The following is a 229569-nucleotide window of genomic DNA, read 5'->3' on the forward strand; positions in this document are numbered from 1 at the left end:
CGGCGAGCCGGGCGCCAGCGCGATGGCCGCCCACCGCGCGATAGAGGCTGGCGGGCACCAGCAGGCCCTGCTCAGGCAGCGGCGCCGCGAACAGGCGCGCCCGGAGCGCGGCCGTCACCTCGCTGGCGCGCGCGCGCCAGCCGAAGCCGGCATGGGCCAGCCGGAAGGCGGCGGCCCGCGACGCGCCGCCGGCCATCGCCAGGCGATCGATGAAATCGCGCGCCTCGCGCTGCCAGCCGGGCTCGAGCATGACGTCGGGCGACAGGAACAGCAGCCAGTCGGACCGGGCGAGGCCCGCGCCCTTGGCGAGATCCGCGCCCTTCTCGCCGGCGCCAGAGACGATCCGGCAACCTGCCGCGTCGGCGACCGCGATGGTCCCGTCCGTCGAGCCGTTGTCGACCACGATCACCTCGCGGACCATGCCGTCGGCGGCAGCCGGTACGAGCGCGGCCAGCGCATGCGCCAGCGACAGCTCGTCGTCTCGGGTGGAAAGGATCACGCTGATCATCGTTTCGATCTTAGCGCGATTTTTTCCGACCGCGAGGCCCATCCCGCCGCGCCGCGCCGCGCACGCGATTTCGTTCTTGTTTTGTTCTTATGGTGGGCGTAAGAGTCGCATATGTCGCTCGCCCGCACCCTCCCCCCGCATCTCGATCCGCTGCTCATGCAGGCGGAAAAGCTACAGGCCGCGTCGATCGATCCTGACCGTCGACGCGGCCGCGGCGCCCAGAGCAACAGCTCTGGGCGCTTCGAGCGCTTCCAGTCGATCCCCTTCGACGATGGCTGGCAGACGCTCGACGAGCTGCCGCCATTCAAGACCGAGGTGCAGCCGGAAAAGGCGCGCGCGATCATCACGCGCAACGACTCGCCCGACCTCGCCTTCGACCGCTCGATCAATCCCTATCGCGGCTGCGAGCACGGCTGCTCCTACTGCTTCGCCCGGCCGACGCACGCCTATATGGGCCTGTCGCCCGGCCTCGATTTCGAATCGAAGCTCTTCTACAAGCCCGACGCCGCCAAGCTGCTGGAGAAGGAACTCTCCGACCCGGCCTACAAGCCGCGCACCATCGCGATCGGCACCAACACCGACCCCTACCAGCCGATCGAGCGCCAGCACCGCATGATGCGCGACATCCTCGAGGTGCTCGACCGCTTCAACCATCCCGTCGGCATCGTGACGAAATCGGCGCTGGTTCTGCGTGACGCCGACATTCTCGGCCGCATGGCGGAGCGCGGCCTCGCCAAGGTCGCGCTTTCGATCACGACGCTCGATCGCAAGCTGGCGCGCGACATGGAGCCGCGCGCGGCGACGCCGGGACGGCGACTCGACGCGCTGCGCGGCCTCGCCGACGCCGGCGTGCCGGTCGGCGTGCTGGTGGCGCCGATCATCCCGGCCCTCAACGACGCCGAGATCGAGCGCATCCTCGACGCCGCCGTCGCCGCCGGCGCGACCGAAGCCGGCTACGTGCTTCTCCGCCTGCCGCTCGAGGTCAGCGAGATCTTCAAGGAATGGCTGCTGCGCCACTACCCGGACCGTTTCCGGCACGTGATGTCGATCCTGCGCTCGATGCGCGGCGGCAAGGACTATGACGCGACCTTCGGCAAGCGCCAGACCGGAGACGGCCCCTATGCCTGGCAGATCGGCCGCCGCTTCGAGATCGCGGCGCAGCGGCTGGAGCTGAACCGCCGCTCGCTGAAGCTGCGCACGGACCTGTTTTCCCCACCCCGGGCCGAGCCGGCGCAGCTCAGCCTGTTCTAGGACGGCCCGCCGCCGCTTTCGTGCTAACAAGGGCGATCGGCGCGGGGCCGGCGCATGCGCCGGGCCTCGCGCCCTCCCTCCCCCAGCCTGAGCGGAGTGCACATGGCGGACCAACTTCCCGAGGCGACGGCCAAGCTGGCGCTCTTGATCGACGCCGACAATGTGCGCGCCGACTTCCTGCCGATCATCATCCGCGAGGCCTCGACCATCGGCCGGATCGTCATCCGCCGCGTCTATGGCCATTTCGCCTCCAGCTCGATGACCCAGTGGCAGCCGCTGCTGCACGCCTATGCGCTGACGCCGGTGCACGTGCCGCCGGCCGCCGTCGGCAAGAACGCCACCGACATGAAGCTCGCCATCGAGGCGATGGACATGCTGCACGAGAAGGGGCTCGACGGCTTCTGTATCGCCTCGAGCGACAGCGACTTCACGACGCTCGCGAGCCGCATCCGCGAGGACGGCCTCGCCGTCTATGGCTTCGGCGAGCAGAAATCGACCAAGCCCTATGTCGCCGCCTGCGACCGCTTCTTCTATTGCGACCTGCTGCTCGCCGAGGAGAAGCAGGCGAGCGCGCCCGAGAAGGCCAAGCGCGCCGCTCCCGCCAAATCCGCGCCGCGCCTGCCGCGCGACGAGATCTTCGCCGCGATCGAGGACCTCTCCGGCGACGATGGCTGGGCCCATCTCGGCGCCGTCGGCACCATCCTGTTCAAGCGCATGCCGGATTTCGATCCGCGCAATTTTGGCTTCCGCAAGCTGGTCGACCTGATGGAGACGGTGGCCGGCATCGAGGTGCGACGCGCCGATCCGGCGACCGGCAGCAACGCGGTCATGGTCCGCATCAAGGTCCGGGCGCGATAGCGCGCGGCCGGCGCGCCGCCCGCCCCTCCGGCCCGGCGACGCCGTGGCCGCTTGCAATTCCGGGCGCCCTCGGGGATTTTCCCGCCATGGCTCGTCGCTCTGCTTCCGAATCGCCGCTCCTGTTCGAGCTCCCGCCCGTCCCGACCGACGCCATCGAGCGTCGCCTCCGCCGACGCGGACTGAAGGCGGTCGCCGGCGTCGACGAGGCCGGCCGCGGCCCGCTCGCCGGGCCGGTGGTGGCCGCCGCCGTCATCCTCGACCCCCGGCGGATCCCGGACGGGCTCAACGATTCCAAGAAGCTGACGATGGCGGCGCGGGAGGCGCTGTACGGCCAGATCATGGCGTCGGCGCATGTCTCGGTCGTCGCCGCCTCGGTGCTCCGGATCGACACGACAGACATCCGCAAGGCGACGCTCTGGGCCATGACGCGGGCGGTCGAGGGGCTGCACGGCGCGCCGGACCACGTCATCATCGACGGCAACGACGTGCCGCCCGGCCTACCCTGCGGCGGCGAGGCCTTCGTCAAGGGCGACGGCCGCTCGGTCTCGATCGCCGCCGCCTCGATCGTCGCCAAGGTCACGCGCGACCGCATGATGGTCCGCGCCGCCGCGCATTATCCCGGCTACGGCTTCGAGCGGCACATGGGCTATGGCACCGCCGCCCATCTCGACGCGCTGGCGCGCATCGGCGCCTGCCCGCTGCACCGCGCGAGCTTCGCGCCGATCCGCGCGCTGCGGACAAACGAAAACGCCGCCGGCGGGGCCGGCGGCGTTGAAGTCCTGGACGAGGAATTGCTCCTCGGCTGAACCGCTCTCAGTTGAGGCGCTTCTTGACGTCGTCGATCGCGGAAGCGACCAGGTCGGCGCCGGCAGCGCCGGAAAGCTTGGCCGCGAGGATCTTCTCGGCCGCGGCGATCGACACGTCGGCCGACAGCGCCTTCACTTCCTGCAGAGCCTGGTGCTCGGCCTGGACGATCTTCTCCTCGGCCATCTTGGTGCGACGGGAGACATAGTCCTCCATCTCGGCCTTGGCGGCGTCGGCAAGAGCGGCCGCCTCGCGGTGGGCCTTCTCGACGATGGTCTGCGCCTCGGCCTCGGCCTCGCGCGCACGCTTCTGATAGTCGGCGAGCAGCGCCGCGGCTTCCTCGCGCAGACGCTTGGCGTCGTCGAGGTCCTTGGCGATGCTGGCGGCGCGGTTGTCGAGCGCCTTACCGATCTTGGTGTGCAGGCCGATATAGGCGAGCAGCACGAAGAAGAGGATCAGGCCGACAAGGGCGAAAAAGGAAGCATCGAACTGCATGATCTTGCCCTTACTTCGCCGCCACGGCGGAGACGGCCTTGGCCACCTCGTCCTGGCTCGGTTGCTGTCCGCTCAGCGCCGCGACGACGGCGGCTGCCGTTTCCTCGGCGATGGCGTTGACGTCGCCAAGGGCCTTGGCCTTGATCTCGCCGATGCGAGCCTCGGCGGTCTCGAGCTTCGCGGCGAGCGAGCCCTCGATGTCGGCGCGCTTCTTGGCGGCGTCGGCCTTGGCCGCGTCCGTGCTGGCCTGGGCGATGGAATGAGCGGAGGCGCGCGCGTCGGCGAGAGCCTTCTCATAGGTGCCGAGGGCCTTGTCGGACTCGACCCGGAGGCGCTGGGCCTCCTCGAGATCGCCGGCGATCCGCGATGCGCGGCCTTCGACGATCGTGCTGAGGCGCGGCACGAGAACCCGCTTCATCAGCAGATAGAGCAGGCCGAAGAAGATCACATACCAGAGGATCTGCGACGGATACTTCTGCGTGTCGAAGGGCGGGAAGACTGCCTTCCCTCCTGCCTCGTGCCCGACCTCGGTATGCGTCTCAGTCGGCGCCGCCGGAACGGCAGGGGCCGGCGTTGCGGCATCCTGGGCATTGGCAGGCGAGATGAACCAAGTCATCGAAGACCCCAGATCGTAGAATAAAACACATGCGACGGCACGAGGCCGCCGCATGGGGCTTCACCCGGCCGCCTTGCGGCGGCCTAGAAGGATCAGACCACGAAGAGCAGGAGCAGAGCGACCAGCAGCGAGAAGATGCCGAGCGCTTCCGTCACCGCGAAGCCGAGGATCAGGCGACCGAACTGGCCGTCGGCGGCCGACGGGTTGCGCAGCGCGCCCGAGAGGTAGTTCGAGAAGATGTTGCCGAGGGCGAGAGCCGTACCGGCCATGCCGAAGCAGGCAAGACCAGCACCGATGAACTTCGCAGCTTCCGCTTCCATTTTAATGCTCCTTGAGGACGTAATTTCGGGTTGGAAGGAGGTGTAACTTCGCCGACCTGATGATCAATGCCCGGGATGAAGGGCGTCGTTCAGATACATGCAGGTAAGGACCGTGAAGATGTAGGCCTGCAGGAATGCGACCAGGAATTCGAGGGCCGTGATGCCGACCGTCATGACCAGCGGCAGGATGGCGCCGCCGACGCCGATGGCGCCGAGGCCGGCCATGCTCGCCACGAAGCCGGCGAACACCTTCAGGGTGATGTGACCGGCAAGCATGTTGCCGAAGAGACGGACGGAGAGGCTGATCGGACGCGAGAGGAACGAGATGACCTCGATCGTCGTCACCAGCGGGAGCACGGCGGCGGGGACGCCATGCGGCACGAACAGGCCGAGAAAGCCGAAGCCGTGCCGGTAGAAGCCGTAGCCGACCACCGTCAGCATCACCGTCATCGACAGCAGGAAGGTGACGATGATCTGGCTCGTCGCCGTCATGAAGTAGGGGAACATTCCGAAGAAGTTCGCCACCAGGATGAAGGAGAACAGCGAGAACACCAGCGGGAAGAAGCGCATGCCTTCCTTGCCGGCGCTCGATCGCAGCGTGTTGGCGACGAACTCGTAGGACAGCTCAGCCACCGACTGCAGGCGGCCGGGAATCAGGCTGTTCTTGGAGGTCGCGACATAGAGGAAGCCGGCGATGATCGCGACGGTCGCTCCCATCGCGAAGGCGGAGTTGGTGAAATGGAATTCCGTGTTCCCGAGCGTGCCGATCGGGAAGAATTCCTGGATTTGAAACTGATGGATCGGATCGTTAGCCACCGAGCCCGCCTTCTTCGCCTGAGTTCTGACCGAGGCCTATGCCACGACCTTGAAACCTACTTCGCCTTGTTGCGCCGGGACACCTGACGGGCCTCGGGCTGCGCGACCTTGCCGATCGATCGCAGGACGTTAAGAACACCTGCGACGAAGCCGAGCAAGAGGAGAATGATCATTCCCCACGGCGACGTGCCGAGCCAGCGATCGACCAGCCAGCCGAGGCCGGCGCCGACCATCACCCCCGAAACGAACTCGCTGACGACCCGCAAGGCAACGCTCATACCCTGAGCATTGACCCGCACAGAGGGGTCATCCGCATTCGCCCGCTTCGCATCGCCATGAGCCTTGTCGAGCTTCTGGCTGAGTGCACGCAACCTTTCGGACAACGCGGCTTCGTCCTCGGCCATGCGCCTGATCTTCTCTTCGTCACTCGGCGAACCCGTGTCGCGCATCGCGTCATCCTTGCCAAGTGACGACAGAGCCTCTCAAAGCTCTTGCCGCCCCGAAACCGCGCGCACCATAGTGAGGCCTCCCCACCGTGTCAAGAAGCCGTAAAGAACGTGTAACCATCTGATTTCGTTTATGAATTCAGAAGCCAAGATGAGACATTTTGGCTCGACGAGCGAATCCGTGGCGAGCGTGGCGTTCACAGGACGCGGCCACCATGCGAGAAGAGCTGCATGAGCGACGATACCAACCGCAAGGTCAACCGCGGCCCCCAGACCATCGGCGCGCTGATCGGCAGCGTGATCGCCCCGGTCTGCGCCAAGCGCGGCTTTGCCACGGCCGACCTGATCGCGGCCTGGTCCGACATCGTCGGGCCGCGCTACGCCACCACCACCATGCCCGAAAAGCTGACCTGGCCGCGGCGCGACCAGGCCAAGGCGCCGGGCGGCGCGACGCTGGTGATCCGGGTCGATTCCGGCATGGCGATCTATCTGCAGCACGAGACCGCCGTGCTGCTCGACCGCATCAACGGCTTCCTCGGCTTCGGCGCCGTGACGCAGCTGAAGATCGTGCAGGGCGTGGTGTCGCAGCCGGCGCCCCGCCGCGTCGCCCCTCCCCCGCTGACGCAGGCCGAGGAGGCGGAGGTCGCCGCCACCGTCGCCTCGGTCGAAAGCGACGGCCTGCGCGAGGCCCTCGCGCGGCTCGGTCGCGGCGTCTATGGTTCCGTCAAGCGTTCGTGACCGTATCGGGGAATCGTCGGCTGACATTCGCCGCAATTGGCCTGATACTTCACGCCGAGCGTTTGAATCGCGTCGGCCGCCCCGTGGGGTTGTGCCCCGCCCAAGGAGAACAGAGACCGTGACGTCCAATCGCAGACAGTTTCTCGGCCAGGTCGGAACCGCTTCGCTCGCCATCGGCGCGCTCGCGCTGCTGCCGCGCACGGCCCAGGCGGCCGAGGCCGTCGATGTCGCGGAGCTGCTGAAGCCCGGCCCGCTCGGTGACAACATCCTCGGCGACGCGAACGCTCCGATCACCGTGGTCGAGTACATGTCGCTGACCTGCTCGCACTGCAAGCACTTCCACGACACCACCTGGAAGCCGCTCAAGGAGAAGTACATCGACACCGGCAAGGTGCGCTTCATCCTGCGCGATTTCCCGCTCGACCCGCTGGCGACCGCCGCGATCATGCTGGCGCACGCCGCCCCGAACGGCAAATTCTTCGAGATGGTCGACCTGCTGTTCGACCAGCAGGAGAAGTGGGCCTTTGTCGACGATCCCGTCAGCGCCCTGCTCGCCATCGCCAAGCAGGTCGGTTTTACACAGGAGACTTTCGAGCTGACCTTGAAAAACCAGGCCCTGCTCGATGGTGTCAACGCAGTGAAGGAGCGGGGCGCGTCGCAGTTCGGCGTCAACTCCACCCCGACCTTCTTTATCAACGGGGCAAGGCATCCGGGTGCGCTCTCCTTCGAGGAAATGGAAAAGCTGCTCGCATCCTGACCGCGCGCGACGCGGCGACCGCGGCCGTCGGGGGGCAGCGCGCCCTGACGGCTGGCACTGTTGCCTATCTACATTGAGTACCCCTCCCCGGTCGGGGCGGGGTTTTGACATGCGTGCAGAATCCCAGAGCGTCGGAGCCGCGTCATGAAATTCACGCGGCTTCGCGTCCACGGCTTCAAGTCCTTCGTCGAAGGCACCGACTTCCTGATCGAGCCGGGCCTGACCGGTGTCGTCGGCCCGAATGGCTGCGGCAAGTCGAACCTCGTCGAGGCGCTGCGCTGGGTGATGGGCGAAAGCTCGTACAAGAACATGCGCGCGTCCGGCATGGACGACGTCATCTTCGCCGGCAGCGGCAAGCGCCCGGCCCGCAATACCGCCGAGGTGACGCTGGTCGTCGACAATCACGACCACAAGGCGCCGGCCGCCTTCAACGACGCCGACGTGCTGGAAGTCACCCGCCGCATCGAGCGCGAATCCGGCTCCGTCTACAAGATCAATGGCAAGGACGTGCGCGCCCGCGACGTCCAGCTGCTCTTCGCCGACGCCTCGACCGGCGCCCGCTCTCCGGCCATGGTCGGCCAGGGCCGGATTGGCGAGCTGATCTCGGCCAAGCCGCAGGCGCGCCGCGCCGTACTCGAGGAAGCCGCCGGCATTTCCGGTCTCTATTCCCGCCGCAACGAGGCGGAGCTGCGCCTGCGCGCGGCCGAGCAGAACCTCGAACGGCTGGAAGACGTGCTCTCCGAGCTGGAGAATCAGCTCGAGGCCCTAAAGCGCCAGGCGCGCCAGGCGAACCGCTACCGCAACCTCTCCGCCGACATCCGCAAGACCGAGGCGACCGTCCTTTACCTGCGCATGCTGGCCGCGAGCGTGCAGACGCGCGAGGCCGAGGCCGCGCTCGCCGCCGCCGGCGAGACGGTGGTGGCGCGCAGCGAGGCGCAGGCCAAGGCGGCGCGCGACCAGGCCGTGGCGGCGAGCGTGCTGCCGGGACTGCGCGACGCCGAATCGGCCGCCGCGGCCGGGCTGCAGCGCATGGTGCTGGCGCGCGACGCGCTCGACAGCGACGAGCGGCGGATGAAGGAGCGGCTGGTCGACCTCGACCGCCGCCTCGCCCAGCTCAACGAGGACATCCAGCGCGAGCAGCGCATGGTGAGCGAAAACGCCGCCATTCTCGAGCGTCTCGACGCCGAGGAGCAGGCGCTCGGCCGCGACGAGCAGACGGCGACCGGCAAGCAGGCCGAGGCCGACGCGGCGCGCGGAAATGCCGAGGCGAAGCTCGCCGACACCGAGCGCAGGCTGGCCGAGGCGACGGCCGCGCACGCGGCCATCGCGGCGCGTCGTTCCGAACTCGAACGCGCCCATCGCGAGGCCGGCGACCGCACGCTGCGCGCGCGCGGGCAGCTGGCCGAGGTCGACCGCGAGCTGATCGCGCTGGTGCGCCAGATCGCGGAGTTGCCGGGCGTGGCGCCGGCGCAGGAGGCGGTCTCGGCTGCCGAAGCGACGATCGCCAAGGCGGACGAGCAGGTGATGGCTGCGGAGGGCCGCGCCATCGCCGCGCGCGAGAGCGAGACCGCCGCGCGGACGCCGCTCGCCGAGGCCGAACGCGCGCTTTCCGGCATCGAGACGGAAGCGCGCACGCTCGCCAAGATCCTCGGCTCCGGCGCGCCGGCCGGCCGACGGCCGCCGCTCCTCGACACGCTTTCCGTCGCCAAGGGCTACGAGGCGGCGCTCGCCGCCGCCTTCGGCGATGCGCTCGACGCCTCCGACGACCGCCAGGTGGCGGCGCACTGGCGCGGCGCCACGCCGCTCGCCGACGATCCGGCGCTGCCCGAGGGCGCCCAGCCGCTGGCGATCAAGGTCAAGGCCCCCGCCCTCCTGGCGCGCGCGCTGGCGCAGGTCGGCATCGTCGCGCGCGCCGATGGCCCCACCCTGCAAAGCCTGCTCAAGACCGGCCAGGTGCTGGTTTCGCGCGAGGGCGACCTCTGGCGCTGGGACGGCTATGTCGCAACCGCCGAGGCGCCGACCGCCGCCGCCATGCGGCTCGCCAACCGCAACCGGCTTGCCGAACTCGAAGATTCCGCGATCGGCGCCAGGGCGTCCGTCGCCGAGCGCCAGGCCGTGCTGGCGCAGGCGGCGCTGGCGGCGCGCGGCGCGCAGGAACAGGAGCGGCTCGCCCGCGAGGCGGCCCGCGCCGCGCAGCGCGCGCTCGACGAGGCCCGCAACCGCCTCGCCGCCGTCGAGCGCGAGGCCGGACGGCTGACCAGTCGCCGCGCGGCGCTGGACGAATCACGCGCCCGCATGGCGTCGACCGTGGAAGAGACGGAGGCGCAGGCCCGCGACGCGGAAGCGGCGCTCGCCGCCGCCGCCGACCCGCTCACCGCGCAGCAGGAAGTGATGATGCTGCGCGGCGCCGTCGCGGAGGATCGCGGCGCGCTGGCCGAGGCGCGCGCGGCGGCCGACGCGCTCATGCGCGAGACCGACGTCCGTCGCCGCCGCCTCGCCGCGATCGCCGGCGAACGGCGGAACTGGCAGGAGCGTGCCGTCAACGCCGACAGCCAGATCCGCATCCTGACCGGCCGCCGCACCGAGATCGAAACGGAACGGGCGGGACATGCCGACGCGCCGGCCGCCTTCGAGCAGAAGCGGCGTGCGCTGCTCTCCGAGATCGACAAGGCGGAAACGGCGCGGCGCGAAGCCGCCGATTCGCTGCGCCAGGCCGAGACGACGCTCGCCGGCTTCGACAAGGCGTCGCAGGACGCGATGACCGCGCTGTCCGAGGCGCGCGAGCAGCGCGGCCGCGGCGAGGAGCGACTGAAGGCAACGCAGGAGCGGCGACTGGAGATCGAGGCTCGCATCCTCGAGATCCTCGATTGCGAGCCGCATGAGGTGATCAAGCAGGCCGAGATCGATCCCTCGGCGCCGATGCCGGATCTCGGCCAGCTCGAAACCCGCCTCGATCGGCTGCGGCAGGAGCGCGAGAAGCTCGGTGGCGTCAATCTGCGCGCCGACGACGAGGCGGTCGAGGTCGCCGCCCGGCGCGAGGCGCTGATCAAGGACCGCGACGACCTGATCGAGGCGATCCGCCGCCTGCGCCAGGGCATCGCCAGTTTGAACCGCGAGGGTCGCGAGCGGCTGCTCGCCGCCTTCGACGTCGTGAACGGCCATTTCCAGCGCCTGTTCACCCATCTCTTCGGCGGCGGCACGGCCGAATTGCAGCTGACCGAATCGGACGATCCGCTCGAGGCCGGGCTCGAGATCATGGCGAGCCCGCCGGGCAAGAAGCCGCAGACCATGACGCTGCTCTCCGGCGGCGAGCAGGCGCTGACGGCGCTGGCGCTGATCTTCGGCGTGTTCCTGACCAACCCGGCGCCGATCTGCGTGCTCGACGAGGTCGACGCACCGCTCGACGACCACAATGTCGAGCGTTTCTGCAACCTGCTCGACGAGATGGCGCGGACGACCGACACCCGCTTCGTGACGATCACCCACAACCCGATCACCATGGCGCGGATGAACCGCCTGTTCGGCGTCACCATGGGCGAGCGCGGCGTCAGCCAGCTGGTGTCGGTGGACCTCGAAACGGCGGAGCAATATCGCGAGGCCGGCTAGAGCGCGGTCCGGCCGCGTCCTCTCCACGCGGCATCCGCTTCGCCCTCGCAGCTATTCCGGCTTCCGGGCCTGATAGACGTAGATCTTCAGGGGCATCTCGCCCGGGTCCGGCCCGAACTCGCGCCGAAGCGCCTCGGCCACCGCCTCGACCAGCGTGTCGGGATCGGTGCCGCCACGGGCACGGATCTCGGCGATGGCGGGATTGCCGTAGACGAGACCATGGGCAAAGGCGCGGGCATCGGGGATCGCTCCCCGCCGCGCCACCTCCGTGACCTCGACATCCTCGAACCCGGCCCCTTCCAGCGAATCGCGGATCGGCGCGATGGCGGCGCAGGAATACGGCACCTTGTAGAATTGCGGCGGATCGCTCGGGAAGAACCCCGCCACCACCTCATAGGCGATGCGGCCGAACGGGTTGTCGTCGAAGCTGCCCCAGACATTGAACAGATAGGTTCCGCCGGGATCGAGGACGCGGAAGACCTCGCGGTTGCAGCGATCCTTGTCGGGGAAGAACATGAAGCCGAACTGGCAGGCGACGGCATCGAAGGATGCGTCGCGGAACGGCAGGACCATGGCGTCGGCTGTCTGGAACTCGACCGCCTCGCCGGGCCCGAACTTCGCCTGCGCCCGCTCCAGCATCGGCGCGTTCAGATCCGTCGCCGTCAGGCGGACGCTGGCGGGCAGCCGGTCGCGCAGGAAGCGGGTCAGGATCCCCGTTCCGGCCGCGATCTCGAGCACGGTTGCCGGGTTGACCGCCTCGACGCGGCGGGCGAGATCGTCGGCATAGCCGGCAAAGATCACGGGGCCGAGCCCCTGATCATAGTGCTCGGGGATGTTGCCGACGAAGCGCGCGTTCTCGCTGCTGCCCATGATCAACCTGAGGTGGTTTGGCATGGAGATAGCGGCGGCGCGAGCCGCGGCAAGCCCTCGCCGCGAGCGGAGCAGAAGCGCGTGAATCAGGCCGGCTTGGCAAACCGGCCCTGGATCCCTATGTTGGCGGCGACCGAAACGAGGAGCATCCCGACAATGAAGCAACAGGCCACCGCAGCGGCGTAACGCCGTCTTTCGCCTGTTCCGCGCCGCCTGAAGGCGCCTGCTTCCTGTCCGGTGTTCTCATGTCTCCTCGATTCGCGTCGCTCGTCGCGCTGCACGACGTTTCCTTCGCCACGCCCGACGGCCGCATCCTCCTCGACCGAATCGATCTTTCCTTCGGCTCCGAACGCACCGGCCTCGTCGGCCGCAACGGCGTCGGCAAGTCGACGCTGCTTGGCCTCGTCACAGGCGCGCTGCAACCGGCCTCCGGCTCCGTCGAGCGCAGCGGCCGGATCGGCATGTTGCGCCAGGACGTGCAGGCCCCAACGAGCCAGACGGTGAGCGAGGCGCTCGGCATCGATGCCGGCCTCGCCCGGCTCGCGCGCATGGAACAGGGCCGTGGCTCGGCCGAGGACGCGGCCGAGGCGGACTGGACGCTCGAGGCGCGGCTTCAGGATTCGCTCGCGACGGTCGATCTCGCCGGTCTCGATCCGGAACGTACGATGGCGAGTCTCAGCGGCGGCCAGAGGACGCGCGTCGCGCTCGCCGCGCTGCTCCTCGCCGAGCCCGACATGCTCTTGCTCGACGAACCCACCAACAATCTCGACGCCGAGGGCCGCGCCGTGGTGGCCCGCATCCTCGCCGGCTGGAAAAAGGGCGCGATCGTCGTCAGCCATGACCGCGCGCTGCTGCGCGACATGGACCGCATCGTCGAGCTCTCGACGCTGGGCGCCCGAATCTATGGCGGCAATTTCGACCTCTATGCCGAGCGCCGCCAGGCCGAGCGCGCCAATGCCGCGCGCGATCTCGACGTCGCGAAGAGCGAAGCCAAGGCGACTGAAAGGCGGATCCAGGCGGCGACGGAACGGCAGCAGAAGCGCGACTCGCGCGGCGCCAAGCAGGGCTCGAAGAACGACCAGCCGAAGATCCTGCTCGACGCGCGGCGCGACCGAAGCGAACGCACCAGCGGGTCGATGGGACAACTGGCGGCGCGCCAGCGCCAGGCGGCCGCGACGACGCTGGCCGAGGCGGAGGCGGAGGTCGAGCGCATCGAGACGTTCGGGATCAAACTGCCGTCGACCGGGTTGCCGGCCGGCCGAACCGTGCTCGCCTTCGACAAGGTGTGGTTTGGCTATGCCGGCCAGCCACTGATTCTCGCCGATCTCAGCCTGACGATATCAGGCCCGGAGCGCATCGCGCTCACCGGGCCGAACGGCACCGGCAAGTCGACCGTGCTGCGGCTTTCGAACGGCGATCTCGCGCCGAGCTGTGGGACGGTCAGCCGGCCGGTCGCCTCGGCCATGCTGGACCAGAGCGTCGGCCTGCTCGATCCCGCCCAGTCGATCCTGGAGAATTTCCGCTGGTTGAACCCGGACGCCGGCATGAACCACGCCCATGCGATGCTGGCGCGCTTCCTGTTCCGCAACCAGGCGGCGCTGAAGCCGGTGCGGGCGCTTTCGGGCGGCGAGATGCTGCGGGCCGGCCTCGCCTGCGTGCTGGGCGGCACAAGGCCCCCGGAACTCCTCATCCTCGACGAGCCGACCAACCATCTCGACCTCGATTCGATCGCAGCGATCGAGGCGGCGCTGGTCGATTTCGACGGCGCCCTGCTGGTCGCCAGCCACGATCCGGACTTCCTCGCCGCGATCGGCGTCACGCGTCGGATCGAGCTGAAGCGGCCCAAGGAAACACCGAATGGGCGACGACCGGCAGATGCTGGCGCGGCATGCGCCTTTGAACCATGATCGCGACCATGATTCAGAGCCCCGCCATTTCACGCGACTTGCCGCCCCGCGCCCCCGACCTCCTCGCCTGGTATGACCGCCACGCCCGCCGGCTCCCCTGGCGGACATCGCCGGCCGAGCGTCGCGCCGGCGTGAAACCCGATCCCTACCGGGTCTGGCTGTCGGAGATCATGCTGCAGCAGACAAACGTGACGACGGTGAAGCCCTATTTCGAGGACTTCCTGGCGCGCTGGCCGACCGTCTCCGACCTCGCCGCGGCTTCGACAGAGGACGTCATGAAGGCCTGGGCCGGGCTCGGCTATTATTCGCGCGCCCGCAACCTGAAGGCCTGTGCCGACACGGTCGTACGCGAGCACGGCGGCCGCTTCCCGGAAAATGCGGCGGGGCTGCGCGACCTGCCCGGCATCGGCGCCTATACCTCGGCGGCGATCGCGGCGATCGCGCATGACGAGCCGGCCGCCGTCGTCGACGGCAATGTCGAGCGCGTGCTGTCCCGCATCTTCGCCGTCGAAACGCCGCTGCCGGCGGCCAAGAAGGAGATCGCCGCGCTGCAGGCGGAGCTGACGCCGGAGCGCCGCGCCGGCGACTATGCGCAGGCGATGATGGATCTCGGCGCGACGCTCTGCACGCCGAAGCGCCCGGCCTGCCCGCTCTGCCCGTGGGAGGCATCCTGCACGGCCCATGCGCGCGGCACCGAGGAGCTCTATCCGCGCAAGGCGGCGAAGGCCGACCGGCCCGAGCGCGCCGGCGCCGCCTTCGTCGCGATCCGCTCCGACGGCGCGATCCTGCTCCGAAAGCGGGCCGAGCGCGGCCTGCTCGGCGGCATGACCGAAGTGCCGGGATCGGATTGGCTCGCCGGACCAGCGCCCGCACCGGGCACCAACGCCGCCCCCTTCCCGGCCGACTGGCGGCGCGTCGCAGCGCCCGTCGTGCATATCTTCACCCATTTCCGCCTGACGCTCGACATCTGGCACGCCAGCCTGCCCGAAGCCCATCCGGCCCCGGCGGATGCCTGGTGGGCGAGCGCACGCGACCTGCCGCACGAGGCGCTGCCGAGCGTGATGAAGAAGGCGATCGAGGCGGCGGCACCCGGAGCGACGCGCAAACGCAGATGACGGCGGGAGGTCCCGCCGCCATCGCTCCCCGGCAATCGGGTCACTGCTGCTGCGGCGGCTGCGGCGGCTCCTGCGGCTGCAGCTTCTCCATCTGCTGACGCATCCGGTTCGGCAGACGCTGCGACGCGTTGTCCTCCTGCGGCGGCGGCTTCACGCACTGGCCACGACGCAGCACCGTGCCCTCCGGACAATCCGGCCCCTTGCGCTGCGGCTTCGACTGACGATCGGGCGGCGGCTGGCGCTGCGGCTGGACGTCGACGCAACGGCCGTTGCGCAGGCGCTGGTCCGGGCCGCACTCGATCGGCGCCGGCCGCGCCGGGCGATCCGGCTGCGTCGCCTGGGTCGGCACGCAGCGGCCACGCCGCAGTACTGTTCCCTCGGCGCAGTCCGGCGCCTTGCGTTGCGGCTCGGCGTCGCGCTTCGGCGGCGGCTGCCGCTGCGGCGGCACGTCGACGCAGCGGCCGTTGCGCAGGCGCTGGTCCGGACCGCACTGGACAGGCGCCGGCCGGGTCGGACGATCCGGCTGCGTCGCCTCGGTGGGCACGCAGCGGCCGCGCCGCATCGTCGTGCCATCGGGACAGTCGCGCGGCGGCGGGCGGCGGGCATCGACGCAGACGCCGTCGACCAGGCGCTGGCCGCGACGGCATTGCGTCGGGCCCGGCCCCGGTTCCACCGGAGGCGTGACGACCGGCGGCGTCACGACGGGGGGTACGACCGGAGGCACGACGGCCGGCACGCAGCGTCCGTCCTGACGGACCTCGCCCTCGGCGCAGGGCTGGGCGACGATCGGCCGGCAGCGGCCATTCTCGGCACGCTCCTGCCCGCGCGGGCACGGCCGCGGCGGCACGCAACGGCCCTTGTCGTCGCGCATCATCGGCGGACGGCATTCACCCTGCGGCGGTACGCAGCGACCGTTGTCGTCACGCACCATCGGCGGACGGCACTCACCCTGCGGCGGTACGCAGCGGCCGTTGTCGTCACGCACCATCGGCGGGCGGCATTCGCCCTGCGGCGGTACGCAGCGGCCGTTGTCGTCGCGCACCATCGGCGGACGGCAACCCTGCGGCGGCACGCAGCGGCCACGGTCGTCGCGCACCATCGGCGGGCGGCAGTCCTGCGGCGGTACGCAGCGGCCATAGCTGTCCAGCGTCATCGGCGGACGGCAGTCCAGCGGCGGCACGCAACGGCCGCGATGATCGCGCACCATCGGCGGACGGCACCATTGCGACGGCACGCAGCGGCCATCCGGCGTCATGAACAGGTCCGGCGGACAGCGCGGCGGCAGGCACTGGCCCCGCACGAAGATCTCGTCGCGCGGGCAGCCGCAATAGCCGTTCGGCAGGCGCACCATGTCGGGCGGGCAGCGCCAGGGAATGCAGCGGCCGTTGACGAAGGTCTCGTAGCGATCGCAGACGATCGGCGGCGGCAGGCAGGCGCCATTGATGCGGATCATGTCCGGCGGACAGCCGATGGCGACGCAATAGCCATCGCGGAACCGGGTTCCCGGCGGGCAGCTCGGCGGCAACAGGCAGGTGTCGCCGACCAGATAGGTGCCGATGGGGCAGCCGATCACCACCGGCGGCGGAGGCGGCAGCGGCTGCGCGACACGCGGCGGCGGGGGTGGCGGCGGCGGAGGCGGCGCGGCGGCCCGGCGCGGCGCCACGCAGGGCAACGTCGCAATCGCGCCCATGTGGCCGGCATCGGCACTCTCGCCCGGCTGATCGTCATAGTCGATGAACCAGCTCGCGGTCGGCGGCGCATTGGCCGGCTGGACGAGCTGGGTGTCATTGCCCTGCAGCCCCTCGACCGGTTCGGTCGACGGCGCATCGCCGAGTAATTGCGAACCGGTGGACCAGAGCGTCACGGCGCAGGCGTTCGGCAGCATCCGCCCATTACCGTCATAGCCGCGCCCGAGCGCGACGCCGCCATTGGCGTTCTCGTATTCGGGCAACAGGCCGATCGCGTAGTCCTCGGCGACCGGAATCCAAAGACCCGGCTCGGCATCCGGTCGCGGCTTCGGCTTGAAACGGAGGACGCGGCTGCTGCCGCCCTCCGCGACATTGCGGAGATCATAGGCGCCGGTCGGCGGCGCACGCTCGGCCGCGTAGAGCAGGCCGCGATTGTCGAACGCGATGGAGGCGATCTCGATTCCGGGCTGCAGCGTCTCCACCGCGACCTCGAACCGCGCGTCCGCCGCGAAACCGCCGCCGGGCTGGATGCCGACGGACCAGATCTCCGGCCCGGCGGCGACCGAGTAGTAGAGCCGGTTGTTGCGCACCGCGAGGGCGAACACCAGCCGCTCCGGGGCGGCGTAGCCCCACGTCGCCGGCTGCTCGGTGTCGAAGGCAGAGCTGGCGATATCGACATTGACCGCCGCCCACGGCACTTCCGGCAGGCCGCTCTGCGCCCGACCGGTGATGCCATGGTCGTAGACGCCACGCTCGGTGCCGTCGAGGGTGAAGCGATGGATCATCCCGGAGGCGCGGTCGGCCACGAAGAGCTGCTGGCTCTCCGGGTCATAGGCCAGGCCGCCGAGCGCGGCGGCGGCGTTGACGCCCTCGTCGCCGACATCGGCGAACAGCGTGACCTGCCCCGTCGTGCCGTCGACGCGCCAGACCGAGCCCGGACCGCCATCGGGGCCGAACTGGTTGGGAATGAAGGCGGCGCCGGAAAGCCCATGCAGCAGGCGCTTCATCGGTTCGCCCGAGGCGCCGGGAAGGCCGATCGACAGGCCGTAGGCCGAGGTCGCGGCGAGATAGATCGACGGCGCCGGCGCATCGTCAAGCGCGACGCCGAACACCTGGCCGACCTGGCCCGCGGTCACGGTGAAGGGATTGGGCGCGTCGGTCAGCGCCCCCTGGGCGCCGAGGCGCGAGAGATCGACGACCCTGGCGGCGGGCCCATCCGGAGGAAGGACGAGATAGTCGAGCGGATCGGCGCCGGCCGGCGTCTGGCCCTCGGCCGCGCCGGAGAAGCCGGTGACAACAGCGTCCTCGGGACCGACGATCGCCTGCTGCGCCTCGGCGCGCGGCGATCCGAAAGCCGCCGCGCCGAGCAGCGCCGCGGCGAGCAGCCGCCAGCGCCAGTCTGGCGCTCGCCTAGCCGGCAGCGTTGCCGAACCCTGCCCTGCTCCCGGGGCCTCACCCCGCCCACCCGCGCGAATCCGCATCTCGTTCCTCCTGGAACTTCTTCCCGTGCGAGAGTCGCGGCAAGGCGAAACCAGAAGAGCCGCAATCCTGAACACGAAGCGAGCTGTTCTTCCTCGCCGAAACCTAGCGCAGCGCAAATGTTCCGGCCAGCATGATCAATCCGTCGACATACGAAATTGTCAGTGATCGCCATCACAACGTCATGAAGTTGCTGAAGCTCATGACATGATCGACGAAACGCGGGAAACGGCAGTATGAACGAGATCAGGCACATCGTCTTCGACATCGGTAACGTCCTGTTGCGCTGGGAACCCGAGATCCCGTATCGCCGGCTCATCCCGGACGACGCCGCGCGCCGCCATTTCCTCCGTGAGATCTGCAGCGGCGACTGGAACAAGGAGCAGGATCGCGGGCGCAGCTGGCCCGACGCCGAGGCGGCGCTAATCGCGCGCTTCCCAGAGCACGAGCCGCTGATCCGTGCCTGGCGCGCCAACTGGCACGAGATGATCCCCGGCTCGCTCGACGAGACACCGGATATCCTCGACGCGCTGGTGGCGGAGGGACGCGACGTCACCGCGCTGACCAACTTCGCCAGCGACACCTTCGTCGAGGCGGTGGAGCGCTTTCCCTATCTCCGGCTGTTTCGCGGCATCACCGTCTCCGGCGACATCGGCCTCATCAAGCCCGAGCCGGAAATCTACCGGCTGCACGCCGAGACGTTCGGGCTGACGCCGGCGGCAACCCTGTTCTTCGACGACACCGCCGTGAATGTCGAAGCGGCGCGCCAAGCGGGCTGGCAGGCGGAGCTTTTCGTCGACGCGGCGACAATGCGCGCCGACCTCGCCCGCCACGGCCTCGGCCGCGCGGCCGCCGCCGGCCTGCCCTAGCCCAATTTGATTTCCGAGAAGCCCGGGGCTTGACGCTCGCGCCATCACGTAACATTTATTGTTACATGAGACACGACAGCAGACTATCGGGCGTGCTGCACGTCCTGCTCCACATGATCGAGGCCGGCGAGCCGATCACCTCCGAGCGCCTCGCGGCGATGATGTCGACCAACCCGGTCGTCGTCCGCCGCACCATGGCCGGCCTCCGGGAGGCCGGCTTCGTCCGCTCGGAAAAGGGCCATGGCGGCGGCTGGACGATCGCCTGCGATCCCGCCGCCGTGACGATCGACGACATCTACGCCGCGATCGGTTCGCCCGCGGTCTTCGCGCTCGGCCACCGCTCGGACAACCCGGCCTGCCTCGTCGAGCAGGCCGTCAACGCCTCGCTCGAGGCCGCCTTCGAGGAGGCCGAGCAGTTGCTGATGAAGCGGCTCGGCACCGTCACGCTGGCGACGCTCGCGGCCGATTTCCATGCCCGCTACCGGGCCCGCAAGGCAACCATGAAGGACATCAGCCATGATGTATGACGCCATCGTCGTCGGCGGCAGCTATGCCGGCCTTTCGGCCGCGATGCAGCTCGCCCGCGCCGGACGCGCCGTCTGCGTGATCGACAGCGGCAGCCCCAGGAACCGCTTCGCTAGCGCCTCGCACGGCTTTTTCGGCCAGGACGGCGCCGCGCCCCGCGCCATGATCCTGCAGGGTCGCGAGAAGCTCGCCGCCTATCCGACCGTCCATTTCGTCGACGATCGCGCCACCGAGGCCGTCGCGACGGAGGCCGGCTTCTCGCTGCGCCTCGAATCCGGCAACACCCGCGAAGGCGCCAAGCTGGTTCTCGCCTTCGGCCTGATCGACGACCTGCCCGAGATCCCGGGCCTCGCCGGCAAATGGGGCCAGTCGGTGCTGCACTGCCCGTACTGCCACGGCTACGAGTTCAAGGGGCAGCGGCTCGGCGTCCTCAACGTCATGGAGAATTCGGCGCACCAGGCGCTGATGATCCCGGACTGGGGTCCGACCACCTTCTTCCTGAACGGCGGCGCGATGCCCGATCCCGAAACGGTAGAGAAGCTGCGCCGGCGGGTGGCCACGATCGAGCCGGGCCGCGTCGTGGCGCTCGAGGGCGACACGACCCTGACGGGCGTGCGCCTGGAGGATGGGCGCGTGGTCGAGCTCGACGCGCTCTTCACGGCGTCGCGGACGCGTATGGCCTGCCCGATCGCCGAACAGCTCGGCTGCGCCTTCGACGAGGGCATGCTGGGGCCGGTGATCCGGGTCGACGGCAAGCAGATGACGACAGTGCCAGGCGTCTACGCGGCCGGCGACATCGCGCGCCAGATGCACAACGCCACCTTCGCCTCGGCCGACGGCGTCATGGCGGGAACGGCGGCGCACCAGGCGCTGGTCTTCGAGCCGCTGGCGGCCTGAGGCGCGCCAGCGGGGAAACAGGACACCGCGGGGCCGGAGCCCCGCGGCGTCGGCTCAGCCTCCGGCTGCAGCCAGTTCATCGCGGACGATCTTTCTGAGATCGTCGATCGAGGTGAGGCGTCCATTGTGGTGGACATGCCAGAAGGTCCAGCCATTGCAGGCGTCGAAGCCCTGCACCAGCGCGCCGACGCGGTGGATCGAGCCGACCAGCGCGCCCGATTCCAGCGAGGCATCGGCCCGCACGCGGGCCTGGTGACGGCCGCGCGAATCCGTCAGCACCGCGCCCGGCACGATCAGCCCGCGCTCCAGAAGCGTGCCGAACGGGATGCGCGGCTCGGCGCGCTTGCCCTTCAGCAGTTCGAGTGCCGCGGCCGGCGCCGTCTCGACGGCGTCGATACGGGCCCGCGCCGCGTCGATATATTCCTGCTCGCGCTCGACGCCGACGAAGTGGCGGCCAAGGCGCTTGGCGACGGCGCCGGTGGTGCCGGAGCCGAAGAACGGATCGAGGATGACGTCGCCCGGCTTCGAGGAGGCCAGCATGACGCGGGCCAGCAGCGCCTCGGGCTTCTGGGTCGGGTGCAGCTTCTGCCCCTCGCCGTCCTTCAGCCGCTCATGGCCGGTGCAGATCGGCAGCAGCCAGTCGGAGCGCATCTGCACGTCGTCATTGAAGGCCTTCATGGCCTCGTAGTTGAACGTGTACTTCGAACCCTGCCCGCGCGAGGCCCAGATCATCGTCTCATGCGCATTGGTGAAGCGCTTGCCGCGGAAATTCGGCATCGGGTTCGACTTGCGCCAGACGACGTCGTTCAGGATCCAGAAGCCGAGATCCTGCAGCGTCGCGCCGACGCGGAAGATGTTGTGGTAGGAGCCGATGACCCAGAGCGCGCCATCCGGCTTCAGCACGCGGCGCACGGCCAGCAGCCAGGCGCGGGTGAAGGCGTCATAGGCCTCGAAGCTGGCGAACTGGTCCCAGTGGTCGTCGACCGCGTCGACGACCGAATGGTCCGGGCGGGTCAGTCCGCCGGCCAGCTGCAGATTGTAGGGCGGATCGGCGAACACGAGATCGACCGACGCGGACGGCAGCTTCTCGAGCGCGGCGACGCAATCGCCCTTGATGATGGTGTCAAGCCAGGGCGCCTTGTGCGCGACCTCGGCTGGCTTCCGAGCGAGTGCCTTCATAACCCAACTCCCCGACGCAACAGAACATGCGCCTATGGTTAGCGAACAGGGTGAAGGAGGCGTTAGCAAGCATGGTTAACCAATTGTAACCGCGCCGGATTGCACGTTTTTTTGGTCATCCGACATCGTTTTGCCGAAACTCTTGGGTTATGGTTTCGGCCCGAAAAGGCCCGGCGCCGGGCTCCTTGATCGAGGCTGACATGATCCGCGGTTTTCTTGCCCTGCCGGCTGCGCTGGCGCTTCTCTGCGCATCGAGCGCCGCCGTGCTCGCCGACGATGTGATGCTGGTGATCGATGCTTCGGCATCCATGGCCGGCAAGCTCGGCCGCGACCGCAAGATCGACCTGGTCGCGGAAAGCATCGAGGCGGCGGTCACCGACTTCCCGACCGAGGCCCGCATCGGCCTTCTGGCCTTCGGCGCCAAGAGCAAGACGAGCTGCACCGACGCCGCCGTGGTGACGAAGCCGCAGCGGAACGGCAACGAGGCGGTCACCACCGCGGCCGCCAAGCTGACGCCGCGCGGCAAGGCGCCGCTCGCCGTCGCCGTCGAGCGCGCCGCCAATGCGATCAACTATCGCAGCGAGCGCGCCACGGTCATCGTCTTCGTCGACAAGGTCGAGGCCTGCGACGCCAATCCCTGCGTGCTGGCGGAATCGCTCGCGACCCGCGCCAAGGACCTGACGGTCGAGGTGATCGGCCTCGGTCTCGACGAAAAGGAGATCGAGCAGGTCGCCTGCCTCGCCGACAAGACCGGCGGCAAGTTCATCAACGCCAAGGACGGCACCGACGTCGCCGGCGGCCTCGCCGCGGCGCTCGCCTCCGCCAAGGCGCCGCCGCCCAACCTGCCCTCGGCCAGCCTCGACGCGCCGGAGAAGGTCATGCAGTCGGCCGTGTTCGAGATCGGCTATGACGGCCCGAAGCTGAAGGGCGACCGCCTGCAGGTCGTCTGGCCGGGATTGCCACCGGGATCGGAAATCCGCAGCGCGCTCGTCACCAAGGACGGCAAGAAGCGCAAGCTGCGGGCGCCGGCCGAGGCCGGCGTCTACGAACTGCGCTACTACCACCCCAAGCTCAACGTCGTGCTCGCCGCGCGGCCGATCGAGGTCGACGTCAAGCCGGTCACCGTCGGCGTGGCCGAGCGGATCGGCGCCGGTGCGCCGCTGACCGTGAACTGGACGGGCCCCGCCGCGGCCAAGGACGAACTGCAGATCGCGCCGCTCGACGCGGCGCCGGCCATCAAGCTCGCCTCGCTCCCCGTCAACAAGGACGGCCGCGCCCTGACCTTCATCGCGCCGACCACGCCCGGCCGCTACGAGGCCCGCTATCTCTCGGGCGAAGACGGCGCCATCGCCGCCAAGACGGCCTTCACGGTCGATCCGCCCTCCGCCTCGATCCGCGGCCCCGAGACGGCGAAGGCCGGCAGCCGCATCGCGGTCGACTGGACCGGCCCCGGCGCGCGCTTCGACGACGTCGTCATCGCCCGCGCCGGCATGGATGCCAGCGACCACCTGACCATGGCGCGCATCCGGCCCGACCGCTCGACGGTCCATATCGAGGTGCCGCGCGAGGCCGGCCAGTACGAACTGCGCTACATCGCCGGCGACGGCAAGGCGATCTTCGCCCGCGCGCCGATCCGGGTGCGCTGAGCCGCGCGCCGGACGCGCGCCCGAGACAGGCGGGCGGCAATCTGATAGAGAGCCGCCTGGCTTGCGGAAACGGCCGCCGTCGGCGCCCGGCTCCGCCTCATCCCTTCCCCGCATCGTCCCGCCTCCGGAATCGCCCGCGACGCGCCGGGGCCATGCCCAGACTGATCGGAAAGTCCTCCATGCTCGTGCTCTTCGATTGCGACGGTGTGCTCGTCGATTCCGAAATCATCTCCTCCCGCGTCGACAGCGAGCGGCTCACCGCCATCGGCTACGACATCTCGGTCGAGGAGATGTCGCACCGCTTCGCCGGCCTGACCTGGGAGCGCGCCGCCAAGCTGATCGAGGCGGATCTCGGCTATTCGCTGCCCGAGAACTTCCATGACGAGACCAATGCGGAGCTCGACCGGCGCCTCGCCAAGGACCTGCAGATCATCCCCGGCGTGCAGGAGATGCTCGACAAGCTCGACTACCAGCGCTGCATCTGCTCGAACTCCTCGCCCGAGCGGCTCAAGATCTCGCTGACCAAGACCGAGCTCTACGACCGTTTCCGGCCCTACATCTTCTCGGCTGTCGCCGTCCGCAACAAGCAGCCGAAGCCGGCGCCCGACGTCTACCTGCACGGCGCGGCCGAGTTCGGCGTCGACCCCAAGGATTGCATCGTCATCGAGGACTCGACGCACGGCATCCACGCCGGCCGCGCCGCCGGCATGCGCGTCATCGGCTTCACCGGCGGCTCGCATTCCTGGCCCGGCCATGCCGATGCGCTGACCGCCGCCGGCGCCATCACGGTGATCAACCGCATGGCGGACCTGCCGGCCACCATCGAGGCGCTGGCCGCCTGGAATCCCGAGGACGTCTGAGCGACGGGAGCCTGACTTGACCAAGCCCGCTTCGGACGCCTTCGTCCCGCTCCTGAACGCGGAGCGCTCCGCGACGCAGGTCGCCATCCTCGTCGCCTGCGGGGCGCTGTTCCTCGCGGCGTCGTCCTATATCTCCGTGCCGATGGTGCCCGTGCCGGTGACGATGCAGACCTACGCGGTCATGCTCGTCGGCGCGCTGGCCGGTTGGCGGTTCGGCGCGCTGATCGTTCTCGTCTGGCTCGCGGCCGGCCTCTCCGGCCTGCCGGTGCTCGCCGGCGGCGCGGGCGGCGTGGCTCCGTTCATGGGGCCGACAGCCGGCTATCTCGCGAGTTTCCCCTTCGCCGCCGCCTTCTGCGGCTGGATGGCGGAACGCGGCTGGACGCGCCGGATCGGACTGTCCTTCCTCGGCTTCCTGCTGGCGCAGGCGATCTGCCTCGCCCCCGGCGCAGCGTGGCTCGCCACCTTCGTCGGCCCGGAAAAGGCGCTCACCTTCGGCGTGACGCCCTTCCTGGTCGGCGCCGTCATCAAGGCCGCGCTCGCGGTCTGCACCATCGCCATCGTCAGCCGGGTCGCCGGCGCACGCACTTCCGCACCGTGACGGTCCGGCTTCGCGCCCACCACCTGCTCTGCATGCTGACCTATGTCGGCAAGGGCTACACGCCGGATTTCTGCGCCAACTACGACGGGATCGCCGCGCGGCTGACGCGCGGCGAGGAAGTCGAGATCGTCGACGGACCCGACGATGTCTGCGCGCCGCTACTTTCCACCGAGGCGCCGCATTGCCACAACGAGAGCGTGCTCGTCCGCGATGCCGAAGCGGCGGTCTCGGTCGCCGCCCTGCTCGACACGCCCGTCAAGCCGGGCTTCCGGCTTTCCCTCGACGCGATGACGCTCGCCCGCTTCCGCGCCGCCTTCGCCGCCGGCACGACGCGAACCGCCTGCGGCGGCTGCGAATGGTCAGGGCTCTGCGACAGCGTCGCGGCGGGGGGGTTCCAGGGCACGCGGCTCGCGACCGACGGCTAGCGCCGGCCGGCGCCATCGCCGCCATCGTGCCGCAGAGCAACAACAACAAGGGCTGATCCCCTTCGGCCGCGACCGAAGGGGATCTTGTCCTACTCGGCCGCGGCTGCTTCCACCCACGGCTCCGGCTTTTCCCATTTGAGCTTGGGCGCTCGGGCGGCGCGCGTCTCGTCGAGGCGGCGACGTGGCGCGAAGCGCGGTGCCTGCTGGAAGCGCTCGAGATCTCCCGCCTTCGCCTTCATCACGAGATCGCGGAGCGTCGCGATGAAGAGGTCGAGCGAGGCCTTCGATTCCGACTCGGTCGGCTCGATCAGCATCGCCCCATGCACGACGAGCGGGAAATACATCGTCATCGGGTGATAGCCCTCGTCGATCATCGCCTTGGCGAAGTCGAGCGTGGTGACGCCCGTCCCCTCCAGGAACGTGTCGTCGAACAGCACCTCGTGCATGCAGGTGCGGTCGCCGGACGGCTGGCTCATCAGGTCGCGCAGGCCGGCGCGGACATAGTTGGCGTTGAGCACAGCGTCCTCCGACGCCTGCTGCAGCCCGTCCGACCCGTGCGACAGCATGTAGGAAAGCGCCCGCACGAACATGCCCATCTGGCCGTGGAAGGCGGTCATGCGGCCGAAGGGTGTTTCACCCGGCAACAGCGCTTCCTCGCTTTCGACCAGGACCGGGCCGTCCGCCTCGACGCGGACGAAGGGCAGCGGCGCGAAGGCGGCGAGCCGCTCGGAGAGCACCACCGGTCCCGCGCCCGGCCCGCCGCCGCCATGCGGCGTCGAAAACGTCTTGTGCAGGTTGATGTGCATGGCGTCGACGCCGAGCTCGCCGACCTTGGCCTTGCCGACGATGGCGTTGAAATTGGCGCCGTCGCAGTAGAAATAGGCCCCCGCCGCGTGGATCGCCGCGGCGATCTCGACCACGTCGCGCTCGAACAGGCCGCAGGTATTCGGGTTGGTCAGCATGATCGCGGCGACGTCGGGCGACAGCAGCGCCTTGACCGCCTCGGGGGCGACGGTGCCGTCCGGACGCGCCGGCACGGTGACGACCTTGAAGCCGATCAGCGCGGCGGTCGCCGGATTGGTGCCATGCGCCGATTCCGGCACCAGCACGATGTTGCGCGTCTCGCCCTTGGCGGCGATGGCGGCCTTGATCGCCATCATGCCGCAGAGCTCGCCATGCGCGCCGGCCTTGGGCGACAGCGCCACCGCCTTCATGCCGGTCATCTCGATCAGCCAGCGGCCGAGCTCGGCCATCAGTTCGACCGCGCCCTTCACGGTCGAGAGCGGCTGCAGCGGATGCACGTCGCCGATGCCGGGAAGCCGGGCGACCTTCTCGTTGAGGCGCGGATTGTGCTTCATCGTGCAGGAGCCGAGCGGATAGAGGCCGCTGTCGATGGCGTAGTTCTTCTGGCTGAGGCGCACATAGTGGCGCATCGTTTCCGGCTCGGAGAGACCCGGCAGATCGATCGGCTGCTTGCGGGCGAGCTTGCCGAGGCGCGGCGCGAAGTCCGCCGGCTCGTCGAGATCGACGCCGGTGACGTCGTGCCGGCCGACCTCGAAGAGCAGTGCCTCTTCGATCTGCAGGGCGCGGTTGCCGGTGAAGGTATCGGGGATGGCCGAGGTCGCGGCGGTGGCGGCGACGGTGGGACGGCCCTTTGCGTTCATGCTCATGCGAGCACCTCCGAAAGCGCGGCCACGAAGGCGGCGCGGTCTTCGTCCGTGTTCACCTCGGTCGAGGCGACGATCAGGAGATCGGCGAGCTCGCTCTTGCCCGGCTCGAGACGCGAGACGGGCACACCGGCCAGAACGCCCTTGGCGACGAGCTTTTCGACGATGTCAGCGGCATCGCCAGGCAGGCGGATCGTGAACTCGTTGAAGAACGAGTCATTCAAGAGGGTTAGGCCGGGAAGCGCAGAAAGCGATTCCGCGAGCTTCACCGCGTTGGCGTGGTTGATCCGCGCCAGCCGGGCGAGGCCCTTCTCGCCGAGCAGCGTCATATGGATCGTGAACGCCAGCGCGCAAAGCCCTGAATTCGTACAGATATTCGAGGTCGCCTTGTCACGGCGGATATGCTGCTCGCGGGTCGAGAGCGTCAGCACGAAGCCGCGCCTCCCTTCCGCGTCGACCGTCTCGCCGCAGAGCCTTCCCGGCATCTGGCGAACATATTTCAGCCGCGTCGCGAACAGACCGACATAGGGGCCGCCGAAGGAGAGCGCGTTGCCGATCGACTGGCCCTCGCCGACGACGATGTCGGCGCCCTGCGCGCCCGGCGGCTCGACGAGACCGAGCGACACCACCTCGGTGAAGACGGCGATCAACAGCGCGCCGACCTCGTGCGCCTTCGCCGCGATCGGCGCGAGGTCGATCAGGTGGCCGTAGACGGAGGGCGACTGCACGACGACGCAGGAAGTGTCGGCGTCGATCGAGGCCAGGATGTCCTCGGTGCCGGTCGGATCGGCCGGCAGCGCGTCGACGGTGTCGCCGGCCATCGGCGACAGCGATTCGACCACGGCGCGATACTGCGGATGCAGGCCGCCGGAGAGCACGGCCTTGCTGCGCTTGGTGATGCGGTGCGCCATCAGCACCGCCTCGACGGTGGCGGTGGAGCCGTCATACATCGAGGCGTTCGCCACCTCCATGCCGGTCAGATGCGCGACCTGGGTCTGGAACTCGAACAGATATTGCAGCGTCCCCTGCGTGATCTCCGGCTGGTACGGCGTGTAGGAGGTCAGGAACTCGGACCTCTGGATGAGATGATCCACCGTCGCCGGCACATGGTGCTTATAGGCGCCGGCGCCGACGAAGAACGGCACCGACGAGGCGGCGATGTTCTCAGCCGAAAGCCGTCCGAGCGTGCGCTCGACCGAGATCTCGCCGGCGGCGCGCGGCAAATCGAGGCCGTGGACGCGAAGATCGCTCGGAATGTCGGCGAAGAGGTCGTCGATCGAGCCGACGCCGATCGCGGCGAGCATCGCCTGCCGGTCGGCCTCGGAATGGGGGAGATAGCGCATCGTCTGGTCTTTCCTTCACCTCTCCCTGAGGGAGAGGTCGACGGCGCAGCCGTCGGGTGAGGGTTTAGGGAACCATCCGGAAAGGCCGTAAACCCTCTCCCGGCCCTGCGGGCCGACCTCTCCCTCAGGGAGGGGTAAAGAGAACGGATCCGGCCAGCCCGCCTACAGCGTGTCGACGAAGGCCTTGTAGGCCGCCTCGTCGAGCAGGCCCTGCAGTTCGTCCGGCTCGGTCAGCGTCAGCTTCATGAACCAGCCATCCGTCTCGGCTGCCTCGTTGATGGTGGAGGGCGAATCCGGGAGCTTGGAGTTGACGGCGATGACGAGGCCGGAGACCGGCGCATAGACGTCGCTCGCGGCCTTGACGGATTCGACCACGGCCGCCTCGTCGCCCTTGGCGAAGGTCTTGCCGACTTCCGGCAGCTCGACATAGACGACGTCGCCGAGCTGGGCCTGGGCGTAGTCGGTGATGCCGACATAGGCCGCGTCGCCCTCGAGGCGAACCCATTCGTGGTCCTTGGTGAAGTAGACGGTCATGTGGTGGTCTTCCCTGGAAAGGCCGTTCAGGCCTGTTTGCGGAAATAGCGGTGTGGAACGAAAGGCAGCGCCACGACGGACGCGGCGAGATCCTTGCCGCGCACGACGAGCGTGAGCGGCGTGCCGATGGCGGCGCATTCGGCCGGGACATAGCCCATGGCGACCGGGCCGCCGGCGGTGGGGCCGAAGCCGCCCGAGGTGACGATGCCGATCTCGACGCCTGCGGCGTCGCGGATCACCGTGCCCTCGCGCGCCGGCGCCCTGCCCTGCGGCTTGATTCCGACGCGAACGCGCGCCGGTCCCGCCGCGAGCTCGGAAAGGATGCGCCCGGCGCCGGGGAAGCCGCCCTCGGCGCGGCGCCGCTTGGCGATCGCGAAGCCGAGATCGGCCTCGCCGGGCGAGGTCGCCTCGTCGATGTCGTGGCCATAGAGGCAGAGGCCGGCCTCGAGGCGGAGCGAATCGCGCGCGCCGAGCCCGATCGCCTCGACCTCCGGCTCCGCCAGCAGCGTGCGCACCAGCGCCTCGGCGCGATCGGCCGCGACGGAGATCTCGTAGCCGTCCTCGCCGGTATAGCCGGAGCGGCTGACATGGCAGTCATGGCCATCGACGACGGTGCGGATCGCGGTCATGAAGCCCATCGTGGCGGAATCGGTCGAGTGGCGCGCCAGCACCTCCGCCGCCTTCGGGCCCTGCAGCGCCACCAGCGCCAAATCGTCGGCGACCTCGAGGCGGACATCCGCCGGCAGGTTGGCGGCGATATGGGCGTAGTCGATCGCCTTGCGGCCGGCATTGACGACGAGATAGAGCCGGCCGTCCTCGGCCGGATCGACCGGGCGGGTAACCATCAGATCGTCGATGATGCCGCCCTCGGCGGTCGTCAGCAGCGTGTAGCGGATGCGGCCGAGGGCGAGCGCCTGGAACTCGCCAGGCGTCAGCGCCTCCAGCGCGCGCGCCGTCGTCGCATGGTCCGGCCCGACGAGCACGGCCTGGCCCATATGCGAGACGTCGAACAGGCCGGCGCTGGCGCGGGTCCAATTATGTTCGGAAAGCACGCCGAGCGGATATTGCACCGGCATGGAATAGCCGGCGAACGGCACCATCTTGGCGCCGAGTTCGCGATGGAGGCCGGCGAGCGGCGTCTCGAGCAGGAGGTCTGTAGCGGCCGAATCAGCCATGCACCGGGTCCCTGGACAGAGTCGTTGACACGGTCAGGCCCGTATGGCCTGTCCCGCGCCCCCTCTGTCCGAGAACCTGAGAGATTTCCCGCGCGCCGATGACGGCGACGCGGCTACTCCTTCGGTGAGCCCATCGCCGGAATCCCGGTTTCAGGGCTGCTTTCCAGAGTGTCGCCGACCGTCCGGTCCTTTGGCCTGAGAGTTTCCGGGGCGGTTGCTCCTTCGGCGCCGACGAGGCTTTCGCCCCTTCGGTCTCTCCCGGCGGTCGTTCAGCCGTGCCCGAAGGCCCGACTCGGCCGGGTCGCGACACGGACCCAGCCTGCTATCTACTGTAGGATCGCGCGATGCGCTGTCAATCGACGCCGCGCGCGATCCTGCACGATTGTGAGGCAGCCGATCAGCTGCGGCCCTTGCCGGCGCCCTTGTCGTCGAGCCCGACATAGATCAGGTAGTTGCCGGTATCCACCGACGCCGGCAGCGTGATCGACTGGTCGATCTTGCTGAAATCGGCGGCGAGCGAGGGCGCCTGCAGCGGCACGGCGATGCGGTGCAGCTCCGACTTCACCACCTTGTCACGCCCTTCCATGACCACCACGCGGATCGGCACGTTGACCGTCTGCGCCTTGCCGGCTGGGCCGGCGGCGACGCGGCCCTTGATGCCGAGCTTGACGTTGAGGCCACCGTCGGCGGTCTTGATGCATTCGCGCGCCGTGTCGGTGATCGTCATCTGGTAGACGATCGGCGGCGGCGCGCCGGTGATCGGGTCGGGACGGCCCGGGGCCTGCACCCGAACTTCCTCGGTGCCCGGACGGATCGCCACTGACGGACAGCTGGTCGTGAAGCCGAAATTCTCGGCCGACACGATCGTCGCATTCTCCAGATTCTTGTTCGGAGCGCCGAAGATCGCGTTGTTGACGACGTTGCCGGAGCTCGGCGACGCCGCGGAAGATCCGTCGGCAACGCTGTTGCACGCGGCGACGAGACCGGCCAGGGCGGCGACCGAAACGAAGGCCATGAGGCGACGCGACGCGGTCGAGCCACCGAAAGAAGAACCATGCATCCCAATAATCCTCGACGCTGATGCGCGACGTCTATAACAGTCCGATCGATCTTTGGCGACTTAGTGGCCGACGAACCGCGGCACCTTGCCCGCTGCATCACGCGACGATAGGGTTGCGGCAAAGGGCGGCTTGCCACAATTCGAGCCGCATGTGGAGGCGTTTCTTCCGTGAAATATGTAAGCACGCGCGGCATTGCCCCCGCGCTCGGCTTTTCCGACGTTCTTCTGGCTGGGCTCGCGCGTGACGGCGGCCTCTATGTTCCGGAGACATGGCCAACGTTCACCGCCGCGGACTTCACGCGGCTCGCCGGCCGCCCCTATGACGAAGTCGCCTATGCGGTGATCCATCCCTTCGTCGCCGGCGAGATCGCCGATGCCGACCTGAAGCGGATGTGCGCGGAAGCCTACGCGACCTTCCGCCATCCGGCCGTCGCGCCGCTGGTGCAGACCGGCCCGAACAGCTTCATCCTCGAGCTCTTCCACGGCCCCACGCTGGCCTTCAAGGACGTGGCGATGCAGTTGCTCGCCCGGCTGATGGACCATGTCCTCGCCGAGCGCGGCCAGCGCGCCACCATCGTCGGCGCCACCTCGGGCGATACCGGCGGCGCCGCCATCGAGGCATTCCGCGGCCGCGCCGCGACCGACATCTTCATCCTGTTCCCGCATGGCCGCGTCTCGCCGGTGCAGCAGCGCCAGATGACGACGGTGCACGACGCCAACGTCCACGCGATCGCGCTCGAAGGCACGTTCGACGACTGCCAGGCGATCGTGAAGGGCCTGTTCAACGACCACGGTTTCCGCGATCGCGTCTCGCTCTCGGGCGTCAACTCGATCAACTGGGGCCGCATCGTCGCGCAGGTCGTCTATTACGTCACCGCCGCGCTGTCGCTCGGCGCGCCGGCCCGCGCGATCTCCTTCACCGTCCCGACCGGCAATTTCGGCGACGTGTTCGCCGGCTATGTCGCGAAGAAGATCGGCCTGCCGATCGACCGGCTGGTGATCGCCACCAACACCAACGACATCCTGGCGCGCACGCTCGAGAGCGGGCGCTACGAGACCACCGGCGTCGTGCCGACGCAGTCGCCCTCGATGGACATCCAGGTCTCGTCGAACTTCGAGCGGCTGCTGTTCGAGGCGGCTGGCCGCGACGGCGACACGGTGCGCCGCCTGATGGATAGCCTCGGCCAGTCCGGCGCCTTCACGATTCCGAAAGCCGCTCTCGGCGCCATCCGCGCCGAATTCGCCGCCGGCCGCGCCAACGAGGCCGAGACCGACGCGACGATGCGCGACACGCTCGCCTCGACCGGCTACCTCGCCGACCCGCACACGGCCGTCGCGCTCGCCGTCGCGGGCCGACAGGCCGAGACCGCCTCGCCGATGGTGACGCTCTCGACCGCGCATCCGGCCAAGTTCCCCGCGGCCGTCGAGGCGGCGACCGGGATCGACCCGGCCCTGCCCGCCTGGCTCGGCGACCTCATGCAGCGGGAGGAGCGGTTCACCGTCCTTCCGAACGACATCGGTGCCATCGCCCGCTTCGTCGAAGCCCGCGCCCGCGCCATCCACGAAAAGGTGTGAAGCATGGCGTTCGACGCAACCCTGACGCCGGTGACCCACGCATGACCGTGCAGGTGACGAAACTCAAGTCGGGACTGACGGTCGCGACCCATGACATGAATCACCTGCAAAGCGCGGCGCTCGGCGTGTGGGTCGGCGCCGGCTCGCGACGCGAGGAGACCGCGGAGCACGGGATCTCCCACCTGCTCGAGCACATGGCGTTCAAGGGCACGCGCAAGCGTTCCGCCACCGACATCGCCGAGGAGATCGAGGCGGTCGGCGGCGAGCTGAACGCGGCGACGAGCGTCGAGACGACCTCCTACTACGCCCGCATCCTGAAGCCGGACACCGAGCTCGCGGTCGATATCCTGAGCGACATCCTCTGCAACTCCGCCTTCGACGCGGAGGAGCTGAAGCGCGAGCAGCACGTCATCGTGCAGGAGATCGGCGCCTCGCTCGATACGCCCGAGGACCGCGTGTTCGACTTCTTCGTCGAGGGCGCCTTTCCCGACCAGCCGATCGGCCGCACCATCCTCGGCACCGAGGAAACGGTCCGCCGTACGCGCTCGGACGATCTTTCGTCCTATCTCGACCGCCACTATCACGGCCCGAACATGGTGCTGTCGGCGGCCGGCGCCATCGACCACGACGCGCTGGTGAAGCTCGCCGAAGACCGCTTTGCCTCCCTGCCCTCGGCCGAGCTCGCCGCGGAAATTCCCGCCCATTATCGCGGCGGCGACGTGCGCGAGACGCGCGACCTGATGGAAGCCCAGATCCTGCTCGGTTTCGAGGGCATGCCCTACAAGTCGGACGATTTCCACGCGGTGCAGATCCTCGCCTCCCTGCTCGGCGGCGGCATGTCCTCGCGCCTGTTCCAGGAAGTGCGCGAGAAGCGCGGCCTCTGCTATTCCGTCTACGCCTTCCACTGGAGCTTCGCCGATACCGGCCTGTTCGGCATCCATGCCGCGACCGGCGGCGAGGACATCGAGGAGCTGATGCCGGTGATGCTGGGCGAGCTGGAGCGGGCGAGCCTCGACATCACCGAGGCCGAACTCGGCCGTGCCCGGGCCCAGATGCGCGCCAGCCTGCTGATGAGCCTGGAAAGCCCGGCGGCGCGCGCCGGCCAGCTGGCGCGCCAGATGCTGCTGTTCGGCCGGCCGATCCCGGTCGAGGAAATCGTCGCCCGCATCGACGACGTCAGCGTCACGCGGGTGCGCGACCTCGCCCAGCGCATCTTCACCGGCAGTCCGCCCACCATCGCGGCCATCGGCCCGATCGACAAGCTGATCCGCCGCGACCAGATCGCCGGCCGCCTGGGTTCGCCGATCGCGGCCTAAGCGGCCATGCCGGCCCGCCCCGCTTCAGGGGCTGGCCGGGCCAGACGTGAGACCGATCGATCCTGCGACAATCGATCCAGCGGCAAGGAACGCGCTGGTCGAAGTGAGCGAACCGGGGGCGCTGCGCGGCAAATGGAATTCCTGCGGTCCGTCGTGCCGTATCACCCGATGCCGGAGATCCGGAGCAGCACCGTGCTGCTGCGCCCGCCGGCCATGGCCGACTTCCCGGCCTGGGCCAGCCTGCGCGCGGAGAGCCGTGCCTTCCTCGCCCCCTGGGAGCCGCTCTGGCCGGTCGACGACCTGACACGTGGCGCATTCCGGCGCCGCCTCCGGCGCTACCAGCGCGAGATGCGCGATTCGACCGGCTATCCCTTCCTCGTCTTCACCGCCGACGGCCGGCAGCTCGTCGGCGGGCTGACGCTGTCGCATGTCGTCCGCGGCGTCACCCAATCCTGCTCGCTCGGCTACTGGATGGGCGCGCCGCACGCCGGCAAGGGCCTGATGACCGCCGCCGTCCGCGCGGTCATCCCCTTCGTCTTCGATACCCTCAATCTCCACAGGCTGGAGGCGGCCTGCCTGCCGCACAACGCGGCATCGATCCGTCTTCTCGAAAAAGCCGGATTCACGCGAGAAGGCTACGCCCGTCGCTATCTCTGCATCGATGGCCGGTGGCAGGACCACCTCCTCTACGCGATCATCAGCGACGACCCCCGACCATGACGTGCGGCTTCCCTCCCGGTACCCGTCCGATCAGTCTGTTACCAACATGTCACGCAGCCGAAAATTCCTTGTGCTGCTCCGGCCCGGATAGTACTTCTCGACGGCCTTCGGGCTCTGGAGGTTCGTTTGTTGCTTAACCGCATCGTCGCCGCGGTCTTGTTTGTCCTGTTCGCAACCGTGGGCGCGGCCACGCATGTGCAGGCGCTCGACGCGGTCAACATTCCGCTGGACGGCACGACGCTGGACCTGACCCGGGCGGTGGAACGCGCCTCGCGCGACCCGTCCGATCGTGTCCAGGTTTCGACCGCGCCCGGCGCGGACGGCATCGTCCGCCGCATCGAAGTGCGCTCCAACGAAGCCGGCGGCACCTCCTACTGGGTCTCCTTCGCGCTCACCAACAATGGCGACGAGCAGATCGACCGCCTGCTGGTGGCACCGCATTTCCGCCTCGCCAATTCCGGCCTGCTGATCCCCGATCTCGGCGCCTCGCGCATCGCGACCGTGACGCCGAGCCAGGGCTTCGCGCCGGAACGCCAGCCGAGCCAGGAAGCCGACGTCTTCCGCATCACGCTCGATCCCGGCGCGGTCGTGACCTTCGTGGCGGAGCTGCGCACCCCTGTGCTGCCGCAGCTCTATCTTTGGGATCCCGACAACTACAAGGACGCGATCAACAGCTACACGCTGTATCACGGCATCGTCCTGGGCATTTCCGGCCTGCTGGCGCTGTTCCTGACCATCGTCTTCGTGGTCAAGGGCACGGCGATGTTCCCGGCGACCGCGGCGCTCGCCTGGTCCGTCCTGATCTATCTCGCCATCGATTTCGGCTTCTGGAACAAGGTGATCCAGATCGCGCCCGGGGACGACAAGATGTGGCGCGCCTTCGCCGAGGTACTGCTCTCGGCGACGCTGCTGATCTTCACCTACACCTATCTCAACCTGAACCGCTGGCACGCGCGCTACAGCCACGCGACCATCGCCTGGCTGGTCGGCCTGCTGATCCTGCTCGGCGTTGCCGTGTTCGAGCCGGGCATCGCCGCCGGCGTCGCCCGCTTCTCCTTCGGCCTCACGGTCACGCTCGGCTTCGTCGTCATCCTCTACCTGGCGATGCACCACTACGACCGCGCCATCATGCTGATCCCGACCTGGGTGCTGCTGATGGTGTGGATCCTCGGCGCCTATCTGACCGTGACCGGAAATCTGACCAACGACGTCATCCAGCCGGCGTTGAATGGCGGCCTGGTGCTGATCGTGCTCCTGATCGGCTTCACGGTGATGCAGCACGCCTTCGCCGGCGGCGCGATCGCGCAGGGCGCGATCGGCGAGACCGAGCGGCGGGCGCTGGCGCTGACCGGCGCCGGCGACATCGTCTGGGACTGGGACGTCTCGCGCGACCGCATGTATACCGGTTCCGACGCCGAGGACCTGCTCGGCCTCAAGCGCGGTGCGCTCGAAGGCCCGGCGCGCGACTGGCTCGACCTGCTGCATCCCTCCGATCGCGACCGCTTCAAGGCGACGCTCGACGCGGTGATCGAGCAGCGGCGAGGCCGCATCGCCCAGGATTTCCGCCTCCGCGCCGAGGACGGCCACTATCGCTGGTTCCATCTCCGCGCCCGCCCGGTGCTCGGCTCGGATGGCGAGGTCACGCGCTGCGTCGGCACGCTCGCCGACGTCACCGAGGACCGGACGGCCGAGGAGCGGCTGCTGCACGACGCCGTGCACGACAACCTGACCGGCCTGCCGAACCGCGAGCTGTTCATGGACCGCCTCGCCTCGGCCGTGACGCGCACCCAGACAGAAGGCGCGCCGCGCCCGTCGGTGTTCGTGCTCGACATCGACCGCTTCAAGCACGTCAATGACGGCTTCGGCCTGTCGGTCGGCGACTCGATCCTGCTGACGATCGCCCGCCGCCTGACACGCCTCCTGAAGCCGCAGGACACGCTGGCCCGCATCTCGGGCGACCAGTTCGCCTTCCTCCTGATCTCGGAGAGCGAGCCCGAGCGCATCGCCGGCTTCGCCGATTCCGTGCGCCGCACGCTGCGCGCCCCGATCTCCTTCGGCGACAAGGAGATCTTCCTGACCGCCTCGATCGGCATCGCCATGCACGACGCCAAGCAGGGCGACCCGCAGGAGATCGTCAAGGACGCCGAGATCGGCATGTACTACGCCAAGCGCCTCGGCGGCGACCGCATCGAGGCCTTCCGGCCGGCGCTGCGCCAGCACGGCGCCGACACGCTGACGCTCGAAGCGGATCTCCGCCGCGCGATCGGCCGCGAGGAGATCAAGGTGCTCTACCAGCCGATCGTCCGGCTGGAGGACCGTACCATCGCCGGCTTCGAGGCATTGGCGCGCTGGGACCATCCGCAGCACGGCCGCATCCCGCCGGCGGAGTTCATCCCGCTCGCCGAGCGCAGCGGCCTGATTATCCCGCTTGGCCTCTTCATGCTGGAGCGCGCCGCCAAGCAGCTCTCCGACTGGCAGGAACAGCTCGGCCGCGACGTGCCGCTGTTCGTCTCCGTCAACGTCTCCAGCCGGCAGTTGCTGCGGCATGACCTCATCAACGACGTCAAGTCGGTGCTCTCCCGCTCGGCCGTGACGCGCGGCTCGCTCAAGCTCGAGATGACCGAGAGCCTGGTGATGGAGAACCCGGAATATGCGGCGCAGGTGCTGACCCGCGTCCGCGAGCTCGGCGCCGGCCTGTCGCTCGACGATTTCGGCACCGGCTATTCCTCGCTCTCCTATCTGCAGCGCTTCCCGTTCGAGACGCTGAAGATCGACCAGAGCTTCGTGCGCGGGCCCTCCGCCAAGCAGAAGCGCGTGATCCTGAAGGCGATCGTCGGCCTGGCGCATGAGCTTGGCATGGATGTCGTCGCCGAGGGCGCCGAGACCGAGGACGACGCGCTCGACCTCTACGATCTCGGCTGCGAGTTCGCGCAGGGCTTCCTGTTCGGCCAGGCGATGACCGCCCCCGAGGCCGGCAAGCTGATCTTCCGCGAGGAAGAGGCGCTGATCGCCTGACGTCGCGGCGGCCGCAGACGCGGCGGCCGGTCAGGCGGCCTGCAACCCATCGGTCATGCCGACCTGGGCCAGCACACGTGCGCGCAGCGCGAGAAGCTCCGGATCGCAGAGGATGCGAGCGAACAGGACCTGCTCGCCCTCGCTGAGCTGACTATGCCGCGACAAGCGTCGCTCAACGGCATCGGCACCGAGTGGAGCCATCCCCTCGAACGAGCTGCCGCCACCATGCGGAGGAACAATCTCCAAGGCGGCCTCGTCCGGCACCAGGCCGAGCCGCGCCGCGATGTCGGCGCGATAAGCAAGGTCCGTCAGCCAGCTGTCGTAGTAGATGCCAACATGTTCCGGCAGATGGCGGGTATCGCCGAGGAACTCTCGCGCATGCGACTTCCAGAGGGAGATGGAGTTTCGAAAATAGAGCGCCTCACCCTCGGCGCCGCCGACGTTGTGCAGCCCCTCGGTCATGCGGATCCGGCTGGCGAACATGTTCAGCGGATCACGGATCAGAAGAATGTGCCGGATATTCGCCGGCCAAGGATCGAAGATCGGATCCTCGATGGACCAATCCTCCAAGCTGACGCAGAGCCCGCCGCTGAAGAGCTTTCCGCCGTCCCGGAGCAGCAGCTTGCGTATGCGCTTGCGCGCACACTGTCTCAGGAGCCAACTCCAGAACCCCGGCGGAGGAACCGGATCGCCGAGCAATCTCGCCGACTGGTCGGCGCGCCGGATGTCGTTCAGGAAGAGCGGAAACGCGCTCAGGCCCGTCCAGTTCAGAACGACATGATTGCCGCTCCGGCGCATGCCGTGGAATGCCCAGACCTTCATGGATCCATCAGTACCTCGTGCAGCGCCCCCCGCAGCGCTTTTAGGATGCAGAACGAGTCCCGATCCGGCCACCAACCCAAGATCAGCGCCATAACCGCAGTACACGCGAAGAGCGGCACGGCGTTCTCCGACCGTGCCCCCGCCGGGCCAGGGTCATGTGTCGATCCTCGATTCCCCGCCGCCGTCCGTCGACCCTGGTTGGGCCATCCATGGCCCCATAGAAGGCTGTTTCCCTCCGCATGCGCTTGACAGCGACCCACCCGCTCCCTCTATTCCCCTCCATGTCGATCGAAGAGCCCCGCATGGCCGACGCCGCCATTTCCCCCGCCTCCCCCAAGCCGCCGCTTGAGATCCTGCTCTGCGCGCCGCGCGGCTTCTGCGCCGGCGTCGACCGCGCGATCCAGATCGTCGAGCTGGCGCTGCAGCGCTTCGGCGCGCCGGTCTATGTCCGGCACGAGATCGTCCACAACCGCTATGTCGTCGATGGCCTGCGCGACAAGGGCGCCGTCTTCGTCGAGGAGCTGGACGAGATCCCCGACGATGGCCAGCCGGTCGTGTTCTCGGCACACGGCGTGCCGAAATCGGTCCCGGAGGACGCCCGCGCCCGCGAGATGTTCTTCCTCGACGCCACCTGCCCGCTCGTCTCCAAGGTGCACAAGGAGGCGCAGATCCATTTCAAGCGCGACCGCGAGATCGTGCTGATCGGCCATGCCGGCCATCCCGAAGTGATCGGCACCATGGGCCAGCTGCCGGACGGCACCGTGACCCTGATCGAGACGGTCGAGGATGCCCGCGCCTTCACACCCAAGAATCCCGAGGCGCTCGCCTTCATCACCCAGACGACGCTGTCGGTCGACGACACCTCGGCGATCGTCAAGGTGCTGACCGAGCGCTTCCCGGCGATCACCGCGCCGCACAAGGAAGATATCTGCTACGCGACGACCAACCGGCAGGAAGCGGTCAAGCGCATCGCCGGCGACGTCGATGCGATGATCGTCGTCGGCGCGCCGAACTCCTCGAACTCGCAGCGCCTGCGCGAGGTGGCGGAGCGCGAGGGCTGCCCCGTCTCCGTGCTGATTCAGCGCGCCGCCGATATCGACTGGGCGCAGCTCGGCGACATCCGCAAGGTCGGCGTCACCGCCGGTGCGTCGGCGCCCGAGATCCTGGTCGAAGAGGTGATCGACGCCTTTGCCGCCCGCTACGAGGTCTCCGTCGAGATCGTGCGCAACGCCGAAGAGACGATCGCCTTCAACCTGCCCCGCGAACTCCGCCTTCCAGCCGCAGAATGAGCTTTCCCTGATGGCCGTCTATACCGAGATCGCCGACGACGAACTCGCATGCTTCGTCGCGCGCTACGACATCGGCTCCGTGCTCTCCATCAAAGGGATTGCCGAGGGTGTCGAGAACTCCAACTACCTGCTCGTCACCGACGCGGGGCCCTACATCCTCACCCTCTACGAGAAGCGGGTTGATCCGAACGACCTCCCCTTCTTCATCGGGCTGATGGATCATTTGGCCGATCGCGGCATCACCTGCCCGCAGCCCGTGCGCGATCGCACCGGTGAGGCGCTCGGCACGCTGGCTGGCCGGCCGGCGGCGATCGTCACCTTCCTGCAGGGCATGTGGGTGCGCCGGCCGCGCGCCGAGCACTGCCTGGCCGTCGGCGCCGAGCTCGCCAAGCTGCATATCGCCGGAGAAGGTTTCCAGCTCACCCGCCGCAACGCGCTCACCGTCGATGGCTGGCGCCCGCTCTTCGACCGCGCCTCGGCGCGCGCCGACGAGGTGCTGCCCGACCTCGCCGCCGATATCGCGGCCGAACTGGACCTGCTCGAGGCGACATGGCCGAGCGCCCTGCCGCATGGCGTGATCCATGCCGATCTCTTCCCCGACAACGTCTTCTTCCTGCATGACGCGCTGTCGGGCGTGATCGACTTCTATTTCGCCTGCAACGATTTCCTCGCCTATGACGTCGCGGTGTGCCTCAACGCCTGGTGCTTCGAGCCGGACGGCTCGCTGAACGTCACCAAGGCGCGCGCGCTTCTTGCCGGCTACCAGAAGGTCCGCCCCTTCACGCCGGAGGAGCTCGCCGCGCTGCCGCTGCTCGCGCGCGGCTCGGCGCTGCGCTTCCTGCTGACGCGCCTCTACGACTGGCTGAACGTGCCACCCGGCGCTCTCGTTGCGCCCAAGGACCCGCTCGAATATCTGAAGAAGCTGCGCTTTCACCGTACGGTGAAGGACGTCAGCGCATATGGACTGACCTTGTGACTGAAGAAAAACGCATCGCCATCTGGACCGACGGCGCCTGCTCCGGCAATCCCGGACCGGGCGGCTGGGGGGCCGTTCTCATCGCCGGCGAGCATGAGAAGGACCTGAAGGGCGGCGAGGCCGACACCACCAACAACCGCATGGAGCTGACCGCAGCGATCGAGGCGCTCGATGCGCTGAAGCGCCCCTCGATCGTCGATCTCCACACCGACTCGCAATATGTGAAGGGCGGCATCACCGGCTGGATCCACGGCTGGAAGCGCAACGGCTGGAAGACGGCCGATAAGAAACCGGTCAAGAACGTCGACCTCTGGCAGCGCCTCGACACGGCGTTGCAGCGCCACAAGGTGACCTGGCACTGGGTCAAGGGCCACGCCGGCAACGAAGAGAACGAGCGCGCCGACCAGCTCGCGCGCGAGGGCATGGCGCCCTACAAGGCATCCCGCCGCAAGAGCCTTTCCTCCGCCTAGGAGCCCTCCCCGTTTCCTGGAGCCGACGGATCGGCGTGCCGGCCTCCGGCCGCGCCGGGCCGGAACCGCGCCCGCCGCCTGGGCGGGCGAGGCACCTTCGTCACGCGGATCCTGGCCGCGGATCCTGGCGCGGAACCCATCCCCTCGCATCGAGCCGATGGATTCCGCGCTGGACGCAAGTGGATGCGTCAGAGCAGTTCCAGGACCGCCGCGGCGCCGGAGACGGAGACGCCACCCGCTTCCTCGACGTTGAGCGTCTTGACGACGCCGTCCTCGACGATCATGGCGTAGCGCTTGGAGCGGACGCCGAGACCGTTCGCGGTCAGGTCGAACTCGAGGCCGATCGACTTGGTGAAGTCGGCGGAACCGTCGGCAAGGAAGAGGATCTTGTCGTCGGCGTCCGTCGCCTTCGACCAGGCGCCCATGACGAACTGGTCATTCACCGCGACGACCGCGATGGTGTCGACGCCCTTCGCCTTGATCGTGTCCGCCTGCTCGAGATAGCCCGGCAGGTGATTCTTGTGGCAGGTCGGAGTGAAGGCGCCGGGAACGGCGAAGAGGACGACCTTCTTGCCGGCGAAGACATCGGAATCCGTCTTCTCGACGGCACCGTCGGGGGTCATGACGCGGAACTTGGCTGCGGGAATGCGGTCGCCGACCGAAATGGCCATCACGGGCTCCATGGGATGCGAGTTGGGGGATCAGGTGGAAGGAAGGCGCGACGCGAGGACGCGCCGCCGGCAGGGAGGTTACGGCGTCGGGCCGTCGCCGTCGAGCTTGAAACGCCTCGACGTCGCCGCCCTCCCCTCGGTCAGCGTCAGGCCGATCTCGGCACCGTCGATCCCTCCGGCGGCCGTCCTGCGATCGACGGCGAAGCGGAACGCCAGCCTGCCGCCGGTCCCGGCGGCGGGCTTTGGCGGATCGGCGAACCAGTCGGCGGGCGTCTCGACAAAGAGTTGCGCCTCCGCCGGCTCGGCCGCATGGAAGGTCGCCTCGAACTCGGGCTTGCTGTCCGGGCCGCCGACACGCTTCAGGGACAGCAGCTCGAACTCGCCGGGACGGCCAGGGCCCGGCAAGGCGGCGCGCGCGCGTTCAATCATCGGCGCGCCATCCTGGTCGGCGGCGTCGGCCGACACTTCCACCCGCGCGCGCAGGTTGACGGGAATGCAGATCGCCTCGCAGACGCCGATATCGAGAACGACGTCGAGCCGCACCGGCGCGTCCGGCTCGGGCACCTTCAGGCTGAGCGGCAGGATGACGCGGTCGCGATAGACGTTGGAGGCGGCATAGCCGTCATCGACGCGCTCCGGGGCCGGAAAGTCGACCACGGCGTCGCGCGCATTGACGGAGGCGGAGAAATCGAAGCGGGGCGGCACGCCCGCATCGCCCGGGTTCCGCCAATAGGTCTTCCAGCCCGGCGCCAGCGCGATCTCGATCGCGCCATGCAGCGCGCCGTCGGCGCGTGGCGGCGTCGCGACGATCCGCACATGGACCTTGTCGGCACCGACCCATGGCCCCACCGTGGCTGCCGCCGGCAGGGTCGTGAGGGCGAGAAATGCCGTGGCGATGAGGGGGCGCGCTGACATGGTGCGAACGCTAGTCGGGCATTTCGGCAATCTCCAGACCGCCTTATTACCTGTCCCATCATTTGTTCGTGTCCGGTGACAGTGACGCCACGGTCTTTTCTTTTGGCAGGCCCGTGCTACGATTCAACACATGATTGGGAACCAGCCTCGCTCGCTCGCCGAGCCAAGCTATCTCGATGGGCAGCTCCTCATCGCCATGCCCAGCATGGAAGATGGCCGCTTCGCCCGTTCCGTCGTCTATGTCTGCGCCCATTCCCCGGACGGAGCGATGGGCATCGTCATCAACCAGGTGGCGCCGCAGATCGATTTCGTCGACCTGCTGATGCAGCTCGACATCATTCCCGAGGGTCCCGAGATCCGCCTGCCGCCGGCCGCGAACCGGATGATCGTGCAGCGCGGCGGACCGGTCGAGACCGGTCGTGGCTTCGTCCTGCACAGCGCCGACTATTTCATCGAGAATTCGACGCTGCCGATCGACAACGGCATCTGCCTGACCGCGACGCTGGAGATCCTGAAGGCGATCGTCGCGGGATCCGGCCCGAAGAGCGCCATGCTCGCGCTCGGCTATGCCGGCTGGGCGCCGGGCCAGCTCGACGCCGAGATCCGCGCCAATGGCTGGCTGCACTGCGCCGCCCGGCCGGAGCTGGTCTTCGACCGCGACCTGAGCTCGAAATATGATCGCGCCATGGCGCTGCTGGGCGTCGACCCGGCGATGCTCTCCGGCGAATCCGGCCACGGCTGAGGACGGCGGCCGCCTTCCCCCGGCTCAGCGCTTCCGCTTCACGACCCCATAGGCATAGACGCCGAAGACGCCGAGCAGCGCGACCGCGAGACCGTACCAGGTCACCACATATTGCAGGTGGTTGTTGGAGAAGGTGACGAGCGTCTCGCCGCCCTGCGGCAGGCCGCCCGGATTGGGCGTGGCGTCCGCGTCGATCGAGTATGGCGCGACCTGATCCGCCGGCAGCCCCGCCGCGTCGGCGAAGCGGGCCGGCTCGCGGGCGAACCACTGGTTGGTCACGAGGTTGGGCGAGGCCTGGAACCGGCCGGGCTGCTCCGGACGGCGCAGCAGGCCGGTGACGGTGACGCGGCCCTGCGGCTGGCCTTCGAGGCGCTTCGACGCATCCTTCGCGGCCTCGGGCACGAAACCGCGATTGACGTAGACGATCCAGCCCTCATCGGTCCGCAGCGGCGTGAAGACGAACCAGCCGACGCCGCCAACCGGCCCGCGCGGCTGCATCAGGGCGCTGTAGAAATGCGCTTCCTTGTCGTTCAGCAGCGTCCCCGAGACGCTCACCGGGGTGTAGTCGGCCGCCGCCAGATCGAGCTTCGGCCAGTCCGCCGGCCCGGGCGCCGGGATCGGCGCGTCCTTCAGGCGACTGTCGACCTGGGCGATGAGCGCCTCCTTCCATTCCATGCGCCGCCACTGCCATGTGCCGAGCGAACAGAGGATCGCGAAGACGATGATCGTCGCGATAGTGGGCCAGATCAGCCTGCGGACGGAAGAGCGGTCGGACGTTTGGGTCATGGTGATCGGGTCAGCCCTGCTCGAGCCGCCCCTCCTCGGCCTTGTGCTTGTACTGGATCGCGATCATCAGCCCCTTCAGCGGCCTGAGCGTGCCGAGCCCGAGCACGACGATCAGCGGGATCCAGAGCAGCGCGTGCAGCCAAAAGGGCGGCTGGAAGGTGAACTCGACATAGAGCGCGAGGAACGCGACCACGAAGCCGACGATCAGCATGACGAAGACGGCGGGTCCGTCGCCGGCATCGCTGAAGGCGTAGTCGAGCCCGCAGTTCGAGCAGCCCGGCGCGAGCGCCAGGAAGCCGTTGAACAACCGTCCCTCGCCGCAGCGGGGGCAACGCCCGTGCAGGCCGGTGCTCGACGGCGAGAGCGGCGGATAGAGGGCCCTGTCGCGATGCGGATTCGGTTGGGTCGCGCTCAAGATGGCTCCTCCATGGCGGCGAAATGGCCGCCGAAAAGACAACGGGCGGCCGAAGCCGCCCGTTGATTGAATTGGCTCGGCTCAGGCGCCGTGCATCGGGGCGCCCCAGCCACCCCAGACGTAGATGGCGAAGAAGAGGAACAGCCAGACCACGTCGACGAAGTGCCAGTACCAGGCCGCCGCCTCCATGCCGAAATGCTCCTTCGGCGTGAACTGGCCGGCGATCGCCCGCAGCAGGCAGACGAGCAGGAAGATCGTCCCGACGAAGACGTGGAAGCCGTGGAAGCCGGTCGCCATGAAGAAGGTGGCGCCATAGATGTTGCCGCCGAACGAGAACGCCGCATGGGCATACTCATAGGCCTGGACGCAGGAGAAGATCACGCCCAGCACGACGGTCAGGATCAGGCCCCACTTCAGGCCGTCGCGATCGTTGTGCAGCAGCGCGTGGTGCGCCCAGGTCAGCGTCGTGCCCGAGGTGAGCAGGATCAGCGTGTTGAGCAGCGGCAGGTGCCACGGGTCGAACACCTCGATGCCCTTCGGCGGCCAATGCCCGCCGGTGAACTCGTAGCGCGCGACGTTCTGCGCCTCGCTGGCGAACAGGCTGGCGTCGAAGAAGGCCCAGAACCAGGCCACGAAGAACATGACTTCCGAGGCGATGAACAGGATCATGCCGTAGCGCAGGTGCAGCTGCACGACCCGCGTGTGGTGGCCCTGCTGGCCCTCGGCGATGACGTCGGCCCACCACGCATACATGGTGTAGAGCGTGATCAGCAGGCCCGGCAGCATCCACAGCAGGCTGCCGCCATGCATGTAGACGACGCCGCCACCCGTCAGCGCGAACGCGCCAACCGAAGCCAGGAAGGGCCAGGGGCTGGGATTGACGAGATGGTAGTCGTGGTGCTTGGCGTGGGCCTCAGCCATGGAGATGCTCCCCGGTCTTTCTTAAAGCGAACTTCCCTGAGCCTGCGTCTTGACCGCGGCGACGGGCGCCGGAGCCTCTTCGGAGCTCGGGAAGAAGGTGTAGGACAGAGTAATCGTGTCGATGAACCGCGCCTGCGCGTTCTCGTCGATCGCGGGATCGATGAAGAAGGTCACGGGCATCTCGACGCGCTCGCCCGGCTTCAGCGTCTGCGAGGTGAAGCAGAAGCAGGCGATCTTGTTGAAATACTGCCCGGTCAGTTCCGGCGTGACGTTGAAGGTGGCGGTGCCGGTCGAGCTGCGATCGGTGCGGTTCTCGGCGACGAAATTGACCTGGTTGATCTCGCCGACCTTGACCTTGATCTGACGCTGCTCGGGCCGGAACGCCCAGCCGATGCCGTTGGCGACGTTGCCGTCGAAACGCACGGTGATGGTGCGATTGAGCTTCTTGTCCGGCGCCGCATCGGCGCGCACCGGGGTGCCGCCATAGCCGGTCACGCGGCAGAACATGTCGTAGAGCGGCACGGAGGCGAAGGCCGCGCCCAGCATGGTGAGAACGAACACGCCGCACGCGATGGCCGTCACGCCGTGAGAGCGCCCCCCTGGCTGCTGCTTGCTCATCCTATCCTCACAAAGGCCGGTTGGTGATCACGCCGGGACCCATCTTGACGATGGTCACGACATAGAACAGCACGACGAGCGCGACCAGCACCGCGGCGATCGCGATCGACCGAGCCCGCTGACGCTTCTTCTGTTCCGGAGTGAGACGCACGCCCTCGTCGCCCATGCTGATGTCCTTCACGCCGCAAATCCCATCAAGCCAAGCGAGCGATCGACAAGCAGCAAGGCAAAGAGCAGGAAGAGATAGATGATCGAATAGCCGAACAGACGCCGCGCCGGCACCATGATCTTGTCGCTGTCGGGCATCCGGTAGACGCGCCAGGCCAGGATGACGAAGCCGACGCCGAGCGCCGCCGCGGCGACGCCATAGGCGAAGGAGGCGAAGCCGAGGATCGTCGGCAGCACGGCGATCGGCGCCAGCAGCACCGAATAGATGAGGATCTGCTTGCGGGTCTCGGCCTGGCCGGAGACGACCGGCATCATCGGCACGCCGGCGCGCTGGTAGTCGTCCGACTTGAACAGCGCCAGCGCCCAGAAATGCGGCGGCGTCCACATGAAGATGATCAGGAAGAGCACGAGGCTCTCGAGGCTGACCGTGCCCGTCACGGCCGCCCAGCCGACGACCGGCGGGAAGGCGCCGGCGGCGCCGCCGATGACGATGTTCTGCTGCGTCGAGCGCTTCAGCCACATCGAGTAGATGACGGCATAGAAGAAGATGGTGAAGGCGAGCAGCGCGCCGGCGGTGAAATTGACGAACAGAGCCAGCAGCACGACCGAGAAGCAGGCGAGCGTCAGCCCGAAGGCGAGCGCCTCTCCCTCGGTGATCTTGCCCATCGGGATCGGGCGGGACTGGGTCCGCTTCATCATCCGATCGATGTCGGCGTCGTACCACATGTTCAGCGCGCCGGAGGCGCCGGCGCCGATGGCGATGCAGAGCAGCGCCGTGAAACCGAGAACCGGATGGATCGATCCGGGGGCCAGCATCATGCCGACGAACGCCGTGAAGATGACGAGCGACATCACGCGCGGCTTCAGCAGCGCGAGGTAGTCGGAGGGGCTAGCGAGATTGCCGGCCACAGCGTCGATCCGGTTCAGGTGCACATCAGACATTGCGGTCACTATTACTCTAAAAATCGGGGCCGGGACGCGTCCCGGCCCCTGTTAGTTGCGCTTAGTGCTTCACGTCACCGATGCGCGGCAGAACTTCCCACTGGTGGAAGGGCGGCGGCGACGACAGCTGCCACTCGAGCGTGGTCGCACCCGAGCCCCAGGGGTTGTTCGGCGCCGGGACCTTCTTCAGCAGGGCGTCGATGACGCCATAGAGGAAGATCAGCACGCCGCAGGCGGAGATATAGGAACCGATCGACGACACGAAGTTCCAGCCCCAGAACGCGTCCGGATAGTCGACATAGCGACGCGGCATGCCGTCCAGGCCGAGGAAGTGCTGCGGGAAGAACACAAGGTTCACGCCGATGAACATCACCCAGAAGTGCAGCTTGGCGATGTTGTCGCTGTACATGTAGCCGAACATCTTCGGGAACCAGTAGTACCAGCCCGCGAAGATCGCGAAGACGGCGCCGAGCGACAGCACGTAGTGGAAGTGCGCCACCACGAAGTAGGTGTCGTGGAAGGAGCGGTCGAGGCCGGCATTGGCGAGCATGACGCCCGTGACGCCGCCGACGGTGAACAGGAAGACGAAGCCAAGGGCCCAGAGCATCGGCGCCTTGAAGTCGATCGAGCCGCCCCACATCGTCGCGATCCACGAGAAGATCTTGATGCCCGTCGGAACGGCGATGACCATCGTCGCGGCGACGAAATAGGCCTGCGTCTCGAAGGACAGACCCGTCGTGTACATGTGGTGCGCCCACACGATGAAGCCGACGACGCCGATCGCGACCATGGCGTAGGCCATGCCGATGTAGCCGAAGATCGGCTTCTTCGAGAAGGTCGAGATGATGTGGCTGATCATGCCGAAGCCGGGCAGGATCATGATGTACACTTCCGGGTGACCGAAGAACCAGAACAGGTGCTGGAACAGGATCGGGTCACCGCCGCCCTCGGGCTTGAAGAAGGTGGTGCCGAAGTTGCGGTCGGTCAGCAGCATGGTGATCGCGCCGGCGAGAACCGGGAGCGACAGCAGCAGCAGGAAGGCGGTCACGAGCACGGACCAAGCGAACAGCGGCATCTTGTGCAGCGTCATGCCCGGGGCGCGCATGTTGAAGATCGTGGTGATGAAGTTGATGGCGCCGAGGATCGACGAGATGCCCGAGATGTGCAGCGCGAAGATCGCCAGGTCCATGGCCGGGCCGGGCTGGCCCTCGGGGCCGGAACCGGAGAACGGCGGGTAGATCGTCCAGCCGCCCGACGGGCCGTTATGGCCGGCGGCGCCCGGGACGAACAGCGCGATGATGAGCAGCAGCAGCGCCGGCGGCAGGAGCCAGAACGAGATGTTGTTCATGCGCGGGAACGCCATGTCCGGCGCGCCGATCATGATCGGCACCATCCAGTTGCCGAAGCCGCCAATCATAGCCGGCATGACCATGAAGAAGATCATGATCAGGCCGTGCGCCGTCGTGAACATGTTGAACACGTTCGGATTGTTGAAGATCTGCAGTCCGGGCTGCTGAAGCTCCAGACGAATGCCGACCGAGAGAGCGCCACCGATGATACCCGCGCAGATCGCGAAGATCAGGTACATCGTGCCGATGTCTTTGTGGTTGGTCGAATAGACCCACCGACGCCAACCCGTCGGATGGTCGTGGTGGTCCGCAGCGTGTGCAGCACCCGTGGCCATGGCCTGCTCCCTTTTCATGTCCTACGGCATCACGGCGCAGAGCGCGCGCCGGAGCCGATCATCATCGATCCTGTGAAGTGGCCACCTCAGCGGGCGGCCACCTCGACGGCGGCTTCCGAAGCCTGCGCGACCTTGTCCTGCGCCAGAGCGGCGGCGAGCGTCTTGTAGGCGCCCGGCAGATCGTCCTTGGCCTGCGCGGCCCAGGCCTTGAACTGCTCCGGCTTCACGACGCGGATAGCGATCGGCATGTAGGCATGGTTGATGCCGCAGAGCTCCGAGCACTGGCCGTAGTAAACACCCTCGCGCTCGGCGAGGAACCAGGTCTCGTTGAGGCGGCCCGGGACGGCGTCCAGCTTCAGGCCGAACGACGGCATCGCGAACGAATGGATCACGTCGGCGCCGATGACCTGGAGGCGGACGACGGTGCCGACCGGAACGATCATCTCGTTGTCGACGGCGAGCAGGCGCGGCTGGTTGACCGGGTCGGTGCGATCCTTGTCCTCGAGCATGGTCGAGTCGAAGGCGATGCCGTCATTGTCCGGGTACTCGTAGTTCCAGTACCACTGCAGGCCGGTCGCCTTGATGGTCATCACCTTCTCCGGATCGTAGTCCTTGACGATACGGGCGGGGTCGGCCTGGGCGAACAGGAGCGAGAAGGACGGGACCGAGATGCCGATCAGGATGAGGATCGGCGCCAGCGTCCAGATCACCTCGATCATCGTGTTGTGCGAGGTCTTGGACGGAACCGGGTTCGCCTTCGCGTTGAAGCGGACGACGCAGTAGATGATCAGCGCCAGCACGACCACCACCACCAGCGCCATGACGATGGTGATGCCGGCGTTGAAGCGCTCGATCATCGCCTGGATCGGCGAAGCGGCGGTCTGCGACCACACCGCCCAGGGGGTCGGCTGGGCAGCTTGCGCGGCACCGGTGAGCCCGCCCAAAGTCGCAGCGGACGCCGTAGCCATCGTCAAAATTGTTCCGAGACGCGTGATCGCCTTCGTCACGTGTTCACTCCCTATCCATGCCATTGCGGCATCGAAGCCGATCAGCGCAGCGAAGCTCGAGAAACCGCCTCCGTTGCGCCATTTTCCACAACAGTATAGGCCGATGTTAGTTTCTGCCATGCGCAGAGTTTGGAATCGGCCAAATATGGACCGAGACAAACCACATGCCCCCTGTGCTCGCAACGGGGGATCGTGAGATGGGATGCGGCAAATCGCGCTCAGCGAAGCGCCCCGCAAGGGTTACTGCGCCGCACCTCGTCGTGCATGGATGTGCGACACATGTGAGAATCGAGGAGATCGCTCAGGTGAAGGTATTTCCGACCGCGCGTCGTGGCGCATTCCGGCCCCTGCGAATCGTCCAGGCGGGGCTGGCGGCCGCCGCGCTCGCCGCGCTGATGCCGGCGACGGCAGGCGCGCAGGGCGTCTCCAAGGGCATGCATGGCGACTGGGAAACCCGCTGCGACAAGCCGCCGGGGGCCCAGGGCGAAGTCTGCTCGATGATGCAGTTCGTCACCGCCGAGGACCGCGACAATGTCGGCCTGTCGGTGATCGTGCTGAAGACGGCCGACAAGAAGGCCAAGGTCATGCGCGTGCTGGCGCCGCTCGGCGTGCTGCTGCCGTCCGGCCTCGGCCTCAAGATCGACCAGAACGAGATGGGCCGCGCCGGCTTCGTGCGCTGCCTCCCGGATGGCTGCCTCGCCGAGGTCATCCTCGACGACGAGTTGATCAAGAAGCTGCGTGACGGCAAGACGGCGACCTTCGTCATCTTCCAGACACCCGAGGAAGGTATCGGCATTCCGATCTCCCTCAACGGCTTCGGACCCGGCTTCGACGCCCTCCCCTAGGACTGGAAAGCACGCATGGCCCGCATCGAGACGATGGAATCGCTGCGGGCCATCTATGGCGCGCCCAAGGGCCGTTCGGTCGCCAAGCAACTCGACCGCCTCGACCGGCACTGCCGGTCGTTCATCGCCCTCTCGCCCTTCGTGATCCTCGCGACCCAGGGCGCCGACGGCTTCGGCGACGCCACGCCGCGCGGCGATCATCCGGGCTTCGTCACTGTCGCCGACGACACCACGCTGATCCTCCCGGACCGCGTCGGCAACAACCGGATCGACACGCTTTCCAACATCGTCGAGCGTCCCGGAATCGGCCTGATCTTCCTGATCCCCGGCGTCGACGAGACCTTGCGCGTGAACGGCACGGCGGTGATCGACGACGACCTGGCGCTGCGCAGCGCCCATATGGCGGAAGGCAGGATCCCCGCCACCGTCCTCGTGGTGACGGTGCGGGAAGCCTATCTGCAATGCGCCAAGGCGCTGATGCGCTCGAAGCTATGGGCCGAGGAAAGCCGCGTCCCGCGCGATCGCCTGCCGACCATGGGCGAGATGCTCAAGGACCATACGCGCTCGCACGAGCAGGCCGAAACCCAGTCCGAGATGCTCGCCCGCTACGCCACGTCGCTGTACTGAGCATGATTTAGGCCTGCCGCCGTCCCTGATGAGGGCGTCGCACGGCCTTCCGGCCGATCGACAGACACCGCCATCATCCTGAGGCGCTTCGCGCGAGCGAAGCCTCGAAGGAGGATCCAGCGGCGCGCTCCCTGGACCCTCCTTCGAGGCCCGGCTACGCCGGGCACCTCAGGATGATGGTCGAGCTTTGGGAATGCAGCCTGGGCGGATCGTGCGCCGCCCGCCGCCGCTACTCGACGAGCTGGACGCCGAGGCTCTTCAGCGCTTCCCAATAGGTCGGGTAGGTCTTGGCGACGCAGCCGGGATCGAGAATCGTGATGCCGCCGATCTTCAGGCCGGCGAGCGCCAGGCTCATGGCGATGCGGTGATCCGAATAGGTCTCGATCCGCGTCGACAGAACCTGGCCGGCGAGCTTCGGATCCGAGGCGACGATCAGGTCATCCCCCTCCTCCGTGCCCAGACCGGGACGGATTCGCGACAGCTCCGTCGCCACGGCGGCGACACGGTCGCACTCCTTGACGCGCAGATTGGCGATGCCGACGAAGCGGACCGGCGTTTCGTTGAAGGCCGCCAGCACCGCGATGGTCGGGATCGCGTCCTGCATCTGCGAGCCGTCGATGACGGCCGGCAGGTGCGGAAACTGGGCGATCACCTCCCGCGCCTTGGCATCGGGCTGCGTGAAGGCATCCGAGGCGACACCGAGGTCGATCTTGCCGCCCGTCAGCACTTCAGCGGCCCAGAGATAGGTGGCGGCCGAGGCGTCCGGCTCGATGACGTAGTCGGTCGCGGTGTAGCCGGTCGGCTGCACGCGCCAGCTCGCGGCGTCGAGCTGCTCGACCGAGGCGCCAAAGGCACGCATCGCCGCGATGGTCAGGTCGACATAGCCGCGCGCGCCGATCTCGCTGCCGGTCAGCGCCACCTCGATCGGGCCGTTGCCGAAAGCGGCCGCCATCAGCAGCGCCGAAACGTACTGGCTCGAAAGCCCGCCGTCGATTTCCACGCGGCCGCTGCCGAAGGCGCCGTTGCCATGCACGATGACCGGCGGATAGCCGCTGGCGTCGGAGGCAGCGATGCCGATCGAGCGCAGCGCCTCGACGAGCGGGCCGATCGGACGCTTGCGCATATGCGCGTCGCCATCGACGACGACGGTGCCCTGCACCAGCGTCACCGCCGCGGTGAGGAAGCGCATCGCCGTGCCGGCATTGCCGAGCGACAGCGGCGCCGCCGGCGCCTCGAGGCGGCCCGTGCTGGTGACGATGAAGCTGGTGTCGTCCGGCTCGTCGATGGTGACGCCCATGGCGCGCAGCGCCTCGGCCATCAGCTTGGTGTCGACGCTCTTCAGCGCGCCGGTGAGATGGCTGGTGCCCTTGGCGAGCGCCGCCAGCAGCAGCGCGCGATTGGTGATCGACTTGGATCCGGGCGGCGTGACGCGTCCGCTAAGCGGGCCGTCGACCGGCATGATCGTCAGTTCACTCTTGTCCAGGCCGAATGCCGCCATCGTCTTGTCCCTCGTGCTCCAGGCGATCGGGCGCGAGCGCTACGGGGCGTCCCTGCGGCCTTCGATCACAATTCGTTGTTCCGTGCCGCAGCGTATGGGCCATTCCGGGGCCTGATGGCAATGGGCAGCGCGTCCGGGCGCTCGACAAGTCGGGCTCGAAATATCAAGGTCGCGCCGAATCTGCAGCGCGAACCAGGGACCACACCATGATCCGCCTTGCCACGCTCGCCGCGCTCGCCGCCGCCCCGATTGCCGCAACCGCTTTCGCCGATCCGGCGCTGGCCGCCAGCTTCGATTGCGCGAAGGCCGCCACGCCGGTCGAGACCGCCATCTGCCAGAACCCGCGTCTCTCGGAACAGGACACCGAAATGGCGGCGCTCTGGTTCGCCTACAACAAGGTGCCGATGCTGATGGGCGCGAACGGCGCCCGCCGCGACGCGGCAGCCGAGTTCCTGCGCCTGCGCGACGCGTGCGGCGGCGACGTCGCCTGCCTGGGCCGCGTCTATGACGCCCGCATCGCCGCGCTCAAGGCCGAGATCACCACCGCGATGGACGCGTTCGCCAACCAGCAATAGGCGGCGCTTCCCCTGCCCTGGCGACGGCAGGGGGTGCCAAACCCGGCCGGATCGCCTATCTCAGCGATTGAAACTCGATCGCGGAGCTTGCCATGGCCGATGACCAAATCTCAATTCTCGCACGCGCCGGCCTCGACCGCGAGGCGACACGCGGCGTCGTCGCGGACGCCCTTTCCGGCGCGGACGACGGCGAGCTCTATCTCGAATACGCCCAGTCCGAGGGCCTGGCCTTCGACAATGGCCGGCTGACCGGCGCCAGCTTCGACACGCGCCAGGGTTTCGGCCTGCGCGCCGTCGCGGGCGAGGCGGTCGGCTACGCCCATGCCGGCGAAGTCTCGCTCGACGCCATCCGCCGCGCCGGCGAGGCCGTCGCCTCGGTCAAGCGCGGCCATTCCGGCACGCTCGCGGCGCCGCCGCAGGGCACCAACCGCATCCTCTACACCGACGAGAACCCGCTCGGCAGCCCGAGCTTCGCCGACAAGGTGAAGCTGCTCGAGGCGATCGACGCCTATGCGCGGGCCAAGGATTCGCGCGTCCGCCAGGTCAGCGCCTCGCTGGCCGGCACGTGGCAGGTGATCGAGATCCTGCGCCCGGACGGCACCTATCGCCGCGACGTGCGGCCGCTGGTGCGCGTCAGCGTGTCGATCATCGCCGGCGAAGGCGACCGGCAGGAAACCGGCTCCTACGGCATGGGCGGACGCGAGGGCTTCGGCCAGTTCGTCGCGACCGACCGCTGGCAGCACGCGGTCGACGAGGCGCTGCGCCAGGCGCTCGTCAATCTGGAGGCGGTCCCCGCCCCCGCCGGCACGTTCGACGTCGTGCTCGGCCCCGGCTGGCCGGGCGTCATGCTGCACGAGGCGGTCGGCCACGGACTCGAGGGCGACTTCAACCGCCGTGGCGAGAGCGCCTTCGCCGGACTGATGGGCCAGCAGGTCGCCGCCAAGGGCGTCACCGTCGTCGACGACGGCTCGATCCTCGACCGGCGCGGCTCGCTTTCCTTCGACGACGAGGGCACGCCGACGCAGGCGACGACGCTGATCGAGGACGGCGTCCTCGTCGGCTACATGCAGGACCGCCAGAACGCCCGGCTGATGGGCATGAAGCCGACCGGCAATGGTCGCCGGCAGTCCTATGCGCATGTGCCGATGCCGCGCATGACCAACACGATCATGAAGAGCGGCAAGGACAATCCCGCTGAGATCCTCGCCTCGGTGAAGAAGGGCCTCTACATGGTGTCGTTCGGCGGCGGCCAGGTCGACATCACGAGCGGCAAGTTCGTCTTCGCCTGCACCGAAGGCTACATGATCGAGAACGGCAAGATCGGCGCGCCGGTCAAGGGCGCCATGCTGATCGGCAACGGTCCGGAGGCGATGAAGCGCGTCTCGATGGTCGGCGACGACATGGCGCTCGACCTCGGCATCGGCACTTGCGGCAAGAGCGGCCAGGGCGTGCCGGTCGGCGTCGGCCAGCCGACCATCCGCATCGACCAGATCACGGTCGGCGGCACCGCCGCCGCCTGACCCATGAATGCGGGCGCCTAGGGATAGAGGCGCTCGCGGCTCCATTCCCCCGCGCCCGGGACGTCGCGACGGAAGACGACGCGATCGTGCAGGCGGAAGGCGCCGTCCTTCCAAAACTCGACCTGCACCGGCGTGATGCGGAAGCCCGACCAGTGCGACGGGCGCGGAATCTCGCCGAGCGGATATTTGGCGGCGACGGTCGCGACCGCCTTTTCCAGCGCGAAACGCGATTCGAGCGGCTGCGACTGCTTCGACGCCCAGGCACCGAGCCGGCTATGACGCGGCCGCGACGCGAAATAGGCGTCGGCCTCGTCGTCCGTCACCCGCTCGACAGGCCCGCGCACGCGGACCTGGCGGCGCAGGCTCTTCCAGTGGAACAGCACCGCCGCCTTGGGATTGGCCAGCAGCTCCTGCCCCTTGGCGCTGCCGTAGTTCGTGTAGAACACGATCCCGCGCTCGTCGAAATCCTTCATCAGCACCATGCGAACGTCCGGCAGGCCGTCGGAATCGACGGTCGCCAGCGCCATGCCGTTCGGGTCGTTCGGTTCGGACGCCTCCGCCTCCAGCAGCCATTCGGCGAAAAGGGCGAAGGGATCCGTCGCGGCTGTGAAGTCACTCATCCTTAATCATCTTTTCCGATGCTGCGATCCGCAGGGCGTCCGCTGGGGGGTCATTCGTGCTGCTACGGGACAGACATATATCGACCGGACGGCATATGACCAGACAAGACGGGATCCAGCGGGCATGCGGATAGTACGCCGCTTCCGCCCCATTCTCATGATTGCCGGTTGCGGGCTCGCCGGATGCGGACTGGCACCCGGCGGCCCGGAAGCAGACCTCGACCCGATGACGACGGCCTCGATCGCGCCGGTCCGGCCGGCGACGCCGGCCGCAAAAGCGCGCAGCGTGGTCGAAGCCGTGGCGCCCTCCGACTGGGAGCATATCCGCCTGACGGCCTCGACCTTCATGCCCGGCTCGGCGAAGGGCGAAGTCATCGACTGGACCAACCCGGACACCGGCTCCAACGGCACGATCTCTCCCCTCGCTTCTGCCCGCAACGAGCCGGACGGCCGGAACTGCCGCGCCTTCTCGCTGACCGTCAGCGACGTTCGCGGCATCCGCCGCTATCGCGGCGACGCCTGCCGCGCGCCGGACGGGATGTGGCAGCTGTTCGAGGTCGTTCCCGAAGACAGCGCACTTCTCTAATCTGCAAACGATTCGAGGCGATTGGAATCAATTCCTAGCCTCCCTATGTTATGGAGAGTTCCGGTGCCGCATGGCGGGCCGGGATGAATCCTGCCCTTAGAGGGGGTTTCCCATGCGTGATCCATATCAGGTCCTCGGCGTCGACAAGAAGGCGTCCGCGGCCGAGGTGAAGAAGGCGTTTCGCCGTCTCGCCAAAAAACACCATCCCGATCAGAATCAGGATGATCCGAAGGCCCAGGAGAAGTTCGCCGAGATCAATTCGGCCTACGAGATCCTGAGCGACGAAGAGAAGCGTGGCCAGTTCGACCGCGGCGAAATCGACGCCGAGGGCAAGCCCAAGTTCCAGGGCTTCGAAGGGTTTTCCGGCTTCGATCCGCGCGCCGCGTCCGGCTCCGGCGCCCGCAGCTATCGCTGGTCTTCCAGTGGTGGTGGTGGCGGTGGTGGCGGCGCCGACGACATCCTGAACGACCTGTTCGGCTTCGGCGGCGGCCAGACCGGCGGCTTCAGCGGCTTTGGCGGCCAATCCGGCGGCTTCAGCGGTTTCAGCGGCGGCGGCGCCAGGGCCTCGGCCCAGCCGCGTGGCCGTGGCGAAGACGTGTCGGCGACCGTCGCGGTAACGCTCGAGCAGATCGTGCGCGAGGAAAAGGCGCGCGTCGAACTGCCGACCGGCCGGACGCTCGAAATCTCGATTCCCGCCGGCACCAGGCCGGGCCGGGTGATCCGGCTGCGCGGCCAGGGCTGGGCCAGCCCGACCGGCGGCCCGTCCGGCGACGCGCTGGTGACGGTCGAGTTCGTGCCGCATCCGCTGTTCAAGGTGGACGGCGATACGCTCCGCCTCGACCTGCCGGTGACGCTCGACGAAGCCGTGCTCGGCGCCAAGGTGCGCGTGCCGACCCTGACCGGTTCCGGCACGATGACGATTCCCGCCCGCTCGGACGGTGGTCGTGTCATGCGGCTGAAGGGCAAGGGCCTGCCGACCAGCGTCGGCGGTCATGGCGACCTTCTGGTCTCGCTCAAGATCGTCCTGCCGGACGAGATCGATCCCGAGTTCGAGGCGCTGATGAAGCGCTGGCGCGAGACGAACTTCTATTCGGCGCGCGGCCCGGAATTCGAAGGCTGAGGCTAACCCGACCTCAGGGGCGCGGCGCCGCCGCGCGCCGGAGGCGATCAGCGATCGCCTCTCCCAGTCCCGTCGCCGGGATCGGCGCGACGGCGATCGTCGCGGCCTTGCCGTCCAGCTCGCGGAGCGCCGAGAACAGCCGCGCCGCCGCCTCGATCAGGTCGCCGCGCGGGCTGAGATTGACCATCGCGACCGCGGCCTCGGCATTGCGCGGCAGCTCCGGCCCGAACGCGATCAGCGCCTCGCCGGGCCGCACCTCGTCGGCGCCGAGCCGGACGGCCGCGCCGGGCGCATAGTGCGAGGCGAGTTGGCCGGGCGCCGTCGGCGCCTCCGGATCCGTGAGGTCGACCGCCTCCAGCGGCGCGCCCGCCACCGCCTCGATCGCCTCGCGCGGCACGCCACCAGCCCGGAGCAGCGCCAGCCCGCGCGGGGTCGCGGCGACAATGGTGGATTCGACGCCGACCTTGCTCGCGCCGGCATCGAGGATGACGGAAACGGCATGGCCGAGATCCGCCGCAACATGCGCGGCGGTGGTGGCGCTGACATGGCCCGACCGGTTGGCGCTCGGCGCGGCGACCGGACGCCCGAACGCCTTCAGGAGCGCATGCGCGGCCGGATGCGACGGCATGCGCACGGCCAGCGTGTCGAGCCCGGCGGTCGCGAGGTCGGAGACGCCGGCATCGGCGCGCTTCGGCAGCACCAGCGTCAGCGGGCCCGGCCAGAACGCCTCGGCGAGACGACGCGACAGCGGGTCGAACACGACGAGCTTTTCCGCGGCGGCGAGATCGGCCACATGCGCGATCAGCGGGTTGAAGCTCGGCCGCCCCTTGGCGGCGTAGATTCGCGCCACCGCCTCGCCATTGGTGGCATCGGCCGCCAGGCCGTAGACGGTCTCGGTCGGCATGCCGACGAGTTCGCCAGCCCTCAGCGCCGCCACTGCGGCGTTTTGCGCATCGGCGTCGAAGGCAGGGCGAATTGAAGGCAATTTGCGCGCGTTCACGCCGGACTCCGGGAGATTGTTTCGGATCTGGACGCCAAAAGGCGCTTCGCGTGCTTCCAGTCAAGCGCTTCCTTGGCGGTCATCAACCGGATGCGACGATCCGGACTATCTAGAATTGCAAACAAAGTGTGCCGAAGACTTTACTTTGGGACATGACCGGTCCAATTCTCTCGGCGAGTGGGGAGTCCGATATCGCATGAATGACCGCATGAGTTTGCCGATCGCCGTCGACGCGAGAGGCGGTGTGACCGTCATTCGCCTCGAGCGGCCGGAAACTCAGAATGCCCTCTCGGCCGAACTGCTGTCGGCCCTGTCCGATGCGCTGGTCGTCGGCGAGCGCGACGGACGCAACAAGGCGTTCGTCATCGTCGGATCGCCCGGCGTCTTCTCGACCGGCACGGACCTGCGTGAACTTCTCGACTATGTCGACGGGCGGCGGATCGACGAAAGCATCATCCGCTTCATGAAGACCATCGCCACGATCGAGAAGCCCCTGATCGCGGCCGTCGACGGCCTGGCGCTCGGCCTCGGCTCCCATCTGCTGATGCATTGCGACTATGTCGTCGCGAGCGAATGGTCCGCCTTCGAATCGACCTGCACCGAACTCGGCCTCGTGCCCTGCGCCGCCGCTACCCTGCTCGCCCCGCGCCTGATGGGATACCAGCGCGCCTTCGAATATCTCGTGCTCGGCGAGCGCTTCGACGTCGAGCGCGCGCTCGCTGTCGGGCTGGTCAACCGGATCGTGCCGGCGGCGGAAGTCGAGCAGGAGGCCGTCAAGGTGGCGCGCCGGCTGATCAGCCTGCCCGACGAAAGCGTTGGCCAGACCCGCCGCCTGATGCGGGGCGACCGGCGCGAAGTCCTGACCCGCATCGACCAGGAACTTACCCAGATCCTTGCCCGCCTGCGCTCGCCCCTCGTCCGGGACGCGGTGGTCGCCTACATGCGAAAAGGCTTCTGAACACGCTCGACCGACAGACGCGGGCAATCGGGCCCGGATCCACCGACGACCAGGGACCCACATGGCGACGCTGCTGATCCACCACCCCGTCTTCGCCGAGCATCTCGTGCCGTTCGGCCATCCGGAGCGCCCGGAGCGCATTCAGGCCGTCGAGGCGGCGCTGGCGGACGAGCGCTTCGCGCCGCTCCTGCGCGAAAAGGCCCGCATGGCCGACGTCGCCATGATCCGCCTCTGCCACACCGAGGCCCATCTCGACGCGATGCGCCACTACAGCCCTTCCGAAAGCATGGTCCGCATCGACGCCGACACGATCATGTCGTCGAAGACGCTGGAGGCCGCGCTGGTCGCCGTCGGCGGCGCCTGCCAGGCCGTCGACGCGGTGATGGACGACGACGCGAAGAACGCCTTCTGCGCCATGCGCCCGCCCGGCCATCACGCCGAGCCGGAGCGCGCCATGGGCTTCTGCTACTTCAACCAGGCGGCCATCGCGGCGCGCCACGCCCAGCGCGCCCATGGCATCGAACGGGTCGCGATCGTCGACTGGGACGTGCATCACGGCAACGGCACGCAGGCGATCTTCTGGGACGATCCCTCGGTGCTCTATGCCTCGACGCACCAGATGCCGCTCTATCCCGGTACGGGCGCGGCGAGCGAGACGGGCGCAGGCAACATCGTCAACGCGCCGCTCGCGCCCGGCGCCGGCAGCGCCGAGTTCCGCGCCGCGCTCGAAGGCCACATCCTGCCGGCGCTCGATGCGTTCCGGCCTGAACTCGTCATCATCTCGGCAGGGTTCGACGCCCACCACCAGGACCCCCTCGGCGAGCTCAGGCTCGACGAGGCGGACTTCGCCGAGGCGACCGACCTGCTGATGGCCTGCGCGGACCGCCACGCCAGGGGTCGCCTCGTCAGCATCCTCGAAGGCGGCTACGACCTGAAAGCCCTCGCCTCTTCCACCGCCGTTCATGTCGAACGGCTGATGCGGGCCGGCTGAGCCGCTTGCATCACGGGCCGCGATGGCCGAAAAGGTTCGCCGCACAATCCGGAGTTTCGCCCATGTCCGACGTCCAGACCGCCATCGAAAGCCTCTCCTTCGAAAAGGCGCTCGCCGAGCTGGAGACGATCGTCGGCCATCTCGAGCGGGGCGACGTGCCGCTCGAGGAATCGATCAAGATCTACGAGCGCGGCGAAGCGCTGAAGAAGCATTGCGAGGCCCTGCTCAAGCAGGCCGAGGCCAAGGTCGAGAAGATCCGCACCGGCGCGAACGGCCAGCCGACCGGAACCGAGCCGCTCGACGTCGACTAGGTGGCGACGTTTCGCTGAACAATCCGTCGCCGGAACCGCGTCTATCGGCCCATGCTGACGACCTCCACTATCGGTGCCGGCACCGGACGAAGAGGAGAGTGCCATGAGCCGTCTGCCCGATATCGACCCCATCTTCGGCGATGCCGCCTCCAGCGACGCGATCAATCTCGTCGTGGTGCCGCGCTCCGTCGACATTGGCGGCTTCGCCGTGAAGCGCGCGCTGCCGACCGTCAAGCGGCGCATGGTCGGGCCCTTCATCTTCCTCGACCAGATGGGCCCCGGCGAGTTTCCCGCCGGCGAAGGCCTCGACGTGCGGCCGCATCCGCATATCGGGCTCGCCACGGTGACCTATCTGTTCGATGGCGAGATCATCCACCGCGATTCGACCGGCGTCGAACAGGCGATCCGGCCGGGCGACGTCAACTGGATGACCGCCGGTCGCGGCATCGCCCATTCCGAGCGTTCGAGCCAGGAATTCCGCCAGAAGGCGAACGACCGCCGCATCGGCGGCCTGCAGACCTGGGTGGCGCTGCCGCAGGACAAGGAAGAGGCTGCGCCCGTCTTCCACCACCACGCCCGCGCCGACCTGCCGGTGATCACCGGCGACGGCGTCGATCTGCGCCTGATCGTCGGCTCCGCCTATGGCGAAACCTCCCCGGTCGAGACCTTCTCCGACACGATCTATGCCGACATCGTGCTGCGGCCGGGCGGCCGGCTGCCGGTCGACACGCAGCATGAAGAGCGGGCGATCTATATCTTCGAGGGCGAGATCGAGATTGCGGGCGACGTGTTCGAGGCCGGACGGCTGCTGGTGCTGCGCCCCGGCGACCCGATCCTGGTCACGGCGCGGGCGCCCTCGCGGCTGATGCTGGTCGGCGGCGCGCCGATGGACGGCCCACGCCACATCTGGTGGAATTTCGTCTCTTCGTCGAAGGACCGCATCGAGCAGGCCAAGGCCGACTGGAGAGCCGGCCGCTTCGACAAGGTGTTCGGCGACGAGAAGGAATTCATTCCGTTGCCGGAAGGGCCGTAGGGCTCTCCCGCCGCACTTCGGCGTCAACCCCGACGGGCCGAGTCCGAAACGCGACCATCGTCCTGAGGTGCCCGGCAAAGCCGGGCCTCGAAGGAGGGTCCAGGAAACACCGGAAACGCCGGCAGAGTTCAAACGTCATCCGCCAAACTGGCGCCCGCCTGGATCCCCCTTCGAGGCTTCGCTTACGCGAAGCACCTCAGGATGCTGGCGGAGCGGGCCAATCGGCATGGAAGGTTCTCGCTAAGCACAAGTCCCCTCAGAGGAAAACCGGCTCCTCGACGAGCTGGACGCCGAACTTCTCCATGACGCCGGCCTTGATGCGGCCGGCGAGCGTGGTGATCTCGGCCGCCGAACCTCCGCCATGATTGACCAGGATCAGGGCGTGGCGGTCGTAGACGCCGACATGGCCGAGCCGCATGCCCTTGAAGCCGCTCTGCTCGACCAGCCAGGCGGCCGAGAGCTTGATCCGGCCATCGGCCTGCGGATAGCCGCCCATGGCCGGGTGCGACACCTTGAGGCGGGCATGCTGGTCGGCCGCGACAACCGGGTTCTGGAAGAAGCTGCCGGCGTTGCCGATCACCGCCGGGTCGGGCAGCTTGCGGCCGCGCACGGCGACGACCTCGTCGAACACGGCCCGGGGCGAAACCGGATCCGCGTCGCGGAACGCCGCCGCGATATCGGGATAGCTCAGCACTGGCTGCCATGGCCGTGGCAGGCGGAAGCGCACGCTGGTGACGACATATCGGCCCGGGCGATGCTTGAAGACGCTGTCGCGGTAGGCGAAGGCGCACGCCTCCCTGTCGAAGGTGACGAAGGTCCCCGCCTCGGTATCAAACGCCCGGAGCGTCTCGAACCGATCGGCCAGCTCGATGCCATAGGCACCGATGTTCTGCACCGGCGCGGCGCCGACCGTGCCGGGAATGAGCGCGAGATTCTCGAGGCCTGGATAGCCCTCGTCGAGCGTCCAGCGCACGAAATCATGCCAGGTCTCGCCACCGGCGGCCTCGACGATGAAATGGTCCGCCTCGGCCTGTACCAGCTGGCGCCCGGCGATCCGCATCAACAGGGTCACGCCGTCGAATTCGGAGGCGAGCACGATGTTGCTGCCGCCGCCGAGCAGCCGGCGCGGCAGATCCTTCAGGCGCGGATCGGCGAGCGCGGACTGGAGGTCCGCCTCCGAGCGGATCTCGACCGCATAGCGGCTACGCGCGCGAAAGCCGAAGCTGTTGCAGGCGTCGAGCGGATGGTCCGTCAGTATCTCGTGCATTCTGATCCCGGCAGAAGGGCCCCGTCAGTCCGGCATTCCTATGACGGATCGTGGCGCCGGTGTCGACCGCCGCCCGTCATTCCTTCTTCAGCAGCGGCTCGGCCAGGCCGTGATACAGCGATTGCGGCACCAGGAGGCTGGAGACGCTGTAGCCGATCACCGAGGCGCACATGATCGGAATGAGATCGGCGCTGTCGGCCGTCATTTCCAGAATGATGACGAAGGCAGTGATCGGTGCCTGCACGACGCCGGCGAAGTAGCCGGCCATGCCGAGCAGCGCCGCGACGCCGGCGCTCGCTCCGAAGACGAGCGCGAGCAGGCTGCCAATGCCCGTCCCGACGGCGAGCGACGGCGCGAAGATGCCGCCCGGTATGCCGGAAAGGGAGGACAGCAGCGTCACCACCAGCTTGGCCGGCGCGAAATACCACGGCAGCAGCTCGCCCTCGATCGCCGATCGCGCATGCTCGTAGCCCGTACCGAAGGTGCTGCCGCCGGTCGCAAGGCCGATGACCGCGACGGCGAGGCCGCAGAGACCGGCGACCAGCAGCGTCCGCCGTCCCGGCATCGCGCTGGTCCAGATGCGGATCTGCCGGGTGCCCCAGAGCATGGCCTTGCCGAACAGCGCACCGGCGAGGCCGCCGAACAGGCCGCAGAACAGCACCATCAGCCATCCCTCGACGCCTTTGACCGAGCCCGAGACCTGGCCGAAATAGTCATAGTTGCCGACCAGCCCGAGCGAGACGAGACCGGCGATGATCACCGCCGACAGCACCAGCCCCGCCGTCTTCTGCTCGAAGGAACGGCTCATCTCCTCGATGGCGAAGACGATGCCGGCGAGCGGCGCGTTGAAGGCGGCCGAAATGCCGGCGGCCGAGCCGGCGAGGATCAGGCCCCGGGCGCGGTCGGCGCCGGCGATGGTGCCGACCTTGAGCATGATCGCCGCGCCGATCTGCACGGTCGGCCCCTCGCGGCCGATCGATCCGCCCGAGGCGATGCCGATCAGGGTCAGGAAGATCTTGCCGACGGCGACGCGCAGCGACAGCAGCCGGGAGCGCGACGCGGCGTCGTTCAACTCGCACGCCGCGATCGCCTGCTGGATGCCGCTGCCGGCGGCGCCGGGAAACACCGTCCGCGCCAGATGCGCGCAGAGCATGAAGCCGAGCGGCGCCAGGATCAGCGGCAGCCAGATCGCCTTGCCCGTCATCCACTGGAACAGCAGCTGCGCCTGATCGGCGGCGAAGGCGAAGGCGACGCTCACCAGGCCGATCATGGCGGCGCCGACCCAGAAGGCGATGCGCCGGCGCCAGAGGTCGCGGGAGAGCCAGGCGGGCGCCGGCTGGTCAACCAGCCTGCGGATGCGCGGCCGCTTCAGTTTCAGTCGCAACAGCAAGAATTCACTCCAAGACGGATCACGGGTCGCACCCGCGCTGTGCCGATCGGCATCTGGCCGGAACGAGCGCTCCAGGGGCCGGCGGCCCGGAAACCACCGCGCTCATCCGCCACCGACGCCGCTCCGAGCGCAGCAGCCGGCGAGATGGACAAGGCTCCGGCCAAACAAGGCCTGGTGGACGAAATCGATCGGGGAACCCATATCAAGACCGTTTTCGATGTCAGCCTAGCGCCTCGGGTCGAAAATCTCGACGCCGGGGATTTAGCGCCTGCGCACTGGCCAGAAATGACCTCTCCGCGGCGGAACCCCTCTCCTGCTCCAGCCGGAAGACAACGGTATGACGGATTGTCATTGCCCCTCGCATGAATCAGGCAGACACAGTAGCGGTCGCGTCGCGGTTCGCAACCACGCGGGATTTGGCCGCGCCCCTGCGCGGCTCCGCGCGTTGCCTCCCGTCGCCCGGTCGTGTAACCGTGCCCGTTCATGTAACAGACATGCTCGATAGATGACCGGCAAGACCGATACGCCCCTTCTCGATACCGTCGACACGCCCGCCGATCTCCGCAACCTGCCGGAGAGCGCGCTCGCGCAGCTGGCCGCGGAGCTCCGCGCCGAAACCATCGACGCGGTGTCGATCACCGGCGGCCATCTCGGTGCCGGCCTCGGCGTCGTCGAGCTGACGGTGGCGCTGCACTATGTCTTCAACACCCCTGATGACCGGATCATCTGGGACGTCGGCCACCAGGCCTATCCGCACAAGATCCTGACCGGCCGCCGCGACCGCATCCGCACGCTGCGCCAGCCGGGCGGCCTCTCGGGCTTCACCAAGCGCTCCGAAAGCGCCTACGACCCCTTCGGCGCGGCGCATTCCTCGACCTCGATCTCCGCCGGCCTCGGCATGGCGGTCGCCCGCGACCTGTCGCAGGGCGACAACGCCGTCGTCTGCGTGATCGGCGACGGTGCGATGTCGGCCGGCATGGCCTATGAGGCGATGAACAACGCCGGCGCAGAGCGCTCGCGCCTGATCGTCATCCTGAACGACAACGACATGTCGATCGCGCCGCCGGTCGGCGCCATGTCGGCCTATCTGGCCCGCCTCGTCTCCGGCCGGACCTATCGCTCGTTCCGCGAAGCGGCGAAGCAGCTGGCCAGCAAGCTGCCGCGCTTCCTGCACGAGAAGGCCAAGCAGACCGAGGAATATGCGCGCGGCTTCTTCACCGGCGGCACGCTGTTCGAGGAGCTCGGCTTCTACTATGTCGGCCCGATCGACGGCCACAATCTCGACCATCTGCTGCCGGTCCTGCGCAATCTGCGCGACGCGCCGGAGGGGCCGATCCTGCTGCATGTCGTGACGCAGAAGGGCAAGGGCTACGCGCCCGCTGAAGCCGCCGCCGACAAGTATCACGGCGTCAACCGCTTCGACGTCATCACCGGCAAGCAGGCCAAGGCGACGCCGAACGCGCCGAGCTACACCCGCGTCTTCGCGGAAACGCTGATCAAGGAAGCCGAGACCGATGACAAGATCGTCGCCGTCACGGCCGCGATGCCGTCCGGTACGGGTCTCGACCTGTTCGGCCAGGCCTTCCCGAAGCGCACCTTCGACGTCGGCATCGCCGAGCAGCACGCCGTCACCTTCGCGGCCGGCCTCGCGTCGGAAGGCTACAAGCCGTTCTGCGCGATCTACTCGACCTTCCTGCAGCGCGGCTACGACCAGATCGTGCACGACGTGGCGATCCAGAAGCTGCCCGTGCGCTTCGCGATCGACCGCGCCGGCTTCGTCGGCGCCGACGGCGCCACCCATGCCGGCTCGTTCGACACCGGCTTCCTGACGGCGCTGCCCGGCATGATCGTCATGGCCCCGTCCGACGAGGCCGAGCTGGTGCACATGATCGCCACCTCGGTCGCGATCGACGACGCCCCCTCCTCCTTCCGCTATCCGCGCGGCGAAGGCGTCGGCATCGACATGCCGGCGCGCGGCGAAATCCTGCCGATCGGCAAGGGCCGCATCCTGCGCCAGGGCAGCAAGGTGGCGATCCTCTCCTTCGGCACCCGTCTCAAGGATGCGCTGAAGGCGGCAGAGGAACTCGACACCTACGGACTTTCGACCACCGTCGCCGACGCGCGCTTCGCCAAGCCGCTCGACACGGACCTGGTCCTGGACCTCGCCCGCAATCACGAAGTCGTGATCACGGTCGAGGAAGGCGCCGTCGGCGGCTTCGGCGGCCAGGTGCTGGCCTTCCTCGCCGGCGCCGGCGCCTTCGATCGCGGCCTGAAGATCCGCACGCTCGTCATGCGCGACGATTTCGTCGACCACGACAAGCCGGAGGCGATGATCGCCGACAGCGGCCTCGACTCCCGCGGCATCGTTGCGACCGTGTTCGAGGCACTCGGCCGCGGCGACGAGGCGGCCGGCTTCCGCCGCGCCTAGAGCGTTTTCGAGCGAAGCGGATACCGCTTCGCGAGAAGAAGACGCGATCCAACAAAGGCTCTAGGCTTCGGCCTCCCTTGCATCATGCGCCTGGCGGCTGTCGCCGGGCGCCTGCGCCCGATCATCGAGACCGTAGTCCCGCAGCACGCTCGCGACGCGCAGCCGATAGCCGCTGAAGACCCCGGCGCGGCCCTTCGCCTGCGTTGCGCGATGGGCCGGCCGGTTGCGCCACGCCCTGACCGCCTCTTCGTCGCGCCAGAACGACAGCGACAGCAGCTTGCCCGGCTCGGCGAGGCTCTCGAAGCGCTCGATCGACAGGAACCCGTCCATCTCCTGCAGATCCGCTTTCAGCGCGGCGGCGAGATCCAGATAGACCTGCCGCTCGCCTTCCGCCGGCCAGACCTCGAAGATCACGGCGATCACGGCTTCACCAGCGCTCCGTGCGGCGCCGAGGCGAGCCGCAGGAACAGCCGATCCTCGCGCCGGATGAACTGCTCCTTGCGAGCAAACTCGTAGTTCTCGCGGCCGAGCGGATCGTCGCGCAGGCGGGCGCGATAGGCCTCGTAGGCCGCGAGGCTCTCGATGTTGTAGACGCCATAGGCCGTGGTGCTCGATCCCTCTTGTGGCGAAAAATAGCCGATCAGATCGGCGCCGCAGCGCGGGATCGCCTGTCCCCAGTTGCGGGCATAGGCGTCGAACGCGTCGACCCGGAACGGATCGATCTCGTAGCGGATGAAACAGGTGATCATCGGTAGGCTCCTTGCAGATTGCGGGCAAAGCCTAGCGCATTGATCACCACGGACACTTCGACTAGCATCGAACTATGAAGGAAGGACCCGTCATCGCTTCCGTCGCCGCGCTGATCGGCGATCCCGCCCGCGCCAACATGCTGACGGCGCTGATGGACGGCCGCGCGCTGACGGTGAGCGAACTTGCCGAGGCCGCCGGTGTTACCCTGCCGACAGCCAGCAGCCATCTGGCGCGGCTGGACGCGGCGAACCTGCTTGCCGCCGAGCGCCAGGGCCGGCACCGCTATTTCCGCCTCGCCGATCCCGAAGTCGCCCGCGTGCTGGAAGCCCTGATGGGGCTGGCCGAACGCACCGGCGCCAAACGGGTGCGCACCGGCCCACGCGACGCCGAGCTCCGCACCGCCCGCATCTGCTACGACCATCTCGCCGGCGAGCGCGGCGTCGCCCTGCTCGCGACGCTGAAGCGGGCTGGCCGGATCGCCGGCGAGGACGAACTGACAGTCCCTCCCGAGGGGCGCGCGTTCTTCGTCGATTTCGGCATCGACATGGACGGACTGGAAAAGGCGCGGCGCCCCGTCTGCAAGACCTGCCTCGACTGGAGCGAGCGGCGCAGCCATCTCGGCGGCGCGCTGGGCGCGGCGCTGCTCGACCGCTTTCTGGCGGAAGGCTGGGCGCGGCGTGACCCGGGCCGCGTCATCGCCTTCTCCGGAGCCGGCCTCGGCGCCCTGCGAAACGCCTTCGGCGAGGCGATCGCGCCAGCGGGTTGAGCCGCCCCGCTCCCCTCGCGGCAGTCCGCCGCGCTTCTCAGCGGGATCGGGGGACGTTATCTCTGCGACATGATCAAGAATCTAGCCCTTTCGCTGCTTCTCGCCGCGTCGCTGGCCACGCCCGCGCTCGCCGATGTCACCGCAGGCTCGATCGTCGTGAGCGAACCCTGGTCCCGGGCGACGCCGCCCGGTGCACGGGTCGGCGGCGGCTACCTGACGATCAGGAACACCGGCACCGAGGCCGACACGCTGGTGTCCGTCGCCTCGACCGTGTCCGAGAAGACCGAGCTCCACCTGATGAAGACCGAGGACGGCGTGATGACCATGCGCCCGGCCGAGGGCGGCGTGGAAATTCCGGCCGGCGGCACGCTGACGCTCGAGCCCGGCGGCTACCACGTCATGTTCATCCGGCCCAAGGCGCCCTTCAAACAGGGCGAGAGCGTGCCTCTGACGCTGACCTTCGCCAAGGCCGGCGCCGTCGAGGTCGAGCTGGTCGTGTCGCCGATCGGCGCGCCCGGCCCCGACAGGACGGACGGCGAGAAGCCGGGCATGAACCATTCCGGCCAGGGCGCCGGGCACGAGGACGCCGCGCCGCAGGGCCACGGCAAGCACGGATCGAACGAATGAGCGAAGCCAAGACCGGGGGCAATCCCCACAAGACGCTGCGAACCGTCCGCTACGTGCTCTGGGCGCTGGTGGCGGTCGTCGTCGTCGCGATCGGCGCCTTCGCGCTGCTGCCGAAGAACAGCAACCCGGTCACCCAGCTGAGCGCGATCGGCGGTCCGTTCTCGGTCGTCGACCAGAAGGGTCAGCCGGTCACCGAGGCGGCGCTGCAGGGCCACCCCTCGGCGCTGTTCTTCGGCTTCACCTTCTGCCCCGACGTCTGCCCGACCACGCTCTACCAGGCGACGCAGTGGCTGAAGCAGCTCGGCCCCGACGGCGACAAGCTCAAGGTCTACTTCGTCACCGTCGACCCCGAGCGCGACACGCCCGAGCAGATGGCGAACTACCTCAACGCGTTCGACCCGCGCATCACCGGCCTGACCGGCAGCCGCGAGCAGATCGACGGCATGCTGAAGGCGTTCAAGGTCTACTCGAAGAAGGTCGGCGAGGGCGAGGACTACACGATGGACCACAGCGCCGCCGTGTACCTGCTCGATTCCAACGCCAACTTCGTCGGCACGGCCGACTATCACGAGAAGGACGCGACGATCATGGAGAAGCTGAAGCGCCTCGTCGCCAGCTGATCCTACTCATCTGACCGGGCGGCGGCGCGAGACCCGCGCTTGCCGCCGACGCTTCGTTTCCGAGCCCCTCCGAAGGCGGGGCTCGCGTGTCCGCTTCTGCGGTCGAGGCGCACCGCTACCGAGGCTCTCATCCCGGGCACAGACCCGGGACCCGTTCGGCCGGGTTGGCATTCGTGTGAGCCCCATCAGCATTGAGCTGGCTGCCAATCGTGCGAGCACCGTCCGCGTAAGCATCTCCGATCATAGCTGCATGGATCCCTGCTTTCGCAGGGATGACGGCCGGGGGGCGGGGCGGCCTCGGAGCGCACTTGGCCGAAGCGACAACAGGGCCCCATCCGATTCCCTTGCTGCGGCCGGGTGGAATCTCACCAGCCCGTGCAACACGCTCGCCGTCATCTCGGCGAGCGCCGTCCGCGCAAGCGTCCGCGATGCGCGGCTGCATGGATCCCCGCCTTCGCGGGGATGACGACGCTGACGGGGCGGCCTTGGAGCCCGTCGCCGAACTCCCCCCCCAAAGCCACTTCCCCACCTCCGCCACCCACTGCCGATCCTCCCCCGTTCCCCCGCCCGGAAATCTCGCTTCCCATATCCCCTCCCGGTGGATAGGATATACCTATGAGCCACGCCCAGAACCCCGAGATCATGCAGCGGCTGCGCCGCGCCTCCGGCCATCTCGCCAGCGTCATGGCCATGGTCGAGGACGGGCGCGACTGCCTGCTGATCGCCCAGCAGATGCAGGCGGTGATCAAGGCGCTGGAAAGCACCAAGCGGACGCTCATCCACCATCACATCGACGAGCATCTCGGCGCGGTGGCGGGTCCGCTGCCGGCGGACGCGCAGGCGCTGATCGCCGAGATCAAGGAAGTCAGCAAATATCTCTGAGGTCTTGTCGCCGGGTTCCCGGCCGACCTCCGGCAGGAGCAACGCCATGAACGCCAGCAGCCACCTCGGCCCGCACGACCACGTGTTCCTCGGCGCCGCGCATGACCGCAACCAGCGGCGGACGATGATCGTCGTCGCCATCACGGCCGCGACCATGGTCGCCGAGATCGTCGCCGGCTACGCCTATGGCTCGATGGCACTGCTCGCCGACGGCTTTCACATGTCGACCCATGCCGGCGCGCTGCTGATCGCGGCGCTTGCCTATCGCTACGCCCGCCGCCACGCCCATGACCCGGCCTTCACCTTCGGCACCGGCAAGATCGGCGATCTCGCCGGCTTCGCCAGCGCCGTCATTCTCGGCGTGATCGCGCTTCTGATCGCGGCGGATTCGCTCTGGCGCCTCGCGCATCCGGTGGCGATCGATTTCAAGCCGGCCATCGTCGTGGCGATCCTCGGCCTCGCCGTCAATCTGATCAGCGCCGCGCTGCTGCATGACGGACCTCACCATGGCCACGACCATGGCCATCACGACCATGACCATGACCAGCATGATCATGACCACCACGCGCCTCACGAGCACGACCATCACGCGCACCACGACCACCGGCACGGGCGCGATCACAATCTCCGCGCGGCCTATCTGCATGTCCTCGCCGATGCCCTCACCTCGGTACTCGCGATCGCGGCGCTCGTCGCCGGCCTCTGGCTGGGCCTGGTCTGGCTCGATCCGGCGATCGGCCTTCTCGGCGCCATGATGATCGCGAGCTGGTCGATCCAGCTGATGCGCGACAGCGGCCGCATCCTCGTCGACGCCGTCCCCGACCGGGCCCTCCAGAACGCGTTGCGGGCGCGCATCGAGGCGACCGGCGCACGGATCACCGACCTGCATCTCTGGCGCGTCGGCCCCGGCCACAACGCCGCCGTGATCAGCCTCGCCGCCGCGGCGCCGCAGACGCCTGACCAGTATCGCTCGGCACTCGCCGGGCTCCGCGGCCTGTCGCACGTCACCGTCGAGGTCCACCGAGCCGAGGCGACCTGACGACGCCCCGCCGTCCGGACATGCCGACCCGATCCGTGCTAGAAGCTCGCGCGGCGAGGCACGAACGGACGGGCACCCGATGACGCAGAACATCTACGACAACCCGGCCTTCTTCGAGGGCTACGCCCAGCTCGACCGCTCCGTTCGCGGCCTCGACGGCGCGGCCGAATGGCCGTCGCTGCGGGCCATGCTGCCGGAGCTGAAGGGCCTTCGCGTCGTCGACCTCGGCTGCGGCTATGGCTGGTTCTGCCGCCACGCCCAGGCCGAGGGCGCGGCCGACATTCTCGGCCTCGACGTCTCGGAGCAGATGCTGACCCGCGCCCGCTCCATGACTGCCGGTTCGACGGTCCGCTACGCGCGCGCCGACCTGGAGCACCTCGACCTGCCGGCCGGCTCGTTCGACTTCGCCTACAGCTCGCTGACGCTGCACTACATCGTCGATCTCGCCGGCCTGCTGGCGACGCTCCATCGCTCGCTCGTGCCGGGAAGCCGCTTCGTGCTCTCGATCGAGCATCCGATCTACATGGCCCCCACCCGGCCCGATTTCACGCGCGATGCCGAGGGCCGCCGGATCTGGCCGCTCGACCGCTACAGCGAGGAAGGCGAGCGCACCACCGACTGGCTGGCGAAGGGCGTCGTCAAGCAGCACCGCACCATGGGCACGCTGCTCAATCTCCTGATCCGCTCCGGCTTCACGCTCGACCACGTCGAGGAATGGTCACCGAGCGACGCCGACCTCGCGACCCATCCCGAATGGGCGCAGGAGCGCGACCGGCCGATGTTCCTGCTGATCGGCGCGCATCGCTAGCCGGAGACGCCTCTTTCCGGCAGCTTCCTGTCCCTGCGGCCCCATGGCCCCGCCATGGCCCTTGCGCTTATGCGTGCCGCGCGCCATCACTCGCGCCATGAACGACACCACACATCGCCTGGACATGGTCCTGCTCGCGCGCGGGCTGGTCGCCTCGCGGGCCAAGGCGCGCGACGCGGTCCTGCGCGGCCATGTCCGCGTCGACGGCGTCCTGGCCACCAAGCCGGCCGCGACGATCCGGCCGAATGCCACGCTTGAAATCGACGACCCGGCGCAGCGCTACGTCTCGCGCGCCGCGTTGAAGCTCGTCGCCGGGCTGGACCATTTCGGCTACGATCCGACCGGCCGCACGGCGATCGATCTCGGCGCCTCGACCGGCGGCTTCACGGAGGTTCTGCTGGAGCGGGGCGCGCGCCACGTGCATGCGCTCGATGTCGGCCATGGCCAGCTGCATCCGCGCGTCGCCAGCCGCTCACGCGTGACCATGCGCGAAGGCCTCAATGTCCGCGACCTGACAGCCGACGACATCGGTGAACCGTTCGACGCCATCGTCTGCGACGTCTCCTTCATTTCGCTCCGCCTCGCCCTGCCGCCGGCGCTTGAACTGGCGGAGCCGGGCAGCTGGGCCGTGCTTCTGGTCAAGCCGCAGTTCGAGGTCGGCAAGGACGGCATCGGCAAGGGCGGCCTTGTTCGCGACGCCAGCGAAGGCGAAGCCTCCGTCGGGCGCATCGTCGACTGGATCGCCGCGGAGCCGGGCTGGGTCGTCGACGGCCTCGTCCCCTCCCCGATCGCCGGCGGCGACGGCAACCACGAATTCCTGCTCGGCATTAGGAAAGACAAGCCCCATGGCTGAGACCCTCACCATCACCTCCCTCGGCCACGAGGGCGACGGCATCGCCGAGACCGCTTCGGGCCAGAAGGTCTTCGTGCCCTTCACGCTGCCGGGAGAGGTCGTCACGGCCGAGGTCGAGGGCGAGCGCGGCCATCTCGTCTCGATCGTCACCCCCAGCCCGGACCGGATCGAGCCGGCCTGCCGGCATTTCGGCACCTGCGGCGGCTGCGCGCTGCAGCACTGGGCGCCGGAAAAGTACCAGGCCTGGAAGCGCGATCTCGTCGTCCATGCCTTCGCCCAGCGCGGCATCGAGACGGACGTCGATCCGGTCGTGCCGGTCGGACCGCATTCGCGCCGCCGCGCCGTGTTCACGCTGGCGCGCGACGACAAGGGGATCGTGCTCGGCTTCAACAAGCGCGAGAGCCACGACGTGCTCGCGATCGAGGAGTGCCCGCTGCTGGTGCCCGAGATCGAGACTCGGCGCGACAAGCTCGCGGCGCTGGCCAATCGCCTGGTCGACCAGGGCAAGCGCGCCCGCATGACGGTGGTTTCGACCGATACCGGTCTCGACGTTTCGCTCGAGGGCGCCCGCAAGCCGGGGCGCGCCGACTATGAAGCGCTCGGACGGGCCGCCGTCGACGGCGCGATCTGCCGGCTGACGGTGGATGGCGCCGAGATCGTCATGAGCCGTGTTCCGGAACTCCGCAACGACCCGATCGTGCTCTATCCGAGCGCCGGCGGCTTCCTGCAGGCGACCGCCTCCTCGGAACTCGCAATGGCGGATCTGGTCGACGCGGCGATCGGCAAGTCCAGCGGACCGGTGCTGGATCTCTTCTCCGGCATTGGAACCTTCACGCTCAAGCTGGCGCGCCGGTTCCCGGTTCTCGCCGTCGAGGGCGAGGACACGCTCCTGAAGGCGCTCGACCGCTCGATGCGCTTCTCGAAGGGGATCCGGGCGATCACCATGCGGCGGCGCGACCTCTTCCTCAATCCGATGGCGCCGGTCGAGCTCAAGCCGTTCAAGGCGGTCGTGTTCGATCCGCCACGCGCCGGCGCCAAGGCGCAGGCCGAAACGCTGGCCAAATCCGACGTGCCGAAGATCGTCGGCGTCTCGTGCAACCCGGCGACGCTGGCGCGCGACGCCCGCATCCTGATCGACGGCGGCTACAAGCTGACCCGCGTGACGCCGGTCGACCAGTTCCTGTGGTCGGGCCACATCGAGGTGGTGGCGACCTTCGAGCTCGCCCGCAAGGGCACGGGCCCGACACGGCGCGTCCGCCTGAGCTGACGGCAGGGCCGAAGGCGTGAATACAGAAATGGCGGCCATCGGCCGCCATTTTTCGTGATCGGGTCGGGATCGGCGCGGCTCAGGCCGCGACCAGTTCCTTGCGGCCGGCCTTCAGCGTCGCGCCGACCTTGGCGATGCGGTTCAGCATCAGGTTGGCGGAATCGGTAAAGCTCTCCGGCGGCGTGAAAGCGGCGTCCTGGCGATACTGCGCGAAGAACGGGATGTTGACCTCGCCCGCCACCACGAGGCCGAGCGCGGCGGCGACCGGCTTCAGGAGCTGCACCGCGCGGGTGCTGCCCGAGACGCCGCCATAGCTGACGAAGCCGAGCGGCTTGTCGGCCCATTCGTGCGACAGGTAGTCCATGGCGTTCTTGATCGAGGCCGGGAAGCCGTGATTGTACTCCGGCAGCACGAAGACGAAGGCGTCGGCGTCGTCGAAATAACCGCCCTTCGGCGCCTCGGCGAACAGAGCCATAGCCGTCTTGAGCATCTCGGGCGGAATATTGCGGACCGAGGCCTGATGCGCCTCGATCGACTGCCAGCGCTCGATCACCAGGAAGCGGTCCCGCTCGGCCCGGTCGCGCAACACCTCGCAGGATATCGCCCCTTCGGAGCCGAGGATAGCCGAACGGACCGCGACAAGAAAATCCGCCAGCGTGCTGCCCTCGCCTTCGGCGGCGCGGAACTCGCCGATGCGCGTGACGCTCATGCGAATCTCCTGCGGCAGCCTTCCCGACGTCGCCGCGGCCGCGCCCGGCCGATATCAGCCGTTCTGGGCGCGGTGGCGCAGATAGTGGTCGGCGACGGCGCAAGCGACCATCGCCTCGCCGATCGGCACGGCGCGAATGCCGACGCAGGGATCGTGACGGCCCTTGGTCATGACATCGACCTCCTCGCCCTTGGCGGTGATCGAGCGGCGCGTCGTCAGGATCGACGAGGTCGGCTTGACGGCGAAGCGCGCGACGATCGGCTGGCCGGTCGAGATGCCGCCAAGAATGCCGCCGGCATGGTTGGAGAGGAACAGCGGCTTGCCGTCATTGCCGATGCGCATCTCGTCGGCGTTCTCCTCGCCGGTCAGCGCGGCGGCATCGAAGCCCTCGCCGATCTCGACGCCCTTGACGGCGTTGATCGACATCAGAAGGCTGGCGATATCCTGGTCGAGCTTGGCGTAGATCGGCGCGCCGAGGCCGACCGGCACGCCCTCGGCGACGATCTCGATCACCGCGCCGGTCGACGAGCCCGCCTTGCGGATGCCGTCGAGATATTCCTCCCACACCTTGGCCGTCTCGGCGTCGGGGCAGAAGAACGGATTCTGGTCGACCTCGTTCCAGTTCCAGCGCGCGCGATCGATCTTGTGCGGACCGATCTGCACCAGCGCGCCGCGCACGCTCATGCCCGGCACGATCTTGCGGGCGATGGCGCCGGCGGCGACGCGGGCCGCCGTCTCGCGCGCCGAGGAACGGCCGCCGCCGCGATAGTCGCGGATGCCGTATTTGGCGTCATAGGTGAAATCGGCATGGCCGGGACGATAGCGATCCTTGATGTCGCCATAGTCCTTGGAGCGCTGGTCGACATTCTGGATCTCGAGCGCGATCGGCGTGCCGGTGGTGAGCAGCGTGCCGTCTTCCTGCGGCATGACGCCGGACAGGATGCGGACCTCGTCCGGCTCGCGGCGCTGCGTGGTGAAGCGCGAGGTGCCCGGCTTGCGCTTGTCCAGCCAGGCCTGGATCTCCGGCTCGGAGATCGGAATGCGCGGCGGGCAGCCATCGACGACCGCGCCGAGGGCGGGGCCGTGGCTCTCGCCCCAGGTGGTGACGCGGAACAGATGACCAAAGGTATTGTGCGACATGGGCGAAGGCGCTCCCGAAGTTTGGCCCCGGTTCTAGAAAGACCGCGCCCCGGCGTCAAACACCGGCTGCCGGCGGGGGGACAAATCTCTCAGGCGCGGCAGGCTACAGCCCCCTTCGGAACAATAACTTGAACTGATCGTAAGCTTTGCTATTATCAGCAACAGCGATCTTCATTTCGATCGATCCGAGGGCCGAGCGGGCGTACCCTACCGACCTCCGCGCCAACAAGGCCCTTCGAGAACGGCGTCCGGCACCCCTCCGGACGCCGTTATCGTTTCAACGATCGGCCGACCGCCCGGTCGCCCGCCCCCTACCCCTATGGCCGCCGCACAATCACGGATCAGCCCTCGCCAACGAGTCGGCCGAGGCGCGGTCACGTCGATTCAGGCGCGCTCCGGCCGCCACCTGCGACAGCGGATCCGCCGCCCCGGCAGGGCGCCACCCGATTTGATGAGCCTTGTAAATAATAAGCGCAGCATTTTATTGAACAGTCACATGAAAAAGAGTGAACAATGATATTGTTCATGAGTAAGAAATTCCAATCAATCACCGATATTTGGGCATAAAATAGAACGAATTGGCCAAAAATCGAATTGCTGTGCATCGATTGGGTTTGTCGAGCCCCCGTTCGCAAAAAAGCAGCATCTTGAAGGCCGAGGGCGGGGTGACCAAATTCAGCTCATCGGAAGCGGGCAATGAAGCGAACCAACCCCGTGGTTCGGACCGCCCCGAAGAATGTGTCGAACCCCATTCGACCAGGAGAAGAACAAGATGCGCAACCTTATCCTTGCCGCTACCTCTGTCGCCTTTCTCGCCTCCGGCGCCGCCGCCATCGCGGCCGAGCAGACCGAAGGCACGGTGATCAGCGTCAACGCCTCGAACGGCACGTTGACCCTGCAGGACGGCCAGACCTTCAATTTCGCCAACGGCGCCCAGCTGCTCGGCATCCTGCCGGGCCAGACGGTCGGCGTCTCGCATCAGGGCTCGGAAGGCCTCGGCGCGTTCAACCCGAACCCCGCCAACGACTGATCCGCCCGGGAGCCCGCTCCCGCCCGGACCGACAGTGCTTCGAGACAGCGTCCGGCAGGCCGGCCCCTCTCTCAGCACCCCAAGCCCAGTCCCGCCTGAATCCCCCCGGCAGGCGGCGGGAATCGCCCTCCCGAGAACGGGCGCCGCATGTTGAACATGCGCCGAACAGGAGAATACGAAATGCGTAACCTCATCCTCGCCGCCGCTTCGGCCGCCTTCCTCGCCTCCGGCGCCGCCGCCATCGCGGCCGAGCAGACCGAAGGCACCGTGATCAGCGTCAACGCCACGAGCGGCACGCTGACCCTGCAGGACGGACAGACCTTCAACTTCGCCAACGGCAAGCAGCTGCTCGGCATCCTGCCTGGCCAGACGGTCGGCGTCTCGCATCAGGGTTCGGAAGGCCTCGGCGCCTTCAATCCGAACCCCGCCAACGACTGATCGGCCCCAACCGATCTTCTTCCCTGACTGACCTCCGAAACGACGTCCGGCCCCCCTCCGGGCGTCGTTTTCATTTGGCGCATCACGCCCGGACAGGAAGGTGACAGACGGCCGAAGGCCCGCCGCGGCGCGCGCAGCGATCCCGTTCGGAACTGCGATGGATGGAAAAGTGCCGGCTCAGAGCCAGCGGGCGGTGCCGTTCCAGACGAAGATCCGGTCCTGCGGCACATCGAGATTGGGCGTCGTATCGCTGTCGAGACCGAGCAGCAGACCGCGCAGCACGCGGCAGACGCCGCCATGCGAGACGACGACCGTGTCGCGCTCGAGGCGGGACAGCCAGCCCTCGATCCGGATGGAGAGCATCTGGTAGCTCTCGCCGAGCGGCGGCACGAAGCCCCATTTGTCGCCTTCGCGCGCGGTGACCTGGTCGGGCCAGCGCGCCTCGAGCTCCGGCGCGGTATAGCCCTCCCAATTGCCGAAGGTGATCTCCTTCAGGATCGGGTCGAGGCGATAGGCGGAGGGGTCGAGCCCCATGGCCCCGCGCGCGATTTCCATCGTCTGGCGGGTGCGCTCGAGCGGGCTGGCGACGAAGTCGAAGGCCGCGGCCTCCGGCATGCGCCCGATCAGCACGCGTCCGTTGCGCTGCGCCTGCAGGCGGCCGCGCGCGTTCAGCGGAATGTCGCGCTGCCCCTGGAACCGCCCCTCGGCGTTCCAGTCGGTCTCGCCATGCCGGATGAAGACGATGATCGGCATTGCGAACTCCGCAGGCCCGGGTCAGGAGATCAGTGGCGGGGGTCGTGCGGAAGCGCCGGTGATCGGCGCTCCGGAAGCCGGAAAGGCGCCCCGGAACGGGGCGCCTGCCGACTAGTCCTTGATGACGGAGATGTCGGGCGCGTCGACGGCCTTCATGCCGACGACGTGATAGCCCGAATCGACGTGATGCACCTCGCCGGTGACGGCGCGCGACAGGTCCGACAGGAAATAGACGCCGGAATCCCCGACCTCTTCCGTCGTCACCGTCCGCCGCAGCGGCGCGTTGTACTCGTTCCACTTCAGGATGTAGCGGAAATCGCCGATGCCCGAAGCGGCCAGCGTCTTGATCGGACCGGCGGAGATCGCGTTGACACGGATGTTCTTCGGCCCGAGGTCGACGGCGAGATACTGCACGCTCGCCTCGAGCGCGGCCTTGGCGACGCCCATGACGTTGTAGTTCGGCATCACCTTCTCGGCGCCGTAATAGGTCAGCGTCAGCACCGAGCCGCCATCCGTCATCAGCTTCTCGGCGCGCTGGGTCACGGCCGTCAGCGAATAGACGGAGATCAGCATCGTCTTGCTGAAGTTGCCCTCGGTCGTGTCGACATAGCGGCCGGTCAGTTCGTCCTTGTCGGAGAAGCCGATGGCATGCACGAGGAAATCGAGCTTGCCCCACTGCTTCTCGACCTCGGCAAAGACCGCGTCAATCGAGGCCGCGTCGGTGACGTCGCAATGGCCGACGACCAGCGCGTTCAGTTCGGCCGCGAGCGGCTCAACGCGCTTCTTCAGCGCATCGCCCTGATAGGTAAAGGCCAGTTCGGCGCCGTGGTCGTGGGCAGCCTTGGCAATTCCCCAGGCGATGGACCGGTTGTTCGCGACACCCAGCACGAGCCCGCGCTTACCCTTCAACAAACCGCCTGCTTCGATCATGCCTATTTTTCCCTCTTCGTAGCGTCCGGAGGCGCGTTTCCTATCGCACAGCCCCCCTTGCGCTTCAAGCTGAAGCCACCCGTCGTACATCACACTCGGTGTAAGGCTGTTGCGAAGGGCCGCCCGCCCCCTCGTCGCCGCCACCGCCCGCGCCCCGAGGAAAGTATAGGCACGGTATTTCCGCAAGCAGCATTCCGTCCCAAACTTAACCATCCGGCCGTCTGCCGAAGGGGAAAGCTTCCGAAAGCCGACCCGATATGCGATCAGTCAAGGTGAATATCCGGAATGGAGGGCTCCAGCGTGGCGCCAAGCATGAAAGAAAAGACCTGGTTCGGGACCGGCAACTATGCGCGCCTCGCGGCGGCGGCCCTGCTCACCTGGTCGACGACGATCCAGCCGGTTCTGGCCGAGACGCTGATGGCGTCGACCCGCCTCGCCCAGGCGGACGCCCCCGCGGCGCCTGCGACACCGGCCCCGGATGCGCCGAAGCCGGCGTTGCCGGACAAGGTTCCCGGCGCCGCCGAGGCGACCTCGGCCGCGGCCGACAACGCCGCCGACGCGGACCTCTACACGGTCTCCGACCTCGAGTTCCTGCTCGGCCCGATCGCGCTCTATCCCGATCCGCTGCTGTCGCTGGTGCTGACCGCCAGCACCATGCCGGACCAGCTGGAGAAGGCAGACCGCTGGCTGCTCGACAATCCGAAGGCCGTCGAGGCGAATGACTTCGCCGACGCGGAGAAGATCGGCCTCGACGCCACCATCGTGGCGCTGATGCGCTTCCCCGATGTCATCGAGCTGCTCGTCGACCACCCGGAATGGACCGAATCGCTCGGCTTCGCCTTCGACCAGCAGCCGGAAGACATCGCGACCGTCATCCAGCTGCTCCGCGCCCAGGCCGAGAAGCTCGGCAACTTGAAGACGACACCACAGCAGGTGGTCACGGTCGTGCAGGAGACGCCGAGCGCGCCGCGCGTCATCTCGATCGCGCCGGCCCAGCCGGAGCGGATCTACGTCCCGGTCTACAATTCGTCCGATGTCTTCACCACGGCCGCCACCGGTGCGCTGATCTTCGGCACGGCCGTGCTGGTCGGCTCGGCCTGGAACAACCGCTGGGGCTGGAACAACCGCGGCTGGAACAATGTCTGGGTGCATCACCACTGGCATGGCAGCCCCGGCTGGCGTCCGCGCCCGCCGCATCGTCCGCGTCCGCCGGGCGCCTGGAATCCGGATCGCCCCGGCCGCCCGGATGGCAATCGCCCCGGCAGGCCCGATGGCAACCGCCCCGGTCGGCCCGACGGCAACCGTCCCGGCGACGGCAATCGTCCCGGCCGGCCTGGCGACAGCAACCGGCCGAGCCGCCCCGGTGACGGCAACCGGCCGAACCGGCCCGGCGACAACCGCCCGACGCGTCCCGGCGAAGGCGACCGTCCGAACCGGCCGAACCGCCCCGGCGAGAATCGTCCGGGCCGGCCGGACGACGGCAATCGTCCCGGCGTGACCCGACCCGGCGACTCGAACCGCCCCGGCAGGCCCGAACGCCCGAATGCGCGGCCTGAACGGCCCGGCTCGGAATCGTCGCGGCCGAATCGTCCGCAGCGTCCCGACAATGCCCGTCCGGGCCGTCCGGAAACCCGTCCGGGCGCCGAGGGCCGTCCCAATCGTCCGAGCCGTCCCGAGGGCTCACGCCCGAGCCGTCCGGAGACGCGTCCCGGCGCCGAAGGTCGACCCAATCGTCCGAACCGGCCGGAGACGACGCGGCCGAGCCGTCCCGACAATGCGCGCCCGCAGCAGCGGCCCTCGCAGAACGCCCGCCCGCAGCAGCGCCCGTCGCAGAACGCCCGGCCCCAGCAGCGGCCCTCGCAGAATGCCCGTCCGCAGCAGCGGCCGTCGCAGAACGCACGGCCCCAGCAGCGGCCGTCGCAGAACGCGCGTCCGCAGCAGCAGCGGCGCCAGAATGCGCGGCCGCAGCAGAATGCCCGGCCGCAGCAGCAGCGCGCCCGGCAGAACAACCAGAACCGCAACCGGCAGCAGCAGAACCGCAACCGCAACTGCCGGCCGGGTCAGAACAACTGCCGCTGACGACCCCGGCGATGGCGCAGTCGCGCCATCGCCATCTCGCCCGAAATCGCCTACAAGCGGCGACATTCAATCAGGGAAGGGTCGAGCGCAACGACGCTCTCAGGGGGACCGTCCCGTGCACGCCGGCCTGCCAAAAGCAGGCCGGCGTCATTTTCGGCGCCGCGATTGAGGCTTCCGGCGGCGCGTCGAAGGCGCGTATCCTGACCGGGTCAGCAAGGACCGAATCCCGCCATCATGCCCCATAGCCGCCCCACGCCAGACCTCCTCGCCCGCTTCGCCGCGCTCGTCGGTCCCGGCCATGCGCTGACCGATCCGGAAGCGACCCAGCCCTACCGGATGGAGTGGCGCGACAAATATCTCGGCGAGACGCCGCTGGTGCTGCGGCCGGGCTCCACCGCCGAGGTGTCGGCCATCCTCGCGCTCGCCAACGAGACCGGCACCGCGATCGTGCCGCAAAGCGGCAATACCGGGCTCGTCGGCGGACAAGTGCCGGATTCGAGTGGCACGGAGATCGTGCTGTCGCTCGACCGCATGACTCGGATCCGCTCCGTCGACGCGGACGGCTATTCGATGACGGTCGAGGCCGGCGTCATCCTGGCGGACGCGCAGGTCGCGGCCGAGGCTGTCGACCGGCTGTTCCCGCTCTCGCTGGGTTCGGAAGGCTCCTGCCGCATCGGCGGCAACATCTCGACCAATGCCGGCGGCACCGCCGTGCTCGCCTATGGCAACATGCGTGACCTCGTGCTCGGGCTCGAGGTGGTGCTCGCGGACGGGCGGATCTGGGAAGGCCTCGGGGCGCTGCGCAAGGACAATACCGGCTACGACCTGAAGCAGCTCTTCATCGGCGGCGAAGGCACGCTCGGGATTATCACCGCCGCCGTACTGAAGCTCTATCCGCGTCCGAAGGGCCAGGCGGTCGCGTTTGCCGCGCTCGCCGATCCGGAATCAGCGCTTGCCCTCTTCAACCTGGCGCGCGACCGCGCCGGCCACGACCTGACCGGCTTCGAGCTGATGCCGCGCATCGGCGTCGACTTCGTGCTCCGCCACATCCCCGGCGCCCGCGAGCCGGTGGCGAACCCGGCGCCCTGGTACGCGCTGATGGAAATCTCGTCCGGCCATTCCGACGAGGCGGCGACGAGCGCGATCGAGGACATCCTCGGCACGGCATTCGAGCGCGGCACGATACTCGACGCCTCGATCGCCCAGTCGCTCGCCGAGCGCAACGCCTTCTGGCGCATGCGGCACGGCATGTCGGAGGCGCAGAAGCCGGAAGGCGGCTCGATCAAGCACGACGTCTCGGTGCCGGTCGCGAGCGTGCCCGCCTTCCTCAAGGAGGCGATCGCCGCCGTCGAGGCGCTGGTGCCCGGCTGCCGGCCGGTGCCGTTCGGCCATCTCGGCGACGGCAACATCCATTTCAACGTCTCGCAGCCGGTCGGCGCCGACAAGGAAGCCTATCTCGCCGGCTGGGACGCGATGAACGCGCTCGTGCACGGCATCGTCGCCCGCTATCACGGCTCGATCTCGGCCGAGCACGGCATCGGCCGGCTGAAGCGCGACCTTCTCCCCGACGCCAAGGGGCCGGTGGCGATCGACATGATGCGCTCGATCAAGCTGGCGCTCGACCCGAACGGCATTTTGAACCCCGGCAAGATGCTGCGGCTCTGAGGCGGACCTCGTCCGCTCCACCCTCGCCGTCATCCCGGGCCTGACCGGGGATCCATTCAGCCGGGTTCGTAATCGCATCATACCCCCTCGGCGCAGCTGAAGGGATCCCCGCCTTCGCGGGGATAACGACCATGCGTTGTTGCGCGCCTCGTGCACGTTCCGAGTCTCCCGCGCTCGTGCCTCACCACAAACCGCGGGACGCCGCCATCGCGTCGCCGGCTGCCTTATTTGAGCAAGTTTTCGTCAACCGTCTTCGATGACCAGCCGCTAACCCTGTCCGCGATCGGACGGGCGTTAACCATGTCTCTTAAGCTCTGGACGGCCATCCGCGTGGCATTGTCGCTTCAACAGAGAGCGGGCCCGGTCAAGCGGGCCAGCCCCTTAAGGTCCTGTTAACCGGACCGAAACGTGGCAGCGATGGAGTAGACGACGATGGCAAACGGCATGGCTCAGGCACACGGCAACGATCTGCGCGTCGATCCCTTCACCCTCCCCGTCCGCTACCAGGCCACCCTCGCCGGTCCGGCCTCGGCGACCACGCCTGCCGTCTATCTCGACCGCGAGCAGGCAATCATCAAGCGCCGCCTCGGCGGCATCCCGACCACGCTCTCCACCCCGGTCAGCGCATTCCGCGGCGTCGCCGTCCGCATGACCGGCGATCCCGTCACCGGCGCGGTCCGCACCGTCGTCGAGCTGATGCACCGCGATCCCGCCATGTCGCTGCCGCTGGTCGTGGTCGAGGATCTCGGCGACGGCGAGGATGTCGCCGCCGACTGGCAGGCCTGGGGCCGCGCGCTCGGCCTGCCGCTGCTGATCGTCGACGCCGACGGCACCGTGCGCGCGCCGCTCGAGCAACTCGGCTCGCTCGCCGTCGGCGAGGCCAAGGCCCGCCGCGCGCCGTCGTCGCTGACCGGCCGCCGGCCGCGCTTCCTGAAGCGCCGCAAGACCGGCTTCAACACCGAGGGCGGCACGGTCTCCGGCCGCGAGATCATCGCCCGCGACTGAGCAGCAGGTTCTAGTCCTCGAACAAGACCAGGCTCGCCGGCGACGGCGGCATCGGCCGCACGCTGACGCCGGAGAAGCCGGCGTCCCGCGCCATCATCCCGAGTTCCTTCGCCGTATAGGCGTCGCCGCGCTGCGTCGTCGCCAGCATCATCATGGCGAAGGCCGCCGGCCAGGGCGGCGAGACGCGATTCTCCTCCGGCACGAACTCGACCGCGATCACCCGACCGCCCGGCGCCAGGCTCGCCCGCGCCTTGCGCAGCAGCAGCACGCAGGTCTCGTGGTCGAAATGGTGCAGGAAGTTCGGAAACAGCACCAGATCGTAGTCTCGCCCCCAATCGAGATCGAAGGCGCTTCCGGCCAGCGTCGCGTAGCGATCCGCGATCCCGGCCGCCGCCGCGTTGCGCGAGGCCAGTTCCAGCACCGCCGCCCAGTCGAGCGCCACGATCGAGGCTCCGGGGACGGCGCGCGCCACCGAAATTCCGAAGAAGCCGTGACCGGCGGCGATGTCGAGCACCTTGCGCGGCGGGTTCGGCCAGGTCGCGACCTCGGCCGCCAGCCCGTCGGCGCTGCCGATCACCAGCGGCACCATCGCCTCGGCGAACTTGATCCAGATCGGATTCTCCGGCGCCATGTTAGCAAGGCCGAGCGAGCCGCCCTGACGGACATAGGCGACGGGATTGTCGAGCCAGAGCGCCATCATCTCGGGCGAGGCGAGAAAGTCGACGATGCTGCCCATGTAGCCGGGCGAGCGCTTGTCGAGAAAGACGGCGCTGGACGGGCTCAGCGCGTAGCCGTCGCCCTGCTTCTCCAGGAAGCCCTTCACCACGAGATAGTCGCAGAGGATGCGCAGGCCCCGCTCGGAGGCGCCGGTCCGCACTACGAGGGCGGCGGGCGTCGCGGCGCCCTCGCCGAGGAGCGTGAAGAGATCAAGCGTCAGCGCCGCCTTCATCGCGGCGGTATCGCGAAAGCCGAGGACGGCGTCGATGAACGGCGCGGGATTGATTTCGGAAACGGCGGCAAGTGCTTCGGTCGACATCTGCGGGCGCTCCCCAAAACGGTGTTGCGGTTCCAATCTCCATGCGAAGGCGGGATGGCGCGGCAAGGCTCGGCCGCGCCGAATTAGCGCGCCCGGTCGAGGCTTTCGGCAAGTGACGTGTTCGTGAGGCCGGGTCAGGCCAGCGCGTCGAGCACCAGCCCCGCGAAGAGGACCAGTCCGGCACCGCGGTTCGACTTGAACAGGCGGAGCGCCAAAGCCTCGTCGTCGAGTCGCACATTGGCGACCTGCCAGGCGAGATGCGCGGCCATCAGCGCCAGTCCGAGCCAGGCGATCCAGCCGATGCCGGCAACCGCGAAGGCGGCGATCCAGAACAGCGCCGCGCCGGCATAGAGCAGGCCCACCATCTCGCGGGCGCGGGCGCCGAACAGCCGCGCCGTCGAGCGCACGCCCATGATCTTGTCGTCCTCGATGTCCTGCAGCGCATAGATCGTGTCGTAGCCGATCGTCCACAGCACGCAGCCGGCATAGAGCAGCACCGGCGCGAGCGCCAGGCTGCCGAACACCGCCGACCAGCCCATCAGCGCGCCCCAGGAGAAGGCCAGCCCGAGCACGAATTGCGGCCAGTCGGTGACCCGCTTCATGAACGGATAGGCCGCCACGACGACGAGCGAGCTGACGCCGAGCACGATCGAGAAAAGGTTGAACGACAGGAGCACGACGAGGCCGACCAGCGCCTGCAGCAGCAGGAAGATCTTGGCGTTGCGGACGTTGACCTGGCCGCTCGGGATCGGCCGCGAGCGCGTGCGCGCGACGCCGGCGTCGAGGTTGCGATCGACGATGTCGTTATAGGTGCAGCCGGCGCCGCGCATGGCGACCGCGCCGACGAAGAACAGCACGAGATGGCCGATGTTCGGCAGCGTGGCGCCCGCGACGTTGCTGGCGAGCGCGGCGGCCCACCAGCACGGCAAGAGCAGCAGCCACCAGCCGATCGGACGATCCCAGCGGGCGAGCCGCGCATAGGGACGCAGCCAGGGCGGCGCGAAATGATCGACCCAATTGCCCCGGTCGGCGTCGGCGACGGTTCCATGGTTCAGGCTCATCGGGGATCTTCCGCTTCGGTCGTGGGACGCCCCTACATACACCCGATCGACGCGCGCGCCACGCGACGACTTGATGCAACTGGGATAGGCTCGCGACATGAACCCGCGCGCCTTCACCATCGATGCCGTCGAAACCGGACGCGACCTCGACGACGCGGTCGCGCTGATCCGCGCCTATGCCGCGGCGCTGCCGATCGACCTCGCCTACCAGGATTTCGAGGCCGAGATCGCCACCATGCCCGGCAAATACGCGCCGCCGACAGGAGCGCTGCTGCTGGCGCGCGCCCGCGACGGCGCCGCGCTCGGCTGCGTCGGCCTGCGCCCGCTTGCGGATCCCGGCGACTGCGAGATGAAACGGCTCTATGTCGCGCCGGCGGGACGCGGGCTCGGCGTCGGTCGCGCGCTGGTGACCGCCGTCGTCGCGGCGGCGCGGCAGGCCGGCTACCAGCGCCTGCTGCTCGACACGCCGCCGAGCATGGCCGCGGCAATGGCGCTCTACGAGGAAGCCGGATTCGCCACCATCCCGGCCTATTACGACACGCCGGTCGCCGGCACGCGCTTCATGGCGCTGGCGCTCGGCTGAACTCAGAAGGCGTGCTTGTAGCCGAAGGCGGCGTTGACCTTGTCGCCCTCGAGCCCCTCGCCGGTATCCTTCCAGCTATAGCCGAGATTGACGGAGACGGAGTTCGCCGCGTCGATCGCATAGGTCAGGCCGGTGCCGGCCTTGGGCGTGATCCAGGTGGCGTCGATGGCGTCGCGATAGCGCAGGTTGAAGACGTTCCACGTCCACTTGTCCGAAAGCTTCCAGTCCCCGGCGAGATAGATAGCGTAGTAGAAGGCGTCGGAATCCGGCACGTCGTCGATCGTGATGCCGGTCGCGTCCCAGGTATAGCCGAGCGCCACCGAAGGGGTCAGCGAGAAGCGCTCGAAGCGGAAGCGATAGCCGAGCGAACCCTCGCCGTAATACTGGTACTTGTCGGACGGCTTGAAGGCGCTCTGGATGTAGCCGCCGAGGATCCAGTTGTTGTCGAAGCTGTGCGACAGGCTGAGCTTCAGCGTGTTGTCGGCCCAGTCGCCCGCCTCATGGCTCGACGTGTCGCGGGCATAGTATTCCGGGCTGAATTCGAGCCCGATCGAGGTGGCGCGCCGCGCGGAGGCCGGTTCGGCCGACGGGACGGCCATGTCCAGATCCCCGGCGGTTGCCACATCGGGACCGATCATGCAGAGCCCTGCCAGGAGCAGGGCGAGGCCGTGCTTCATGTCGCTACTCCCGTTTGGATCCCCGCGCCGATCGCCAGCGCCCCCGGGGCCGCCGCCCTCGCGAAATCGACTCGCTGCCGTAGCGTCTTCCTCGGCATGATGCCGGATCGGCGGGCGGCGCGCATCAGGGCAAATCTCCTCGCCGGCGCGCGCCACGCGACGATCCGGATTCGACAAGTCCGCCCCTGCTTGCTAAGCGCCGCGCACGGGATTCAACGACGGGCAGCTGGCATGACCGAGACGCGCATCAACATTCTCCTGATCGGATCGGGCGGTCGCGAGCATTCGCTGGCCTGGGCACTGCGGAAATCGCCCCGGCTCGGCCAGCTCTACGCGGCGCCCGGCAATCCCGGCATCGCCACGCTCGCCGACATCGTCCGGCTCGATCCGTTCGATCATCACGCCGTCATCGATTTCTGCCGCCACAACATGATCGACCTCGTCGTCGTCGGGCCCGAGGCGCCGCTCGTCGCCGGCCTCGCCGACGCGCTCGAGGCCGCCGGCATCAAGATCTTCGGCCCGAGCCGCGAAGCCTCGCGCCTCGAAGGCTCGAAGGGCTACACCAAGGATCTCTGCGCCGAGGCGGACATCCCGACCGCCGCCTACCAGCGCTTCACCGAAGCCGCGCCGGCAAAGGCCTACGCCACCGCCATGGGCGCGCCGATCGTCGTCAAGGCGGACGGCATCGCCGCCGGCAAGGGCGTCGTCGTGGCGGAGACGTTGGACGAGGCGCATGCCGCGATCGACGCCTGCTTCGACGGCGCCTTCGGCTCGGCCGGCGCCGAGGTCGTGGTGGAAGAGTGCCTGATCGGCGAGGAAGCAAGCTTCTTCGCCGTCTGCGACGGCGTCGACGCCGTGCCGCTCGCCACCGCCCAGGACCACAAGCGCGTCGGCGACGGCGACACCGGCCCGAACACCGGCGGCATGGGCGCCTACTCGCCCGCCCCGGTCATGACCGACGCGATGATCGAGCGGACGATGGCCGAGATCATCCGCCCGACCATGAAGGCGATGGCGGCGCGCGGCGCCCCGTTCAAGGGCGTGCTGTTCGCCGGCCTGATGATCACCGCCAAGGGCCCCGAGCTGATCGAATACAATGTTCGCTTCGGCGATCCGGAATGCCAGGTGCTGATGATGCGGCTGGAAAGCGACCTGCTCGAGCTGCTGTTCGCAGCCGCCGAGGGCAAGCTCGCCGGAATCGAGACACGCTGGCGGCCGGAAGCGGCGCTGACCGTCGTCATGGCCGCCAAGGGCTATCCCGGCGACTATGCCAAGGGTACGCCGATCTCCGGCGTCGAGGCCGCCAACGCGCTGCCCGACACACAGGTGTTCCAGGCCGGCACGGCGATGGTCGACGGCCGGCTGGTCGCCAATGGCGGCCGCGTGCTCAACGTCACCGCGCTCGGCGGCACGGTCGCCGAGGCGCAGCAGCGCGCCTATCAGGCGGTCGACACCATCGACTGGCCGGACGGCTTCGCCCGGCGCGACATCGGCTGGCGCGCCGTCTGAGCCGGCCGCCCCCTCCATTTCGAGTTCAAGGGACAAAAAATGACCGACGACATCATCGTGCGCGACAGCAATGGCAGCCCGCTCGCCGATGGCGATTCCGTGACGCTGATCAAGGACCTCAAGGTCAAGGGCACGTCCGAGACGCTGAAGCGCGGCACGCTGGTGAAGAACATCCGCCTGACCGGCGACCCCGACACCTTCGAGTGCAACACCAAGCAGGTGAAGGGCCTCGTGCTGCGGGCCGAGTTCGTCAAGAAGGCCTGAGGCCGCTCAGAAGACGATCCGGATCGTGTTGATCACTCCGGCAGCGTGTCCTTGTAGATCAGGCCATCCTTCATGATGACGACGAGATTGGTCTCGGGATCCTCGATCAGGGCGAGGTTCTCGAGCGGGTCGCCATCGACCAGCAGCAGGTCGGCCAGCGCCCCTTCCTCGACCCGACCCAGCTTGCCGGGATAGGGGTTGATGAAGCCGGACAGGGCCAGCAGCTCGGCGTTGTCCGAAGTCGCCATCTTCAGCGCCTCGGCCGGCGTGTACCATTTCTGCAGCTTCACCAGCTGCCGGCCCTGCTGGCTCGCGATGCGCGCGTCGAACAGCGCGTCGGAGCCGAACGCCGTCTTGATGCCGTACTTCTTGGCGAGCCGATAGGCATTGTCGGTGCCGGCGAAGACCTGGTGCGCCCGCTCCATCGAATCCGGGCTCAGCGCCGGGATGTCGTCGTCGTCGAGCAGCGGCTGGATCGAGAGCCAGACGCCCTTCTCGGCCAGGAGCTTCGCCGTCTCCTCGTCCATCAGCTGGCCATGGTCGATGCACTGCACGCCGGCATGGACGGCGCGCTGCATCGCCCTCGGCGTATAGGCGTGCACGGTGACATAGGTGCCCCAGTCGGCCGCTGCCTCGACGGCGGCGCGAAGCTCGGCGTCGGTGAACTGGATCGACTGGATCGGATTATGCGGCGGCGAGCTGACGCCGCCGCTCGCCATCAGCTTGATCTGGCTGGCGCTCTGCCGCAATTGCTCGCGCACCCTGAGCCGCACCTCGTCCGGGCTGTCGGCGATCGCCGCGATCCCCTCGCGTTCCGAGACGCTGAGCGGGCCACCCGGCTGGCGCGGCAGCTCGGAGCGCGAACGGAAATCGCCATGGCCGGAGGTCTGCGAGATGAAGGCGCCGGAGGGGTAGATGCGCGGGCCGGTCATCACGCCCTCGTCGATGGCGCGCTTCAGCCCGGTGACCGGGCCGCCGAGGTCGCGGATCGTGGTGAAGCCGCGCATCAGCGTCGCCTCGGCCTGCCGCGCCGCCAGCATGCTCAGATATTGCGGCTCCGCCGTCAGCAGCAGCCCCTGCGGCGTCGCCGCCATGAAGGCGTGCCAATGGGCGTCGATCAGGCCCGGCATCAGAACGCGCCCGCCGCCGGGAATCACCACCGTGTCGTCGCCGGGCGCGACCTCGATCGGATCCGTCGCGATGCGCTCGATCCGGTTGCCGCGCACCAGCACGTTCGACGGCGGCGACAGCGCCGCGCCGCGGCCGTCGAAGATGCGGACATTCTCGAACAGGGTGACGGTGTCGCCGGCCGGGGCGCTCGCGGCGGCCGGTTCGGCGCTCGCCGCGGCGGCCAGGTCGAAATCATGCGCCCGCGCCACATGCGGCGCCATCGCCGCCAGGACGCCTCCCGCGACGAAGCCCGCGAGGCGCCGCAGCCATCGGGTTGCCGGGCGCGGCGAGCGTCGATGTCCGATGTCGTCCATCGCCTGTGCGTGCAGGGTCTGTACGTGCATGGCCTGTGCCTCCCGTGTCCTTGCGCCGTCGATCGACTATGCACCCATGCCGGCGGGGCGGAAACCGCCCGTGCGCGGATCGTCGCGGCCGGCCGCCGATCCCGCCGCTCCGCTTCCCTCGCAGGGCCGAATCCGGCAGGATCGCCGGCCAACAGCCAGATTGATCGCCATGCCCGTCGTCCGCCGCCTCTCCGAAGACATGATCAACCGCATCGCCGCCGGCGAGGTGGTCGAGCGGCCGGCGAGCGTCGTCAAGGAACTGGTCGAAAACGCCATCGACGCCGGCGCGAAGCGGGTCGAGATCGTCACGGCCGGCGGCGGCGCGTCGCTGATCCGCGTCAGCGACGACGGTGGCGGCATGACGCGCGACGACCTCGCCCTCGCCATCGACCGGCACTGCACCTCGAAGCTGGCCGACGACCTGCTCGACATCCGAACGCTCGGCTTCCGCGGCGAGGCGCTGGCCTCGATCGGCGCCGTGGCGCGGCTTTCGATCGCCTCGCGCCATGCCAGCGAGCCGCATGCCTGGGAGATCGTCGTCGAGGGCGGGCTGGTGCATCCGCCGCGCCCCGCCGGCCTCTCGTCGGGAACGCGGGTCGAGGTGACCGACCTGTTCTTCTCCACGCCGGCCCGGCTCAAGTTCCTGAAGGGCGAGCGGGCCGAGGCCACTGCCGTCACCGACATCGTCAAGCGCCTCGCCATGGCGCATCCCGAGGTCCGCTTCGCATTGACCGGCAGCGATCGCAGCGCGCTCGACTACCCCGTCGCGCATGGCGACGATCCCTTCGTCGAGCGGCTCGGCCAGATCCTCGGCCAGGGTTTCGTCGACAACGCGATCGCGATCGAGGCCGAGCGCGAGGGCATCCGCCTCTCGGGCTATGCCGGTCTGCCGACCTTCAACCGCGGCAACGGCCTGCACCAGTTCCTGTTCGTCAACGGCCGGCCGGTGCGCGACAAGCTTCTGCTCGGCGCGCTGCGCGCCGGCTATGCCGACGTGATGTCGCGGGATCGCCACCCGGTCGCGGCTCTGCGCATCGAGCTCGAGCCGCATGGCGTCGACGTCAACGTGCATCCGGCGAAGTCCGATGTCCGCTTCCGCGATCCCGGCCTGGTGCGCGGGCTGATCGTCGGCGCGCTGCGCAACGCCATCCACCAGGCCGGCCACCGCTCGGCGACGACCGGCGGCAGCGCCACGCTGGCCGCGTTCCGCACCGGCGCACCGCCAACGGCGCCCGCCTGGCGCCCGGCCGCTCCGTCCATGTTCTCCGGCAGCGGTGCCGGCGCGACGCCCGTTTCCTTCGCGGCATGGCAAAACAACCCGGCGCCGGCCCAGCCGGCCTATGCCCGGACGGCCGCCTTCGCCGAGCCGGCGCAGCCGGCCTTCGCGGCGGTCAACATCCCGTCCGCCGATGCCCGCGCCAACATTCCGGCCGAGATCGACCTGTCCGACCGGCCGCTCGGCGCGGCGCGGGCGCAGCTGCACGAAAACTACATCATCGCGCAGACCACCAACGGCCTCGTCATCGTCGACCAGCACGCCGCGCATGAGCGCCTCGTCTATGAGCGGATGAAGACGGCGCTGGCGCGATCCGGCGTCGCCCGGCAGATCCTGCTGATCCCGGACGTCATCGACCTGCCGGAGGACGATGTCGGCCGCCTGCTGAAGCGGGCCGACGAATTCGCCGAGCTCGGCCTCGTCATCGAGGGTTTCGGCCCCGGCGCCGTCGCCGTGCGCGAGACGCCGGCGCTGCTCGGCGAGCTCGACACGCGGGCGCTGCTCGTCAACCTCGCCGACGACCTCGCCGAGTGGGACGACACGACGAGGCTGCGCGAGAAGCTCGACCACGTCGCCGCGACGATGGCCTGCCACGGCTCGGTGCGCTCCGGCCGGCGGCTGCGGCCGGAAGAGATGGATGCGCTGCTGCGCGAGATGGAAGCCACCCCCGGCTCTGGCCAGTGCAACCACGGCCGCCCGACCTATGTCGAGCTGAAGCTTTCCGACATCGAGCGCCTGTTCGGGCGAAGGTAAGGGGCTTACCTTCATCCCTTCCTGTGAGGACCCGTGCACAACACCGTCGTCAACATGCCGAGGAGCCCCGCAGGGGCGTCTCGAAGCACGCAGGGCGTCATGCAATCGATGAACGGCCCCTAAACCGTGCGTCCTTCGAGACGGCTTGCATCGCAAGCCTCCGCAGTGTCCGGCCTGGAATGCAGGGGACGCTCTTCTTTCACCTCTCCCTCAGGGAGAGGTGAAGAGCAACGCGATCGAGGAGACATCGCACTCGCTTTCTGCATTGCGGGCCAGACACTCAGGATGTTGGAAACAGAGCGCTGCATGGACTGCTGTTTGAAGCTGCGCAAAGTCGGCTCGGGCGATCCCGACCAAGCCCAACCGTCAACTCCGAAAAGCGTCCTGGATGTCCGCAGCGGCATTCGCGCCAGTTGCGCCGCGACGCGTTCCGCACGATATTCCCGCTCATGAACCGTATAGAACCAGCCGGGCGCGGCGGCGAAGCGCGCATTCGTTATCTCGATGGCGACTACCAGATCCTGTCGCCGGGCGCTTTCGTGCGCTGCGCCGTCACCGGCGTCGTGATCCCGCTCGACGAGCTCAAATACTGGAACGTCGCGCATCAGGAAGCCTATGCCGACCCGGCGACCTGCCTCGCCCGTCACAAGCAGCTCGGCCTGACCTGGAGCTGAGCCGCCTGGCATGGCCCCCACCCGGAAGCCGTCCGGCCTCCGGGGCACGGAAATTCTCCATCCCCCGTCTGATGAACCAGGGTCGCGCGCGAAATCGCACGCCTCCGGATGCCGTCAGGCGTCGGCGCCCGACGCCGCCGAGGCGGCCTCCTTGTTGAGGGGGCGCGCCTCGCGCTTCGGCACGGTGAGCGGCTCCGGCTGCACGGTCGGCGTCTTGGCGATGTCGCGACCAGCCGTCAGCAGGCCGCCCAGCTGCTGGTCAGCGAGCCTTTCCGCGTCGCGCGCGCGGAGGCTCGCCTCGATCTCGACGATGCGCTCGTCGGCGATGCCAAGCCCGGAAAGCGCGGCCGAGCCGAAGCTGAAGGCCGATTCCAGCGTTTCGCGGATCTGGTAGTTCACGCCCTTGTTGAGCAGGCGCAGCGTATGGCGCCGGTCATAGGAGCGGACATAGATCTGCACGAACGGGAATTCCGACTGGATCAGCTCGACGATGTGGTCGGTGACCTCCGGCTTGTCGGTGCAGACGGCGACGATCTGCGCGCGCTCGATGCCGGCGGCGCGCAGCACGTCGAGCCGGGTGCCGTCGCCGAAATAGACCTTGAAGCCGAAGCGCGAGGCGGCGCGGATCATCTCCGCGTCGGAATCGATCGCCGTCACGTCGACGCCCTCGGCGAGCAGGAACTGAGCCGAGATCTGGCCGAAGCGGCCGAAACCGATCATCAGCACGCGCCCGCCGGCGCCGTCGAAATCCTCGTCCAGCTCCTCCGGCTTCGGCGGCGGCAGCACCCATTTCAGCGCGAGTACCAGAAGCGGCGTCAGCGCCATCGAGATGATCACGGTCGCCGTCAGCATCGCGTTGATCTCGGCCGAGAAGATGCCGATGCTGCTGGCCGCGGCGTAGAGCACGAAGGCGAACTCGCCGCCCTGCGCGAGCAGCGCGGCGCGCGTCAGCGCCTCGGCGTGGTCGGCCTTCAGAAGCCGCGCCACGACATAGATGCCGAACGACTTCAGCGCCATGTAGGCGACGACGCCGAAGGCGATCATCTGCCATTGCCGCGCGATGACGCCGAGATCGAGCGACATGCCGACGCTCAGGAAGAACAGGCCGAGCAGGATGCCGCGGAACGGCTCGATATCGGCCTCGAGCTGGTGGCGGAAGCTCGATTCCGACAGCAGCACGCCGGCGAGGAAGGCGCCCATCGCCATCGACATGCCGCCGATCTGCATGGCGAGCGCGGCGCCGAGCACGACGAGAAGCGCCGCCGCCGTCATCACCTCGCGCGCCTGCACATTGGCGAGGATGCGGAACATCGGATTGAGCAGCCAGCGCCCGGCGGCGATCAGCGCCGCCAGCGAGCCGAGCGCAATGGCGACCGACAGCCAGGCCGACTGGCCGGATTCGGCCGCGCCATGCGTGCCGAGCAGCGCGACGATCGCCAGCATCGGCACGATGGCGAGGTCCTCGAGCAGCAGGATCGAGATCACGCGCTGGCCGGCCGGCGTCGCCGTGTCGCCGCGCTCCTCCAGGATCTGCATGACGATCGCCGTGGAGGAGAGCACGAAGCCCATGCCGGCGATGAAGGCGACGGCCGGCGGGAAGCCGGCGATGATGCCGAGCCCGGTCAGGAGCGCGCTGCAGACGACGACCTGCGCCAGGCCGAGGCCGAAGATCTCGCCGCGCAGGCTCCACAGCCGCGATGGGCGCATCTCCAGGCCGATGATGAACAGGAACAGCACGACGCCGAGCTCGGCGACATGCAGGATCGCCTGCGGATCGGTGAACAGCCGGAGGCCCCACGGGCCGATGACGAGGCCGGCGGCGAGGTAGCCGAGCACGGTGCCGAGCCCCAGCCGCTTCGAGATTGGCACGGCGATGACGGCGGCGCCGAGCAGCGCGACCAGCTGGACGAGGTCGGTTCCCTGGGTTTCGACCGCCATGCGGCCTCTCTGTCTGACGTTGGAGGGTGCGCCACGATGGGGCCAAAAGCCGGCCCATAGCAAGCGCGCATCCGCCACCTTCGAGGTGCCCTGCCCGACCCGCTTTCGCCCGGGAGCAGCGGTGGAGGATGGCCGCGCCGGATTGTCGCCGGGGTTGTCGCCCGCCGCGGCGATCCCTACACAAGGTGGGAACGGAGAAGTGTCATGACCGCCCTGCCAGATCAGTCCCGCCTTGTCGAAACCGCGGCGCAGCTCGTCGAGGCCGCGAAGCGGGCCGGGGCGGACGCCGCCGACGCCGTGGCGTTCCGCCGGGTCGGCCTGTCGATCGATATCCGCAACGGCGCGGTCGAGGAGACCGGACGCTCGGAAGGCGACGAGCTGGCGCTGCGCGTCTTCGTCGGCGAGCGTCATGCCAGCGTCTCGACCAACGGCCTGTCGCCGGCGGCCGAGCTTGCCGAGCGCGCCGTCGCCATGGCGAGGGTGGCGCCGGAGGACCGGTTCGCCGGCCTAGCGCCGGCCGATCGCCTGGCCAGGCATTTTCCCGAACTCGACCTGCTCGATTCGTCGGTGCCGTCGGTCGAGACGCTGATCGAGCGGGCGACGCGGGCCGAGACGGCCCTGCTCGCCGTGCCCGGCGTTTCGAAATCGGGCGGCACCTCGGCCGGCTGGGCGTTGTCCGGCGCCGTCCTCGTCACCTCGCACGGCTTCACCGGCTCCTATCTCGGCTCGCGCCACAGCGTCTCGGCGACGGCGATCGCCGGCGAAGGCACCGGCATGGAACGCGACTATGACGGCCTGTCGAAGATCCATGCCGAGGACCTGCCCGACCCGGCCGAGATCGGCCGGCGCGCCGCCGAGCGGGCCGTCAGGCGCCTGAATCCGGTGCAGATGCCGACCGGAACGGCCACCGTCGTCTACGATCCGCGCGTCGCGGTGAGCCTGATCGGCCACCTCGCCGGCGCGGTGAACGGCAGCGCCATCGCCCGCAAGGCGAGCTTCCTGCAGAAGGCGCTGGGCGAGGCTATCTTCGCGCCCGGCATCCGCATCACCGACGACCCGCACCGCGTCCGCGGCCTCGCCTCGCGCCCGTTCGATGGCGAAGGCGTGGCGTCGGAGCCTTTCGACCTGATCCGCGACGGCGTGCTGGAGCGCTGGTTCCTCGACAGCGCCACGGCGCGCGAGCTCGGGCTGGAGACCAATGGCCGCGCGGTCGGCGGCGGCAGCAACCCGCATCCGAGCGCCACCAACCTGACGCTGCTGCCGGGCGAGAAGTCGCCCGAGGCGCTGATCGCCGATGTCGGCGACGGCTTCTACCTGACCGAGCTGATCGGCCATGGCGCCAACGGCGTCACCGGCGATTACAGCCGCGGCGCCTCCGGCTACCGCATCCGCAACGGCCAGCTCGCCGAGGCGGTCAGCGAGATCACCATCGCCGGCAACATGCGCGACATGTTCCGCCGCCTCGTCGCCGCGAACGACCTCGAATACCGCTATGCCTTCAACGCGCCGACCGTGGCGATCGAGGGCATGATGATTGCCGGGCGCTGATCCCGTGGCCGAGGATCTGGCCCTTCTGGTCGACGCGGCGCGCGCGGCCGGCGAGATCGCGCTCGGCTATTTCCGGCGCGACCCGAAGGTCTGGATCAAGGGCGTGAGTTCGCCGGTCAGCGAGGCCGACATCGCCGCCGACGAGGCGCTGCACCGGATCCTGACGGCGGCGCGGCCCGACTATGGCTGGCTGTCGGAGGAAAGCGTCGACACGCCCGACCGGCTGGCCCGACGGCGCGTCTTCGTCGTCGACCCGATCGACGGCACGCGCGGCTTCATCGAGGGCCACCCCGACTGGTGCGTCTCGGTCGCCATCGTCGAGGGAGACGCGCCCGTGGCGGCCGCCCTCTATGCGCCGGCGCGCGATGAGATGTTCACCGCGGCGGCAATGGCGGGGGCGCGACTGAACGGCGCGCCCATCGCCGTCAGCGGCCGCGCGACACTGGCCGGCGCCCGCGTCGCCGGACCGGCGCGACATCTGAAAGCCATGGCGGAACACGGCATGGACGCGACGGAACGCCGCTTCACCCCGTCGCTCGCCTATCGTTTCGCGCTGGTCGCGGCCGGCCGCGTCGATGTCGCGACGGCGCGCTCCGGCGCCTATGATTGGGATCTTGCGGCAGTGGACCTTTTGGTGCACGAAGCAGGCGGAACGCTGCGCGATCTGGGCGGCGGCCGGCTCCGCTTCAATGGCGTCGAGCCGCGCCATCCGTCCCTGATCGCTTCGACTCCCGCGCTCGCGTCGGCGGCCGAGGCGATCATCGCCGAGGTCGAGGCGGGGCATGCGGCCCCGGGTTCTACCGCGCGCTAGGCTCGCGCGGCGTCGGTTTGGACAAGGAGACGTCAACACATGACTGGTACGGACAAGCAGCTTCTGCATCTGGTGTTCGGAGGCGAGCTGAGCGCGGTCGGATCGATGGAGTTCGCCGATCTCTCGAAGCTCGACATCGTCGGCATCTACCCCAACTACAAGACCGCCTATGACGCCTGGAAGCAGGCGGCGCAGGGCTCGGTCGACAATGCGCAGACGCGCTATTTCATCGTGCATCTGCACAGGCTGCTCGATCCGGAAGCGACGACCGGCTGAGGACGCCGCCCTTGCGCCGCGGCGCCATGGCGGAAATCAACGCCGCCGCGGCTGCGGCGGCCGGAAGGGACAGGACGGATTTGGCTGACGCTCAGGCAAAGAGGCGCGCGAAGCGCCCGGGTCTCCTCAAGAGGATCGCGACCTCGGACCAGGCGACCCGGCTCGCCGGCCGCACGGCTGCCGCTTACCTGCGCTTCGTCCGGCGCACCAGCACGCTCGAATTCGAACCGAGCGAGCCCTACGAATATTTCGGCCATCTGCTGCCCGGCATCGTCGCCATGTGGCACGGCCAGCACCTGATGGTGCCGTTCATCCGCCGCGAGGGCCACGACGTCCGCGTCATGATCTCGCGCCATCGCGACGGCGAGATCAACGCCATCGCCGCCGAGAGCCTCGGCCTCGGCACGGTGCGCGCCTCGGCGGCGCGCTCGGCCTCGCGCGTCATCGAGAAGGGCGGCCTGCGCGGCTTCCTCGAGATGAAGGCGGCGCTCGCCCAGGGCGCCACCGTCGCGATGACCGCCGACCTCTCGAATCAGAAGTCGCGCCGCGCCGGCCCCGGCATCGTCATGCTGGCGCGCGCCTCGGGCCGGCCGATCGTGCCGGTCGCCGTCGCCACCAGCCGCCATTTCGTCATCCGCAACTGGGACCGCACCACGGTCAACCTGCCTTTCAGCAAGGGCATCTGCATCTTCGGCACGCCGATCTACGTGCCGGAGGACGCCGACGACGCGCTGATCGAGCAGAAGCGGCAGGAGCTCGAGGCCGAGCTCAACCGCATCACCGAGCGCGCCTATCAGCGGGTCGGCAAGCCGAATGTCTGAGCGCCCCGGGCCGGTCCTGACCACCTATCGTCTTGCCGGCCATCTGGCGCGCCCGCTCGTCCCCCTGCTCCTCGCCTACCGCACCAGCCGGGGCAAGGAGGATCCCGCCCGCCGCGGCGAGCGCTATGGCCGCACGCCCCTGGCGCGGCCGGCCGGCGCGCTGGTCTGGGTCCATGCCGCGAGCGTCGGCGAGACGAACGCGGTCATCCCGCTCGTCCGCCGCATCGTCGAGGAAGGCGTCAACGTCCTCTTCACCACCGTCACCGTGACGAGCGCGGCCGAGGCGGCGAAGCGCCTGCCGAAGGGCGCCGTGCATCAGTATGCGCCGCTCGACATCGCGCCCTATGTCGACCGCTTCCTCGACCATTGGCGGCCCGACCTCGCCCTCACCGTCGAATCGGAGATCTGGCCGGCCAAGATGGGCCGGCTGGCGGCGCGCCGCATTCCGCAGATCTTCGTCAATGCGCGCATGTCGGAGCGTTCCTTCGCCCGCTGGCAGAAGCTCGCCACCGGACGCGACAACCTCTTCTCGCTGGTGACGATGGCGCTGGCGCAGAGCGAGGGCGACGGCGAACGCCTCGCCGCGCTCGGCATGCGCGACGTTCGCGTCACCGGCAATCTGAAATTCGACGTGCCGCCGCCGCATGCGGAGCCGGAGGCCGTCGCGCGCTTCCAGCAGCTCGTCGAAGGCCGCTCTGTGTTCGTCGCCGCCTCGACGCATGAGGGCGAGGAAGAGGTCGTCGCCGCGGCGCACAAGGTGCTGCGCCATCGCCGGCCCGATCTCCTGACCATCGTCGTGCCGCGCCATCCCGTGCGCGGCGCCGCCATCCGCGAGCAGCTCGCCGCCAAGGGGCTGGTCGTGGCGCAGCGCAGCCTCGACGAACCGATCACGCCCGAGACCGACATCTATCTCGCCGACACGCTGGGCGAGCTCGGCATCTTCTACCGCGTCGCGCCGATCGCCTTCATCGGCGGGACGCTGGTACCGGTCGGCGGTCACAATCCGATCGAGCCGGCGCAGCTGAACGCCGCCATCCTGCACGGCCCGCATGTGCACAACGCAGCCGAGATCTACGCCGCGCTCGACCGCACCGGCCGCGCCGAGGTGGTGCGCAGCTCCGAGCAGCTCGCCAAGGTGCTCGACGAGCTCTTCGCCGATCCGAACGCCATGCGCCGCCGCGCCACCAAGGCGGCCGAGGCGATCGCCACCTTCACCGGCGCGCTCGACGCGACCATGCGGGCGCTGGTGCCCTATCTCGAGCCGCTCGCGATCGCCGCGCGGCTGGAGGGCGGGAACCGCGCCGGCGACGCGCCATCGGGCCGGGGACCGACGCGATGATCGAGGCGCCGCGCTTCTGGTGGCTGCAACGGCTCTCCGTGCCGGCCCTGCTGCTTTCGCCGATCGCCGGCCTCTACGGCTATGTCGCCGGCCGTCGCATGCGCGGCGCGCCGAAGGCGACGGCGGCCGTCCCCGTCATCTGCATCGGCAACTACGTGGTCGGCGGCGCCGGCAAGACGCCGACGGCGCTCGCCGTGGCGAGGATCGCGCGCGGCATGGGGCTGAAGCCCGGCTTCCTGACGCGCGGCTATGGCGGCAAGGCGCCGCCTCCCCTGCTCGTCGATCCGGCGCTGCATGGCGCGACCGAGGTCGGCGACGAGGCGCTGCTTCTCGCCGCGGCCGGCCCGGTCGTCGTCTCGCCGGACCGCCCGGCCGGCCTGCCGCTGCTCGCCGAGCAGGGCGTCGACCTGATCCTCATGGATGATGGCTTCCAGAACCCGTCGCTGCGCAAGGACCTGACGCTGATCGTCGTCGACGGCGCGGCCGGCATCGGCAATGGCCGCGTCATCCCGTCCGGGCCGCTGCGCGCGCCGCTCCGGACCCAGATCGTCCGATCCGACGCGGTCGTCGTGGTCGGCCCCGGCAAGGCCGGCGACCGCATGGTCCGCCGCATCGCGCGGGCCGGTCGCATCGTGCTGCGCGGCGCCATCGCGCCAGCCGTTCAGCGTGACTGGGGCGAGCGTCCGTTTCTCGCCTTCGCCGGCATCGGCCGGCCGGAGAAGTTCTTCAACACGCTCGACCGGGCCGGCGTGCCGCTCGCCGACGTGAAGGGATTTCCCGACCACCACCTCTATTCGGAGGAGGACGCCCGCAAGCTGCTGGCGCGCGCCGAACAGGACGGGCTCGGCCTGATCACGACGAGCAAGGACCACGCTCGCCTCGCCCGCCTGGACGGCGAGCGCGCGAAGTTGCGCGAGAAAGTCGTGGTGTTCGACGTGGCGATGACGTTCGAGAACGAGGACCGCATCGCCGGCCTCATCGCCGAGACCGTCCGCAAGGTTCGGACGCGCTAGCCGGCAGGCACCCCAGAAAAACGAAAGCGGCCCGTAGGGCCGCTTTCCACTTGGCCGGTCGCCCTTGGCGACCGGAGACGGATCACGCCCGCCCTCAGCTTTCGTGCGGACCGACGCGGACGACGAGGTCGGTTCCGGTCGAGAACATCTTCTGCGAGGCGTCCTTCACGTCCTTGAGCGTCACGGCGTCGATCATGTCGTTGCGCTTCTCGACATAGTCGATGCCGAGATCCTCGAGCAGGATGCCGAGCAGCTGGCGCGCGATCTTGGACGAGGAATCGAAGCGCAGCGCATAGGATCCGGTCAGGAAGCTCTTGGCCTTGGCCAGCTCATCCTCGGTCGGGCCATCCTTGGCGAGACGGGTCATCTCGCCCTTGATCAGCTCCACCGTCTCGCCGGCACGGTCGGCGCGGGTCGCCGTGCTGCCGGCGATGACGGCCGAATGGCGCGACGGCAGCAGCATGGTGCCGACCGAATAGGCGAGACCGCGACGCTCGCGCACTTCCTCATAGAGGCGCGACGAGAAGGTGCCGCCGCCGAGGATGTGGTTGGCGACGAAGGAGGCCATGAAGTCCGGCGCGTCACGGCGCGGGCCGGGGCCGCCGAAGCGGATCACCGTCTGCGGGTTCGGCATGTCGATCTCGACATTGCCGCCCTTGGGCGCCACGTCGGCGATGGCGACCAGCTCGGCCTTCTCGGGCAGCGGCCCGAACACCTGATCGAGCATGGCGGCGACGGCCTTGGCGTCGATCGCGCCGACGACGACGACCTTCAGATTGTCGCGGGCGAAGGTCTTGTCGCGGAAGGCGCGCAGGTCCTCGACCGTGATCGCCTTGACGCTCTCGACGGTGCCCTCGCTCGGCTGGCCATAGGGGTGGCCGGGATAGGCGGTGGCGCGCATGGCGTCGCCCGCGACCGATTCCGGCTGCTTCTTCGCCTCGTTGATGCCGACGGTGATCTGGGCGCGGATGCGCTCCACCGGCTCGGTATCGAAGCGCGGCTTCTGCACGGCGATCGCCAGCAGGTCGAAGGCCTCCTGCTTGTTCTCGGCCAGCGTCTTCAGCGTGCCGAAGAACTCGTCCCGGCCGGCGTCGAAGGAGAGGCCGATCGAGAGGTCGTCGAGCTTGGCCTGGAAGGCCTTGCTGTCCATGTCGCCGGCGCCCTCGTCGAGCAGGCCGGAGAGCATGTTGGCGATGCCGGGCTTTTCCATCGGGTCCTGCGCCGAACCGCCGGAGAAGGCGAAGTTCACCGCCACGATCGGCACGGCATAGTCCTCGACCAGCCAGGCCTCGATGCCGGCAGGGCTGACGACCTGCTGGATCTCCATCGCCTGGCTCAGCGGAGCGAACAGGAAGAAGCCGACCAGGGCGAGGCCCGCGCGCGCGAACAGATTGGCCATCATGTCATTTCCCCGTCGGTTAGCTGCGGCCATCGGCGGCCACGGGCAACAGCGAGCCCGAGACCGAACGGCGCTTGTCGAGATACTTCGTGGCGACCTTGGAGACGTCGGCGAGCGTGACGGCATCGATCCGCCGCGCCCAGTCCTGCACGTCCTCGAGCGACTGGCCGTTGATCATGGCGGAACCGAAGATCCGCGCCAGCATCGCCTGGTTGTCCTGGCTGTAGATAGTCGCGGCGCGGGTCCGCTTCTTGGCGAGCGCCAGCTCCTCCTCGGTGATGCCGTGCTCGCGGACATCGGCCAGGACCGTCTCGACCGCGGCGCTCACCTTGTCGAGCGGAACGTCGCCGCGCGGCGTGGCGTAGAAGCCGAGCCGGCCATAGTCGAGGCCGTCGCCGGAGTAGTAGGCGCCGGCGGCGCTGGCGAGGCCCTGCTCGACGACGAGGCTGCGATAGAGGCGGCTGGTGGCGCCGCTGCCGATGACATCGGCCAGGATGTCGAGCGCCTCGGCCTCGCCCTGCTGGCCGGAAATGTAGGACGGCGCCAGATAGACCTGCGTCCAGGACGGCTGGCTGACCCGCTGGTCGCGCAGCACGATGCTGCGCTCGGTCAGCGGATCCGGCTCCTTCGGCCGGTTGCGCGAACCGGGCTCGGCTCGGCGAGGCAGCTTGCCATAAGTATCCTCGGCGAGCTTCCTGACCTCGTCGGCGGTGACGTCGCCGGCGATCACCAGGATGCCGTTGTTGGGCGTGTAGTAGCGCTCGTACTGGGCGACCGCGTCCTCACGCGTCAGCTGCCCGATCTCATGCGCCCAGCCGATGATCGGCACGCCATAGGGGTGGTTCTGGAACAGCGCGGCATCCATCGCCTCGCCGAGCAGGCTGCCCGGATTGTTGTCCGTGCGCATGCGCCGCTCCTCGAGGATGACGTCGCGCTCGGGCAGCACCACCGCGTCGGTCAGCTGCAGCCCCTGCATGCGATCGGCCTCGTAGCCCATCACCATGCCGAGCTGGTCCTTGGCGACGGTCTGGTAATAGGCGGTCGCGTCGGCCGAGGTAAAGGCGTTCTCGACGCCGCCGACCTCGGAGACCTTGGCCGAGAACTCGCCCGCCGGGTGGTTCTTCGTGCCCTTGAACATCAGATGTTCGAGATAGTGCGCGATGCCGGACTTGCCGTGCGGATCATCGGCGGCGCCGACCTTGTACCACATCATGTGGGTGACGATCGGCGCGCGGTGATCCGGGATCACCACGACCTGCAGCCCGTTGTCGAGCGTGAAGGTGCTGGCGTCCGGCGCGATCTTCGGCAGCTCGTCCTTCTGGACGCGCTCGGCCTTGGCCGGCGTGGGGGACTTCTGCTCACCATAGGCCGGAGCCGTCACGCTGACGACGGCGGCGATGAACAGGGCGGCTGGTCCGCACATACGCGCGGCCAGGACGTTCTGGAAGAAATAGGCCATTCACCCTCGATCTGGTCGGTGTGCCACTCGAGGGTGAAGCTATGCAGCGCCTGTGTTCAGATTGCGACAATAATGTCGCTATCAAACATTAAATTTTAGAAACACGAGTTGACTCTCACCAGCCTGCCGCGTTTCGAGGCGTTCCAGGCCGGCGATCTCGCCGATCTGGGCCTTCGCTTCCTCCTCCAGCACGACCAGCGCGCCCGGCGCCAGCCAGCCGCCCTCGATGGCGGAGGCGAGCGCCTGCTCGCCCAGGCCGCGGCCATAGGGCGGATCGGCGAAGACGAGCTGGAACGGCTCGACCGTGCCGGCAGGTCCGAGCTTGGTGGCGTCGCGGCGGAACAGCTTCGTCCGCCCCGTCAGGCCGAGCGCCTCGATGTTGTCGCGGATCAGCCCGCGCGCCTCGACGCCCTCCTCGACGAAGAGCGCATAGCGCGCTCCGCGCGAGACGGCTTCGAGCCCGAGCGCGCCGGTGCCGGCGAAGAGGTCGAGCACGCGCGCATCGGCCACGACGTCTTCATAGCCATGCGCGAGCACGTTGAAGAGGCTTTCGCGCAGGCGGTCGGCGGTTGGCCGGATCGTCTGCGTGCGCGGTGCCGCGAGCGCGCGGCCCCGAAACTCACCGGCGACGATCCGCACGACCCGATCCACCCGTCCTGTTGCCCGATCCACCCGGACCGCGTCCGCCACCCGACGGCCGGCCACCCGGCCGCCCGCCGCCACCGCCCCGCGGCTTGTCGCCGTCCGGGTTGCGGCCCGTCACCGGGCGCTTGTCGAAGGAACGACCCGCCTTGGGGCCGCCCTTGCCGCCGCCGGAACCGGGACGCCCGCCACTCTTGACGAGACCGCCACGCGGACCGCGCGCCGGCTTGTCGTCGTCGCGATTGCGGCCCGTGACCGGACGGGCATTGCGAAGGCTGCCCTCGAAACGACGCCCGTCCTGGAACTCGCGGCGATCGCCCTCGCCGCCTTCGTTGCGGCCCCTGCCGCGCGAAGCGCCGCGCTGCGACGCCCTGGCGGGAGCCTCGCCGTCCGCCGGACGTTCGCCGCGACGCGAGCGCGCCTCACCTCGGGGCGCGCGCCCCTCGGCCGGACGCTCATCACGACCACGACGTCCCTCGCCACGCGATGCGCGACCTTCGGTCGGGCGTTCGTCACGCCCCCTGCCCTCGCCCCTCGGCGCAGCACCCGAACGGCCGCCGCGGCGTCCGCCAGCCTCTTCGTCGACACGCTCCGCGACGATGCGCGACGGGCGCTCGCCCGTCGGCTTCACCTGCGCGAGCGGCTTGATCGGACCGCGGCGGATCGTCCGTCCGCCCGCCTTACGCGCGCTGCGACGGGCAGCCTCCTCTTCCTCGCGCAAGGGAGCATCGAAATCGGCGCCGGATTCGCGCGTGAGCTTCTCGCCGAGCTGCTCGCGCAGCACGCGGCCCTTGATCTCGACCGCCTCGCCCTCGGCGAGATCGCCGAGCTGGAACGGGCCGTAGGAAATGCGGATCAGGCGGTTCACGTCGAGGCCGATGCTCGACAGAACCTTCTTCACCTCGCGGTTCTTGCCTTCGCGGAGCCCGATCGTCGCCCAGATGTTGGAGCCCTGAACCCGGTCCAGCGTGCCTTCGACGGCGCCATACATGACGCCGTCGATGGTGACGCCGTCGCGGAGCTTGTCGAGGTCCGGCTGGAGGATGTCGCCCCAGGCACGGACTCGGTAGCGCCGCATCCAGCCGGTCGCGGGCAGTTCGAGAACGCGCGCCAGGCCGCCATCATTCGTCAGCAGCAACAGGCCTTCGGTGTTGATGTCGAGGCGGCCGACCGCGATGACGCGCGGCAGATGCTCCGGCAGCGAATCAAAAACGGTGGGACGGCCCTCGGGATCGTGGGCGGTGGTCACCAGGCCCTTTGGCTTGTGGTAGAGCCAGAGGCGCGTGCGCTCCTTGGTCGGGAGCGGCTCGCCGTCCACCGTCACGCGGTCGTGCGGACCGACATTGACGGCGGGGCTGGTCAGGACGCGGCCATTGATGGCGACGCGGCCCTCTTCGATCAGGCGTTCGGCGTCGCGGCGCGAGCACAGGCCGGCCCGCGCCAGAACCTTGGCGATGCGGGCATCCTGTGCGTCGTCTTGCGCGACGCCATCCTTCGTGCGTTTCTGCGGCGGCTTCATTCGATCCATCCTTGAAACGGTTCCTTAGAGCCTTTGCGGCCGGGTGGATACCGCTTGATGCAAACAAAATGCGGCGCGTCAATCTTGACGGGGCGAAACGGATGAAACGAGCGGGATGAGAGACGGAATCAACCCCTATATGCAGGCTGCGCTGGACGAGGCGCGGCGGGCCGCCGAGCGCGGCGAGGTGCCGATCGGCGCCGTCATCGTGCGCGACGGCGTCATCCTCGCCGCCGACGGCAACCGCACGCTGGAGCTCAACGATCCGACCGCCCATGCCGAGACGCTTGCGATCCGCGCCGCCTGCGCGACGCTCGGTTCGCAACGCCTGCCCGACTGCGATCTCTACGTAACGCTGGAGCCCTGCCCGATGTGCGCGGCGGCGATCTCCTTCGCCCGCATCCGCCGGCTCTATTACGGCGCCGCCGATCCGAAGGGCGGCGCGGTGGAGAGCGGCGTGCGCCTCTACAGCCAGCCGACCTGCCACCACGCGCCGGAGGTCTATGACGGCATCGCCGAGAGCCTGTCGGCCGAGATGCTGCGGACGTTCTTCCGGGAGCGGCGATAGGCGCGGCTCAGGCGGCCGTGCTGTCCGGCACCCGCCGGTCGACGGTCGCGGCGCGCGTCTCGGCGTGGCGGCAGCAGATCACCCGGAGCAGGGATGCGAAATTGCCGATCTCGCCGCGCAGCTCGACGACCTCGTCGTAGAGCACGGACAGGAAGCGCGCCGTCGGCATCTGCTGGCTGGCCGCGATCTCGTCCAGCCGCGACCAGAACATGGATTCGAGCCGGACGCTGGTGACGACGCCGGCGATGCGGACGGACCGCGTCACCGGCGCGAACAGATCGGGATCCGTCGACGCGAAGATTTGGCACACGGGCGCACCCTCCCCCTTGGAACGCGCGCCCGCACCGATCAGGCGTGGCTGATCTTGGTGCCGAGCAGCGCCAGGAACTGCCCCATCCAGGCCGGATGAGCGGGCCAGGCCGGGGCCGTGACGAAGATATCGTCGGTGATCGCGCCGCTGATGGCAATATCGGCGTAGGTGCCGCCGGCAAGCCGCACCTCCGGCGCGCAGGCCGGATAGGCGGAGATCGTCTTGCCGCGGATGACGTCGGCGGCGGCGAGCACCTGCGCGCCATGGCAGACGGCGGCGATCGGTTTCCTCGCCGCCACGAAGGCCTTGACCAGGGCGATCACGCCATCGTCGAGGCGGAGATATTCCGGCGCCCGGCCGCCCGGGATGACGAGCGCGTCATAGTCGCTCTCCTTGACGGCGGCGAAGTCGGTGGTCAGCGCGAAATTGTGGCCGCGCTTCTCGGAATAGGTCTGGTCGCCCTCGAAATCATGGATCGCGGTCGCGACCTTGCCGTTGGCCGGCTTGCCGGGACAGGCGGCCGACACCTCATGGCCGACGGCGGCCAGAAGCTGGAACGGCACCATCACTTCATAGTCCTCGACATAATCGCCGACGAGAAACAGGATCTTCTTGGCCATGGCGGTCTCCTCCAAACGAACCTGGGCGCCGAAAGCGTAGCGACCCGAAACGACGAAGAGGTAACACCCGCATACTACCGCGCCGGCGGTCAGAGGATCAGCCGAAGTGCCGACGGACGGTCAGCCGATTTTTTCCGCCAGCCACGTCGTGATCAAGGACTGATACGGGACGTCGCGCTTGTTGGCTTCCACCTTGATCCGGTCCAGCAGGCTCACCGGCAGGCGCAGCGAGATCGACGTCGTGCTCGGCTTCAGATTGGGCAGCACAGCCCGCTCGGCCTTGCCCCAGTCGACATAGTCGGCCGAGTCGTGGCTCTCCCAGAAGGCGCGCTCCTCCGCCTCGTCCTTGAAAGACGGAATGGGCTCAGGCTTCCTGCTCATAGCGCCTCCTTTCCCGTTCGCTCATGTCGCGGGCCGAGATAATGCGGATCAAGGTACCGTCCGCCCGCAAGGTGAAGCTGACATGCAGTTGCCGACCGGCATGGGTGACACCCAGGGCATGAAGCCTGACTTCCTGCCGACTATGGGCAGCATCGTCCACCACCAGAAGCGGCTGATTGAAGAAGACCTCTTCCGACTCGGCCACCGACACGCCGTGCTTATCGGCGCTCTTCGTCAAATTCCCCGGATCCCAGTCGAAGCCGACAATGCGGGCGAAGTCGATCATCCGCGTATATTACCATCATATACGAAAATCGGCATCCCCGCGAAATGGCCTCCAACCGCAGCATGGGCCGGCCCGCAAACAAAAAGGGCGCGGCTTGCGCCGCGCCCTTCCGTAGGTCTGAGGACAGGACTTCTTAGAAGTCCATGCCGCCCATGCCGCCGCCCGGAGGCATAGCGGGCATGCCGCCGTCCTTCTTCGGCTTGTCGGCGATGAGCGCCTCGGTCGTGACGATCAGCGAGGACACGGAAGCCGCATCCTGCAGAGCCGTGCGGACGACCTTGGTCGGGTCGATGATGCCGGTCGCGACGAGGTCGACGAAGGTCTCGGTCTGGGCGTCGAAGCCGAAGGTGTCACCCTTGCCCTCGAGAACCTTGGAGACGACGATCGAACCCTCGACGCCGGCGTTCTCGGCGATCTGGCGGATCGGAGCTTCCAGCGAGCGCAGGACGATCTTGATGCCGGCGGCGACATCAGCGTTGTCGCTCTTCAGCTTCTCGACGGCCTTCTTGGCGCGCAGCAGAGCCGTACCACCGCCCGGGACGATGCCCTCTTCGACAGCGGCGCGGGTCGCGTTCAGCGCGTCGTCGACGCGGTCCTTGCGCTCCTTGACCTCGACTTCCGTCGCACCGCCGACGCGGATGACCGCGACGCCGCCTGCGAGCTTGGCGAGACGCTCCTGGAGCTTCTCCTTGTCGTAGTCCGACGTCGTCTCTTCGATCTGAGCCTTGATCTGATTGACCCGGGCCTCGATCTCCTTCTTCTTGCCGTTGCCGTCAACGATGGTCGTGTTCTCCTTGGAGATCGTGACCTTCTTGGCGCGGCCGAGCTGAGCGAGCGTGACGTTCTCGAGCTTGATGCCGAGATCTTCCGAGATTACCTGGCCAGCCGTCAGGACAGCGATGTCCTCGAGCATGGCCTTGCGGCGATCACCGAAGCCCGGAGCCTTGACGGCCGCGACCTTCAGGCCGCCACGGAGCTTGTTGACGACGAGCGTGGCCAGGGCCTCGCCCTCGACGTCTTCCGAGATGATCAGCAGCGGCTTGCCCGACTGGACGACGGCTTCCAGGACCGGAAGGATCGCCTGCAGGTTGCCGAGCTTCTTCTCGTGCAGGAGGATGTAGGGGTCGTCCAGCTCGGTGACCATCTTCTCGGCGTTGGTCACGAAGTACGGCGACAGGTAGCCGCGGTCGAACTGCATGCCCTCGACGACCTCGAGCTCGGTCTCGGCGGTCTTGGCTTCCTCGACGGTGATGACACCCTCGTTGCCGACCTTCTGCATCGCCGAGGCGATCATCTGGCCGATTTCCTTCTCGCCATTGGCGGAGATGGTGCCGACCTGAGCGACTTCCTCGGAGGTCTTGATCTTCTTCGAACGCTGCGTCAGGTCCTTGACGGCCTCGGCGACGGCGATGTCGATGCCGCGCTTCAGGTCCATCGGGTTCATGCCGGCCGCAACGGCCTTGGCGCCTTCCTTGACGATCGACTGGGCCAGCACCGTGGCGGTGGTGGTGCCGTCACCGGCCTTGTCGTTGGTCTTGGAAGCGACTTCACGAACCAGCTGGGCGCCGAGGTTCTCGAACTTGTCCTCGAGCTCGATCTCCTTGGCGACGGAAACGCCGTCCTTGGTGATGCGCGGCGCGCCGAACGACTTCTCGATGACGACGTTGCGACCCTTCGGGCCGAGCGTCACCTTGACGGCGTTGGCGAGAATGTCGACGCCGCGCAGCATCTTTTCGCGGGCGTCAGCGGAGAACTTTACGTCTTTAGCAGCCATTGAAATAGCTCCCTAGAGGGTTGTGGCAGACAAAAAAGCGCGTCGAGGAATGACCCTCTCGCGATTACTTGCCCTTGCCCTTGCCTTCGATGATGCCGAGGATGTCCGACTCCTTCATGATCAGGAGCTCTTCACCGTCGATCTTGACTTCCGTGCCCGACCACTTGCCGAACAGGATGCGGTCGCCGGCCTTGACGTCGAGAGCGACGAGCTTGCCAGCGTCGTCACGTGTGCCGGTGCCGACAGCGACGACTTCGCCTTCCTGCGGCTTCTCCTTGGCGGTGTCCGGGATGATGATGCCGCCGGCGGTCTTCTCTTCCGACGCAACGCGACGGACGACGACGCGGTCATGCAGAGGACGGAATGCCATGTTTGTTCTCTCCTCGCGTGCAGGGCGGCCCGGCTCGGACCGCCCGCCAAAGTGGGGTGCGTTAGCACTCACTGGAGGCGAGTGCTAGCAGGCCAGCCCGATCTAGGAGCCGGGATCCGCATTGTCAAGGAGACCGCAAGGAGACGATCGGAGGATTTTTTCGTCCTGCTGGACGAGATCTTAACGATGGCCTCGACCGCCTGAAGGAGCCGCTCAGACCCATTCGGGACTGGGCGTCTCCCCTGCGAGGGAGTCGACCGCCTGCTCGAGGCGCTGCATGAAGCCCTCGCCGGCACCGGTCATCGCCTCGCCGATCACCACGTCGCAGAAGAATGGGACGGGAAGATGGTCGCCCTTCGGCAGCACCTTGCCGAAGCCGCGCAGGAAGACCGGCAGGACGGGAATCTCCGGTCGCCGGCGGGCGATATAGCCGACGCCGCGCTTGAACGCCTGCCGCATCTCCGGCTCGCCGCGCGAGCCCTCGGGGAACAGGATCAGGATGTCGCCGGCATCGAGGGCGGCGACCGCCTGGGCGAGCGGGTCGACGCCGCCCCTGCCCGTGCCCCGCTCGATCGGCAGGATGCCGATCAGGTCGACGGCGAGCCATTTGAGCCAGCGGTTCCTCAGGAAATAGTCGGCGGCGGCGACGGCGCGCACCTTCCGGAGCTTGGCGAGCGGAAACAGCGCCATCAACGCCAAGGTGTCGAGATGGCTGTTGTGATTGGCGGCGATGATCACCGGCCCGTCCTTGGGCAGGCGCTCGCGGTGGCGCACCGAGAGCCCGATCGCCACCAGCAGGAACGGCCGGACCAGGAGCGCGAAGAAGAGCAGGCGAAGCACGTCGCGGGAGGTCATGCCCGTCTCTCAGAAATAGAAATAGCGGACGGCGTGGAAGAAGAACGGCGCGGTGAAGACGAGGCTGTCGATGCGGTCGAGGATGCCGCCATGCCCGGGCAGGATCGTGCCGGTGTCCTTGATGCCGAGATCGCGCTTCACGGCCGACATGACGATGTCGCCGAAGAAGCCGGCGGTCGCCAGGAGGATGCCGATCGCGGCGGCCTGCGGCACGCCGATCGGGGTCAGCAGCGGCGCCAGCGCCATCGAGAGCAGCGTCGTCGCGACGAGGCCGCCGACGAAGCCTTCGACGGTCTTGTTGGGCGACACCTTGGGCGTGATCTTGCGCTTGCCGAAGCGGCGGCCGGCGAGGAACTGGCTGACGTCGTTGAACTCGGTGGCGATCAAAAGGAAGATCAGCAGTCCAGGCCCCATGCCGGACGGCGCGCCCGGCGGCGGCAGCACCAGCAGATAGGCGGCGTGGCTGACCGAGAAGATCGTGATCATCAGCCCCCAGTGCAGCGTTCCGACGGCCCGCAGGAAACCCTGCGTCTCGCCGCGCAGCACCATGGCGGCCGGCAGGATCAGGAACAGGTAGACGGGCACGAAGATCACGAACATGCCGTACCAGCCGATGCCGACCCAGTAATACTGGACCGGCACGGCGAGATAGGCGATGAGCAGCAGCACCCGGTCGGCCTTCCGGGTCGGGATGATCGTCAGATATTCCTTGAGCGCCAGGTAGCTGACGAAGCCGAGCAGCACGATCATCGGGATCGGGCCGAACGCCAGCGCCCCCACCAGCAGCGCCACCATCACCCACCAGCTGCCGATGCGGGCGCGCAGTTCGCGATATTTGGCAAGCGCCTTCGGGTCGTCGCCGGCGGGCTCGGGCCGCGACCAGACCAGCGCCGTGGCGACGACGAGGCCGAGCCCCACCAGCGCCAGGATGACGACATTGGCGCCCGACCAGCCGAACAGGGTGAAGGAGAGAAGCTCGGTCATGCTCCGCCCTCCGCGAGCGCGCGCCGGGCGCGGTTGATCGTGGTCCAGAGCGCCAGCAGCGCCAGCAGGCCAATCGCCCAGTCGAGCCACGCGCCGCCCGGCACGCCGATGGCGATCCCGAAGGCGAGCAGCCCGATCGCGGCAGCGCGGTCGGACTTGCCCATCGGGCCGTCATAGCGCCTGCCGCCGCCGATCGTCTGGCCGAGCACGCCGACGAACTCGGTCAGGATCGCCGCGACGACGAAGAGAGCGATCGGCCAGCCATGCGCGCCGAACGGCGCCAGCGCCGGCACCAGCGCCAGATAGAGCGCGGCGTCGGAGACCACGTCGCCGACCTCGTTCAGGACCGCGCCGAGCCGGCTCTTCTGGTCATGCTCGCGGGCGATCATGCCGTCGATGGCGTTGAGCGCCATCCGCACGAACAGGACCAGCGGCAGCAGCAGCAGGCTGAGCCGGCAACCGGCCAGCCCCCACAGCGCCAGCCCGGTCGCGAGGCTCGCGACCATCGCGGCCGTCGTCACCTGGTTGGCGGTGACACCCTTGGTTACCAGGACGCTAACAAGCGGGCGCAGCAGGGCCTGGAAGCGGGGCTTCAGATCATAGACGGAAGGCATGCAGCGGCCCGCGGCGGATCGAGGGAGGACGTCTGTCCGACACCCGGCCTAATGCGCCGGGCCGGCTGCCGACGCTATGACCCCGGACACAGGACCGCTCAGCCGGAGACGCTGAACGGCAGCTCGACCGGCGCCGAGCGCCCCGTCGCCTGGTCGGTGACCGTCAGATGCAACACATAATCGCCCGGCTTCAGCGCCGGCAGCTGGAAGCCGACCGTGATTTGGAACTCGCGATTCTTGTTGCGGCTGGTCTTCTCGAGCCGAGCCGGCGCCGCCGACTTGGTCAGGATCTGGCCACCGGCATTGCGGATCTCGACATCCGACGCGAAGGCGATCTTGTAGCCGCCATCGACTTCGGCCCAGCCGAAGCCCTGCGGCTCGACATAGACCTGCAGCATGCTGGAGGGCGCGAAGCGGGTGCCGGCATGGGCGACATAGTCGCCATAACCCTTGGCCTCGTCGACGAAACGCGCGTTCTTGAGGGTCAGCGGCGCGGTCTTCCAGAACGCTTCCAGCGCCCCATCGATGGCGACCTGGGCCTCGGCGGCCTTGCCGGCCTGCAGCAGCGCCTCGGCCTCGGCGGCCTTGTCGGCGGCCTCACCGGCCCAAGCTGCGCTGGAAACGGCGAACAGCAACGCACCCGCCATCGCAATCCCGGAAATCCGGGACGCACCGTCCTTCATGACTATCCCCTCGTCTCGGACGCAGAACGCCCGCGCCACCCCGTTTGGCGGGAACATGCCGTTCCGCCGCGCCATGCGCAAGCATTTCGACGAATAAGGATTAATTCGCCCCGCCAACGGCTTATGCGGTCCGCCGCTCAAGCCAGGCCTGACGCTTCCGATAGATCGTCGACGGACTGATCTCGAGCGCCGCGGCGGCCCGAGCAATGTTGCCGGCATGGGCCTCGATGGCGCTTTCGATGATCGCCCGCTCCTGCTCCCAGAACGGCGCGACGGCACCCGACGCGAGGCGAGGCGTCGACGGCAGGCCCAGACCGGCCGGCCCGGCGCCGGCGCGAATACCCGGCGGCAGCATCGCGACCGTGACGTCGTGGCCCTGATGCAGGACGACCATCCGCCGCACCGCGTTCTGCAGCTCGCGCACATTGCCGGGCCAGGGATAATGCATCATCAAGCCCGCGGCCGCCGGCTCGAAACCGACGAAGCCGCGTGCTTCCTCCGCCGCATAACGCGCCAGGAAGGCATTGGCCAGGGGCAGGATGTCCTCGCGCCGCTCGCGCAGCGGCGGCAACTGGATCGGCAGTACGTGCAGCCGGTAATAGAGGTCCTCGCGGAAGCGGCCAGCGGCGATCTCGGCGACGGGATCGCGATGCGTCGCGCAGACGATCCGGACGTCGACCCGCCGCGTCGTGACATCGCCAACGCGCTGGACGACGCCGCTCTGGATGAAGCGCAACAGCTTCGCCTGCAGGGCGAGGTCCATCTCGCCGATCTCGTCCAGGAACAGCGTACCGCCATCGGCGAGCTCGGCCGCGCCCTGCCGCGTCTCGGTCGCGCCGGTGAAGGCGCCGCGGACATGGCCGAAGATCTCGCTTTCCATGAGATCCTTCGGGATGGCGCCGCAGTTGATGGCGATGAACGGCCTGCCGCCACGGCCGGACCGATTGTGGATCGCCTCGGCGCAGAGCTCCTTGCCGGTGCCGCTCTCGCCGGTAACGAAGACCGGGGCGCGCGACGGCGCGATGCAGCGGATCTGATCGTAGACGATGGCCATCGCGGCCGAGCGGCCGATGAACGACTCGAAGTCCGACCCCTTCGCCGCGGGAGCGGGTTCGGCGATGGCGGCGCCGCGCTCGACGACCGGGTCCGAACGCTTGGCGACGGGCCATTGCGCGATGGCGGCCTCGAGCCGATCGACCAGGGCCGCCGGGCCGAACGGCTTCGGCAGGAAATCAACCGCGCCGGCGCGCATGGCGGCGACCGCCGCATGCACGGATCCGCGCGCGCTCATGGCGATGACGGAGCTGACATTGCCGGACAGGCTGCCGAGCTCGTCGACACCGCCCAGGGTCTCGAGGTCGGCGACGACGATCGATTGCGCGCCGCCGGCGAGGCATTCGATCGCCTCGGCCTTGGTCGCAAAGGCGAGCGGCGCGAAGCGCAGGCCCGCCCTTTCCGTCAGATGCGCGGATACCGTGCGCCGCTGAACCGGATCGGCATCAACGATCAAGACCTGAACGGGCTCCTGCGAGCCGCCACCGAAACCCATGTCCGGAAGACCCCTCTTCCGTCACGGCCACCCGCCGCGACATCCGGACAATCTCAGAACAGGGTAAACAAAGCGTTCAGAAACGCACCGCATCCACCCAAGATCATTGCGCTATTCAGTCCTGGAGGCCGGCCGCGCGGCCCGCCGCCACCAGCTGCTCGATCAACGCAGGGTTGGGAAGGAACCGACGCAGCACCTTGGCCGGATCGGCGACCAGCTCGGGAACATGGGCCTGGATGTCGGCAAGCGCCGCCTGGCGCGCCTGCGGCGAGCCGTCCGCCCCTCCGGCAATCAGCCCGAGCAACGCGGCCAGTGGATGATCCGGGAGGTTGACCCGCTTGATCAGGGTGCGCATGACGGCGTCGTTGCGGACCTGGAAGGCGGCCAGCGCCAAGTAGAGATCATACCAGGGCGGATAGGCGGCGTTGTGGGCGGCCGCGTCCTCGATCAGCCGGGCCCCCTGCTGATACTGCCCGGTCACGATCAGGATCATGCCCTGCAAGGCGCGCACGTCGGTATCGAGCGGGTTCAGCGTCATCGCCCGCTTTCCGGTCTCGATGGCGCGCTCCACCTGTCCGGTGGCGAAGTAGCTCATCTGCAGGGCCTGCTGCGCCCGGGCGCTGGTCGGCGCGAGCTGCACCGCCATGGCGGACGCCCTGGCCGCCTTCGCGACGGCGGGGCTGTCCGGGCTCACGCCGAAGGCGAGACCATCCTCGTCGAGATAGGTGAATGTCAGCATCGCGTAGCCGAGCGCGTAGGAAGGATAGCGCCGCGTCAAGGCTTCCAGGCAGTCTCGGATCTCCGTCTGCGACGCCGCCTCGAAATCCCGCCAATAATCGAAAGAGCGAATAAGGCACGAATAGCCGTCGTCGGGACTGTCGCTACTGGCGAGACGATCCGACAGGACCACGCCATAGGGCTGGGCGATCGCCACGGCGACATCCCCGACCAGTTCGTCGATGGCGAGCGAAGGCTGGATCGGATTGCGCGGCACGGCCTGCTTGGACGACCATACCACCCGGCCGGTCTGGCGATCCGTCAGCAAGATAGCGGCGCTGATCTCCGCGGGCGTCGCGGACAGCGTGCCGCTCACCACGTAATCGGCATCGCCGTCCAGTCGGGTCACGACCGTCAGCTCGTCGAAGCGGGCGAGCGCGGTCGCCATCTTCGCGGCGAGTTGGCTTCCCGAGACGCCGATCGCGAGTTCATTGGCAACCGCGAAGGGCGCGACGTAGATCCGCGGCGCCAGCGGCTTCACCGCCGGCAGGTCGGTCGACGTGACGCTGGCAGCGCTGTGCGGACGGACAACCGCCGTCCCGCGCCCATCCGACTGCCGCAGAGCGAACAGGCCAGCCGCAGCCAGAAGAACCAGCGCGGCCAGCCCCGCCACGGCCCATGTCCGCCAATGGCTGGCTCCGCCGGCTCGTCCAGGCGCCGGAGCTTCTGGGGAGGCCGATCCGCCGCCGTCCTCGACCGCCTGGTCCTCCGGCGACGGCGCCTCCGTGGCCAGCTCGCTGTACTCGAAGCGCGGGACATAGGACCCACGCGGGATCGTCAACCTCCAGCGCGCGTCGCCCCCTTCCCCCTGATAATAGGTTTCGAGCGCCCGGCGCAGCCTTCCCGCCTCCACCCGCACGATCGGGTCGACCGACGGGTCGAAGGATTCCGGCCTTCCCAACGCCTCGGTGGCGATGCTGTAGGCCTTGATGCGGTCGCCCTCTCCGGCGAGCGTCTTCTCGACGATGTAGGCGAGGAACAGGCTGAGCTGGCGCGACGACGAGAAGGCCTGGGACGCCTGGATCGACGCCAGCGCCGTCCGGATCTCTTCCTCCGTCGGCTGCAAAGGCAGCGCCACGGCCGGGGTCACGATCTCGCGGCTCATCGCTTCACCGTCTGGCCGCCGACGCCCGCAGCCCGCAGCGCCGTCTCCATTCGCTGGGAGAAGGGCGAAGCCGGGAATTGCTGCCGCAGGGCCGCCGCCAAGTCCTCGGCGAAGAGCGGCATCGCCTGGTAGAGCCGGCGCCAGGCCTCATCCCGCGCCTCGGTCTGGCCGAGCAGATCCTCGGCGAGGATCCGGGCGATCAGGCCGAACGGCTGGAGCGGCACATTGGCCGCCACCGCGCCGCGCATCGGATTGGGCTCGGTTCCAAGGCCGAAATGCGCGAGATATTCCAGCGCGTCATAGATCGAGGCGTGGGCTGGATCGATCCGCCGCGCGATCGCCGACTGGGCCAGAGCCTGGTCGAAATAGCCGGAGACCAGCAGGGCCAGCACATATTGCGAGCGTGCCAGGGGATCGAGCGGATTGGCGCTGATGGCGCGCAGGCCCATGTTGCGCGCGACTTCCAGGTCGCCCTTGCCGAGCGCCACCGCCGCGGTCGCTGTCATGGCGCGGACATTGGCCGGCTCCAGCTGCAAGGCCCGGCGGGCCAATCCATCCGCCTCCGCCAACGCGGCGAGCGCAGCCTTGTGGTCCGGATCAAGCCGGAATGCCTCGATGAAGAGAAGCGCGCGCGATGCCACCGCGTTCGCGAAGGTCGGATAGCGCTCGATCATCGCCCGCAGGCAGGCATCGAGACGCCGCCATTGGCCGTCATTGAAGCGATAATGCTGCAGTTGCGCGCCGATCATGCAGTCATAATCGGCAAGCAGCCCGTGCGCGGCCTCGTCGCGCGCCAGATGCTGCGCGATGGCGCCGAACTGGGGAGCGACCGCCGTCGTCGCAATGGCCACCAGGCGATCAACGCCGCCCCCCGCCGCGTGGTCCTCGGGCGTCAGGACGACGTCGGCGCTCCAGATCACCTCCGCGGTGTCCGTCGCGGAGAGACGCATCGCGACATTGATCCTCGCGCCGGCCTGGGTGATCTCGCCGTCGAGCCGGAAATCGGCCGGCTCGGCTCCCCGCGAGAGGACGCGCAACTCCGGAAAGCGGGCCAGCGCCACGGTCAGCGTCGCAACGAGCTCGCGGCCTCGCTCCGCCACGTCGCCCGGCGCATGGATGGCAAAGGGCATGACCTCGATGCTCGGCAGATTGGGCGCGTCCGCCATCCTGGAAGCGACCGGCGCGTCTCCGGCCGCCGCGACGGGCGGCGACGGCTCGTCCGGGCCGCCCAAGCGGGTCGACGTGCCGATCCAGGCGATCGCGATCGATACGAGCGCCAACGCCAGGATGACGAGCGCGAACCGGCCGCGCCAAGGCGCGCCGCGGCCCGCCGACGGCGCGCGGCCAGCAGGCGTGGCCGCATCCGCCGGCGCGCCGGCCCCGGCGTCGGAAGCGGGAGCGGCGGCGCGCTCGAAACGGGGCACATAGGACCCGCGTCCCATCACCAGACGGATCGCGTCCTCGGCGCCATTGCCGGCATAGTAGGCGCCCAGCGTCCGACGCAGGCGATTGGCTTCGACCCGCACGATCGGGTCCCGCTGGGAGTCGAACCCGACCGGGCGCCCCAGGACGGCCGATCCGATATTCTGCCCCTTGAGAAGATGGTCGTCGCCGGCGAGATGGGTCTGGACCACATAGGTCAGGAACGCGCTCAATTGCGGCGATGCCACGAACTCCGGGCTCGCGAGAACCTTGCTCAGCGCGGCGCGAACGTCGGCGGGCGGGATCTCCGAATCAGCAAGGGAACGCGGCACGACGGTCGCAGACGGGTCGCTCAACGCAAATCCCCGTCGAGCGCGGCCAGCGGCCAGGCGATGGCATGAGGCAGGTTCTCTCGCCTCCACGCTTTCCGGCCGGCCGCATCCTCGTCCATGACTGCCTTCTCCGTCCGGAGGACGTTTCCCGCTTCCTGTCGGCAAATCCCGTTCGATGCCGTGGAAGCTGCAAGGCGCCCAAGCACCTCAACCGAGCATTGCAAGAACGAAGGAATCAACCGAGACATCAACAAAATCATAAGCTTGGGTATCACGGCCCACGGCGGCCCCGCACCGGCAAATCGGAGCGGCACTGCGTTTTCAACCGCTCCTTCCGTTACGCCAACCGGAAGTGCCCTCATGTCGATACCCGGACCGCCGAAAGCCATGGCGCAGTTTGACGCAGCGGCACCACGGCACGCGCGGCGGGCCGAGCTTGACCCTCGCGGGCGGAAGCAATACGCCCGGTCGCATGACCAACACGACCTCGCCTCTCCCAGTCGCCGGACTGTCGGACCTCGCCGCCCAGTATCCCGTCGTTCTCAGCGACGTCTGGGGTGTCATCCACAATGGCGTCCGCGCCTTCGCGCCCGCCTGTGAGGCGTTGCGGCGCTACCGCGCCCAGGGCGGCATCGTGGTGCTGATCACCAACGCGCCGCGCACCCACCAGCATATCATCGATCAGATGACGGGTCTCGGCGTCGGGCGCGACTGCTATGACGGCATCGTCACCTCCGGCGACGTCACGCGCGGCCTGCTCGAGGCGCGCGGCGCGGCCAAGACCTTCCATGTCGGCAACGAGCGCGAGAAGTCGCTCTATGACGGGTTGCCGCTGCAGCTCGTGGGCGAGGACGAGGCCGAGCTGATTTCCTGCACGGGTCTGTTCGACGACAGCGTCGAGACGCCGGACGACTACGCCGGCCGGTTCGAGGCCTGGCGCAAGCGCGACCTGCCGATGATCTGCGCCAACCCCGACATCGTCGTGGAGCGCGGCGACCGCTTCGTCTGGTGCGCGGGGTCGCTGGCGCAGCGCTACACCGCGCTCGGCGGCACGAGCGCCGTCGCCGGCAAGCCCAACCCGCCGATCTACGAAGCGGCGCTGCGGAAGGTGGCCGAACTCAACGGCGGCGCCGTATCGCGCGAAAAGGTGCTCGCAATCGGCGACGGGGCGCCGACGGACCTGCGCGGCGCCTGCCAGGAGGCGATCGACGTCCTGTTCGTCACCGGCGGCATCCATTCGGCCAGCTTCGGCCCGGAGGAAAGCCCCGAAAAGGACGCGGTGCATCGCTTCCTCGTCGAGAACGAGCTCGGGGTCCGGGCCTATATCCCGCACCTCGCCTGGTAGACCGGCCGGGGTGCGGCGCCGCCGCCCAGCTCCCGAAACACGTCTTGACCATGTCGAGGCGAACCGTCAGTTTCCGGCCGCAGCCGCCGCGACCACACGGGCCGGCTGAACGGGAGCCATCATGACCAGCGCCACCGCGCATCTGCCCCCCGCGCGCATCCTGCCACTCGACGCCATCCCGGCGGAGTTCCGCGGCGGCGCGGTGGCGATCGGCAATTTCGACGGCGTGCATCGCGGCCATCAGGCGCTGCTGGAGGCCGCGCGCAGCGAGGCTAGCGCGCGCCAGGCTCCGGCACTGCTTCTGACGTTCGAACCCCACCCGCGCAGCTTCTTCCGGCCGGACGAACCGACGTTCCGGTTGACGAGCGTCGAGGCCAAGGCGCGCCTTGCGGCCGCGTTCGGGCTCGACGGTATCGTCGTCGCGCCCTTCGACCATGACTTTTCGCAGACGTCGGCGGCCGAATTCGTCGAGCGCATTCTGATCGGCCAGCTCGGCATCGCCGCGGCGATCATCGGCCATGACTTCCAGTTCGGCCACGACCGGCTCGGCTCCCCCGCCTTCCTGGCTCATGAAGGAACCCTGCGGGGCTTCGCGCTGTCGGTGCTCGGCGCCGTGATCGACGATCAGGGCAGCGCCTTTTCGTCGAGCCGCGTACGGCGACACCTGCATGAAGGCGAGATCGAGGCCGCGAATGCCGAGCTCGGCTATCGCTGGTTCGTCATGGGCGTCGTCCAGCATGGCGACAAGCGCGGGCGCGAACTCGGCTACCCGACCGCGAATGTCCGCCTGCCCGCCGATTGCGGCCTGGCGCTCGGCATCTATGCGGTGACGCTGACGCGCGCCGACGGCACCACGCGGGACGGCGTCGCTTCCTACGGCCGCCGCCCCACCTTCGACAATGGCGCGGTGCTGCTGGAAGTGCATGTGTTCGATTTCGACGAGACGCTCTATGACGAGACCGTCGCCATCACCTTCCATCGCTTCCTGCGCGGCGAGGAGCGCTTCGACACGATCGACGCGCTGATCGCGCAGATGGATCGCGATTCCGAAGTCGCGCGCCGGATCCTGGCCGAGGCCGGGCCCGGCACGTCGCTCGACCAGCGCCTCGCGCTGATCGCGCCCACCGCTCCGGTTGCTCCCCCGCCGGGCATCCGCTAGAAGGACGCGAAAGACCGTGCCGGAATTTTGCCTGCTTTTCTGCCTTTACCAAGACAGACTAAGGTGTGCCGATTCGAGCGCGCCCCAGGAGTGACCGATCGACATGCCTGCATCGACTGTTCAGCGTTTCATGCTTCTGCCTGTTGGCGCCCTGCTGGCGACGGCCCTCGCAGGCTGTTCGGAGACCACCTACGGCACCGGCGTGTCGCCGGAAAAGCAGACGCTGACGGACGTGATGAGCATCGCCAGCCTCGGCTCCGACGATCGTCCGCCGATCGACTACAAGCCGCGCGGCGGCATTGTCGTCCCGCCGAACAAGAGCCTGCCGCCCCCGGTCGAGACCGCCTCGGCCGCCGGCGGCACGATGAACTGGCCCAACGATCCCGACGTCGCCAAGCGCAAGAAGCGCGAGAACGACGCCGTCGCGCCGAACAGCGAAGGCGCCCCCAACCTCAAGCTGGCGCCGGGCCAGACCTCGTTCAGCCGTCGCCAGGAAGAATATGACGAGGCGCGTCGCGCCGAGGGCAAGAAGGCCTGGCAGAACATGCGCAGCAGCCGCGGCGGCTCCTTCGACGCCAACGGCAACCCGACCCGCAAATACCTGACCGAGCCGCCGGTCACCTATCGCGAGGGCGATCCGAACGCGCCGGTAGTCGAGCCGCCGAAAACGAAGAAGAAGTTCGACGTCAGCAAGCTCTGGCCGTTCTAGAAGCGGACCATCCCATCAACGGGCGCCTCGGGCGCCCGTTTTGTATTTGGCCCTAGCGCACGACGACGCGGGCGCCGACGTCGACCCGCTCGTAGAGATCGACGACATCCTCGTTGCGCATCCGGAAGCAGCCCGACGAGACGGCCTTGCCGATCGTCCAGGGCTCGTTCGAGCCATGGATGCGATAGAGCGTCGAGCCGAGATAAAGAGCCCGCGCGCCGAGCGGATTGTCGGGGCCGCCCTCCATGCGCACCGGCAGGCCGGGCCGGCGCTTGCGCATCTCCGCCGGCGGCACCCAGCTCGGCCACTCCGCCTTGCGCGTCACCTTGTGCGTGCCGACCCAGTCGAACCCCGCCTTGCCGACGCCGACGCCGTAGCGGCGGGCGCTGCCATCCGGCTCGACCAGATAGAGATAGCGCGACGCCGTATCGATCACGATCGTGCCCGGAGCCTCGGAGCTGTCATAGGAAACGACGGTCGGCAGGAAGGCCGGATCGAACTCGCGACGGGCCGGCTTGCGCGACTTGGGCGTCGCTGGTCGCGCCGTCAGGTGCGCCGACTCCACGGCCGGACGCATGCGCTGCACCCGCTTTTCGCCGCCGCGTTGCCGATAGCGCGGCATCTCCCGATAGTCGGGCTCCTCGACCAGGACGGGCGCGCGCGGCGCGTAGCGGTCATCCGCCCGGGCGGCCACCGTCCCGCCGGATATCGCAATGCCGGTCAGGGCGAGGACGGACAGAACGATCGATCGCAACAGGCTTGGCATGGAACTTCCCGCATTGGCGGCCCGAAAGGCGCATGCCAGCCTGCGCCGCATCGGCCAAGCAAACGTAAACCGCCGGGCAATGTCGACGGCCATGGTGAACAAAAGCTTAGGGACATGCGGGTACGCGCTTGCCGCGCGATGGCGAAGAACGCTAGAACGATGAAGAACAAAAAGTGAACCGATAGAGGTGCCGATCATGCCCCTTCCCGACGGCCTCTTTGCGGCCGAGGACGGCCTGCCCCGCTGCTGGTGGTCGAGCGGCACGGTGCAATATCAAGCCTATCACGACCAGGAGTGGGGCCGCCCCGTCACGGACGACAAGCGCCTATTCGAGAAGCTCTGCCTGGAGGGATTCCAGTCGGGCCTGTCCTGGCTGACCATCCTGAACAAGCGGGAAAACTTCCGCCGCGCCTTCGCCGGCTTCGATCCCGCCGCGATCGCGCGCTTCGACGACACGGATGTGGAGCGGCTGCTCGGCGACAGCGGCATCGTCCGCCATCGCGGCAAGATCGCGTCGACGATCAACAACGCCAAGCGCGCGCTCGAGCTGATCGAGACGGAGGGATCGCTGGCCGCCTATATCTGGAGCTTCGAGCCACCGGAGAGCGAGCGCCCTGCCCGCTTCGTCAAGGGCGACATGCCGGCCACCTCGCCGACGTCGGTGCGGCTATCGAAGGACCTGAAGCGTCGGGGCTGGAGCTTCGTCGGGCCGACGACGGTCTACGCCTTCATGCAGGCGATGGGGCTGGTCAACGATCACCTCGACGGGTGTCATTGCCGAACGGAGGCCCTGCGGCTGCGCCAAGAGCTGACGCCACCGGGCCGAACAGCGGTCCTACTGTCTCAGTAGCCGCCGTAGGAGCGACGACCGCGGCGATCGAGGTCGCGCTGGATCATCTCGAGATCGATGAGATCGCCGGCCTGGGCCAGGCGCTCGGCTTCGGGATCGAAGTTCACGAAATCAGACCAGCTGCGACGCAGCTTCTTCAGGGACTTGAACATCGACGTCACTCCCGCTGTTGGGACATGACGTCAAGGTAAGCCGATTTCGCTGCATTGCAAAATCATATATCGCAATGCAGCAATGCGAAGCGCGCATGGCGGGCGCTGGCTGGCGCCGCCACGCTCAGGCCTGAAGCGGCGCGAGGGGCTCAGGACCGGCCGTCGATGCGACCCAGCAGATGCTCGGCCAGCGGGCTGGTCGCCGCGAACACGGTATCGAGACGGCTGACCGCGACCGTGCGCGCGCCGGCTCCGGTGCGAAGCCATTCGGCACAGGCATAGACCTTGCCGGCCGGGCAATGCAGCAGCAGATGGCCGGCCGACAGACCGAACGGCGTCGTCGCGCCGAAGCGGTCGGCGGCGACCTTGGCCGCGCCGTCGACATCGGCGACATCGGCGCGGATCTCGCGCAGCGAGCGCCCGGCCGCCTCGGCCTCGATCCGGTCGAGGATCGTGCGCAACGCGCCGCGCGCGGCGCCGCTCCAGTTCGCCGAAAGGCTGGCGACCAGATGCGCCTCGGACTGCAGGATGACGCCGTCGCCGACGATCTTCAGCGCATTGGCGGCCAACGTCGAACCGGTCGAGGTTATATCGACGATCAGGTCGGCAGCGCCGGAGGCCGGCGCGCCCTCGGTCGCGCCGAGGCTCTCGACGATGCGATAATCGGCAATGCCGTGCTGGGTGAAGAAGCGGCGGGTCAGGTTGACATATTTCGTCGCGACGGTGAGCCAACGACCATGCCGGGCGCGGAAGTCCGCCGCCACGTCATCGAGATCGGCCATGCAGCGAACATCGATCCAAGCCTCGGGGACCGCGACCACGACATCGGCGTGACCGAAGCCGAGCGGCAGGACGAGGTCGAGCCGTTCCGCGAAATCGGAAACCTCTTCCTCGACCAGATCGCGGCCGGTGATGCCGAGATGGACGGAGCCGGCGGCCAGCTCGCGGGTGATCTCGGACGCCGACAGGAAGGCGACCTCAACGTCGGGCAAGCCGCCGATGCGGCCGCGATAGCTGCGGGCACTGCCCTCCTGCACGACGGGCAGGCCGGCGCGGGCGAAGAAGGCGTTGGCGTTTTCCTGCAGCCGCCCCTTGGAGGGAACGGCGAGAACGAGCGGGGCGTCGGTCATGCCGTCACTTCCTTCACGCGATCGAGCCAGAGGGCGAAGCCGACGGCGGGCACCGTCGACTTGGCGCCGAGCAGCGGCATCAGCCGGTCGTAGCGGCCACCACCGACCACCTGCTGGCCGGCCGGCAGCGCCTTGTCGTAGATCTCGAAGACAAAGCCCGAATAATAGTCGAGGCGACGGCCGAAATCGGCGGCGAAGTCGAGCCGCTCCAGATCGATGCCGCGCCGCGCGAGCCCTTCGGCGCGCTTCTCGAAGCCCTCGATGCTGTCGTCGATGGCGAGCTTTTCCTCGACCGCGAGCGCCTTCAGATCGTCGAGCACCGCCATCGGCTTGCCGACGATCGACAGGAAGCGACCGAGCACGGCCTGGGCCCGCGCGTCGAGACCGCCGCCGGCGGCCAGCGCCGACTGCTCGAGGAAGCGATCGGCGATCTCGCCGGCAGACCGGCCGCCGACCGCGCGGATGCCGGCAATCGACAAGAGATCCTCGACGACGCGATGCGCGGCGGCATGGTCGGTACCGTCCAGCGCGGCGAGGAAGCCGGCATGGGCGGGCGCCTCCGCGGCATCCCCGCCGGAAAGGCGCTGGATGGTGGCGTCGAGCCGGGCGCGGTCGCCGAAGGCGCGCGCCAGGCGACGCTTCCAGACGGCTGCGATGCCGAGTTGCTCGATCACGGCGGCGAACAGCATGGAATCGCCGATCCGGACGATCGGCTCGTCGAGGCCGTAGAGGCGGACCGCGTCGAGCGCCAGCGCCAGCACGTCGGCGTCGGCCGTGATGCGATCGGTACGGCCGAGGGATTCGATGCCGGCCTGCAGGAACTCGCCATTCGCGCCGCCTGGGCGCTGGCGGAAGACGGGACCGAGATAGGCATAGTCGGCGGCGCGGTGCGCGTCGCCCATGGCGAGATGCTGCAGACAGACCGGAATGGTGAATTCCGGTCGCAGGCACTGCTCGCGCCCGTCGGCGCTGGTCGTCAGATAGAGGCGGCGGCGCAGGTCCTCGCCCGCCACGTCGAGGAAGACGTCGGCGTCCGAGACGATCGGCGGCTCGACGAAGCGGTAGCCCGCCTCGGAGAGAAGAACGCGCAGTTGCGTCGTGTCGACCATGTCGCTTACCCCGCTTGCCGCGCGAGGATCTCGCGCACCGTTGCGACCAGATCCGCCTCCGGCACCTCGACCTGAGCCGGCCGCGCCTCGCGCCAGGTGGCGTTGTCGGAGATCTCGGCCGACATCTGCTTGCCGAGCGCCAGATCCTTGACCTGAACGACACCCTTCGCCTTTTCGTCACCGCCCTGGATGACGACGCAGGGCGCGTTGCGCTTGTCGGCGTATTTCAGCTGCGCCTTCGGGCCGGAGCCGCCGAGATAGAGCTCGGCGCGGATGCCGGCGTCGCGCAGGTCCTTGACCATCTTCTGGTACTCGCCGACCCGGTCGCGATCGAAGATCGTGACGACGACAGGACCGATCTCGTCTTCGTCCGAGATCTTGCCGAGCGCCGTCAGCGCCGCCATCAGGCGCGAAACGCCGATGGAGAAGCCGGTGGCGGGAACCGGCTCGCTGCGGAAGCGGCCGACCAGGCCGTCATAGCGACCGCCGCCGCCGACGGAGCCGAAGCGGGCCGGCTCGCCCTTTTCGTTGACGGTCTCGAACAGCAGCTCGGCCTCGAAGACGGGACCGGTGTAGTATTCGAGGCCGCGCACGACGGAGGGATCGATCTTGATGCGATCGGCATAGCCGGCCGCCGTGGTGATCCCGGCGATCTGGTCGAGTTCGTTCAGGCCGTCGATGCCGGACGGGCCGAGTTCGATGTGCTCGCGAATGCTGGCGACCGTTGCCTCGTTGCCGACACTCGACTGCGCGGCGACATACTGCAGCACGGTCTCGACGCCGGCCGCGTCCAGGCCCGCGCCCTTGGTGAAGTCGCCGCTCTCGTCCTTGCGGCCCTCGCCGAGCAGCAGCTTGACGCCTTCGGGGCCGAACTTGTCGAGCTTGTCGATGGCGCGCAGCACGGTGAGCCGCTTGCCGGCGTTCTCGTCGCCGGCGAGGCCGATCGCCTCCATGACGCCGTCGAGCACCTTGCGGTTATTGACGCGGATGACATAGTCGCCGCGCGCAATGCCCAGGGCCTCGATCGTGTCGGCCATCATCATGCACATCTCGGCATCGGCTGCCGGCGACGCCGCGCCCACCGTATCCGCGTCAAACTGCATGAACTGGCGGAAGCGGCCCGGGCCCGGCTTCTCGTTGCGGAACACCCAGCCATTGCGGTAGCTGCGATAGGGCTTCGGCAGCTTGTCGAAATTCTCGGCGACGTAACGAGCGAGCGGCGCCGTCAGGTCATAGCGCAGGCTCAGCCACTGCTCGTCATCGTCCTGGAACGAGAACACGCCCTCGTTCGGGCGGTCCTGGTCGGGCAGGAACTTGCCAAGCGTGTCCGTATACTCGATGAGCGGCGTCTCGACCGGCTCGAAGCCGTAGAGTTCGTAGACGCCACGAATCGTGGCGAGCATGCGGTCTGTCGTCTTGATCGCGCCGGCATGGCGATCGACGAGCCCACGCGGCAGGCGCGCCTTCAAGGCGTTCGTCTTGTCTTTCTCGGCCATGTCGTCGATCCCGTCTCTCACGCGATACCAGTCGTACCGCTTCAACCGGCACAAAACGTACCGTGTCCAGCGGCGGTTTCGTACCGCATCGACCTTGAACGGGCAACCTCGCGCGCCAATGACGCTCCATAGCAAAAGGCCGCCCGGAGGCGGCCTTTTCCACATCATGATGAGCGGTCGGCTCAGAAGGCGCGGCCGAGCTTGGCGTCGACCGAATACTCGTTGCCGCCCTTGAAGACGAAGTAGAGGGCCGCGAAGAACCAGAGCGAGGCGAACTCGAAACCGCCATTCGACATGAAGAAGCCGTTGCCGAGATGCACGGTCAGCGTCGCAACCGCCAGGATGACGGCCGATACCAGCGCCGCCGGACGGGTCAGGAAGCCGATCGCGAGCAGCAGGCCGCCAAAGAACTCGCCGGCACCGGCAAGCGTCGCCATCAGCACGGCCGGCTCGAGGCCGATCTGGCTGAAGAAACCGGCGGTGCCGGAAATGCCGCCGCCGCCGAACAGGCCGAACAGCTTCTGCGCGCCATGCGGAACCAGCCAGAAGCCGACGACGAAGCGCAGCAGCGCCTCGAAAACCGGGGTGGCCGCGTAAACCCCGCCAAAGGCGGGCACAATCAACTTCTCGGAAGTCGTATCGGTCATGCCATTCTCCAATCGCCCGACGGGCTTTGAGACTATCTGACGAGGAACCTACAGCAGCCGATCATGTCTCGAAATATTGCCAGTGAACGACACACCGTTCAGCGAGGAGAGACAATTCCAACGATCGTCCGGATCGCAGAACGATTTTTCAGACCGGCGCCAAGGCCGGTTCCGCCCGCTCGACCAGGACATGACTGCCACCCCGATTCTCGACCAGTTCGAGGAAGCGGTCGTGCAGCGCCGTCAGGCTCGTGCGGTGGCCGATCGAGATGATCGTGGTGCCGGGCAGCCGATTCCGGATCAGGTCATAGGCCGCCGCCTCGGCCTTCTCGTCGAGCGCGCTCGTCGCCTCGTCCAGCAGCAGCCAGTCGGGTTGCGCCAGGATGGCGCGGGCGATCGCCACGCGCTGCCGCTCGCCGCCGGACAGGCGGTTGCCCCAATGGGCGTCCTCATCCAGATGCTGAATGAGGCGGGACAGCCCGACCGCGGCGAGTACGTCGGCCGCCCGCTCGGTCGGGAGCGTCTCGGCAGGCTCGGGGTAGGCGAGCGCGGCGCGGATGCCGCCGAGCGGCATATAGGCATCCTGCGGCAGGATCAGCAGATTGGCGCCCTGCGGGATGTGGATCGCGCCATCTCCGAACGGCCAGACCCCGCCAAGCGCCCGGAACAGGCTCGTCTTGCCGGAGCCGGACGGCCCGGCGACCAGCACACGCTGCCGCGGCTCGACCCGAAGCTCCGGCACCTGGACGATCTCCCGCCCGTCCGGGAGCCGAACCGCCAGATCCCGGATCACGAGCGCCGTCTCCCTTCCATCCTCCTCGAGCGCCGGTCCCGTCCGCTCCAGATCCTCGGCATGCGCGATCGCGTTCTCGAAGCCGTCGAGACGATCGACCACCGCCTTCCAGGCGGCCAGGGTCGAATAGGCGGTGACGAAGAAGGACAAGGCCGCCTGCACCGTGCCGAAGGCCGAGGCGACCTGCGTCAGTCCGCCCAGCTCGATCGTGCCGGCGAAATAGAGCGGGCTGATCAGGATGAAGGGAAAGATCACCGCGAGCTGGTTGTAGCCGGCGGTCAGGAAGGTCAGCCGCTTCGTCCGGCTCATGATCTGGTAGAAGTTCCGCAACACCGCGCCGAAGCGATGGTCGAGCTCGGCGCGCTCGGCCGGTTCGCCCTTCAGCAGCGCCACCTCCTCGGCATTCTCGCGCAGGCGGACCAGCGCGAAGCGGAAATCGGCCTCGTATCGCTGCTGCTGGAAGTTGAGCGCCACCAGCGGCTTGCCGATCCAGTGGGTCAGCGCCGTGCCGAGGATGGCGTAGCCGAGCGCCAGCCAGACCAGATAGCCGGGGATGGCATAGGGCTGGCCGAAAATGATCAGCGGCGCCTGAGCGGACAGGCTCCAGAGGATGAAGACGAAGGTGACCAGCGTGACGATCTGGCCGAGCAGCGCCACGCCGATCGACAGGAAGCCGTCGGTGAAGCGGTCGGTATCCTCCGCGATGCGCTGGTCGGGGTTGTCGGCCGGGTTTCCGGCGAGCCGCATGCGATAATGCGTGCCATGCGACATCCAGCCGTCCAGATAGCGATGGGTCAGCCAGTTGCGCCAGCGGATCTGCAGCCATTGCGCGAAGTAGATCTGGTAGACGGTCGTGATGATCGTCAGCCCGGCGATCCAGGAGAATACGACAAACATCTGGTAGAAGAAGGTCGTCCAGTCCTTCTTCTGCAACGCCGTATAGAAATCATTGTTCCAGTAGTTGAACTTGACGTCCAGCCAGACATTGAACAGGCGCAGGCCGACGACGACGCCGAGCAGGCCGAGGGCGATCCACATTTCGGAGGAGCGAAAATAGGGAAGCGCGATCCTGAGGACCGTCGCCAGCGCCGATGAAAGCTTGCGCATGTAGTTCTCCAGACAGCGCAGGTCGCCTGTTTATCCGGGTCACTATCGCGACGGCCGTCTGACGACGTGATTGCCGCCGCGTTACCGAACCTTAATGAGCGCCATCGACAATGCAGGCTCTGTGATCGCGTTCACAATCACGGCCCCGTGATTCCCACTGAGGTTGCCGGAGGAAGACTGCGATTCTATCGTGCATTTATTCTGGGTCCGCGCCGCACCGCGCGATCGACTTATGGGGGAATCCATGAATCTCAAACGCGCCTTGGCAGCCACGCTCCTCGCCGGAACGGTCTCGCTCACCGGCGGCGGCACCGCCCACGCCGAGAACTTCTTCAAGATGCTGTTCCAGGGCAGCGACAACTTCCGCCCGCAGGCCTCCGGCCCCGGCTCCTCCCTCCCCCAGAAATACCAGCGCCAGCGCGTGCGCTACAACACCAACGAGAAGCCCGGCACCATCATCATCCATTCGGACGAGAAGTTCCTGTATCTGGTCGAAGGCAACGGCAAGGCGATGCGCTATGGCGTCGGCGTCGGTCGCGAGGGCTTCGGCTGGAAGGGCAATGTCACGATCGGCCGTAAGGCCGAGTGGCCCGGCTGGACGCCGCCGGCCTCGATGCGGGCCCGCGAGCGCGCCAAGGGCCGGATCCTGCCGGCCTATATGGAAGGCGGCCCGAAGAACCCGCTCGGCGCCCGCGCCATGTATCTCTATCGCGGCGGCAAGGACACGATCTTCCGCATCCACGGCACCAGCGAGCCCTGGACGATCGGCCACAACGTATCGTCGGGGTGCATCCGTCTGGTCAACGCCGACGTCAGCGACCTCTATTCGCGCGTACCGATCGGCACCAAGGTCGTCGTGCGATAGGCCGCATTCCGGGGCGGCCGCGCGCCGCCCCGATCCCGCCCGTCAGCCGACGGGCGCCGGCACCGGGGCCGCGTAGGCCTTCAGGAAGATGCGCACCGCGCTGTCGACGCGACGGCCGATCTCCTGCTCGTCCGGGCTTTCGCTGACCCCGAACAGAACGCGGCGCATCGTGCCGCTCTGCGACAGCTCCACGAATTGCTGTGCCGCCAGCGGGCAGTCGTCAATATCGAGGACGCCGGCCTTCGTCTGCGCGTCGAGATATTCCCGCAGCAGCTCCGTGCAGAGCGCAGGCCCGTTCGAATAGAACTCGACACCGATCTCCGGCATGCGATTGATGATCGAGAAGACCGACCGCATCGCCTTCACGTAGTAGGGCCGGGTCAGGAGTTCGCACACTTCGCGGCCGAACTTCTTCAGAACCGCCTCGACGTCGTGATCCTCGAAATCGAGCTTCACGACGCGGAACAGTTCCTGGCGCTTCTCCGAGGAGATCAGCTCGACGAAAAGGCGCTCCTTATTGGCGAAATAGACATAGAGGGTGCCCTTCGAGACGCCGGCCGCGCGCGCGATATCGTTCATGCTGGCAGCGTCGAAGCCTTTCTCCAGAAAGACCTGACTGGCGCCACGCATGATCTGCTCGCGTTTGCGTGGATCCTGCCCCGCCCCGCTTTCGTCGACAGCGCGCGGTGCATCTGCGAGTGACACGGTTCTACTCCCCTGAAGCTGCGATCTGCCGGCCGTTCTACAGGCCCTGAATCAGATCGGAACTATTACCGTTCAGAACTACCAAGAAAGCGGCGCCCGATCCAATCGCGCGGTGGGGCTCAGCTGACGGCACACATTTTCTTGACCGAACCGTTCAGTTCGATCTTGATTTAGACGCTCGACGGGTCTAGTTCAAGCGCCTCTGACCGAACCGTTCGGTCAAAAGATTTTTCCGGCGCCGCGGACTGGAGACAAGTCATGGCGAAGGTCGCATTGATCGATAATTCCGACGATACCGGCGTTTCGGAGCTGGAGCCCTTCCAGCGCCAGGGCGCCGAAGCCACACCGCCGCCGCCCGCGGTCGCGCCAGTCGCCGAGCGCCCCCCGTCGCCCGGCGCCGTGAGCGAGGCCAAGGCCGCGCCTGCCCCACCCCCGGCCAAACGCGGTGGGCGGCGGCGGTTTCTCCTCCTGACCATCGCCGTCGCGGCCATTGCGGCCGGCGGCTATTTCGGTCACGAATGGTGGACCGTCGGCCGCTTCATGGTCTCGACCGACGACGCCTATGTCGGCGCCGACACCTCGACCGTCGCCCCGCGTCTCGCCGGCTACGTGACGGAAGTCGCCGTCGCCAACAACACCGCCGTCAAGACGGGCGATCCGCTCGTCTATCTCGACGATTCCGACCAGAAGCTGGCCGTCGTCGCCGCGGAGAACCTGGTCGCCGCCCAGCAGGCGGCGATTGCGCGGATCGACCGGCAGATCGAGGCCGGCCGCGCCAGCGTCGCCCAGGCGCAGACGGCGATCACCGTCGCCAACGCGGATGCGGAACTGGCCGCCGCCGACCTGGAACGCGCCACGGCGCTCGCCAAGAACCAGTTCGCGACCCAGCAGGCGCTGCAGCAGGCCAAGGCGACGCGCGACAAGACCGCCGCCAATGTCCAGGCCGCCATGGCCGGGCTGCAGACGGCGGAGGCCAATGTCGCGGTGCTGGAGGCGCAGCGCACCGAGGCCGAGCGCGCGCTCGACCAGGACCGGACGACGCTTGACCAGAAGAAGCTCGATCTCGAGCACATGGTCGTGCGCGCGCCGTTCGACGGCATCGTCGGCAACCGCGCCGTCCAGCCGGGCCAGTATGTCGCGACCGGCCAGCGCCTGCTCGCCGTCGTGCCGCTGCAGGACGTCTATGTCGACGCCAACTTCAAGGAAACGCAGCTCGGCCGAATCCAGCCGGGCGCGACAGCCAGCGTCAGCGTCGATGCCTTCGACGAAAAGCCGATCCTCGGCACGGTCGAGAGCGTGGCGCCGGCCTCCGGCGCCGTGTTCAGCCTGCTGCCGCCGGACAACGCCACGGGCAACTTCACCAAGATCACCCAGCGCGTGCCGGTCCGGATCCGCATCCCGGCCGAGGAGGCCGCCAAGGGCCATCTGCGTCCGGGTCTCTCGGTCGTCGTCGACATCGACAGCCGCACCGGCGAGCACCCAGTGGTCGCCGCCGCCCCCTGATTCCGCCAGACGTCTCCCCTTCGCGGGGAGGCCTCGAGAGGGGACGAGCCAACCGTCCCTACCGGTTCGCCCGCCCCTCTCGATCCACCCGACCGTCGTCGCACGGCCGTGACGCCGCCAGGCCATCCGGGCCTGTGATTTCGGGGCCCATGCCCCAGGAGACGATGATGGCCGCTCCCCAGCCGCCGCCCGCCCTGCCCGAAATGACGCCGCGCCGCATGCTCGGCTTCGTCGCCATGGCCGTCGGCATGTTCATGGCGATCCTCGACATCCAGATCGTCTCCTCGTCGCTGACGGAGATCCAGGCCGGCCTGTCCGCCAGCGCGCAGGAAATCTCCTGGGTCCAGACGGCCTACCTGATCGCCGAGATCATCATGATCCCGCTGTCGGGCTTCCTCGGCCGCGCCCTCTCCACCCGCTATCTCTTCGCCATCGCCGCCGGTGGCTTCACCATCACCTCGATCGGCTGCGCGACGTCGAGCTCGATCGGCGAGATGATCGCCTGGCGCGCCGCGCAGGGCTTCATCGGCGGCGGCATGATCCCGGCCGTCTTCGCGGCTGCCTTCACGATCTTCCCGCCCAATCGCCGCGCCATGGTCTCGGCCATCGTCGGCCTGATCGCGACGCTGGCACCGACCGTCGGCCCGACGATCGGCGGTTACCTGACCAACCTGTTCTCCTGGCACTGGCTGTTCCTGATCAACGTCATCCCCGGCATCTTCGTGACGCTCGGCGTGCTGGCCTTCGTCGACTGGGACAAGCCGAACTTCAAGCTCCTGCAGCATTTCGACTATTTCGGTCTGATCACGCTCGCGGCGTTCCTCGGCAGCCTCGAATATGTCCTCGAGGAAGGCTCGGCCAACGACTGGTTCCAGGACGAGGCGATCGCCATCCTGGCCGTCGTCACGGTCGTGGCCGGCATCCTGTTCTTCTGGCGCGCCCTGACGGCGCGCGAGCCGATCGTCGACGTCCGCGCCTTCCAGAACCGCAACTTCGCGACCGGCGCGCTGTTCTCGTTCATGCTCGGCGTCGGGCTCTATGGCCTCGTCTATCTCTACCCGGTCTATCTGGCGCGGGTGCGCGGCTACGACTCGCTGCAGATCGGCGAGACGATGTTCGTCACCGGCCTGTTCATGATGATGACCGCGCCGATCGTCGGCCGGCTCGGCCAGAAGATGGACCCGCGCATCATGATGGGGTTCGGCCTGACGCTGTTCGCGATTTCCTGTCTCGAGCTGGTGCCGATCACCAAGGACTGGGCCTTCAACGAGCTGTTCATCCCGCAGGCCATGCGCGGCGTCGCGCTGATGACGTCGATGATGCCGGTGTCGATGCTGGCGCTCGGCACGCTGCCGCCCGAGCGGATGAAGAACGCCTCGGGCCTGTTCAACCTGACCCGCAATCTCGGCGGCGCGGTCGGGCTCGCCGTCATCACGACGATCCTGAACAAGCGCTGGGACCTGCACATCACCCGCCTGCATGAGCAGGTGCAGTGGGGGCGCGAGGCGGCGACGGAACGGCTCGACATGATGACCAAGGGCTTCGCCACGCTCGGCTCCGACGCCAACCTGGCGGCGCTCAAGACGCTGACCCAGATGGTGAAGCGCGAGGCGCTCGTGATGGCCTTCTCGGATGTCTTCCTGGTGCTGGCGGTGCTGTTCGGCCTGATCGTCCTGCTCGTGCCGCTCGCCCAGAAGCCCCAGGCAGCCCCCGCCGGTGGAGGCGGCGGCCACTGAACCGCCGGCCCGACGCGCCCGACGCAGATTGAGATCGCCGGGCGAGAGGACTAGGCTTCCTTCCATCGATTCATCCGGCCGACGCCGGGGCCCGCCCTCCCCCGGCGGACGATACGAACATTGGCGACAGATCTCATGGATGCTTCCGCTTCGGCGCGCCCCGGCCCGCCTCCGCTCGACCACGCGACCGTCCGCTCGATCATCATCGGCGTCATGCTGGCCATGTTCCTGGCCGCGCTCGACCAGACGATCATCGCGACGGCGCTGCCGACCATCGGCCGCGAGCTCGGCGACCTGCAGAATATCGCCTGGGTTGTCACCGCCTATCTGCTGTCGTCGACCGCGGTGACGCCGCTCTACGGCAAGCTCTCCGACATCCATGGCCGCCGCACCGTGATGCTGATCGCTATCGTGATCTTCATCATCGGCTCGATCGCCTGCGCGATCGCGCCGACCATGACGGCGCTGATCCTCGCGCGCTTCCTGCAGGGCCTCGGCGGCGGCGGCCTGATCTCGCTCGCCAACACCATCGTCGGCGACGCCATCTCGCCGAAGGAACGCGCCAAGTACATGGGCTATTTCGGCGCCGTGTTCGCGCTCTCGAGCGTCGCCGGCCCGGTGCTGGGCGGCGTGCTCTCCGAGGCGTTCCACTGGTCGCTGATCTTCTGGATCAACATTCCGCTCGGCCTCATCGCCTTCCTGATGACGTTCAACGCGCTGAAGAAGCTGCCGCAGAACAACCGTCCGCACCGGCTCGACGTCGTCGGAGCGCTGCTCTTGGTGATCGCCTCGGTGCTGCTGCTGCTCGCCATCAGCTGGGGTGGCGTGTCCTATCCCTGGCTGTCGTTGCAGATCCTCGGCCTTGTCGCCGGCTCGGTGGTGGCCTGGGCGCTGTTCACGCTGCGCGTTCTGACCGCGCCGGAGCCGTTCCTGCCGGTCGGCGTGCTGCGCGACCAAGTCGTCGCGACGGCGACGCTCGCCGGCTTCTTCGGCATCGGCACCATGGTCGGCCTTTCGATCTACATGCCGCTCTTCTTCCAGTCGGTGAAGCATCTGTCGGCGGCCGAGTCCGGCTTCGCGCTCATTCCGCTGTCGATCGGCACGGTCTTCGGCGCCCAGTTCTCCGGCCGGGTGATGGCGCGCGTCACCCACTACAAGCGGTCGCCGGTCGTCGGCCTGATCGTCGCGATCCTCCTCACCTTCATGCTGGCCGCCTTCGCCGCCGATCTCGACACCATCACCATCCAGGTGCTGCTCGGAATCATCGGCGCGGGTCTCGGCACGCTCTTCCCGGTCACGCTCGTCGTCGCCCAGAACGCCGTCGCGCTGCACCATCTCGGCACCGCGACCGCGGCCGTGAACTTCATGCGCTCGCTCGGCAGCGCGATCCTCGTGGCGGCCTTCGGCGCCATCCTGCTCGCGGGTCTCGGCACCATCTCGGACGACGCGGGAACCTCGGTCGAGGCGAAGATCGCCTCGGCGGCAGAGTCGGGCGTTTCGCTCGCCGGCGCCTTCACGGGCATTTTCATCGCGGCCGGTATCTGCGCGGCGATCGCGCTCGTCCTGCTCCTCGTCATGGAAGAGCGGCCACTCCGTGGTGGGCGCGTCTCCGCGCCCACCAGCATGGAGCACTGACCGCTTCGCGACCCCGCTCCACCATGCCGGCGCGCGACGCCGGCATGGAATGCCGCATCGCCGGATGGCAGCGGTGCCCCCGACCCGGCCAGCCTGCCTCGAAGTGTGCCGGCGGCAAGCTGCATCAGCCTGCCGCCGCCTGCATCGGACGCGCCGTGCGCGTCGGTCGGGATCAGTCGATCAGCTTGTAGGCCGGGACCGTCAGGAAGGCCTCGAAGGTCTTGGCGGTCGAGAGCTTGGCGAAGAGGTCGATCGCCTCCGGGAAACGGCCGGCGGCGTAGTTGTCCGGGCCGACTTCGCCCTTCACGACTTCCATCTCCTCGGCCAGCGCGCGACGGAAGAGCTCTTCCGTCACCTTCTGGCCGTCTTCCAGCGTCGCCTCGAAGTTCAGCTGCTGCCAGATCTGCGCGCGGCTGATCTCGGCCGTCGCCGCGTCTTCCATCAGATTGTAGATCGGCACCGCGCCGCGGCCGCGCAGCCACGCCTCGATGTACTGGACGCCGACGCGGATGTTGTGGCGGAGACCCTCTTCCGTGCGCGTACCCTCGTGGATCGCGAGCATGTCCTTCTGGCCGAAGGAGACTTCCTCGCGCAGCTTGCCGAGCTGGTTCGGCGTCGGCATCAGGCGGTCGAAGACCTCCATGGCGACCGGCACGAGATCCGGATGCGCGACCCAGGTGCCGTCATGACCGGCATTGGCCTCGCGCTCCTTGTCGGCCTTGACGCGGGCGAAGGCGGCGGCGTTCGCTTCCGGATTGTTCTTGACCGGGATCTGCGCCGCCATGCCGCCCATGGCGAAGGCGCCGCGGCGGTGGCAGGTCTTGATCAAGAGCTCCGAATAGGCGAGCAGGAACGCCTTGCCCATGACGACCTGGCCGCGATCCGGCAGCAGGTAGTCGCTGTTGTTGCGCAGCGTCTTGATGAACGAGAAGATGTAGTCCCAGCGGCCGCAATTGAGGCCGGCCATGTGGTCCTTCAGCTCGTAGAGGATCTCGTCCATCTCGAAGGCAGCCGGCAGCGTCTCGATCAGCACCGTCGCCTTGATCGTGCCGTGCTTGAGGCCGAGCGCCGCCTCGGCATAGGTGAAGACCTCGTCCCAGAGACGCGCCTCCAGATGGCTCTCGGTCTTGGGCAGGTAGAAATACGGGCCCGAACCCTGCGCCAGCGCAGCCTTGGCGTTGTGGAAGACATAGAGGCCGAAATCGACCAGCGAGCCAGACGCGTCCTTGCCGTCAAAGGTGATGTGGCGCTCGGGCAGGTGCCAGCCGCGCGGACGGATGATCAGCACGGCCGGATTGGCGCCGAGCTTGTATTCCTTGCCGCGCGGATCGGTGAAGTCGATCTTGTTGGCCCAGCGATCTTTCAGGTTGATCTGGCCCTCGACCATGTTGGCCCAGACCGGCGAGGAGGCGTCCTCGAAGTCCGCCATGAAGACCTTCGCGCCGGAGTTGAGCGCGTTGACGATCATCTTGCGGTCGACCGGGCCGGTGATCTCGACGCGGCGATCCTGCAGGTCGGCCGGGATCGGCGCCACCTTCCAGTCGCCCTCACGGATCGCCTTGGTCTCGGGCAGGAAGTCCGGCAGGCCGCCCTTGTCAAAGTAGACCTGGCGCTCGTTGCGGAACTCGAGCAGCGCGCGGCGCTTCGCATCGAAGCGGCCATGCAACTCGGCGACGAAGGCGAGCGCTTCAGGCGTCAGGATCTCGTCGAAGCGCGGCCCGATGGCGCCCTTGACGACAAGGCGTTCAGCGTTGGTGGCGGACATGATCTCTCCTCGGGTGACAGGTCGGCGCGGACTATGCCACGCCGCCGTCTTCAACTGAACATGCGGGAACAGGGCAGAACTTTTTCCAAACAGGAACAAGTCAGCCTATTGCGCGCGGTAGCGCTCGATCCTTTCGGCGAAGTCGCGCGCCGCTTGGGCCGGGTCTTCCGCCGCCATGATCGCCGAGACGACGGAGACGCCATCCGCGCCGGCGGCCAGCGCCCGCTCGACATGATCGGGCTTGATGCCGCCGATCGCCACCACCGGCAGCGGCGCCCGCGCGACGAGCTCGGCCAGCCCGTCGAAGCCGATCGGCGTCGAGGCGTTGGTCTTGGTGGGCGTCGCGAAAAGCGGGCCGATGCCGAGATAGTCGGCCGGGCCGAGATCGCCGCCGGCAACCTGCGCGAAGGTCGAGGTCGAGAGCCCGAGGATGCGATCCGGCCCGATCAGCGCGCGCACCTTGTCGGTCGGCATGTCGCTCTGGCCGACATGCACGCCCTCCGCGCCAACGGCGAGCGCGACGTCGACGCGGTCATTGATGATGAGCGGAATGCCATGCGGCCGCAGCACGCCCAGCAGCGCCTCGGCGGTCTCGATCAGCGAGCGCGTCGAGGCGTCGGGATCGCGCAGCTGCACCAGGGTGACGCCGCCTGAAATCGCCTGCCGCACCGTCTCGACGACCCCGCGCGGGCCCGCGAGCCGCGCATCGGTGATCAGATAGAGCGAAAGGTCGAACGGAATGGCCATTACGATTCCTCGATGAGAGTGATCGACGCATTGGCGGCGATCATAGCCGCATCGGCATTGTGAAGCGCGTCGCAAAGCTCCGCCGGCAGATGCCCGGGCCCGTTGACGCGCGACGCGGCGACCGCGCCGGCCGCGCCATAGACGGCGAGCGCCGCGACGGCCGCGTCGAAGGGCGGGCGGACGGCCGCGAAGGCCGCCACGGTGGCGGAGAGCGCGCAGCCGAGCGCTGTCGACAACGGCATCAGCGCGCTGCCGCCGGTGATCGCCGCGACCCGGCCGCCATCGGTGACATAGTCCGTCTCGCCGGTGATCGCGACGACAGCGCCCGTCGCGCGCGCCAGCGCCTTGCCGGCGGCGAGCGCGGCGTCGGACGAGGCGGTCGAGTCGACGCCCTTGCCCCCTGCCCCGGCCGCGCCGGCGAGGCTCATGATCTCGCTGGCATTGCCGCGGATGATGGCCGGATGGGCGCGGCTCATCTCGACGGCGAAATCGGTGCGGAACTTTGTCGCGCCGCAGCCGACCGGATCCAGCACCCACGGTTTGCCGAGCGCCACGGCGCGCGCGGCCGCCTTGCGCATGCCGGGCAGCCAGTCGGGCGAGAGCGTACCGATGTTGATGACGAGGGCGTTCGAGATCGCGACGAACTCGTCGACCTCGGCTTCGGAATGCACCATGGCGGGCGATGCGCCGACGGCGAGCAGCACATTGGCCGAGATCGTCATGGCGACGTAGTTGGTGATGTTCTGCACCAGCGGCCGGGCGGCGCGCATGGCGTCGAGCGCGGCGGCGGCCTCGGCGATCGAAACGGGCGATTGGTTGGTGGCAGGCATGAGAAGACGTCCTTTGCTTTGACGCAGGACGGAAGACGGCAAGAGCATCTGCGCGCTTGGCTCAATCCCTCCGCCGGCATGATCCGGATCAGGTTCGCGGGTTAGTCCGAAGACCTCTCAGCCAGGATTCAGATGAATCAGGGCACCCCGATGAGACGAGCGGGACCCTATCACGGGTCGCCCCGCGCGCAAGGGGCGTCGCCGCCGGCCCGCCCGGATCCCGGCGGACTGGTGAGTCGGTCGCGACGCGCGTAGCCTGTCGCTGCACAGCGGGCGGAGCGACGGGCATGGGCAAGGGCCGGATCGAGGCGTTCAGCGACGGCGTGATCGCCATCATCATCACGATCATGGTGCTGGAACTCGAGGTGCCGCACTCGGTCGACATCCACGCGCTGCTGCCGCTGCTGCCGGTCTTTCTCAGCTATGTGCTGAGCTTCGTCATGATCGGCATCTACTGGAACAACCACCACCACATGTTCCATGCCGTCCATCACGTCCGCGGCGGCGTGCTCTGGGCCAATCTGCACCTTCTGTTCTGGATGTCGCTGACCCCGTTTACGACCGCCTGGATGGGCGAGAACCACATCGAGTCCGTGCCCGTCGCGCTCTACGGTTTCGTGCTGATGATGAGCGGCATCGCCTACTACATCCTGGCCCGCGCGCTGATCGCGCTGGAGGGCCGGGATTCTCCGCTGGCGATCGCCTTCGGCCACGATCGCAAGGGCCGGATCTCGGTCGTCATCTACGCAGCAGCGATCGGGCTCGCCTTCGTCAGCCCCTGGATCGCGATCGCCTGCTACGTCGCCGTGGCGCTGATCTGGCTCGTCCCCGACAAGCGGGTGGAGCGGGTGCTTCTATCCGCTCACGCGCAGGGCGACACGGCAGGCCCGCACGGGCCATCGGGATGATCGGCGCGGATAGCGGAACCTCCCGCCCGCATGCTCCGGGTCAGCCGGCGATGCCCGCCGGCTTCGGTCTGCCATAGGCCCAGTCCAGCGGCTTGGTCGGAGCAACTCCGCAGGATTTATCATGTCACGCCATGCAGGATGAGGACGACGGACAATCTCAGAGGCGAACATGACAATGAACTCCTCCACACAGCTCTACGAGGCGCGGCTGAACCGGGTCGTCGATCACATCTACGCCAATCTGGACGACACGATCACCATCGAGAACCTGGCCGAGGTCGCCTGCCTGTCGCCCTATCATTGGCATCGCATCTACACGGCCATGCGCGGCGAGACCATCGCGACGACGATCCGCAGGCTACGCCTGCTGCGCGCGGCGGAGCGGCTGGCCAATTCAGCCATGGCGATCAGGGAAATTGCCGGCCTTGCCGGCTACTCGGCCGTGGAAGCGTTCGGCCGCGCTTTCAAGGACGCCTATGGCAGCGCGCCCGCCGAGTATCGCGCCCGGGGCAGTCACGCGGCCTTTGCACGCGCGGAAGCGCGCGGCGATGAGACCGCCTTTCCCGTCTTGATCGAGCCGGCGTCGGCGTTGCAACTGGTCGGCGTCGCGCATCGCGGCAGCTACATGCAGATCGACCAGGCATTCGGAACACTCTTCGGCGCCCTCGCCGCCCAGTCGCTGCTCGGTACCGGGCCACGCATGATCGGGCTCTTCATGGATGATCCCGATCTCGTGCCACAAGAAGCGCTCCGCTCCATCGCCTGCGCAACGGCGGCACCCGGTGCGAGCCCGGCGCCGCCGCTCGTCACGACCACGATCGCAGGCGGGGCCCATGCACGGCTACGCTACAAGGGCCCCTATGCCGACATGCGCGGCGCCTATCGCTGGCTGATGGGAGTTTGGCTGCCGGCGTCCGGGCGCGAGGCCGCGAATGCCCCGATCTTCGAGGAGTATCTGAACAACCCGCGTGACGTCGCGCCGACAGAATTGCTGACGGACATCTACCTGCCGCTGCAGCCGGCCGACAACGAGGGTCAGCCGGCGATGCCCGCCGGCTTCGGTCCGCCATAGGCCCAGTCCAGCAGCTCGATCGTGTGCACGACCGGGACGCCGGCGCCGTCGGAGAGCTGGGTGATGCAGCCGATATTGCCGGTCGCGACCACGTCGGGGCCGACTTTGGCGATGTTGCCGAGCTTGCGGGCCTTCAACTGCTGCGACAGCTCCGGCTGCAGCATGTTGTATGTACCGGCCGAGCCGCAGCAGAGATGCCCTTCCGGTACGTCGCGCACGGTGAACCCGGCCTTCGACAGCAGCGTTTTCGGCGTCGTCTTGATCTGCTGGCCGTGCTGCATCGAGCAGGCGGAATGATAGGCCACGGTCAGCGGCGCCGGCGGCGCGACCGGCTCGAGCTTCAGGCTCTCGAGATATTCGGTGATGTCCTTGGCGATCGCCGAGACCCGCTTCGCCTTCTCGGCATAGGCGGGATCCTCTCGGAACATGAAGCCATAGTCCTTGATCGTGGTGCCGCAGCCGGACGCTGTGATGATGATGGCGTCGAGCCCGGCGCCGTCCATTTCGGCGATCCAGGCGTCGATGGTGAGCTTCGCCGTCTCGTGCGCCTGGTCGGACTTGCCCATGTGATGCGCGAGCGAGCCGCAGCAGGTCTCGCCCTTGGCGATCACCACCTCGACGCCGACGCGGTTCAGTAGGCGGATCGTCGCCTCGTTGATCGCGGGGTCGAGAACCGGCTGGACGCAGCCGGACAGCAGCGCGACGCGGCCGCGCCGCTCCGCCTGCGCCGGGAACGTGCCGGGACCTTCCGAGGCCGAGCGGCCATGCGGGAAGCGCGGCGCCAGCTTGAGCATGGCACCGATGCGCTTGAAGCCCGGCACCTTGCCGATCGGGCCGGCGAAGGGACGCGCCGCCGCCGCGCCGACAAGGGCGAAGCGGAAGCGGTTGCGATGCGGCAGAACGGTCGAAAGCGCCGCGCGGACGACGCGGTCGGCGAGCGGCCGGCGATAGGTCTTTTCGATATGCGCGCGGGCATGATCGACGAGATGCATGTAATGCACGCCAGACGGGCAGGTCGACATGCAGGAGAGGCAGGACAGGCAGCGATCGACATGCTTGACGACCTGCTCGGTAGCGGGCTTGCCGCCCTCCAGCATGTCCTTGATCAGGTAGATGCGGCCGCGCGGGCTGTCGAGCTCGTCACCGAGCAGCACATAGGTCGGACAGGTCGCCGTGCAGAAGCCGCAATGCACGCAAGTGCGCAGAATCTTTTCGGATTCCCGAACATCCGGGTCGGCGAGCTGGGCAAGGGTAAAGCTGGTCTGCATGGATCACTCGGCCACGGCGGGCGGGGTTATGGACGACGCACAATCCGGCTTGCGCGCCCCGGGAGCATCTGGCATTGGCGACGGGCGCGACATCTCGTCGGCGCAATCAGGGGATGTGTAATGCAGTTTCGTCTTTGGACGGCCGTCGGTGCGGTTGTCGTCTCTTCGCTCGTTCTCGCCGGCGCGGCCAATGCGGAAAACCGCAAGGTCAAGATCATCAACGAGACCAGCAGCGACCTGAACGAATTCTACGCCTCGAATGTCGGTACCAGCGAATGGGAAGAGGACATTCTCGGCGACGACCTCGTACCCGCGGGCGGCTCGGTCACCATCAACATGGATGACGGCAGCGGCTACTGCAAATTCGACTTCAAGGGCGTCTTCGTCGACGACGGCGAAGCCACGCTCGAGGGCATCGACGTCTGCGAAGTCGGCGTGGTCCGCTTCACCGAGTAAGGCCGACAGGCCGGCCCCGGCGCCGATGCGCGCCGGTGGCCATCCCGCGTCTGATGCGGCCGGGAGCATGGCTCACATCCGTCCGGGGTTCAGGATGCCGGCCGGGTCGAAGGTCTCGCGGATCCGGCGCGCCATGGCGGCGACGGGCGCCGCCTCGGGCTGGAAGACGGGAACCGCCGCCCGAAGCGCCGACGAACCACGCACCAGAAGCGCATGGCCGCCCGCGGCAGCAACTGCGCCGCGCACGATCGCCGCACCGCCGTCGCCATCGGCCGGAACGCTCGCCCAGATCAGGCCGCCGGCCCAGTCGTAGAGAAGCCGGGCGCCCAGGGAAGCTTCCAGCTTCGCACCGATCGCGGGACCGTCGCTCGGCCGCACCGAAATGCGCCAGATGACGGCGTCGCGCGGGGCCTCCAGCGCCTCGACGTCGCGGATCGCCTTCCAGAGCACGCGGGAGGCCTCGAGGCCGATTTCCTCGAATGCGCCAAACGGCCGAAGCACCGCCTCGAGCCGGCCGATGCGGTACGCGACCGATGCCGCGAATCCCTCCAGCCGCAGCAGCGTACGCGACGGTGCGCCGTCGACGGCCGGCAGATGCGCCGCGCCGGTGATCTCGAAAGGCGTCGCCAGCGCCTCGGTCATCGCCGCGACCGCGCGTTCGGCCGAGAGCCCGGAAAAGAGCAGCGTCGTCTCGGTCTCGACCTCGGGCAGAAGCTTGTAGGTGACCTCGGTCAGGATGCCGAGCGTGCCCCAGGAGCCCGCCATCAGCTTGACGAAATCGTAGCCGGTGACGTTCTTCATCACCCGGCCGCCGGACTTGATCGTCTCGCCGCGGCCGGTGGTGGCGCGGATACCGATCAGCGAGTCGCGCGCTGCGCCGGCCTGGATCCGGCGCGGGCCGGAGCTGTTCGAAGCCGTGACGCCGCCGATCGTCGGGGTGCCGTGGCCGCCGAGCAGGCGGCGATAGTCGATCGGCTCGAACGGCAGGCGCTGCCGGTTGACGGCAAGCGTCGCCTCGATCTCCGCCATCGGGGTGCCGGCGCGAGCCGAGATGACCAGCTCGGACGGCTCGTAGAGCGTGATGCCACTCATCTGCTGCAGCGACAGCGTGCGGTCGACATGGACATGGCCGCCGATGGCACGCGTGCCGCCGCCGTGGATCGCAAGCCCGCTGCGCGACTGAGCCGCCTCATGCACGATCGCCTCGATCTCGGCCTCGGTGTCGGGGAGAAGGATCGACGTCATCGGCATGCTTTCTGAAAGGACGGGACTGCGGGCATCATCAGACCGGACGCCCCGCAAGCGGAAACACCTTGTGCGGATTGAGCAGCCATTGCGGATCGAGCGCGCTCTTGACCCGCATCTGCTGGTCGAGATCGATCGTGTTGAACTGGTAGGTCATCAGGTCGCGCTTCTCGATGCCGACGCCGTGCTCGCCGGTCAGGCAGCCGCCGAGATCGACGCAGAGCTTGAGGATGTCCTCGCCGCATCGCTCCGCCTTCTCCTGTTCCGCCGGGTCGTTGGCGTTGAAGAGGACGAGCGGGTGCAAATTGCCGTCGCCGGCGTGGAAGATGTTGGAGACGCGCAGGCCGTAGCCGTCGCAGATCCTGGCGATGCCGGTCAGCACGGCGGAGAGCTGGCCGGTCGGGATGGTGCCGTCCATGCAGATATAATCGGCAAGCCGGCCCATGGCGCCGAAGGCGGATTTGCGGCCCTTCCAGATCGCGGCGCTCTCGGCCTCGGACTGCGAGATGCGCAGGCCGGACGGGTTGTAGTCTGCGGCGATCTTGGTGATGCGGCCGATCAGGTCCTCGATCTCGGCCTCGGAACCCTCGACCTCGATGATCAGGAGCGCCTCGACGTCGAGCGGATAGCCGGCATGGGCGAAGGCCTCGCAGACCTTGATCGCCGGCTTGTCCATATATTCGATCGCCACCGGAATGATGCCGGAAGCGATGATCGCCGCGACGCAGGCGCCGGCGTCCTCCGCCGACTGGAAGCCCATCAGCATCGGGCGAGCGCCTTCGGCCATGGGCAGGATGCGCAGCGTCGCCTCGGTGACGACACCGAACTGGCCCTCGGAACCGACGACGAGGCCGAGCAGGTCCAGCCCGCCGGAATCGAGATGGGCGCCGCCGATCTCGACGATCGTGCCGTCGATCAGGACGATCTTCACGCCGAGAACGTTGTTGGTGGTGACACCGTATTTCAGGCAGTGCGCGCCGCCGGAGTTCATCGCGATGTTGCCGGCGATGGTGCAGGCGAGCTGGCTCGACGGATCGGGCGCGTAGAAGAAGCCGAGATGCGAGACGGCGGCGGTGACGCCGAGATTGGTGACGCCGGCCTCGACCCGGATGGTGCGGTTGACGGTGTCGACGTCGAGGATGCGGTTCATCTTCGAGACACCGAGCACGACGGCGTCCTCGCTCGGGATCGCGCCGCCGGCGAGCGACGTGCCGGCGCCGCGGGCGACGACTTTGACGCCTTCCTGGTTCAGGAATGTTAACACCTTGGAAACCTGCTCGGTGGTTTCCGGCAGCACGACGGCGAGCGGCACCCGGCGATAGGCCGTGAGCGCGTCGGTCTCATAGGCGCGGCGCTCGTCCTCCTCGGTGATCAGCGAGGTGGGCGGCAACAGGGCGGCGAGACCGGCGATGATCGCATCGCGACGCGCCAGGATGCGCGGGTCCGGTTTCGGGATTTCAATCACGGACATGGCATCCTCCCTTCCACTTCAGAACCAATCTAAGCGTGGAAAGGTTTGTACCCAAGCCGGGATTGAAAACAATCATCCTTTCCGCAGGATTGAAAGTTACCCGGCTTTTTTGCCAGTATGACCGCCAATGAGCGCCCTGTCGGACATGGAAATCTTCGCCCGCGTCGTCACCGCCGGCAGCCTTTCGGCGGCGGGGCGCGAACTCGGCCTTTCGCCGGCCGTCGTCTCCAAAAGATTGAAGCGGCTGGAGGACCGGCTCGGCACGCGGCTCTTGCAGCGGACCACCCGCCAGATCGCGCTGACCGAGGCGGGCCGCGGCTTCCACGACCGCGTCGTGCAGATCCTCGCCTCGATCGACGAGGCCGAATCCTTCGTCAGCCGGCGCTCTGACGTCGCGCGCGGCACGCTCAAGGTGTCGGCGCCGACCACCTTCGGCCGGCTGCATGTCGCGCCCTATCTCGGCCCCTTCCTGGCGCCCAATCCCGGCCTCACCGTCAATCTCGTACTGTCGGACGAGTTCGTCGACCTGGTAAAGGACAGCGTCGACGTCTCGATCCGGATCGCCGAACTGACCGATTCGAGCCTGGTGGCGCGGCGACTGGCGCCGAATCACCGCCTGCTCTGCGCGACGCCGGCCTATCTCGCCGAACACGGCACCCCGAAGACGATCGCCGACCTCTCGCGGCATTCGCTGCTGGCGACCGCCAGCCAGGATCCCTGGCGGCTGGAAGGCCCGGACGGCCCGGTGACCGTGCATGTCGAGGGCCGGCTCCGGACCAATTCGAACGAGGTGGTGCGCGAGGCCGTGCTCGCCGGACTCGGCATCGCCTTCCGCTCCACCTGGGACGTCGGGCCGGAACTGCGCGAGGGCCGGCTCGCCATCGTGCTGCCGGCCTATCGCGCCTCGCGCCATGTCGCGGTGCATGCCGTCTATCCGAGCCGGCGCTTCCTCGCCGCCAAGGTCAGGCTCTTCATCGACCACCTCGCCGGCCTCTATGGCGAGCGACCGAAATGGGACGAGGGCCTCGACCAGATCCTGGTGCCGGCGCGCGCCTGATCCCTCAGTCGGCGCCGTCGCCATCCGCGTGGTGCGACCGGATCCGCCGCACCAACATCCACACGAAGAGCGCCACCGGGACCACCGCCGCCGCCATCACATAGGCGGCCGCGGCAGCCGTTGCCAACTGCCCAAGCAGCAGGACCGGGATGCGACGGGCTCAACCCCGGTCAATGACGGTGTCGTCGATCTCGGCGAGCGTGCGGCGGCCAGTCAGGGCCATCGAGACGTCGAGCTCCTTGCCGATGATCTGGATCACCTTGGAGACGCCCGCCTCGCCGCCGGCGCCGAGGCCGAACAGGAAGGCCTTGCCCATCATGCAGCCCTTGGCGCCGAGCGCGAGCGCCCGCAGCACGTCCTGGCCCGAGCGGATGCCGCTGTCGAACAGGATCTCGGTCTTGGTGCCGACCGCGTCGACGATGCGCGGCAGGCGCGAGATCGCCGACGGAGCGCCGTCGAGCTGGCGGCCGCCATGGTTGGAGACGACGATGGCGTCGGCGCCGGTGTTGACCGCCTTCTGCGCGTCACCCACGTCGAGCACGCCCTTCAGGATCAGCTTGCCCGGCCAGATCGAGCGGATCCAGGCGACGTCGTCCCAGTTCAGCGCCGGGTCGAACTGGCCCGAGATCCACTGGCCGAGCGACTTGACGCCGCTCATGCCCTCGACGCCGGTCAGGTTGCCGAAGGTCTTGTGCTTGCTGCCCAGCACCTCGAAGGCCCACGGCAGCTTGGTCGCCATGTCGAGGACGTTGTGCAGCTTGATCTGCGGCGGCACGGTCATGCCGTTCTTGATGTCGCGGTGACGCTGGCCCTGCACCTGCAGGTCGAGCGTCAGGATCAGCGCCGAGCACTTGGCGGCGATGGCGCGCTCGACCAGCTGCTTGGCGAAGTTGCGGTTCTTCATCACGTAGAGCTGGAACCAGAACGGACGCGAGGTGGCGGCGGCGACGTCCTCGATCGAGCAGATCGACATGGTCGACAGCGCGAACGGGATGTTGGCCTTCTCGCAGGCCTTTGCCGCGAGGATCTCGCCATCGGCATGCTGCATGCCGGTCAGGCCCGTCGGCGCGAAGGCGAAGGGATAGGCGAACTTCTCGCCGAGCAGTGTCACTTCGGTCGAGCGGTTCGAAACGTCGACCATCACCCGCTGGCGCAGCTTCAGCGCCTTGAAGTCGGCCGAGTTGGCGTCGATCGTCTCCTCATTGTAGGAGCCACGATCGGCATAGTCGAAGAAGGCGCGCGGCACGCGGCGCTTCGCCAGCAATCTCAGGTCTGCAATGCTCGTCGCGTCCTTCAAGCCGCCCATGGCGCCGCTCCAACTTGGTCTGTTTTCTTGAGATGCGGGTCGCGCCCGCTAACTGGATCAATTTCTTGACCACTTCCTGATTTCTGCTGATAGGCTCTTCCGCATGGTGTTTCAACAGATTCCTTCCCGCGCCACCGCCGACGAGGTCGCCCGCCAGATCGAGATGCTCGTGCTCGAGGGTGTGCTGCATCCCGGCGACAAGCTGCCGGGCGAGCGCGACCTGTCGGCGACGCTCGGCGTGTCGCGGCCGATCCTGCGCGATGCGCTGAAGGCACTGGAGGGGCGCGGCCTGGTCGAGAGCCGGCCCGGTGGCGGCACCTATGTGGCCGCCATCGAAGGTTCGGTCTTCGCCGCGCCGATCGTGGACCTGATCGCGCAATCGCCCAAGGCCGGCGGCGACTACCTCGAATTCCGCCGCGAGATCGAGGCGAGCGCCGCGGCGATGGCGGCGGAGCGCGCCACCGAGGCCGACCGCACCATCCTCGGCCGCATCATCGAGGCGATGGAAGCGGAACACGACAAGGCCGACTTCCGCCGCGAGGCGGCACTCGACGTAGAATTCCACCAGGCGATCGGCGAGGCGACACACAACATCGTCATCATCCACGTGCTGCGCGCCTGCTACCGGCTGCTCGCCGATGGTGTGTTCTACAACCGCAGCCGGCTCTACGGCCAGGCTGGCTCGCGCGACCAGTTGCTCGCCCAGCACAAGGCGCTGCGCGACGCCATCTGCGCCGGCGATCCCGAAGCCGCGCGCCAGGCTGCGATCACCCATATCGACTATGTCGCCGCGTCGATGCGGGACGCGGCCGAGGCCGGCGCCCGCGCCGAGATCGGCACGCTGCGGCTGATGCAGTTCGAGGAACGCGCGACGGCGAAGCGGCCGGTTCGGCGCGAGTAGGATCGGCCGGGCGTCGGACAGGTGGATCCCTGCTTTCGCAGGGATGACGGCGGAGGCCGGGAAAGGGAAGCCCCTGCCGTCGAAGCACGTCGCCGGCCACGCGCTCGCCGTCATCCCGGCCTCCGAGCCGGGATCCATTTCCGCCACGTTGGTGGACGCAAGACGCTAGAGACCCCGGATGCATGGATCCCCGCTTTCGCGGAGATGACGACGGAGGCTGGGGAAAGGGAAGCCCCTGTCGTCGAAGCACGTCACCAACCACACGCTCGCCGTCATCCCGGCCTCCGAGCCGGGATCCATTTCCGCCGGGTTGGTCGGAGCGAAACACCCGAGGCCCCGGATGCATGGATCCCCGCCTTCGCGGGGATGACGACGGAGGGTGGCGAAGGGGCGAGGCCTCCCGACTGATCGCTACCGCGCGTCGCTTTTCGCCATGTGGCGTTCGAGGCCCCGCACCAGCAGCGACAGGCCGATCGTCATGACGAGGTAGAGGAACGCGACGACGTTGTAGGTCTCGAAGAACAGGAAGGTCGAGGACGAGTAGACCTTGCCGAGCTGGGTCAGGTCCTGCACGCCGAGCACCGAGACCAGGGCCGAATCCTTGATCATCGAGACGAGGTCATTGCCGAGCGGCGGCAGCACGGTGCGCGTCGCTTGCGGCAGGATGATCAGCCGGAAGACCTGCATGCGGGTGAGGCCGAGGGCGGCCGCGGCTTCCGTCTGGCCCTTCGGGACCGCCTCGATGCCGGCGCGAAAAATCTCGGCGATGAAGGCGGAATAGCCGATGGTCAGCGCTGCGATCGCCCGCGCCGTCATGCTGAAATCGCGGACGGAGAGCGCCGGCAACAGGCCGTGCTCGATCGGCGTCGCCAGCGCCCAGTTCCAGAACGCGACCAGCTGCGGCGCGCCGACGAAGGCCATGTAGAACAGCAGCACCAGCATCGGGATGCCGCGCACGATCTCGACATAGAAGGTCGCGACCTCGCGCAGCACCCGGTGGCGCGAGGTGCGGGCAAGCGCGATCAGCAGGCCGAGCGCGGTCGCCAGCGCGAAGGCGACGAAGGTCACCCAGAGCGTGACGAACACGCCCTGCCGGACCGCGGCGAAGATGGTGGCGTAGTTGCCGTCCGTCGTGATCAGCCACAGGAACAGTACGCCCAAGAGGCCGATGGCGAGCAGCCAGAAGGGGATCTCGCGGCGGGTCTTTCGGGGTGGTGACGACATGGGGAACTCAGGCGAGCGCCCCCTCCCCGGATCGGAGAGAGGGCCGATGGTTGCGTCCGAGGGTGCCGGCTACTGCGCGGCGCGATACTCGTAGAACCACTTCTGGTTCAGCTTGTCGAAGGTGCCGTCGGCCTTCATCGACGCGATGGCCGCGTTGATCGGCGCCGTCAGGTCCGAGCCGGGCTTCAGAATGAAGCCGAATTCCTCGGTGCCGAGCGGCTCGCCGACGACCTTGAACGAACCCGGCGAGGCGCCGATGTAGCCATCGGCCGAGGTCTTGTCCATCAGCACGGTATCGACGTCGCCGGTCTTCAGCGCCTGCACCGACGCGCCGAACGTCTCGAACAGCTTGATGCGCGGGTTCTTTTCGTCACCGTCGAGCACGTTGTAGACGGCGACGTAGAAATTGGTGGTGCCGGCCTGCGCGCCGACCAGCAGCTTGTCGTTCGGCTTGAAGCTGGCGGCGTCGGTGAAGCGGTTCTCGTCTGCCCGCACCAGCATCAATTGCTGCGAGACCATGTAGGGATCGGAGAAATCGACCTGCTTCTTGCGCTCGTCATTGATGGTGATGCCGTCCATGCCGACGTCGAACTGGCCGTCACGCACCGCCTGGATCATCGTGTCCCAGCTCGCCAGCTTCCAGTCGACCTTGGCGTTGAGGCGCTTTGCGATCTCGTTGAAAGCGTCATATTCCCAGCCGATCCCCTCGCCCGTCTTCGGGTCGACGAAATTGAGCGGCGTATAGGCATTCTCGGTGACGGCGACGATGGTGCGGCCGCCAAGGTCCGGCAGTTCGGCGGCGCTCGCGAACGAGGCGCCGAGCGCCGCGACGGCGGCGAGTGCGATGGTCTTCCACAAGCGCATGGTGAGGTTCCAGCGTTCGAAGGGGATGCGGGATGCCCGCGTGCCCCCCAGGCCGCGCGGTTGCCGCGAAGTCTAGCCGCTCAGCCGGCGAATGACGAATCCGTTCAGCGGATGGTGGCGATCCAGGCCCGCGCCAGCGCATGGCCGGCCGCGTCGGCTCGGCTGCCGATCGGGCCCGCCTCGCGGGCATGGCGCGCCGGCCAGTCCGGATCGATCTCGGCGGCGACGTCACCGAAGGCCACGTTCCACTCGCGCACCAGATTGGTGTTCGCCTCGAAATGGAACTGGATGCCATAGACGGCGCGGCCGATGCGGAAGGCCTGGTTCGGCGTCATCGCGCTCGTCGCGAGATGCACGGCGCCCTCCGGCAGGGTGAAGGTGTCGGAATGCCAGTGGAACAGCGGCGACGGCCCGTCGAGCACGCCGACGACGAGATCGGCGCTTCCCGCCGTGGTCGGCGTCACATCGTGCCAGCCGAACTCGGTCGGCCGGCCGAGGATGTTCTCGGCGCCGTAGCCGCGCGCCAGAAGCTGCGCGCCGAGGCAGATGCCGAGCACGGACTTGCCGGCCTCGCCGAAGGCCCGCATCAGCGCCGCGAGCTCCGGCAGGTAGGGATAGTCCGCGTCGTCGAGCGCGTTCTGCTCGCCGCCAAGCACGATGATCGCGTCATGGCCCTCATGGCCGTCGGGCAGCGCCTCGCCGGCATAGGCGCGGCGCATGTCGACGACGGCGCCGGCCGCGGCCAGCTCGCCACGGATCAGGCCAAGCGAGGTGGCGCGGTAGTTTTCGACGACGAGGATGTGCATGCGGATGACAGGCTCGGAGCGTGGGACGATTTCGCACTATAGAGGCGCATTCGAACGATTCCGCCAGCCCGAAACCGCGCGGTACACCCGACTGCGGCCATCCGCCGTCGACGCCCTATTCGCCGGCCGCGCGCGGCGTGGGCTTCTGCGCCGGCGCGCCCTTGCGCAGGCCGGCCAGGAAGCGTCGGAAGCGCTCCATCTCGACATAGATCACCGGCGTGATGAACAGGGTCAGAAGCTGCGAGACGAGCAGGCCGCCGACGACCGCGATGCCGAGCGGCTGGCGCAGCTCGGCGCTGGCGCCGGTGCCGAGCGCGATCGGCACGGCGCCGAGAAGCGCCGCGAAGGTCGTCATCATGATCGGCCGGAACCGGCGCACGGCGGCGCGGTGGATCGCCGGCTCCGGCGCGAGGCCCGCCTCGCGCTGGCCATCAATGGCGACGTCGACCATCATGATCGCGTTCTTCTTGACAATGCCGATCAGCATCAGGATGCCGATCAGCGCGATCACCGAGAGATCGAGCCCCGTCCATTTCAGCGCCAGCAGCGCGCCGAAGGCCGCCGCCGGCAGCCCGGACAGGATGGTCAGCGGGTGGATGAAGCTCTCATAGAGCATGCCGAGCACGACATAGATGGTGAGGATCGCCGCGACGATCAGGATGCCCTGCGTCGCCAGCGATTGCTGGAACACCTGCGCGGTGCCGGCATAGGCGGTGTAGACATTGGCCGGCAGGCCGATCTGCTGCTTGAGGACCTCGACCTGGTCGGTCGCCTGGCTCAGCGCCACGCCGTCCGGCAGGTTGAACGAGAGGGTCGCCGCCGGCAGCTGGCCGAACTGGTTGACGGTGACGGGGCCAAAGGTGCGCTCGACGCGGGCGAAGCTCGACAGCGGCACCAGATTGCCGGCGGTGGAGCGGACGCGGATCGCGGCAAGCAGGCTGTCCGACCAGGCGAGGTCCGGGTCGTATTCGAGGATGACGTCGTAGCTCGATCCGGTCGACTGGATCGTCGCCGCCGTCGCCGTGCCGAAGCCGTCCTCGAGCGTCTGGCGCAGCGTCGCCGCCGGTATGCCCATCGAATCCGCCTTGTCGCGATCGACGACGATGCGCGCCTGCAGCGCGTTGTTCTGCAGGTTGTTCGCGACATCGACGAAATGCGGATCCGCCCGCATCGCCCGGGTCAGCCGGATCGCCCAGTCGTTCAGCGTCGCCTCGTCGATCGACCGCAGCACGAGTTGGTAGGCGCTCTGCGAGCTGACGCCGCCGATGCGGAGGTTCTGCACCGGCTGGATGTAGGACTGGATGCCCGGGATGCGGCCGAGCTCGGCGCGCAGCTCGTTCATGATGACGTTGACCGGCGGCCGCTGGTCCTTCGGCTTCAGCTGAACCGAGAGCGAGGCGGAGTTCAGCGTCACCGAGCCCGGCCCGCCGCCGACGAAGGAAGCGACGTGATCGACATAGGGCGAGGCGCGGAGCGTCGCCTCGACCTGGCGCTGCAGGTCGACCATCGCGTCGAAGGAGATGTCCTGCCGCGCCTGGGTCGAGACCGAGAGCAGGCCGATATCCTCCTGCGGGAAGAAACCCTTGGGCAGCGTCAGGAACAGCCATGCCGACGCCGCCACCGTGGCGAGGAAGAGGCCCAGGATCGAGACGCGATGGGCGAGGCACCAGCCGACGCCGCGATCATAGCGCCGCTCGACCGCCAGGAAGGCGCGCTCGAACCAGGCGGCGGGGCCGCTGCGAGCCGGATTGGTGGCGGATCTCGGCAACCGCGCCGCCAGCATCGGCGTCAAGGTCAGCGACACCACCATCGAGGCGCCGATCGCCAACGTGACGACGATGCCGAACTCGTTGAACAGCCGGCCGATGACGCCGCCCATCAAGAGCACCGGCAGGAAGACGGCGACCAGCGACAGCGTCATCGAGACGATGGTGGCGCCGACCTCGCGGCTGCCGACCAGCGCGGCCTCGAAGGGCGGCCGGCCTTCCTCGACATGCCGCATGATGTTCTCGAGCATGACGATGGCGTCGTCGACGACGAGGCCGACGGCGAGCGTCAGGCCGAGCAGCGAGATGTTGTCGACGCTGAAGCCCAGGAAATACATGCCGCCGAAGGCAGCCACCAGCGACAGCGGCACCGAGATCGCCGGAATGAACGTCGCCGAGACCTTGCCGAGGAAGAGATAGATGACGAGCACGACGAGGCCGATGGTGATCGCCAGCGTCGCCTGCACGTCGGAGATCGCGGCGCGGATGGAAGTCGAGCGGTCGTTCAGCACGTGGATCGCCATCGAGGCCGGCATGGACGCCATCAGCTTCGGCAGCTGCGCGTTGACGGCGTCGACGACCGCGACGGTGTTGGCGCTCGGCTGGCGCTGGATCGCGAGCACGATCGAGCGGGAGCCGTCATACCAGCCGGCCGTCTGCGTGTTCTGGACACTGTCGACGACGCGGGCGACATCCGAGAGCCGCACCGGGCCGCCGTTCGGATTGGCGATGATCAGCTGCCGGAACGCGTCGGCGTTCACCATCTGGGTCGGCGCGTCGATGACGAGGGACTGGCTCCGGTTCTGCATCGTGCCGACGGGCGTCTGGTCGTTCGCGGCGGCGAGCGCCGTCGCGATCTGGTCGAGCCCGATGTTGCGGGTGGCGAGCTTGTCCGGATCGGCCTGGACACGGACGGCATAGGTCTGGCCGCCATAGACGCCGACCTGGGCGATGCCGGGCAGGGTCGACAGGCTCGGCGAGATGACGTTCTCGGCGAAGTCGTCGATGGTCGACATCGGCAGCGTCGGGCTCTGCACGGCGAGCAGCAGCACCGGTGCATCGGCCGGATTGACCTTCCGGTAGCTGGGCGGGTTCTGCATGTTCGGCGGCAATTGCCGCTCGGCCCGGTCGATCGCCGCCTGCACGTCGCCGGCGGCCGTGTCGATGTTCTGGCTCAGCGCGAACTGCAGCACGATCTGCGAGTTGCCGAGCGAACTGGTGGCGGTGATCGTGTCGATGCCGGAAATGGTCTCGAACTGCTTGATCAGCGGCGTCGCCACCGCCGTCGCCATGGTCTGCGGCGAGGCGCCGGGCAGTTGCGCGCTGACGCTGATGGTCGGGAAGCTGACCTCCGGCAGGGCCGCGACGGGCAGCTGCCGATAGGCGAAGATGCCGCCCATGGCGATGCCGAGGAAGAACAGCGTCGTGGCGACGGGACGGCGGATGCAGAGCTCGGAGATCCTCACAGCTTGACCTCCGATCCGGAAAGCGCGAGCGGGGCCGCGGAGTTCTTCCGCGCGCCCAGGCCCCCTTCCGCGCCGGCCGGGGCCGCAGGCGCTGGCCGCGGCGCCGCCGGCGCGGCCGCGGGCTGGCGGATCGCGACCTTCATGCCGGCGGCCAGCGAGAGCTGGCCTTCCGTCACCACCTTCTCGCCGGCCCGCAGGCCGGTGGCGATGCCCGCCCGATCACCAACGATCCCGACGACGTCGACCGCGCGAACGTCGATTGTGTCGTCCGGCTTGACCACGAACACGTTGGAGCCCGACTGGCCCGGCTGCACCGCGACCGTCGGCACGATGACGACATTGTCGTTCACGCCCAGGTCGATATCGACCTTGACGGCCTGCCCCGGCCAGAACGCGCGGCCCTGGTTCGCAACGGCGGCGCGGACCGCCATGGTGCCGGAGCCGGAGCTGATGTTGCTGTCGATGAAGTCGACGGTGGCGTCAGCCGGCGCCCCCCGCGCCGCGACGGTGGCGCTCCCGCCCGCCGGCGCGCTGGCCTTCGACGCGTTCGCCGGAGAGACGCGGACCGGCACGGCGCCGGCGGCGAGGGACTGCCGCAGCAGGCCGACATCGGCGTCGGAAACGGTGAAGTTCGCCTCGACATGGTCCATGTCGGTCAGCACCACCACCGTCGTCCCCGGCTGGACGAGGCTGCCGACCGTGATCGGGAAGGCGCCGAGACGGCCATCATGCGGCGCGGTGATCCGCATGTCGTCGACGACGACCTGGTCGGCATCGATATTGGCCTGGTCGAGCGTGACCACGGCGGCGGCGCTCGAGGCGGCGGCGACGGCCTGATCGAGCTGCTGGCTCGAATCCACCTGGCGGGCGACCAGATCGCGCGCGCGCTGCAGGTCGGCGGCCGTCGAGACGACCGTCGCCTGATCGCGCAGGAGTGCCGCCTTGTCGCGCGCCAGCGTCGCCTGGGCCGCCCGGTCGTCGAGCTGCACCAGGAGATCGCCCGCCTTCACGTCGGCGCCGTTCGGCTGCGCGATGCGGGTGACGACGCCCTGCTGCTGCGTCGTCACGGCGGTGGAGGCGGTCGAGTTGATCCAGCCGATCGTCGAGCGGCGAATGGGCAGGCTGCCGCCCTCGGCCGTGACCACGACGACGGAGGGCGGCGTGGCCGCCCTGCCCTTTCCGGACGTGGGCGCGACCGCGGCCGGACGCGGACCGAGCGGCGACGGCAACAGCCCCTGCCAGCCGGCGAGCGCGGCCGCAACCATCGCGGCGAGGATCAGCGGGACGACCGGATACCGCATGGCGGGTTCTCCTTGCTCGTCTGATTGGAATGGTGCGGCCGCCCCGCCATTTCCCGTTAATTCGCGGTAAGGAACCGCGCCGGGCCGGCTGCGCTGCCCCGCCGGCCGCCGCCGGACGGGCCGAGGGATGGCCGGACGCCCCCGGTTTCCGCCGTTTCCGACAGCGCGGCCAGAGCATCCATCAAGGATCGTGGTGCAACCGCTCACAAAGATTTGCTGGACGCAGGCGGACATTCCTGTTCACGGTGCCCGTTCCCTGCGTTCCGGACCGCCTGATGACCTCCCCCACGACAACCCCCGCCGCCACCTCGCGGATTTCGCCTGCCGGCAATCCGATGACCCGGCTCGACTATTCGCTCTATGCCGTGACCGTCTTCGCCTGGAGCACGAGCTGGATCGCGCTCAAGCTGCAGCTCGGCGTCGTGGCGCCGCAGGTCGCGATCACCTGGCGCTTCCTGATCGCCTCGCTGGTGATGTTCGGCTGGGCCATCCTGCGCGGCGACCGGCTGCGCTTCCCGCTGGCCGACCATCTGCGCTTCGTCGGCCTCGGCTTCTTCATCTTCTCGCTGAACTTCCTGCAGTTCTATCTCGGCGGCGCCAAGCTCGCCTCCGGCCTGCTCGCGGTGATCTTCTCGCTCGCCTCGGTCTTCAACATGCTGCTCGGCGCGATCTTCCTGCGCCAGCCTGTCGACCGTCGCGTGCTGGTCGGCGCAGCCTTCGGCTTCGGCGGCGTGGCGCTGATGTTCTGGCCGGAAATCGCCGGCACCGCCTTCGACCATGACGCGGCGGTCGGCCTCGCGCTCTGCGTCGGCGGCACGCTGTTCTTCTGTATCGGCAACCTGATCTCGGCTAGGACGCAGCGGCTCGGCATCCCGGTCGTCTCGGCCAGCGCCTGGGGCATGGCCTATGGCACGGCGATCCTCGCCCTGATCGCGGCCGCGCTCGACAAGCCGTTCATCATCGACTGGTCGTTCCAGTACATCGCGTCGCTGCTCTGGCTGGCGCTGCTCTCGTCTGTGATCGCCTTCGCCGCCTACCTGACCCTGCTCGGCCGGATCGGCACCGGCCGCGCCGGCTATTCGACGGTGCTGTTCCCCGTCTTCGCGCTGCTGATCTCGACCTTCGCCGAGGGCTATCAGTGGACCGCCTTCGCGATCGCCGGCCTCGTGCTGGTGATGGTCGGCAACGTCATTGTGCTCGGCAAGCGCTGAGCCGAGCGTGGTCCCGCCGAGCCTCGGCCCAGCGGGACACCTGCTTGGAAGGTCTCAGACCATCCGCATGCTCATGCCGCCGTCGATGACAAGCGTCTCGCCGGTGATGAACTCGTTGGTCAAGAGCTCGACGGCGGCTGTCGCCACCTGCTCGGGCGAGCCAAGCCGCTGCAGCGGAATGCGGTTGGCGAGGTTGTTGGCGCGGGCCTCCGGCGTCATCGCCGCATGGAAGCGCGTCTCGATGATGCCGGGGCAGATCGTGTTGATGCGGATGCCCTCATGGCCATGGTCGCGCGCCAGCGCACGGCCCATCTGCGGCAGGGCCCCCTTGACCGTCTGGTAGGCGACGGTCGCCGGACAGCCGCGCAGCCCCGCCACGGACGAGATCAGCAGCATCGCTCCGCCACGCTCGGCCAGCGCAGCATGCGCGGCGCGGAAGAGATGGAACGGCGCGTGGACATGCACGCGGAAGGCGTTCTCCCAGGCTTCCGGCGTCACGGTCAGCGCCGTGCCGGGAACCGCGCCGCCGGCGGAGGGCACGAGATAGTCGATGCGGCCGAAGCGGGCGAGCGCCGCATCGACGATCGCCGGCGCGGAAGCCGGATCCGCCGCATCGGCGGCGTGGAACAGGACGCCGGTGATCGCGCCCAGTTCGCGCATCAGCTTCTCCACCGGCTCGTCGCGATGACGACCGGAGAGGACGAGGTCGACGCCACGCGACGCCAGAGTCCGCGCGATCGCCGCGCCGATGCCGCGCGTGCCACCCGTTATGATTGCAACACGCCGTGCCGAATCGTTCATGTGAATCCTCCTGAAAACGATCTCTCCCAGCTTGTATCGGTGCATGGAACGACGGCCCGGTCCACCGCAACGGCCGGTTTCCCCGACAAAACACGGCTCCATTGCCGTTCCTATGGCACGCCGCTAAGGTGCCGCTCCACATCGCTTCGGAGTATCCATGGCCCGCGACGCTACCGATTCCACGCTCGTCGAATCGCGCGACGAACTTGTCGACGTGATCGCCAGCGGCTCCAAGCCCAAGGCGCAATGGCGGATCGGCACCGAACACGAGAAGTTCGGCTTCAACACCCAGGACCTGACGCCGGTGCCGTATGACGGCGCGCACGGCATCGAGCGCATCCTGAGGTTGATGGAGGGCCTGCTCGGCTGGCAGCCGATCGAGGATCGCGGCCTGATCATCGGCCTCGTCGACCCGGTCGGCGGCGGCGCCATCTCGCTGGAGCCAGGCGGCCAGTTCGAACTCTCGGGCGCGCCGCTGGAGACGATCCACCAGACCTGCCGCGAGTTGCACGCCCATCTGGCGCAGGTGCGCGAATGCGCCGAGCCGCTCGGCGTCGGCTTCATCGGCCTCGGCACCTCGCCGATCTGGTCGCTCGCCGAAACGCCGGTGATGCCGAAGTCGCGCTACGAGATCATGTCGCGCTACATGCCCAAGGTCGGCACGCGCGGCCTCGACATGATGTTCCGCACCTCGACCGTGCAGGTGAACCTCGACTTCGCCGACGAAGCCGACATGGTCAAGAAGATGCGCGTCTCGCTGGCGCTGCAGCCGGTCGCGACGGCGCTGTTCGCCAACTCGCCCTTCATCGACAACCAGGCCAATGGCCTGCTGTCGAACCGCGCCGAGATCTGGCGCGACACCGACAATGAGCGCTCCGGCCTGATCCCGTTCGTGTTCGAGGACGGCTTTGGCTTCGAGCGCTATGTCGACTGGGCGCTCGACGTGCCGATGTATTTCGTCAAGCGCGGCGACACCTATCATGACGTCGCCGGCCAGTCGTTCCGCGACCTGCTCAGGGGCGAGTTGCCGGGCCTGCCCGGCGAGCGGGCGACGCTGTCGGACTGGAACAACCACCTGACGACGCTGTTCCCCGACGTCCGCCTCAAGAAATACATCGAGATGCGGGGCGCCGATGCAGGCCCGTGGCGCACGCTGACCGCGCTGCCGGCTCTCTGGGTCGGCCTGCTCTACGACCAGGCCTCGCTCGACGCCGCCTGGGAGCTGGTCAAGGACTGGACGGCGGAAGAGCGCCAGGCGCTGCGCGACGGCGTGCCGAAGACGGCACTCGCGACGCCATTCCGCAACCGCACCGTGCGCGACGTCGCCCGCGAGATGGTCGAGATCGCGCGCCGCGGCCTGGTCGCGCGCCGGCAGCTGAACAGCGACGGTCATGACGAGAGCGTCTACCTGCAGCCGGTCGAGGAGACGGTGGCGAGCGGCCTGACGCCGGCCGAGCGCCTGCTCGGCGAATACCGGACCAGCTGGAACGGCGACATCGGCGAGGTCTTCCGGCGGCACGCCTATTAACCGCACGCAGAAATTGATCCTTCTCAATCTCCTCGGGCAGAGTAGACTCTACACTCGTCCGGAAATTGATCTTGGGAATGGAGCGCATCATGGACATCAAGGACATCAGCGTCGTCGTCGACCTCGCCGGTGATCGACCGGCGGCTCGGGCGGCCGCGGACCTGGCGAAACGTCTGGGCGCCCATCTGACGGGCCTGTCGCTCGCCTATGATCCCATCGTTCCCGGCTATGCCGTGGCGCCGGTGCCGGCCGACTTCATGATCAGCGCCCGCAACCAGGCGCTGAAGGAAGCGGAAACGGCGATCAGCGCCTTCCACGGCATCGCCGCCGAGGCCGGCATCGAGGCGGAAGCGCATCTCGTCGACGTGATGGCCGGCGGTGGCCTGGACGGTATCGTGCATGAAGTGCGCCTGGCCGACCTCGTGGTGATCGGCGAGGACGATCCCGAGCGGCCGGAGCCGGTGCGCGAGGCGCTGACCGAGGCGATCCTGTTCAACGCCGGCGCGCCGGTCCTGATCGTGCCGCGCGGCGGCCCCACCAGCATCAATGCCGACCGCATCATGATCGCCTGGGACGGCACCATCACGGCGTCGCGCGCCGTGCGCGCCGCCATGCCGTTCCTGAAGATGGCCAGCCATGTCGAGATCGTCCTGGTCGACGACGGCAAGAAGCTGCCGACCGGCGAGCGTCTCTGCGGCCACCTGCTGCGGCACGGCGTCGAGAGCAGCATCCGCAAGGTGCCGAACCCGGGCAAGGACGTCGCCAAGGCGATCCGTCAGGCCGCGGTCGAGGCCGAGGCCGACATCATCGTGATGGGCGCCTATGGCCACAGCCGGCTGCTGGAATGGATCCTCGGCGGCGCCACACGCGGCATGCTGACCGGGCTCAGCCTGCCGGTGCTGATGACGCACTGACGGCGGACCGGGCTATCCCCTGACACGGATCGACCGCCGCGCCGCCCGAACGGCGCGGTGGCAGGAGCAGCCCATGAAGACGATCTACGACGTGATGCTCGAAGCCCAGAAAGGCGCCTTCGCCCAGGCGATGACGAAGGAGTTCGGCCTTTCCTTCGACCAGCAGGCGAAGGCCTTCGAGGCGATGATGCCGGCCTTCTGGCAGGGCATGCGCCGCAGCGCCGCCGACCCGTTCGGCGTCGCCGCCTTTTGGCAGCAGGTCGGCGCCGGCCAGTATGGCGCCTATTTCGACAACCCGCTCGCCGCGCTGACGCCGTCCGCCCGCTCCGAGGCGGAGGAGATGCTGGAGAAGCTGTTCGGCTCGCCCGAGATCGCCAGGGCGGTCGCCCTCCAGGTCGAGGCGGCGACGGGGATCGCGCAGGACGTGGTCCGCCGCATGATGCCGGTCATGGCCAATCTGATGATGGGCGGCGTCGAGCGCCAGACCGAGCGCTACGACAACCCGTTCCTCGCCATGATGCGCGAGATGACGGCGCAGCCGAAGCCCAGGCAGGAGAAGCGGCCCGACCTCCCCTTCGTCACGCTGATGGAAAGCTTCCTCGGCAAGGAGAGGGAGCCGGAGCCCGAGCCCGGCCCGATGACGAACGAGGAGGTGATCGACCGCCTGTTCGACGCCGGCCGCGGCATGCAGGAAAGCTATCGCAAGTCGATGGAACAGATCTTCGACCGCTTCACCAACCCGCCGAAGAAGCCCTGAACGAAAAAGGCCCGCCACGAATGCGGCGGGCCAAGTACGGAACCACCAGGGGATCACGGGGTTCCGGCTGCGAAGTGGCGGGCGAAGGCGGCATGGCCGCCCTGCCCGCGATCAGGGCTTGCGACGGTACTGACCGGAACCGACGCGCAGCAAGGCGGCATGCGCCATGCGATCGCGCGCCTGCGCCTGGCCGGCATAGCGGCGCTCGAGCGACCGCATCTGCAGCTGCGTCGACGCATCCTCGTCGGCGCGGGTCGCGAGCGCGGAATAGACATCCCCCTGCGTCAGACCGATGTCGGCGAGCATATGGGCATCCCATTCGAGCAGGCGGGCGACCGAGCGACGGTTTTTCCAGACCTGGTAGCGGGTCACCACGACGGCGAGGGCGGCGGCGCCGAACGCGGCAACGGAACGCGTGCGGGTGGGCCGGGCTGACGCGGAATAGGTCTCACATGTGCTCATTTCAGCCTCCATCGACCGGCGCGCCAGGGTTCCCTCGATCGCTTCGAAGGCGCGGCCCGACACGCTGCTTGGGAACGAAAGGAGAATGGCACCGCGCGATTGATCATTCCAACGAATGTTTTTAATATCAGTCATCGGTTTTGATGATGCGTGACGCAACGGCGCACGCCCCCTTGGCTTTCGGGGTCATCGCCCGGCCGAACCGGACGACACCACGGCCGAGCGCATTCGAGGAGTGAACCTATGGCCAACATGCTCGATCTGGACCAGCTCCGGACCTTCGTGGCGATCGCCGACGCCGGGAGCTTCACCCGCGCCGCCGAGGCCGTGCACAAGACGCAATCGGCCGTGTCGATGCAGATGCGACGGCTGGAGGAACGGCTCGGCAAGCCGATCTTCGGCCGCGACGGCCGCAGCGCCAAGCTGACGGAGGACGGCGAGCGGCTGCTCGGCTATGCGCGCCGCATGGTGCGCCTGTCGGACGAGACGATGGCGGCCTTCGACGACGACGAGCTTTCGGGCCGCGTCAGGCTCGGCACGCCGGACGACTATGCCGACCGCTTCTTGCCGGAGATCCTGGCGCGCTTCTCGCGCTCCAATCCGCGCGTCGAGGTGACGGTCGTCTGCGAGCCGACCATGCAACTGCTCGAATGCCTGCGGGCCGGCGAACTCGATCTCGGCATCATCACCAACACCAAGGCGGCGCCGACATCCGAGGTCGTGCGGCAGGAACCGCTGCTCTGGGTCGTCTCCAACCACCACCAGCTCGAGGAAGAGGATGTGCTGCCGCTGGCCCTCGGCCGCGACACCTGCTGCTGGCGCAAGACGGCGATCGAGGCGCTCGGGCCGATCGGCCGGCGCTTCCGCGTCCTCTATGCGAGCAACAACTCCACCGCCATTTCCGCCGCCGTGCTGGCCGGCCTCGCCATCTCGGTGCTGCCGGAATCGGCGCTGCGGCCCGGCATGCGCGTGCTCGGCGAGGCGGACGGCTTCCCCCGCCTGCCGCCCTGCGAGATCGGCATGGTGCGCGCCTGGAACAAGCCGACGACACCGATCGTCGACGCGCTCGCGGAGCACATCGTCTCGTCGCTCGACAATCTTTCGATGCAGATCGCGGCCGAATAGGCCGCGCCGCCGCTATCCGGCCAATACCCGCGTCGACGGGAAGGTGACGCGGATCAGCGTCCCCTGCCCGACCGCGCTGTCGATCAGGAACGAGGCGCGGTTGGCCTCGACCAGCGCCTTCGTCAACGGCAGGCCCAAGCCGGTGCCGTCGCTCCGGTGCTTGGACGAGGTCGCGACCTGGCGGAATGGCATCAGCGCCGTCTCGACATCCTTCTCCGACATGCCGATGCCGGTGTCGCGGATGCGCAGCGTGACCTCGCCGCGCTCCTCCAGCGCCGTCGACACGATCACCTGGCCGCCGGCCAGCGTGAACTTGATGGCGTTCGAGACGAGGTTGAGCACGATCTGGCGGATCGAGCGCGGGTCGGCGACGATGCCCGGCACCTGGCTGGACAGGCTGGTGCGGATGATGATGCGCTCGCGATTGGCCTGCGGCTGCATCAGCGCCACGCATTCCATCACGATGTCGTTCAGCGCCACCGCCTCGAAGTTCAGCTCCATCTTGCCGGCCTCGATCTTCGACAGATCGAGCAGGTCGTTCAGGAGGCTCATCAGATGCGCGCCCGAGACATGGATGTCGCGCAGATACTGCTTGTAGCGCTCGGTGCCGATCGGGCCGAAGCGCTCCTCCATCATCACCTCGGAAAAGCCGATGATGGCGTTCAGCGGCGTGCGGATCTCGTGGCTCACCTTGGCAAGGAAGTCCGATTTCTGCATCGACGCCGTCTCGGCGGCGCGGCGGGCGTTGATCAGCTCTTCCTCGGCATTCTTCCACTGCGTGATGTCGCGCAGCACGGCGCAGAACTTGCCGGTTTCGCCGAGGCGTCCCATCGTCATGAAGAGCGGGATCAGCCCGCCCTGCGGCACGCGGCCGATGACCTCGCGGCCATCGTTCAAGAGGCTGGCGACGCCGTTCTGCGCGAGACCCTCGAGATAGTCGAGCGCCGACTTGCGGCTTTCCTCGGCGAGGAGATGGGTGAAGGGCAGCCCCGCGACGTCGCGGGTCTCGACGCCGAACAGCGCCTCGGCGCTCCGGTTGATGCGCACGATCCGGCCCTCGCCGTCGACGACGGCGACACCGTCGGTCGCCGTGTCGAGAATGGCTTCGAGCTCGGCGATCTTGTGTCCGGCCGCCGTGAGTTCGGCCACAAGCGCCGGGTCGGGCCTCGGCGCGACGGCCGCGCTTTCCGGCTGCGGAGGCACGACAGGCGCTTCAGGCCCGGAGAGGACAGGCGCCTCGGCGGGTGCGACCGGCTCCGGTTGCGGGGCCACCGGCGGCTCGTCGACAGGGGAAGCCTCGACGACCGGCTCCTGCGCGACGGGCGGCATGGCGTCCACGGCCTCGGCAGCCGCCTCTTCCACGGGTTCCCGCGGGGCGGGCGACGGCGCATCCGTCGCCTTCGTCTCGGTAGCCGGCGGCTCGATGTCCACCGCAGGCGCCTCGGTCGGCTGCGGCGCCCCGGCGGCTTCCGCCGCCTGCGGACGAACCGGCTCGGCCGCCTCGACCGGCGGCTTGGCGGCCTGCGCCGGGTCGTTCGGCCCGACCTTGGCCCCGAGCGCTACCGCGATGCGGCGGAAGGCGTCCTGCTCGGGCATGCTCAGCCGCTCGGCGGCCTCCCCGGCAGGAGCTGGTCCGCGCGGCAGGCGCACGACATTGGTCGGCTCGGCCACGGGCGGCGCCTTCGGCATCGGCACGACGACGGGCTTCGTCGGCTCCTGGTTCGCGGGCGGCTCGCGCCGGAGCTCGGACGGACGGATGACGCCGAAGCCGCGATAGCCCTCGAAGGCGCGGTCGCGCGAGAAGGTCGGCAGCGCCGCCAGATCGACGGCGACGCGCTGGTCGGTACCGTCGACGGGCCAGCTCAACGTCGCGCCGCTCCAGGTGTCGCGACGGGCGATCAGGGCGGCGATCATGCCCTTGGCATCGAGGCCGCGTGCAGCGGCGACGTCGCCCCAGCTCTCGCCGACGATCGCCGACGCATGGGGGCCGACCACCTCGGCGAACTCCGGCGAGACGAAGCTGAAACGGCCCGCCGCATCCATCTGGAAGACGAAGCGCACCGGCCCGCGCGGCGCCGCGAAGCGGAACGGCTCGGCCTCGGTCGCCACCGGCGGCTCGGCTTCCGGCTCGACAGCGGCTTCTTCGATCGGCTCCGGAACCGGTGCCGCTTCGGCTTCGGCTTCGGCTTCGACTTCGGCCTCCGGCTCCACGACGAATTCCAGTTCCTCGGCCGGAGGCACGGTCTCGGGCGTCGGCTCGCTCACCGCCTCGACGATATCGGCCATGGAGCGCGCGCGGGGGGCTTCCCATTCATTCCCGCCGCCGGGCGACGGCTCGTTAGCTTCGCGCGGGACGGCATCGGCGACCGGCGCGACGGGCTCGGGGGTGGCGAGGACAATTTCGGGCTCGGCATCCGGCGCCGCGACGAATTCCGGTGTCGCCTCGGCGACGATCATCGGCGCGGCTTCGACGACCTCGGGCAGGATGGCGGGCGCCGGCGCGGGCGGCGCAACGCGCTCCGCCGGCGCGCCCTCCAGCGGCCCGACCAGCAGCAGGTAATGGGGCCGGCCGTCGAGCTCGAAACGGGCGATGCCGGCCTGCCGCCGGCCGGCTCCGGACGGGACCCGGCGCTTGAACAGCGACGCGGCGTTCCGGTCGATTCCGGCGATCAGCGTCTCCAGAACCTCTTCGGCCGCGGCCAGCGCCTCGTCGTCGCCGGAAGCGGCGACCACGTCGCCCGCGCCATCCAGGATGGCGACCAGCGTATCCGGCGAGGCGACGAGGTCCACGAGCCGCTCCGCCCGCTCGGTCAGCGACATCCGCTCGCCGCGCGGCGCTTCCAGCGACAGCAGGAGGATGTTCGCCCCGTCGGCGTCGCGCAGCCGGGTGCAGGCGGCGGCGAGGTTCTGCAGGCGGCCGTCGGCGACAAAGCCGATGCGCTGCAGCCGCGTCGCCCCTTCCGGCAGGGTCCGCGCCAGCCGCGCGATCTCGGCGGTGGCGGGCAGGGTCTGGGAGAAGCGGCGCTCCAGCAGCCGCGCCAGATCCGGCGCGCCGAAGAAGGCGATGCCGGCGGCATTGGCCCAGAGCAGGCTTCGACCGTCCGCAGCGAAGACGAAGCCCGGCCGCGCCGACAGCAATGCCGCACCGACGGCCGGCAGCGCCGACAGATCGAGATAGGCAAGGTCGTGTCCGTTCATGCCGCCGCCGCTCTTCCCGTCATCCGGGGATCCGCGCCCCCCTGTCCTTCGCGCCGCCATTCCGGCCCCGGCGCGGCGCTCCGCGCGCCTCCGTCTCCGTCCGGAGGCCGGTCTTCCGAGACAAACTCATACCGCCCGCGCGGGCCCGGGTCCACGAAACCGCCCGCCGCCCCCTTATCTCTTGCATCAGGTGGTTAATGTCTGGCTTGTTTGAAAGCTCGGATGCCACGGATGCTGCCTTCCCGGCCCGAATGCATCCGGACGGAACGGCAGGGGTCGTCTTGCGCGGTGCCGCGCAGGCTCTATTCTCGCTTTTACATTCCAGCGGAGCAAAACGATGGCAGACAAGACCACGTTCGAAATTCCGGAGCAGATGCGCGTCTTCGCCGACAAGAGCGTCGACCAGGCCAAGAAGGCGTTCGACGACTTCATGAGCGCGACCGCGAAGGCGGTCGAGAAGTCGGAAGCCTCGGCCAAGTCGATCCAGACCGGCGCCCGCGACGTCAACCGCCAGGCGCTCGCCTTCCTCGAGGCCAATGTCGCGGCGTCCTTCGATTTCGCCCAGCAGCTGGTCCGCGCCCGCACCGTCGAGGAGATCGGCCAGATCCAGCAGGCCTTCCTGCAGAAGCAGACCGAGGCGGCGCAGAGCCAGGGCCGCGACATGGCGGACACGATCGGCAAGGCGGCCGCCGACATGCAGCAGCAGGCCAAGAAATAGCCAGTCGGCGCCCGACCGCGCCCTGACCCGGCGGCGCCGGCGACATCCAGCCTGCCGGCGCGCCAGCCTGCCCATCGGCGCGCCTGCGGGAAATGCGCGGCTGGCCCGCGTTTTGTGCATCGCAGCAGAATATTGCATTGCACAATGGAATAGCCTATATCGAAGGCAAGTCGATCGGAGTGGAATGGATCGCAGATCCAGGATGAAGCTCCGCGATGGCCAACGAGCCCGAAGGAGACTTGCATGTCCGATACCACTGCCGCCCCCAAGGGGGCCAAGGCCGGCGCCAAGGCCGCCCGCGGCTTCGACGCCCCGTTCGAAGCCTTCAACATCAACATGCCGAACGTCGAGGTTCCGGCCGCCTTCCGCGAGATCGCGGACAAGGCCGTGACCAGCTCCAAGGACGCCTACGCCAAGCTGAAGACGGCGGCCGAGGATGCGACCGAAGCGTTCGAGGACAGCTACGAGACGACCCGCACGGGCCTCGTGGCGCTGACCCGCACCTCGCTTGACAACGCCAAGAGCCATACCGACGCGGCCTATGCGTTCGCCCGCGACTTCATGGGCATCAAGTCGTTCGCCGAGGCCGTCGAACTGCAGGCCGCCTTCGCGCGCAAGCAGTTCGAGACGATCTCCGAGCAGACGCGCGAGCTGCAGACGCTGGCGCAGAAGGTGTCGACCGACGCCGCGCGCCCGGTCCGCCAGAGCTTCGAGAAGGCCTTCAAGGGCTTCCAGCCCAACTGATCCCGCGGCTTTCGGCGCCTTTCGCGGCGCCGGGACGTCCGAAACATCCAGCGGCCCGGCCTCCCGTCCGGGCCGTTTCCACAGATGCGGAACCCATCTGCGGATAAGTCGATTTCGACACTTGAAACCGCCGAAAATTGGTTCTAGGTTCCGCTCGCTTTTGGCAGGCAGTTGTAGCTCAGTTGGTTAGAGCGTCGGATTGTGGCTCCGAAGGTCGGTGGTTCGAGCCCACCCAACTGTACCAAAGCACCCTCTCCCAAGCTCGACATTCCCGGACACGAAACGGCGGCGACCAGCCGGCGGGCGCGTCGCGGATGTCCGTGGCCTCTGCGCGCCTTCAGGACCAAATCGACCGGCTTCACCGTCGCGGTCTGGACCGGCACCAAGCCATTTCCCTGGACTGAGCACAAAGCAAAACCCTGGCGGGTTCGAACATTGAGCCAAGCCACGCGCGCAGCCAAACGGGCAGATCTGTCTCCGTGGTCGGAACGACGGTTTGAACCAGAGAATCTACCGACGGACAACGCGTGCAACCTCAAGCCGTTCCTGCGTTCATAGAAGGTGTTCTGGCGCCTCCCGTAGGGTCAGGCTTTTGCTTTTGGTGTACCTCGTTCATTTCACCCGCTCGTCGCCGAGAATCTTCTCGATCCGTCGTACATTCTCCAGCATCTCGGGGTTCTGGATCGCGAGGCAGTGAAACAACGCTTCATTGAACATCAGCTCAAGGACGCGGGTCATCACGGCGTCCGCGCCGAACAGGCTGACGCCAGGTGGCGTGACGATCCGAACATCCGCCAGTTCCGCCAGCGGCGAACGACTGCCGCCGAGCACGGCTGCGATCCGCGCCCCGCGCGAGCGCGCGACTTCTGCCGCCTGCAGGGTCGTCTTGGTGCGGCCTGAATAGGAGATGGCGATCGCCAGGTCTCCCGGCTTCATCAACCCAGCGCAGGCGATCTGGTTGTGCTGGTCTTCCGAGAAATTGATCGGGATGCCGAGGCGAAGCAGCCGCTGGTGCATGTCCAGCGCCACCACCGCCGAGGCGCCCGCGCCGAACACCTGCACGCTGCGCGTCGTGCGGATCGCCTCGACCAGCTGCCCGAGCTCGGGGGAGCTGGACAGGATTTCGGCGAACTTCAGCGCCCGGATCGATGCACTCTGGAACACCTTGAAAGCGATCTCGCCGAGCCCGTCCGAGGCGATGATCGCCGGCTCCAGCGTCGAGGCGGCGCTGATCGGCATCTGCATCGCCCGGCTTTCTTGCAGCAGCGCCCTGCGCATCTCCTTGATGCCGGCGAAGCCCAGGCGCTTCGACAAGCGGTCGATGGTCGAGCGGCTGGTGCTGGTGCGCTCCGCCAGCTCCGAGGAGGTCAGCCCGGCGATGTCATATTCCGCGATGCTCAGCAGATATTCGACGACCCGCTTCTCCGCCGCCGACAAGGGCATGCTGGAGACGCGGGAGAGAAGGGAAGCGACTTCGCCCGGAGCGGCCTCGCTCATCGTGACACCTCATGCTGCAGTGCGAATTCCAGAATAGAGACGTTATGCATCACAATTTTGTAATAATAGCACGTTGCGACACATATTGTGTCGTGTTAGCGTTCTCTCAGGATCGGAACTGGAGGCGCGCCGAGGAGAGGCGTAGCCCGGTCTGGCACCCACCTGTTCCATCCCATGACTGAGATCAACGAGACGGTTCGATCGCGGCGCGGCCGTGCGCAGGATCGAGGGAGGACGACGCATGCGCAAGTTCCATTCTGCTCTGCTGAGCTGGGCTCTGGTGGGGGCTTCCACACTGGCTCTCGCCAGTTCGGTAACCGCGGCGGAATTGACGTTCTGGCACCATACCTATCCGCCGGCGACCGACTTCATCGCCAAGAAGGCGGCGGAGTATACCGCCCAGCATCCCGACGTCACCATCAAGATCCATGAGGATCCGCATGGCGACTACGAGGTCAAGCTGACTGCTGCCATCGCCGCTGGAAACCCGCCGGATATCATCAACGTTCTCGATTACCTGTTCCCGCAATATGCCTCGAAGGGCATTCTTGCTCAGGTAGATCCGGCTGCCTTCGGCCAGGCATCGCAGGCCGATCTCGAGGCCCTCTATATGCCGTCAGCGCTTTCGGGCCTGACGATCGACGGCAAGACCTACGGCGTGCCGGAAGAATTCAACACGCTCGCACTCTTCCTCAACAAGAAGCACTTCGCCGATATCGGCGTCGACGTCTCCAATCCGGACAACTGGCCGAAAACCTGGAACGACGTGTTCGAGCTTTCGAAGAAGCTGCAGAAGAAGGACGATGCCGGCAAGACGACGCGGCTCGGCTTCAACTGGGTCTGGAACCTCGACCCGTACTGGTACGCCCAGCAGTACTGGCCGATCCTGGTCCAGTATGGCTGCGACGTGGTCGATGCCTCCGGCAAGGCCGCCATCAACTCGCCGGCCTGCGTCCAGGCGTTCACCGAGACCTGGCAGCGCCTGATCACCGACGGTACCGGCGGTCCGGAGCTCGCAACCGTCAATCCGGTGAATGCGCTGCAGGACTTCAGCGAAGGCCGCCAGTCGATGGCGATCGCCGGCATCTGGGCGCCGCCACTCTATTCGGATGAGGTCAAAGCCGATTATATCGTCGCCGCGCTGCCGCAACGTGATGCGGTAAACCCCGCGACGCTGCTGAATTCCTACGCACTCGCTGTCACGGCTGGCTCAAAGAACCAGAAGGAGGCGTTCGAGTTCCTGCGCTTCCTAACGGCAGACAGCGATGGCTACCTCGCCGCCACCGGCTACGTCACCGGCCTGAAGGGCTGGGCCGATACGAAAGTCGCCAAGGAGACGCGCGGCAGCGCCGTGTTCGCCGAGGGCCAGAAGCATGGCAGCTTCGTCTGGCGCTCGCCGACTTGGTCCCAGGAAGGCACCGCGATCAAGAACGCCATCGAGCAGTTCGCTCAGGGCGTTCCGGTCCAGGCAGCGCTCGACCAGGCCGCCGCCGAGATCGACCAGATCCGCGCCAACTAGGGTCCTCCTCCGGACCACCCGACCGGCGCAGCGCTCCCAGCCGCGCCGGTCACGACAGGATTGTTCTTCATGATGCGAACGGGATCGGGACGGAGCCGCTACGGCCGATGGGGTTTCCTCTTCTGCCTGCCTGCACTTCTCTTCATCGCCATCTTCCAGCTCTATCCGGTTCTGTTCTCGTATTTCATCAGCCTGCACGAGTACGACCTGCTGTCGCCACCGCGCTACGTCGGATTCAAATATTTTCGCGGGCTGGTCACCGACCGGGCGTTCCTGCGCTCGCTCAGCATCACCATCACCTATGTTGTCTATACGGTCGTTCCGGTGCTCGGCATCGCTTTCTGGCTTGGCTGGGCGCTAACCAAGCTCGGCCGCAGCCGCGGTGCCTGGCGCACGCTGATCTTCCTGCCCTCGGTCATGCCGCTTGTTTCGGTCGCATTGACCTGGAAGCTGCTGCTGAATGTTCAGGGCCCGGTCAATGACGGCCTTTCCGCGCTTGGCATGGCGCCGGCGTCGTGGCTGACCACCAGCGCGATGGCGCCCTGGGCACTGATTTTCGTTAGCTGGTGGCACGCGACCAGCTACTACACGATCATCTTCCTCGCCGGATTCCTGGCGATCCCGCGCGATCACTACGAGGCGGCGGCGCTGGATGGCGCGCGTGGCTGGTCGGTTCTGCGCCATATCACATTGCCGTCGATGAAGCCGACCATCGCGCTCGTCGTGGTGCTGTCGACCGTCAACGGTCTGAAGACCTTTGCCTTTCAGCAGATCATGACCGATGGCGGTCCGGCGGGCTCAACGCAGATCCTGACGCTGCTGATCTACAAGACCTCGTTCAGCTTCCTGCAGATGGGAAAGGCCAGCGCCTATTCAGTCATCCTCTTCACCGGCATCCTGGTCATCAGCCTGATACAGATCTGGCTCCTGAGAGACCGTCATGCATAGGTCCCCCGCCGAACGATTTCTCGCCATCGCCATCGTTGTCCTTGCAACGATTCTGACGCTCTACCCGATCGTCTGGATGCTGGCAGCCTCCCTAAAGACCAACTCGGAACTCTTCTCCGGAAGCATCCTCGAGCCGGGCAGCGCAGGCTTCAGCAACTTCACCTCGTCGCTGAGCCAGAGGCCATTCTGCCTCTATCTGTTCAACTCCGTGCTGGCGGCGCTCGTCTCGGTCGTTGTGACTGTCGTGCTCGGCGCGCTCGCCGGCTACAGCCTTGCCAAGTTCCAATATCGCTTCTCTGGTGCCGTCTCGCTGATTGTGCTCGCCTCGATCATGATCCCACTCGAAGCGATCGTCATCCCACTGTTCCTTGAGGTGCACGCCTTCGGCTGGAACAACTCCTATGCAGCACTGCTACTGCCGACCGCCTTCAACGTCGTCGGCATCTTCATCTTCCGCCAGGCGATGGTGGCCATTCCCAACGCCTATATCGAGGCGGCGCGGATCGATGGCGCCAGCGAGCCGCGCATCCTCTTCTCGGTCATCATGCCGATGGTGGCGCCCAGTGCCGTCGTCGTCGCCATCCTGACCTTCAATCTGAGCTGGAACAGCTACCTCTGGCCGCTGATCGTCGCCAACGACGACTCCCTGCGCACCTTGCCGCTCGGCATGGCCGCGTTCCAGAGCGCCTTCAACACCCAGTACGGACAGGTCATGGCCGTCTCGATCTTCGGCGCCATTCCGACGACGCTCTTCTTCATCGCATTCCAGCACCACTTCATCGAAGGCGTCTCCGCCGCGGGGGTCAAGTGAAGCTCGCAATCGATCTCGGCGGAACGCATCTACGCCTGGCGTTCGGCGACGGCAGCGGTCCCTGGCAGCATACCCATCGCTCCCGCCGACCCGACGGCATGACGCCGGACACCTTCGTCTCGACGATCGGCGACGTGCTGGCGGAATGGGGCATCGAGCGCAGGGATGTCGACGGCATCGGCGTCTCGGTCGCGGCCGTGGTCAGCGCGGGCGGCCATATCGTGCGGGCGGAAAACCTGCACTGGTGGGAAGCGCCGCTCGGCCGGCTGCTCTGCGAGGCGTTCGGCCGGCCCGTCGTCGTCGAGACCGACGTCTATTGCGGCGCGCTTTTCGAGGCGACCAGCGGCCATGCCCGCTCAGCCGGATCCGGGCTCTATGTCTCGGTCGGCACCGGCATCGGCCATGCCTTTATCCTCAACCACCAGGTCTGGCGCGGCGCCTTCGGCGGCGCCAATGCTCTCGGCCACATGGTGCTGCGACCGGAAGGGGCTGCCTGCTATTGTGGCCATCACGGCTGCCTCTGCACCACGGCCTCCGGCCTGGCGCAAGCCGTCGACCAACCGCCGCGGGGCGCGCTGGTGGATCTCGCCCAGGCGATCGCCGCAGCCCTCACCCTGATCGAACCCGAGATCATCATCCTGACCGGCGGCGCGCTCAGCCAGCCCTGGTTCGATCTCGAACACCTCACCCGTCTCCTACCGGAACTTACCTATCCCGGTATAGCCCAACCCGCACTCGTCGTCAGCGACGTCCCGGATCCCAATCTCCGAGGCGCCGCAATGCTTTTGAAGGAAATCGCATGATCAGGGAAAGCGCACCGCATTGGATCGGCCGGGCCTATCGCGAACGCTGGGCCGTTGGCATGTTCAACGCGCATCATCTCGAAGCGACGCAGGCGATCGCCACGGCGGCGGACCGCAACAGGGCCCCCGTGATGCTTTCCACGACGATGGGCGGCATCAAGCATGTCGGCCTCGATTACTTCGTCGCGATGGCCGCCGTCGCCCGCAAGCGCTCGGCAGTGCCGCTGCTCCTGCATCTCGACCACGGCGCCGACTACGAGATCGTGCGGGAGTGCATCGAATCCGGCTTCGATTCCGTCATGATCGATGCGTCGAGCACGTCCTATGACGAGAATGTCGATCTCGTCCGACGCGTCGTCGCCCTCGCCCGCCGCTATGGAGTCGGCGTCGAGGCACAGATCGGCGAGACGCTGGCCGAGGAAGGCGGCGAGGTCATTGAGCGCAAGACGACGGTCGAAGAGGCCGTGCAGTTCGTCAAGGATACCGGCATCGACTACCTCGCCATCTCGATCGGCAACACGCCGGGCCAGCTCGCCGACAACGCCCCGATCGACGTGCCGCTGGTCAAGGCGATCTCTGCGGCGGTCAACATGCCGCTGGTCCTGCATGGCGGCACCAGCGTGCCGCAGGCGACTGTCGCCCAGCTGATCGCCGCCGGCATCGCCAAGATAAACATCGACGCCGCCGTAAAGGGCGCGTTCCGCTCGACCTTCCAGCGCCACTACAGCGCCGAGGATCCAATCGTTGATACCCGTGTGCCGTTCGGCGAGGCCCGCGAGCTTGCGGTCGATGCGGTCGGCGAGCGGATCCGGTGGTTCGGCGCGGTAGACCGGGCGGCTTGACGTGAAACCTGGCTCGCGACCCTTGGTCCTGCTACTGGTCGGACTGCCCGGTGCCGGCAAGACAACGCTCGCTCGCCGGCTGGCGCCGGCGATCGGCGCCGTCACGCTCAGCCGTGACGACATCCGCGATGCAATCTTTCCGGAAGCGCTACTCGACTACAGCAGCGAGCAGAACCAGGTCGGAACCGACGCGCTTCTCGGCGTGCTCGGCTATCTGCTGGCGCGACCGAAACCCGCCTTCATCATCGTCGATGGCAAGCCGTTTTCTCGACGAGCCGAGATCACGACGGTGAAGCAACTTGTAGAGACAAGCGGAGCAGGCTTGCTGATCCTCCATTGCGTCGCGCCGGAAGCAGTCATCAAGGAGAGGCTCCAGCGCGGCCTCCGGGATCAGCGCAACGTCCGTGCAGAGCGCCATCCCGAGAAGGCGGCGCGCATCAGGGCAGAGTTCGAACCGATCGAGGAACCACACGTGGTGATCGACACCAGCCAGGGCGCCGACACGGCCGTTGCCCTTTGCCTGAGTGCGATCGGAAGCGCCAGCCTTTCCGCCTGAGGCGAGGTAGATCCATGGTCGGCAGGTTTACCTCGGCCTGCGAGGCTCATCGAAGCCTGACGCCAATCTGAACTGCCGGAGCGACCGGACCAAATACATCCTACCAAGAGCAGTTCGACGAGCATTGAGACCGAAATTGTCCGAGATCCGGGCCCAAGCGATGCGCGATTGAGCAACTGCTCCCCACATTTCCCCGACTTCAAGGGGCTTTTCGTTGCAGTCTGGTCGCTCCGGGTCTCCGGACAGCGGTCGGGGAGGCTCGCCTGGTCCGAACCACCCTGAGAGATTGGCGCACTGACCTCGCCAGTCGACCAACATCGGAGCGCTCCTCTGCCCCGGGGACTCACGTGCCGAAGACAAGGCTGGCACCGCGCTTGCTCAGAAGCATCACGACGACCGGCGGTCGGTCAGCCACCGACATCCTTCTTGCCCATCGAGTACTTCAATCGTCCCGTCTTTTCCCTCAGAAACTGGAAGATCACATACAGCCCCGGTATGAGCAGAATGCCGACCGCAGACGAAGCCAGCATGCCACCAAACACCGAAGTGCCGACGGCTCGCTGCGTGGCCGCGCCTGCCCCCACTGCCGTGACTAGCGGTAGAAGCCCGAGGATAAAGGCAAAGGACGTCATCATCACAGCGCGAAACCGCAGGCTGGCGCCTTCAAGAGCCGCATCGACGATGCCCTTGCCTTGAGCCCGCTCCTCCATCGCGAACTCGACGATGAGGATGGCGTTCTTGGCCGCCAAGGCTATCAGGATGACGATGCCGACCTGCGCATAGACATTGTTGTCCAGCCCCGTCAACTTCAGCGCCAGCATGGCTCCGAAAAGGCCGGTTCCCACCGACAAGAGCACGGCAATCGGGATCGCCCAGCTTTCATACAATGCAACGAGAAACAGATAGGCGAAAATCAGCGCAAGAACGAGGATCGGGCCGGTCTGGCCACTCGCCTCGATCTCCTGCAGGGCCGTCCCCGTCCATTCCAGTTGATAGCCCGAAGGCAGGGTGTTGTCGGCAATCTCCTGCATGGCCGAGATGGACTCTCCCGACGAATGCCCCGGCGCCGGACCACCATTGATCATCACCGCACGTTCATTGTTGTAGCGGGTGACGAAGGCCGGGGCCGTGACCAGCTTGACATCGGCCACGGCGGTCAAGGGCACGAGCGACCCGTTGGAGCTGCGTACGCGGATCTGGCTGATGTCCTCGACATCCATCCGCGCATTGGCATCGGCCTGGACCTTCAACTGCCACGTGCGCCCGAATAGATTAACATCATTGACGTAGTTGCCACCCAGCAATGCACCGGTGGTCGCGAAAAGGTTGGAAACATCGACGCCCAATGTCTGCACGCGTTCGCGGTCAACCTCGAGTTTCAACTGCGGTGTATCGGCATTGAAGGTAGTATAGACGCCCTGCAACCGACCGTCCTGCGCGGCATTGACGACCGCGCCGCGCGCGACCTGGGCAATCTGCCCGGGGGGAGCTCCGGTCTTGCTGGCGATCAACGCCTGGAAGCCTGCTCCCGTGCCAAGCCCCTGGATTGGCGGCAGGTTGAAGGCAAAGGCCACGCTGCCAGGCAGGGATCCAAGCTTGACGTTGAGGTCGTCGATGACGCTGAAGGCCGATTGCGATGCCTCGGTGCGCTCCTCGAAAGGCTTCATCGTCACGACGAAGAAGCCCTTGTTGGGCAACACCACGCTATCGATCAACGAGAACCCGGCAACGACGAACACGTCCTGAACGTTCTCGTTGGCCTGCAGGATCCTGAGGACCTCTTCGCCGACCTTGGCGCTGCGTTCGACCGAGGCATCCGCCGGCAACTGGTACTCGCCCATGAAGGCGCCCTGGTCCTCGAGCGGCAGAAAGCCGGTGGGCACGATCTTGGCAAGATAGCCGGTGCCGAGAAGGAAGCCGCCCAGCAGCACGCCAGCGAGGATCGCACGCCGGGTCAGCGGTCCGACCAGCGCCATATAGCCGGTGCGCATGCCCTCGACCGACGAATTGAACAGCTTGAACAAGCCCCTCGGCCCTCCCTTCCGCCGCTTGAGCAGGATCGAGCAGAGGGCCGGCGACAGGCTCAGCGCGTTGACCGCCGAAATCACCATCGAGACGGACACCGCGACGGCAAACTGTTTGTATAGCTGACCGGTGATGCCGGGAATAAAGGCGGTAGGCACAAAGACGGACAAGAGCACGAGCGTGATAGCGATGATCGGGGCGGTGATTTCCTTCATCGCCGCCTCGGTCGCCTCGGCCGGCGTCATTTCGGGATGCGCCTCGAGCTTGTGCTCGACCGCCTCGACGACGACGATAGCGTCGTCGACCACGATGCCAATGGCAAGCACAAGCGCCAGAAGCGAGATGGTATTGAGAGAGAACCCCATCACCAGCATGACGGCGAAGGTACCGATCAACGCCACCGGAACGGCGATGATCGGGATGAGCGTCGCCCGGAAGCTGCCGAGGAAGACCAGCACGACGATCGCGACGAGCACAAAGGCCTCGATCAGCGTGTGCAGCACGCTTTCCATCATCTGTTCGACGAAGTAGGTGGAATCATAGGCGATCGCGATAGAGACGCCGTCGGGCAGCCGCGTCTCGATCTCCGCCAAAACCTTCTTGACGGCTTCGGCCGTGGCGATGGCGTTGGCGCCTGGCGACTGATAGATGCCGATGCCGGCCGAGGGCAGACCATTGAATGTCGGCTCGGCATCCTCGGTTTGCGCGCCCAGTTCGACTCGAGCCACATCCTTGATCAGGACGCGCGCGCCACCCGGATCGTTGCGCACGACGACGTTCTCGATTTGATCGATGCTGTTCAGTCGACCGTCGGCGGTGATGTTGATCTGAAAGTTCGTGCCGGGAACCGTCGGACTGGCGCCGATGCGGCCGACGGCGGCCTGCACGTTCTGAGCCCACAGCGCGGCGATCACCTCGGTCGCGGTCAGGTTGACGCTGGAGAGGCGCGCCACGTCAAGCCAGACGCGCATCGAATAGTCGCGCGGGCCGAAGGCGTAGGCCTCGCCCACGCCGGGCACCCGCGACAGCGGGTCGATCAGGTTCAGCTTGGTGTAGTTCGACAGGAAAAGCGCATCGCGCGAGCGATCGGGCGAATAGATCGTGATGACCTGCAGCATGCTGGTTGAACGCTTTTTGACCGTCACGCCCAGCGCCTGCACCTCGGCCGGCAGGGCAGCGACGACCTGGTTCACGCGGTTCGACACGTTAACCGTGTTCATGTCGGGATCCGATCCGACCTCGAAGCTGACGGCCAGGTTGTAGGTCCCGTCCGAGCCCGAGGTGGACTGCATGTAGATCATGTTGTCGACGCCGTTGATCGCCGGCTCGATGACCTGCGCGACCGATTCCTCCAGCGCATTGGCGTCGGCGCCGGGATAGAAGGCCGTGACCTGTACCTGCGGCGGCACGATGTCCGGGAATTGCGCCACCGGCAGAGCCTTGTAGGCCATGTAGCCGGCAATGGTGATGACCAACGAGATGACCATCGCCAGCCGCGGGCGACGAATGAAAACGGAGGAGATCATGGCCTACGTCCCAGATGTGGCTAGCTGTGGCTTGACCACCATGCCGTTTCGCACCCGCTGAGCGCCCTGCACGATGACCCGGTCGCCTTCGTTCAGGCCCTCCCGGACAACCGCGATGCCGTCGCGCTGCTGGCCGATGGTGACGTATTTGGTCGCCACCTTGTTCTCGCCATCAACAATCAGAACGAACGTGCCGCTCTGATCGGCGGCCAGGGCCACTTCCGGCACGACGAGAACCGGCGCGTCGGCAGGCTGTTCCATCACCACCCGGATCGTCTGGCTGTTGACGAGCTGTCCGTTGGGATTGTCGAAGGTGGCGCGGACGATCTGGCTGTCGGTGTTGGGATCGACCGTGTTGTCGAAATAGTCGACTTTTCCGGTCTCGGCATAGTAGCTGCCGTCCGCCATCTTCAGGCGGATCACCGGCGGATTGACGGGCGCCATCTTCTTGTAGCCGAGAATCTCACGCTGGCTGGGGGCAAACTCGGCCCACACCCTGTCGTCTTTGACGATGGTTGTCAGCGCGCCGGAGGCTGGCGAGACAATGTTGCCTTCGGTGATCGCGGTCCGGCCGATGCGTCCGCGGATCGGAGCGTCGATCCGGGTGTAGCCCAGCGTTATGTTGGCGAGTTCGAGCGCCGCCTCGGCGATCTGGACGGCCGCGTTGGCCTGAGCCAGTTCGGCTTCCCGCGTGTCGGCGGTCGCCTGCGAGCCCGTGCGCTGCTTCAGCAGTTCCTGAGCACGTTCGTTGTTCACCTGCGCGTTCTGGGCGACCGCCTTGGCGCTCGCAAGCTGGGCCTTCTTGGCGTTCACGTCGGCCTGGAAGGGAGCAGGATCAATCTGGTAGAGCAGCTGGCCCGGCTCGACGATGTCTCCTTCGGTGAACAGCGGCTTCAGCAAGGTTCCCGTCACCCGAACCTGGATGTCGACGCGCTCGGAAGCGCGGATGCGGCCGATAAACTCGCTGATACTCGGAAGCTCACGCTTCTCGACGGGACTAACCGTCACACTTGGTTCACTGCCGCTTTCGAGCGGCAGCGCCGGCGTTGCGAGGACAAGCGCAAACCCTATGGCCAGCATCCTCAAGGTCAGTCGTTCGGCAGTGTCGCTACGAAGCTTGCAGAGCATTGGCATCCGGTTCCCCTTCCGGGCTGTCGAGACACGGGACTTCCGCCTCCGCGAGGCTGCGGACGATGCTGCATTGCAAGATGTACCCCCTTCCCGTCGGCAGGCCCTCAGAATGACCGGCCACAAGTGGTCCGAACTTGCGCGTCTCGATCTCTGGCTATTTCGGCAAGGCGAACGCGACGATGAAGTCACCGCGATCGCTCGGGTTGTAGCGGGCCCCACCCGCCGTCAGGGCGATGTACTGTCGACCGTCCTTGCCGATATAGCTCATGGGCGTCGACTGGCTGCCGGACGGCAATCGGCCCTTCCAGAGTTCCTCTCCGGTCTCCGTGTCGTAGGCGCGCAGGTAGTAGTCCTGTGTGCCAGAGTGGAAGGCAATGCCGCCCTTGGTCATCACCGGCCCGCCCAGTGTCGGCATGCCGACGAAGAAGGGCAGGTTCGGCTGGAAGCCGAGCACGGTGACATCCTTGGCCGTGCCCGCGGGGCGCTGCCAGATGATCTGGCGCGTGGCCAGGTCGATGCCGGTCACCGTGCCCCATGGCGGCTCCAGGCACGGAATGCCGATCGGGGAGAAGAAGTTGACGAGCTTGTGAGCGTAGGGCAGCCCGAACTGCGGCGAAATCGACGCATGGGCGGTTACCGGCGTGCCGGCCGGGAATTCCGAGCGCGGGATGAGATGCGCATAGACCGGCACCCGCATGTCGCTCACCACGAAGATATTGCGACCCTCGTCGAACCCGCCACTGCCCCAGTTCGGTCCGCCATTGTTGCCGGGGTAGACGATCGTGGGCCGGGTCGATTGCGGCGTGAAGTCGCCCAGATAATGCGCGTCCTTGAACATGATCCGACACAGCAGCTGATCGAACGGCGTTGCCCCCCACATGCGCGCTTCCGTCAGGGGGGCCGTTCCCAGCCCCGGCATGCCGGTCGAATACGGCTGGGTCTTGGCGTAGCGCTCGCCTTCCGCCGTGCCGTCGCCGCCGGGAACCGGCTTCTCGACGGTTTCGACAAGGGGCTCGCCGGTACGGCGGTCGAGCACGAATATCTGCCCCCGCTTGGTCAACTGGAGAACGGCGGGCGTCGAGCCGCCCTTGCCGTCGGGAAAATCGATCAGCGCTGGCTGGGACGGAACGTCATAGTCCCAGATGTCGTGATTGACAGTACGGAAGTGCCAGCGTTCCTTCCCGGTCGCCAGTTCGACCGCAACGACCGCGGAATTGTACTCGTCATCGAACGGCCGCCGCAATCCGCCGTAATAGTCCGGCGTGGCATTGCCCGTCGGAAGATACGCGAGCCCCAGCTTCACATCCGCGGCGATCGGCGCCCAGACATTGGGGGTGCCGCGCGTGAACTCCTTGCCCTCCGGCGGAAGCCCCTGATCGCCCGGATTGCCGACGTCGAACGCCCACGCGAATGCCCCGGTCTTGGCGTCAAAGGCGCGCACGACGCCGGAAGGCTCGTCGACCTTGACGTTATCCGCCACCCAACCGCCGATCAGGATCTCGTCGCCGGCGACAATGGCGCCGGTCGTCTGCGTCAGAAACCCTGCGTCGACCTGGCCCATGCCGATGTGCAGGTCGACCGTCCCCTTGTCGCCGAAGGTTTCGCAAATTTGCCCGTCTTTCGCGCGAAGCGCGATCATGCGGACATCGATCGTCGCCAGCAGGATGCGCGGACCGCAAGCATCGCCGGGACCGGGATCGAAATAGCCGAGCGTACGGCAGCGTTTCCAGAACGGATTCTTTGCGTGCGGATCAAACTGCCAGACGATTTTGCCCGTGTCGCCGTCCAGCGCGGTGACGGCGGTGTCCGCCGAGCACTGGAAGAGCATGCCGTCAACGTAGAGCGGCGTATTCTGGTCCTCGAGGAACTCCTCCCCGTCGGCGATATGTCCCGTGCGGGCCGTCCAGGCTACTTCCAGCTTCGAAACATTCGTCTTGTCGATCTGATCGAACGGCGCGTAGCGCGTCGCCTCACCGGTGCGGCCATAGGCCTTCCAGTCGTTGCCCATCGCTGAGGTTTCCGCGGTGGGTTGGCCGGGGGTGACAGCAACCGGATTGCTGACGACGCCATGCGGGCTGAACATCATCGCGAAGTAGACGCCGAAGGCAGCGATCAGCGCGACGCCGCCGGCCACGAATGGCTTGGTGTTTGCCGGACGGCCACCCTCCCAGGGCAGCCACGGCGTCATCAGCAGCACGACAGCGCCGACAAGCATGGGAGCGACCAGGCGTGGCACCAGGCCCCAGAACGAGAGGCCAACCTCCCAGAGCGACCACAGGACCGTTCCGACCAGAACGGCGAGGTAGATCCAGACGCCGGTCATGCCTCCCCTGAAAAGGAAAACGCCGCTCGCGAGCAAGGCCAAGCCGGCGATCGAGTAGTAAAATGACCCGCCTAAATAAACGAGATACCCACCCCCGGTTGCCAAATACACCCCAGCAACCACAACGATAACCGCAAGGACACGAACAAATATATTCGTCTCCGCCTGACGATTTTCCGACGTCGCCATCAGATCCACCACAAGCATATATTTATACAGGCTGAATAAAAGCCCCCACTGATATGGCGAGTACATTCAATCACCATCCCGAACGCTTGAAAAGCAGGGCCGACGAAATTTCGCCTTTTTTCGCTTGGCGCGGACGAGTTGGATTGCCTGTACGGATCCGCCTTGTTCGCATGCAGCAGGCGGCGCCTCCTTGTTGCGGCATATCTGGACAAGCCCTGCCAAGCCCCGCGCGGAAAGCGGTTTGCCGATGCCGCGCGCAAGATCCCAGCTCCGTACATGGGCCAGGTCCTCGTCCGGATGGAGCGGCGCCCTCGCCAATCCCGACACCACCACCACCACCGCCGGGGGGAGGGGGGCATAAGCCAGCCCCAACCGGCCAGCGTTCACTGCCGGCACACTCCCCTCAACCCGGAGGAGATTGAGATCTCCGCGCAACGACAGGATGCCGGAGTTGATCACGCCGCCGATAGCGAGGCCGACGTCGCGCCTCTTCGCGAGCGACAGGAAGGTCTCGGCCGCGTCGCGATCGAACAGTCTTACGACCAACCGACAGCAGACGCCGAGATCGACCTCCTGCGAGGCGTCGCGGACCATACGTCGATCGTTCACGCAGCGGTAGAAGCCAGCAACCGGCCTCGCCGCCCTCGGCCCACGCGCTCCGACGTGGCGGCAACTTGTTTCGCGAGCCTGCCGATCTCTATTCGACGAAGAGCCGAACCGACATGCGATGGTCGTACACTTCCCCCGGCGAGACGATCGTGCTCGGGAAGTGGGCGAAGTTCGGCGTATCCGGGAACTTCTGCGTCTCGAAGGTGTAGCCGGCGAAGCGGCAATAGGGCGTGTTCGACTTGCCGATCACCGTCTCGCTCAAATAGCCGCCGGTGTAGAACTGCACGCCAGGCTCGGTGGTGTGCAACTCGAGGCCGCGGCCCGAGGCCGGATCGACGACGCGGGCGCAGAGGCGAAGCGCTTCCCCGTCCCCCTTCAGGCACCAATTGTGGTCATAGCCGCCGCCGACGAGATGGCCGGTGCCGACATCGGCGAGCGCGTCGATATCCGTGCCGATCGGCTTCGGGGTGCTGAAGTCGAACGGCGTACCGACAACGGCGCGGACCTCGCCGGTGGTCAGCAGTTCCGCGTCGATCGGCGTGTAGAAATCGGAGTTGAGGGCAAGCACCTGGTCGCGGACATCGCCGCTGCCGTGGCCGGCAAGGTTCCAGTAGGTGTGGTGCACGGCGTTCAGGATCGTCGGCCGGTCGGTCATGCCACGAATGGCGATCTCCAGCCGGTCGTCATCGGTCAGCCGGTAGCTGGCCGAGAGATTGACAGTGCCGGGATAGCCCTCCTCGCCATGCGGCGACACCGCCGTGAAGGTAACCGTGTTGGTCGCCTCGTCGACGGTCGCGTCCCAGTTCTTGCGATCGAAGCCGGCGATGCCGCCATGCAGATGGTTGGCGCCTTCGTTCAGCGACAGCTGGAACGCTTCGCCGTCGAGCGAGAAGCGGCCATCGCGGATGCGGTTGCCGTAGCGGCCGCAGGTGGCGCCGAAATAGGTGTCGGTGGCGACATAGGAGGCGACGTCGTCGAAGCCGAGAACGATGTCGACCATCTCGCCGTTGCGCCCCGGGGCATGCAGTTCGGTCAACCGCGCGCCATAGGTGATCAGCTTGGCCGACAGGCCGTTGCGATTGCGCAAAACGAAACCACGGACGACTTCCCCGTCCAGATGCCCGAACACGAAGCTCTCGATCAATTTTGCTCTCCCCCGAGCCTAGTTTGAAAGGAAGGTCCGCGCGCGACAGACCCTCTGAAGGGCGGACGCGCGGCGCGAACAGGATGAAAATGACCTTCCGGGCGCCCCTCGAGCGAACGCCGGCGGCCTGCTTGGCCGCCGAGCCGGCGGTGTCGATGTTGCGAGCCGCGCTTGCCCGCTCCCGACTTCATCTGCATGAGATCAACGAGTTCTGCGGCAACAGCGCGACCGCCCAGGCCAAGCATCGGCAGCCCTCCGTGAAGCCGCCAGCAGGGTACGCCTCATAGCCACTCCTCCCAGTGAGTTCCCTGAAGCTGGCGTCTGCTTGTGCAGTTTCTGGCCGGCGCCGAATTTGTTTCGCAATACCGTACAGTATTCCGCATAGAAGTTAGACTTCCATTGGGGCAGCAGATTGTCAATCCGCACCCCGCTTCGCTGCGGTCAGGATCGATATCGCCAGACGCGCAGCCGCGAACCGCGAGCCAGCCCGGAAGATGCCGGACAAATCGGCGCGCGACGCTCTCCATGGCGAAGCCCTCGCCCGCCGGAATGCCTGCAAATGACAGGTTCGCATGGGTCGCGAGGAACGATTTGGCGCGAAGAAGTCGAGACGACAGCGACAGGATCAAACCAACAGCGCCAACGTGGCGGCCGGCCTGATCTGGCGCACATCAACGGCGACGCCGACGATCCGGCTTTCGGTGTTCTCATCTGGTTCCCGACGGCGGCCGGAGCAACCAGGCCTCGGCCGCTGTCGGACCGCCCAGCGCCCGCGAGATCAGGTCGGCGTGCTGGACCAGCGGCCCGGCGATCGAGCCGACCGCCTCCTGCGGCAGAAGCTGCTTGAGCGTGGTGACGCTGATCGCGCCGACCGTCTGGCCGTCCCGCCCGAACACGGCCGCGGCGACGCAGATGATGCCCTCGTGATCCTCTTCATCGTCGATCGCGTATTGGCGGACGGCGATCTGGTCGAGATCGGCATTCAGCGCCTCGATCGTGCTCAGCGTCTTCGGCGTCCGCGGCGAATGGCCGACCCGCTCGACGAGTTCCAGCGCGTTCGCGCGCGGCATCGCCGCCAGCAGGACCTTGCCGACACCGGAGCAATGCGGCCGCTCGCGGCGGCCCAGCGCCGCGTTGAAGCGAATGGCGCCCGGCGCATCGACGCGGCCGATCACCACCGCGAAGCCGTCATCCATCATGGCGACGCGGGAGGTCATGCCGATCGCCTGGGTCAGGTCGCGCAGGATGGGCAGCGCGATGTCGGCAAGCCCCGTGTTCGATACGGCGAGATCGCCGAGGCGCAGCAGCGACAGGCCCAGGCGATAGCGCCGCGTCATGCCCTCGCCGACATCGGTGACGATGCCGCGCGCCCGGAGCGTGACGAGAATCGCGTAGGCTGCCGGCTTCGACAGGCCGATGTCGCGGGCGAGATCGGTCAGCCGCGCGCCGTCCTGGCCGCTTTCGGCAATCCTGTCGAGCAGATCGAGGGCGCGGCCGAGGCTCTGCACCCTATAGCGCTCATCCGTCATTGGCGGTCAGTCCTCCGGGAGATCTCCGCCATCGATGCGCGGCCATCTCTTTGGCATCAAGAAACGTCATTCTTCAATGCAAAACTTCTAGCAGCCGAACCAGGTCCGGCCAAGCGCAATCCCGCATGTTCCATCCGTGCAGACGGTCTGTTGACTTGTACGGGGAAAGAGCACAGCATCATGTAATACAGAATAGTATTTTTCAATAAGAAACAGATCCAGAGGCACCCATGGCGGATGAGCCACGCAAATATCGGTCCACCTCCTGGTTCGGGGGAGCGGGCAAGAATGCCTTCATGCATCGAAGCTGGATGAAGAACGAAGGGCATCCGGCTGACGTCTTCGACGGCCGCCCGGTGATCGGCATCTGCAACACCTGGTCGGAACTGACCCCCTGCAACGCGCATCTCCGCACCATCGCCGAACAGGTGAAGCGCGGCGTCTACGAAGCCGGCGGCTTCCCGCTCGAATTCCCCGTCATGTCGCTCGGCGAGAGCAACATGCGCCCGACGGCCATGCTCTTCCGCAACCTGGCCTCGATGGATGTCGAGGAATCGATCCGCTCCAACCCGATCGACGGCGTCATTCTGCTCGTCGGATGCGACAAGACCACGCCGGCCCTGCTGATGGGCGCGGCGAGCTGCGACCTGCCGACCATCGCCGTCTCCGGCGGCCCGATGCTGAACGGCAATTTCCGCGGCAAGGCGATCGGCTCCGGCACGCATGTCTGGAAATTCTACGAGGACGTGAAGGCCGGCCGCATGTCGGTCGACGACTTCCTCGCCGCCGAACAGGGCCAGAGCCGCTCCGCCGGAAGCTGCATGACCATGGGCACCGCCTCGACGATGGCCTCGATGGTTGAGGCGCTCGGCATCGGCATGCCCGACAACGCCGCCATACCCGCCGTCGATTCCCGCCGCGCCATCCTGGCGCAGGAAGCCGGCCGCCGCATCGTGCAGCTGGTGCGCGACGACGTGAAGATGTCGAAGATCCTCGTCCGCGAGGCGTTCGAGAACGCCATCCGCGTCAACGGCGCCATCGGTGGCTCGACCAACGCCGTCATCCACTTGATCGCCGTCGCTCGCCGCCTCGGCGTCGACCTGTCGCTCGACGACTGGGACAAGTTCGGCCGCGACGTGCCGACCATCGTCGACCTGATGCCTTCCGGCAGCTACCTGATGGAGGACTTCTACTATGCCGGCGGCCTGCGCGCCGTCATGCGCGTCCTCGATGAGCACGGCCTGCTGCATGGCAACGCGCCGAGCGTCGCCGGCCCGACCATCGGCGAGATCATCGCCGATGCGCCCAACTACAATGGCGAAGTCATCCGCTCCTTCGACGAGCCGCTGACGCCGCAGGGCGGCATCGCCGTGCTGCGCGGCAATCTCGCCCCCGGCGGCGCCGTCATCAAGCCGTCGGCGGCGACCGACGCGCTGATGCAGCACCGCGGCCGTGCCGTCGTCTTCGAGACCATCGAGCACTACTACCAGCGCATCGACGATCCCGATCTCGATATCGACGCCAGCTCCATCATGGTGCTGAAGAACTGCGGCCCGAAGGGCTATCCGGGCATGGCCGAGGTTGGCAACATCCCGCTTCCGGCCAAGCTGCTGCAGCAGGGCGTCACCGACATGGTGCGGATTTCCGACGCCCGCATGAGCGGCACCGCCTACGGCACCGTCGTCCTGCATACCGCGCCCGAGGCCGCCGCCGGCGGTCCGCTCGCCCTGGTGCGCGACGGCGACATGATCGAGCTCGATGTCGCCGGCCGCCGCCTGCATCTCGACGTCTCCGACGCCGAGCTGGACGCGCGCCGCGCCGAATGGAGCCCACCTGCGCATGAAGGCGTCAACGGCTACCAGAAACTCTTCGTCGAACACGTCCTGCAGGCCGACGAGGGCTGCGACTTCGACTTCCTGCTTGGCAAACGCGAAGCGGGCATCCCCCGCCATTCTCATTGAGGCGCCGATGGAACACGATTTCCCCTTCGCGGTGTATCCGAGCCTGGACGGCCGCGTCGTCTTTATCACCGGCGGCGGCAGCGGCATCGGCGAAAGCCTGGTCCGTCACTTCTGCGCGCAAGGTTCGATCGTCACCTTCGTCGACATGGCCGAGGAAGCCTCGCGCGCCGTGGTCGAGAGCGTCCGCGCCGAAGGCCATCGAGCCCCCGACTTCATCCCCTGCGACCTGCGCGACATCGAGGCGCTGCAGGCCGCCATCCGTGCGACGCAGGAAAAGCACGGCGCCATCCGCGTCCTGCTCAACAATGCCGGCAACGACGATCGCCACCGCACCGAGGATGTCACCGTCGCCTATTGGGACGATCGCGTCGCGGTCAACCAGCGCCATCAGTTCTTCGCGGCACAGGCCGTACGGCCGATGATGAAGGAGGCCGGCGGCGGTTCGATCGTCAATTTCGGCTCGATCACCTGGATGGTCGGCGATGGCGATTGCCCTGCCTATGTCACCTCCAAAGCCGCCATCACCGGCCTGACCCGCGCGCTGGCGCGCGAATTCGGCCCGGAACGGATCCGCGTCAACTGCATGATCCCCGGCTGGGTCATGACCGAGCGCCAGATCCGCCTCTGGCTGACGCCGGAGGGCGAGCGCCAGATCGCCGACCGCCAGTGCCTGCAGGACCGCGTCCAGCCGTCCGACATCGCACGCATGGCGCTGTTCCTGGCAGCCGACGACAGTCGGATGTGCACGTCGCAGAATTTTATCGTTGACGGGGGGTGGGTCTGATGCGCGGCGTCGATCAAGGCCGGACGCGGCTGGTTCAGTTCAAGACGGAGGCGGGCGAGCGCAAGGTCGCGGTCGTCGGCGCCGATGGCGAGACGCTCTCGCCGCTTTCAGGCTTCGCCACCACCTACGAGCTGGCGCAGCACAGCCTGGAGACGGCAACCGGGCTGGAGGCGCTCGTCGCCGCCACGCCGCGCGAGGCGGCGCTCGATTATGACGCGGTGCTGAAGGCCGGTCGCGTGCTGCCGCCGCTCGACCATCCGGAGCCGGCGCGCTTCCTGATCACCGGCACGGGGCTGACCCATACCGGCAGCGCCACCGCGCGCAACCGCATGCACATGCTGACGCACGGACCCGACGCCGACGAATCCGACTCGATGAAGATCTTCCGCATGGGCCTCGAGGGCGGCAAGCCGGCCGAGGGCGAGATCGGCATCCAGCCGGAATGGTTCTTCAAGGGCGTCGGCACTTGCGTCGTGCCGACCGGCGCGCCGCTGGAGCTGCCGGGCTTCGCGCTCGCCGGCGCCGAGGAGGCCGAGATCGTCGGCCTCTACATCGTCGGCCTCGACGGCCAGCCGCGCCGCATCGGCTACACGCTCGGCAACGACTTTTCCGACCACGTCACCGAGGGCAAGAACTACCTCTATCTCGCCCACTCCAAGCTGCGCGAATGCTCGCTCGGTCCGGAACTGCTGCTCGGCGAGCTGCCGCAGGAAGTTAGCGGCCATGTCCGGATCATCCGCGACGGCGCGGTGGTCTGGGACGAGACGTTCCTGTCCGGCGAAAGCCACATGTCGCACTCGATCGCCAATCTCGAGCACTACCACTTCCGCTATCCGATGTTCTGCCGGCCGGGCGACCTGCACGCCTATTTCTTCGGCGCAGACGCGATGAGCTACGCCTCCAACGTGAAGACGGAGGTGAATGACGAGTTCGAGATCGTCTCGCCGACCTTCGGCAAGCCGCTGCGCAACCGCATGACCGCGGGCCCGGCGGAAAAGCGGATCTCCGTGACGCCGCTTTGACGTTGGCGCCGTCGCCGGACCTGGACTGAACCAAGCAAGAGAGCCCCAACCGCCACCGCGGCCAAGGGGCTCCGAACACCCCAGACCAGCCAGAGGAGAAACATCGTGATCGGATTCAAACATGTCCTGGGCGCCGCGGCGCTGGCGGCCGGGTTGTGGGCCTCCAGCGCATCGGCCGAGACGCTGCGTGTCCTCGCCTGGGAAGGCTATGCCGACCCGGACTGGGTGAAGGACTTCACCAAGGAGACGGGCATCGACGTCGACGTCGTCTTCATCGGCAGCGACGACGAGATCTGGGCCAAGATCAAGGGCAGCGAGGGCAAGGATTTCGACGTCATGGCCGTCAATACGGCCCAGCTGCAGCGCTATATCGACGCCAGCCTGGTCAAGCCGTGGGACCTCTCCAAGATCCCGAACCAGAAGGACGTGCTGCCGCGCTTCCGGGACCTTTCCGCGATCAAGGGCATGACCCGCGACGGCAAGGTCTACGGCATCCCGTTCTGCTTCGATTCGATCGGCCTGATCTACGACACCGACAAGGTGAAGCCGGCACCGACCTCGATGACCGTGCTGTGGGATCCCCAGTACCAGGGCAAGGTGCTGGCCTATGACAATGGCGAGCACAATTTCTCCTTCACCGCGCTCACCGAGGGGATCGAGAACCCGTTCCACCTGACCGACGAGCAGTTCGCCAAGATCAAGGACAAGCTGGTCGACCTGAAGCGCAATACGCTGAGCTTCTACACCACCGCCGACGAGGCGATGCAGATCTACCACAACAACGACGTCGCGCTGATCTGGGCCAATTACGGCCAGCAGCAGCTGAAGGCGCTGCAGAAGGTCGGCGCGCATGTCGCCTATGTCGCGCCGGAGGAAGGCTCGCTGTCCTGGCTCGACAACTGGGCGATGACCAGCGGCGTCAAGGACCAGGCGGCGGCCGAGAAGTGGGTCAACTTCCTGCTCGACAAGAAGATCGGCGCCCAGCTCTCGGAGCGGACCGGTTTCGGCAACACCGTCACCGCCAGCAGCAACGCCAGCGACGGCGACAAGCTGGTCTGGCTCGAAAGCGTCGAAGACCCGTTGAAGCGGTCGGACCTCTGGAACGAGATCAAGGCGGCGCCGTAGCGTTTCCGAACGACAATCCAGCCGTCCGCGGTCGTCGCGGACGGTCTCCTCCTGCCGATGGTCCGGAATGACGATGAACGAAGCCGGTGTGCTCCTGAAACTGCGGTCGGTTTCGAAATCCTATGGCGCGACCGCCATCCTGCACGACATCGATCTCGATGTCCGCGATGGCGAGTTCATCACCATTCTCGGGCCGTCCGGCTCGGGCAAGACCACCATCCTCCGCCTGATCGGCGGCTTCACCAAGCCGTCCGGCGGCGAGATCCTGCTCGACGGCCGCGACATCGCCGCGATGCCGATCAACCAGCGCCCGTTCAACACGGTGTTCCAGGACTATGCACTGTTCCCGCACCTCACCGTCGAGGGCAATGTCGGCTACGGCCTCGCCGTGCGCGGCACACCGCGCGCCGAGATCGCCAAACGCGTCGCCGACGCGCTCGAACTCGTGCAGCTCGGCCCTCTCGGCAAGCGTTTTCCGGCCCAGCTTTCCGGCGGCCAGCGCCAGCGCGTGGCGCTCGCCCGCGCCATCATCTGCCGGCCCCGCCTGATCCTGCTCGACGAGCCGCTCGCCGCCCTCGACGTCGAGCTGCGCCGCCACATGCAGAGCTTCCTGAAGTCGATCCAGACGGAAATCCGCACCACCTTCCTGTTCGTCACGCACGACCAGGAAGAGGCGATCGCCATGGCCGACCGGATCTGCGTCATGAATGGCGGCCGCATCCAGCAGATCGGCTCGCCGCATGAGGTCTACTACCGGCCGAGCTGCGAATTCGTCGCCAAGTTCTTCGGGGAGAACAACCTCATTCCCGGCACCCTCGGACCGACCGACGGCAAGACGCGATCGATCGACACGGCAGCGGGACGGGTGATCTGCGCCGTCGACGGCCAGCCCGACATGGCGGCGGCGCCCGAGGGCAGTCCCGCCTTCGCGGTCTGCCGTCCCGAGGCGGTTACGATCGGCGACGACGCCGCTGGCGAAAACCGCTTCCCCGTCTCGATCGGCCAGGTCGCCTTCGCCGGCGCCTCGACCATGGCGACCGCGACGGCGCTCGACGATCCCGGCCTGTCGCTGAAGGCGCGCATGCCGAGCCGCCCCGGCGGGGCGTCGCTCAGACCGGGCGATACCGTCACCTTCGTCGTGCCGGCGAGCACCTGCCGTCTGGTGCCGGCATGAGCAGCCGGGTCGCCGATGCCGGCGTCGAGGCGCCCGCCGCCCATCCGAGTCCGAGCCGGCTGGTGCCGTGGTTCGCGGCGCTCGCTGCCTATGCCGTGCCGATCTGGTTCGTGCTGGCGCCGATGGCGCTCTTTCTCGGCTATTCGTTCTTCAGCGTCGACAAGGGCAACATCGTCTTCACGCCGACGGTCGCCAACTATGTCCGCTTCTTCACCGACCCGGTGTTCCTGCCGATCTTCTGGCGCACCTGCCTGCTCTGCCTCGCCGTCGCCGTGCTCTGCGTCCTGTTCGCCTTCCCCGTCGCCTATTTTCTGACGACGCTGCGCGGTCGCCGCCGCTACGTGCTGCTCGTGCTGCTGCTGGTGCCGCTCCTGATGAGCTACGTCATCAAGATCTACGCCGTCCGCAGCATCCTCGGCGGCAACGGCATGCTCAACAGGGCGCTGCTGGCGACCGGGCTGATCGACAAGCCCTCCATGCTGTTCGTCTTCAACCTGAACGCCGTACTGCTGACACTGACGGTGCTGCTGATCCCGTTCGCGGTGCTGCCCATCTTCCTGTCGCTCGAGCGGATCCCGAAGGCGCTCCGCCATGCCTCGGCCGATCTCGGCGCCAGCAACGCGCAGACCTTCTGGCGGGTGACCGTTCCCCTGAGCCTGCCCGGCACACTGTCGGCGATGAGCTTCGTCTTCGTGCTGGCGATCGGCGACTTCCTGACGCCGCAGATGGTCGGCGGCCAGTCGGGCTTCACCTTCGGGCGGATCATCTACAGCCAGTTCGGAACCGCCTTCAACTGGCCCTTTGGCGCGGCGCTTTCCGTCATCCTCGCCGCCGTCGTCATCATTGCGATCCGGCTCGGCGGCCGGGTCGAGAGCAGTCGCGGGAGGATCCAGTGATGCGCCTCGCCGACAGGATCGCCCCGGCCCTCCTGGTGCTGATGACGCTGTTCGTCTTCATCCTGCTCTACGGCCCGCTGATGGTGCCGATCGTGTCGTCCTTCTTCACGGTCAGCCATGGCGCCGTCGACTGGTCGCAGCCGACGACCTCGGCCTATGTCGCGCTCGCCGCCAACGAAGGCGTGCTGAACGCGCTGTGGACGACGCTCGTCGTCGGCTCCGGCGCGGTCGTCTGCTCGGTCGTGCTCGGCACCGGCATCGCGCTCTACTACACCTCGCCCAACGCCAAGGGGCGCGGCTTCCTACAGTTCATCATCTTCCTGCCCTTCCTGATGCCACCGATCATCACCGGCCTGGCGCTGCTGATCTTCTTCCGACAGGTCGAGTTCGAACGCTCGCTGGTGACGATCATCATTGGTCACACGGTCTTCGTGCTGGCGCTCGTCTACCGCACCATCCTGACGCGACTGCAATCGCTGAGCGGCAGCCTCGTCGAGGCCTCCTACGATCTCGGCGCCAGTCGCTGGCAGACCTTCCGCCTGGTGCTGCTGCCGAACCTCTCCAGCGCCATGGTCGGCGCGGCGGTGCTCGCCTTCGCGCTCTCCTTCGACGAGACGATGATCACCCTGCTCGTCACCGGCACGCAGAGCACCCTGCCCGTCCGCCTGTGGGCAATGATGCGGCTCGGCTTCACGCCCGACATCAACGCGCTCGTCGCGCTGGTGCTGCTGTTCACGACGGCGCTGTGCCTGATCGCTGTCCGCTTCCTCATGCCAAAGTCGGCGGTCGCCGGCTCCGACGAGGACTAGTTCGATCGGCTCATCGTGGCAACGGTGGCAACAGCAACGCTTTCGCCTTCACGACGACCGAAAAAGGCGTCGGGCTGGCTCGCAGGCGAGACGAGTGATTGAGACGGCCAGCTCGCGGCTGGCGCATGCGAATGGGGGTGGATTCGATCCAGCAGCTCGGATGCCGGCGGCGCCGCTCGGGGATGCTAAACACTGGCGCCGCTCAACGACCTAACGCATGATTGTCGACGACATCGGCAACCCGTATTCCCACCAGATCTGCCGGCGCATCACCGACAATCTCGCTTCGAGATCGACCCGCCGATCGCCACCCGCTGCACGGCTGATGCGCACGGCCGATTTCCACGATTTCAACGCGGAGCCCATGCAGGATGCGGTCCGCACGTCCCGAACGGCATCCGCGCTTGCAGAAAATGGTCGGCCCAAATGCTGCTCAATGGAATCCGCATCGTCAGCTTCTGTCATTTTTTGCAAGGCCCGGCGGGCGCGCAATATCTGGCCGATATGGGCGCCGATGTGATCAAGGTCGAGCCGATCGACGGCGCGCATGAGCGGCGCTGATCCGGTGCCGACGTCTTCGTCGAGGGCATCAGCGGCTTCTATCTCTGCGCCAACCGCAACAAGCGTTCGATCGGCATCGACCTGAAGAGCAAGGAAGACCGCGAAGTCGCGTGTCGACTGATCGGCGGCGCCGACGTGGTCATGGAGAACTTCCGCCCCCGCGTCTTCGACAAGCTCGGCTTCAGCGAGGCGGAGCTGCGCGCCATCAACCGGAACGCCATCTTCGCCTCCGCTTCCGGCTTCGGTTCGACGGGTCCGATGGCGCAGATGCCCGGCCAAGACCTCCTGATGCAGGCGCGCTCGGGACTGATCGGCGTCACCGGCGCGCCCTCCGGCGGCCCCACTCCCGTCGGCGCGGCCATCGTCGACCATCACGGCGGCGCGCTGCTCGCGCTCGGCATCCTCGGCGCCCTGGTGCGCCGCCTCGGCGAGGGTGTCGGCACGCGCGTCGAGGCCAGCCTGCTCAATGCCGGGCTCGATCTGCAGGGCCATGCCGAGGTCTTCCGCGAGATCACCGTGCGCGGCCGGACCTTGCACTTCGTCAACCACCCCAACCGGTATGACGGGACCGTATCCGAACTGCACGTTCTGGCCCTCGAGATCGGCGAGCACACGCACGAGATCATGGGCGAACTCGGCTACCGCCCCGAGGACGTCGCGCGGCTCCTCGCAAGCCGGGCGGTCGCGGCATCCCGGCCAATGGAAGCGCTCACCGCCGAGACGGTTTGATGCCGACGCCCGCCCTTCCTAGACCGGATCCACCACCCGCGCACCGCCCCAAGAAAGCGCTTTCAAGCTCACGCCAAGCCGGAGGCCCGCCGCATTGAAGAGCGGCGTTTCCGGATGACCGGCGCAGCTGCGGGGCCGGTCGACCCACGCACCACCAGCTTCGCCTCGAACGGCGAAATCGGCCCGGCCGGAGCCCCCTCGATGATGGCGATCAGCTGGTCGGCGGCAACCGTCCCAATCTCGCTCGCCGGCACGTTGACGGTCGTCAGCGGCGGATCCGTCTCCGCGGCGATCTCGACGTCGTCGAAGCCGGTGATCGAGATGTCCTCGGGCACGCGGATACCTTCGCGCCGCGCCTCCGCGACCGCGCCGACGGCCATGGCGTCGGTAGTGCAGAGAAAGGCGGTGACGGACGGATGGGCGGCGCGAAGGCGGCGGAACGCCTCGCGACCGGCGACGATGCTGGGCAGCGGCGCCTCGAAAATGCGGTCCGGCGGCAGGCGGATTCCCTCCTCCGCGATCGCGTCCAGAACGCCGTCTAGCCGCGCCCGCGAACGATCATTCGGCAAGCCGGTATTGGCGATGACGGCGAACTCCCGATGCCCAAGCTCGATCAGGTAGCGCGCCATGCGGTAGGTCGCCTGGCGATTGTCGATGCCAATCGCCGGAATGCCTTGGCGCGACGCGCAGACATAGGTCGTGACCAACGGGGTGCGATGATGCCGGATGAGCGGCAGAGCGTCCGGGGCGAAGGAGTCTCCGACCAGCACCAGGCCGTCGACGCCGTATTCGAGCATGGCGCGGATCTGGCGGAACTCGCGCAGCGGGTCGTATTGCGAATGCGACAGGATCAGCGTGTAGCCGCGCGCGCCGAGCCGAGCCTCCAGTGCCTCGACGCCATCGGCGAAGATGGCATTGCCGAGCGTCGGCACCACGGCGCCAACGGTATGGGTGCGGCCGGAGCTCAGCGCCTTCGCCATGCGATCGGGCGTGTAATCGAGCATCTCGACGGCATGCAGCACGCGTTCCCGGATCTCCGGCCGCACGATGTCGGGCTGGTTGATCGCCCGCGACGCCGTCGCGAGCGATACCTTGGCGAGACGCGCCACATGTTCGAGCTTCGCGCGCGCCGGCGGGGGCGAGGTATCCGCCTGTCCCTTGCGCTGCGATGGCGTTTTCTTGTCCGTCTTGTCCATGTCCGGACTCTGGATCAGAAGCCTGGTCGCCGCAAGTCGACCGGCCTGACTTGTCGCGGGATACGGAGGCTGGCGCTACCGGATGCGAAAGGCCGGAGCGCAGCCGTTCCGGCCAGCGGCACCAAGGCGACGGCCGCCGTCAGGCGGCCGCGGCCGAGCGCGTCAGACGGCTCTGCAGGATGACGACCACCAACAGGAAGGCACCACGCAGCACGGACTGCCAGTAGGCGCTGAGGCTGATCCAACCCATGCCGTTCTCGAAATTGAGGACGGTGAACAGGATGCCCAGCAGGAGCGTGCCGACTAGGGTCGCTCCGACGGACCCCTTGCCGCCTGTGAGCAGCGTGCCGCCGACCACGACCGAGGCGATGGCGAAGAGTTCCCAGCCGACGCCCTCAATGGGCTGGCCGGCGCCGAACTGGGCCGCAAGGATCACGCCGGCCATACCGGCCAGGAAACCCGACATGACATAGACGAAGAAGATCGTCCGGTCCGTCGGCAGGCCCATCAGACGCGAGGCCTCCTCGCCGCCACCGACCGCGAGCACGTGCCGCCCGAAGGGTGTGCGGTTGAGGATAAGCGAGCCGACGAGATAGGCAATGAGCGCGATCCAGGCGGGGATCGGGAAGCCGAAAAGGATGCGGATCAGGCCGCCGAGAAGGCCTGCGTCATCACCCGTGACCCACTCGGGCGCATGGGCAAGGAAGTCGCCCTGACCGAGCGCCATGAAATTGGTTTCGTACGAAGCCGGCACGGACTGCTGGTTCGAGAGCAGCAGGGCCACGCCGGATGCCGCCAGCATCGTCGCCAGCGTGGCGATGAACGGCAGGATCTTCATCTTCGAGATGATGAAGCCGTTGATGATGCCGGCAGCGAGGCCGGCGACCAGGCCACCCGCGAGGCCGGCGACGAGCCCGTACGGGCTGAGATAGGCCGCCACGACGCTGGACATCGCCGCGACCGATCCGACCGAGAGGTCGATGCCGCCCGTCATGATCACGAAACACATGCCAAGGCCGACCAGCGCGAACATGGAATTGTAGCGCAGGACGCTGAGCACGTTGTACTCGCTGATGAAGCCATCATAGCGCCAGGCGCCGAAGGTGATGATTAGCACGAGGGCGAGAAGGGCACCGAAACCGGCGGAAGCGTGAAGACGGGGCATTAGGCGCGATCCTGCCTTTGCAGCCAGACGGCGAGAACGATCAGGCCGGCCTTGACGATCAGAGCCGCCGCATCGGGCACGCCATTGGCGAGAAGTGTGTAGCGCACGAGCTGGATGATCAGCGCGCCGAGCAGCGTGCCGATGATGGTCGCGCGTCCGCCGGTCAATAGCGTGCCGCCGACGGCCACGGCCGCGATGACGTCGAGCTCTATGCCCATCCCGATCAGGTTGGCGTCGGCGGCCGAGTTCATCGCGATGACGATGAGGCCGGCGATACCGCTGCAGACACCCGAGATCACATAGACGAGCATCTTCACGCGTCGGACGGGAATGCCGGCCAGCCAGGCCGCCTGCTCATTGCCGCCGACCGCGAGCACCTGCCGGCCATATACGGTCCGCCGGAGCGCCCAGGCAGAAATCAGCACCAAGGCCAGCATGATCCAGACCTGGAACGGTACGCCGAACACGCGGCCAATGGCGATCTGCTGGAACTCCGGCACCTTGAAGACCTGCAGGTCGCCATTGGTCCAGACCTGCGCGATGCCGCGCCCCGCAATGAACAGGATCAGGGTCGCGATGATCGGCTGCACGCGGAAATTGGCCACCAGCCAGCCATTGAACAAGCCGAAACAGCCCGCGAGGATGACCGGCAAGATGATCCCGAGCGCGATGCCGACATAGAGGTTCGGTACGGGAAACAGCAGACCCTGGAAGATCTGCGGGGCAAATGCCCCAGCGATCGCCATCAGCGCGCCGACCGACAGATCGATGCCGCCTGTCGCGATCACCATCGTCATGCCAACGCCGACGATGACGATGACGCAGACCTGCGTCAGGTTCACTGACAGCGTCTGCATTGTGGCGAAGTGAGGCGTGAAGAGGAAGTTGAAGATGAGCAGCGCGATCAGCGCGGCGAGCGTGCCGACATGGCCGCGCGACAACATCGAAGCGACGCCCGTCCGCGGTGGAGTGCCGACGCTTCCCGGCACCGGCGCGGGTGCGTTTTCGAGGGCGGAGCTCATTCGACATCTCCATGTCCGTGGGCCATGGCACCCATCACTGCCGGCTCGGTGATTGCCGCGCCGTCGAGTTCGACGGTGGTGCGGCCGTCCCGCAGCACGAAGACGCGATCGGCGCCCTCTACGATTTCCTCGATCTCAGACGAAATCATCAGCACCCCGAGCCCATCATCGGCAAGCTTGCGGATGAGGCGCTGAATCTCAGCCTTGGCGCCGACGTCGATGCCGCGCGTCGGCTCGTCCAGGATCAGCAGCTTCGGGTTCATGCAAAGCCAGCGCGCCAGAAGCACCTTCTGCTGGTTGCCGCCGGAGAGCTCGCGGATCCTCTGCTCCGGGCTCGAGCACTTGATCCCAATCTCCTTGATGAAGCGCAGCACGATCTCACGCTGGCGCGCCTCGTCGACGATGCCGGCGCGTGACAGAGCCGGCAGCAATGCGAGCGTCAGGTTCTCACGGACGGACATGCCGGGGATGATGCCCTCATGCTTGCGGTCCTCGGAGCAGAATCCGATGCCCGCGCGAATGGCGTCCACCGGCTCGGTGAAATCGGTCTTCTTACCGAGCAGGCGGATCTCGCCCTTCTCGTGCGGGCCGGCGCCATAGATGGCGCGTGCCGTCTCGGTGCGGCCGGCGCCGAGCAGGCCGGCGAGGCCGACGATCTCGCCGCGGCGGACGGAGAGGCTCGCATCATGCACGCGACGCCCGACAGCCACGTCCCGGACCGAAAGCAACTCCTCGCCGATCGCGCGCGTACCCTCGGTGAAGGCCGTCGCGCCGGCGCGGCGCACTTCGGCGAGATCACGGCCGAGCATCGTGGCAACGAGCTGCAGCTTGGACATTTCCGACATCGGCGAGACGGCGACCGTGCGCCCGTCCCGCATGACCGTGACACGGTCGCAGACGGCGTAAAGCTCGTCCAGCTTGTGGCTGACGAAGACGACGGCCACCCGTTTGGCCTTCAGTCGGCGAATGGTCTCGAACAAGACAGCCACTTCGTGCTCGTCGAGCGAGGAGGTAGGCTCGTCCATGATGACGAGGCGGGATTCGAACGAGACAGCCCGCGCGATCGCCACCATCTGCTGGATGGCGGTCGAGAACTCGCCGAGCGGCCGGCGGACGTCGACATCGACGTCGAACTCGGCCAAAAGCGCCCGCGCGCCGTCATGCATCCGCCGCAGGTCGAGCAGGCCGAAACGGTTCTTGAGCTCACGGCCGAGATAGATGTTCTCAGTCACCGTGCGGAACGGGATGAGGTTGATTTCCTGGAAGATCGTGGAGACGCCACCGCGCTGCGCCATCTCGGGCGATGACGCCGACCAAGTCTCGCCGTTGAAGGTAATGCCCCCTGCATCCTTGCGGCAGAACCCGTTGAGAACCTTGATCATGGTGGACTTGCCAGCGCCGTTCTGGCCAATCAGGGCCATCACCTCGCCTTCGTTGACTTCCAGCGAGGCACCGGTCAGGGCCGGGATATTGCCGAATGACTTGTCGATGCCTCGCATCGACAGAAATGGTTCTGCGGTGGCCATGGACGATTGTCTCGTAGCTGACGACAGCCGCCGCCCGAAAGGCGGCGACTGTCGCAAGGAATGGTCGAGGCTGAGACGGCGGGCGGCGCCAGCGACGCCCGCCTGCAGGGCTCAATAGGCCTCCGGCAGGTACTCCGCGACGTTCTCCTTGGTGAAGACGCGATCCTTGTTGACGAGACGCGGCGCGATCGTCTCGCCCTTGCCGTACTTGACGACGGCGTCGAATGCGGCCGGACCGAAGTTCGGATTGCACTCGACCACGACGACCATCTTGCCGTCCATCAGCGCCTGGGCCGCGTCCTTGGTTCCGTCGATCGAAGCGATGATCAGGTCCTTGCCCGGAACCTTGCCGGCAGCTTCCATGGCAGCGATGGCGCCCATGGACATCTCGTCATTGTGCGAATAGAGCGCCGTCGCCTCGGGATGCGCCTGATAGAGCGTCTCGAAGACCTGGCGGCCCTTGTCGCGGGCGAAATCGCCGGACTGCGAAGCGATCACCTGCATACCAGGATGATCCTTGATGTAGTCCGCGAAGCCCTTGGCGCGATCGTTGGCCGGCGACGAGCCGACGGTTCCGACGAGTTCGATGATCTTGGCTTCGCCATTGACGGCCTTGGTCAGCGCCTCGGCGGCCAGGCGACCTTCCTCGACGAAGTCCGACCCGATGAAGGCAACGTAGTCCTCGCCGCCCTTGGCCAGGCTCGGATCGACGCCGCGGTCAATCAGGAAAAGCGGGATGCCCGCCTTCTTGGCTTCCATGACGGCCGGGATCAGCGGACGCTCTTCACGCGGCGCGAGCAGGATGACGTCGACGCGCTGCGCGATCATCGAGCGCACATCGGCGACCTGCTTGGCGGCCGAACCGGCGGCGTCGGTATAGACCAGCTGCCAGCCGCGCTTCTTGGCCTCGTCCTGCATGCTCTTCGTCTGCTGCAGGCGCCACGGATTGTTACTCTCGGTCTGGGCGAAACCGATCTTGTACGTGTCCTTCTCCTTCAGCTTCGGCATGTCCGCATAGGCCGGACGCAGACCGAAGGCTCCGATCGCGGCGCCACCGGCGGCGATCTGCAGCAACGAACGACGATTGATCATTTCACTTCCTCCCTCGGACCGGTTTGAGCGGGGTCCGATCTCCGCGTCCTCTGCTCGAGGCCCTTCTCCCAAAGGCCCCTTCCCTGCTTCAGGCCACGCTCTCGGCGTAGCCGGCATTCGGCCTCAGGATCATGTCAGCCCCTTTTTCAGCGATCATGATCGTGGCGGCATTGGTATTCGCACTCACCATCTTCGGCATCACCGAAGCATCGATCACCCTCAGCCCCTCCAGACCATGGACTTTCAATTTGGCATCAACTACGGCCATCGCATCAATACCCATCTTGCAGGTACCAACCGGATGGTACTGGGTGTGCGCCGACCGACGCACATAATCATCGATCTGAGCATCTGTCCTAACGTCACGTCCAGGGGAAACTTCAGTGCCGCGGTAGGGATCAAATGCCTTTTGCGTCAGGACGTCCCGACAAATCTTGATACCGTCGCGCAGAACCCGCACGTCTTCTTCGGCAGCCAGGTAGTTGGGATCGATCTCCGGGTGCTTCGTCGGATCGCTAGAACGAATCAGGACGGTCCCGACACTCTCGGGCCGCTGCACGTTGATGAGCGGCTGGTAGCCATGCAGTTCGTGCAGCGTCTTCCCGTGCTCGCCATACATGATCATGATGAAGTGATACTGGATGTCCGGGGCGACCAGATCCGGGCGGGTCTTCACGAAGCCGACGGCCTGGATGCCCGGATGAGCGATTGGACCGCTACGTGTCAGCGCGTAGCGCACCAGCGCCTTGGCAACATTGAGGGGCTTCAGTTCACGCAGCAGCGAAATCGGCTGCGTGCATTGCTGCTGGATCTCGGTCGCGACATGGTCAGATAGGTTCTGGCCGACGCCCGGGAGCTCCTGCACAGTACGAATGCCGACGGAGCGCAGATGGTCACCATCACCGACACCGGAAAGCTGGAGGAGTTGCGGCGAGTTGATAGCGCCACCGGCGAGGATCACTTCGGCGTCGGCGCGCACCACCTCGGTGCGGCCGTTGCGGACATATTCAACACCGACGGCGCGGCCGCCCACGATGAGGACGCGCGAGGCGAGCGCGCGGGTGATTACCTTGAGATTGGGGCGCGACAGCGCGGGCTTCAGATAGCAATAGGCGGTGCTGGCGCGGCGCCCATTCTTGATCGTACTGTCGAGCGGGCCAAACCCCTCCTGGCTCGACGCGTTGACGTCGGGGTTGCGCGGATAGCCCGCCTGAACACCTGCTTCCAGCCAAGCCCGCGCGAGCGGATGGAAGTCGTGCACGCGCGACGTATGCAGCGGTCCACTGCCGCCATGGAACTCGTCCTCGCCGAGCTCCCAATTCTCCGCGCGCTTGAAATAGGGCAGCACGTCCGAATAGGACCAGCCGCGATTGCCCATCTGCGCCCAACCATCATAGTCGGAGGCATGCCCGCGAATATAGACCATGCCGTTGACTGAGCTGGATCCGCCGAGGACCTTGCCGCGCGGCCACTGGAACGAACGGCCGCAGCAGTGCTTCTGCGGCACCGTATGGTAGCCCCAATCGACCGCGCCCGAGATCATCAGCTGCCGATAGCCGGCCGGCATGTGGATGAACGGATTGCTGTCGCGTCCGCCCGCCTCGATCAATATGACACTGGTGGAGGGATCCGCGCTCAGCCGGTTGGCGAGGACGCAGCCCGCGGAGCCCGCGCCCACAATCACGTAGTCAGTCATGGTCCCTTCCTCCCGGTCGTGCGCTGCCCCTCCCAGTCGGGGACCGCCGCGGCACAGACGCCGAAGCGCCTACGCGGCTTCGCGCTCCGCACCCTCGTTCTTCACCCATTTCAGAAGATGTTCGCCCACCGCGACGAGGGTACCGTCCTGCTTATGAACGTCGACCTGTGCCCGCGTCCGGCGACGCTCCACATCGACTTCCTTGATCGTGTAGGTGACATTCACGGTGTCGCCGAAGAACACCGGACTCAAGAAACGAACGCGGTCATAGCCGAGCGATACCGGCGTCGAATCGATGCCCTGTGACAGGCTGCGATCGATCATCAGCGTCGACGCGGTGGACATGAACCCGATGGTCAGCGCGCCATGCGCGATGCGATGGCCATAGACCGACTTCTTCATGAACTCCTCGTTGACGTGATTGCCCGAGAAGTCGCCGGTGATGCCGGCATATAGATAGACATCGGCCTCGCTCACCGTCTTGGAGAAACGCACCGCGTCGCCAATCTCTGCATGCATCGATTTCGTCATCATGGCCTCGTCCTTGCCCGTTCCTGGGCCCTGCAAATCGAAGAATTGATGGACCGGGATCGAAACCGGGTCTCTGATCGCTACTCGGACCGAACGGGCCGCGCGCCGCGCGGCGCCTCGCCATCGACGACGAATTCCCCGCCCACGATCCCGTCACGCAGCAGAGCGGCAATACCCGGTTCGTCGTAGCCAATCTCCGCCAGAACCTCGGCCGTCTGAGCACCGAGTTTCTGCGGCGGAAGCCGCACCTCCGGCGCCTGGCCATCATAGCGGACCGGGTGGGTGACCAGTGTCACGGGCGAGCCGGTCGAGCCCGGCACGGTGACGAAATTGCCATTGTGGAGGACCTGAGGATCCTCGGCGAGCCGGCTATAGTCATTGACCGATGAATGCCAGATTCCGCGCTCGGCGAAGATCTTGCTCCACGCCTCGGTCGTCGCCTTCTTCAGTGCCCGCGCGATGCTCGCCGCAGCCTCCTCACGCCGGGCATAGGCCTCGGAACTGGGAACCCGCTCGATCTCGGGAATGTCGATGGCATCGGCGATCGCCTCCATCGTGCCGAGCGAGATGGCGATGAAGCTGTCGCGGGTCGCGTAGATTCCATAGGGCGCACCGTAGTACCAGCCCGAGATCCGACCGGTCTGACGAATGTCGTCATCGCGCGGACCGTTCATGTAGCAGACCAGCGATTCCATCTGCAGATCCAGCGCCGCGTTGAGCAGGCTGACGTCGACGCGACCGCCCTCACCGGAACGCTCACGCCGGAAGAGCGCGGCAAGAATGCCGGCGGCGAACAAAGCTGCCCCATGATGGTCGACCACGGAGACACCGACGCCGCGCGGCCCATCCTCCTGCGTGCCGGTGATCGCGGCGAGGCCGGACATCGCCTGGACGATCAGATCCTGTCCAGGCCGCTTCGCATAGGGGCCGTCGGGACCGAAGCCGGACGCGGCGGCGTAGATGATGCGCGGATTGACCTTGCGGATGTCCTCATAGCCGAGGCCGAGCTTGTCCATGACGCCGGGCCGATAGTTCTCGGCCACGACATCGGCGCTCTCCACCAGCTTGCGCGCGATCGCCAGGCCCTCGGGATTCTTGAGATCCAGGGCGAGGCTGCGCTTGTTCCGGTTGCCCGTGAGTTGCAGCATGGTCTGCCCGTCGAGGAAGCGGTTCGCCCCGCCCCATTTGCGCTGGAATGCCCCTTCGACCGGCTCTACCGCGATAACGTCCGCACCAAGATCCGCGAGGAACTGGATGCCGACCGGACCCATCAGGAAGTGATTGAAGCTGACGATCCGAATGCCCTCGAGATGACGCACTGCCCCTCCGAACAAATTCGTTTTCTGAAAGCGATTTCATAGACGCATACCGCAACTACTCCCGCGTGGCAATGGCCGCAACCAGGACCCTTCCGCCGCAACGCGATACTGACAACGGCTGCGTTGCGGCTCAACCCGAAACGCAGCGTCTCCCTTCCCTATCTCCGGAAGCCAAGGACAGCCAAATCCTGCGATCGAACATTGCAACGCCGACGCAAAGTCGGTAGCATCTCGAAATGAAATCGGTTTCATTACTCGCTTCGCTGACACAGCAATTCTGCGCGCAGCGCGACAGGATGAAACCTGCGAAAGCTGCCTGCACGACGCAGGCGACACGCCATGCGAGCAGGAACGACAAGCGCGAAAGTAGCCAACAGGTCAGGAAGGAGCGCGTTCTATCCGAAGGATGACGACGGCGTGACGCTCGAGCGCGAGGTCGGCGCGGCGACACGGCCTATGCCGGCGAACACATCCTGAGATGGGCGATCCGACGGCGAAGAACACAGCCAAGGCCGGGCCGGGAGGGGAATGGGCGCGTTTGCAGTTCGCCAACGATAGAGCGGGTCGTCCAGCGATCCGCCCCTCGCGCCTCAAGTACTCAGCAAGGAACGCACCGATGAACCAAGTTTCGACCACCCGCGACTACGGCCACCATCTGGCCGGCGCCGACCAGACCCCAGCGAAGACGATCGAGCGCGCCTCCCCCGCGACGGGCCGCCTCGTGGCGCGCTTCGCCGAGGGAACCGCGGCGGATGCAGCCGCCGCCATCGCCGATGCGCGTGAAGCCTTCGACAATGGCCCCTGGCCGCAGATGACCGGCATGGAGCGCGCCGCCGTCGTGCGGCGCTGGGCCGATCTGATCGAGGAGAATCTGGAGCGCCTCGCCCGCATCGAGGTCGACGAGGTCGGCAAGCCGATCCGCCAGGCGCGCAGCGACCTGCACAACGTCGTCTCGCTCACACACTTCGCCGCCGGCCTCGCGATGCAGGTGCATGGCGAGGCCTACACCAATCTTGGCTCGCAGAAAGCAGGCTGGATCCACCGCGAGCCGGTCGGTGTCGTCGGCATGATCATCCCGTGGAACTTCCCGGCGCTGATCTTCGCCCAGAAGGCACCCTTCGCCCTCGCGGCCGGCTGCACCATTGTGGTGAAACCGTCCGAGTTCACCTCTGGCACGGCGCTCGAACTCGCCCGCCTCGGCGCGATCGCCGGCCTGCCGGACGGCGCCCTCTCCGTCGTGACCGGCTATGGCGACCCGGTCGGCGAGACGATTGTCAAGAGCCCCGACGTCGACTTCGTCTCCTTTACCGGCTCGACCGCTGTTGGCCGCCGCATCCTCGCCAACTCGGCCGAAACGCTGAAGCGCGTCTCGCTCGAGCTGGGCGGCAAGTCGGCCAACATCGTCTTCGCCGACGCCGATCTGGAGGACGCCATAGACGGCTCTCTCTACGGCATATTTTATAACCAAGGCGAATGCTGCTGCTCGGCGACGCGACTGCTCGTCGACGAGGCCATCGCCGACGATTTCGTCGAGCGCCTCGTGGCGCGCGCCCGGGCGCTGAAGCTCGGCGACGTGCATGCCGACAACGCCGATGTCGGCGCAATGATCAGCGACAGGCATTTCGACAAAGTCTGCTCCTACCTCGACAAGGGCAAGGCCGAGGGCGCGACACTGCGGCTCGGCGGCGGGGCCAGCGAGAAAACGGACGGCCTGTTCGTGCAGCCGACCATCTTCGACAACGTCACGAGCGACATGACGATCTTCCGCGAGGAGATCTTCGGACCGGTGCTGTCGATCGTCCGCTTCAAGGACAAGGACGAGGCCGTCCGCATTGCCAACGACACCGCCTATGGTCTCGCCAGCTCGCTGTGGACCAAGAACTTCGACACGGCGCACCAGATCACGCCGAAGCTGCGCAGCGGCTCGGTCTGGATCAACACGACGATCGACGGCGCGCCGCAGATGCCATTCGGCGGCTACAAGGCCTCCGGCTTCGGCCGCGAAATGGGTCAAGCGGGCTTCGACGAGTTCACCAACATCAAGACGGTGTTTGCCCATCTCGGCAAGCGCGAGCCCTACTATCCCCAGAAGGGATGATCTCCCCGGGGCCGGAGACCTCCCGCTCCCGCTAGAACCCCGGCCCCGAACTCAAGGGCGCTACGATGCCTCGTAGCGCCCCTTTTTGCCCCCAACGGGCGGCAGCGCCTCCGACAACGGAAGCGCCCCCCGGCGAGCCGCCCTCTAGAGATCGCCCAGGCGGGCGCGGAAGAAGCCGTGCTCGGCATGGCGATCGAGCAGGATGTTCTGCGCAAAAGCCGGGTCACGCGCCGGACAGTCCTCGCGATAGTGGCTACCCCGGCTCTCGGGACGCGCCAGCGCCGCGAGCGCCATCAGCTCCCCCACCGCGATGAGGTTGCCGAGCTCCAGCGCCTGGACGACATCCGCCGGGGTCTCGATGCGCGCCGTTTCGTCAAGCTCTTGGCGTAGCGCCGCGCATTCCTCGCGAAAGGCCAGCAACCCTTGCTCGTCGCGCAGGATCAGCAGATGGCGGTTGGCGGCAATCTGCAGCCGCTGCCGCAACACGGCGAGATCCTGCGTCGCGCCCGCCGCGGGGCCGCTCGGCAGAGCGTCATGCCCCTCGAGCGGATCGGCGATCATCCGGTGATCGATCGCGCGGGCGCGCGCAGCGGCCGCGCGGCCGGCACGACCGCCGAACACCTGGCATGTCACCGACATGTTGCCGCCGAGACGGTCCGCGCCATGCGGCCCCGCCGCCACCTCGCCGGCCGCGAACAGGCCCCTGATGTTGGACTGGGCATCCTGGTCGATCCGCAGGCCGCCATTGATCGCATGCGCCGAGCAGGTGATCTCGACCTTGTCCTTGCTCAGATCGGTGCCACGCTCCTTGTACCAGTCATAGGTCAGCGGCCACATGCGGGCGACGCTGCGACTCTGGTCCTGGAGAATGGAATCGAGGTCGTCATGAATGAAGTCGAGCCATAGCCCGCCCTTGTCCGTGCCCCTGCCCTCGTTGATCGCCTTCTGGATCGAGATCTCGATGAAGCGTGAGATGTCGCTCGAGCTGAACGGAAAGTGGCGCTGCTTCTCGGCGATCACCGCCGCGATACTCAGCCCCTCCGGCAGATAGTCGGACAGGAACGGCCGCCCGTCGCGATCCGAAAGGTTGGGGCGCGCATCCCAGAGATAGTTACCGAACAGGTTGACGAATGGATCGATGATCGAGACGCCGGCCTGCATGAACTCCATGTTGACGAGATGCGCGCCAGCGCGGTGCGCCATGGCGTATCCGTCGCCGGTGATGTCCGAGGGGTAGAGATTGGTACGGAAGAGCTGGCTCGCCCCACCGGTGGTCAGGATCGTCGCCTTGGCCCGGATCACCACCAGCTCGCCTCTGGCATCGACCGCGACCGCCCCGAGACACTCGCCGTCGCGCACGATCAGGTCCTTGATCATCAGCCGATCGAGCGCAGACAGGCCGCGCCGCGTCGCCTCCGAGCCGAGCGCCTTCACGATCGGCTTGAAATGGTCCTTGATGACGTGCGAGCGCGGCCTCGACGAGAAGCAGGCCTGGAACGTCAGATAGGGTGCCCCCTCCCGCTCGCATGTACGCTCGAAATGGACGCCATAGCCCTCCAGATAGCGCAGGGCCGCCTCGGCCTCGTCCGCCAGGATCGCGGAGAGCCGGGGATCCGACATGCCCTGCCCGGCCGCAAGAATGTCCTTCAGGAAGGCATCGGGACCGTCGTCAGGGTCGCCGGCGCCGTCGGGAACGTTGAAGGCACCGACTTCGGCGACGCTGTGGAAGGTCGCGCCGCTCCGCCGAAACTCGCCCTTGATGACGACCGTGACCTCGGCGCCACCTTCCTGCGCCTCCAGCGCCGCGCGCAAAGCCGCCCCGCCGCTCCCGATCACGAGAACGTCGGTCCTGATCTCCCTCACATGCTGGGGCATCCATGTCCTTTCCCGCCGACACCGGCGGACGGCCGGTCGGCGGCCAAGAGAACGATCACGACGATAGTTGAGAACGAAAGCGATTTCATAAATGATATAGCCAATCGCGACGGCAAGGGCAATCGGCGCATCCGGCGGGACCACGTGCGGTTTGTCCTGCCGCGACCGCTCCGGCCACACCCGACGATCATCACGTCTGAGAGCGGCGACTTTGGCGCGATCATGCTTTGCAGTGCGACGGCCGCCTGTGCTTCACTCGATCCGGGAACCGATCCCGCCGCAGGAGGAAACCAAGAAGTGAACAGCGTCAGCAGCAGCCCCTATCAAGGCGCCCTGAAGGAGCTTGAAAGCGTCTTCAGTCGCCTCGACGACGCCAAGGTCGACGAAGTCGTGGACGTCATCGCGAAGGCCAGGAGCACGGTGGTGTTCGGCGGCGGGCGCGAGCGCCTGCAGATCATGGGCTTCGCCATGCGCCTCTATCACATGGGCGTGCCGGTCGCCGTCGAAGGCGACATGACGACCCCACCGGTCGGCCCTGGCGATGTTTTCCTCGTCACGGTCGGCCCCGGCGAGATCTCCACGGCGCTGGCGCTGATCGGCGTGGCCAAGGCAGCCGGCGCGACGGTCGTCGTGATCACCGCACAGCCGAATGGCCGGGCCCCACGCATGGCCGACCTGGTGCTCCACCTGCCGGCCCAAACCATGGCCGACGACCAGGGCGCGGCGAAGACCTCCATCCTCCCGATGGGCTCGCTCTATGAGGGCGCGCTCTTCGTTCTCTTCGAGATCATGGTGCTGAAGCTGCGTGAGCGCGTCGCAATCACACCGGAGGCGATGCGCGCCCGGCACACGAACCTGGAATAGGTCCGAGGCGGCCACACAGGCCCTGTCTCAAGCACTACGCCGGCGCGAGCCGGCGAAGCGCCTCGCGATCCAGAGGTGGCGAAGCGAAGGTGTCCCCGCTTCGCCACCCGGCCCCCCGCCCCCCCTGGATCGAACTTCGAAGAATTGCGGGCCGCGCTAGCCGACGGACCAAGCCTCGAGCATGGCCCAGTTGAACTGAACGCCAGTCCCCGGATCATCCGGAGCGATCGCACGACCATTCTCGACTACCAACGGCCGGAATGTGCAGCGATCGATCTGGAAGGCGTGCACCTCCAGCCAGCCGGCATTCGGCACGGCCGGAACGAGGCTGACGTGAAGCTCCTGCATGCCGTGACTGCAGACGGGCATGCCAAGCTCCTCGGCAAGCTTCGCCACCCGCAGGAACCCGGTCACTCCACCGCAGTTCGAAGCGTCGGGCTGAATGAAGCCAAGCGACGAATGCTGGAACGCGTGCTTGAACTCCTGCAGCGTGTGCAGGTTCTCGCCCTGGGCCAACGGGATGAAGGTGGCACTCGCCAAGCGCCCATAGCCCTCGAAATCGTCGGGCTCCATCGGCTCTTCAAACCAGGTCAGGTCGAACGGCTCGAAGGCGCGCGCCGCGGCCGTGGCACGCTCGAGGTCGTAGCCGAAATTGCCGTCGACCATCAGCTTCGCCGCAGGCCCGATCAACTCGCGGACGGCGCGCAGACGGGCGATGTCCTCGCCGAGATCGGGCTTGCCGACCTTGATCTTGATGGCCTGGTAGCCTTGAGCGAGGTAGCCGGAGACGCTCTCGACCAGCTTCTCGATGGGATAGTTGAGATCGACGCCGCCGCGATAGGTGAGCGGGGATTTGCTAGCGCCGCCGGCCATCTTCCAAAGCGGCAGATTGCGCACCTTGCCGCGCAGGTCCCAGAGCGCAATGTCGATGGCCGAGATGGCGAAGGAGGCGACGCCGCCCCGCCCGACATAGTGCAGGCGCGAATGCATCTCGTCATAGAGCGTGTCGATGTCGTCGGCATCATGCCCGATCAACATCGGCGCCAGATCGTGATCGATCATCGCCTTGGTCGCGCGCCCCCCGGTGCCGATCGTGTAGGTGTAACCGACGCCCGACTCGCCGCCCGTCGTGCCGATCTCGACGGTTGCGAGCTCGTAGAAGGTCTGCAGGCCATGCCGCGCATCCTGCATCGGCTCCTCGAGCGGCACGTGGAAAACGCGCGTCCTGATGTCACGAATGGTCTGTCGGCTGGACATGCTTCTCTTCCTCTGGAGAAATGATTGCCAAGCGATCCGGGCCAAGGCCCGATCAGGCCCAGTTCACGTACATGGTCTTCTTCTGGAAATAGCCATCCAGGCCGTACTTCCCGTCCTCGCCGCCGAGGCCGGACTGGCCCCAGCCGGTATGGAAGCCCTGGATCAGCTCGCCATTGGTGCGGTTGAAGTAGATCTCGCCGAAGTCGAGCTCCGCCGCGATCCGCATCAGCCGCATCAGGCTGCCGGTATAGGCATAGGCCGAGAGACCGTAGTCGGAATCATTGGCGAGCCGCAGCGCCTGCTCGAAATCGTCGACGATGACGATCGGCACGACCGGGCCGAAGATCTCCTCGCGCATCGCCGGCACGTCATTGCCCTGGGCGAGCAGGACGGTGGGCGCATACCAATGGCCGCGCGACCGGGCGCCCTCCGTCAGCCGCCCACCCTCCAGCAGGACCTCGGCACCGGCCTCGGTGCTGCGGCGGACGATGTCGACAATCTTGTCGACTTCGGGTCCGCTGATCTTGGGGCCGATATCGGGATTGTCGAGCGGGTCGCCGATCACCAGCGCGCGGCTGCGCGCGACGAATTTCTCGATGAATTCCTGGGCGATGGCGCGATGCAGATACATGCGCTCGTTGCAGGTGCAGATCTGGCCGCAGTTGGTATAGCGGGCCGTCACCGCGCTCTCCACGGCGCGGTCGATGTCCGCATCCTCCATGACGATGAAGGGCGCCTTGCCGCCGAGTTCGAGCCGAATCGGCTTGATGCGTCGAGCGCCTGCGGCGTAGATCTCGCGCCCGGCGCGGGTGCTGCCGGTCATGGTGACGAGGTCCGATTCCGGACTCTCGACCAACGCCTGGCCGAGGCCGTGACCGGTGCCGGTGACGACGTTGACCACGCCCGCGGGGATGCCGACCCGCTCCGCCAGCGCCGCGATCGCAAGGCCCGAAAGCGGCGTGAACTCGTGCGCCTTGAGGACAAAGCTGTTGCCGCCACTAGCGCCGGCCCGAGCTTGCGGCCGGTCAAGGCGGCGGGATAATTCCAGGCCGTCAGGCCGACCACGACGCCATAGGGAACGCGCCGGATCCAGATCTCCTCGTTCGCCATGTCGGAGGGCATGATGTCGCCCTCGATGCGGCGCCCGCTCTCGGCGGCATAGCGCAGGAAGGTCTCGGTCGCGCCAATTTCGCCATGGGCCTGGTTGAGAGGCTTGCCCTGCTCAGCGACGACGACATGGGCCAGCAGGTCGCGATGATCGCGCACGGCATCGGCGAGCAGGCCCACCAGCCGACCGCGCTCGGGCGCCGGCGTGGCGGCCCAGACCGGCTGAGCCTTCCGAGCCGCTTCCAACGCCGCATGCGCATGATCAGCGGATCCCGCCGGTACCGTCGCGACAACCGCGCCATTGGCCGGATTCTCGACCTCGACCCGAGCCGCTGCAGGCCCTTCCAGCCATGTGCCGCCGACAAGCATACCCAGATGCGACGGCTCCCCCGCCAACGCGGCCTTCAATCTGTCGAGCATGCGTCCATCCACGTTTGGTCAGACCAAATCTTTATGTTCGTTGGACCACACATCGAAAAACCTGTCAACGGATCGCAAAAATCGAAAGATTACGACCTAGTCGGCACCACTCGCGACCGATCGATTGGCTTTTTTGGTCCGTCCATATGGGTCCGCTATTGATATTCGCCGAGCTTTGGTGGATTGCTGCGGGACTGATTTCGTGCCGAGCGGAAACCGATGCCGAGCGACCACCCCCTCGATGACACGCCAGCCCGCGCGGGAAACCAGCGCGCGGCCGACGCGATCGTGACGGCTATCGAGCAGGACATCGTCTCGGGCCTCCTCGAGAACGGCAGCCCGCTGCCGCCCGAGCGCGATCTGATGGGCCGCTTCGGCATCAGCCGCACGGTGGTGCGCGAAGCGATCGCGACACTGACGACGCGCGGCCTGCTAGAGAGCAAGCCGCGCCACCGTCCGATCGTGCGCCGGCCCGGCTATGACGCCGCCTTCTCGGCGGTCGGCGGCGTGGTCAGCCACCTGCTGCGGCAGGATGGAGGCGTGAAGACGCTCTACGACGTGCGCATCTTCCTCGAGGCCTCGCTTGTCCGTCACGCCGCCCTGCACGCCCGCAAGGAGGACATCGCGGCGCTCCGCACGGCGCTGGAACAGAACCGCGCCGCGATCGACGACCCCGTTCTCTTCGACAACACGGACGTCGCCTTCCACGCGATCTTCTATCGCATCCTCGGCAATCCGGTACTGCCGGCCGTGCACAGAGCCTTCGTCACCTGGCTGTTCGAGCACTGGCAGAGCATGAACCGCTCAGCCGAGCAGAACCTCATCTACTACGCGGGGCACAAGGCGATCTTCGACGCCATCATCGATCGCGACCCCGATGCCGCGGAACAAGCACTCCTCGTCCATCTCGGCGAGGCATGGGAGACGGTCCGCGGCACGTTCTAGCGCACACGATATCAGGGAGGATAGCGGGAGTGGCTCGGGAGGAGTTCGACTACATCGTCGCCGGCGGCGGGTCGTCCGGCTGCGTCGCCGCCGCACAGCTGGTAACCAAGGGAAACCATCGCGTACTTCTGCTCGAGGCGGGGCACTCGCACCACCATCCGCTCCTCGACATGCCGCCGGGCATCTTCAAGATGATCAACGGCAGCAAGTACATGAAGTACCACACGACAATCCCGCAGCCGCATCTCGACGGCCGCGCGCACGACATACCGCAGGGCAACGTGCTCGGCGGCGGCTCATCGGTGAACGCGCAGGTCTATATCCGTGGCCGCGCCGCCGACTATGACGACTGGGATGCGATCCTGCGCGGCAACAATGACGGCGCCGACTGGAGCTGGAACGCCGTTCTCCGCCACTTCCGCGGCATGGAAGGCAACAACCGCCTCTACAATGACGCCCATGGCGCCGACGGCCCCCTCCTCGTCTCGGATCCCGGCCACATCAACGAATTGTCGCGCTGGTTCGTGCAGGCGGTGCAGGCCCTCAAGGAGCCATTCAATCCGGACTTCAACGGCCCCGCGCAGCGTGGCGTCGGCTTTTACCAGTTCATGAACCGGGCCGGACGCCGCAGCAGCGCCGCCTACGCCTACGTCGAGCCGCTGAAGGACGACCCGCGTCTCACCGTCCGCCTGCATGCCGAGGTTTCGCGCGTGCTGATCGAGAACGGCAGGGCCGTCGGTGTCGCCTACCGCATCAACGGGACGGAACACACAGCCTATGCGAAGGGCGAGATCATCGTCAGCTCCGGAGCGCTGGTCAGCCCCAAGCTGCTGATGCTGTCGGGCATCGGCCCCGCCGACCATCTCGCCGGGCACGGCATCGCCTGCAAGATCGACCTCCCCGGCGTCGGCGCCAATTTGATCGACCATCCGGAAGTGCCAATCACGGCCACCACCAATGGCCGCTTCGGCTATTTCAACCAGGGCAATGGCTGGCGCATGCTGAAGAACGGCCTGCAGTTCAAGCTGTTCGGCAGCGGCCCGATCACCACGGCGGGCGTCGAGGCCGGCGCCTTCGTTAACCCGCTCGATCCCGAGGCAACACCGACGATACAGGCCTTCTGCGTGCCGATCGTCTATCTCGATCGCAACACGCGGAACTCGATGAAGGACACCTACGGCCTCACCATCACCACCGTCGTCGTCAAACCCAAGTCGCGCGGCTTCGTCAAACTGCGCTCCGCCGATCCCGCAGCGATGCCGCTCGTTTCGCCCCACCTGCTGCAGAACGAGGACGACATGCGACAGATGGTGGCCGGTCAGCGATTCTTCCTGCGCGCCTTCCACACCGAGCCGCTCGCCCGCCGGATCGAGCGCGTCGCGCTGCCGCCGACGCCGGATCCAGACGACGAGGCGCTGCGCACGCACTGCCGGCGCTTCGTGAAGACCAACTACCATCCGGCCGGCACCTGCAAGATGGGCGCGGATGGCGACCCAATGGCCGTGCTCGATGCCCGCATGCGGGTGCGCGGCGTCGAGGGTCTCAGGGTGTGCGACATGTCGGCGGTACCCAACATCAACGCCGGCAACACCAACGCGCCGGCGATGATGCTCGGCGACCGCTGCGCCGACTTCATCCTCAGCGCGACGTAAATCGCCGGGCCGCGTCGCTTCTCCGCCGCTAGAGCTCCACGCGGAATCGATAGCGGTCGGCCCGGTAGGTCACGACTACGAACTCGACCGGCATACCGGCTGCCGACTTTGCGACACGGGTGACCACCAGAACCGCCGAAGCAGGCTCAACGTCGAGCAGGCGCGCAGTCTCGCCACTCGCCAGATTCGCTTCGATGAACTCGACGCCGCCCGAGATCTCGACATCCAGGTTCTCGCGTAGCCACGCATAAAGCGATCCGCCGGCAAGCTGCGCCTCGGTCGGCGGCGGGACATTGCCAAAGAGGTCCGGCCGGATCCACGACACCGAGTAGCCCATCAGCCGGCCGTTCGCGCTGAGCAGCCTGTCCGAGCGGAACGGCTTGTCGGAAGAGGCAAGGCCCAGCGCATGCGCGACCTCGCCGCTCGCCTGCTCCCACCCCGCCGAAAGCACGGCGAAGGATGGCTTCAGCCCACGCAGCAGCATGTCCTCGGTGAAGCCGCGGATCTGGTTGACCGGCTGATCGACACGACCGCCAAGCACGATCGACCCGACGCCAGAACGGCGCGTGATCAGCCCTTCCTGGACCAGCTTGTTCAAAGCCGAGCGCGCGGTGGTGCGACTGACGTCGAACACCCGGTTCAGATGCGCCTCGGTGGGCATGACGTCGCCAGCCTGGAACTCACCTTCGACGATCGACTGCCTGAGGATGTTGGCGATCTGAAACCATTTCGGCGCCCCCTCGTCCGAAAGCCGTGCCGCATCCCAACCCATCATATCCCGCCAAATGTCATGACAAATGCATGATCTATCATTCCGGACGGCTCGCGAGCAAGGGCATCCGTATCTTCCGCATGGCGCGACGCCAAACTAGAGAGCCATGACCGACCCAGAGACGCCCTTGACTTAGTCCAAATGATCAAATTTTAGCCAGATCGATCCTCAGTGCTTTTTTTGCTCAATCCCGGCTTGATCAAATGTAATGACAAAGTTACAAATTGAGCCATCGCAGGGAGGCGACCTTGGCGCACTATCTTTTTGTCGGCGACGTCAGTCTGGATCTGAGCCTGCAAGCGCCCCACATGCCGGCGCCAGACGAGAAGGTGCACTGCACCGCCTCGACCGAAGGCCTCGGCGGAGTCATCACCAACACTGCGGTAGCCTTCTCGCGAGCTGGCGGCGACGCCGCGCTCGGCATCCAGCTCGGCGACGACCTCGCCTCGATCCAAGTCCGCAACGAACTCGAGGCAACGCGCCTGGACCTGCGGCCGGCGATGGTCCCCGGCGGCCTCTGCCGCGTCGTAACGATGATCGAGCCGCACGGCGAAAAGCGGCTGCTGCTCTATCCGGGCGTCTCGCTCTATCCCGACGATGCGGCAGTCCGAGCGCTTCGGCTCGACGACATCGCCCATCTCCATACCGCCTGCTTCGGCCCCGCCGCCCCGGCGCTGGTCGAGCGGGCGCGGCAGGCCGGCATCGGCTGGTCGATTGACCTCGAGCCCGCCAGTTTCCCACATGGCATCGCCAGCCTCGCTCCGGTCCTCGACGGCGCCCGTGTCGTCTTCGTGAACGACCGCGCCGCCGATGCGATCGGCCGCGATCCGATCGGCCGGCTACGCGACCTCGGTGTGAGCGACGTGGTGCGTACGCGCGGCCCCCTCGGCGCGGAACTCTACCGCGAGGGCGGCGAGATGCTGTACGCGCCGCCGCCCGCGGGCCTCGACATCGTCGACACGACCGGCGCGGGCGACTGCCTCGCCGGCTGGTTCCTCGCCGGCCTCGCCGCCGGATGGCGGGTCGACATCATTCTGGCACGCGCCGTGCGCGCCGCATCGATCGCCTGCACAAGGATGGGCGCGCAGACCGCCTACCCGACGCTCTCCGAAATCGAAACTCAAGAACAAGGCTGAAGAGGTAGAATGTCTCCCCCCATCGTAATGCCGGCCAAGCCGAGCGCCCTTGCCACCCATTTCGACAAGAAGAAGCCGATCATCGGCGTCGTGCATTTGCGCCCGCTTCCCGGCGCACCCCGCTACGAGGGCGAAGCGATGCGCGACATCATCGCCGCGGCGCTGCGCGACGCGCGCACGCTCGCCGATGGCGGCATCGACGGCATCATGGTCGAGAACGCCAGCGACATGCCCTTCTCCCGTCCCGAGCACATCGGCTTCGAAACGGTCGCGGCCCTCTCCGTCATCTGCCAGGAAATCCGCAACACCGTCAGCGCACCGATCGGCATTACCTGCGTGGCGAACGGCGCCATCCCCGGCCTCGCCGTCGCCAAGGCGGTCGGCGCGCGTTGGGTGCGCGTCAACCAGTGGGTCAACGCCTATGTCGCCAATGAAGGCTTCCTGAACGGACCGGCCGCCGAGGCGCTGCGCTACCGCGCGCAGATCGGCGCCAAGGATGTTTCCATCTTTGCCGACGTGCATGTGAAGTTCGGCGCGCACGCCATCACCGGCGACCGCTCGATCACCGAGCAGGCGACCGACGCCGAATGGTTCGACGCCGACGTACTGATCGCCACCGGCACCCGCACGGGATCGCCGACCCAGCCGGAGGAAGTGGCCGAGGTCCGCGCAGGCACCAACCTGCCAGTCATCGTCGGCTCGGGCCTGTCGCCCGAACAGGTGCCCACCCTGATGCCCGTCGCCGACGGCGCCATTGTCGGTCAATGGCTGAAGGTGGACTCACGCTGGTGGAACCCCGTCGATCCGGCCCGCGTCGAGCGCCTGATGAACGCCGTCGAGAAGTCGCGGAAATGACGAGCCTCACCGGAGACACCGACGTCTTTTCATCGGCGCCACCATCGGGCACCACGCCCAAGGCCTCGGTGATGTTCGTCGCCACGCGCCAGGACGAGCTGCCCGGCGTCTATGGCGCGGCGCACCACCGCGCCATCCTGGCTGTCCTCGACGAGCTCGCCGCCGAGGGCTGGACGCTGTCGCTGCGTCGCGTCTTCGATCCCGCGGCGCCGAACACGCCGCGGGCGCTCGACACCGGTTTCACCCACATGCACGATATCGCCGGCGTGTTCGAGGCACCCGACCTCGAAAGCGCGCTTGCCGGAACCATCCGGCTCGAGAAGGCCGGCTGGGCGCGCGCCTTCCGCACGGAATGGCTGATGGGCGTCAAGGAGTTCGCCCCGGTCATGGGCAAGGGCGCGCTCACCGATCATGGCTGGTCCTTCCTCGCGCTTTGGGAATGGAACGACCAGTGGTGCGAGGCGACGCCGGAGGAACGCACCGAATACGACTTCGAGTGCGACATCGCCTTCAAGGGTGACCTGGCGCTCGGCGTCAACATCGCCGGCCGCCACCGTATGGACTGGTCGCATTCCTGGCACCATCTCGGCGCTTGGGAAATCGACGGTCCGGACACCGCCGACGCCGCCATCCGCGGCCACGAGCGCGTGGCCGATTTCAAGTTCACCACATCGCGACACATCGTGGGCCGCCTCGCGCCGCTCGCCGACCTGATCGCTCCGAGGTACGCCTGACATGACCCAATCCGTCTGGATCCACTATTCTCGCCCCCGTCCGCACTGGTACCTGCTGGGCGACAAGGAAAAGCAGGCACTCGCCGACGCCTGGCAAGCTGTCCGCGACGGCGCCAAGGCCGCCGGCGCCGAGTTCCACGGCCGCTTCCACATCCGCGGCCAGCACGACTTCCAGGAAGTCGAGATCTGGAAGTTCGCCGGCACCACCGAGGCGTTCAACCATTGGCAGGCGCTCTGCGCGGCGCGCTACAACGAGTTCCACGCCTTCTCGAACAATGTCGGCCTGGAAACGGGCACATGAGCACGCCGCTGCTGGAAGCGACCGGCATCCGGCGCACATTTGGCCATGTACAGGCCCTCAAGGGCGCCAATTTCCGCGTCATGCCGGGCGAGATCGTTGCCCTGATCGGCGATAATGGCGCCGGCAAGTCAACCCTCGTCAAGATCCTCTCCGGCGCCGACAAGCCGGATGAGGGCACGCTGCGCGTCGAGGGCAAGGCGGTGAGCTTCACCTCCCCGCTCGACGCGCAGGAATGCGGCATCGCCACCGTCTATCAGGACCTGGCGCTCGCCCCCGACCTGACGCCGGCCGACAATCTCTTCCTCGGCCGAGAACTCACCCGCAGCGGCCTTCTCGGCAAGCTCGGCTTCCTCGACCGCCGCACCATGCAACGCCAGGCGGTCGAGCAGTTCGCCAAGCTCGGCGTCCAGCTGAAGTCTCAGCGCGTGTCTATCGCCTCGCTCTCCGGTGGCCAGCAGCAATCCGTCGCCATCGCCCGCGCGGCGATGTGGGCGAGCAAGCTCGTCATACTCGATGAGCCGACAGCCGCGCTGGGCGTGGTCCAGACGCAGCGCGTGCTCGACCTCTGCCGGCGCGTCCGCGACGCCGGAACCTCCGTCGTCCTGATCAGCCACAACATGCCACAGGTCCTGGAAGTCGCCGACCGCGTGCATGTGTTGCGCCTCGGCCAGACGGTCGCCGACCTCCGTGCCGCCGACGCGAGCGTCGCGGACCTGGTGCGCGAGATGACCAGCGGACAAGCCAAGGAACTGGCAGCATGAGCAACGAACTCGCCATCGCCCCCGTCGAGAGCACGGAAGACCGGCTCCTGAGGCTCGTCGCCGGCGGTTGGATCTTCCTCCTCCTGCTCGCGCTCGTCGCGATCTTCCTGGTGCTGAGGCCAGCCCAGTTTGGCTCCGCCTACAACGTCCAGCAGCTCTTCATCAACGCGGCCATCCTGCTCGTGCTGGCTGTCGGTCAGACCTATGTGGTGATCACCTCGGGCATCGACCTCTCGGTCGGCTCGGTCCTGGTCTTCGCCTCGGTCGTCTCGGCCAAGCTAATGCTTTTCCTCTCCGGTGCCGGCGGCACCACCTATGGCACCACGGCCGCAGGCTGGGACATCATCGCGATCGGCACGGTCGCGGCCCTACTCGTCGGCGTGGCCTGGGGCACGTTCAACGGCATCCTGATCGCCGTCACGAAGATCCCGCCGCTCATCGTCACGCTCGGCACCATGGGCATGGCGCTCGGCGGCGCGCAGATCCTCTCCGGTGGTGTCGACGTCCGCGCCATGCCGGAACTGCTGGTGACCCATGTCGGCTCCGGCCGCATCCTCGGCATCCCTACGCTGGTCGTGATCGCGACCGTGACCGCCGTCATCGCCGGCATCGTGCTGCACATGACCCGCTTCGGCATGCACATCTTCGCCGTCGGCTCCAACGCCGAAGCCAGCCGCCGCAGCGGCATCCCGACGACGGCGCGACTGATCCAAGTCTACGCCATCTCGGGCCTGATGGCCGGCATCGCCGCGGTCATGTCCAACGCCCGCTTCTCGACGACCACCATCAATGGCCACGCCATGGACAACCTCGCCACCATCTCGGCAGTGGTGCTTGGCGGGACCAGCCTGTTCGGCGGTGTCGGCAGCGTGTTCGGCACCGTGGTGGGCGTCTTCATTCCCATCATCCTGCTCAATGGCTTCGTCATCCTTGGCATTCCGCCGTTCTGGCAAACGGTCGCCATGGGTGCCGTGCTGATCCTCGCCGTCTGGATCGACCAACTGAAGCGACGGCTTCGCAAACGGGGCTAGCGCCACGCACGCTCCGCAATACCAAAGGGGAATAGAGAATGACCAAGACGATCGTATCGGTGACTGTGGGTCTCGTGCTGACCTCGCTCTCCGCTTCGGGTGCCTTCGCGCAGGAGGCCAACTCGGTAGCCCTCGTGCTCGGCTCGAGCGGCAGCCCGTTCTACCAGGCCATGCAGTGCGGCGCGCAGGCCCGCGCCAAGGAGCTCGGCCTTTCGCTTACCGTCTCAGCCGCGGACCAGTTTGCCGCCGACGCGCAGATCCCGGTGGTCAACGCAGTGACAGCGAGCGCCCCCAAGGTAGCTGCCATCGTCCCGACTGACATGCAGGCGCTGATCCCGCCGATGCGCGAACTCGCCGGACGCGGCACGCAGGTAATCACGGTCGACCAGACCATCTCCGATCCGTCGATCCTAAAGACCCAGATTCTGACCGACAACAAGGCCGGCGGCGGCATGGCGGCCGACGCGCTGGCGGCGCTGATCGGCAAGAAGGGCAAGGTTCTGGTCATCACCCAGCCCCCCGGCTCGCTGGCCCAGGACGCGCGCGAGGCCGGTTTCGCGGCGACGCTGGCCGAGAAATATCCGGACATCCAGTATCTCGGACCGCAATACCAGTCGAACGATCCGCAGCGCGCCGCCGAGATCATCACCTCGACGCTGTCCGCCCATCCTGACCTCGCCGGCGTGTTCTCCACCAATGACCAGGGCGCGATCGGCGCGATCACCGGCCTCCGCCAGGCTGGCGCAGTCGGCAAGGTGAAGATGGTGGCCTATGATGCCGCCAGCGCCGAGGTTGCCGCGCTAAAGAACGGCGAGCTCCAGGGCCTGATCGCCCAGAGCCCGAGCCAGCAGGGCGCGGTCGCGATGGACATCGCCGCGAAGCTCATTGCCGGCGAGGCCGTCAAACCCGTCACCATGGCCGAGATCGTCGCCATCGGCGCCGATCAGCCGGAACTCGCCGACAAGTACGAGTACGTCGCCGGCTGCATGTAAGCCTCGCCGTGGCCGCCGGCACGCCGGCGGCCACGGACGACTTCAGCGGACACGGCGGCGGACGGCCGGTTGAACGCTGGGAAGGAGCCTCGGCCCATGCTCAACGCGGCGGTCGCCGCCGCCCGGGCTGCTCGGTCCGACGCCCGATCTGAGGATGATCGCGCCGATCGGCCAGGCGCTCCGTTCTCGATGCCACCATTCTGGCGCTGCCGCCCCAGCCAACTACCGAACCAGGACAGAATCGCATGCGCGCCGACTATGGCGGCGGAAGGTGCCGTCTTGCCAACGGACCCGCGATAGAGCGCGCTTGAGCAGATGGCAGACGGCGGCCGCATCCTCCGCAGCGCGCGGTCGAAATGATGCGCGTCAGCATTTTGGGAGCGTTCTGCTTCTTCCGCCATGGGATCAGTCCGGCTTTTGTCGGCCGCAGCTTCCGCAATGATTCTGCCGCAGCCTCGCCTCGAACTCGACGTCCAGAAGCTACCCCTCTCCCTCCCTGCCGGCCTGGGCGGCGCCGGGTCTGCCGTGTCCGCCACCTGGGCAGTCCCCAAGCAAAACGGCTTCATTGCCCTGCGCTGGAACGCGCTTTTCAACGCTGAGAATTTCTTTCCGCTTGCGGAAGCAGGCTACCACTTGCCGAATGGCGGGCGTACACGGATAAGTCAGGCTTGACCGCGCTTCGGGGCGGGCTCCAGATAGCGATGTCCAGCGCGGTCCGGCGAGCGCGCCGTGCCCATGAACAGGGAAGAGACCTTCTGTGTTTCCGAGGCGCCAGCCCTGATGCTCAAGATAGTCATCGTCGACGACAGCTCGACCAATCAGCGCATCTATTCAAAGCTGGCTAGGCAGCTCGAGTCCGAGCTCGACATCCGCGCCTTCGGAAATCCGCGCAAGGCCCTGGAATGGATGGCGGAGAACACCGCCGACCTGATCATCACCGACTACAAGATGCCGGCCATGACGGGCGCCGAGCTGACCGCCGCCGTCCGCGCGGACAGCCGCAACTGGGACGTCCCGATCATCGTCGTCACGGCCTATAGCGACCAGGAGTTCCGCGTCACGGCGCTCGAGGCGGGCGCGACGGACTTCCTGCTGAGCCCGGTCGACCATGTCGAGTTCCTGGCCCGGGCAAAGAACCTGCTAAAGCTGCGGGCGCAGCAGCTGCTGATTTCCGAGCGCGCCGACCAGCTCGAGATCAGCCTGCACGTCAAGGAGAAGCTGCTGCGCGAGAGCCGTGAGGCGCTGGCGCAGGTGATCGACACCGTGCCCGCCATGATCAACGCGACCGACCGCGACGGGCGCTGCGTCTTCGTCAATGCCCACCAGGCCGCCTTCTTCGGCAAGGTGCCGGCCGATCTGGTCGGTCAGCCGATCGAGGCGCTTCTCGGCGAGGACCGCGCCCATATCAGCCGCCGGCTCGACCAGCTGATCCTCAAGACCGGCCGCGCCATGCCGCCGCGCCAGGAAGACGTCTGGGCGCCGGATGGCGAGCACCGCATCTATCTGACCAGCAAGGCGCCGCTCTACGACGGCATGGGCGAGATCGTCAGCGTGCTGTCGACCTCGATCGACATCACCGAGCAGCGCCATGCCGAACGGCGCCTGCTGCACATCGTCAACCACGACCCGCTCACCGGCCTGCCCAACCGCGCGATGCTGCGCGATCGCCTGCGTCGCGAACTGGCCCGCGGCCGTCGCGGCGACCAGAATTTCGCCCTGCACTTCATCGACCTCGACCGCTTCAAGGCGGTGAACGACGCCCATGGCCATCATCGCGGCGATGCGCTGCTGCAGCGCGTCGCCGAGGCGCTGCAGACGCTGGTCGGCAGCACCCATACGGTGGCGCGTCTCGGCGGCGACGAGTTCGCCATCCTGCAGCCGGACATCGACGGACCCGAGGATGCCGGCCGGCTGGCGCAGTCGATCCTCGACCTGCTCAACAGCACCGAGGACAGCCCGCTCGCCCTCAATATCGGCGCGAGCATCGGCGTTACGCTGGCGCCCCTCGACGGCACGGATCCGGACGAACTGCTGAAGAATTCGGACCAGGCCATGTATCTGGCCAAGTCGCTCGGCGGCGGCACCTGGCGCTTCTTCGCCGCCGACATGCGGCCACGCGCCAGCCAGACCGCCCATCTCGAGACCGAGTTGCGCGGGGCGCTGTCGCGGCAGGAATTCGTGCTGTTCTACCAGCCGCAGATCGACCTTCGCAGCCGGAAGATCGTCGGCGCCGAGGCGCTGCTGCGCTGGCAGCATCCGCAGCGCGGCCTGCTCTCCCCCGGCGCCTTCCTGAGCCTGGCGGAAGAGACCGGCCTGATCCTGCCGATCAACGAATGGGTCCTGAACGAGGCCTGCCGCCAGGGCGCGGCGTGGGAGGCGATCGGCCATGGCGATCTGCGCATCGCCGTCAACATGTCGCCGATCCAGTTCCGTCGCCAGGGCGTGGAAGGCCTAGTCAAGGACGCCCTGCGGGCGAGCGGCATGCGGCCGACCTCGCTGGAACTCGAACTCACCGAAGGCATCCTGCTCGGCCATGACGAGCAGATCGTCAAGCAGATGCATGTCCTGCGATCGCTCGGCGTCACCCTGTCGGTCGATGATTTCGGCACCGGCTATTCCTCGCTGAGCTACCTGCGCAGCTTCCCGCTGCACCGGCTGAAGATCGATCGTTCCTTCGTGCAGGATCTCGGCAGCGATCCCAGCGCGCTCGCGATCGTGCGCACGATCATCGACCTTGGCCACATCCTGAACCTCCAGGTCCTCGCCGAAGGCGTCGAGACGGAGCCGCAACTCTCGCTCCTGCGACTGGAAGGATGCGACGAGGTGCAGGGCTACCATTTCAGCGCGCCGCTCCCGCCCGATGCCTTCGTCGCCTGGGTGGCGCAGCACGGCCGGGCGAGCTCCGGCCCCGCCTCCGGGGCGACGGAGACCGAGCATGCGCGCGCCGAATAGGTTTCTTCAGGCGCTGGCCGCCCCCCTCCGCCGAGTGATGACGCGCCTGCGGGAGCGGCCCGACAGCGAACACGAGATGAGCTTCAACCGGCTCGTCTTCGCCATCATCATCGTCATCGTCCTGCTGGTGAACCGCAGCGGCGGAGACATGGGCTATGCCCTCGACGTCATGGCGCTCTACATTCCGCTCGCCCTGGCCGTGCTCGCCCATATCCTCATCTATCCGGGCATCTCGCGCGGGCGCCGCTTCTTCGCCCTGGTGATGGATTGCGGCTTCCTCTCGTGGCAGCTGCATCTCGGCGGCGAGGTCGCGGCGCTGTTCTTTCCGATCTATCTCTGGGTGATCTTCGGCAATGGCTTCCGCTTCGGCCTGACCTCGCTCGCCATCGCCATTCCCGTCGCCACGCTCTGTTTCGCCATCGTGGTGCTGACGACGCCATTCTGGTTCCAGCTCTGGCACCTCTCCATCGGCCTGTTGAGCGGGCTCGTCATCCTGCCCGCCTATGCCGGCACGCTGATCCGCAAGCTGTCGCAGGCGACGCAGACCGCCGAGGAGGCGAGCCAGGCGAAGAGCCTCTTCCTCGCCAGCGTCAGCCACGAATTGCGGACACCGCTCACCGCCATCGTCGGCATGACGGGCTTGCTGCGCGCCAGTCCGCTGGTCGCCGAACAGCGCGACATGGTCGAGACCGTCGAGGTCGCCTCCCGTTCGCTGCAATCGCTGATCAACAGCCTGCTCGACCTCTCCCGCATCGAGGCGGGGCGGATGCCGGTGTCGAACAGCGAGATCGACCTGATCGCGCTGCTCGTCGATGCACGCCGTCTCGTCGAGAGCCAGGTGCGCGAATGCGGCCTGACCTTCGACATCCATGTGACGCCGCGCACGCCGCTGCGGCTCTATGGCAGCCGCCAGCACCTGCACGAGATCCTGGTCAACCTGGTCGGCAACGCCGTGAAGTTCACCCGCGAAGGCGGCATCACCATCGCGGTGGACGGCCAGCAGGCGGAAGACGGCAAGCTTCGGCTGACGATGGAGATCACCGATACCGGCATCGGCATCGCCCCGCAGGACCAGCAACGGATCTTCGAGGACTTCACCCAGGCCAATGCCAGCATCATGAACCGCTTCGGCGGCACCGGCCTCGGCCTCGCCATCGCCCGGCGACTGGTCGAGCTGCTCGGCGGCTCGATCTCGGTCGAAAGCGCCCTCGGAGAAGGCAGCACGTTCCGCTTCGACATCCTGGCCTCGACCTTGCCGGACGAGGGCCTATACGCCGAGGAGCCCTGGCGCGAGCGCGGCGTCGTCCTCGTCTGCCGGGATGCCACACCGCTGGAGGCGTTGATCGGCAGCCTCGCCTCGCTCGGGGTGAAACCGATCCTGGCCGATCCGCTTCTCGGGCCGGCACGCATGTTCCCGCCCGAGGCGGCCAATGCCGTGCGCCTGCTGTTCGAGCCGAATGGCCGCAATCTGCCGCTGCCGTTCGCGGTGGCAAATGGCATGCCGACCAAGGGCGTCCTGATCCAGCCGGACGCGTTGCCGACGCTTCCCAGCCTCGCCACGCGGCAGCGCTGCACCAGCCTGATCTCGGAACGCCCGACGGCGGCGGAGCTGCGGCGCGTTCTGACGATCGCCTGCCGGCTGAACACGCCGACGCCGACGCTCGCGCAACGGCGCGCCGCGGCGCCACGCCCGATCCGGCCGAGCCGGCCCCGTCGCGTGATGCTGGCCGACGACAACCGCATCAACCAGCGCGTCTTCTCGCGCATCCTCGAGGCAGCGGGGCACTCCGTCCTGCTGGCGGAGACGGGCGACCAGGCGCTCGACCTGCTGGAAGAGAAGGCCGATCAGATCGACATCGTGCTGATGGACTTCAACATGCCCGATACGGACGGGCTGGAGGCCACCAAGCTCTATCGCGTGATGGCCACGGGCAGCCGCAGGCTGCCGATCGTCGGCCTCACGGCCGATGCGACCGCGCTCCACGACAGCCGGTGGCGCGATGCCGGCATGGACGACTGCCTGATCAAGCCGGTCGAGCCGGCCGAACTGCTCGCCGCCATCGATCGGATCACCGGCGATGCAGCCGATCCATCGGCCCGGCCCGAAACGCACCTGACCCTCGTGCGCTCCAACCTTCTGCCCACCCTGGACGAAAAGGCGGTCGAGCGGCTGCGGCGGCTCGGCAATGCGGAGTTCGTGAACGACCTGATCGAAGACTATCTGGCGGACGCCGAGGTCATGCTGGACCGTCTGTCCAAGAGCGCGGCGCGGGGCGATATCGAGGCGTTCCGCAGCGACGACCACGCGCTGCAGAGCAGTTCGGCGAACATGGGCGCTCTCGCCCTCGGCGGCATCTGCAGGTCCTGGCGGGACCTGCGCGGCGACGAACTCAAGGCGAGCGCCGCGGAATTCACCAGGCAGGCCAGGGCCGAACTGCGGCGGACCCAGAAAGCCATGCGCCTCTGTTCGGGGCGCGAGGCCGGGCTGGGCTGAATCTCCGGCGGCTGGCGATGCGCCCCCCCGGGACGCATCGCCAATCGACCTCACTCGGCGGCCACGAGAACGGAAACATCCGATTGCAGGCTGGCGAGACGCCGGTTCTGGGCCGAGCAGAGACGATCCATCTTGCGAAGGTCGGCTTCCGTCAGGTTCAGCGCCGCCTCGGCCCAGATGTCGACGACATCGATCAGTTCCTCGAGCGTCACCGGGTTGACCCGCCGCCGGGCCCGATAGAGCGCATGATGCGCGTTATGCTTGCGATTGTGGCGCGCGATATAGTCAAGCACGGCCGCGTGTCCCTGCCCATCCTCGGCCAGAACATCCACCACCCCCATCTCGTAAAGTTCCTCGGCCGTATGGATGCGGCCCGAGAGGATGAGCGCCTCGGCCTTGTCGCGGGACATGCGCCGGGACAGGAAGCTGTAGGCGCCCATGCCGGGGAACATGTTGAACAGGATTTCCGGCAGGCCCATCTTGGCGCTGCGCTCGGCCACGATCAGGTCGAAGGAGAGCGCGTGCTCGAAGCCGCCGCCGAGCGCATCGCCCTGCACCAGCGCCATGGTCACGACCGGCGCGTCGAAGGCCACGGCATTGCGGTGGATGGCCTCGACGGCGACATGGCCGTAGTGGCGCATCGCATCGAGGTCCCGGCTACGGATCCGCTGCGCGAAATGGCCGAGATCGCCGCCCAGATTGTAGATGCCCGGCACGGCCGAGGCCATGACGAACCAGGAGAACGGCGCGTCGGCGGGGCTCGCCAGGTTCGAGAAGGACTGGGTGATGGCCGCCTGCATCCGGCTGATGTCGTGCATCAGCTCATGCGTGTAGGACGGCTTGTCGACCGGATCCATGTAGCACCAGCAGGTCGAATTGGCCGTGTCGATATCGAGATGCAGGTTGTCATAGCCGATGTCGCGGATCGCCCTGGCGGCATCGGACATGGCGGCATTGCCCGCGCCGGCCGTCATCGCATGAAGAGCAATCGGTGCATTGATCATTGGGAGGGAAGTCATTCCTTGTCTCCATTTTTAGGTTAACCAGCAAGAACGCCACGCGCGGGAGTGCCGCGAGGACACTGTCCAATACATTAGGTCCATGACACGGGACGAAAATGAGAAAGTAGCGCCCCGTCGGCCCGATCAAGGCCGCATATGCGTTCAAGGTGAATCGCGCGGTACGCAGAACAAAGTTCATCAAGGGCTACGAGCAACCGCGGCCGCGAGGACGCGGCCGAATACTCGATTGCCTGCCGGCGTGCTTGGCCGGCTCGCCGGAGGCGCTCTGCCGCAAGGATCGGACGGTCAGACACCTGTGGCAGCGGTTCGATCAACGGCCGATTCCGCTGCAGATCCACGCCAAACGCCCGATCGCCGGGCGGCTCGAGAACGCCGCGGCACCACCATGGCCCGTGGCTTGAAACCCTGGCGAGACTGGCCTGTCCCACCATCAACTGCCGGCGCAGGCGGCCTGCGCCGGCGGCTAGGCCCGCCCTATGCCGAGAGGACCACGACCTTCGTGTCCACCGGCGTCCGCGCGTAGAGGTGGATCATGTCCTGGCTGAGCAGGCCGACGCAGCCGCTGGTGACGCCCTTGCCGATCGAGTTGGGATGGCTGGAGGCGTAGATCGTGTAGAGCGTGTATTTGCCATCCTGGTAGAGATAGAGCGTGCGGGCGCCGAGCGGATTGTCGAGGCCGCCCGGCATGCCGCCGGCATATTTGGCCGCCTCGGGCTGGCGCGCGATCATCTCCCTGGGCGGCGTCCAGGTCGCCCATTCGGCCTTGCGGCCGACATAGGCGTCGCCACTCCAGCGGAACCCGTCACGGCCGACATTGGCGCCATAGCGCGTCGCCATGCCGTCGCCCTCGACGCGATACACGTAGTATTTTCCAGGATCGACGATGATCGTGCCGGGCGCTTCCTTGGTCGCGTAGCGAACCGTCCGGCGGTAATACTTCGGATCGACCTTGCTGACATCGGCGGCGGGAATCGGAAATTTTTCGTCGGGCACCGGTCCGTAGACCTTCTTCGCCTCGGCGAGGCTCATGCCGCCGGATGTCGCGCAACCGGCGAGCCCCAGCGCGGCGACGCCGGCGCCGGCACCCAACAGGAACGACCGGCGGCTGGGCCGCTCCGGTCCACACCCGAGCAGGGCGAGCTCTTGCATCCGGCGATTGTCGGCATTCCGATCGTCCATGGTCATGATGTCGGACTTCCCATCTCTTCGTACCCCGGCAGGGATGATACCCGGGAATGCTCCGCCGCGCGCGCCTTGCCGAACTAAATTTCTCGGCTGCGGTTCAACCGACAAGCCTGGCTTGGGCACCCGGACGGCAGCCCGATCCGCCCTTCCCAGCTTCCGGCTTGGACCGGCGGCAGGCTCGCCCCGATCGCGTCTCTCCCCCGAGCCGCCCGTGATCGCAGGCGGGCCTTCGCCGCGACAGCATCGGTCGCTGCGGCGACGGAGACCGGATGCGGCACTCGCAGCCCCTTCGGCAAGGCGACGAGGCTGGCGCACGCCGTTCGCCGCCCGGAGCAAAGGCAGCCTCCCCGCGAGGAAACCATCGCCTTGCCTGTTCGCCGCCCAGCCGCTACAGCACGCGGAAAGACGGAGTGGTGCCAATGAAGCCCTCGACGCTGATGGAAGTTGCCCAGCGCGCCGGCG

At 67.5% G+C, this 229569-nt stretch carries 207 protein-coding genes, 1 tRNA gene, 3 pseudogenes and 2 riboswitches (2 of these 213 cut by a window edge); of the genes and pseudogenes, 108 read left to right on the forward strand and 103 right to left on the reverse strand.

Annotation, left to right across the window (positions count from 1 at the left end):
• A protein-coding gene (locus G539_RS0113790; protein ID WP_029075716.1) for a glycosyltransferase crosses the window boundary here: on the reverse strand, positions 1-508 show its 5' portion. The gene continues 83 nt to the left of window position 1, outside the view; only the first 508 of its 591 coding nucleotides appear in the window; it begins with the start codon at positions 506-508; its stop codon lies off the left edge, out of view.
• Between the two features lie 156 nt (positions 509-664).
• Here G539_RS0113790 and G539_RS0113795 point away from each other — a divergent pair, with 156 nt between their 5' ends.
• The 3 genes from G539_RS0113795 (at position 665) to G539_RS24810 (ending at position 3423) form a co-directional block, all read left to right on the forward strand.
• Positions 665-1759, forward strand: coding sequence for a PA0069 family radical SAM protein (locus G539_RS0113795; protein WP_084640105.1), 1095 nt, complete (start codon positions 665-667; stop codon positions 1757-1759).
• A gap of 102 nt (positions 1760-1861) precedes the next feature.
• Positions 1862-2617 (forward strand): NYN domain-containing protein, encoded by a 756-nt coding sequence (locus G539_RS0113800; protein WP_029075718.1) that lies wholly within the window; start codon positions 1862-1864, stop codon positions 2615-2617.
• A gap of 86 nt (positions 2618-2703) precedes the next feature.
• Positions 2704-3423: a ribonuclease HII gene (locus G539_RS24810; protein WP_035831370.1), complete on the forward strand. Its 720-nt coding sequence runs from the start codon at positions 2704-2706 to the stop codon at positions 3421-3423.
• A gap of 7 nt (positions 3424-3430) precedes the next feature.
• Here the strand turns inward: G539_RS24810 and G539_RS0113810 are convergent, their stop codons facing one another.
• From G539_RS0113810 to G539_RS0113830, 5 genes are all read right to left on the reverse strand, one after another.
• Positions 3431-3916, reverse strand: a complete 486-nt coding sequence (locus G539_RS0113810) for a F0F1 ATP synthase subunit B family protein (RefSeq protein ID WP_029075719.1) — start codon at positions 3914-3916, stop codon at positions 3431-3433.
• Between the two features lie 10 nt (positions 3917-3926).
• The gene (locus G539_RS0113815; protein ID WP_029075720.1) at positions 3927-4532 is read right to left on the reverse strand and encodes a F0F1 ATP synthase subunit B; all 606 of its coding nucleotides are present in this window, start codon (positions 4530-4532) and stop codon (positions 3927-3929) included.
• A gap of 92 nt (positions 4533-4624) precedes the next feature.
• Positions 4625-4852: a F0F1 ATP synthase subunit C gene (locus tag G539_RS0113820; RefSeq protein WP_018182554.1), complete on the reverse strand. Its 228-nt coding sequence runs from the start codon at positions 4850-4852 to the stop codon at positions 4625-4627.
• Between the two features lie 63 nt (positions 4853-4915).
• A complete protein-coding gene (locus G539_RS0113825; RefSeq protein ID WP_029075721.1) occupies positions 4916-5668 on the reverse strand; it encodes a F0F1 ATP synthase subunit A in 753 nt (250 codons plus the stop codon).
• A 56-nt stretch (positions 5669-5724) separates the two neighbouring features.
• Entirely contained in the window at positions 5725-6117 is a 393-nt protein-coding gene (locus tag G539_RS0113830) for an AtpZ/AtpI family protein (protein ID WP_029075722.1), read from the reverse strand.
• Between the two features lie 228 nt (positions 6118-6345).
• Between G539_RS0113830 and G539_RS0113835 the strand changes: the two genes are divergently transcribed.
• The 3 genes from G539_RS0113835 to smc all read left to right on the forward strand — a co-directional run bounded on the left by G539_RS0113835 (position 6346) and on the right by smc (position 11215).
• Complete coding sequence (locus tag G539_RS0113835) at positions 6346-6852, forward strand: DUF721 domain-containing protein (RefSeq protein ID WP_029075723.1); 507 nt, start codon at positions 6346-6348, stop codon at positions 6850-6852.
• A 118-nt stretch (positions 6853-6970) separates the two neighbouring features.
• Positions 6971-7609 carry a DsbA family protein gene (locus G539_RS0113840; RefSeq protein WP_029075724.1) on the forward strand — a complete coding sequence of 213 codons (639 nt, stop codon included), beginning with the start codon at positions 6971-6973 and terminating at the stop codon, positions 7607-7609.
• Positions 7610-7753: 144 nt separating this feature from the next.
• A complete protein-coding gene (gene smc, locus G539_RS0113845; RefSeq protein WP_029075725.1) occupies positions 7754-11215 on the forward strand; it encodes a chromosome segregation protein SMC in 3462 nt (1153 codons plus the stop codon).
• Positions 11216-11266: 51 nt separating this feature from the next.
• On the opposite strand, the gene G539_RS0113850 is transcribed toward smc, so the two are convergent.
• On the reverse strand, positions 11267-12085 hold the full coding sequence (locus G539_RS0113850) for a class I SAM-dependent methyltransferase (protein ID WP_035831374.1): 819 nt from the start codon (positions 12083-12085) through the stop codon (positions 11267-11269).
• 245 nt (positions 12086-12330) lie between these two features.
• Here G539_RS0113850 and G539_RS24815 point away from each other — a divergent pair, with 245 nt between their 5' ends.
• Together G539_RS24815 and mutY are read left to right on the forward strand one after the other, a co-directional pair.
• Positions 12331-13992 carry an ABC-F family ATP-binding cassette domain-containing protein gene (locus G539_RS24815; protein ID WP_051231384.1) on the forward strand — a complete coding sequence of 554 codons (1662 nt, stop codon included), beginning with the start codon at positions 12331-12333 and terminating at the stop codon, positions 13990-13992.
• 8 nt (positions 13993-14000) lie between these two features.
• Positions 14001-15107 carry an A/G-specific adenine glycosylase gene (gene mutY / locus G539_RS0113860; RefSeq protein ID WP_029075727.1) on the forward strand — a complete coding sequence of 369 codons (1107 nt, stop codon included), beginning with the start codon at positions 14001-14003 and terminating at the stop codon, positions 15105-15107.
• A gap of 40 nt (positions 15108-15147) precedes the next feature.
• Here mutY and G539_RS26270 read toward each other — a convergent pair whose 3' ends face one another.
• Positions 15148-18276, reverse strand: coding sequence for a YncE family protein (locus G539_RS26270; RefSeq protein ID WP_051231385.1), 3129 nt, complete (start codon positions 18274-18276; stop codon positions 15148-15150).
• A gap of 234 nt (positions 18277-18510) precedes the next feature.
• Here G539_RS26270 and G539_RS0113870 point away from each other — a divergent pair, with 234 nt between their 5' ends.
• The 3 genes from G539_RS0113870 to G539_RS0113880 all read left to right on the forward strand — a co-directional run bounded on the left by G539_RS0113870 (position 18511) and on the right by G539_RS0113880 (position 20565).
• Complete coding sequence (locus G539_RS0113870; RefSeq protein WP_029075728.1) at positions 18511-19143, forward strand: HAD family hydrolase; 633 nt, start codon at positions 18511-18513, stop codon at positions 19141-19143.
• A gap of 65 nt (positions 19144-19208) precedes the next feature.
• Entirely contained in the window at positions 19209-19670 is a 462-nt protein-coding gene (locus G539_RS0113875; RefSeq protein WP_029075729.1) for an Rrf2 family transcriptional regulator, read from the forward strand.
• Positions 19660-20565 (forward strand): NAD(P)/FAD-dependent oxidoreductase, encoded by a 906-nt coding sequence (locus G539_RS0113880; protein ID WP_029075730.1) that lies wholly within the window; start codon positions 19660-19662, stop codon positions 20563-20565. Before G539_RS0113875 ends, G539_RS0113880 begins: the two co-directional genes overlap by 11 nt.
• Positions 20566-20619: 54 nt before the next feature.
• On the opposite strand, the gene G539_RS0113885 is transcribed toward G539_RS0113880, so the two are convergent.
• A complete protein-coding gene (locus G539_RS0113885; protein ID WP_029075731.1) occupies positions 20620-21744 on the reverse strand; it encodes a site-specific DNA-methyltransferase in 1125 nt (374 codons plus the stop codon).
• A gap of 200 nt (positions 21745-21944) precedes the next feature.
• Between G539_RS0113885 and G539_RS0113890 the strand changes: the two genes are divergently transcribed.
• The 4 genes from G539_RS0113890 to G539_RS0113905 all read left to right on the forward strand — a co-directional run bounded on the left by G539_RS0113890 (position 21945) and on the right by G539_RS0113905 (position 25273).
• The gene (locus G539_RS0113890) at positions 21945-23390 is read left to right on the forward strand and encodes a vWA domain-containing protein (protein WP_169516650.1); all 1446 of its coding nucleotides are present in this window, start codon (positions 21945-21947) and stop codon (positions 23388-23390) included.
• Between the two features lie 179 nt (positions 23391-23569).
• Positions 23570-24250 carry an HAD family hydrolase gene (locus G539_RS0113895; RefSeq protein ID WP_035831719.1) on the forward strand — a complete coding sequence of 227 codons (681 nt, stop codon included), beginning with the start codon at positions 23570-23572 and terminating at the stop codon, positions 24248-24250.
• A 16-nt stretch (positions 24251-24266) separates the two neighbouring features.
• Positions 24267-24848, forward strand: coding sequence for a biotin transporter BioY (locus tag G539_RS24825; protein ID WP_035831376.1), 582 nt, complete (start codon positions 24267-24269; stop codon positions 24846-24848).
• Positions 24845-25273 carry a DUF1284 domain-containing protein gene (locus G539_RS0113905; protein ID WP_029075734.1) on the forward strand — a complete coding sequence of 143 codons (429 nt, stop codon included), beginning with the start codon at positions 24845-24847 and terminating at the stop codon, positions 25271-25273. Before G539_RS24825 ends, G539_RS0113905 begins: the two co-directional genes overlap by 4 nt.
• An 89-nt stretch (positions 25274-25362) precedes the next feature.
• Here the strand turns inward: G539_RS0113905 and gcvPB are convergent, their stop codons facing one another.
• The 5 genes from gcvPB to G539_RS26275 form a co-directional block, all read right to left on the reverse strand.
• Positions 25363-26943: an aminomethyl-transferring glycine dehydrogenase subunit GcvPB gene (gcvPB, locus tag G539_RS0113910; protein ID WP_029075735.1), complete on the reverse strand. Its 1581-nt coding sequence runs from the start codon at positions 26941-26943 to the stop codon at positions 25363-25365.
• The gene (gene gcvPA, locus G539_RS0113915; protein WP_029075736.1) at positions 26940-28283 is read right to left on the reverse strand and encodes an aminomethyl-transferring glycine dehydrogenase subunit GcvPA; all 1344 of its coding nucleotides are present in this window, start codon (positions 28281-28283) and stop codon (positions 26940-26942) included. Before gcvPA ends, gcvPB begins: the two co-directional genes overlap by 4 nt.
• A gap of 162 nt (positions 28284-28445) precedes the next feature.
• On the reverse strand, positions 28446-28817 hold the full coding sequence (gene gcvH, locus G539_RS0113920; RefSeq protein ID WP_029075737.1) for a glycine cleavage system protein GcvH: 372 nt from the start codon (positions 28815-28817) through the stop codon (positions 28446-28448).
• 26 nt (positions 28818-28843) lie between these two features.
• Positions 28844-29992, reverse strand: a complete 1149-nt coding sequence (gcvT, locus tag G539_RS0113925) for a glycine cleavage system aminomethyltransferase GcvT (protein ID WP_029075738.1) — start codon at positions 29990-29992, stop codon at positions 28844-28846.
• A 175-nt stretch (positions 29993-30167) separates the two neighbouring features.
• Positions 30168-30264: riboswitch (glycine riboswitch) on the reverse strand.
• A gap of 125 nt (positions 30265-30389) precedes the next feature.
• Positions 30390-31052, reverse strand: coding sequence for a hypothetical protein (locus tag G539_RS26275; protein ID WP_051231386.1), 663 nt, complete (start codon positions 31050-31052; stop codon positions 30390-30392).
• 168 nt (positions 31053-31220) lie between these two features.
• Between G539_RS26275 and thrC the strand changes: the two genes are divergently transcribed.
• From thrC to G539_RS0113950, 4 genes are all read left to right on the forward strand, one after another.
• Positions 31221-32627 carry a threonine synthase gene (thrC, locus tag G539_RS0113935; protein ID WP_029075739.1) on the forward strand — a complete coding sequence of 469 codons (1407 nt, stop codon included), beginning with the start codon at positions 31221-31223 and terminating at the stop codon, positions 32625-32627.
• Positions 32628-32668: 41 nt separating this feature from the next.
• On the forward strand, positions 32669-33943 hold the full coding sequence (locus G539_RS0113940) for a M16 family metallopeptidase (RefSeq protein WP_029075740.1): 1275 nt from the start codon (positions 32669-32671) through the stop codon (positions 33941-33943).
• 132 nt (positions 33944-34075) lie between these two features.
• The gene (locus G539_RS0113945) at positions 34076-34663 is read left to right on the forward strand and encodes a GNAT family N-acetyltransferase (RefSeq protein WP_029075741.1); all 588 of its coding nucleotides are present in this window, start codon (positions 34076-34078) and stop codon (positions 34661-34663) included.
• Between the two features lie 126 nt (positions 34664-34789).
• Positions 34790-37678: an EAL domain-containing protein gene (locus tag G539_RS0113950; RefSeq protein WP_029075742.1), complete on the forward strand. Its 2889-nt coding sequence runs from the start codon at positions 34790-34792 to the stop codon at positions 37676-37678.
• A 30-nt stretch (positions 37679-37708) separates the two neighbouring features.
• On the opposite strand, the gene G539_RS26280 is transcribed toward G539_RS0113950, so the two are convergent.
• Positions 37709-38500: a hypothetical protein gene (locus G539_RS26280; RefSeq protein WP_029075743.1), complete on the reverse strand. Its 792-nt coding sequence runs from the start codon at positions 38498-38500 to the stop codon at positions 37709-37711.
• A 302-nt stretch (positions 38501-38802) separates the two neighbouring features.
• Here G539_RS26280 and ispH point away from each other — a divergent pair, with 302 nt between their 5' ends.
• Genes ispH through rnhA form a run of 3 tightly spaced genes read left to right on the forward strand, consistent with a single transcriptional unit; the run spans position 38803 to position 41235 of the window.
• Positions 38803-39789: a 4-hydroxy-3-methylbut-2-enyl diphosphate reductase gene (ispH, locus tag G539_RS0113960; protein ID WP_035831725.1), complete on the forward strand. Its 987-nt coding sequence runs from the start codon at positions 38803-38805 to the stop codon at positions 39787-39789.
• Positions 39790-39799: 10 nt separating this feature from the next.
• On the forward strand, positions 39800-40765 hold the full coding sequence (locus tag G539_RS0113965) for a homoserine kinase (RefSeq protein WP_029075745.1): 966 nt from the start codon (positions 39800-39802) through the stop codon (positions 40763-40765).
• Positions 40762-41235 carry a ribonuclease HI gene (rnhA, locus tag G539_RS0113970; protein ID WP_029075746.1) on the forward strand — a complete coding sequence of 158 codons (474 nt, stop codon included), beginning with the start codon at positions 40762-40764 and terminating at the stop codon, positions 41233-41235. Before G539_RS0113965 ends, rnhA begins: the two co-directional genes overlap by 4 nt.
• Positions 41236-41423: 188 nt before the next feature.
• On the opposite strand, the gene G539_RS0113975 is transcribed toward rnhA, so the two are convergent.
• A complete protein-coding gene (locus G539_RS0113975) occupies positions 41424-41906 on the reverse strand; it encodes a peroxiredoxin (protein ID WP_029075747.1) in 483 nt (160 codons plus the stop codon).
• Positions 41907-41984: 78 nt separating this feature from the next.
• The gene (locus G539_RS26285) at positions 41985-42821 is read right to left on the reverse strand and encodes a protein-disulfide reductase DsbD domain-containing protein (RefSeq protein WP_051231388.1); all 837 of its coding nucleotides are present in this window, start codon (positions 42819-42821) and stop codon (positions 41985-41987) included.
• 130 nt (positions 42822-42951) lie between these two features.
• On the opposite strand from G539_RS26285, the gene G539_RS0113985 reads away from it, so the two are divergent.
• Positions 42952-43563 carry a YqgE/AlgH family protein gene (locus G539_RS0113985; protein WP_029075748.1) on the forward strand — a complete coding sequence of 204 codons (612 nt, stop codon included), beginning with the start codon at positions 42952-42954 and terminating at the stop codon, positions 43561-43563.
• A gap of 24 nt (positions 43564-43587) precedes the next feature.
• Here the strand turns inward: G539_RS0113985 and G539_RS0113990 are convergent, their stop codons facing one another.
• The 8 genes from G539_RS0113990 to coxB all read right to left on the reverse strand — a co-directional run bounded on the left by G539_RS0113990 (position 43588) and on the right by coxB (position 50065).
• Positions 43588-44349, reverse strand: coding sequence for an SURF1 family protein (locus G539_RS0113990; RefSeq protein WP_029075749.1), 762 nt, complete (start codon positions 44347-44349; stop codon positions 43588-43590).
• A 10-nt stretch (positions 44350-44359) separates the two neighbouring features.
• On the reverse strand, positions 44360-44767 hold the full coding sequence (locus tag G539_RS0113995; protein WP_029075750.1) for a DUF983 domain-containing protein: 408 nt from the start codon (positions 44765-44767) through the stop codon (positions 44360-44362).
• Between the two features lie 78 nt (positions 44768-44845).
• A complete protein-coding gene (locus G539_RS0114000; protein WP_029075751.1) occupies positions 44846-45685 on the reverse strand; it encodes a cytochrome c oxidase subunit 3 in 840 nt (279 codons plus the stop codon).
• A gap of 21 nt (positions 45686-45706) precedes the next feature.
• Positions 45707-46303 (reverse strand): cytochrome c oxidase assembly protein, encoded by a 597-nt coding sequence (locus G539_RS0114005; RefSeq protein ID WP_029075752.1) that lies wholly within the window; start codon positions 46301-46303, stop codon positions 45707-45709.
• A 7-nt stretch (positions 46304-46310) separates the two neighbouring features.
• Positions 46311-46484, reverse strand: a complete 174-nt coding sequence (locus G539_RS27095; RefSeq protein ID WP_156911976.1) for a hypothetical protein — start codon at positions 46482-46484, stop codon at positions 46311-46313.
• Positions 46481-47413 (reverse strand): heme o synthase, encoded by a 933-nt coding sequence (cyoE, locus tag G539_RS0114015; protein ID WP_029075753.1) that lies wholly within the window; start codon positions 47411-47413, stop codon positions 46481-46483. The genes G539_RS27095 and cyoE overlap by 4 nt, the downstream gene beginning before the upstream one ends.
• A 61-nt stretch (positions 47414-47474) precedes the next feature.
• On the reverse strand, positions 47475-49097 hold the full coding sequence (gene ctaD / locus G539_RS0114020; protein ID WP_029075754.1) for a cytochrome c oxidase subunit I: 1623 nt from the start codon (positions 49095-49097) through the stop codon (positions 47475-47477).
• 86 nt (positions 49098-49183) lie between these two features.
• Positions 49184-50065, reverse strand: a complete 882-nt coding sequence (coxB, locus tag G539_RS0114025; RefSeq protein WP_035831384.1) for a cytochrome c oxidase subunit II — start codon at positions 50063-50065, stop codon at positions 49184-49186.
• A gap of 434 nt (positions 50066-50499) precedes the next feature.
• Here coxB and G539_RS0114030 point away from each other — a divergent pair, with 434 nt between their 5' ends.
• Both G539_RS0114030 and G539_RS0114035 read left to right on the forward strand, forming a co-directional pair.
• Positions 50500-50949, forward strand: coding sequence for an invasion associated locus B family protein (locus G539_RS0114030; protein WP_245576914.1), 450 nt, complete (start codon positions 50500-50502; stop codon positions 50947-50949).
• A gap of 15 nt (positions 50950-50964) precedes the next feature.
• Complete coding sequence (locus tag G539_RS0114035) at positions 50965-51576, forward strand: pyridoxamine 5'-phosphate oxidase family protein (protein WP_029075757.1); 612 nt, start codon at positions 50965-50967, stop codon at positions 51574-51576.
• A 229-nt stretch (positions 51577-51805) separates the two neighbouring features.
• On the opposite strand, the gene aroA is transcribed toward G539_RS0114035, so the two are convergent.
• Positions 51806-53074 carry a 3-phosphoshikimate 1-carboxyvinyltransferase gene (gene aroA / locus G539_RS0114040; protein WP_245576883.1) on the reverse strand — a complete coding sequence of 423 codons (1269 nt, stop codon included), beginning with the start codon at positions 53072-53074 and terminating at the stop codon, positions 51806-51808.
• Between the two features lie 206 nt (positions 53075-53280).
• Here aroA and G539_RS0114045 point away from each other — a divergent pair, with 206 nt between their 5' ends.
• Entirely contained in the window at positions 53281-53649 is a 369-nt protein-coding gene (locus G539_RS0114045; RefSeq protein ID WP_029075759.1) for a lysozyme inhibitor LprI family protein, read from the forward strand.
• Positions 53650-53741: 92 nt separating this feature from the next.
• Positions 53742-55169, forward strand: a complete 1428-nt coding sequence (tldD, locus tag G539_RS0114050) for a metalloprotease TldD (RefSeq protein WP_029075760.1) — start codon at positions 53742-53744, stop codon at positions 55167-55169.
• 17 nt (positions 55170-55186) lie between these two features.
• On the opposite strand, the gene pdxH is transcribed toward tldD, so the two are convergent.
• Positions 55187-55789 carry a pyridoxamine 5'-phosphate oxidase gene (pdxH, locus tag G539_RS0114055; protein WP_029075761.1) on the reverse strand — a complete coding sequence of 201 codons (603 nt, stop codon included), beginning with the start codon at positions 55787-55789 and terminating at the stop codon, positions 55187-55189.
• Positions 55790-55913: 124 nt separating this feature from the next.
• On the opposite strand from pdxH, the gene G539_RS26750 reads away from it, so the two are divergent.
• Complete coding sequence (locus G539_RS26750) at positions 55914-56375, forward strand: RT0821/Lpp0805 family surface protein (protein ID WP_169516651.1); 462 nt, start codon at positions 55914-55916, stop codon at positions 56373-56375.
• Positions 56376-56487: 112 nt separating this feature from the next.
• Positions 56488-57495, forward strand: coding sequence for a DnaJ C-terminal domain-containing protein (locus tag G539_RS0114065; RefSeq protein WP_029075763.1), 1008 nt, complete (start codon positions 56488-56490; stop codon positions 57493-57495).
• A 13-nt stretch (positions 57496-57508) separates the two neighbouring features.
• On the opposite strand, the gene G539_RS0114070 is transcribed toward G539_RS0114065, so the two are convergent.
• A complete protein-coding gene (locus G539_RS0114070) occupies positions 57509-58495 on the reverse strand; it encodes an L-threonylcarbamoyladenylate synthase (protein WP_029075764.1) in 987 nt (328 codons plus the stop codon).
• A gap of 208 nt (positions 58496-58703) precedes the next feature.
• Here G539_RS0114070 and G539_RS0114075 point away from each other — a divergent pair, with 208 nt between their 5' ends.
• From G539_RS0114075 to G539_RS0114090, 4 genes are all read left to right on the forward strand, one after another.
• Entirely contained in the window at positions 58704-59453 is a 750-nt protein-coding gene (locus G539_RS0114075) for an enoyl-CoA hydratase-related protein (RefSeq protein ID WP_035831730.1), read from the forward strand.
• A gap of 61 nt (positions 59454-59514) precedes the next feature.
• Complete coding sequence (locus G539_RS0114080) at positions 59515-60444, forward strand: histone deacetylase family protein (RefSeq protein WP_029075766.1); 930 nt, start codon at positions 59515-59517, stop codon at positions 60442-60444.
• Between the two features lie 62 nt (positions 60445-60506).
• Positions 60507-60755: an exodeoxyribonuclease VII small subunit gene (locus G539_RS0114085; RefSeq protein ID WP_029075767.1), complete on the forward strand. Its 249-nt coding sequence runs from the start codon at positions 60507-60509 to the stop codon at positions 60753-60755.
• A 103-nt stretch (positions 60756-60858) separates the two neighbouring features.
• Positions 60859-61788 carry a pirin family protein gene (locus G539_RS0114090; protein WP_029075768.1) on the forward strand — a complete coding sequence of 310 codons (930 nt, stop codon included), beginning with the start codon at positions 60859-60861 and terminating at the stop codon, positions 61786-61788.
• Positions 61789-62044: 256 nt separating this feature from the next.
• Here G539_RS0114090 and murB read toward each other — a convergent pair whose 3' ends face one another.
• Together murB and G539_RS0114100 are read right to left on the reverse strand one after the other, a co-directional pair.
• Positions 62045-63055 (reverse strand): UDP-N-acetylmuramate dehydrogenase, encoded by a 1011-nt coding sequence (gene murB / locus G539_RS0114095; RefSeq protein ID WP_029075769.1) that lies wholly within the window; start codon positions 63053-63055, stop codon positions 62045-62047.
• A 76-nt stretch (positions 63056-63131) separates the two neighbouring features.
• Positions 63132-64445: a chloride channel protein gene (locus G539_RS0114100; RefSeq protein WP_425402355.1), complete on the reverse strand. Its 1314-nt coding sequence runs from the start codon at positions 64443-64445 to the stop codon at positions 63132-63134.
• Positions 64446-64950: 505 nt separating this feature from the next.
• On the opposite strand from G539_RS0114100, the gene dxs reads away from it, so the two are divergent.
• The gene (dxs, locus tag G539_RS0114105) at positions 64951-66873 is read left to right on the forward strand and encodes a 1-deoxy-D-xylulose-5-phosphate synthase (protein WP_029075771.1); all 1923 of its coding nucleotides are present in this window, start codon (positions 64951-64953) and stop codon (positions 66871-66873) included.
• A gap of 60 nt (positions 66874-66933) precedes the next feature.
• Here the strand turns inward: dxs and G539_RS0114110 are convergent, their stop codons facing one another.
• Both G539_RS0114110 and G539_RS0114115 read right to left on the reverse strand, forming a co-directional pair.
• Positions 66934-67296, reverse strand: coding sequence for an antibiotic biosynthesis monooxygenase family protein (locus G539_RS0114110; RefSeq protein ID WP_029075772.1), 363 nt, complete (start codon positions 67294-67296; stop codon positions 66934-66936).
• A complete protein-coding gene (locus tag G539_RS0114115; protein WP_029075773.1) occupies positions 67293-67622 on the reverse strand; it encodes an NIPSNAP family protein in 330 nt (109 codons plus the stop codon). The genes G539_RS0114110 and G539_RS0114115 overlap by 4 nt, the downstream gene beginning before the upstream one ends.
• Before the next feature lie 74 nt (positions 67623-67696).
• Between G539_RS0114115 and G539_RS0114120 the strand changes: the two genes are divergently transcribed.
• The 8 genes from G539_RS0114120 to G539_RS24850 all read left to right on the forward strand — a co-directional run bounded on the left by G539_RS0114120 (position 67697) and on the right by G539_RS24850 (position 74485).
• Entirely contained in the window at positions 67697-68389 is a 693-nt protein-coding gene (locus G539_RS0114120; RefSeq protein WP_029075774.1) for an ArsR/SmtB family transcription factor, read from the forward strand.
• Positions 68390-68458: 69 nt separating this feature from the next.
• Complete coding sequence (locus tag G539_RS24845) at positions 68459-69016, forward strand: copper chaperone PCu(A)C (RefSeq protein ID WP_035831388.1); 558 nt, start codon at positions 68459-68461, stop codon at positions 69014-69016.
• Positions 69013-69636 carry an SCO family protein gene (locus tag G539_RS0114130; RefSeq protein ID WP_156911978.1) on the forward strand — a complete coding sequence of 208 codons (624 nt, stop codon included), beginning with the start codon at positions 69013-69015 and terminating at the stop codon, positions 69634-69636. Before G539_RS24845 ends, G539_RS0114130 begins: the two co-directional genes overlap by 4 nt.
• Before the next feature lie 615 nt (positions 69637-70251).
• On the forward strand, positions 70252-70518 hold the full coding sequence (locus G539_RS0114135; protein WP_029075776.1) for a metal-sensing transcriptional repressor: 267 nt from the start codon (positions 70252-70254) through the stop codon (positions 70516-70518).
• A 46-nt stretch (positions 70519-70564) separates the two neighbouring features.
• Positions 70565-71557 (forward strand): CDF family Co(II)/Ni(II) efflux transporter DmeF, encoded by a 993-nt coding sequence (dmeF, locus tag G539_RS0114140; RefSeq protein ID WP_029075777.1) that lies wholly within the window; start codon positions 70565-70567, stop codon positions 71555-71557.
• 79 nt (positions 71558-71636) lie between these two features.
• Positions 71637-72365 (forward strand): class I SAM-dependent methyltransferase, encoded by a 729-nt coding sequence (locus G539_RS0114145; protein ID WP_029075778.1) that lies wholly within the window; start codon positions 71637-71639, stop codon positions 72363-72365.
• Positions 72366-72462: 97 nt separating this feature from the next.
• Positions 72463-73218 (forward strand): TlyA family RNA methyltransferase, encoded by a 756-nt coding sequence (locus tag G539_RS0114150; protein ID WP_029075779.1) that lies wholly within the window; start codon positions 72463-72465, stop codon positions 73216-73218.
• Complete coding sequence (locus tag G539_RS24850) at positions 73211-74485, forward strand: class I SAM-dependent RNA methyltransferase (protein ID WP_051231390.1); 1275 nt, start codon at positions 73211-73213, stop codon at positions 74483-74485. The genes G539_RS0114150 and G539_RS24850 overlap by 8 nt, the downstream gene beginning before the upstream one ends.
• 79 nt (positions 74486-74564) lie before the next feature.
• On the opposite strand, the gene G539_RS24855 is transcribed toward G539_RS24850, so the two are convergent.
• Positions 74565-75194, reverse strand: a complete 630-nt coding sequence (locus G539_RS24855; protein ID WP_210162822.1) for an NAD(P)H-dependent oxidoreductase — start codon at positions 75192-75194, stop codon at positions 74565-74567.
• Positions 75195-75248: 54 nt separating this feature from the next.
• Positions 75249-76334, reverse strand: coding sequence for a chorismate synthase (gene aroC / locus G539_RS0114165; protein ID WP_029075780.1), 1086 nt, complete (start codon positions 76332-76334; stop codon positions 75249-75251).
• Between the two features lie 772 nt (positions 76335-77106).
• On the opposite strand from aroC, the gene G539_RS0114170 reads away from it, so the two are divergent.
• Together G539_RS0114170 and G539_RS0114175 are read left to right on the forward strand one after the other, a co-directional pair.
• Positions 77107-77364 carry a DUF1344 domain-containing protein gene (locus tag G539_RS0114170; protein WP_029075781.1) on the forward strand — a complete coding sequence of 86 codons (258 nt, stop codon included), beginning with the start codon at positions 77107-77109 and terminating at the stop codon, positions 77362-77364.
• Between the two features lie 180 nt (positions 77365-77544).
• Positions 77545-77802: a DUF1344 domain-containing protein gene (locus tag G539_RS0114175; RefSeq protein WP_029075782.1), complete on the forward strand. Its 258-nt coding sequence runs from the start codon at positions 77545-77547 to the stop codon at positions 77800-77802.
• A gap of 177 nt (positions 77803-77979) precedes the next feature.
• On the opposite strand, the gene G539_RS0114180 is transcribed toward G539_RS0114175, so the two are convergent.
• Positions 77980-78555, reverse strand: a complete 576-nt coding sequence (locus G539_RS0114180; RefSeq protein WP_029075783.1) for a histidine phosphatase family protein — start codon at positions 78553-78555, stop codon at positions 77980-77982.
• Positions 78556-78666: 111 nt separating this feature from the next.
• The gene (gene fabI / locus G539_RS0114185) at positions 78667-79485 is read right to left on the reverse strand and encodes an enoyl-ACP reductase FabI (RefSeq protein ID WP_029075784.1); all 819 of its coding nucleotides are present in this window, start codon (positions 79483-79485) and stop codon (positions 78667-78669) included.
• Between the two features lie 312 nt (positions 79486-79797).
• Between fabI and G539_RS27680 the strand changes: the two genes are divergently transcribed.
• From G539_RS27680 to G539_RS0114200, 3 genes are all read left to right on the forward strand, one after another.
• Positions 79798-81564 (forward strand): DUF3300 domain-containing protein, encoded by a 1767-nt coding sequence (locus G539_RS27680; RefSeq protein ID WP_156911979.1) that lies wholly within the window; start codon positions 79798-79800, stop codon positions 81562-81564.
• 234 nt (positions 81565-81798) lie between these two features.
• A complete protein-coding gene (locus G539_RS0114195) occupies positions 81799-83229 on the forward strand; it encodes an FAD-binding oxidoreductase (protein ID WP_029075786.1) in 1431 nt (476 codons plus the stop codon).
• A 444-nt stretch (positions 83230-83673) separates the two neighbouring features.
• Positions 83674-84234 carry a DUF6101 family protein gene (locus tag G539_RS0114200; RefSeq protein ID WP_051231391.1) on the forward strand — a complete coding sequence of 187 codons (561 nt, stop codon included), beginning with the start codon at positions 83674-83676 and terminating at the stop codon, positions 84232-84234.
• 10 nt (positions 84235-84244) lie between these two features.
• Here G539_RS0114200 and G539_RS0114205 read toward each other — a convergent pair whose 3' ends face one another.
• Both G539_RS0114205 and ubiA read right to left on the reverse strand, forming a co-directional pair.
• A complete protein-coding gene (locus G539_RS0114205; RefSeq protein ID WP_029075788.1) occupies positions 84245-85270 on the reverse strand; it encodes a class I SAM-dependent methyltransferase in 1026 nt (341 codons plus the stop codon).
• Between the two features lie 134 nt (positions 85271-85404).
• Positions 85405-86331, reverse strand: a complete 927-nt coding sequence (ubiA, locus tag G539_RS0114210; protein ID WP_029075789.1) for a 4-hydroxybenzoate octaprenyltransferase — start codon at positions 86329-86331, stop codon at positions 85405-85407.
• 97 nt (positions 86332-86428) lie between these two features.
• On the opposite strand from ubiA, the gene G539_RS0114215 reads away from it, so the two are divergent.
• Positions 86429-86914 carry a GNAT family N-acetyltransferase gene (locus G539_RS0114215; RefSeq protein WP_051231392.1) on the forward strand — a complete coding sequence of 162 codons (486 nt, stop codon included), beginning with the start codon at positions 86429-86431 and terminating at the stop codon, positions 86912-86914.
• A 2-nt stretch (positions 86915-86916) separates the two neighbouring features.
• Here G539_RS0114215 and G539_RS0114220 read toward each other — a convergent pair whose 3' ends face one another.
• Positions 86917-87591, reverse strand: a complete 675-nt coding sequence (locus G539_RS0114220; protein WP_029075791.1) for a TonB-dependent receptor — start codon at positions 87589-87591, stop codon at positions 86917-86919.
• 246 nt (positions 87592-87837) lie between these two features.
• Here G539_RS0114220 and purD point away from each other — a divergent pair, with 246 nt between their 5' ends.
• Both purD and G539_RS0114230 read left to right on the forward strand, forming a co-directional pair.
• On the forward strand, positions 87838-89100 hold the full coding sequence (purD, locus tag G539_RS0114225) for a phosphoribosylamine--glycine ligase (protein WP_029075792.1): 1263 nt from the start codon (positions 87838-87840) through the stop codon (positions 89098-89100).
• Positions 89101-89139: 39 nt separating this feature from the next.
• Positions 89140-89364: an alkylphosphonate utilization protein gene (locus G539_RS0114230; protein WP_029075793.1), complete on the forward strand. Its 225-nt coding sequence runs from the start codon at positions 89140-89142 to the stop codon at positions 89362-89364.
• Between the two features lie 32 nt (positions 89365-89396).
• Here G539_RS0114230 and G539_RS0114235 read toward each other — a convergent pair whose 3' ends face one another.
• Positions 89397-90755, reverse strand: coding sequence for a metal-dependent hydrolase family protein (locus G539_RS0114235; RefSeq protein WP_051231758.1), 1359 nt, complete (start codon positions 90753-90755; stop codon positions 89397-89399).
• Positions 90756-91047: 292 nt separating this feature from the next.
• Between G539_RS0114235 and mutL the strand changes: the two genes are divergently transcribed.
• Together mutL and G539_RS0114245 are read left to right on the forward strand one after the other, a co-directional pair.
• Positions 91048-92907 carry a DNA mismatch repair endonuclease MutL gene (gene mutL, locus G539_RS0114240; protein ID WP_029075795.1) on the forward strand — a complete coding sequence of 620 codons (1860 nt, stop codon included), beginning with the start codon at positions 91048-91050 and terminating at the stop codon, positions 92905-92907.
• A 449-nt stretch (positions 92908-93356) separates the two neighbouring features.
• Entirely contained in the window at positions 93357-93581 is a 225-nt protein-coding gene (locus G539_RS0114245; protein ID WP_035831739.1) for a DUF2093 domain-containing protein, read from the forward strand.
• Between the two features lie 114 nt (positions 93582-93695).
• On the opposite strand, the gene G539_RS0114250 is transcribed toward G539_RS0114245, so the two are convergent.
• The gene (locus G539_RS0114250; protein ID WP_029075797.1) at positions 93696-95519 is read right to left on the reverse strand and encodes a monovalent cation:proton antiporter-2 (CPA2) family protein; all 1824 of its coding nucleotides are present in this window, start codon (positions 95517-95519) and stop codon (positions 93696-93698) included.
• A gap of 204 nt (positions 95520-95723) precedes the next feature.
• Between G539_RS0114250 and G539_RS0114255 the strand changes: the two genes are divergently transcribed.
• From G539_RS0114255 to lpxK, 6 genes are all read left to right on the forward strand, one after another.
• On the forward strand, positions 95724-97067 hold the full coding sequence (locus G539_RS0114255; RefSeq protein WP_029075798.1) for a TldD/PmbA family protein: 1344 nt from the start codon (positions 95724-95726) through the stop codon (positions 97065-97067).
• Between the two features lie 4 nt (positions 97068-97071).
• Complete coding sequence (locus G539_RS0114260) at positions 97072-97878, forward strand: 3'(2'),5'-bisphosphate nucleotidase CysQ (protein WP_156911980.1); 807 nt, start codon at positions 97072-97074, stop codon at positions 97876-97878.
• A gap of 39 nt (positions 97879-97917) precedes the next feature.
• Positions 97918-98154: a DUF4170 domain-containing protein gene (locus tag G539_RS0114265; protein WP_029075800.1), complete on the forward strand. Its 237-nt coding sequence runs from the start codon at positions 97918-97920 to the stop codon at positions 98152-98154.
• Positions 98155-98234: 80 nt separating this feature from the next.
• A complete protein-coding gene (locus G539_RS0114270) occupies positions 98235-98975 on the forward strand; it encodes a lysophospholipid acyltransferase family protein (protein WP_084640109.1) in 741 nt (246 codons plus the stop codon).
• Positions 98968-100314 (forward strand): 3-deoxy-D-manno-octulosonic acid transferase, encoded by a 1347-nt coding sequence (locus G539_RS24865; protein WP_035831393.1) that lies wholly within the window; start codon positions 98968-98970, stop codon positions 100312-100314. Before G539_RS0114270 ends, G539_RS24865 begins: the two co-directional genes overlap by 8 nt.
• Complete coding sequence (lpxK, locus tag G539_RS0114280) at positions 100311-101327, forward strand: tetraacyldisaccharide 4'-kinase (RefSeq protein WP_029075802.1); 1017 nt, start codon at positions 100311-100313, stop codon at positions 101325-101327. Before G539_RS24865 ends, lpxK begins: the two co-directional genes overlap by 4 nt.
• Positions 101328-101421: 94 nt before the next feature.
• Here lpxK and G539_RS0114285 read toward each other — a convergent pair whose 3' ends face one another.
• The 4 genes from G539_RS0114285 to G539_RS24870 form a co-directional block, all read right to left on the reverse strand.
• Positions 101422-102729 carry a M16 family metallopeptidase gene (locus tag G539_RS0114285; RefSeq protein WP_245576885.1) on the reverse strand — a complete coding sequence of 436 codons (1308 nt, stop codon included), beginning with the start codon at positions 102727-102729 and terminating at the stop codon, positions 101422-101424.
• A gap of 16 nt (positions 102730-102745) precedes the next feature.
• Positions 102746-104185 carry a M16 family metallopeptidase gene (locus tag G539_RS0114290; RefSeq protein ID WP_051231394.1) on the reverse strand — a complete coding sequence of 480 codons (1440 nt, stop codon included), beginning with the start codon at positions 104183-104185 and terminating at the stop codon, positions 102746-102748.
• 81 nt (positions 104186-104266) lie between these two features.
• Complete coding sequence (gene rsmD / locus G539_RS0114295; RefSeq protein ID WP_029075805.1) at positions 104267-104824, reverse strand: 16S rRNA (guanine(966)-N(2))-methyltransferase RsmD; 558 nt, start codon at positions 104822-104824, stop codon at positions 104267-104269.
• Complete coding sequence (locus G539_RS24870) at positions 104805-106346, reverse strand: pseudouridine synthase (protein WP_051231397.1); 1542 nt, start codon at positions 106344-106346, stop codon at positions 104805-104807. The genes rsmD and G539_RS24870 overlap by 20 nt, the downstream gene beginning before the upstream one ends.
• Positions 106347-106461: 115 nt before the next feature.
• Here G539_RS24870 and G539_RS0114305 point away from each other — a divergent pair, with 115 nt between their 5' ends.
• Positions 106462-106914 carry a nucleoside deaminase gene (locus tag G539_RS0114305; protein WP_029075806.1) on the forward strand — a complete coding sequence of 151 codons (453 nt, stop codon included), beginning with the start codon at positions 106462-106464 and terminating at the stop codon, positions 106912-106914.
• A gap of 7 nt (positions 106915-106921) precedes the next feature.
• Here the strand turns inward: G539_RS0114305 and G539_RS0114310 are convergent, their stop codons facing one another.
• The 13 genes from G539_RS0114310 to G539_RS0114375 form a co-directional block, all read right to left on the reverse strand.
• On the reverse strand, positions 106922-107224 hold the full coding sequence (locus tag G539_RS0114310) for a ribbon-helix-helix domain-containing protein (protein WP_029075807.1): 303 nt from the start codon (positions 107222-107224) through the stop codon (positions 106922-106924).
• Between the two features lie 38 nt (positions 107225-107262).
• Positions 107263-107844 carry a DJ-1/PfpI family protein gene (locus G539_RS0114315; protein ID WP_029075808.1) on the reverse strand — a complete coding sequence of 194 codons (582 nt, stop codon included), beginning with the start codon at positions 107842-107844 and terminating at the stop codon, positions 107263-107265.
• Between the two features lie 120 nt (positions 107845-107964).
• Complete coding sequence (locus G539_RS0114320) at positions 107965-108225, reverse strand: BrnA antitoxin family protein (RefSeq protein ID WP_029075809.1); 261 nt, start codon at positions 108223-108225, stop codon at positions 107965-107967.
• Entirely contained in the window at positions 108209-108511 is a 303-nt protein-coding gene (locus G539_RS0114325) for a BrnT family toxin (protein ID WP_029075810.1), read from the reverse strand. The genes G539_RS0114320 and G539_RS0114325 overlap by 17 nt, the downstream gene beginning before the upstream one ends.
• A gap of 133 nt (positions 108512-108644) precedes the next feature.
• Complete coding sequence (gene groL / locus G539_RS0114330; protein WP_029075811.1) at positions 108645-110285, reverse strand: chaperonin GroEL; 1641 nt, start codon at positions 110283-110285, stop codon at positions 108645-108647.
• Positions 110286-110349: 64 nt separating this feature from the next.
• Positions 110350-110655: a co-chaperone GroES gene (groES, locus tag G539_RS0114335; RefSeq protein ID WP_029075812.1), complete on the reverse strand. Its 306-nt coding sequence runs from the start codon at positions 110653-110655 to the stop codon at positions 110350-110352.
• Positions 110656-110868: 213 nt separating this feature from the next.
• Complete coding sequence (locus G539_RS0114340; RefSeq protein WP_029075813.1) at positions 110869-111510, reverse strand: lysophospholipid acyltransferase family protein; 642 nt, start codon at positions 111508-111510, stop codon at positions 110869-110871.
• A 9-nt stretch (positions 111511-111519) separates the two neighbouring features.
• Positions 111520-112494, reverse strand: coding sequence for a phosphatidate cytidylyltransferase (locus G539_RS0114345; protein ID WP_084639999.1), 975 nt, complete (start codon positions 112492-112494; stop codon positions 111520-111522).
• Positions 112491-113108, reverse strand: coding sequence for a CDP-alcohol phosphatidyltransferase family protein (locus G539_RS0114350; protein WP_029075815.1), 618 nt, complete (start codon positions 113106-113108; stop codon positions 112491-112493). Before G539_RS0114350 ends, G539_RS0114345 begins: the two co-directional genes overlap by 4 nt.
• 98 nt (positions 113109-113206) lie before the next feature.
• The gene (locus tag G539_RS24875) at positions 113207-113755 is read right to left on the reverse strand and encodes a hypothetical protein (RefSeq protein WP_051231400.1); all 549 of its coding nucleotides are present in this window, start codon (positions 113753-113755) and stop codon (positions 113207-113209) included.
• 157 nt (positions 113756-113912) lie between these two features.
• The gene (locus G539_RS0114365; RefSeq protein WP_029075816.1) at positions 113913-115340 is read right to left on the reverse strand and encodes a sigma 54-interacting transcriptional regulator; all 1428 of its coding nucleotides are present in this window, start codon (positions 115338-115340) and stop codon (positions 113913-113915) included.
• A 115-nt stretch (positions 115341-115455) separates the two neighbouring features.
• Positions 115456-117222, reverse strand: a complete 1767-nt coding sequence (locus tag G539_RS0114370; RefSeq protein WP_029075817.1) for a hypothetical protein — start codon at positions 117220-117222, stop codon at positions 115456-115458.
• Positions 117219-119000, reverse strand: coding sequence for a hypothetical protein (locus tag G539_RS0114375; RefSeq protein ID WP_029075818.1), 1782 nt, complete (start codon positions 118998-119000; stop codon positions 117219-117221). The genes G539_RS0114370 and G539_RS0114375 overlap by 4 nt, the downstream gene beginning before the upstream one ends.
• A gap of 448 nt (positions 119001-119448) precedes the next feature.
• On the opposite strand from G539_RS0114375, the gene G539_RS0114385 reads away from it, so the two are divergent.
• The 3 genes from G539_RS0114385 (at position 119449) to G539_RS0114395 (ending at position 122189) form a co-directional block, all read left to right on the forward strand.
• Positions 119449-120321, forward strand: a complete 873-nt coding sequence (locus G539_RS0114385; RefSeq protein ID WP_029075820.1) for a TIGR01459 family HAD-type hydrolase — start codon at positions 119449-119451, stop codon at positions 120319-120321.
• A 121-nt stretch (positions 120322-120442) separates the two neighbouring features.
• Positions 120443-121480, forward strand: coding sequence for a bifunctional riboflavin kinase/FAD synthetase (locus G539_RS0114390; RefSeq protein WP_029075821.1), 1038 nt, complete (start codon positions 120443-120445; stop codon positions 121478-121480).
• A 130-nt stretch (positions 121481-121610) separates the two neighbouring features.
• Entirely contained in the window at positions 121611-122189 is a 579-nt protein-coding gene (locus G539_RS0114395; RefSeq protein ID WP_029075822.1) for a hypothetical protein, read from the forward strand.
• 52 nt (positions 122190-122241) lie between these two features.
• On the opposite strand, the gene G539_RS0114400 is transcribed toward G539_RS0114395, so the two are convergent.
• Positions 122242-122955, reverse strand: coding sequence for a L,D-transpeptidase (locus G539_RS0114400; RefSeq protein ID WP_035831402.1), 714 nt, complete (start codon positions 122953-122955; stop codon positions 122242-122244).
• A gap of 196 nt (positions 122956-123151) precedes the next feature.
• On the opposite strand from G539_RS0114400, the gene G539_RS0114405 reads away from it, so the two are divergent.
• Positions 123152-123805, forward strand: a complete 654-nt coding sequence (locus G539_RS0114405) for a DNA-3-methyladenine glycosylase I (RefSeq protein ID WP_029075824.1) — start codon at positions 123152-123154, stop codon at positions 123803-123805.
• On the opposite strand, the gene G539_RS27100 is transcribed toward G539_RS0114405, so the two are convergent.
• From G539_RS27100 to G539_RS0114435, 6 genes are all read right to left on the reverse strand, one after another.
• Positions 123799-123957, reverse strand: coding sequence for a hypothetical protein (locus G539_RS27100; RefSeq protein ID WP_156911982.1), 159 nt, complete (start codon positions 123955-123957; stop codon positions 123799-123801). The two genes, G539_RS0114405 and G539_RS27100, sit on opposite strands and share 7 nt — an antisense overlap.
• A gap of 149 nt (positions 123958-124106) precedes the next feature.
• Positions 124107-125087 carry an ATP phosphoribosyltransferase gene (hisG, locus tag G539_RS0114415; protein WP_029075825.1) on the reverse strand — a complete coding sequence of 327 codons (981 nt, stop codon included), beginning with the start codon at positions 125085-125087 and terminating at the stop codon, positions 124107-124109.
• Positions 125084-126196, reverse strand: a complete 1113-nt coding sequence (locus G539_RS0114420; protein ID WP_029075826.1) for an ATP phosphoribosyltransferase regulatory subunit — start codon at positions 126194-126196, stop codon at positions 125084-125086. The genes hisG and G539_RS0114420 overlap by 4 nt, the downstream gene beginning before the upstream one ends.
• Before the next feature lie 5 nt (positions 126197-126201).
• A complete protein-coding gene (hisS, locus tag G539_RS0114425; RefSeq protein ID WP_029075827.1) occupies positions 126202-127692 on the reverse strand; it encodes a histidine--tRNA ligase in 1491 nt (496 codons plus the stop codon).
• 182 nt (positions 127693-127874) lie between these two features.
• Positions 127875-128339, reverse strand: a complete 465-nt coding sequence (locus G539_RS0114430; RefSeq protein WP_029075828.1) for a DoxX family protein — start codon at positions 128337-128339, stop codon at positions 127875-127877.
• 148 nt (positions 128340-128487) lie between these two features.
• Positions 128488-130239: an ABC transporter ATP-binding protein/permease gene (locus tag G539_RS0114435; protein ID WP_029075829.1), complete on the reverse strand. Its 1752-nt coding sequence runs from the start codon at positions 130237-130239 to the stop codon at positions 128488-128490.
• 337 nt (positions 130240-130576) lie between these two features.
• On the opposite strand from G539_RS0114435, the gene G539_RS0114440 reads away from it, so the two are divergent.
• Positions 130577-131104, forward strand: a complete 528-nt coding sequence (locus G539_RS0114440; RefSeq protein WP_051231760.1) for a L,D-transpeptidase — start codon at positions 130577-130579, stop codon at positions 131102-131104.
• A 42-nt stretch (positions 131105-131146) separates the two neighbouring features.
• Here the strand turns inward: G539_RS0114440 and G539_RS24880 are convergent, their stop codons facing one another.
• Positions 131147-131560: a TetR/AcrR family transcriptional regulator C-terminal domain-containing protein gene (locus tag G539_RS24880; RefSeq protein ID WP_425402369.1), complete on the reverse strand. Its 414-nt coding sequence runs from the start codon at positions 131558-131560 to the stop codon at positions 131147-131149.
• Between the two features lie 21 nt (positions 131561-131581).
• Positions 131582-131767, reverse strand: a pseudogene (locus G539_RS27755) (TetR/AcrR family transcriptional regulator); the annotation flags it as partial.
• 300 nt (positions 131768-132067) lie between these two features.
• On the opposite strand from G539_RS27755, the gene G539_RS0114450 reads away from it, so the two are divergent.
• The 3 genes from G539_RS0114450 to G539_RS0114460 all read left to right on the forward strand — a co-directional run bounded on the left by G539_RS0114450 (position 132068) and on the right by G539_RS0114460 (position 136683).
• Positions 132068-133312 carry an HlyD family secretion protein gene (locus tag G539_RS0114450; RefSeq protein WP_029075831.1) on the forward strand — a complete coding sequence of 415 codons (1245 nt, stop codon included), beginning with the start codon at positions 132068-132070 and terminating at the stop codon, positions 133310-133312.
• Positions 133313-133479: 167 nt separating this feature from the next.
• Positions 133480-135048 carry a DHA2 family efflux MFS transporter permease subunit gene (locus tag G539_RS0114455; protein WP_156911983.1) on the forward strand — a complete coding sequence of 523 codons (1569 nt, stop codon included), beginning with the start codon at positions 133480-133482 and terminating at the stop codon, positions 135046-135048.
• A 135-nt stretch (positions 135049-135183) separates the two neighbouring features.
• Positions 135184-136683, forward strand: coding sequence for an MDR family MFS transporter (locus G539_RS0114460; RefSeq protein WP_029075833.1), 1500 nt, complete (start codon positions 135184-135186; stop codon positions 136681-136683).
• Positions 136684-136855: 172 nt separating this feature from the next.
• Here G539_RS0114460 and aceB read toward each other — a convergent pair whose 3' ends face one another.
• The 3 genes from aceB to thiM form a co-directional block, all read right to left on the reverse strand.
• A complete protein-coding gene (aceB, locus tag G539_RS0114465; RefSeq protein WP_029075834.1) occupies positions 136856-138448 on the reverse strand; it encodes a malate synthase A in 1593 nt (530 codons plus the stop codon).
• A 105-nt stretch (positions 138449-138553) separates the two neighbouring features.
• Positions 138554-139195, reverse strand: a complete 642-nt coding sequence (gene thiE / locus G539_RS0114470) for a thiamine phosphate synthase (protein WP_029075835.1) — start codon at positions 139193-139195, stop codon at positions 138554-138556.
• Positions 139195-140025 (reverse strand): hydroxyethylthiazole kinase, encoded by an 831-nt coding sequence (thiM, locus tag G539_RS0114475; protein WP_051231408.1) that lies wholly within the window; start codon positions 140023-140025, stop codon positions 139195-139197. The genes thiE and thiM overlap by 1 nt, the downstream gene beginning before the upstream one ends.
• 48 nt (positions 140026-140073) lie before the next feature.
• Positions 140074-140185, reverse strand: a riboswitch (TPP riboswitch).
• 127 nt (positions 140186-140312) lie between these two features.
• On the opposite strand from thiM, the gene G539_RS24885 reads away from it, so the two are divergent.
• Positions 140313-140933: a TMEM175 family protein gene (locus G539_RS24885; protein ID WP_051231409.1), complete on the forward strand. Its 621-nt coding sequence runs from the start codon at positions 140313-140315 to the stop codon at positions 140931-140933.
• Positions 140934-141108: 175 nt separating this feature from the next.
• Positions 141109-142005, forward strand: coding sequence for an AraC family transcriptional regulator (locus G539_RS24890; RefSeq protein WP_051231411.1), 897 nt, complete (start codon positions 141109-141111; stop codon positions 142003-142005).
• Here the strand turns inward: G539_RS24890 and glcF are convergent.
• On the reverse strand, positions 141969-143273 hold the full coding sequence (gene glcF / locus G539_RS0114490) for a glycolate oxidase subunit GlcF (protein ID WP_029075837.1): 1305 nt from the start codon (positions 143271-143273) through the stop codon (positions 141969-141971). The two genes, G539_RS24890 and glcF, sit on opposite strands and share 37 nt — an antisense overlap.
• A 120-nt stretch (positions 143274-143393) precedes the next feature.
• Between glcF and G539_RS0114495 the strand changes: the two genes are divergently transcribed.
• Positions 143394-143729: a hypothetical protein gene (locus tag G539_RS0114495; RefSeq protein WP_029075838.1), complete on the forward strand. Its 336-nt coding sequence runs from the start codon at positions 143394-143396 to the stop codon at positions 143727-143729.
• A gap of 72 nt (positions 143730-143801) precedes the next feature.
• Here the strand turns inward: G539_RS0114495 and G539_RS0114500 are convergent, their stop codons facing one another.
• On the reverse strand, positions 143802-144980 hold the full coding sequence (locus G539_RS0114500; protein ID WP_425402356.1) for an FAD-binding protein: 1179 nt from the start codon (positions 144978-144980) through the stop codon (positions 143802-143804).
• A gap of 31 nt (positions 144981-145011) precedes the next feature.
• Positions 145012-146445 carry an FAD-linked oxidase C-terminal domain-containing protein gene (locus tag G539_RS0114505; RefSeq protein WP_029075840.1) on the reverse strand — a complete coding sequence of 478 codons (1434 nt, stop codon included), beginning with the start codon at positions 146443-146445 and terminating at the stop codon, positions 145012-145014.
• A 127-nt stretch (positions 146446-146572) separates the two neighbouring features.
• On the opposite strand from G539_RS0114505, the gene G539_RS0114510 reads away from it, so the two are divergent.
• The gene (locus G539_RS0114510; RefSeq protein ID WP_029075841.1) at positions 146573-147502 is read left to right on the forward strand and encodes a LysR family transcriptional regulator; all 930 of its coding nucleotides are present in this window, start codon (positions 146573-146575) and stop codon (positions 147500-147502) included.
• A gap of 160 nt (positions 147503-147662) precedes the next feature.
• Here the strand turns inward: G539_RS0114510 and G539_RS0114520 are convergent, their stop codons facing one another.
• Complete coding sequence (locus G539_RS0114520) at positions 147663-148799, reverse strand: alpha-hydroxy acid oxidase (RefSeq protein WP_029075842.1); 1137 nt, start codon at positions 148797-148799, stop codon at positions 147663-147665.
• A 112-nt stretch (positions 148800-148911) separates the two neighbouring features.
• On the opposite strand from G539_RS0114520, the gene G539_RS0114525 reads away from it, so the two are divergent.
• Positions 148912-149709: a FadR/GntR family transcriptional regulator gene (locus G539_RS0114525; protein ID WP_051231413.1), complete on the forward strand. Its 798-nt coding sequence runs from the start codon at positions 148912-148914 to the stop codon at positions 149707-149709.
• Positions 149710-150120: 411 nt separating this feature from the next.
• Here G539_RS0114525 and G539_RS0114535 read toward each other — a convergent pair whose 3' ends face one another.
• The 5 genes from G539_RS0114535 to G539_RS24895 all read right to left on the reverse strand — a co-directional run bounded on the left by G539_RS0114535 (position 150121) and on the right by G539_RS24895 (position 157136).
• Complete coding sequence (locus G539_RS0114535) at positions 150121-150933, reverse strand: amino acid ABC transporter permease (protein WP_029075844.1); 813 nt, start codon at positions 150931-150933, stop codon at positions 150121-150123.
• A gap of 69 nt (positions 150934-151002) precedes the next feature.
• Positions 151003-151797, reverse strand: coding sequence for a transporter substrate-binding domain-containing protein (locus tag G539_RS0114540; protein ID WP_029075845.1), 795 nt, complete (start codon positions 151795-151797; stop codon positions 151003-151005).
• Positions 151798-151901: 104 nt separating this feature from the next.
• Positions 151902-152603 (reverse strand): type 1 glutamine amidotransferase, encoded by a 702-nt coding sequence (locus tag G539_RS0114545; protein ID WP_029075846.1) that lies wholly within the window; start codon positions 152601-152603, stop codon positions 151902-151904.
• A gap of 115 nt (positions 152604-152718) precedes the next feature.
• Complete coding sequence (locus G539_RS0114550; RefSeq protein ID WP_156911984.1) at positions 152719-155835, reverse strand: efflux RND transporter permease subunit; 3117 nt, start codon at positions 155833-155835, stop codon at positions 152719-152721.
• A complete protein-coding gene (locus G539_RS24895) occupies positions 155832-157136 on the reverse strand; it encodes an efflux RND transporter periplasmic adaptor subunit (RefSeq protein ID WP_051231415.1) in 1305 nt (434 codons plus the stop codon). The genes G539_RS0114550 and G539_RS24895 overlap by 4 nt, the downstream gene beginning before the upstream one ends.
• A 275-nt stretch (positions 157137-157411) precedes the next feature.
• Between G539_RS24895 and G539_RS0114560 the strand changes: the two genes are divergently transcribed.
• Positions 157412-158347, forward strand: coding sequence for a DMT family transporter (locus G539_RS0114560; RefSeq protein WP_029075848.1), 936 nt, complete (start codon positions 157412-157414; stop codon positions 158345-158347).
• Positions 158348-158401: 54 nt separating this feature from the next.
• Here the strand turns inward: G539_RS0114560 and G539_RS0114565 are convergent, their stop codons facing one another.
• Positions 158402-159148 (reverse strand): SDR family NAD(P)-dependent oxidoreductase, encoded by a 747-nt coding sequence (locus G539_RS0114565; RefSeq protein ID WP_035831417.1) that lies wholly within the window; start codon positions 159146-159148, stop codon positions 158402-158404.
• 157 nt (positions 159149-159305) lie between these two features.
• Here G539_RS0114565 and G539_RS0114570 point away from each other — a divergent pair, with 157 nt between their 5' ends.
• The 3 genes from G539_RS0114570 (at position 159306) to G539_RS0114580 (ending at position 162347) form a co-directional block, all read left to right on the forward strand.
• Positions 159306-160676: a glutamate--cysteine ligase gene (locus tag G539_RS0114570; protein WP_029075850.1), complete on the forward strand. Its 1371-nt coding sequence runs from the start codon at positions 159306-159308 to the stop codon at positions 160674-160676.
• A gap of 89 nt (positions 160677-160765) precedes the next feature.
• Positions 160766-161590: a universal stress protein gene (locus G539_RS0114575; protein WP_029075851.1), complete on the forward strand. Its 825-nt coding sequence runs from the start codon at positions 160766-160768 to the stop codon at positions 161588-161590.
• A gap of 73 nt (positions 161591-161663) precedes the next feature.
• Positions 161664-162347: a DUF937 domain-containing protein gene (locus G539_RS0114580; protein ID WP_029075852.1), complete on the forward strand. Its 684-nt coding sequence runs from the start codon at positions 161664-161666 to the stop codon at positions 162345-162347.
• A 111-nt stretch (positions 162348-162458) separates the two neighbouring features.
• Here the strand turns inward: G539_RS0114580 and G539_RS24900 are convergent, their stop codons facing one another.
• Positions 162459-162809, reverse strand: coding sequence for a YjiS-like domain-containing protein (locus G539_RS24900; RefSeq protein WP_169516652.1), 351 nt, complete (start codon positions 162807-162809; stop codon positions 162459-162461).
• A 243-nt stretch (positions 162810-163052) separates the two neighbouring features.
• On the opposite strand from G539_RS24900, the gene G539_RS0114590 reads away from it, so the two are divergent.
• A complete protein-coding gene (locus tag G539_RS0114590; RefSeq protein WP_029075853.1) occupies positions 163053-163934 on the forward strand; it encodes a LysR substrate-binding domain-containing protein in 882 nt (293 codons plus the stop codon).
• A 12-nt stretch (positions 163935-163946) separates the two neighbouring features.
• Here G539_RS0114590 and G539_RS27685 read toward each other — a convergent pair whose 3' ends face one another.
• A complete protein-coding gene (locus G539_RS27685) occupies positions 163947-167132 on the reverse strand; it encodes an ATP-binding protein (protein ID WP_051231420.1) in 3186 nt (1061 codons plus the stop codon).
• Positions 167133-167469: 337 nt separating this feature from the next.
• Here G539_RS27685 and G539_RS0114600 point away from each other — a divergent pair, with 337 nt between their 5' ends.
• The 3 genes from G539_RS0114600 to G539_RS0114610 all read left to right on the forward strand — a co-directional run bounded on the left by G539_RS0114600 (position 167470) and on the right by G539_RS0114610 (position 168838).
• A complete protein-coding gene (locus tag G539_RS0114600) occupies positions 167470-167850 on the forward strand; it encodes a phasin family protein (RefSeq protein ID WP_029075854.1) in 381 nt (126 codons plus the stop codon).
• Between the two features lie 243 nt (positions 167851-168093).
• On the forward strand, positions 168094-168594 hold the full coding sequence (locus tag G539_RS0114605) for a phasin family protein (RefSeq protein WP_029075855.1): 501 nt from the start codon (positions 168094-168096) through the stop codon (positions 168592-168594).
• 167 nt (positions 168595-168761) lie between these two features.
• Positions 168762-168838, forward strand: a tRNA-His gene (locus G539_RS0114610).
• A 368-nt stretch (positions 168839-169206) separates the two neighbouring features.
• Here the strand turns inward: G539_RS0114610 and G539_RS0114615 are convergent.
• Positions 169207-170091 (reverse strand): MurR/RpiR family transcriptional regulator, encoded by an 885-nt coding sequence (locus G539_RS0114615; RefSeq protein ID WP_029075856.1) that lies wholly within the window; start codon positions 170089-170091, stop codon positions 169207-169209.
• Positions 170092-170332: 241 nt separating this feature from the next.
• Between G539_RS0114615 and G539_RS0114620 the strand changes: the two genes are divergently transcribed.
• The 6 genes from G539_RS0114620 to G539_RS0114645 all read left to right on the forward strand — a co-directional run bounded on the left by G539_RS0114620 (position 170333) and on the right by G539_RS0114645 (position 175570).
• Positions 170333-171610, forward strand: a complete 1278-nt coding sequence (locus G539_RS0114620) for an ABC transporter substrate-binding protein (RefSeq protein ID WP_084640005.1) — start codon at positions 170333-170335, stop codon at positions 171608-171610.
• 69 nt (positions 171611-171679) lie between these two features.
• The gene (locus G539_RS0114625; RefSeq protein WP_029075858.1) at positions 171680-172558 is read left to right on the forward strand and encodes a carbohydrate ABC transporter permease; all 879 of its coding nucleotides are present in this window, start codon (positions 171680-171682) and stop codon (positions 172556-172558) included.
• Positions 172551-173369 (forward strand): carbohydrate ABC transporter permease, encoded by an 819-nt coding sequence (locus G539_RS24910; protein WP_051231423.1) that lies wholly within the window; start codon positions 172551-172553, stop codon positions 173367-173369. The genes G539_RS0114625 and G539_RS24910 overlap by 8 nt, the downstream gene beginning before the upstream one ends.
• Positions 173366-174172: an ROK family protein gene (locus G539_RS26300; RefSeq protein ID WP_051231424.1), complete on the forward strand. Its 807-nt coding sequence runs from the start codon at positions 173366-173368 to the stop codon at positions 174170-174172. The genes G539_RS24910 and G539_RS26300 overlap by 4 nt, the downstream gene beginning before the upstream one ends.
• Positions 174169-175014: a class II fructose-bisphosphate aldolase gene (locus G539_RS0114640; protein ID WP_051231426.1), complete on the forward strand. Its 846-nt coding sequence runs from the start codon at positions 174169-174171 to the stop codon at positions 175012-175014. The genes G539_RS26300 and G539_RS0114640 overlap by 4 nt, the downstream gene beginning before the upstream one ends.
• Position 175015: 1 nt before the next feature.
• Entirely contained in the window at positions 175016-175570 is a 555-nt protein-coding gene (locus tag G539_RS0114645; RefSeq protein WP_084640007.1) for a P-loop nucleotide/nucleoside kinase family protein, read from the forward strand.
• Between the two features lie 407 nt (positions 175571-175977).
• Here G539_RS0114645 and G539_RS0114650 read toward each other — a convergent pair whose 3' ends face one another.
• The 6 genes from G539_RS0114650 to G539_RS24925 all read right to left on the reverse strand — a co-directional run bounded on the left by G539_RS0114650 (position 175978) and on the right by G539_RS24925 (position 186046).
• On the reverse strand, positions 175978-179121 hold the full coding sequence (locus G539_RS0114650; protein ID WP_029075861.1) for an efflux RND transporter permease subunit: 3144 nt from the start codon (positions 179119-179121) through the stop codon (positions 175978-175980).
• A 3-nt stretch (positions 179122-179124) separates the two neighbouring features.
• A complete protein-coding gene (locus tag G539_RS24920) occupies positions 179125-180249 on the reverse strand; it encodes an efflux RND transporter periplasmic adaptor subunit (protein WP_169516653.1) in 1125 nt (374 codons plus the stop codon).
• Between the two features lie 157 nt (positions 180250-180406).
• Entirely contained in the window at positions 180407-182830 is a 2424-nt protein-coding gene (locus tag G539_RS0114660; RefSeq protein WP_245576887.1) for a membrane-bound PQQ-dependent dehydrogenase, glucose/quinate/shikimate family, read from the reverse strand.
• Positions 182831-183358 carry a hypothetical protein gene (locus G539_RS0114665; RefSeq protein WP_029075863.1) on the reverse strand — a complete coding sequence of 176 codons (528 nt, stop codon included), beginning with the start codon at positions 183356-183358 and terminating at the stop codon, positions 182831-182833.
• Between the two features lie 103 nt (positions 183359-183461).
• On the reverse strand, positions 183462-184517 hold the full coding sequence (locus G539_RS0114670; protein WP_029075864.1) for an aldose epimerase family protein: 1056 nt from the start codon (positions 184515-184517) through the stop codon (positions 183462-183464).
• A gap of 707 nt (positions 184518-185224) precedes the next feature.
• Complete coding sequence (locus tag G539_RS24925) at positions 185225-186046, reverse strand: IclR family transcriptional regulator (RefSeq protein ID WP_051231429.1); 822 nt, start codon at positions 186044-186046, stop codon at positions 185225-185227.
• 230 nt (positions 186047-186276) lie between these two features.
• Here G539_RS24925 and G539_RS0114680 point away from each other — a divergent pair, with 230 nt between their 5' ends.
• From G539_RS0114680 to G539_RS24930, 8 genes and pseudogenes are all read left to right on the forward strand, one after another.
• Positions 186277-188007, forward strand: coding sequence for an IlvD/Edd family dehydratase (locus G539_RS0114680; protein WP_029075865.1), 1731 nt, complete (start codon positions 186277-186279; stop codon positions 188005-188007).
• Positions 188008-188014: 7 nt separating this feature from the next.
• Positions 188015-188791 (forward strand): SDR family NAD(P)-dependent oxidoreductase, encoded by a 777-nt coding sequence (locus G539_RS0114685; RefSeq protein WP_029075866.1) that lies wholly within the window; start codon positions 188015-188017, stop codon positions 188789-188791.
• Complete coding sequence (gene araD1 / locus G539_RS0114690; protein WP_029075867.1) at positions 188791-189813, forward strand: AraD1 family protein; 1023 nt, start codon at positions 188791-188793, stop codon at positions 189811-189813. The genes G539_RS0114685 and araD1 overlap by 1 nt, the downstream gene beginning before the upstream one ends.
• A gap of 105 nt (positions 189814-189918) precedes the next feature.
• Positions 189919-190938: an ABC transporter substrate-binding protein gene (locus G539_RS0114695; protein ID WP_051231430.1), complete on the forward strand. Its 1020-nt coding sequence runs from the start codon at positions 189919-189921 to the stop codon at positions 190936-190938.
• Between the two features lie 73 nt (positions 190939-191011).
• Positions 191012-192112: an ABC transporter ATP-binding protein gene (locus G539_RS0114700; protein ID WP_051231764.1), complete on the forward strand. Its 1101-nt coding sequence runs from the start codon at positions 191012-191014 to the stop codon at positions 192110-192112.
• Entirely contained in the window at positions 192109-193008 is a 900-nt protein-coding gene (locus G539_RS0114705; RefSeq protein WP_029075870.1) for an ABC transporter permease, read from the forward strand. The genes G539_RS0114700 and G539_RS0114705 overlap by 4 nt, the downstream gene beginning before the upstream one ends.
• On the forward strand, positions 193008-193817 hold the full coding sequence (locus tag G539_RS0114710; RefSeq protein WP_029075871.1) for an ABC transporter permease: 810 nt from the start codon (positions 193008-193010) through the stop codon (positions 193815-193817). Before G539_RS0114705 ends, G539_RS0114710 begins: the two co-directional genes overlap by 1 nt.
• Positions 193818-194243: 426 nt before the next feature.
• Positions 194244-195107 (forward strand): annotated as a pseudogene (locus G539_RS24930) (CoA transferase).
• 68 nt (positions 195108-195175) lie between these two features.
• Here G539_RS24930 and G539_RS24935 read toward each other — a convergent pair.
• The 8 genes from G539_RS24935 to G539_RS24940 form a co-directional block, all read right to left on the reverse strand.
• Complete coding sequence (locus tag G539_RS24935; RefSeq protein WP_084640009.1) at positions 195176-196303, reverse strand: LacI family DNA-binding transcriptional regulator; 1128 nt, start codon at positions 196301-196303, stop codon at positions 195176-195178.
• Between the two features lie 139 nt (positions 196304-196442).
• Positions 196443-197468: an ABC transporter permease gene (locus G539_RS0114725; RefSeq protein ID WP_029075872.1), complete on the reverse strand. Its 1026-nt coding sequence runs from the start codon at positions 197466-197468 to the stop codon at positions 196443-196445.
• Positions 197468-198412 carry an ABC transporter permease gene (locus tag G539_RS0114730; RefSeq protein ID WP_029075873.1) on the reverse strand — a complete coding sequence of 315 codons (945 nt, stop codon included), beginning with the start codon at positions 198410-198412 and terminating at the stop codon, positions 197468-197470. The genes G539_RS0114725 and G539_RS0114730 overlap by 1 nt, the downstream gene beginning before the upstream one ends.
• Positions 198413-198486: 74 nt before the next feature.
• Positions 198487-200016: a sugar ABC transporter ATP-binding protein gene (locus G539_RS0114735; RefSeq protein ID WP_029075874.1), complete on the reverse strand. Its 1530-nt coding sequence runs from the start codon at positions 200014-200016 to the stop codon at positions 198487-198489.
• Positions 200017-200127: 111 nt separating this feature from the next.
• Entirely contained in the window at positions 200128-201108 is a 981-nt protein-coding gene (locus G539_RS0114740; RefSeq protein ID WP_035831423.1) for an ABC transporter substrate-binding protein, read from the reverse strand.
• An 88-nt stretch (positions 201109-201196) separates the two neighbouring features.
• A complete protein-coding gene (locus G539_RS0114745; RefSeq protein ID WP_029075876.1) occupies positions 201197-202804 on the reverse strand; it encodes a choline dehydrogenase in 1608 nt (535 codons plus the stop codon).
• A gap of 69 nt (positions 202805-202873) precedes the next feature.
• Positions 202874-203338: a MaoC/PaaZ C-terminal domain-containing protein gene (locus G539_RS0114750; RefSeq protein WP_084640011.1), complete on the reverse strand. Its 465-nt coding sequence runs from the start codon at positions 203336-203338 to the stop codon at positions 202874-202876.
• 77 nt (positions 203339-203415) lie between these two features.
• Positions 203416-204654, reverse strand: coding sequence for a CaiB/BaiF CoA transferase family protein (locus G539_RS24940; RefSeq protein ID WP_084640012.1), 1239 nt, complete (start codon positions 204652-204654; stop codon positions 203416-203418).
• Positions 204655-205270: 616 nt separating this feature from the next.
• Here G539_RS24940 and G539_RS0114760 point away from each other — a divergent pair.
• Positions 205271-206752, forward strand: coding sequence for an aldehyde dehydrogenase family protein (locus G539_RS0114760; protein WP_029075878.1), 1482 nt, complete (start codon positions 205271-205273; stop codon positions 206750-206752).
• A 144-nt stretch (positions 206753-206896) separates the two neighbouring features.
• On the opposite strand, the gene G539_RS0114765 is transcribed toward G539_RS0114760, so the two are convergent.
• The gene (locus G539_RS0114765; protein WP_245576888.1) at positions 206897-208615 is read right to left on the reverse strand and encodes an FAD-binding protein; all 1719 of its coding nucleotides are present in this window, start codon (positions 208613-208615) and stop codon (positions 206897-206899) included.
• Here G539_RS0114765 and G539_RS27715 point away from each other — a divergent pair, their 5' ends adjacent.
• Complete coding sequence (locus tag G539_RS27715) at positions 208616-209491, forward strand: SIS domain-containing protein (protein WP_342665068.1); 876 nt, start codon at positions 208616-208618, stop codon at positions 209489-209491.
• Positions 209492-209647: 156 nt separating this feature from the next.
• Here G539_RS27715 and G539_RS0114775 read toward each other — a convergent pair whose 3' ends face one another.
• Together G539_RS0114775 and G539_RS27610 are read right to left on the reverse strand one after the other, a co-directional pair.
• Positions 209648-210748 carry a mandelate racemase/muconate lactonizing enzyme family protein gene (locus tag G539_RS0114775; RefSeq protein WP_029075881.1) on the reverse strand — a complete coding sequence of 367 codons (1101 nt, stop codon included), beginning with the start codon at positions 210746-210748 and terminating at the stop codon, positions 209648-209650.
• Between the two features lie 52 nt (positions 210749-210800).
• Positions 210801-212275, reverse strand: a pseudogene (locus G539_RS27610) (aldehyde dehydrogenase family protein).
• 219 nt (positions 212276-212494) lie between these two features.
• Here G539_RS27610 and G539_RS0114785 point away from each other — a divergent pair.
• Complete coding sequence (locus tag G539_RS0114785) at positions 212495-213220, forward strand: FCD domain-containing protein (protein WP_029075882.1); 726 nt, start codon at positions 212495-212497, stop codon at positions 213218-213220.
• A 29-nt stretch (positions 213221-213249) separates the two neighbouring features.
• Entirely contained in the window at positions 213250-214872 is a 1623-nt protein-coding gene (locus G539_RS0114790; protein ID WP_245576889.1) for a GMC family oxidoreductase, read from the forward strand.
• Between the two features lie 28 nt (positions 214873-214900).
• Here G539_RS0114790 and G539_RS0114795 read toward each other — a convergent pair whose 3' ends face one another.
• Positions 214901-215647, reverse strand: coding sequence for a GntR family transcriptional regulator (locus G539_RS0114795; RefSeq protein WP_029075884.1), 747 nt, complete (start codon positions 215645-215647; stop codon positions 214901-214903).
• Between the two features lie 245 nt (positions 215648-215892).
• Between G539_RS0114795 and G539_RS0114800 the strand changes: the two genes are divergently transcribed.
• The 9 genes from G539_RS0114800 (at position 215893) to G539_RS26305 (ending at position 226900) form a co-directional block, all read left to right on the forward strand.
• On the forward strand, positions 215893-216780 hold the full coding sequence (locus G539_RS0114800) for a carbohydrate kinase family protein (RefSeq protein WP_029075885.1): 888 nt from the start codon (positions 215893-215895) through the stop codon (positions 216778-216780).
• Positions 216781-216789: 9 nt separating this feature from the next.
• Positions 216790-217635: a BtpA/SgcQ family protein gene (locus G539_RS0114805; protein ID WP_029075886.1), complete on the forward strand. Its 846-nt coding sequence runs from the start codon at positions 216790-216792 to the stop codon at positions 217633-217635.
• Positions 217632-218369, forward strand: coding sequence for a hypothetical protein (locus G539_RS0114810; protein ID WP_156911987.1), 738 nt, complete (start codon positions 217632-217634; stop codon positions 218367-218369). The genes G539_RS0114805 and G539_RS0114810 overlap by 4 nt, the downstream gene beginning before the upstream one ends.
• A gap of 1 nt (position 218370) precedes the next feature.
• Entirely contained in the window at positions 218371-218670 is a 300-nt protein-coding gene (locus tag G539_RS0114815) for a hypothetical protein (RefSeq protein WP_029075888.1), read from the forward strand.
• Positions 218667-219431 carry an ATP-binding cassette domain-containing protein gene (locus tag G539_RS0114820; protein WP_029075889.1) on the forward strand — a complete coding sequence of 255 codons (765 nt, stop codon included), beginning with the start codon at positions 218667-218669 and terminating at the stop codon, positions 219429-219431. Before G539_RS0114815 ends, G539_RS0114820 begins: the two co-directional genes overlap by 4 nt.
• Entirely contained in the window at positions 219428-220462 is a 1035-nt protein-coding gene (locus G539_RS0114825) for an ABC transporter permease (protein ID WP_029075890.1), read from the forward strand. Before G539_RS0114820 ends, G539_RS0114825 begins: the two co-directional genes overlap by 4 nt.
• 38 nt (positions 220463-220500) lie before the next feature.
• Entirely contained in the window at positions 220501-221454 is a 954-nt protein-coding gene (locus G539_RS0114830) for an ABC transporter substrate-binding protein (RefSeq protein WP_029075891.1), read from the forward strand.
• Positions 221455-222234: 780 nt separating this feature from the next.
• Entirely contained in the window at positions 222235-224406 is a 2172-nt protein-coding gene (locus tag G539_RS0114840) for an EAL domain-containing protein (protein ID WP_029075893.1), read from the forward strand.
• The gene (locus G539_RS26305; RefSeq protein WP_169516654.1) at positions 224390-226900 is read left to right on the forward strand and encodes a sensor histidine kinase; all 2511 of its coding nucleotides are present in this window, start codon (positions 224390-224392) and stop codon (positions 226898-226900) included. The genes G539_RS0114840 and G539_RS26305 overlap by 17 nt, the downstream gene beginning before the upstream one ends.
• Positions 226901-226950: 50 nt before the next feature.
• On the opposite strand, the gene G539_RS0114850 is transcribed toward G539_RS26305, so the two are convergent.
• The gene (locus G539_RS0114850) at positions 226951-227919 is read right to left on the reverse strand and encodes a crotonase/enoyl-CoA hydratase family protein (protein ID WP_245576890.1); all 969 of its coding nucleotides are present in this window, start codon (positions 227917-227919) and stop codon (positions 226951-226953) included.
• Between the two features lie 477 nt (positions 227920-228396).
• Entirely contained in the window at positions 228397-229107 is a 711-nt protein-coding gene (locus G539_RS0114855; protein WP_029075895.1) for a L,D-transpeptidase, read from the reverse strand.
• A gap of 419 nt (positions 229108-229526) precedes the next feature.
• On the opposite strand from G539_RS0114855, the gene G539_RS0114860 reads away from it, so the two are divergent.
• A protein-coding gene (locus tag G539_RS0114860; RefSeq protein ID WP_051231435.1) for a LacI family DNA-binding transcriptional regulator crosses the window boundary here: on the forward strand, positions 229527-229569 show its beginning. It continues 1022 nt past the right edge of the window; only the first 43 of its 1065 coding nucleotides appear in the window; the start codon lies at positions 229527-229529; its stop codon lies beyond the right edge, outside the window.

It is taken from the genome of Kaistia adipata DSM 17808 (genome assembly GCF_000423225.1).
GTDB classification, from domain to species: Bacteria; Pseudomonadota; Alphaproteobacteria; order Rhizobiales; family Kaistiaceae; genus Kaistia; species Kaistia adipata.

Coding starts and splice junctions, on each gene's coding strand:
- G539_RS24920 (WP_169516653.1), bottom strand. CDS start 180,249: ATGCTCTGCAAGCTTCGTAGCGACACTGCCGAACGACTGACCTTGAGG.
- G539_RS0114460 (WP_029075833.1), top strand. CDS start 135,184: ATGGATGCTTCCGCTTCGGCGCGCCCCGGCCCGCCTCCGCTCGACCAC.
- G539_RS0114830 (WP_029075891.1), top strand. CDS start 220,501: ATGACCAAGACGATCGTATCGGTGACTGTGGGTCTCGTGCTGACCTCG.
- G539_RS0113830 (WP_029075722.1), bottom strand. CDS start 6,117: ATGCGCGACACGGGTTCGCCGAGTGACGAAGAGAAGATCAGGCGCATG.
- G539_RS0114605 (WP_029075855.1), top strand. CDS start 168,094: ATGTCCGATACCACTGCCGCCCCCAAGGGGGCCAAGGCCGGCGCCAAG.
- G539_RS0113815 (WP_029075720.1), bottom strand. CDS start 4,532: ATGACTTGGTTCATCTCGCCTGCCAATGCCCAGGATGCCGCAACGCCG.
- G539_RS24925 (WP_051231429.1), bottom strand. CDS start 186,046: ATGACGGATGAGCGCTATAGGGTGCAGAGCCTCGGCCGCGCCCTCGAT.
- G539_RS0114115 (WP_029075773.1), bottom strand. CDS start 67,622: ATGATCACCTGTTTCATCCGCTACGAGATCGATCCGTTCCGGGTCGAC.
- G539_RS0114450 (WP_029075831.1), top strand. CDS start 132,068: ATGGCGAAGGTCGCATTGATCGATAATTCCGACGATACCGGCGTTTCG.
- G539_RS0114750 (WP_084640011.1), bottom strand. CDS start 203,338: ATGATGACGAAATCGATGCATGCAGAGATTGGCGACGCGGTGCGTTTC.
- G539_RS24850 (WP_051231390.1), top strand. CDS start 73,211: ATGGCTGAGACCCTCACCATCACCTCCCTCGGCCACGAGGGCGACGGC.
- G539_RS0114285 (WP_245576885.1), bottom strand. CDS start 102,729: ATGATGGCCAATCTGTTCGCGCGCGCGGGCCTCGCCCTGGTCGGCTTC.
- G539_RS0114150 (WP_029075779.1), top strand. CDS start 72,463: ATGAACGACACCACACATCGCCTGGACATGGTCCTGCTCGCGCGCGGG.
- G539_RS24910 (WP_051231423.1), top strand. CDS start 172,551: ATGCATAGGTCCCCCGCCGAACGATTTCTCGCCATCGCCATCGTTGTC.
- smc (WP_029075725.1), top strand. CDS start 7,754: ATGAAATTCACGCGGCTTCGCGTCCACGGCTTCAAGTCCTTCGTCGAA.
- gcvPB (WP_029075735.1), bottom strand. CDS start 26,943: ATGAGCATGAACGCAAAGGGCCGTCCCACCGTCGCCGCCACCGCCGCG.
- G539_RS0114395 (WP_029075822.1), top strand. CDS start 121,611: ATGCTTCTGCCTGTTGGCGCCCTGCTGGCGACGGCCCTCGCAGGCTGT.
- G539_RS24885 (WP_051231409.1), top strand. CDS start 140,313: ATGGGCAAGGGCCGGATCGAGGCGTTCAGCGACGGCGTGATCGCCATC.
- G539_RS0114145 (WP_029075778.1), top strand. CDS start 71,637: ATGACGCAGAACATCTACGACAACCCGGCCTTCTTCGAGGGCTACGCC.
- G539_RS0114400 (WP_035831402.1), bottom strand. CDS start 122,955: ATGCCAAGCCTGTTGCGATCGATCGTTCTGTCCGTCCTCGCCCTGACC.
- G539_RS0113940 (WP_029075740.1), top strand. CDS start 32,669: ATGACCGTGCAGGTGACGAAACTCAAGTCGGGACTGACGGTCGCGACC.
- G539_RS0114350 (WP_029075815.1), bottom strand. CDS start 113,108: ATGCCTTCCGTCTATGATCTGAAGCCCCGCTTCCAGGCCCTGCTGCGC.
- groES (WP_029075812.1), bottom strand. CDS start 110,655: ATGGCATTCCGTCCTCTGCATGACCGCGTCGTCGTCCGTCGCGTTGCG.
- G539_RS0114000 (WP_029075751.1), bottom strand. CDS start 45,685: ATGGCTGAGGCCCACGCCAAGCACCACGACTACCATCTCGTCAATCCC.
- G539_RS0114510 (WP_029075841.1), top strand. CDS start 146,573: ATGAGCGCCCTGTCGGACATGGAAATCTTCGCCCGCGTCGTCACCGCC.
- gcvPA (WP_029075736.1), bottom strand. CDS start 28,283: ATGCGCTATCTCCCCCATTCCGAGGCCGACCGGCAGGCGATGCTCGCC.
- aceB (WP_029075834.1), bottom strand. CDS start 138,448: ATGTCCGCCACCAACGCTGAACGCCTTGTCGTCAAGGGCGCCATCGGG.
- G539_RS0113795 (WP_084640105.1), top strand. CDS start 665: ATGCAGGCGGAAAAGCTACAGGCCGCGTCGATCGATCCTGACCGTCGA.
- G539_RS0114200 (WP_051231391.1), top strand. CDS start 83,674: ATGGCTCAGGCACACGGCAACGATCTGCGCGTCGATCCCTTCACCCTC.
- G539_RS0113895 (WP_035831719.1), top strand. CDS start 23,570: ATGCTCGTGCTCTTCGATTGCGACGGTGTGCTCGTCGATTCCGAAATC.
- G539_RS24875 (WP_051231400.1), bottom strand. CDS start 113,755: ATGGCGGGTGCGTTGCTGTTCGCCGTTTCCAGCGCAGCTTGGGCCGGT.
- G539_RS0113975 (WP_029075747.1), bottom strand. CDS start 41,906: ATGGCCATTTCGGTCGGCGACCGCATTCCCGCAGCCAAGTTCCGCGTC.
- G539_RS0114245 (WP_035831739.1), top strand. CDS start 93,357: ATGAACCGTATAGAACCAGCCGGGCGCGGCGGCGAAGCGCGCATTCGT.
- araD1 (WP_029075867.1), top strand. CDS start 188,791: ATGCGCGGCGTCGATCAAGGCCGGACGCGGCTGGTTCAGTTCAAGACG.
- G539_RS0114370 (WP_029075817.1), bottom strand. CDS start 117,222: ATGAGCCGCGAGATCGTGACCCCGGCCGTGGCGCTGCCTTTGCAGCCG.
- G539_RS0114045 (WP_029075759.1), top strand. CDS start 53,281: ATGATCCGCCTTGCCACGCTCGCCGCGCTCGCCGCCGCCCCGATTGCC.
- G539_RS0114235 (WP_051231758.1), bottom strand. CDS start 90,755: ATGGCGCCGCATGTGGCGCGGGCGCATGATTTCGACCTGGCCGCCGCG.
- G539_RS0114385 (WP_029075820.1), top strand. CDS start 119,449: ATGACCAACACGACCTCGCCTCTCCCAGTCGCCGGACTGTCGGACCTC.
- G539_RS0114580 (WP_029075852.1), top strand. CDS start 161,664: ATGAAGACGATCTACGACGTGATGCTCGAAGCCCAGAAAGGCGCCTTC.
- G539_RS0114785 (WP_029075882.1), top strand. CDS start 212,495: ATGCCGAGCGACCACCCCCTCGATGACACGCCAGCCCGCGCGGGAAAC.
- G539_RS0114575 (WP_029075851.1), top strand. CDS start 160,766: ATGGACATCAAGGACATCAGCGTCGTCGTCGACCTCGCCGGTGATCGA.
- G539_RS0113870 (WP_029075728.1), top strand. CDS start 18,511: ATGAACGAGATCAGGCACATCGTCTTCGACATCGGTAACGTCCTGTTG.
- G539_RS0114570 (WP_029075850.1), top strand. CDS start 159,306: ATGGCCCGCGACGCTACCGATTCCACGCTCGTCGAATCGCGCGACGAA.
- G539_RS0113890 (WP_169516650.1), top strand. CDS start 21,945: ATGATCCGCGGTTTTCTTGCCCTGCCGGCTGCGCTGGCGCTTCTCTGC.
- G539_RS0114725 (WP_029075872.1), bottom strand. CDS start 197,468: ATGCCCCGTCTTCACGCTTCCGCCGGTTTCGGTGCCCTTCTCGCCCTC.
- G539_RS0114440 (WP_051231760.1), top strand. CDS start 130,577: ATGCTGTTCCAGGGCAGCGACAACTTCCGCCCGCAGGCCTCCGGCCCC.
- G539_RS0114170 (WP_029075781.1), top strand. CDS start 77,107: ATGCGCAACCTTATCCTTGCCGCTACCTCTGTCGCCTTTCTCGCCTCC.
- G539_RS0114590 (WP_029075853.1), top strand. CDS start 163,053: ATGGCCAACATGCTCGATCTGGACCAGCTCCGGACCTTCGTGGCGATC.
- G539_RS0114365 (WP_029075816.1), bottom strand. CDS start 115,340: ATGGGTTTCGGTGGCGGCTCGCAGGAGCCCGTTCAGGTCTTGATCGTT.
- G539_RS0114500 (WP_425402356.1), bottom strand. CDS start 144,980: ATGCCGATGACGTCGATCCTTCTCCCCGACACCGAGGCCGAGATCGAG.
- G539_RS0114565 (WP_035831417.1), bottom strand. CDS start 159,148: ATGAACGATTCGGCACGGCGTGTTGCAATCATAACGGGTGGCACGCGC.
- lpxK (WP_029075802.1), top strand. CDS start 100,311: ATGATCGAGGCGCCGCGCTTCTGGTGGCTGCAACGGCTCTCCGTGCCG.
- G539_RS0114135 (WP_029075776.1), top strand. CDS start 70,252: ATGAGCCACGCCCAGAACCCCGAGATCATGCAGCGGCTGCGCCGCGCC.
- hisG (WP_029075825.1), bottom strand. CDS start 125,087: ATGACCGACGCCCCGCTCGTTCTCGCCGTTCCCTCCAAGGGGCGGCTG.
- groL (WP_029075811.1), bottom strand. CDS start 110,285: ATGGCTGCTAAAGACGTAAAGTTCTCCGCTGACGCCCGCGAAAAGATG.
- G539_RS0114435 (WP_029075829.1), bottom strand. CDS start 130,239: ATGCGCAAGCTTTCATCGGCGCTGGCGACGGTCCTCAGGATCGCGCTT.
- G539_RS24855 (WP_210162822.1), bottom strand. CDS start 75,194: ATGAGCGTCACGCGCATCGGCGAGTTCCGCGCCGCCGAAGGCGAGGGC.
- ctaD (WP_029075754.1), bottom strand. CDS start 49,097: ATGGCCACGGGTGCTGCACACGCTGCGGACCACCACGACCATCCGACG.
- G539_RS27680 (WP_156911979.1), top strand. CDS start 79,798: ATGAAAGAAAAGACCTGGTTCGGGACCGGCAACTATGCGCGCCTCGCG.
- G539_RS0114345 (WP_084639999.1), bottom strand. CDS start 112,494: ATGACCGAGCTTCTCTCCTTCACCCTGTTCGGCTGGTCGGGCGCCAAT.
- G539_RS0114620 (WP_084640005.1), top strand. CDS start 170,333: ATGCGCAAGTTCCATTCTGCTCTGCTGAGCTGGGCTCTGGTGGGGGCT.
- G539_RS0114255 (WP_029075798.1), top strand. CDS start 95,724: ATGACCGCCCTGCCAGATCAGTCCCGCCTTGTCGAAACCGCGGCGCAG.
- G539_RS0113850 (WP_035831374.1), bottom strand. CDS start 12,085: ATGGGCAGCAGCGAGAACGCGCGCTTCGTCGGCAACATCCCCGAGCAC.
- G539_RS0113965 (WP_029075745.1), top strand. CDS start 39,800: ATGGCCGTCTATACCGAGATCGCCGACGACGAACTCGCATGCTTCGTC.
- G539_RS0114340 (WP_029075813.1), bottom strand. CDS start 111,510: ATGACCTCCCGCGACGTGCTTCGCCTGCTCTTCTTCGCGCTCCTGGTC.
- cyoE (WP_029075753.1), bottom strand. CDS start 47,413: ATGTCTGATGTGCACCTGAACCGGATCGACGCTGTGGCCGGCAATCTC.
- G539_RS24900 (WP_169516652.1), bottom strand. CDS start 162,809: ATGAGCACATGTGAGACCTATTCCGCGTCAGCCCGGCCCACCCGCACG.
- G539_RS0114505 (WP_029075840.1), bottom strand. CDS start 146,445: ATGTCCGTGATTGAAATCCCGAAACCGGACCCGCGCATCCTGGCGCGT.
- G539_RS0114705 (WP_029075870.1), top strand. CDS start 192,109: ATGAGCAGCCGGGTCGCCGATGCCGGCGTCGAGGCGCCCGCCGCCCAT.
- G539_RS0113885 (WP_029075731.1), bottom strand. CDS start 21,744: ATGAAGGCACTCGCTCGGAAGCCAGCCGAGGTCGCGCACAAGGCGCCC.
- G539_RS0114810 (WP_156911987.1), top strand. CDS start 217,632: ATGACGAGCCTCACCGGAGACACCGACGTCTTTTCATCGGCGCCACCA.
- G539_RS0114825 (WP_029075890.1), top strand. CDS start 219,428: ATGAGCAACGAACTCGCCATCGCCCCCGTCGAGAGCACGGAAGACCGG.
- G539_RS26750 (WP_169516651.1), top strand. CDS start 55,914: ATGCGGATAGTACGCCGCTTCCGCCCCATTCTCATGATTGCCGGTTGC.
- G539_RS24935 (WP_084640009.1), bottom strand. CDS start 196,303: ATGGACAAGACGGACAAGAAAACGCCATCGCAGCGCAAGGGACAGGCG.
- glcF (WP_029075837.1), bottom strand. CDS start 143,273: ATGCAGACCAGCTTTACCCTTGCCCAGCTCGCCGACCCGGATGTTCGG.
- G539_RS0114120 (WP_029075774.1), top strand. CDS start 67,697: ATGAAGGAAGGACCCGTCATCGCTTCCGTCGCCGCGCTGATCGGCGAT.
- dmeF (WP_029075777.1), top strand. CDS start 70,565: ATGAACGCCAGCAGCCACCTCGGCCCGCACGACCACGTGTTCCTCGGC.
- G539_RS0113985 (WP_029075748.1), top strand. CDS start 42,952: ATGATTGGGAACCAGCCTCGCTCGCTCGCCGAGCCAAGCTATCTCGAT.
- mutL (WP_029075795.1), top strand. CDS start 91,048: ATGCCCGTCGTCCGCCGCCTCTCCGAAGACATGATCAACCGCATCGCC.
- G539_RS24890 (WP_051231411.1), top strand. CDS start 141,109: ATGAACTCCTCCACACAGCTCTACGAGGCGCGGCTGAACCGGGTCGTC.
- G539_RS0114535 (WP_029075844.1), bottom strand. CDS start 150,933: ATGTCGTCACCACCCCGAAAGACCCGCCGCGAGATCCCCTTCTGGCTG.
- tldD (WP_029075760.1), top strand. CDS start 53,742: ATGGCCGATGACCAAATCTCAATTCTCGCACGCGCCGGCCTCGACCGC.
- G539_RS24815 (WP_051231384.1), top strand. CDS start 12,331: ATGTCTCCTCGATTCGCGTCGCTCGTCGCGCTGCACGACGTTTCCTTC.
- G539_RS0114390 (WP_029075821.1), top strand. CDS start 120,443: ATGACCAGCGCCACCGCGCATCTGCCCCCCGCGCGCATCCTGCCACTC.
- G539_RS0114420 (WP_029075826.1), bottom strand. CDS start 126,196: ATGGTCGACACGACGCAACTGCGCGTTCTTCTCTCCGAGGCGGGCTAC.
- G539_RS0114035 (WP_029075757.1), top strand. CDS start 50,965: ATGGCCCGCATCGAGACGATGGAATCGCTGCGGGCCATCTATGGCGCG.
- G539_RS0114195 (WP_029075786.1), top strand. CDS start 81,799: ATGCCCCATAGCCGCCCCACGCCAGACCTCCTCGCCCGCTTCGCCGCG.
- thiE (WP_029075835.1), bottom strand. CDS start 139,195: ATGGCCATTCCGTTCGACCTTTCGCTCTATCTGATCACCGATGCGCGG.
- G539_RS0114660 (WP_245576887.1), bottom strand. CDS start 182,830: ATGTACTCGCCATATCAGTGGGGGCTTTTATTCAGCCTGTATAAATAT.
- G539_RS0114030 (WP_245576914.1), top strand. CDS start 50,500: ATGCCGGCGACGGCAGGCGCGCAGGGCGTCTCCAAGGGCATGCATGGC.
- coxB (WP_035831384.1), bottom strand. CDS start 50,065: ATGGCTACGGCGTCCGCTGCGACTTTGGGCGGGCTCACCGGTGCCGCG.
- gcvH (WP_029075737.1), bottom strand. CDS start 28,817: ATGACCGTCTACTTCACCAAGGACCACGAATGGGTTCGCCTCGAGGGC.
- G539_RS26305 (WP_169516654.1), top strand. CDS start 224,390: ATGCGCGCGCCGAATAGGTTTCTTCAGGCGCTGGCCGCCCCCCTCCGC.
- G539_RS0114650 (WP_029075861.1), bottom strand. CDS start 179,121: ATGATCTCCTCCGTTTTCATTCGTCGCCCGCGGCTGGCGATGGTCATC.
- G539_RS0113880 (WP_029075730.1), top strand. CDS start 19,660: ATGATGTATGACGCCATCGTCGTCGGCGGCAGCTATGCCGGCCTTTCG.
- G539_RS0114680 (WP_029075865.1), top strand. CDS start 186,277: ATGGCGGATGAGCCACGCAAATATCGGTCCACCTCCTGGTTCGGGGGA.
- G539_RS0114430 (WP_029075828.1), bottom strand. CDS start 128,339: ATGACCGATACGACTTCCGAGAAGTTGATTGTGCCCGCCTTTGGCGGG.
- G539_RS0114090 (WP_029075768.1), top strand. CDS start 60,859: ATGAGCCGTCTGCCCGATATCGACCCCATCTTCGGCGATGCCGCCTCC.
- G539_RS0114250 (WP_029075797.1), bottom strand. CDS start 95,519: ATGGCGGTCGAAACCCAGGGAACCGACCTCGTCCAGCTGGTCGCGCTG.
- G539_RS0114855 (WP_029075895.1), bottom strand. CDS start 229,107: ATGACCATGGACGATCGGAATGCCGACAATCGCCGGATGCAAGAGCTC.
- G539_RS0114735 (WP_029075874.1), bottom strand. CDS start 200,016: ATGGCCACCGCAGAACCATTTCTGTCGATGCGAGGCATCGACAAGTCA.
- G539_RS0114290 (WP_051231394.1), bottom strand. CDS start 104,185: ATGGCCTATTTCTTCCAGAACGTCCTGGCCGCGCGTATGTGCGGACCA.
- G539_RS24810 (WP_035831370.1), top strand. CDS start 2,704: ATGGCTCGTCGCTCTGCTTCCGAATCGCCGCTCCTGTTCGAGCTCCCG.
- G539_RS0114700 (WP_051231764.1), top strand. CDS start 191,012: ATGAACGAAGCCGGTGTGCTCCTGAAACTGCGGTCGGTTTCGAAATCC.
- G539_RS0114560 (WP_029075848.1), top strand. CDS start 157,412: ATGACCTCCCCCACGACAACCCCCGCCGCCACCTCGCGGATTTCGCCT.
- G539_RS0114305 (WP_029075806.1), top strand. CDS start 106,462: ATGAGAGACGGAATCAACCCCTATATGCAGGCTGCGCTGGACGAGGCG.
- ispH (WP_035831725.1), top strand. CDS start 38,803: ATGGCCGACGCCGCCATTTCCCCCGCCTCCCCCAAGCCGCCGCTTGAG.
- G539_RS0114745 (WP_029075876.1), bottom strand. CDS start 202,804: ATGACTGACTACGTGATTGTGGGCGCGGGCTCCGCGGGCTGCGTCCTC.
- G539_RS0114820 (WP_029075889.1), top strand. CDS start 218,667: ATGAGCACGCCGCTGCTGGAAGCGACCGGCATCCGGCGCACATTTGGC.
- hisS (WP_029075827.1), bottom strand. CDS start 127,692: ATGGCCGAGAAAGACAAGACGAACGCCTTGAAGGCGCGCCTGCCGCGT.
- G539_RS0114775 (WP_029075881.1), bottom strand. CDS start 210,748: ATGTCCAGCCGACAGACCATTCGTGACATCAGGACGCGCGTTTTCCAC.
- G539_RS0113820 (WP_018182554.1), bottom strand. CDS start 4,852: ATGGAAGCGGAAGCTGCGAAGTTCATCGGTGCTGGTCTTGCCTGCTTC.
- aroA (WP_245576883.1), bottom strand. CDS start 53,074: ATGGCGGCATTCGGCCTGGACAAGAGTGAACTGACGATCATGCCGGTC.
- G539_RS0114130 (WP_156911978.1), top strand. CDS start 69,013: ATGAGCGAAGCCAAGACCGGGGGCAATCCCCACAAGACGCTGCGAACC.
- G539_RS0114205 (WP_029075788.1), bottom strand. CDS start 85,270: ATGTCGACCGAAGCACTTGCCGCCGTTTCCGAAATCAATCCCGCGCCG.
- ubiA (WP_029075789.1), bottom strand. CDS start 86,331: ATGAGCCTGAACCATGGAACCGTCGCCGACGCCGACCGGGGCAATTGG.
- G539_RS0113945 (WP_029075741.1), top strand. CDS start 34,076: ATGGAATTCCTGCGGTCCGTCGTGCCGTATCACCCGATGCCGGAGATC.
- fabI (WP_029075784.1), bottom strand. CDS start 79,485: ATGATCGAAGCAGGCGGTTTGTTGAAGGGTAAGCGCGGGCTCGTGCTG.
- G539_RS24865 (WP_035831393.1), top strand. CDS start 98,968: ATGTCTGAGCGCCCCGGGCCGGTCCTGACCACCTATCGTCTTGCCGGC.
- G539_RS0114685 (WP_029075866.1), top strand. CDS start 188,015: ATGGAACACGATTTCCCCTTCGCGGTGTATCCGAGCCTGGACGGCCGC.
- G539_RS0114805 (WP_029075886.1), top strand. CDS start 216,790: ATGTCTCCCCCCATCGTAATGCCGGCCAAGCCGAGCGCCCTTGCCACC.
- G539_RS0114850 (WP_245576890.1), bottom strand. CDS start 227,919: ATGACTTCCCTCCCAATGATCAATGCACCGATTGCTCTTCATGCGATG.
- G539_RS0114320 (WP_029075809.1), bottom strand. CDS start 108,225: ATGAGCAGGAAGCCTGAGCCCATTCCGTCTTTCAAGGACGAGGCGGAG.
- G539_RS0113810 (WP_029075719.1), bottom strand. CDS start 3,916: ATGCAGTTCGATGCTTCCTTTTTCGCCCTTGTCGGCCTGATCCTCTTC.
- G539_RS0114405 (WP_029075824.1), top strand. CDS start 123,152: ATGCCCCTTCCCGACGGCCTCTTTGCGGCCGAGGACGGCCTGCCCCGC.
- G539_RS0114215 (WP_051231392.1), top strand. CDS start 86,429: ATGAACCCGCGCGCCTTCACCATCGATGCCGTCGAAACCGGACGCGAC.
- G539_RS26280 (WP_029075743.1), bottom strand. CDS start 38,500: ATGAAGGTCTGGGCATTCCACGGCATGCGCCGGAGCGGCAATCATGTC.
- G539_RS0114710 (WP_029075871.1), top strand. CDS start 193,008: ATGCGCCTCGCCGACAGGATCGCCCCGGCCCTCCTGGTGCTGATGACG.
- G539_RS0114230 (WP_029075793.1), top strand. CDS start 89,140: ATGACCGACGACATCATCGTGCGCGACAGCAATGGCAGCCCGCTCGCC.
- G539_RS0114840 (WP_029075893.1), top strand. CDS start 222,235: ATGCTCAAGATAGTCATCGTCGACGACAGCTCGACCAATCAGCGCATC.
- thiM (WP_051231408.1), bottom strand. CDS start 140,025: ATGCCTGCCACCAACCAATCGCCCGTTTCGATCGCCGAGGCCGCCGCC.
- aroC (WP_029075780.1), bottom strand. CDS start 76,334: ATGTCGCACAATACCTTTGGTCATCTGTTCCGCGTCACCACCTGGGGC.
- G539_RS0114525 (WP_051231413.1), top strand. CDS start 148,912: ATGGTGTTTCAACAGATTCCTTCCCGCGCCACCGCCGACGAGGTCGCC.
- G539_RS0114065 (WP_029075763.1), top strand. CDS start 56,488: ATGCGTGATCCATATCAGGTCCTCGGCGTCGACAAGAAGGCGTCCGCG.
- G539_RS0114625 (WP_029075858.1), top strand. CDS start 171,680: ATGATGCGAACGGGATCGGGACGGAGCCGCTACGGCCGATGGGGTTTC.
- G539_RS26270 (WP_051231385.1), bottom strand. CDS start 18,276: ATGCGGATTCGCGCGGGTGGGCGGGGTGAGGCCCCGGGAGCAGGGCAG.
- G539_RS0114220 (WP_029075791.1), bottom strand. CDS start 87,591: ATGAAGCACGGCCTCGCCCTGCTCCTGGCAGGGCTCTGCATGATCGGT.
- G539_RS0114815 (WP_029075888.1), top strand. CDS start 218,371: ATGACCCAATCCGTCTGGATCCACTATTCTCGCCCCCGTCCGCACTGG.
- pdxH (WP_029075761.1), bottom strand. CDS start 55,789: ATGAGTGACTTCACAGCCGCGACGGATCCCTTCGCCCTTTTCGCCGAA.
- G539_RS24845 (WP_035831388.1), top strand. CDS start 68,459: ATGATCAAGAATCTAGCCCTTTCGCTGCTTCTCGCCGCGTCGCTGGCC.
- G539_RS0114795 (WP_029075884.1), bottom strand. CDS start 215,647: ATGATGGGTTGGGATGCGGCACGGCTTTCGGACGAGGGGGCGCCGAAA.
- G539_RS24895 (WP_051231415.1), bottom strand. CDS start 157,136: ATGCGGTATCCGGTCGTCCCGCTGATCCTCGCCGCGATGGTTGCGGCC.
- G539_RS0114545 (WP_029075846.1), bottom strand. CDS start 152,603: ATGCACATCCTCGTCGTCGAAAACTACCGCGCCACCTCGCTTGGCCTG.
- G539_RS0113800 (WP_029075718.1), top strand. CDS start 1,862: ATGGCGGACCAACTTCCCGAGGCGACGGCCAAGCTGGCGCTCTTGATC.
- G539_RS0114085 (WP_029075767.1), top strand. CDS start 60,507: ATGTCCGACGTCCAGACCGCCATCGAAAGCCTCTCCTTCGAAAAGGCG.
- murB (WP_029075769.1), bottom strand. CDS start 63,055: ATGCACGAGATACTGACGGACCATCCGCTCGACGCCTGCAACAGCTTC.
- G539_RS0114175 (WP_029075782.1), top strand. CDS start 77,545: ATGCGTAACCTCATCCTCGCCGCCGCTTCGGCCGCCTTCCTCGCCTCC.
- G539_RS0114740 (WP_035831423.1), bottom strand. CDS start 201,108: ATGATCAATCGTCGTTCGTTGCTGCAGATCGCCGCCGGTGGCGCCGCG.
- G539_RS0114315 (WP_029075808.1), bottom strand. CDS start 107,844: ATGGCCAAGAAGATCCTGTTTCTCGTCGGCGATTATGTCGAGGACTAT.
- G539_RS0114325 (WP_029075810.1), bottom strand. CDS start 108,511: ATGATCGACTTCGCCCGCATTGTCGGCTTCGACTGGGATCCGGGGAAT.
- G539_RS0114730 (WP_029075873.1), bottom strand. CDS start 198,412: ATGTTGTCGCGCGGCCATGTCGGCACGCTCGCCGCGCTGATCGCGCTG.
- G539_RS27100 (WP_156911982.1), bottom strand. CDS start 123,957: ATGTTCAAGTCCCTGAAGAAGCTGCGTCGCAGCTGGTCTGATTTCGTG.
- G539_RS26275 (WP_051231386.1), bottom strand. CDS start 31,052: ATGCATGGTTCTTCTTTCGGTGGCTCGACCGCGTCGCGTCGCCTCATG.
- G539_RS0114455 (WP_156911983.1), top strand. CDS start 133,480: ATGGCCGCTCCCCAGCCGCCGCCCGCCCTGCCCGAAATGACGCCGCGC.
- dxs (WP_029075771.1), top strand. CDS start 64,951: ATGACCGGCAAGACCGATACGCCCCTTCTCGATACCGTCGACACGCCC.
- G539_RS0114265 (WP_029075800.1), top strand. CDS start 97,918: ATGACTGGTACGGACAAGCAGCTTCTGCATCTGGTGTTCGGAGGCGAG.
- mutY (WP_029075727.1), top strand. CDS start 14,001: ATGATTCAGAGCCCCGCCATTTCACGCGACTTGCCGCCCCGCGCCCCC.
- G539_RS0114180 (WP_029075783.1), bottom strand. CDS start 78,555: ATGCCGATCATCGTCTTCATCCGGCATGGCGAGACCGACTGGAACGCC.
- G539_RS26285 (WP_051231388.1), bottom strand. CDS start 42,821: ATGTCAGCGCGCCCCCTCATCGCCACGGCATTTCTCGCCCTCACGACC.
- G539_RS0114495 (WP_029075838.1), top strand. CDS start 143,394: ATGCAGTTTCGTCTTTGGACGGCCGTCGGTGCGGTTGTCGTCTCTTCG.
- G539_RS0114540 (WP_029075845.1), bottom strand. CDS start 151,797: ATGCGCTTGTGGAAGACCATCGCACTCGCCGCCGTCGCGGCGCTCGGC.
- G539_RS0114600 (WP_029075854.1), top strand. CDS start 167,470: ATGGCAGACAAGACCACGTTCGAAATTCCGGAGCAGATGCGCGTCTTC.
- G539_RS0114615 (WP_029075856.1), bottom strand. CDS start 170,091: ATGAGCGAGGCCGCTCCGGGCGAAGTCGCTTCCCTTCTCTCCCGCGTC.
- G539_RS0113875 (WP_029075729.1), top strand. CDS start 19,209: ATGAGACACGACAGCAGACTATCGGGCGTGCTGCACGTCCTGCTCCAC.
- G539_RS0114665 (WP_029075863.1), bottom strand. CDS start 183,358: ATGGTCCGCGACGCCTCGCAGGAGGTCGATCTCGGCGTCTGCTGTCGG.
- G539_RS27685 (WP_051231420.1), bottom strand. CDS start 167,132: ATGAACGGACACGACCTTGCCTATCTCGATCTGTCGGCGCTGCCGGCC.
- G539_RS0113835 (WP_029075723.1), top strand. CDS start 6,346: ATGAGCGACGATACCAACCGCAAGGTCAACCGCGGCCCCCAGACCATC.
- G539_RS27715 (WP_342665068.1), top strand. CDS start 208,616: ATGCTGGGGCATCCATGTCCTTTCCCGCCGACACCGGCGGACGGCCGG.
- G539_RS24870 (WP_051231397.1), bottom strand. CDS start 106,346: ATGAAGCCGCCGCAGAAACGCACGAAGGATGGCGTCGCGCAAGACGAC.
- G539_RS0114760 (WP_029075878.1), top strand. CDS start 205,271: ATGAACCAAGTTTCGACCACCCGCGACTACGGCCACCATCTGGCCGGC.
- G539_RS0114080 (WP_029075766.1), top strand. CDS start 59,515: ATGGCGACGCTGCTGATCCACCACCCCGTCTTCGCCGAGCATCTCGTG.
- gcvT (WP_029075738.1), bottom strand. CDS start 29,992: ATGGCTGATTCGGCCGCTACAGACCTCCTGCTCGAGACGCCGCTCGCC.
- G539_RS0113990 (WP_029075749.1), bottom strand. CDS start 44,349: ATGACCCAAACGTCCGACCGCTCTTCCGTCCGCAGGCTGATCTGGCCC.
- G539_RS0114005 (WP_029075752.1), bottom strand. CDS start 46,303: ATGAGCAAGCAGCAGCCAGGGGGGCGCTCTCACGGCGTGACGGCCATC.
- G539_RS0114640 (WP_051231426.1), top strand. CDS start 174,169: ATGATCAGGGAAAGCGCACCGCATTGGATCGGCCGGGCCTATCGCGAA.
- G539_RS0114075 (WP_035831730.1), top strand. CDS start 58,704: ATGAGTTTGCCGATCGCCGTCGACGCGAGAGGCGGTGTGACCGTCATT.